This window comes from Phenylobacterium sp. (assembly GCF_035944335.1).
Classification (GTDB): domain Bacteria; phylum Pseudomonadota; class Alphaproteobacteria; order Caulobacterales; family Caulobacteraceae; genus Phenylobacterium.
Window position 1 is genome coordinate 1 of sequence record NZ_DASZBG010000040.1, and the last position, 183,992, is coordinate 183,992.

At 69.3% G+C, this 183,992-nt stretch carries 195 protein-coding genes and 6 tRNA genes; 110 read left to right on the top strand and 91 right to left on the bottom strand.

The features are described from left to right. The first annotated feature begins 96 nt into the window (after positions 1 to 96). Entirely contained in the window at positions 97 to 348 is a 252-nt protein-coding gene (locus tag VGT80_RS06985) for a hypothetical protein (protein WP_327454194.1), read from the top strand. A 49-nt stretch (positions 349 to 397) separates the two neighbouring features. Here VGT80_RS06985 and VGT80_RS06990 read toward each other — a convergent pair whose 3' ends face one another. Both VGT80_RS06990 and VGT80_RS06995 read right to left on the bottom strand, forming a co-directional pair. Continuing rightward, on the bottom strand, positions 398 to 856 hold the full coding sequence (locus VGT80_RS06990; RefSeq protein ID WP_327454196.1) for a VOC family protein: 459 nt from the start codon (positions 854 to 856) through the stop codon (positions 398 to 400). 62 nt (positions 857 to 918) lie between these two features. Further along, the gene (locus VGT80_RS06995) at positions 919 to 2,010 is read right to left on the bottom strand and encodes a ferritin-like domain-containing protein (RefSeq protein WP_327454198.1); all 1,092 of its coding nucleotides are present in this window, start codon (positions 2,008 to 2,010) and stop codon (positions 919 to 921) included. A 199-nt stretch (positions 2,011 to 2,209) separates the two neighbouring features. Between VGT80_RS06995 and VGT80_RS07000 the strand changes: the two genes are divergently transcribed. The 3 genes from VGT80_RS07000 to der are packed head-to-tail and all read left to right on the top strand — an operon-like array spanning position 2,210 to position 5,973. Further along, the gene (locus tag VGT80_RS07000; protein WP_327454200.1) at positions 2,210 to 2,974 is read left to right on the top strand and encodes a tetratricopeptide repeat protein; all 765 of its coding nucleotides are present in this window, start codon (positions 2,210 to 2,212) and stop codon (positions 2,972 to 2,974) included. Beyond that, a complete protein-coding gene (locus VGT80_RS07005; RefSeq protein WP_327454202.1) occupies positions 2,971 to 4,359 on the top strand; it encodes a PQQ-like beta-propeller repeat protein in 1,389 nt (462 codons plus the stop codon). Before VGT80_RS07000 ends, VGT80_RS07005 begins: the two co-directional genes overlap by 4 nt. 21 nt (positions 4,360 to 4,380) lie before the next feature. Next, a complete protein-coding gene (der, locus tag VGT80_RS07010) occupies positions 4,381 to 5,973 on the top strand; it encodes a ribosome biogenesis GTPase Der (RefSeq protein WP_327454204.1) in 1,593 nt (530 codons plus the stop codon). Here the strand turns inward: der and VGT80_RS07015 are convergent. From VGT80_RS07015 to radA, 4 genes are all read right to left on the bottom strand, one after another. Next, positions 5,924 to 6,667, bottom strand: coding sequence for an SDR family NAD(P)-dependent oxidoreductase (locus VGT80_RS07015; protein WP_327454206.1), 744 nt, complete (start codon positions 6,665 to 6,667; stop codon positions 5,924 to 5,926). The genes der and VGT80_RS07015 overlap by 50 nt on opposite strands. 83 nt (positions 6,668 to 6,750) lie before the next feature. Then, the gene (gene purF, locus VGT80_RS07020) at positions 6,751 to 8,241 is read right to left on the bottom strand and encodes an amidophosphoribosyltransferase (protein ID WP_327454208.1); all 1,491 of its coding nucleotides are present in this window, start codon (positions 8,239 to 8,241) and stop codon (positions 6,751 to 6,753) included. Continuing rightward, positions 8,238 to 8,870: a CvpA family protein gene (locus VGT80_RS07025; protein WP_327454210.1), complete on the bottom strand. Its 633-nt coding sequence runs from the start codon at positions 8,868 to 8,870 to the stop codon at positions 8,238 to 8,240. The genes purF and VGT80_RS07025 overlap by 4 nt, the downstream gene beginning before the upstream one ends. Before the next feature lie 8 nt (positions 8,871 to 8,878). Next, positions 8,879 to 10,246: a DNA repair protein RadA gene (gene radA / locus VGT80_RS07030; RefSeq protein WP_327454212.1), complete on the bottom strand. Its 1,368-nt coding sequence runs from the start codon at positions 10,244 to 10,246 to the stop codon at positions 8,879 to 8,881. A gap of 186 nt (positions 10,247 to 10,432) precedes the next feature. On the opposite strand from radA, the gene VGT80_RS07035 reads away from it, so the two are divergent. After that, positions 10,433 to 11,029 carry a Yip1 family protein gene (locus tag VGT80_RS07035; RefSeq protein WP_327454214.1) on the top strand — a complete coding sequence of 199 codons (597 nt, stop codon included), beginning with the start codon at positions 10,433 to 10,435 and terminating at the stop codon, positions 11,027 to 11,029. Positions 11,030 to 11,045: 16 nt separating this feature from the next. Here the strand turns inward: VGT80_RS07035 and VGT80_RS07040 are convergent, their stop codons facing one another. Then, complete coding sequence (locus tag VGT80_RS07040; RefSeq protein WP_327454215.1) at positions 11,046 to 12,092, bottom strand: hypothetical protein; 1,047 nt, start codon at positions 12,090 to 12,092, stop codon at positions 11,046 to 11,048. Between the two features lie 280 nt (positions 12,093 to 12,372). Here VGT80_RS07040 and VGT80_RS07045 point away from each other — a divergent pair, with 280 nt between their 5' ends. Beyond that, positions 12,373 to 12,798 (top strand): DUF1801 domain-containing protein, encoded by a 426-nt coding sequence (locus VGT80_RS07045; RefSeq protein ID WP_327454217.1) that lies wholly within the window; start codon positions 12,373 to 12,375, stop codon positions 12,796 to 12,798. On the opposite strand, the gene alr is transcribed toward VGT80_RS07045, so the two are convergent. From alr to VGT80_RS07120, 15 genes are all read right to left on the bottom strand, one after another. After that, the gene (alr, locus tag VGT80_RS07050; protein WP_327454219.1) at positions 12,795 to 13,889 is read right to left on the bottom strand and encodes an alanine racemase; all 1,095 of its coding nucleotides are present in this window, start codon (positions 13,887 to 13,889) and stop codon (positions 12,795 to 12,797) included. The two genes, VGT80_RS07045 and alr, sit on opposite strands and share 4 nt — an antisense overlap. A 36-nt stretch (positions 13,890 to 13,925) precedes the next feature. Then, a complete protein-coding gene (locus VGT80_RS07055; RefSeq protein WP_327454221.1) occupies positions 13,926 to 15,416 on the bottom strand; it encodes a replicative DNA helicase in 1,491 nt (496 codons plus the stop codon). A 176-nt stretch (positions 15,417 to 15,592) separates the two neighbouring features. Continuing rightward, positions 15,593 to 18,019, bottom strand: coding sequence for a TonB-dependent receptor (locus tag VGT80_RS07060; RefSeq protein ID WP_327454223.1), 2,427 nt, complete (start codon positions 18,017 to 18,019; stop codon positions 15,593 to 15,595). A 202-nt stretch (positions 18,020 to 18,221) separates the two neighbouring features. Then, a complete protein-coding gene (rplI, locus tag VGT80_RS07065) occupies positions 18,222 to 18,812 on the bottom strand; it encodes a 50S ribosomal protein L9 (protein WP_327454225.1) in 591 nt (196 codons plus the stop codon). 13 nt (positions 18,813 to 18,825) lie between these two features. Next, complete coding sequence (gene rpsR / locus VGT80_RS07070) at positions 18,826 to 19,101, bottom strand: 30S ribosomal protein S18 (protein WP_327454227.1); 276 nt, start codon at positions 19,099 to 19,101, stop codon at positions 18,826 to 18,828. Between the two features lie 17 nt (positions 19,102 to 19,118). After that, positions 19,119 to 19,481: a 30S ribosomal protein S6 gene (gene rpsF, locus VGT80_RS07075; protein WP_327454229.1), complete on the bottom strand. Its 363-nt coding sequence runs from the start codon at positions 19,479 to 19,481 to the stop codon at positions 19,119 to 19,121. Between the two features lie 184 nt (positions 19,482 to 19,665). After that, entirely contained in the window at positions 19,666 to 20,205 is a 540-nt protein-coding gene (locus tag VGT80_RS07080; protein ID WP_327454231.1) for a peroxiredoxin, read from the bottom strand. A gap of 78 nt (positions 20,206 to 20,283) precedes the next feature. Further along, positions 20,284 to 21,423 (bottom strand): Ig-like domain-containing protein, encoded by a 1,140-nt coding sequence (locus VGT80_RS07085; RefSeq protein WP_327454233.1) that lies wholly within the window; start codon positions 21,421 to 21,423, stop codon positions 20,284 to 20,286. A gap of 123 nt (positions 21,424 to 21,546) precedes the next feature. Further along, positions 21,547 to 22,500, bottom strand: a complete 954-nt coding sequence (locus tag VGT80_RS07090; RefSeq protein ID WP_327454235.1) for a DUF4402 domain-containing protein — start codon at positions 22,498 to 22,500, stop codon at positions 21,547 to 21,549. 101 nt (positions 22,501 to 22,601) lie between these two features. Next, a complete protein-coding gene (locus VGT80_RS07095) occupies positions 22,602 to 25,220 on the bottom strand; it encodes a hypothetical protein (protein ID WP_327454237.1) in 2,619 nt (872 codons plus the stop codon). A 199-nt stretch (positions 25,221 to 25,419) separates the two neighbouring features. Continuing rightward, a complete protein-coding gene (locus VGT80_RS07100) occupies positions 25,420 to 26,325 on the bottom strand; it encodes a hypothetical protein (protein ID WP_327454239.1) in 906 nt (301 codons plus the stop codon). Further along, on the bottom strand, positions 26,325 to 26,879 hold the full coding sequence (locus tag VGT80_RS07105) for a DUF4402 domain-containing protein (RefSeq protein ID WP_327454241.1): 555 nt from the start codon (positions 26,877 to 26,879) through the stop codon (positions 26,325 to 26,327). The genes VGT80_RS07100 and VGT80_RS07105 overlap by 1 nt, the downstream gene beginning before the upstream one ends. Before the next feature lie 72 nt (positions 26,880 to 26,951). Then, entirely contained in the window at positions 26,952 to 27,464 is a 513-nt protein-coding gene (locus tag VGT80_RS07110) for a DUF4402 domain-containing protein (RefSeq protein WP_327454242.1), read from the bottom strand. A 73-nt stretch (positions 27,465 to 27,537) separates the two neighbouring features. After that, entirely contained in the window at positions 27,538 to 28,050 is a 513-nt protein-coding gene (locus VGT80_RS07115) for a DUF4402 domain-containing protein (RefSeq protein ID WP_327454243.1), read from the bottom strand. 521 nt (positions 28,051 to 28,571) lie between these two features. Continuing rightward, positions 28,572 to 29,669, bottom strand: a complete 1,098-nt coding sequence (locus VGT80_RS07120) for a zinc-binding dehydrogenase (protein ID WP_327454244.1) — start codon at positions 29,667 to 29,669, stop codon at positions 28,572 to 28,574. A 93-nt stretch (positions 29,670 to 29,762) separates the two neighbouring features. Here VGT80_RS07120 and fabD point away from each other — a divergent pair, with 93 nt between their 5' ends. The 9 genes from fabD to VGT80_RS07165 all read left to right on the top strand — a co-directional run bounded on the left by fabD (position 29,763) and on the right by VGT80_RS07165 (position 37,221). Continuing rightward, on the top strand, positions 29,763 to 30,707 hold the full coding sequence (gene fabD, locus VGT80_RS07125; RefSeq protein WP_327454246.1) for an ACP S-malonyltransferase: 945 nt from the start codon (positions 29,763 to 29,765) through the stop codon (positions 30,705 to 30,707). A gap of 10 nt (positions 30,708 to 30,717) precedes the next feature. Then, on the top strand, positions 30,718 to 31,458 hold the full coding sequence (gene fabG / locus VGT80_RS07130) for a 3-oxoacyl-[acyl-carrier-protein] reductase (protein ID WP_327454248.1): 741 nt from the start codon (positions 30,718 to 30,720) through the stop codon (positions 31,456 to 31,458). Between the two features lie 140 nt (positions 31,459 to 31,598). Further along, positions 31,599 to 31,838, top strand: coding sequence for an acyl carrier protein (locus tag VGT80_RS07135; RefSeq protein ID WP_111528945.1), 240 nt, complete (start codon positions 31,599 to 31,601; stop codon positions 31,836 to 31,838). 82 nt (positions 31,839 to 31,920) lie between these two features. Then, on the top strand, positions 31,921 to 33,201 hold the full coding sequence (fabF, locus tag VGT80_RS07140) for a beta-ketoacyl-ACP synthase II (protein ID WP_327454254.1): 1,281 nt from the start codon (positions 31,921 to 31,923) through the stop codon (positions 33,199 to 33,201). Continuing rightward, positions 33,198 to 34,232 (top strand): endolytic transglycosylase MltG, encoded by a 1,035-nt coding sequence (gene mltG / locus VGT80_RS07145; RefSeq protein WP_327454256.1) that lies wholly within the window; start codon positions 33,198 to 33,200, stop codon positions 34,230 to 34,232. Before fabF ends, mltG begins: the two co-directional genes overlap by 4 nt. Positions 34,233 to 34,434: 202 nt before the next feature. Next, complete coding sequence (locus tag VGT80_RS07150; protein WP_327454258.1) at positions 34,435 to 35,316, top strand: YicC/YloC family endoribonuclease; 882 nt, start codon at positions 34,435 to 34,437, stop codon at positions 35,314 to 35,316. Continuing rightward, entirely contained in the window at positions 35,306 to 35,980 is a 675-nt protein-coding gene (gene gmk / locus VGT80_RS07155; RefSeq protein ID WP_327454260.1) for a guanylate kinase, read from the top strand. The genes VGT80_RS07150 and gmk overlap by 11 nt, the downstream gene beginning before the upstream one ends. 12 nt (positions 35,981 to 35,992) lie before the next feature. Continuing rightward, positions 35,993 to 36,934 carry an acetamidase/formamidase family protein gene (locus VGT80_RS07160; RefSeq protein WP_327454262.1) on the top strand — a complete coding sequence of 314 codons (942 nt, stop codon included), beginning with the start codon at positions 35,993 to 35,995 and terminating at the stop codon, positions 36,932 to 36,934. Positions 36,935 to 37,005: 71 nt separating this feature from the next. Further along, positions 37,006 to 37,221: a hypothetical protein gene (locus VGT80_RS07165; protein ID WP_327454264.1), complete on the top strand. Its 216-nt coding sequence runs from the start codon at positions 37,006 to 37,008 to the stop codon at positions 37,219 to 37,221. Positions 37,222 to 37,413: 192 nt separating this feature from the next. Here VGT80_RS07165 and VGT80_RS07170 read toward each other — a convergent pair whose 3' ends face one another. Genes VGT80_RS07170 through VGT80_RS07180 form a run of 3 tightly spaced genes read right to left on the bottom strand, consistent with a single transcriptional unit; the run spans position 37,414 to position 39,105 of the window. After that, entirely contained in the window at positions 37,414 to 37,866 is a 453-nt protein-coding gene (locus tag VGT80_RS07170) for a GNAT family N-acetyltransferase (protein WP_327454266.1), read from the bottom strand. 8 nt (positions 37,867 to 37,874) lie between these two features. Next, a complete protein-coding gene (locus tag VGT80_RS07175; protein WP_327454268.1) occupies positions 37,875 to 38,321 on the bottom strand; it encodes a hypothetical protein in 447 nt (148 codons plus the stop codon). Between the two features lie 46 nt (positions 38,322 to 38,367). Next, the gene (locus VGT80_RS07180) at positions 38,368 to 39,105 is read right to left on the bottom strand and encodes a hypothetical protein (protein WP_327454270.1); all 738 of its coding nucleotides are present in this window, start codon (positions 39,103 to 39,105) and stop codon (positions 38,368 to 38,370) included. Positions 39,106 to 39,355: 250 nt separating this feature from the next. Here VGT80_RS07180 and VGT80_RS07185 point away from each other — a divergent pair, with 250 nt between their 5' ends. Next, positions 39,356 to 39,751 (top strand): response regulator, encoded by a 396-nt coding sequence (locus VGT80_RS07185; RefSeq protein WP_327454272.1) that lies wholly within the window; start codon positions 39,356 to 39,358, stop codon positions 39,749 to 39,751. A 7-nt stretch (positions 39,752 to 39,758) separates the two neighbouring features. Here the strand turns inward: VGT80_RS07185 and VGT80_RS07190 are convergent, their stop codons facing one another. Beyond that, on the bottom strand, positions 39,759 to 39,941 hold the full coding sequence (locus VGT80_RS07190; protein ID WP_327454274.1) for a DUF3606 domain-containing protein: 183 nt from the start codon (positions 39,939 to 39,941) through the stop codon (positions 39,759 to 39,761). Between the two features lie 102 nt (positions 39,942 to 40,043). Here VGT80_RS07190 and VGT80_RS07195 point away from each other — a divergent pair, with 102 nt between their 5' ends. Further along, positions 40,044 to 41,006 (top strand): tetratricopeptide repeat protein, encoded by a 963-nt coding sequence (locus VGT80_RS07195; RefSeq protein ID WP_327454276.1) that lies wholly within the window; start codon positions 40,044 to 40,046, stop codon positions 41,004 to 41,006. A 55-nt stretch (positions 41,007 to 41,061) separates the two neighbouring features. Here VGT80_RS07195 and VGT80_RS07200 read toward each other — a convergent pair whose 3' ends face one another. Further along, on the bottom strand, positions 41,062 to 41,568 hold the full coding sequence (locus VGT80_RS07200; protein WP_327454278.1) for an RcnB family protein: 507 nt from the start codon (positions 41,566 to 41,568) through the stop codon (positions 41,062 to 41,064). Between the two features lie 115 nt (positions 41,569 to 41,683). Beyond that, positions 41,684 to 42,073: an AprI/Inh family metalloprotease inhibitor gene (locus VGT80_RS07205; RefSeq protein WP_327454280.1), complete on the bottom strand. Its 390-nt coding sequence runs from the start codon at positions 42,071 to 42,073 to the stop codon at positions 41,684 to 41,686. A gap of 182 nt (positions 42,074 to 42,255) precedes the next feature. On the opposite strand from VGT80_RS07205, the gene VGT80_RS07210 reads away from it, so the two are divergent. The 5 genes from VGT80_RS07210 to VGT80_RS07230 all read left to right on the top strand — a co-directional run bounded on the left by VGT80_RS07210 (position 42,256) and on the right by VGT80_RS07230 (position 44,607). Further along, the gene (locus VGT80_RS07210) at positions 42,256 to 42,666 is read left to right on the top strand and encodes a hypothetical protein (RefSeq protein ID WP_327454282.1); all 411 of its coding nucleotides are present in this window, start codon (positions 42,256 to 42,258) and stop codon (positions 42,664 to 42,666) included. Then, positions 42,663 to 43,004, top strand: a complete 342-nt coding sequence (locus VGT80_RS07215; RefSeq protein WP_327454284.1) for a hypothetical protein — start codon at positions 42,663 to 42,665, stop codon at positions 43,002 to 43,004. Before VGT80_RS07210 ends, VGT80_RS07215 begins: the two co-directional genes overlap by 4 nt. A 72-nt stretch (positions 43,005 to 43,076) precedes the next feature. Continuing rightward, on the top strand, positions 43,077 to 43,313 hold the full coding sequence (locus VGT80_RS07220) for a DUF6894 family protein (RefSeq protein ID WP_327454286.1): 237 nt from the start codon (positions 43,077 to 43,079) through the stop codon (positions 43,311 to 43,313). A gap of 503 nt (positions 43,314 to 43,816) precedes the next feature. Next, entirely contained in the window at positions 43,817 to 44,275 is a 459-nt protein-coding gene (locus VGT80_RS07225) for a DNA polymerase III subunit chi (protein ID WP_327454288.1), read from the top strand. Beyond that, positions 44,272 to 44,607 carry a peptidase inhibitor I78 gene (locus VGT80_RS07230; protein WP_327454289.1) on the top strand — a complete coding sequence of 112 codons (336 nt, stop codon included), beginning with the start codon at positions 44,272 to 44,274 and terminating at the stop codon, positions 44,605 to 44,607. The genes VGT80_RS07225 and VGT80_RS07230 overlap by 4 nt, the downstream gene beginning before the upstream one ends. A gap of 6 nt (positions 44,608 to 44,613) precedes the next feature. Here VGT80_RS07230 and VGT80_RS07235 read toward each other — a convergent pair whose 3' ends face one another. Together VGT80_RS07235 and VGT80_RS07240 are read right to left on the bottom strand one after the other, a co-directional pair. Further along, on the bottom strand, positions 44,614 to 45,843 hold the full coding sequence (locus tag VGT80_RS07235; RefSeq protein WP_327454291.1) for a glycosyltransferase: 1,230 nt from the start codon (positions 45,841 to 45,843) through the stop codon (positions 44,614 to 44,616). Between the two features lie 39 nt (positions 45,844 to 45,882). Then, positions 45,883 to 45,967 (bottom strand) — tRNA-Leu (locus VGT80_RS07240). A gap of 199 nt (positions 45,968 to 46,166) precedes the next feature. Between VGT80_RS07240 and tig the strand changes: the two genes are divergently transcribed. The 3 genes from tig (at position 46,167) to VGT80_RS07255 (ending at position 51,340) form a co-directional block, all read left to right on the top strand. Beyond that, entirely contained in the window at positions 46,167 to 47,525 is a 1,359-nt protein-coding gene (gene tig / locus VGT80_RS07245) for a trigger factor (protein WP_327454293.1), read from the top strand. A 406-nt stretch (positions 47,526 to 47,931) separates the two neighbouring features. Next, on the top strand, positions 47,932 to 49,395 hold the full coding sequence (locus tag VGT80_RS07250; protein ID WP_327454295.1) for a family 16 glycosylhydrolase: 1,464 nt from the start codon (positions 47,932 to 47,934) through the stop codon (positions 49,393 to 49,395). A 103-nt stretch (positions 49,396 to 49,498) separates the two neighbouring features. Continuing rightward, a complete protein-coding gene (locus VGT80_RS07255; protein WP_327454297.1) occupies positions 49,499 to 51,340 on the top strand; it encodes an NF038122 family metalloprotease in 1,842 nt (613 codons plus the stop codon). 8 nt (positions 51,341 to 51,348) lie between these two features. On the opposite strand, the gene VGT80_RS07260 is transcribed toward VGT80_RS07255, so the two are convergent. Next, positions 51,349 to 51,522, bottom strand: coding sequence for a hypothetical protein (locus VGT80_RS07260; protein ID WP_327454299.1), 174 nt, complete (start codon positions 51,520 to 51,522; stop codon positions 51,349 to 51,351). A gap of 310 nt (positions 51,523 to 51,832) precedes the next feature. Here VGT80_RS07260 and VGT80_RS07265 point away from each other — a divergent pair, with 310 nt between their 5' ends. The 3 genes from VGT80_RS07265 to VGT80_RS07275 are packed head-to-tail and all read left to right on the top strand — an operon-like array spanning position 51,833 to position 56,495. Further along, positions 51,833 to 53,626: an FAD-dependent oxidoreductase gene (locus VGT80_RS07265; RefSeq protein ID WP_327454301.1), complete on the top strand. Its 1,794-nt coding sequence runs from the start codon at positions 51,833 to 51,835 to the stop codon at positions 53,624 to 53,626. 8 nt (positions 53,627 to 53,634) lie between these two features. Then, positions 53,635 to 55,443 (top strand): 2-oxoacid:acceptor oxidoreductase subunit alpha, encoded by a 1,809-nt coding sequence (locus tag VGT80_RS07270; protein WP_327454303.1) that lies wholly within the window; start codon positions 53,635 to 53,637, stop codon positions 55,441 to 55,443. Beyond that, positions 55,440 to 56,495 (top strand): 2-oxoacid:ferredoxin oxidoreductase subunit beta, encoded by a 1,056-nt coding sequence (locus VGT80_RS07275; RefSeq protein WP_327454305.1) that lies wholly within the window; start codon positions 55,440 to 55,442, stop codon positions 56,493 to 56,495. Before VGT80_RS07270 ends, VGT80_RS07275 begins: the two co-directional genes overlap by 4 nt. 9 nt (positions 56,496 to 56,504) lie before the next feature. Here VGT80_RS07275 and VGT80_RS07280 read toward each other — a convergent pair whose 3' ends face one another. Both VGT80_RS07280 and purM read right to left on the bottom strand, forming a co-directional pair. Next, positions 56,505 to 57,197 (bottom strand): hypothetical protein, encoded by a 693-nt coding sequence (locus VGT80_RS07280; protein ID WP_327454307.1) that lies wholly within the window; start codon positions 57,195 to 57,197, stop codon positions 56,505 to 56,507. Continuing rightward, positions 57,197 to 58,228, bottom strand: a complete 1,032-nt coding sequence (gene purM, locus VGT80_RS07285) for a phosphoribosylformylglycinamidine cyclo-ligase (protein WP_327454308.1) — start codon at positions 58,226 to 58,228, stop codon at positions 57,197 to 57,199. The genes VGT80_RS07280 and purM overlap by 1 nt, the downstream gene beginning before the upstream one ends. A 92-nt stretch (positions 58,229 to 58,320) precedes the next feature. Here purM and rnd point away from each other — a divergent pair, with 92 nt between their 5' ends. Together rnd and VGT80_RS07295 are read left to right on the top strand one after the other, a co-directional pair. Next, a complete protein-coding gene (gene rnd / locus VGT80_RS07290; RefSeq protein ID WP_327454310.1) occupies positions 58,321 to 59,499 on the top strand; it encodes a ribonuclease D in 1,179 nt (392 codons plus the stop codon). Between the two features lie 541 nt (positions 59,500 to 60,040). Further along, positions 60,041 to 62,554, top strand: a complete 2,514-nt coding sequence (locus VGT80_RS07295) for a bifunctional YncE family protein/alkaline phosphatase family protein (RefSeq protein WP_327454312.1) — start codon at positions 60,041 to 60,043, stop codon at positions 62,552 to 62,554. A gap of 16 nt (positions 62,555 to 62,570) precedes the next feature. On the opposite strand, the gene VGT80_RS07300 is transcribed toward VGT80_RS07295, so the two are convergent. From VGT80_RS07300 to VGT80_RS07320, 5 genes are all read right to left on the bottom strand, one after another. Next, a complete protein-coding gene (locus VGT80_RS07300; RefSeq protein WP_327454314.1) occupies positions 62,571 to 64,067 on the bottom strand; it encodes a Ppx/GppA phosphatase family protein in 1,497 nt (498 codons plus the stop codon). Beyond that, positions 64,048 to 66,252 carry an RNA degradosome polyphosphate kinase gene (locus VGT80_RS07305; protein ID WP_327454316.1) on the bottom strand — a complete coding sequence of 735 codons (2,205 nt, stop codon included), beginning with the start codon at positions 66,250 to 66,252 and terminating at the stop codon, positions 64,048 to 64,050. The genes VGT80_RS07300 and VGT80_RS07305 overlap by 20 nt, the downstream gene beginning before the upstream one ends. Before the next feature lie 91 nt (positions 66,253 to 66,343). Beyond that, complete coding sequence (locus tag VGT80_RS07310; RefSeq protein ID WP_327454318.1) at positions 66,344 to 66,988, bottom strand: DnaA ATPase domain-containing protein; 645 nt, start codon at positions 66,986 to 66,988, stop codon at positions 66,344 to 66,346. 188 nt (positions 66,989 to 67,176) lie between these two features. Continuing rightward, positions 67,177 to 67,941, bottom strand: a complete 765-nt coding sequence (locus VGT80_RS07315; RefSeq protein ID WP_327454320.1) for an arginyltransferase — start codon at positions 67,939 to 67,941, stop codon at positions 67,177 to 67,179. Between the two features lie 86 nt (positions 67,942 to 68,027). Beyond that, entirely contained in the window at positions 68,028 to 68,930 is a 903-nt protein-coding gene (locus tag VGT80_RS07320) for a flagellar motor protein MotB (RefSeq protein WP_327454322.1), read from the bottom strand. Between the two features lie 98 nt (positions 68,931 to 69,028). Between VGT80_RS07320 and VGT80_RS07325 the strand changes: the two genes are divergently transcribed. The 3 genes from VGT80_RS07325 (at position 69,029) to VGT80_RS07335 (ending at position 71,344) form a co-directional block, all read left to right on the top strand. Beyond that, positions 69,029 to 69,907, top strand: coding sequence for an NAD(P)-dependent oxidoreductase (locus tag VGT80_RS07325; protein WP_327454324.1), 879 nt, complete (start codon positions 69,029 to 69,031; stop codon positions 69,905 to 69,907). Continuing rightward, positions 69,904 to 70,386 (top strand): GNAT family N-acetyltransferase, encoded by a 483-nt coding sequence (locus VGT80_RS07330; RefSeq protein ID WP_327454326.1) that lies wholly within the window; start codon positions 69,904 to 69,906, stop codon positions 70,384 to 70,386. The genes VGT80_RS07325 and VGT80_RS07330 overlap by 4 nt, the downstream gene beginning before the upstream one ends. 79 nt (positions 70,387 to 70,465) lie before the next feature. Beyond that, positions 70,466 to 71,344, top strand: a complete 879-nt coding sequence (locus VGT80_RS07335) for an SMP-30/gluconolactonase/LRE family protein (RefSeq protein WP_327454328.1) — start codon at positions 70,466 to 70,468, stop codon at positions 71,342 to 71,344. Here VGT80_RS07335 and hemB read toward each other — a convergent pair. Beyond that, positions 71,341 to 72,357 carry a porphobilinogen synthase gene (gene hemB, locus VGT80_RS07340; protein WP_327454330.1) on the bottom strand — a complete coding sequence of 339 codons (1,017 nt, stop codon included), beginning with the start codon at positions 72,355 to 72,357 and terminating at the stop codon, positions 71,341 to 71,343. The two genes, VGT80_RS07335 and hemB, sit on opposite strands and share 4 nt — an antisense overlap. Before the next feature lie 80 nt (positions 72,358 to 72,437). Here hemB and VGT80_RS07345 point away from each other — a divergent pair, with 80 nt between their 5' ends. The 5 genes from VGT80_RS07345 (at position 72,438) to hemA (ending at position 77,774) form a co-directional block, all read left to right on the top strand. Then, positions 72,438 to 73,574, top strand: a complete 1,137-nt coding sequence (locus VGT80_RS07345) for an isobutyryl-CoA dehydrogenase (RefSeq protein ID WP_327454332.1) — start codon at positions 72,438 to 72,440, stop codon at positions 73,572 to 73,574. Continuing rightward, entirely contained in the window at positions 73,574 to 74,623 is a 1,050-nt protein-coding gene (locus VGT80_RS07350) for an enoyl-CoA hydratase/isomerase family protein (RefSeq protein ID WP_327454333.1), read from the top strand. The genes VGT80_RS07345 and VGT80_RS07350 overlap by 1 nt, the downstream gene beginning before the upstream one ends. A gap of 46 nt (positions 74,624 to 74,669) precedes the next feature. Beyond that, complete coding sequence (locus VGT80_RS07355) at positions 74,670 to 75,425, top strand: methyltransferase (RefSeq protein WP_327454335.1); 756 nt, start codon at positions 74,670 to 74,672, stop codon at positions 75,423 to 75,425. 28 nt (positions 75,426 to 75,453) lie between these two features. Next, positions 75,454 to 76,362 (top strand): 3-hydroxyisobutyrate dehydrogenase, encoded by a 909-nt coding sequence (gene mmsB / locus VGT80_RS07360; RefSeq protein ID WP_327454337.1) that lies wholly within the window; start codon positions 75,454 to 75,456, stop codon positions 76,360 to 76,362. 185 nt (positions 76,363 to 76,547) lie between these two features. Next, entirely contained in the window at positions 76,548 to 77,774 is a 1,227-nt protein-coding gene (gene hemA, locus VGT80_RS07365; RefSeq protein ID WP_327454339.1) for a 5-aminolevulinate synthase, read from the top strand. A 4-nt stretch (positions 77,775 to 77,778) separates the two neighbouring features. On the opposite strand, the gene VGT80_RS07370 is transcribed toward hemA, so the two are convergent. From VGT80_RS07370 to VGT80_RS07380, 3 genes are all read right to left on the bottom strand, one after another. Next, the gene (locus tag VGT80_RS07370) at positions 77,779 to 78,495 is read right to left on the bottom strand and encodes a hypothetical protein (RefSeq protein ID WP_327454341.1); all 717 of its coding nucleotides are present in this window, start codon (positions 78,493 to 78,495) and stop codon (positions 77,779 to 77,781) included. Between the two features lie 158 nt (positions 78,496 to 78,653). After that, positions 78,654 to 78,878 (bottom strand): hypothetical protein, encoded by a 225-nt coding sequence (locus tag VGT80_RS07375; RefSeq protein ID WP_327454343.1) that lies wholly within the window; start codon positions 78,876 to 78,878, stop codon positions 78,654 to 78,656. Between the two features lie 3 nt (positions 78,879 to 78,881). Then, entirely contained in the window at positions 78,882 to 79,313 is a 432-nt protein-coding gene (locus tag VGT80_RS07380; RefSeq protein ID WP_327454345.1) for a MucR family transcriptional regulator, read from the bottom strand. A gap of 188 nt (positions 79,314 to 79,501) precedes the next feature. Here VGT80_RS07380 and glyA point away from each other — a divergent pair, with 188 nt between their 5' ends. From glyA to VGT80_RS07425, 9 genes are all read left to right on the top strand, one after another. Further along, positions 79,502 to 80,791, top strand: a complete 1,290-nt coding sequence (glyA, locus tag VGT80_RS07385) for a serine hydroxymethyltransferase (protein ID WP_327454574.1) — start codon at positions 79,502 to 79,504, stop codon at positions 80,789 to 80,791. Positions 80,792 to 80,823: 32 nt separating this feature from the next. After that, positions 80,824 to 81,297 carry a transcriptional regulator NrdR gene (gene nrdR / locus VGT80_RS07390; RefSeq protein ID WP_327454347.1) on the top strand — a complete coding sequence of 158 codons (474 nt, stop codon included), beginning with the start codon at positions 80,824 to 80,826 and terminating at the stop codon, positions 81,295 to 81,297. A gap of 16 nt (positions 81,298 to 81,313) precedes the next feature. After that, positions 81,314 to 81,961 carry a RibD family protein gene (locus tag VGT80_RS07395; protein ID WP_327454349.1) on the top strand — a complete coding sequence of 216 codons (648 nt, stop codon included), beginning with the start codon at positions 81,314 to 81,316 and terminating at the stop codon, positions 81,959 to 81,961. Continuing rightward, the gene (locus VGT80_RS07400; RefSeq protein WP_327454351.1) at positions 81,961 to 82,551 is read left to right on the top strand and encodes a riboflavin synthase; all 591 of its coding nucleotides are present in this window, start codon (positions 81,961 to 81,963) and stop codon (positions 82,549 to 82,551) included. Before VGT80_RS07395 ends, VGT80_RS07400 begins: the two co-directional genes overlap by 1 nt. A gap of 41 nt (positions 82,552 to 82,592) precedes the next feature. Further along, on the top strand, positions 82,593 to 83,060 hold the full coding sequence (ribH, locus tag VGT80_RS07405) for a 6,7-dimethyl-8-ribityllumazine synthase (protein WP_327454353.1): 468 nt from the start codon (positions 82,593 to 82,595) through the stop codon (positions 83,058 to 83,060). Next, positions 83,057 to 83,539 (top strand): transcription antitermination factor NusB, encoded by a 483-nt coding sequence (gene nusB / locus VGT80_RS07410; protein WP_327454355.1) that lies wholly within the window; start codon positions 83,057 to 83,059, stop codon positions 83,537 to 83,539. The genes ribH and nusB overlap by 4 nt, the downstream gene beginning before the upstream one ends. After that, positions 83,526 to 84,485: a thiamine-phosphate kinase gene (thiL, locus tag VGT80_RS07415; RefSeq protein WP_327454357.1), complete on the top strand. Its 960-nt coding sequence runs from the start codon at positions 83,526 to 83,528 to the stop codon at positions 84,483 to 84,485. Before nusB ends, thiL begins: the two co-directional genes overlap by 14 nt. A gap of 70 nt (positions 84,486 to 84,555) precedes the next feature. Further along, entirely contained in the window at positions 84,556 to 85,605 is a 1,050-nt protein-coding gene (locus VGT80_RS07420) for a type III polyketide synthase (RefSeq protein WP_327454359.1), read from the top strand. Continuing rightward, positions 85,602 to 86,180 (top strand): isoprenylcysteine carboxyl methyltransferase family protein, encoded by a 579-nt coding sequence (locus tag VGT80_RS07425; protein ID WP_327454361.1) that lies wholly within the window; start codon positions 85,602 to 85,604, stop codon positions 86,178 to 86,180. The genes VGT80_RS07420 and VGT80_RS07425 overlap by 4 nt, the downstream gene beginning before the upstream one ends. Here VGT80_RS07425 and VGT80_RS07430 read toward each other — a convergent pair. Beyond that, on the bottom strand, positions 86,144 to 87,085 hold the full coding sequence (locus VGT80_RS07430) for a retroviral-like aspartic protease family protein (RefSeq protein ID WP_327454363.1): 942 nt from the start codon (positions 87,083 to 87,085) through the stop codon (positions 86,144 to 86,146). The genes VGT80_RS07425 and VGT80_RS07430 overlap by 37 nt on opposite strands. A 105-nt stretch (positions 87,086 to 87,190) precedes the next feature. On the opposite strand from VGT80_RS07430, the gene VGT80_RS07435 reads away from it, so the two are divergent. Together VGT80_RS07435 and VGT80_RS07440 are read left to right on the top strand one after the other, a co-directional pair. Then, complete coding sequence (locus VGT80_RS07435) at positions 87,191 to 87,607, top strand: hypothetical protein (RefSeq protein ID WP_327454365.1); 417 nt, start codon at positions 87,191 to 87,193, stop codon at positions 87,605 to 87,607. A gap of 204 nt (positions 87,608 to 87,811) precedes the next feature. Further along, the gene (locus tag VGT80_RS07440; protein ID WP_327454367.1) at positions 87,812 to 89,938 is read left to right on the top strand and encodes a sodium-translocating pyrophosphatase; all 2,127 of its coding nucleotides are present in this window, start codon (positions 87,812 to 87,814) and stop codon (positions 89,936 to 89,938) included. A gap of 109 nt (positions 89,939 to 90,047) precedes the next feature. Here VGT80_RS07440 and VGT80_RS07445 read toward each other — a convergent pair whose 3' ends face one another. Next, positions 90,048 to 90,539, bottom strand: coding sequence for an outer membrane protein assembly factor BamE (locus VGT80_RS07445; protein ID WP_327454369.1), 492 nt, complete (start codon positions 90,537 to 90,539; stop codon positions 90,048 to 90,050). Positions 90,540 to 90,647: 108 nt separating this feature from the next. Between VGT80_RS07445 and VGT80_RS07450 the strand changes: the two genes are divergently transcribed. The 6 genes from VGT80_RS07450 to VGT80_RS07475 all read left to right on the top strand — a co-directional run bounded on the left by VGT80_RS07450 (position 90,648) and on the right by VGT80_RS07475 (position 94,645). After that, positions 90,648 to 91,178, top strand: coding sequence for a ubiquinol-cytochrome C chaperone family protein (locus VGT80_RS07450; RefSeq protein WP_327454371.1), 531 nt, complete (start codon positions 90,648 to 90,650; stop codon positions 91,176 to 91,178). Further along, on the top strand, positions 91,175 to 91,696 hold the full coding sequence (locus VGT80_RS07455; RefSeq protein ID WP_327454373.1) for a DUF177 domain-containing protein: 522 nt from the start codon (positions 91,175 to 91,177) through the stop codon (positions 91,694 to 91,696). The genes VGT80_RS07450 and VGT80_RS07455 overlap by 4 nt, the downstream gene beginning before the upstream one ends. 90 nt (positions 91,697 to 91,786) lie before the next feature. Next, the gene (plsX, locus tag VGT80_RS07460) at positions 91,787 to 92,842 is read left to right on the top strand and encodes a phosphate acyltransferase PlsX (protein WP_327454375.1); all 1,056 of its coding nucleotides are present in this window, start codon (positions 91,787 to 91,789) and stop codon (positions 92,840 to 92,842) included. A gap of 12 nt (positions 92,843 to 92,854) precedes the next feature. Next, positions 92,855 to 93,823, top strand: coding sequence for a beta-ketoacyl-ACP synthase III (locus VGT80_RS07465; RefSeq protein ID WP_327454377.1), 969 nt, complete (start codon positions 92,855 to 92,857; stop codon positions 93,821 to 93,823). Between the two features lie 96 nt (positions 93,824 to 93,919). Further along, positions 93,920 to 94,222 carry an integration host factor subunit alpha gene (locus VGT80_RS07470; RefSeq protein ID WP_327454379.1) on the top strand — a complete coding sequence of 101 codons (303 nt, stop codon included), beginning with the start codon at positions 93,920 to 93,922 and terminating at the stop codon, positions 94,220 to 94,222. A gap of 15 nt (positions 94,223 to 94,237) precedes the next feature. Then, positions 94,238 to 94,645: a MerR family transcriptional regulator gene (locus VGT80_RS07475; protein ID WP_327454381.1), complete on the top strand. Its 408-nt coding sequence runs from the start codon at positions 94,238 to 94,240 to the stop codon at positions 94,643 to 94,645. Between the two features lie 22 nt (positions 94,646 to 94,667). Here the strand turns inward: VGT80_RS07475 and VGT80_RS07480 are convergent. Beyond that, positions 94,668 to 94,744: transfer RNA gene (locus VGT80_RS07480), tRNA-Pro, on the bottom strand. A 71-nt stretch (positions 94,745 to 94,815) separates the two neighbouring features. After that, positions 94,816 to 95,013: a DUF2842 domain-containing protein gene (locus VGT80_RS07485; protein WP_327454383.1), complete on the bottom strand. Its 198-nt coding sequence runs from the start codon at positions 95,011 to 95,013 to the stop codon at positions 94,816 to 94,818. 78 nt (positions 95,014 to 95,091) lie between these two features. On the opposite strand from VGT80_RS07485, the gene VGT80_RS07490 reads away from it, so the two are divergent. From VGT80_RS07490 to msrB, 9 genes are all read left to right on the top strand, one after another. Next, positions 95,092 to 96,123 (top strand): COX15/CtaA family protein, encoded by a 1,032-nt coding sequence (locus tag VGT80_RS07490; RefSeq protein WP_327454385.1) that lies wholly within the window; start codon positions 95,092 to 95,094, stop codon positions 96,121 to 96,123. 72 nt (positions 96,124 to 96,195) lie between these two features. Then, entirely contained in the window at positions 96,196 to 97,167 is a 972-nt protein-coding gene (locus VGT80_RS07495; RefSeq protein ID WP_327454387.1) for a GlxA family transcriptional regulator, read from the top strand. Between the two features lie 81 nt (positions 97,168 to 97,248). After that, on the top strand, positions 97,249 to 97,878 hold the full coding sequence (locus VGT80_RS07500) for a cytochrome P460 family protein (protein ID WP_327454389.1): 630 nt from the start codon (positions 97,249 to 97,251) through the stop codon (positions 97,876 to 97,878). Between the two features lie 143 nt (positions 97,879 to 98,021). Beyond that, positions 98,022 to 98,495, top strand: coding sequence for a 50S ribosomal protein L13 (gene rplM, locus VGT80_RS07505; RefSeq protein WP_327454391.1), 474 nt, complete (start codon positions 98,022 to 98,024; stop codon positions 98,493 to 98,495). A 5-nt stretch (positions 98,496 to 98,500) separates the two neighbouring features. Beyond that, positions 98,501 to 98,989: a 30S ribosomal protein S9 gene (gene rpsI, locus VGT80_RS07510; RefSeq protein ID WP_327454393.1), complete on the top strand. Its 489-nt coding sequence runs from the start codon at positions 98,501 to 98,503 to the stop codon at positions 98,987 to 98,989. Positions 98,990 to 99,068: 79 nt separating this feature from the next. Continuing rightward, complete coding sequence (gene argC / locus VGT80_RS07515) at positions 99,069 to 100,049, top strand: N-acetyl-gamma-glutamyl-phosphate reductase (RefSeq protein WP_327454395.1); 981 nt, start codon at positions 99,069 to 99,071, stop codon at positions 100,047 to 100,049. Between the two features lie 73 nt (positions 100,050 to 100,122). Then, positions 100,123 to 100,578 carry a hypothetical protein gene (locus VGT80_RS07520; protein WP_327454397.1) on the top strand — a complete coding sequence of 152 codons (456 nt, stop codon included), beginning with the start codon at positions 100,123 to 100,125 and terminating at the stop codon, positions 100,576 to 100,578. Continuing rightward, positions 100,579 to 101,028 carry a GNAT family N-acetyltransferase gene (locus tag VGT80_RS07525; protein ID WP_327454399.1) on the top strand — a complete coding sequence of 150 codons (450 nt, stop codon included), beginning with the start codon at positions 100,579 to 100,581 and terminating at the stop codon, positions 101,026 to 101,028. 31 nt (positions 101,029 to 101,059) lie between these two features. Beyond that, entirely contained in the window at positions 101,060 to 101,551 is a 492-nt protein-coding gene (msrB, locus tag VGT80_RS07530) for a peptide-methionine (R)-S-oxide reductase MsrB (protein ID WP_327454401.1), read from the top strand. A gap of 11 nt (positions 101,552 to 101,562) precedes the next feature. Here msrB and VGT80_RS07535 read toward each other — a convergent pair whose 3' ends face one another. From VGT80_RS07535 to VGT80_RS07545, 3 genes are read right to left on the bottom strand one after another with little or no spacing between them, the layout of a single operon-like run. Beyond that, positions 101,563 to 102,348, bottom strand: coding sequence for a GIN domain-containing protein (locus tag VGT80_RS07535; protein WP_327454403.1), 786 nt, complete (start codon positions 102,346 to 102,348; stop codon positions 101,563 to 101,565). Beyond that, the gene (locus VGT80_RS07540) at positions 102,345 to 102,926 is read right to left on the bottom strand and encodes a DUF1700 domain-containing protein (protein ID WP_327454405.1); all 582 of its coding nucleotides are present in this window, start codon (positions 102,924 to 102,926) and stop codon (positions 102,345 to 102,347) included. Before VGT80_RS07540 ends, VGT80_RS07535 begins: the two co-directional genes overlap by 4 nt. Further along, complete coding sequence (locus tag VGT80_RS07545; protein ID WP_327454407.1) at positions 102,923 to 103,249, bottom strand: PadR family transcriptional regulator; 327 nt, start codon at positions 103,247 to 103,249, stop codon at positions 102,923 to 102,925. Before VGT80_RS07545 ends, VGT80_RS07540 begins: the two co-directional genes overlap by 4 nt. A gap of 161 nt (positions 103,250 to 103,410) precedes the next feature. Here VGT80_RS07545 and VGT80_RS07550 point away from each other — a divergent pair, with 161 nt between their 5' ends. Beyond that, positions 103,411 to 103,761 carry a hypothetical protein gene (locus VGT80_RS07550; RefSeq protein ID WP_327454409.1) on the top strand — a complete coding sequence of 117 codons (351 nt, stop codon included), beginning with the start codon at positions 103,411 to 103,413 and terminating at the stop codon, positions 103,759 to 103,761. Here the strand turns inward: VGT80_RS07550 and phaC are convergent. Beyond that, positions 103,751 to 105,655 carry a class I poly(R)-hydroxyalkanoic acid synthase gene (gene phaC / locus VGT80_RS07555; protein ID WP_414693898.1) on the bottom strand — a complete coding sequence of 635 codons (1,905 nt, stop codon included), beginning with the start codon at positions 105,653 to 105,655 and terminating at the stop codon, positions 103,751 to 103,753. The two genes, VGT80_RS07550 and phaC, sit on opposite strands and share 11 nt — an antisense overlap. A gap of 126 nt (positions 105,656 to 105,781) precedes the next feature. Between phaC and VGT80_RS07560 the strand changes: the two genes are divergently transcribed. From VGT80_RS07560 to VGT80_RS07600, 9 genes are all read left to right on the top strand, one after another. Beyond that, entirely contained in the window at positions 105,782 to 106,189 is a 408-nt protein-coding gene (locus tag VGT80_RS07560) for a hypothetical protein (protein ID WP_327454411.1), read from the top strand. Between the two features lie 124 nt (positions 106,190 to 106,313). Next, positions 106,314 to 107,534, top strand: a complete 1,221-nt coding sequence (locus tag VGT80_RS07565) for an LL-diaminopimelate aminotransferase (RefSeq protein WP_327454415.1) — start codon at positions 106,314 to 106,316, stop codon at positions 107,532 to 107,534. Beyond that, positions 107,531 to 108,820, top strand: coding sequence for a homoserine dehydrogenase (locus VGT80_RS07570; RefSeq protein WP_327454417.1), 1,290 nt, complete (start codon positions 107,531 to 107,533; stop codon positions 108,818 to 108,820). The genes VGT80_RS07565 and VGT80_RS07570 overlap by 4 nt, the downstream gene beginning before the upstream one ends. Before the next feature lie 40 nt (positions 108,821 to 108,860). Continuing rightward, positions 108,861 to 109,814, top strand: a complete 954-nt coding sequence (glpX, locus tag VGT80_RS07575) for a class II fructose-bisphosphatase (protein ID WP_327454419.1) — start codon at positions 108,861 to 108,863, stop codon at positions 109,812 to 109,814. 240 nt (positions 109,815 to 110,054) lie between these two features. Continuing rightward, positions 110,055 to 111,854 (top strand): single-stranded-DNA-specific exonuclease RecJ, encoded by a 1,800-nt coding sequence (recJ, locus tag VGT80_RS07580; RefSeq protein ID WP_327454421.1) that lies wholly within the window; start codon positions 110,055 to 110,057, stop codon positions 111,852 to 111,854. Between the two features lie 77 nt (positions 111,855 to 111,931). Continuing rightward, positions 111,932 to 112,006 (top strand) — tRNA-Glu (locus tag VGT80_RS07585). Positions 112,007 to 112,141: 135 nt separating this feature from the next. Further along, positions 112,142 to 112,726, top strand: coding sequence for a cold shock domain-containing protein (locus VGT80_RS07590; RefSeq protein WP_327454423.1), 585 nt, complete (start codon positions 112,142 to 112,144; stop codon positions 112,724 to 112,726). A 26-nt stretch (positions 112,727 to 112,752) separates the two neighbouring features. Continuing rightward, entirely contained in the window at positions 112,753 to 113,280 is a 528-nt protein-coding gene (locus VGT80_RS07595) for a DUF192 domain-containing protein (protein WP_327454424.1), read from the top strand. After that, a complete protein-coding gene (locus VGT80_RS07600; RefSeq protein ID WP_327454426.1) occupies positions 113,277 to 113,708 on the top strand; it encodes a PaaI family thioesterase in 432 nt (143 codons plus the stop codon). Before VGT80_RS07595 ends, VGT80_RS07600 begins: the two co-directional genes overlap by 4 nt. 3 nt (positions 113,709 to 113,711) lie before the next feature. Here VGT80_RS07600 and VGT80_RS07605 read toward each other — a convergent pair whose 3' ends face one another. Next, entirely contained in the window at positions 113,712 to 113,861 is a 150-nt protein-coding gene (locus VGT80_RS07605) for a hypothetical protein (RefSeq protein WP_327454428.1), read from the bottom strand. A gap of 148 nt (positions 113,862 to 114,009) precedes the next feature. On the opposite strand from VGT80_RS07605, the gene VGT80_RS07610 reads away from it, so the two are divergent. The 7 genes from VGT80_RS07610 (at position 114,010) to VGT80_RS07640 (ending at position 116,747) form a co-directional block, all read left to right on the top strand. Continuing rightward, positions 114,010 to 114,086: transfer RNA gene (locus tag VGT80_RS07610), tRNA-Pro, on the top strand. Between the two features lie 23 nt (positions 114,087 to 114,109). Next, positions 114,110 to 114,418 carry an ETC complex I subunit gene (locus VGT80_RS07615; RefSeq protein ID WP_327454430.1) on the top strand — a complete coding sequence of 103 codons (309 nt, stop codon included), beginning with the start codon at positions 114,110 to 114,112 and terminating at the stop codon, positions 114,416 to 114,418. 61 nt (positions 114,419 to 114,479) lie between these two features. After that, positions 114,480 to 114,556 (top strand) — tRNA-Arg (locus tag VGT80_RS07620). Positions 114,557 to 114,829: 273 nt separating this feature from the next. Then, positions 114,830 to 115,456 carry a hypothetical protein gene (locus VGT80_RS07625; RefSeq protein ID WP_327454432.1) on the top strand — a complete coding sequence of 209 codons (627 nt, stop codon included), beginning with the start codon at positions 114,830 to 114,832 and terminating at the stop codon, positions 115,454 to 115,456. 13 nt (positions 115,457 to 115,469) lie between these two features. Continuing rightward, the gene (locus VGT80_RS07630) at positions 115,470 to 115,787 is read left to right on the top strand and encodes a DUF6968 family protein (RefSeq protein WP_327454434.1); all 318 of its coding nucleotides are present in this window, start codon (positions 115,470 to 115,472) and stop codon (positions 115,785 to 115,787) included. Positions 115,788 to 116,040: 253 nt separating this feature from the next. After that, a complete protein-coding gene (locus VGT80_RS07635; RefSeq protein ID WP_327454436.1) occupies positions 116,041 to 116,511 on the top strand; it encodes a hypothetical protein in 471 nt (156 codons plus the stop codon). A gap of 47 nt (positions 116,512 to 116,558) precedes the next feature. Then, on the top strand, positions 116,559 to 116,747 hold the full coding sequence (locus tag VGT80_RS07640; RefSeq protein ID WP_327454438.1) for a hypothetical protein: 189 nt from the start codon (positions 116,559 to 116,561) through the stop codon (positions 116,745 to 116,747). A 15-nt stretch (positions 116,748 to 116,762) separates the two neighbouring features. On the opposite strand, the gene VGT80_RS07645 is transcribed toward VGT80_RS07640, so the two are convergent. The 6 genes from VGT80_RS07645 to VGT80_RS07670 form a co-directional block, all read right to left on the bottom strand. Beyond that, entirely contained in the window at positions 116,763 to 117,629 is an 867-nt protein-coding gene (locus VGT80_RS07645) for a kinase (protein WP_327454440.1), read from the bottom strand. A 23-nt stretch (positions 117,630 to 117,652) separates the two neighbouring features. After that, positions 117,653 to 118,660, bottom strand: a complete 1,008-nt coding sequence (locus tag VGT80_RS07650) for an SDR family oxidoreductase (RefSeq protein ID WP_327454442.1) — start codon at positions 118,658 to 118,660, stop codon at positions 117,653 to 117,655. Positions 118,661 to 118,721: 61 nt separating this feature from the next. Next, on the bottom strand, positions 118,722 to 119,885 hold the full coding sequence (gene metC / locus VGT80_RS07655) for a cystathionine beta-lyase (protein ID WP_327454444.1): 1,164 nt from the start codon (positions 119,883 to 119,885) through the stop codon (positions 118,722 to 118,724). 31 nt (positions 119,886 to 119,916) lie between these two features. Continuing rightward, on the bottom strand, positions 119,917 to 120,420 hold the full coding sequence (locus tag VGT80_RS07660; RefSeq protein WP_327454446.1) for a GNAT family N-acetyltransferase: 504 nt from the start codon (positions 120,418 to 120,420) through the stop codon (positions 119,917 to 119,919). A gap of 2 nt (positions 120,421 to 120,422) precedes the next feature. Continuing rightward, positions 120,423 to 121,280 (bottom strand): 3-mercaptopyruvate sulfurtransferase, encoded by an 858-nt coding sequence (sseA, locus tag VGT80_RS07665; protein WP_327454448.1) that lies wholly within the window; start codon positions 121,278 to 121,280, stop codon positions 120,423 to 120,425. Next, positions 121,277 to 122,281: a cysteine synthase A gene (locus tag VGT80_RS07670; RefSeq protein WP_327454450.1), complete on the bottom strand. Its 1,005-nt coding sequence runs from the start codon at positions 122,279 to 122,281 to the stop codon at positions 121,277 to 121,279. The genes sseA and VGT80_RS07670 overlap by 4 nt, the downstream gene beginning before the upstream one ends. A 251-nt stretch (positions 122,282 to 122,532) precedes the next feature. Here VGT80_RS07670 and VGT80_RS07675 point away from each other — a divergent pair, with 251 nt between their 5' ends. Next, on the top strand, positions 122,533 to 123,183 hold the full coding sequence (locus VGT80_RS07675; RefSeq protein ID WP_327454452.1) for a VOC family protein: 651 nt from the start codon (positions 122,533 to 122,535) through the stop codon (positions 123,181 to 123,183). On the opposite strand, the gene VGT80_RS07680 is transcribed toward VGT80_RS07675, so the two are convergent. Next, positions 123,180 to 124,436, bottom strand: coding sequence for a cyclopropane-fatty-acyl-phospholipid synthase family protein (locus VGT80_RS07680; RefSeq protein WP_327454454.1), 1,257 nt, complete (start codon positions 124,434 to 124,436; stop codon positions 123,180 to 123,182). The genes VGT80_RS07675 and VGT80_RS07680 overlap by 4 nt on opposite strands. A gap of 160 nt (positions 124,437 to 124,596) precedes the next feature. On the opposite strand from VGT80_RS07680, the gene kdsA reads away from it, so the two are divergent. Genes kdsA through VGT80_RS07705 form a run of 5 tightly spaced genes read left to right on the top strand, consistent with a single transcriptional unit; the run spans position 124,597 to position 130,120 of the window. Beyond that, positions 124,597 to 125,451 (top strand): 3-deoxy-8-phosphooctulonate synthase, encoded by an 855-nt coding sequence (gene kdsA, locus VGT80_RS07685; protein WP_327454455.1) that lies wholly within the window; start codon positions 124,597 to 124,599, stop codon positions 125,449 to 125,451. Between the two features lie 46 nt (positions 125,452 to 125,497). Further along, on the top strand, positions 125,498 to 126,970 hold the full coding sequence (gene rfaE2, locus VGT80_RS07690) for a D-glycero-beta-D-manno-heptose 1-phosphate adenylyltransferase (protein ID WP_327454457.1): 1,473 nt from the start codon (positions 125,498 to 125,500) through the stop codon (positions 126,968 to 126,970). Next, on the top strand, positions 126,967 to 127,968 hold the full coding sequence (gene rfaD, locus VGT80_RS07695) for an ADP-glyceromanno-heptose 6-epimerase (protein WP_327454459.1): 1,002 nt from the start codon (positions 126,967 to 126,969) through the stop codon (positions 127,966 to 127,968). The genes rfaE2 and rfaD overlap by 4 nt, the downstream gene beginning before the upstream one ends. Positions 127,969 to 127,972: 4 nt before the next feature. Next, complete coding sequence (locus tag VGT80_RS07700) at positions 127,973 to 129,079, top strand: DUF3089 domain-containing protein (RefSeq protein WP_327454461.1); 1,107 nt, start codon at positions 127,973 to 127,975, stop codon at positions 129,077 to 129,079. 42 nt (positions 129,080 to 129,121) lie between these two features. After that, positions 129,122 to 130,120, top strand: coding sequence for an NADP-dependent oxidoreductase (locus VGT80_RS07705; RefSeq protein WP_327454463.1), 999 nt, complete (start codon positions 129,122 to 129,124; stop codon positions 130,118 to 130,120). On the opposite strand, the gene recG is transcribed toward VGT80_RS07705, so the two are convergent. From recG to VGT80_RS07720, 3 genes are read right to left on the bottom strand one after another with little or no spacing between them, the layout of a single operon-like run. After that, entirely contained in the window at positions 130,117 to 132,192 is a 2,076-nt protein-coding gene (gene recG / locus VGT80_RS07710) for an ATP-dependent DNA helicase RecG (protein WP_327454465.1), read from the bottom strand. The two genes, VGT80_RS07705 and recG, sit on opposite strands and share 4 nt — an antisense overlap. Positions 132,193 to 132,251: 59 nt before the next feature. Then, complete coding sequence (locus tag VGT80_RS07715) at positions 132,252 to 132,713, bottom strand: DUF2243 domain-containing protein (protein WP_327454467.1); 462 nt, start codon at positions 132,711 to 132,713, stop codon at positions 132,252 to 132,254. Further along, positions 132,710 to 132,937 (bottom strand): hypothetical protein, encoded by a 228-nt coding sequence (locus tag VGT80_RS07720; RefSeq protein ID WP_327454469.1) that lies wholly within the window; start codon positions 132,935 to 132,937, stop codon positions 132,710 to 132,712. The genes VGT80_RS07715 and VGT80_RS07720 overlap by 4 nt, the downstream gene beginning before the upstream one ends. On the opposite strand from VGT80_RS07720, the gene VGT80_RS07725 reads away from it, so the two are divergent. Genes VGT80_RS07725 through VGT80_RS07735 form a run of 3 tightly spaced genes read left to right on the top strand, consistent with a single transcriptional unit; the run spans position 132,924 to position 137,201 of the window. After that, positions 132,924 to 133,346 (top strand): succinate dehydrogenase assembly factor 2, encoded by a 423-nt coding sequence (locus VGT80_RS07725; protein WP_327454471.1) that lies wholly within the window; start codon positions 132,924 to 132,926, stop codon positions 133,344 to 133,346. The two genes, VGT80_RS07720 and VGT80_RS07725, sit on opposite strands and share 14 nt — an antisense overlap. After that, positions 133,336 to 136,827, top strand: coding sequence for a transcription-repair coupling factor (gene mfd, locus VGT80_RS07730; RefSeq protein WP_327454473.1), 3,492 nt, complete (start codon positions 133,336 to 133,338; stop codon positions 136,825 to 136,827). Before VGT80_RS07725 ends, mfd begins: the two co-directional genes overlap by 11 nt. A 32-nt stretch (positions 136,828 to 136,859) precedes the next feature. Further along, positions 136,860 to 137,201: a hypothetical protein gene (locus VGT80_RS07735; RefSeq protein ID WP_327454475.1), complete on the top strand. Its 342-nt coding sequence runs from the start codon at positions 136,860 to 136,862 to the stop codon at positions 137,199 to 137,201. Here the strand turns inward: VGT80_RS07735 and VGT80_RS07740 are convergent. After that, the gene (locus VGT80_RS07740) at positions 137,198 to 137,716 is read right to left on the bottom strand and encodes a hypothetical protein (RefSeq protein WP_327454477.1); all 519 of its coding nucleotides are present in this window, start codon (positions 137,714 to 137,716) and stop codon (positions 137,198 to 137,200) included. The genes VGT80_RS07735 and VGT80_RS07740 overlap by 4 nt on opposite strands. Continuing rightward, positions 137,717 to 139,045, bottom strand: coding sequence for a diguanylate cyclase domain-containing protein (locus VGT80_RS07745; RefSeq protein WP_327454480.1), 1,329 nt, complete (start codon positions 139,043 to 139,045; stop codon positions 137,717 to 137,719). Positions 139,046 to 139,238: 193 nt separating this feature from the next. On the opposite strand from VGT80_RS07745, the gene VGT80_RS07750 reads away from it, so the two are divergent. Continuing rightward, on the top strand, positions 139,239 to 140,387 hold the full coding sequence (locus VGT80_RS07750; RefSeq protein ID WP_327454482.1) for a CaiB/BaiF CoA-transferase family protein: 1,149 nt from the start codon (positions 139,239 to 139,241) through the stop codon (positions 140,385 to 140,387). A gap of 216 nt (positions 140,388 to 140,603) precedes the next feature. Further along, positions 140,604 to 141,569 (top strand): YihY/virulence factor BrkB family protein, encoded by a 966-nt coding sequence (locus VGT80_RS07755; RefSeq protein WP_327454484.1) that lies wholly within the window; start codon positions 140,604 to 140,606, stop codon positions 141,567 to 141,569. Here VGT80_RS07755 and VGT80_RS07760 read toward each other — a convergent pair. Further along, positions 141,514 to 141,774 carry a sulfurtransferase TusA family protein gene (locus VGT80_RS07760; RefSeq protein ID WP_327454486.1) on the bottom strand — a complete coding sequence of 87 codons (261 nt, stop codon included), beginning with the start codon at positions 141,772 to 141,774 and terminating at the stop codon, positions 141,514 to 141,516. The genes VGT80_RS07755 and VGT80_RS07760 overlap by 56 nt on opposite strands. Positions 141,775 to 141,864: 90 nt before the next feature. On the opposite strand from VGT80_RS07760, the gene VGT80_RS07765 reads away from it, so the two are divergent. Beyond that, a complete protein-coding gene (locus VGT80_RS07765; protein WP_327454488.1) occupies positions 141,865 to 143,313 on the top strand; it encodes an MFS transporter in 1,449 nt (482 codons plus the stop codon). A gap of 4 nt (positions 143,314 to 143,317) precedes the next feature. On the opposite strand, the gene VGT80_RS07770 is transcribed toward VGT80_RS07765, so the two are convergent. Together VGT80_RS07770 and VGT80_RS07775 are read right to left on the bottom strand one after the other, a co-directional pair. After that, positions 143,318 to 143,575, bottom strand: coding sequence for a hypothetical protein (locus VGT80_RS07770; RefSeq protein ID WP_327454490.1), 258 nt, complete (start codon positions 143,573 to 143,575; stop codon positions 143,318 to 143,320). A gap of 86 nt (positions 143,576 to 143,661) precedes the next feature. After that, positions 143,662 to 145,200 (bottom strand): vWA domain-containing protein, encoded by a 1,539-nt coding sequence (locus VGT80_RS07775; RefSeq protein WP_327454492.1) that lies wholly within the window; start codon positions 145,198 to 145,200, stop codon positions 143,662 to 143,664. 171 nt (positions 145,201 to 145,371) lie between these two features. Here VGT80_RS07775 and VGT80_RS07780 point away from each other — a divergent pair, with 171 nt between their 5' ends. Both VGT80_RS07780 and VGT80_RS07785 read left to right on the top strand, forming a co-directional pair. Continuing rightward, complete coding sequence (locus tag VGT80_RS07780) at positions 145,372 to 145,866, top strand: TadE/TadG family type IV pilus assembly protein (RefSeq protein WP_327454494.1); 495 nt, start codon at positions 145,372 to 145,374, stop codon at positions 145,864 to 145,866. Then, the gene (locus tag VGT80_RS07785; protein WP_327454495.1) at positions 145,863 to 146,378 is read left to right on the top strand and encodes a TadE/TadG family type IV pilus assembly protein; all 516 of its coding nucleotides are present in this window, start codon (positions 145,863 to 145,865) and stop codon (positions 146,376 to 146,378) included. The genes VGT80_RS07780 and VGT80_RS07785 overlap by 4 nt, the downstream gene beginning before the upstream one ends. Here VGT80_RS07785 and VGT80_RS07790 read toward each other — a convergent pair. Continuing rightward, positions 146,375 to 146,698, bottom strand: a complete 324-nt coding sequence (locus VGT80_RS07790; RefSeq protein ID WP_327454497.1) for a hypothetical protein — start codon at positions 146,696 to 146,698, stop codon at positions 146,375 to 146,377. The genes VGT80_RS07785 and VGT80_RS07790 overlap by 4 nt on opposite strands. A gap of 98 nt (positions 146,699 to 146,796) precedes the next feature. On the opposite strand from VGT80_RS07790, the gene VGT80_RS07795 reads away from it, so the two are divergent. Further along, positions 146,797 to 147,510 carry an MgtC/SapB family protein gene (locus tag VGT80_RS07795; protein WP_327454499.1) on the top strand — a complete coding sequence of 238 codons (714 nt, stop codon included), beginning with the start codon at positions 146,797 to 146,799 and terminating at the stop codon, positions 147,508 to 147,510. Between the two features lie 7 nt (positions 147,511 to 147,517). On the opposite strand, the gene VGT80_RS07800 is transcribed toward VGT80_RS07795, so the two are convergent. Continuing rightward, positions 147,518 to 147,607, bottom strand: a tRNA-Ser gene (locus tag VGT80_RS07800). Between the two features lie 179 nt (positions 147,608 to 147,786). Here VGT80_RS07800 and VGT80_RS07805 point away from each other — a divergent pair. From VGT80_RS07805 to mazG, 9 genes are all read left to right on the top strand, one after another. Beyond that, positions 147,787 to 148,386: a septal ring lytic transglycosylase RlpA family protein gene (locus VGT80_RS07805; protein WP_327454501.1), complete on the top strand. Its 600-nt coding sequence runs from the start codon at positions 147,787 to 147,789 to the stop codon at positions 148,384 to 148,386. Between the two features lie 39 nt (positions 148,387 to 148,425). Beyond that, the gene (gene tmk, locus VGT80_RS07810; RefSeq protein WP_327454503.1) at positions 148,426 to 149,061 is read left to right on the top strand and encodes a dTMP kinase; all 636 of its coding nucleotides are present in this window, start codon (positions 148,426 to 148,428) and stop codon (positions 149,059 to 149,061) included. Between the two features lie 38 nt (positions 149,062 to 149,099). Continuing rightward, a complete protein-coding gene (locus VGT80_RS07815) occupies positions 149,100 to 150,113 on the top strand; it encodes a DNA polymerase III subunit delta' (protein ID WP_327454505.1) in 1,014 nt (337 codons plus the stop codon). A 39-nt stretch (positions 150,114 to 150,152) separates the two neighbouring features. After that, positions 150,153 to 150,929 (top strand): TatD family hydrolase, encoded by a 777-nt coding sequence (locus VGT80_RS07820; protein ID WP_327454507.1) that lies wholly within the window; start codon positions 150,153 to 150,155, stop codon positions 150,927 to 150,929. Beyond that, positions 150,926 to 151,750, top strand: coding sequence for an MBL fold metallo-hydrolase (locus tag VGT80_RS07825; RefSeq protein WP_327454509.1), 825 nt, complete (start codon positions 150,926 to 150,928; stop codon positions 151,748 to 151,750). The genes VGT80_RS07820 and VGT80_RS07825 overlap by 4 nt, the downstream gene beginning before the upstream one ends. Further along, positions 151,747 to 152,361: a phosphoribosylglycinamide formyltransferase gene (purN, locus tag VGT80_RS07830; protein ID WP_327454511.1), complete on the top strand. Its 615-nt coding sequence runs from the start codon at positions 151,747 to 151,749 to the stop codon at positions 152,359 to 152,361. Before VGT80_RS07825 ends, purN begins: the two co-directional genes overlap by 4 nt. 166 nt (positions 152,362 to 152,527) lie before the next feature. Next, positions 152,528 to 152,947 carry a DUF1801 domain-containing protein gene (locus tag VGT80_RS07835; RefSeq protein WP_327454513.1) on the top strand — a complete coding sequence of 140 codons (420 nt, stop codon included), beginning with the start codon at positions 152,528 to 152,530 and terminating at the stop codon, positions 152,945 to 152,947. A gap of 129 nt (positions 152,948 to 153,076) precedes the next feature. Then, a complete protein-coding gene (locus VGT80_RS07840) occupies positions 153,077 to 153,571 on the top strand; it encodes a hypothetical protein (protein WP_327454515.1) in 495 nt (164 codons plus the stop codon). An 86-nt stretch (positions 153,572 to 153,657) separates the two neighbouring features. Further along, positions 153,658 to 154,482 carry a nucleoside triphosphate pyrophosphohydrolase gene (gene mazG / locus VGT80_RS07845; protein WP_327454517.1) on the top strand — a complete coding sequence of 275 codons (825 nt, stop codon included), beginning with the start codon at positions 153,658 to 153,660 and terminating at the stop codon, positions 154,480 to 154,482. On the opposite strand, the gene hflX is transcribed toward mazG, so the two are convergent. The 9 genes from hflX to dusB all read right to left on the bottom strand — a co-directional run bounded on the left by hflX (position 154,479) and on the right by dusB (position 165,652). Continuing rightward, positions 154,479 to 155,747 (bottom strand): GTPase HflX, encoded by a 1,269-nt coding sequence (gene hflX / locus VGT80_RS07850; protein WP_327454519.1) that lies wholly within the window; start codon positions 155,745 to 155,747, stop codon positions 154,479 to 154,481. The two genes, mazG and hflX, sit on opposite strands and share 4 nt — an antisense overlap. A 44-nt stretch (positions 155,748 to 155,791) precedes the next feature. Next, positions 155,792 to 156,037, bottom strand: coding sequence for an RNA chaperone Hfq (gene hfq / locus VGT80_RS07855; RefSeq protein ID WP_327454521.1), 246 nt, complete (start codon positions 156,035 to 156,037; stop codon positions 155,792 to 155,794). Positions 156,038 to 156,217: 180 nt separating this feature from the next. Continuing rightward, entirely contained in the window at positions 156,218 to 157,396 is a 1,179-nt protein-coding gene (locus tag VGT80_RS07860; protein WP_327454523.1) for a hypothetical protein, read from the bottom strand. Between the two features lie 89 nt (positions 157,397 to 157,485). Next, on the bottom strand, positions 157,486 to 158,349 hold the full coding sequence (locus tag VGT80_RS07865; RefSeq protein ID WP_327454525.1) for a D-amino-acid transaminase: 864 nt from the start codon (positions 158,347 to 158,349) through the stop codon (positions 157,486 to 157,488). Between the two features lie 72 nt (positions 158,350 to 158,421). Further along, the gene (locus VGT80_RS07870) at positions 158,422 to 159,816 is read right to left on the bottom strand and encodes a sigma-54 dependent transcriptional regulator (RefSeq protein WP_327454527.1); all 1,395 of its coding nucleotides are present in this window, start codon (positions 159,814 to 159,816) and stop codon (positions 158,422 to 158,424) included. 9 nt (positions 159,817 to 159,825) lie between these two features. After that, the gene (locus VGT80_RS07875) at positions 159,826 to 162,051 is read right to left on the bottom strand and encodes a PAS domain-containing sensor histidine kinase (protein ID WP_327454529.1); all 2,226 of its coding nucleotides are present in this window, start codon (positions 162,049 to 162,051) and stop codon (positions 159,826 to 159,828) included. Between the two features lie 59 nt (positions 162,052 to 162,110). Next, a complete protein-coding gene (locus tag VGT80_RS07880; protein WP_327454531.1) occupies positions 162,111 to 163,532 on the bottom strand; it encodes a sigma 54-interacting transcriptional regulator in 1,422 nt (473 codons plus the stop codon). A 3-nt stretch (positions 163,533 to 163,535) separates the two neighbouring features. After that, positions 163,536 to 164,648 carry a two-component system sensor histidine kinase NtrB gene (locus tag VGT80_RS07885; protein WP_327454533.1) on the bottom strand — a complete coding sequence of 371 codons (1,113 nt, stop codon included), beginning with the start codon at positions 164,646 to 164,648 and terminating at the stop codon, positions 163,536 to 163,538. After that, the gene (gene dusB / locus VGT80_RS07890) at positions 164,645 to 165,652 is read right to left on the bottom strand and encodes a tRNA dihydrouridine synthase DusB (protein WP_327454535.1); all 1,008 of its coding nucleotides are present in this window, start codon (positions 165,650 to 165,652) and stop codon (positions 164,645 to 164,647) included. The genes VGT80_RS07885 and dusB overlap by 4 nt, the downstream gene beginning before the upstream one ends. A gap of 91 nt (positions 165,653 to 165,743) precedes the next feature. Between dusB and VGT80_RS07895 the strand changes: the two genes are divergently transcribed. After that, positions 165,744 to 166,889 (top strand): bifunctional 2-C-methyl-D-erythritol 4-phosphate cytidylyltransferase/2-C-methyl-D-erythritol 2,4-cyclodiphosphate synthase, encoded by a 1,146-nt coding sequence (locus tag VGT80_RS07895; RefSeq protein WP_327454537.1) that lies wholly within the window; start codon positions 165,744 to 165,746, stop codon positions 166,887 to 166,889. Here VGT80_RS07895 and VGT80_RS07900 read toward each other — a convergent pair. Then, positions 166,886 to 169,171 (bottom strand): fused MFS/spermidine synthase, encoded by a 2,286-nt coding sequence (locus tag VGT80_RS07900; RefSeq protein WP_327454539.1) that lies wholly within the window; start codon positions 169,169 to 169,171, stop codon positions 166,886 to 166,888. The two genes, VGT80_RS07895 and VGT80_RS07900, sit on opposite strands and share 4 nt — an antisense overlap. Before the next feature lie 86 nt (positions 169,172 to 169,257). On the opposite strand from VGT80_RS07900, the gene VGT80_RS07905 reads away from it, so the two are divergent. Next, a complete protein-coding gene (locus tag VGT80_RS07905; RefSeq protein ID WP_327454541.1) occupies positions 169,258 to 169,755 on the top strand; it encodes a CinA family protein in 498 nt (165 codons plus the stop codon). Here the strand turns inward: VGT80_RS07905 and VGT80_RS07910 are convergent. Genes VGT80_RS07910 through lipA form a run of 3 tightly spaced genes read right to left on the bottom strand, consistent with a single transcriptional unit; the run spans position 169,752 to position 172,145 of the window. Then, complete coding sequence (locus VGT80_RS07910) at positions 169,752 to 170,708, bottom strand: 2OG-Fe(II) oxygenase (protein WP_327454543.1); 957 nt, start codon at positions 170,706 to 170,708, stop codon at positions 169,752 to 169,754. The genes VGT80_RS07905 and VGT80_RS07910 overlap by 4 nt on opposite strands. Beyond that, on the bottom strand, positions 170,698 to 171,147 hold the full coding sequence (locus VGT80_RS07915; protein ID WP_327454578.1) for a type II toxin-antitoxin system RatA family toxin: 450 nt from the start codon (positions 171,145 to 171,147) through the stop codon (positions 170,698 to 170,700). The genes VGT80_RS07910 and VGT80_RS07915 overlap by 11 nt, the downstream gene beginning before the upstream one ends. A 20-nt stretch (positions 171,148 to 171,167) precedes the next feature. Continuing rightward, positions 171,168 to 172,145: a lipoyl synthase gene (lipA, locus tag VGT80_RS07920; RefSeq protein WP_327454545.1), complete on the bottom strand. Its 978-nt coding sequence runs from the start codon at positions 172,143 to 172,145 to the stop codon at positions 171,168 to 171,170. 162 nt (positions 172,146 to 172,307) lie between these two features. Between lipA and VGT80_RS07925 the strand changes: the two genes are divergently transcribed. Then, on the top strand, positions 172,308 to 173,870 hold the full coding sequence (locus VGT80_RS07925) for an AMP-binding protein (RefSeq protein WP_327454547.1): 1,563 nt from the start codon (positions 172,308 to 172,310) through the stop codon (positions 173,868 to 173,870). Between the two features lie 60 nt (positions 173,871 to 173,930). Further along, entirely contained in the window at positions 173,931 to 174,326 is a 396-nt protein-coding gene (locus VGT80_RS07930) for a DoxX family protein (RefSeq protein ID WP_327454549.1), read from the top strand. A gap of 5 nt (positions 174,327 to 174,331) precedes the next feature. On the opposite strand, the gene VGT80_RS07935 is transcribed toward VGT80_RS07930, so the two are convergent. Further along, positions 174,332 to 174,955 carry a ParB-like protein gene (locus VGT80_RS07935; RefSeq protein WP_327454551.1) on the bottom strand — a complete coding sequence of 208 codons (624 nt, stop codon included), beginning with the start codon at positions 174,953 to 174,955 and terminating at the stop codon, positions 174,332 to 174,334. A 36-nt stretch (positions 174,956 to 174,991) separates the two neighbouring features. Here VGT80_RS07935 and VGT80_RS07940 point away from each other — a divergent pair, with 36 nt between their 5' ends. Beyond that, positions 174,992 to 175,684, top strand: coding sequence for an MgtC/SapB family protein (locus VGT80_RS07940; RefSeq protein WP_327454553.1), 693 nt, complete (start codon positions 174,992 to 174,994; stop codon positions 175,682 to 175,684). Positions 175,685 to 175,692: 8 nt separating this feature from the next. On the opposite strand, the gene VGT80_RS07945 is transcribed toward VGT80_RS07940, so the two are convergent. The 9 genes from VGT80_RS07945 to VGT80_RS07985 all read right to left on the bottom strand — a co-directional run bounded on the left by VGT80_RS07945 (position 175,693) and on the right by VGT80_RS07985 (position 183,942). Beyond that, positions 175,693 to 176,964, bottom strand: a complete 1,272-nt coding sequence (locus VGT80_RS07945) for a cytochrome P450 (RefSeq protein ID WP_327454555.1) — start codon at positions 176,962 to 176,964, stop codon at positions 175,693 to 175,695. Positions 176,965 to 177,073: 109 nt separating this feature from the next. After that, a complete protein-coding gene (gene lpdA / locus VGT80_RS07950; RefSeq protein ID WP_327454557.1) occupies positions 177,074 to 178,474 on the bottom strand; it encodes a dihydrolipoyl dehydrogenase in 1,401 nt (466 codons plus the stop codon). After that, positions 178,474 to 178,950, bottom strand: coding sequence for a glutathione peroxidase (locus tag VGT80_RS07955; protein ID WP_327454559.1), 477 nt, complete (start codon positions 178,948 to 178,950; stop codon positions 178,474 to 178,476). Before VGT80_RS07955 ends, lpdA begins: the two co-directional genes overlap by 1 nt. 9 nt (positions 178,951 to 178,959) lie before the next feature. After that, positions 178,960 to 180,279 carry a pyruvate dehydrogenase complex dihydrolipoamide acetyltransferase gene (locus VGT80_RS07960; protein ID WP_327454561.1) on the bottom strand — a complete coding sequence of 440 codons (1,320 nt, stop codon included), beginning with the start codon at positions 180,277 to 180,279 and terminating at the stop codon, positions 178,960 to 178,962. A 3-nt stretch (positions 180,280 to 180,282) separates the two neighbouring features. Beyond that, a complete protein-coding gene (locus VGT80_RS07965; protein WP_327454563.1) occupies positions 180,283 to 180,720 on the bottom strand; it encodes an aldehyde-activating protein in 438 nt (145 codons plus the stop codon). Continuing rightward, a complete protein-coding gene (locus VGT80_RS07970) occupies positions 180,717 to 181,124 on the bottom strand; it encodes a GFA family protein (protein ID WP_327454565.1) in 408 nt (135 codons plus the stop codon). Before VGT80_RS07970 ends, VGT80_RS07965 begins: the two co-directional genes overlap by 4 nt. After that, positions 181,121 to 182,548 carry a pyruvate dehydrogenase complex E1 component subunit beta gene (locus tag VGT80_RS07975; protein ID WP_327454567.1) on the bottom strand — a complete coding sequence of 476 codons (1,428 nt, stop codon included), beginning with the start codon at positions 182,546 to 182,548 and terminating at the stop codon, positions 181,121 to 181,123. The genes VGT80_RS07970 and VGT80_RS07975 overlap by 4 nt, the downstream gene beginning before the upstream one ends. After that, a complete protein-coding gene (pdhA, locus tag VGT80_RS07980; RefSeq protein WP_327454569.1) occupies positions 182,545 to 183,594 on the bottom strand; it encodes a pyruvate dehydrogenase (acetyl-transferring) E1 component subunit alpha in 1,050 nt (349 codons plus the stop codon). Before pdhA ends, VGT80_RS07975 begins: the two co-directional genes overlap by 4 nt. 51 nt (positions 183,595 to 183,645) lie before the next feature. Beyond that, positions 183,646 to 183,942 (bottom strand): FtsB family cell division protein, encoded by a 297-nt coding sequence (locus VGT80_RS07985; RefSeq protein ID WP_327454571.1) that lies wholly within the window; start codon positions 183,940 to 183,942, stop codon positions 183,646 to 183,648. Between the last annotated feature and the right edge of the window lie 50 nt (positions 183,943 to 183,992).

Below are 183,992 nucleotides of genomic sequence, written 5' to 3' on the forward strand. Positions count from 1 at the left end.
ATCTATTTCGCCAAGGCGGGCTAGGGCGCGGCCGTCCTTGCGGACCGGTTTCGAGCCCCCATCGACAACGCGCGCTTCAACCGCCAGGAAGAGCTGGTGAGCGACGTCCCTCCCACCGACCCACGGCCGAAGGGCTATTCACTCGCCTTCCTGACCGACCAATGGGAGTGGGAGGCCGAGCTCGCCGCAGACACCTTCGAGCAGGCCAAGGCGGCGTCGCGGGAGGCGCTGGAACAGCTTGTTCGGGAAGAGCGACCCAGGCTTGCCTGTGTGACCGTGCTCGAAGACGGCTCGAAAATCGGCGTTTGGGATTGGGTGGAGATGAAGGCGTACTGGACCCCCCTCTGACCGGTTCCGCGCCGCGCGCCCTGCGTTCAGCGCCGTCCCCCGGTGCGCGTCACTTGGCCCTGGGTTGCCACAGCTCGATCTTGGTGCCGTCAGGATCAAGGATCCAGGCGAACTTCCCGGTCGGACCGGCGTCGTCGCGCTTGAGCACGTTCACGCCCTTCTCCCGCAAGCGGGCGAGGTAGGCGTCCAGGTCATCGACGGCGAAGTCGATCATGAACTCGCGCGTCGATGGGCCCATGTAGTCGGTGGTGCTGGGAAGGGCGTTCCAAACCAGAACCGGCGGGTGTCCGGGCGCGTCGTACCTGAGCGTGGCCCCGCCCCAGCGTTCGAGGGGGATGCCGAGCACATCGCGATACCAGCGGGCCAAGGCCTTGGGGTCTTTGCTCTTGAGGAAGATGCCTCCGACGCCGGTGATCCGCCCGACGGTCTGGGCGTGGATCGCCGTGGGGCAAAGGGCAAGCGCCACGGCTAAGGCCAGCCACCCGACGCCTTTGTCGTGCGTCGTCATCCTGTGTCCTCTCCGTTCACGGGTCCGTTCAGGCCCTTGTGGGGCCACGCCTGGGCAGGCGCCTACTCGGCGGGCTCCAGCGTCCCCGCCCGGGCCATCACGCTCTCCACGTAGGACCGGCGCGCGTCGAAGTCGCGGGCGATGGTCTCGTCCGCCGCCTGCAGCGCCTGCACGTCGGTTTCGGCATATTCCAGGATGCCCATCTCGCCATAGCCCTTGCGGATGGTGTCGCCCCACAGGCCGATGTCCTTCACGATCGGCACGATGCGGGTGAACAGGCTGCCGCGGAACTTCTGCATGAAGCCGGAATCGTACATGTGCGCGGCGCATTCGGCCGGATCGAGGCCCAGCGTCTTCCAGACCTCCACCGCGTCGAAGCGGTCGCGCATCAGGTAGCAGGCCTCCAGCAGGAACTCCTCGCGCTCGTCGCGCTCATGCTGGGTCAGCTGCGGATAGTAGTCGCGCAGCGCCAGGCGCCCGAAGGCCACGTGCCGGCTCTCGTCCTGCATGACATAGGCGTTCACCGCCGCGGCCAGCGGGTTCTGGGCGTTGTCGCGGATCTGCTGGAAGGCGGCCAGCGCCAGGCCCTCGATCACCACCTGCATGCCCAGGTAGGTCATGTCCCAGCGGTCGTCGCGCAGCACCTGGTCGATCAGCTCCTTGAGCGGCGGGGTCATGGGATAGGCGACGCCGAACTTCTCCAAGAGGCGCTTGTAGCTCTCCACGTGGCGGGCTTCGTCGATCACCTGGGTGGCGGCGTAGAACTTGGAGTCCGCGTCGGGAACCTGGGTCACGATCTTGGCGGCGCAGATCAGCGCGCCCTGCTCGCCCTGCATGAACTGGCTGATCTGCCAGGCCTGGAAGTGGCGGCGGACGCGGGCCTTCTCCTTGGCCGACATCTTCTCATAGGTCGCCATGCCGGAGATCGGCAGCATCTCCTCGGGCAATTGCTCGGGGTTCTCCTCGTCGAGCTCCTGGGTCCAGTCGATGCGGGTCTCGGCGTTCCACTGCATCTCCACGCCGCGGCGGTAGAGCTGCATCATGGTCTCGCGGCCGTCGTCGTAGTCCCAGTTGAAGCGGGCGTCGAAGGTCTGCGGCACGGCCCAGACCGAGCCTTCGGTCGGGATGGCGTAGAGATCGGTGATGGCCGGCATGGGCTGGGCCTCCCTGAAGGTTTCCGGACGCGTCTGCGCGCGCTCTGCGGCACGACGTTATGCCAAGTCTTCCGAGCCGTCATTTGCCGTTATCCGCCGGCTGGCGCGCGCGGCCGCCGCAGGCGTTGCGAGGGACCTCGGCGCGCTATAGGTTCCCGGCCTCTGCGCGCGACGCGCCCGCGACCATCCGGAGTCCCGATTGTCCGATCTATTCGAAGAGGTCGAGGAGCAGCTTCGCTCCGAGCGATACCGTACGCTTATTGTGAAGGCTTTCCCGTGGGTGCTGGGCGCCGCGGCCGTGATCCTCATCGCCGTGTTCGGCGTCTGGGGCTGGCAGAAGTACCGCGACCAGCAGTCGGCGAAGGCCTCGGAGCAATATGGCGCGGCGCTGGAGGCCATGAGCAACGGACATCGGGACCAGGCGCTGACGCTGTGGACCCAGGTCGCGAAGTCGCCGTCGGCCGCCTACAAGTCGCTGGCGCTGATGCAGCTCGGCGGCCTGAAGCTGGCCGACCGCAAGACCCCCGACGCCGTGAAGCTGTTCGACGAGGCGGCCGACGCCGCGCCGGACGCTGTGGTCGGCGACGCCGCCCGCCTCAAATCCGCCTTCGCGCTCCTCGACACCGCGCCGGAGAAGGATCTGGAGGCGCGTTTGACCCCGCTCATGCAGGATGGCCATCCCTACCGCATCCAGGCGCGCGAAGCCTTGGGCTTCGCCAAGCTGATGGCCGGCGACGAAAAGGGCGCGCGGGGCGAATTCGTGGTTATCAGCCAGTCGCTGGACGCCAACGAAGGCGTGCGCGAACGGGCCAAGGCCGCCATGGACCTCATCGACTCCGGCTCGGCCAAGGCGGTGCCGGCCGTGGCCAGGGCGGCCGCCGCCCTGCCGCCGCCCGTGATGCTGGCCCCCGGCCAGGTCACCCCCAACACCCCGCCGCAACCGCAAGCCCCGGGTCCGCAATGACGTCGCGTCGCCACCTCATCCTCGCCGTGCTCCTGGCCGCCGCCCTCGGCGCGTCCGGCTGTTCGACGATCAGCCGGCTCAATCCGTTCAAGGGCTCGGGCGGCCCGAAAGAGACCGCCACCGAAGGTCAGCGGATCTCGATCATCCAGTCCGACGAGGTGCTGGAGCCCGCCGAAGCGCTGAAGGGCGTCGACTTCGCCCTGCCGCCGGTCACCACCCAGGCGGATTGGCCGCTTCCGGGCGGCACGCCTGAGCAGTCGGTGGAGAACGTCGACGCCGGCGCCAACCTGACCGTCGCCTGGCGGCGCAACATCGGCCAGGGCTCGAACCGGGCCATCCACGTCATGGCCACGCCGGTGATCGCGGCGGGCCGCATCTACACCATGGACGCCGAGGCCGGCGTCTCCGCCCACGACGCCCGCACGGGCGCCGAGGTCTGGCGCGCCAACCTGCGGCCCAACGACAACCGCCGCGACCGTGAATCCTTCGGCGGCGGCGTCGCCTTTGCCGATGGCAAGCTCTACGTGACCTCCGGCTACCGCTTCGTGGCCGCCGTCGACGCCGCCACGGGCAAGGTCTTGTGGCGCACTCGCACGGAAGAACCGATCCACGCCGCCCCGACCGTGGCGGAGGGCCGGGTCATGACCGTGGCGCTGGACAACTCCATGCTGACCTTCGACGCCGCCACCGGCGCGCCCGGCTGGAGCTACCAGGCCCTGTCCGAATCGGCCCGCATCCTGGGCGCCTCCAGCCCGGCGGTGTCCGGCGACACCGTGGTTGCGTCCTTCGGCTCGGGCGAGCTCATCGCCCTGCGCGTCGCCAACGGCAACGACCTCTGGGACGAGGCCCTGTCGCGCGCCAGCCGCACCTCGTCGCTGTCGGAGATCCGCGACATCCCCGGCCGTCCCGTGATCTATCGCGGCGACGTCTATGCGGTCAGCCACTCCGGCGTCTTCGCCGCGACCGACCTGCGCACCGGCCAGGCGCGCTGGACGCTGCCGGTGGTGGGCATCGCCGCTCCGCTGCCGGCCGGCGACGTGGTCTATGTGGTCTCCAAGACCGGCCAGGTGATCTGCGTCTCGCGCGAGACCGGCCAGATCTACTGGATCGTCGACCTCGGTAAGGGCTACGTCGCCCAGCGGCGCGGCGGCTTCCTCGGGATCGGCGGCTCCAAGGTGCTGAAGCCGATCTGGTCGAGCCCGCTGCTCTCCAACAACCGCCTGCTGCTGGTCGGCTCGTCGGGGCAGCTGGTGGCGCTCAACGCCAAGACCGGCGCCGTGGAAAAGCGCGTCGACCTCGGCGCGCCGGCCCTGATCGGCCCGGTGGCCGCCGGCGACACCGTCTACGTCCTGACCGACAACGCCGAACTGATCGCGCTGCGTTAAGCGCGACGCTGGGCTGACGACATGGCGCTGAAACTCGCGATCGTCGGCCGTCCGAACGTCGGCAAATCGACGCTGTTCAACCGGCTGGCCGGCCGCAAGCTGGCCATCGTCGACGACCGGCCTGGCGTCACCCGCGACCGGCGTTTCGGCACGGGCCGGCTGGGCGACATCGACCTGGAGCTGATCGACACCGCCGGCTTCGAGGACGCCACCGACGAGAGCCTCGAAGCGCGCATGCGCATCCAGACCGAGAAGGCCATCGACGACGGCGACGTGGCGCTGTTCATGATCGACGCGCGCGAGGGGGTCACGCCCCTCGACCAGGTGTTCGCCGAGATCCTGCGCCGCAGCGGCAAGCCCGTGCTGGTCGCCGCCAACAAGGCCGAGGGCAAGGCCGGCGACGACGGAACCCTGGAAGCCTTCAGCCTGGGCCTCGGCGAACCGATCCCGATCTCCGCCGAGCACGGCGAGGGCATGGCCGACCTCTATGCCGCCATCGCCGCAATCGCCTATGACGCGGCCGACGCCGATGACGGCGACGATGAGGACAAGCCGATCCGCATCGCCATCGTCGGCCGTCCCAACGCCGGCAAGTCCACCCTGGTCAACCGGCTGATCGGCGAGGACCGGCTGCTCACCGGCCCGGAAGCCGGCATCACCCGCGACGCCATCCCCGTCGACTGGACCTGGGACGGCCGCAAGGTCCGGCTGGTCGACACCGCCGGCTTGCGACGCAAGGCCAAGGTCCACGAAAAGCTGGAGAAGCTCTCGACCCAGGACACCATCCGCGCGATCACCTTCGCCGAGATCGTGATCCTGGTGATGGACGCCACCCACCCCTTCGAGATCCAGGACCTGCAGATCGCCGACCTGGTCGAGCGGGAGGGCAGGGGTCTCGTCTTCGTCCTGGCGAAGTGGGACCTGATCGCCGATCCGCAGGCGCGCCTCGCCGAGATCGTCGAGGAGGCGCAGCGCCAGCTGCCGCAGCTGCGCGGCACGCCGATCGTCGCGCTGTCCGCCGAGACGGGGCGGGGGCTCGACCGGCTGATGCCCGCCGTCGCCAAGGTGCACCACGACTGGTCGACCAAGGTGAAGACCCGCGACCTCAACGACTGGCTGGCCATGGCCATCCAGCGCCACCCGCCGCCCGCCGTGGCCGGCCGCCGGATCAAGCCCAAGTACATGGCGCAGACCAAGGCCCGCCCGCCGACCTTCGTGCTGTTCGCCAGCCGCGCCGACCAGCTGCCGGAGAGCTATCGCCGCTATCTGATCAATTCGCTGCGCGAGAGCTTCGACCTGCCGGGCATCCCGATCCGGGTGACGGTGAAGTCCAACAAGAACCCCTACGCCGAGGGCGAGGAGAAGGCCGGCCAGGGCTCGGCCCGCGCGCCCTTCGGCCTGCCCACCACCGGCCTGAAGGCCAAGACCCGCAGCGCCGCCGCCGCCAAGGCCAAGGCGGGCGCGGCGGCCAAGCCCAAGCCCTACGGAAAGGCCAAGCCCCAGGGCGCCAAGGCCAAGCCCGGCAATCCCCGCGGCCGCACCGCCAAGCTCAACCGCGCCGGCGTCAAGCCGAAGCGCGCCTCGCGGCCTTCCAGTCCGCGAAGGCCACGGTAGCGCTCGGCAGCCCCAGGTCCCTGGCCTGCGCCAGTTCGACGATCAGCGGCCCGATCTCGGCCGGATCGGGCAGGGTCTGCGGATCCTCGCCGGGGAAGGCCTCGGCGCGCATCGCGGTCCGCATGGGCCCCGGGCTCAACAGCGCGGCGCGGACCCTCGTCTGCTCCAGTTCGTCGGCCCAGGTGCGCACCATGTTCTCCAGCGCCGCCTTGCTGACGCCGTAGGGGCCCATGAAGGCCCGCGGATGGGCCGCGACGCCCGAGGTCAGGAAGATGACCCTGGCCGCCTCCGAGGCGCGCAGCAGCGGCTCCATCGCGCGGATCAGCCGATAGCTCGCCGTGATGTTCACCGCCACCACCCGGTCCCAATGCTTCGGCTCGATGTGGCTGACCGGCGTGGTGGGCCCCAGGATCGCGGCGGCGTGTGTCAGGATGTCCAGCCGGCCGAACCGCTGGTGCAGCGCGAGCCCCAGCTGGTCCAGCCCGTCGCCCTCGGCGATGTCCAGCGGCACGAGGGTCGCCGACTGGCCGCTGACGCGCCGGATCTCGTCGTCCAGCTCTTCGAGCCCGCCCTGGGTGCGGGCGACGGCGATCACGTGGGCGCCGGCCTCGGCGAGGGCGAGGGCGGCGGCGCGGCCGATGCCGCGGCTGGCGCCGGTGACGAGGGCGATCTTTTCGGCGAGCGGAAGCGACATGGCGCGCTTCCTAGCGGCCGCGCGCATCCCGCCAAAGTGGAATCGCTTCGGCGATGAGGATGCGCGACGGGAAAAGTCTGCGGCTAGGCGTCGACCAGGAACGAGAGCTGGCGCTCCACGGCCTCGTTGCGGCCCTCGGCGATCTCCCGGTCCAGCAGGCGGGTGGGATAGTCGCCGGTGAAATAGTGGTCGGTGAACTGCGGCTCGACGGGATCGCGCTCGCCGGCCTCCATGGCCCAGTAGAGCCCCTCGACCGACAGATAGCCCATGGAATCGACGTTGAGGATCTTGGCGATCTCATCGACCGTGTGGTTGGCGGCCAGCAGCTTCTCGCGGTCGGGCATGTCGATGCCGTAGAAGTCCGGCCACATCAGCGGCGGCGAGGCCGAGCGCAGGTGCACTTCCGTGGCGCCGGCCTCGCGCACCATCCTGACGACCCGCATGGAGTTGGTGCCGCGCACAATGGAATCGTCCACCAGCAGCACCCGCTTGCCGGCCAGCACCGAGCGGTTCGGCGACAGCTTCATGCGCACTCCGGCCTCGCGCGCGCCCTGCGTCGGCTGGATGAAGGTGCGGCCCACATAGTGGTTGCGGATGATGCCCAGCTCATAGGGCAGGCCCGCCGCCTGGGCGTAGCCCAGCGCCGCCGGCACGCCGCTATCGGGCACCGGCACCACCACGTCCACCGCGACGCCGGTCTCCTGCGCCAGCCGGCGGCCCATGCGCTTGCGCACCTCGTAGACCGACTTGCCGTTCACCACCGAGTCCGGCCGGGCGAAATAGACATATTCGAAGATGCAGGGCCGGGCGCGCTTGGCCGGGAAGGGCTTCATCGACCGCACGCCCTTGTGGTCGATCACCACCATCTCGCCGTGCTCCACGTCGCGCACGAAGGTGGCCCCGATCATGTCCAGCGCGCAGGTCTCCGAGGCCAGCACCGGCTTGCCGTCCAGGTCGCCCAGCACCAGCGGCCGGATGCCCAGAGGGTCGCGCACCCCGATCAGCTTCTTGTTGGTGATCGCCACCAGCGCATAGCCGCCCTCGATCATGGTGAGCGCGTCGATGAACCGCTCGACGATCTTGCCCTTCCGGCTGCGCGCCACGAGATGCAGGATCACTTCCGAGTCCGAGGTCGACTGGAAGATCGCCCCGTCGGCGACCAGCTGTTCGCGCAGCGTCAGGAAATTGGTCAGGTTGCCGTTGTGGGCGAGCGCGATGCCGCCGCTCTCCAGGTCCGCGAACATCGGCTGCACATTGCGGATGAACGAGCCGCCGGCGGTGGAATAGCGGGTGTGGCCGATGGCCGAGCGGCCCGGTAGGCGCGCCATCAGGTCGCCGCCGCCGAAGGCGTCGCCCACATGGCCCATGTGCCGCTCGGTGTGGAACCGCTGGCCGTCGAAACAGGCGATGCCGCAGGCTTCCTGGCCGCGGTGCTGCAGGGCGTGCAGCCCGAGCGCCGTGATCGCGGCCGCCTCGTCGGTGTCGAACACGCCGAACACGCCGCATTCCAGGCGCAGCGTATCGTCGAGCGGATCACGAACGGGCGGGGACCATCGGTCGTGCGCCTTGGTCATCGGGATTTCTCCACCAGATCGTCGATCTCGCCGCGTTGGCCGGGGTCGTAGCCGGTTGCAGCATTTCTGTCACCTGAGCCGCGCCCCACGGCCCCGTCCTTGAAGCTTCGGTCGAAGGCCGGCTTCAGCCGGCCCGCCAGGTCCAGCCCCTTGGGCGCCAGCGCCGCATCCAGGTCGCCCATGGCCTTGGCCACCGGCCAGCTCATCGCGCCGGTGATCCAGTGCGGGCGCAGGTCCTGCGGCGTCGCGGCGTTGAACATCAGATAGAGGCCGCCCAGCACCACCAGGCCGCGCGCCACGCCGATGGCCAGGCCCATGGTGCGGTCCAGCGTGCCCAGCACCCGGGTCTTCTGGACCTGCCGGGCCAGGACCGCGCCCGTCAGCCGCAGGGCGCCATAGACGATCAGAAACACGCCCACCAGCGCGGCGGCGGCCGCCAGCCAGCGGGTGTGGATGAAATGCTGTGCGAAGGGCGCGGTGTGCGGCAGGCCGTAGATGGTCAGCACCGCGGCGGCCACCAGGGCGACCATCGCCGCCACCTCGCGGATCGCGCCGCGCGCGAAGCCGATGCCCGCCGAAAGCGCCAGCAGCACCACCACGATCAGGTCGAACTGGGTCACCCCGCTCATGCCCACGATCATGCCCAGTCCACATCGCGGATGCGGCGCAGCGCATCGGTCAGCCGATGGGCGCCGCTCACCGCCATGCCGCCGCCGCCCTCGAGCCCGTCGGGCGCCAGCGCCTTCTTGAAGCCGAGCTTGGCGGCCTCCTTCAGCCGCGCATCCATGCGGCTGACGGGCCGGACTTCTCCGGAAAGGCTGATCTCGCCGAATACGACGCAATCCTGGGGCAGGGCTTCATCCAGTGCCGATGACACGAGCGCCGCGGCCGCGGCGAGATCGGCGGCCGGTTCGCTGATGCGCAAACCGCCGGCGACGTTCAGATAGACGTCGCGGTCGCCAAGACTAAGGCCGCAACGCGCCTCCAATACGGCGAGCACCATGGCCAGGCGTCCGTTGTCCCAGCCCACCACCGCGCGCCTGGGCGTGCCGTAGGCCGACGGCGCCACCAGCGCCTGGAATTCCACCAGCACCGGGCGCGAGCCCTCGATGCCGGCGAACACCGCCGCGCCGGCCGCCCGCTCGCCGGCGGTGTTGAGGAACAGGGCCGAGGGGTTCTTCACCTCCGTCAGGCCCACGTCTCCCATCTCGAAGACGCCGATCTCGTCGGTGGCGCCGAAGCGGTTCTTTGCCCCGCGCAGGATGCGGAACGGATAGCCGCGCTCGCCCTCGAAGGCGAGCACCGCATCGACCATGTGCTCGATCACCCGGGGTCCGGCGATCGTGCCCTCCTTGGTCACGTGGCCCACCAGGATCACCGCCACGCCGCGCTTCTTGGCGAGCCGGACCAGCTCCCCCGCCGCCGCCCTCACCTGGGTGACCGAGCCCGGCGCCGCCTCATGGGCGTCGCTCCACATGGTCTGGATGGAATCGATCACCACCAGGTCGAAATGGTCGCGCTTCAGCCCATCGAGGATCTCGCGCAGCGAGGTCTCCGCCGCGAGCTTCACCGGGGCGTCGGCCAGGCCCATGCGCTGGGCGCGGCTGCGCACCTGCTCGATGGCCTCCTCGCCGGAGATGTAGGCGCAGGCCGCCCCCCGCAGCGCCGCCTGCGCCGCCACCTGCAGCAGCAAGGTCGACTTGCCGACCCCCGGATCGCCGCCCAAGAGGATCGCCGAGCCGGGCACGACGCCGCCGCCGCAGACCCGGTCGAACTCCTCGACGCCCGTGGCGATGCGCGGCGGCGCGGGCGTGGCGTCCTGCAGGCCCTCGAAGGCCAGGCCCCGCCCGCGGCTCGTCTTGCTGGGCGCCAGCGCGCCGGGCGGTCGGCTCTGGATCTCCTCGACCAGGCTGTTCCACGCCGCGCAGGCCGGGCACTGGCCCGACCATTTGGTCTGGACCGAGCCGCAGGACTGGCAGACGTAGGCGGCGCCGTCGCGGGCCATGGGCTCTCCTGATTCGTGACGCGGCCAAGTCTAGCCGACTGGGGGCCCCGCGGCTTGCCGCCCAAGTCGAGGTCCGACGGCGCGGCTCCTTGCCGCCCAGGTCTCGTGCCTATAGGCGCGGCTCCTTGCCGCGCCGGCCCCGTAAGATAGGGTCGCGGCGGGGAATATGCTGTTCAGGGAGTGCGGATGAGCGCCGCCGAGCCATCGTCGAGACACGCCACGCCCATGGCGCAGGTCTTCGGCATGCTGGTTCGCCCCGGCGAGACCCTGGACGCGCTGGCCGATCAGCCGTTCGGCGCCGCGGAGCTCTATCGCGGCTACGTCGTCCCCCTCGCCGCCGTGGGCCCGGTCTGCGGCGCGGCGGGCTTGCTGGTGTTCGGCGGGGGCATCGCGCGCATCACCCTGAAGATGACCCTGCTGCCGACCCTGGAGCATGCGGTCGTCAGCTACGGCCTCAGCCTGGTGGCCGTCTATGTGCTGGCGCTCACCATCGCCGTCCTCGCCCCGGCCTTCGGCGGCGTCGGCGCCCGCGTCCAGGCCTTGAAGCTCGTGACCTTCGCCGGCACGGCCCTGTGGCTCTCCGGCCTCTTCGACCTCTACCCGCCGCTTGGCTTCCCGCTCGGCCTCCTGGGCGGCCTCTACAGCCTCTATGCGCTCCATCTCGGCCTGGCGCCGATGATGCGGGTCTCCCACGACCGGGCGCTCACCTATTTCGCCTGCGTGCTCGTGGCGGCCCTGCTGCTCGGCCTGCTCCTGCGCCTGGCCGGCGGCGTCGTGCGCTAGCTGGGGTCGGACCCCGTCAGCTCCCCGGCGCCTTGGCGGCGACGGCCGCGGCGGCGGGGGTTTGCTGGGCCTTGAGGCCGCCGGCGAGAATGCCCGGCAGCGAGTAGTTTCCCTCGTGGCAGGCGTATTCGTAGATCACGCCATGCAGCGGGGAGAACTCGTACTCGCCGCTCCACGGCTCGCTCCAGGTCTCCGGATCGCTGACCGTGAATCGGTATCGCAGCCGATCCTTCGCGGTGCGCGTGAAGCGTTCGGTGATCTTGAGGGACTTCCACGAGCCATTGAAGGCCTGCGCCTGCGGGAAGTTGGTCGTCTCGACCACCAGGGTGTCGCCCTCCCACCATCCGATGGAGTCGCCGGCCCACGGGCGAAGGCCGTCCGTCCGGTGCTTGGCGTTCAGGGGCACGATCCGGACGTCGTGGACCATCTCGACCTCGATGACGACGGCGCCCGGCGTCTGCACGATGTAATAGTCGTTGTTGTAGAAGCCGTTGGGCAGCATCGGCGGCCCGACGTTGCGTCCGAAGGCGATGCAGCGCTCGCCGAGCGGTCGCTCCTCGACATTGTCGAACGAGCCCAGGGGGCCGCGGCTTCCCTCGCCCCCGTACTCGTTCACCGGCGCGCTCGTGCCGTTTTTGCGCTGCGGGACCTGGCCGTCCTTGGTGATCAGCAGCGAGCTGCGCGGCTGGCCTGCGACCCGCATCACGGTGTGGCCGGGGTCGAGCCAGCCGCGGTTGTAGCCGCCCACGTCGCCGCCGGCGGCGGCGAACGACGGCTTCAGCTCAAGGCCGTTCGGCGCATTGACCGGGGCGTTGGGGTCGGTGCTTCGGTTTCCCGCCACGATCTGCGAAGCCTCGTCCTTCTCGAGCGCCTCGACCTCACCGGGCGTCAGCACCAGCCGATCGCCCAGCCTCCGGTCGCGGGTCATCGGGGTGAGCGTCGCGCTGGACCAGAAACCGCCCAGATCGGGCTGGCCGAAGGCGGTCCGCGGGGCCCTGTAGTCGGCCGCGCTTGCGGCGCCGCCGCAGATTGCGAGGGCGCCGGCGACGGCGCCCAAGACCATGTTTCGGCAAGCCATCGATTCCGCCCCGTGTCCTGAATGCTTTCCGAAGTAGAGACCGCTGTTTCCGCCGACGTCAACGATCGCCGATCCAGCCGCAAGACCTGGAGCGCGGCGGCTCATACCTCGCGCCATCGTGCTGCGCCTCGCGGCGGGTTTCGTGCGCTCGCTGTCGGCCCAAGCGGCCAACGATGTCGGCGTCCGACAAGCTCGTTCGTCGTTCCGATGAGACGCCAAGGGACCCGGCCGAAGGGGCGGCCCAGACGATGCGGAGACTCTCGAAGTGAACGTGCAAGAGCAGATCGACCGCTACATTTCCGAGCAGGTTCCGGCAAAGCGCGAGGACATGCAGGAACTGCACCGGCGGATACGCAAGACATCGCCGAGCTGCGAGCTGTGGTTCCTCGACGGCCGGAACGAAGACGGCAAGATCGTTTCCAATCCGAACATCGGCTACGGATCGCAGACCATCGCCTATGCCGACGGCGAGACCCGGGACTTCTATCGGATCGGCCTCAGCGCCAATACGACCGGGTTCTCCGTCTACGTCATGGGTCTCGAGGACAAGACGTACCTCTCCGAAACCTATGGCGACAGGTTGGGCAAGGCCAAGGTCACCGGCTATTGCGTCAAGTTCAGGCGCATCGCCGATATCGACATCGACGTGCTCGAAGCCATGGTCGCCAGCCACATCGGCGCGGCGCCCTAGGCCTCGCCCAGATAGACCCGCTCTGCACGGCGGCTGACCCGCACCAGCACCTCGTGCGCCACAGTGCCGGCGGCCTCGGCTAGGTCGTCCAGCATTGCGTTCGGCCCCAGCAGCTCGACCGCATCGCCCACGCTCGCCTTGGCGTCGCCGATCTCCACCACCGTGAGGTCCATATTGACCACCAGCAGGGGACGCCGCGCGCCGTCCAGCCAGGCGTAGCCGCCGGCCCGGGCGCTGCGGATCAGGCCGTCCGCATAGCCGGCCGCGACCACGGCCACGCGGGCAGGGCGGTCCAGGCGCACGCCCGACCCATAGCCCACGATGTCTCCGGGCCTGAGGTTGCGGATGTCGAGGATCGGGGCGGTCAGCGCAGCCACCGCCTTCAGCCGCGCGTCCGGCCGCTCCTGCGGCCCGCCGCCGTAGAGGCTGATGCCCGGCCGCACCTGGTCGAATCGGTAGCCGGGACCGAGGAAGATTCCGGCCGAGGCCGCCAGGCTGGCGCGGGCCTGCGGGAACCCATCTCGAATCTCAGCAAAGCGCGCCAACTGGCTGGAATTGCGGGGATCATTGGGGGTCGTCGCCGAGCCCAGGTGGCTCATCAAGAGCTCGATGTTCAGCCCCTGCAGCCGGTCGCGGCGCTGCAGCAGCGCGGTCGCTTCCTCGGGCGGCAGGCCCTGGCGGTTCATGCCGGTGTCCACGTGCAGCGCCACCTTCCACGGCCGCCCAGACCCGCTCGCCCAGGCGCTCGCGGCCGCGATCTGCGGCAGGCTCATCAGGGCCGGCGTCAGCGCCGCGGCGTTGAGCCTCGGCCCCGCGCCGGTCCCAAAGCCGTCCAGCACGATGATCGTCGCCGCCCGGCCGGGCCCCAGCGCCGCCCGCAGCGCCTCGCCCTCCGCCAGCCCTGCGACGAAGAACGTCCGCGCGCCCTCGGCCCACAGCCGGCGCGCCACCGGCCCGACCCCCAGGCCATAGCCGTCGGCCTTCACCACCGGGGCGACCTCGGCCCCGCCGGCTGCGTCCTTCAGGACCTGGAAGTTGTGGGCCAGCGCGTCGAGATCGACGGTCAGGCGCGCCAGCGCGGGCTCAGCCATGCTCAGCGCCGCCTGCCAAGGCGTTCCGGGCCGGGGTCAGCGCGGGTCGTAGCGACCGGAATGGGCCAGGTTGCCGAACTTGGTGATGTCCTCGTTGAACGACAGCCGCACCGTGCCGATCGGGCCGTGGCGTTGCTTGCCGATGATGATCTCGGCCATGCCCTTCACCAGGTCCATCTGTTCCTGCCACTTGAAGTGCTCCTCCGTGCCCTCGCGGGGCTCGGCGCGGCTCAGATAGTAGCTCTCGCGGTAGATGAACATGACCATGTCGGCGTCCTGCTCGATCGAGCCGGATTCCCGCAGGTCGGCGAGCTGGGGTTTTTTGTCTTCGCGGTTCTCCACTTGGCGCGAGAGCTGCGAGAGCGCGATCACCGGGATCGACAGCTCCTTTGCCAAGGCCTTCAGGCCCATGGTGATGGCGCTGACCTCCTGCACGCGGTTGTCGTTGCGCGAGGAGCCGCCCATGGTGATCAGCTGCAGGTAGTCGATGATCAGGCAGTCGAGACCCACCGAGCGCTTCAGCCGGCGGGCGCGGGCGGCGAGCTTGGCCAGCGTGATGCCGCCGGTGTCGTCGATGTAGAAGGGCGCGTCCTGGATCTCCAGCGCCGCATCGCGCACCCGGCCGAACTCGCTGGCGTCGATCTCCCCCTTGCGCAGCCGGTCGCCCGACACGCCCGACACCTCGGCCAGCATGCGCATGGCCAGCTGGTCGGCGCTCATTTCCAGCGAGAAGAAGGCCACCACCCCGCCACGCACGGTCTTCTTCGAGCCGTCCGGCTGCGGCTCCCAGGCATAGTTGCGGGCGATGTCGAAGCCGACGTTCACCGCCAGCGAGGATTTCCCCATCGAGGGGCGGGCGGCGATGATGATCAGGTCGGAGGGGTGCAGGCCGCCGATCTTCTGGTCGAGGTCGATCAGGCCGGTCGACAGCCCCGCCAGGCCGCCGTCGCGGCTGTGCGCCTCGGCGGCCATGGTCACCGCGCCGTGCAGCGCCTGGGCGAAGGTGACGAAGCCGGAACTGACCCCGCCGGTCTCGGCGAGCTCGTAGAGCTGGGCCTCCGCCTGTTCGATCTGGTCCTTGGCCGAAAGCTCGGCATCGCCGGTGGAGGCCAGAGTCGAGATCTCGCCGCCGATGCGGATCAGGTCGCGGCGCAGCGCCAGGTCATAGACGGCGCGGGCATAGTCCGGCGCATTGGCGGCCGGCGGCGCGCGGTCGACCAGGTCGGCCAGGTAGCGGACGCCGCCCAACTCCTCGAACGCCGGGTCGCGGGCGAACTGTTCGGCCAGCAGGATCGGCTCGGCCAGCTGGCCCTTGCGGATATGGCTCTCGATGGCGTCGTAGAGCCGCTGGTGGAACGGCTCGTAGAAGTGGCGGCCCTGCAGGTTGTCGCCCAGCCGCTCGAAGGCGGCGTTGTCGTAGAGCAGGGCGCCCAGCAGCGCCTGCTCGGCCTCCACATTGGACGGGGCGTGGGGGATATCGACATCGTTGGAAGGGGCCCGAAGGTCGAGGGCCGGAATGATCGCCATGGCCTATCGATAAACAAAGGATGCGCCCGCTCCACTGCGACATGCGGCCCTGCGCCGACCTGTCCACACACAAAATCACGCCCCTGTGGACAAGCTGGACCACACTCGCGTCACAGACGAAAACGGCGCGGGATCGCTCCCGCGCCGTAGGTCGCCGAGTTAGGTCGTGAACGACCCTACCAGGTCACGCTCAGGCGGCCGTAGACGAAGCGGCCGTTGAAGCCGAACGGCGAGAACGAGCTCCAGGGCGCCGCGCCGGTGGAGTCGAGCAGCACGCCGTTACGGCTCACCGGGATCTGGTCGGGATATTCGTCGAACAGGTTGTCCGCCCCGACCGCCAGTTGCACGCCGTGCGGGAAGCTGTAGCGGGCTTCCAGGTCGACGACGGCGTGGGCGCCGGTGTGGATGTCGTTCAGGCCGTCGTTGGTGGTGCCGGGCGCCAGGACGTCTCCGTAGTAGGTGACCCGGCCCGTCGCGCCCCAGTCGTCCAGCGACCAGTCGCCCTGCAGGGTCGCCTTGTACTTCGGCGTGCCGCGCTCGAAGCGGTACACCGCCTGGCGCGCGAACAGCGACACCGGGATCGGAAGCACGGTCTGTTGAGTGGCCGGCGTCTTGGTGACCTCGAAGTCGTTGATGTTGCCCGAGGCGGTCAGGTTGAGGCTGCCCCAGGGCTGGGTCGGCAGACGGTAGGTGGCCACAACGTCGACGCCGCGGGTCTTGGTGTCGACGCCGTTCAGGAAGAAGCGGGCCGCCGTCGCGCCGAACGGCGCCAGCAGGTCGGCGATCACCCGCGCGTTCGTGCCCGGCGCGGCGCTGGCGCTGCCGGTCAGGGTCTCGGACAGCACGATCCGGTCCTTCACGTCGATCTCGTAGCCGTCGACGGTCAGCTCGACGCCGGACATGTGGAAGACCGCGCCCAGCGAATAGTTCTTGGACTTCTCCGGCTTCAGAGGCTTGCCGCCCAGCGCCAGGCCCGTCGGGCTGGTGGAGGGGAAGGTGCCGGTGTCGAACTGCACGTTGTTGACGAACAGGCTGGCCGTGGAGGTGAAATATTCCTGCTGCAGGCTGGGCGCCCGGAAGCCGGATTCGGCCGAGCCGCGGAAGGCCAGGAACGGGGTCACCTCATAGCGGAAGGAGACCTTGCCGGAGGTGTTGTTGCCGAAGTCGGAATAGTGCTCCTCGCGCAGCGCGCCCGACAGGGTGAGCGGCTCGAGGACCTTGCCTTCCAGGGCCAGGTAGGCGCCCTCGTTGGTGCGGCTCTTGTCGACCACGTTGTCAGGCAGGAAGCCCGGGAAGCCCTGGGCGCCGATGCCCAGCGTCGTGAACGGGCCGCGGATGTAGGAGTTGGCCTCGCCCGCGCCGATCTTGTAGCGCTCCTGGCGGGCCTCGGCGCCGAACGCCACGTTCAGCGGGCCGGCCATGCCGACGTCGAAATCGCGGCTGAAGTCGGCGTTGCCGACCACCTGGCTGTAGATCATCTTGCCCGCGTAGAACTGGTGCGGCGACGTCGGGCCGAGCGAGGCGTTGAGCGTGTCGATGGTGTCGTAGCGGATCTTGTTCCAGCCGTCGTCGACGCTGAAGTTCGCTTTCCAGCCGGCGATCTCACCCTTCAGGGCCGAGCCCAGGGTGTAGTCGTCGGAGTGGCTGGAGATGTGCGGCACGAAGCCGTTCGGATAGACCGAGGCGATGTTCTTCACCGCATCGTTGGGCGCGCGGAAGGTGGCCGCGGTCTCGGTGTGGCGCTTCTGGCCGCCGGCCCAGCCATAGATCTCCCAGCCTTCGCCCAGCGGCTTGCCGGCGTTCAGGAAGGCGGTCTCCTGGTGAACATCGCCGTCGCCGAAGCGGGAGGTGACGCCGAGGTTGAAGCGCGGGTCGACGTCGGAGCGGTTGGTGTGGCCGCGGTCGAGGTATTCGCCCGACACCGTCAGGAAGCCGTCGGAGCCGAGCTGGAAGCCCTGCCAGGCGTCGATCGTCTTGGTCGCCCCGTCATGCAGGCTGCGCTTGCCGCCGACGAAGCCATCGAAGCTCGTCTGGTACTGACCATAGGTCGCCGATGCGCCGCCGCCGTGGTCGGCCTCGCGCAGCTTGATGGCGATCACGCCGGCGATGGCGTCGGAGCCGTAGAGCGCCGAGGCGCCGTCGCGCAGCACTTCGATGTGGTCGATGGAGACCGTCGGGATGGTGTTGAGGTCGACGGCCGCCGAGCCGCGGCCCACCGAGCCGTTGAGGTTCACCAGCGCCGAGGTGTGGGCCCGCGCGCCGTTCAGCAGCACCAGGGTCTGGTCCGGGCCCTGGCCGCGCAGGGTGGCCGGGCGGATGGCGTCGGTGCCGTCGGTGTTGGAGGGGCGGGGGAAGTCGATGGAGGGCACGGTGACCGCCAGAGCCGCGCCGAGCTCGGTGGTGCCCTGCCGCTGCAGGGCGGTGGCGTTGACGACGTCGACCGGCGACAGCGATTCAAGCCGCGAGCGGGGGTCGGCGCGCGAGCCAGTGACCACCAGCTCCTCGACCTGGGCGGCCGCGGCCGGTGCGGCCTGGGCGAAGGCATGGGTGGAAACCAGCGCAGCGGCGGACGCCGCGGCGAACAACAGGACGCGCGAATTCATTCTGTGAAAAACCCCCGGTGAAGGTTCCTCGCTGGGAACCTGATCAATGATTATCTGTCTAGCTAAGTCGCGCCGGGGTCGGGCGTAATGACAATTCTGCAACAAGGCATGCAAAACGGCGCGGAAGGGGTCTCCCGCGCCGTCGCATCAGCTTGGCTGTGACCATCTGTCCCGGCCCGGCGTCACGCCGGACGCGGGCCTGTTACGCCTCGGCGTCGGTGAACTCCGAGGCGATCTGGCCGGCGCCGCCTTCGAGCAGATCGGCGGCCGCCTGATCGGAGGCGATGCGATCTTCCTCGAACTGGGCGTTGACCACGTCCTCGCCGCGCGCCTGGCGCTCGGCTTCGTCGGGGCTGCGGGCGATGTTGAGGGTCACGGTGATCGGCACTTCGGCGTGCAGACGCACCTTCACCTGGTGCAGGCCCAGCGTCTTGATCGGCTTGTCCAGCACGACCATCGAGCGCTCGACCTTGCCGCCCTCGGCGTTGACCGCGTCGGCCACGTCGCGGCCCGAGACGGAGCCGTAGAGCTGGCCGCTCTCGCCCGCCTGGCGGATCAGGACGTACGACGTGCCGTCGAGCTTCTCGCCGGCCTTGGCCGCGGCGTCGCGGGCCTGGGTGTTGCGGGCCTCGATCTCGACCCGTTGGCCTTCGAAGACCTTCAGGTTGGCCGCATTGGCGCGCAGCGCCTTCTGGCGCGGCAGCAGGAAGTTGCGGGCGTAGCCGTCCTTGACGTTGACGACGTCGCCGAGCGCGCCCCAGCCTTCGACCCGTTCGAGCAGAATGACTTTCATCCTAAGCGCTCCCTTACTTCACGACGTAGGGGAGGAGGGCCAGGAAGCGGGCGCGCTTGATGGCCTTGGCCAGTTCGCGCTGCTTCAGGGCCGACACCGCGGTGATCCGCGACGGCACGATCTTGCCGCGCTCGGAGACGTAGCGCTGCAGAAGCTTGACGTCCTTGTAGTCGATCTTCGGGGCGTTGGCGCCGGAGAACGGGCACACCTTGCGGCGGCGGAAGAACGGGCGGCGGCCGCCGCTGGCGGAGGCCCCGGCGGCCGGGGCGACTGTGGTTTCGTCGGTCATGTCGAGATCCTCCTTTCCTAGAATTGCGGGGCGTCGTCGCGGCGTTCGCGGTCGCGATCGCGGCGGGCGAGAACGGGCGACAGCTCCAGGTCCAGTTCGTCGACGCGCACCGTCAGGTGCCGCAGGACGTCCTCGTTGAGGCTGAGCTGGCGCTCCATCTCCTTCACGGCGTCGGCCGGGGCGTCGATGGAGAGCAGGGAGTAGTGCCCCTTGCGGTTCTTCTTGATCCGGTAGGACAGGTTGCGCAGACCCCAGTACTCGATCTTGGCGACGGTCCCGCCGCCGCCTTCGATGAGGGCCTTCAGGGTTTCGTTGAGGGCTTCGGCCTGTTGCGGCGAAATATCCTGCCGCGAGATCACGACGTGTTCGTAGAGCGCCATAGTTTCCTTCTTCCGGTTGGGAAGGCGGCGCGCCCGGGGCGGAAGGTCCGCCGGACACGATGGCTCTCAGGCGCGGCGGCCGGGAGGGTCCCGGCTCAGATCGAGGTCCGCGTGAGACCGCCTTCCGTGAAGAGGCGGGCAGATAAGCGAAATCCGCCCGCCCGGCAAGGACTTAGTTCAGGGTCTACTTGGCGCCGTTCAGCGTCTTCACCGCCGCCAGCGTCTCGGTGACGTGGTCGCTCGGGTTCAGGTTGTCGTAGACGTGGACGATCTTGCCGTCCTTGGCGACCACATAGGAGGTGCGGCCCGACCAGTCGGGCTTCTTGACCAGCACGGTGTCGTACTGCTTGGCGATCGCGGTGTTGGCGTCGGCCGCCACGGCGAACTTGCCGCCGCAATGCTCGGTCTCTTTCGAGAAGTCGGCCAGCTGGTCGACGTTGCCGGCGGTGACGCCGATCACCGTGGTCTTCTGGGCCTTGAACTGGTCGATGGCCTCGGAAAACAGGTGAGCCTCGAGGTTGCAGCCCGAGGTATGCGCCGCCGGGAAGAAGTAGACCACCACGGGCCCCTTCTTCAGGGCGTCGGCCAGCTTGAAGGTGAAGGGCTTGCCGGCCAGATAGGCGGGCGCGCTGAAATCGGGGGCCTTGTCGCCCGGCTTCAGGGTGGCCAGGGCCGGCGTGGCGATGAGGGCTGCGAGCGCAGCCAGCGCGACATATGTCTTCATGTGATCCTCCCGAAAACCGTGCGGGGGGACCTTACACGTCCTGGCCGCGCCGCCGTCAACCGGCCTTGCCGCGCAACTCTAGACGAACAGGAAGTCGCTGGACTTCAGGTCGCGAAGGCTGGTGAACGCCAGGGTGATGGTGGCGTCGCCCTCGTCGGTGGTGATCACCACGTTGAACCCCACCTGGCTCGCATGGCTCAACAGGTCGCCATAGCTGCCCAGCTCGTTGTGGTTGATCTGGATCTTGTCGTTGTGCGGGTCGAAGTTGGTGATCAGGTCGTGGCCGAAGTGATCGTCGAAGACATAGCGGTCGGGGCCGTTGCCGCCGCTCAGGGTGTCGTCGCCGGCGCCGCCGTTCAGCGTGTCCTTGCCGCCGTCGCCGCCGTCATCGCCGTGGCCGTCATCGCCCTTGCCGAACGGGAAGAAGCTGAAGCCGCCGCCAAACAGCCGGTCGTTGCCGTCGCCGCCCTGCACCAGGTCGTTGCCATTGCCGCCGATCAGGGTGTCGGCCCCGCCGCCGCCGCTCAGGGTGTCCTTGCCGTTGCCGCCGATGATCAGGTCGCCGCCGGCGCCGCCGGTGAGCACCTGGTCATGGTTCGTGCCGCACAGGGTCTCCCCGGGCACCGCGTTGCCGCCCACCGTCACCGTGACGGTGGCGGTGCTGGTCGCGCCCCAGTCGTCGACGATCGTATAGGTGAAGGTGTCGGTGACGTGCTGGCCGAAGCCGATGTTGTCGAAGCTCGCCGCATTGGCGGTGTAGACAAACTGGCCGTTGCTGAACGCCACGCTGGCGCCGGACGCCGGCTGGGTGAAGCTCAGCACGTTCAGGACGTGGAGGTGGTCGACGTCGCTGTCGTTGGCCAGCACATTGATGGTGACCGACTGGCCATCGTTGACCGAGGCGGTGTCGTTGACCGCCACCGGGGCGTCGTTCGTCCCATTGACCGTCACGCCGACGCTCCCCGTGGCGGTCGCCCCCGTTGGGTCGGCCACGGTGTACTGGAAGCTGGCCAGCGCGTTTTCCCCCAGCGACAGGCTGTCGTAGCTCTTGTTGGGGGTGAAGGTGATGGTGTTGTCGGCGTTGACCACGGCCGTGCCGACGGCCGGGTCGATGGTCACGCCGGTGACATGCAGGTTCGCGCCGTCGTTGGCGAGCACATTGATGATGACCGGCGTGTCCTGTGACGTGGACGCCGTGTCGGCGGTGGCGGTCGGCATCTAGAGTCCCTCAATAACCCGGTATGGTACAGGTTGCGTCATTTTGGCTCAACCTTGCCGTTTGCGACGAACTGCACCGCTTGTTCGAAACCCGACGCAGCAAACTCCACGCCAGGCCCGTCGTTAGTTGTAGCTTACCGTCATGTGCACCATGCCGTTGTAGACGCCGGGCGTCTGGCTGGCGTTGACGGTGACCGTGCCGCCCACCGTGACCGGCGTGGCGCTCGAGCCCAGGGTGACGACGCCCACCACCGTGCTGTTGGCCGCGAAGGTCATGGTGGTTCCGGGGCCGGTGAGGGAATCGGTGGTGAAGCTCACCGTGACGTTGGTCCCGGTCTCCCCGGAGATGCTGAACAGGGCCGGCAGCACCGGATTGGACGCCTGGGACTTCACCAGCGTGACCCCGCCGGTCGCGGCGCGCGTGGTGCCGAGCGCGTTGAGGGCCACGGTTCCGCTGCTGGCGCCCACGACGATGCTGCCGAAATCGAGGTTCTGGGTCGAGCCCAGGGACAGGCCCTTGTAGATCGCCGCCGAGGCCGAGGTGGCGTTGCTGCCGGACGTGTCCGCGACGCCCCCCGAAGCGATGATCGTGTAGGGCGCGGTCGAGGCGCTGACCGTGCCCGCCTGGGAGGCGTTGATCGTGAAGCCCAGCGTGAAATTCTTCGACGAGCTCTTGCCGATCGGCTTGATCGTGAAGTCCAGGGCGCTCCCGCTGGTCGTGCCGCTCACCAGGATCGCGGTGCCCATGGTGGCCGTCATGGTGGCCGAGGTGATGCGCCCGGTCAGGGTCCCGAGGGTCACCTGGATCCGGACGTTCTGGTTGCCGCAGTTGTTACCGGTGCCGCAATTGACCGTGATGGTCTGGGCGCTGACCGTGCGGCTCGCCGCGTGAGGATCGAAGTCGCCCCCGTTCGAGGCGGTGATGACCCCCGCGGGCGTCTCGGTGAAGGTCGCCGTCCCGCTGGTCGAGCCGACCAGATTGCCGAACGCGGGACGACCGGAACTCAGCCCTACCGTGTAGATGGCGGGGTTCGACGCTATACTCGAATTGGGGAATACTACGCAGACGAGTATCAACAACCCGGCCAACGCGAGTTGTATTGCCCTCTGGGACGTTTCTCGGAAAAGTCGTCGCAACATTGTCGAGAGCTATCTACACGAAAGTGGTTGCTATTACACTATCGTTTGTCCCCCGTTTCGGGGGGTTGTTTGTCTGTTTCCTCCGCAGGGCGCGGCGCGAAGGCGATCATCGCCGTCGCATCGGGCGTGAAGCCGCCGTCGCCCTTGATCGTGACGGTGATCGGGGTCAGCAGCGTCATCCGCAGCCGCGCGGCCTGGTCGGGGTCCAGCTCCAGCTTGTAGGTCCCGGCGGTCAGGTTCTCGAAGCTGGCCGACCCGTCGAATTCGCTGCGCGCCTCCGCCGTCCGGCCGTCGGTAGAGACCAGCCGCACCTGCACGGCCGACACCCCGACCTTCGTGCCGTCCGGGCGCGCCAGCAGGATCCGCACCAGCAACTCGCTGGTGGGCTGCATCGGGTATTCCACGTTGATCGTATTGCCGGCCCTGGGGCGGATCTGCACGATCGCGGGCGGCGCCTTCATGCTGCCGAGGTCGGCGGCGTCGGTGTCGACGGCCAGCCGGGCGGTGGCGCTGGCCACGATGCCGGTCAGGAAAGCCTGGCCGGAGGCGTCGGTGGTCCCGCGCGTCGTCCCACCCTCGACGATGATCCCCGGCACCCCGGGTTCGCCCGGATCCCAATGGCCGTTGCCGTTCTTGTCGATGAAGGCGTGGAACAGCACCGATCCACCCGTGCCCGGGCCCGGGCGGGTGATCTCATAGCGCTTCTTCTGGGGATTGTAGGCGGCCCCGACGTTCAGCTGCGCCCCCAGCTGCACGCCGTGGGTGGCGTTGTTGTAGTCGGCCAGCAGCGAGAGGTCGCCGGCGTTGGTGCGCATGACCGCCGAGGCGGTCAGGTTGAAGTCCTGCAGCTTGTCGAGGGTTTCGCCCACGCCGAAGCGGAAGCTCAGTTTCGAACTGACGTCGTGGTCCGCGGTGATGGCCAGCGACCGCGGCTTGAAGGTCGGCAGGATGTCGTAGTCCAAGGTGCCGCGCAGCTGCCATGAGAAGTTGCGGAAGGTCGATCCGGCGAAGAACCCGCTCAGCGTCTGGGGGGTCGATCCGGTCCCCCCATAGGTGGTGGCGTATTCCAAGCCGGTGGAGAACAGGATCGGCCCGGTGGTGGCCGAGCCGCGGACGGAGCTGGTGAGCGTCGCCGATCCGTCGCCGTAGGCCGTCCTCACCGTGCGGAAGGACAGCGGGATCACCAGGCCCCGCAGGCCGGCGTTGCCGTCCAGGCTGAATTCCGTTCGGCTGCGCAGCGGCCGCGTGAAGTCAGCGCCGGGACCGTTTTCGTCCTGGAAGCCGCCCTGCAGCTCGACCTGGCGCAGGGTCGCCGAGGCGCCGAACACCTGGCCGGCGATGCCCAGCGACGCGGCGCTCCCCCCGTGATCGTCGCCGGCGACGTCGAGCTGGGTGAGGAAGCCATAGACCGAGGTGCGCAGGCCGGCGGCATATTCGATCCGCGATCTCGTGGTGGTCTCCGGGACCATGGCCAGGCCGCCGGTGAGCGTGATCAGGCTGGTGAGCCCGTAGTAGGCGTTGCCCACCGCCCGCACGCCGCCGTGGGCCGGGCTGACGAACGCCGTCGCCTGCGGATCCTTCAGGTTGAGGACCGAGACCTCCTGCTGCTCCGCGCCGAACTCGAACTGCCACTCGCCGCGCTCCAGCTGGCCGCCGCCCACATTGACGATGCGCGTATCTTCGCTGCGCTCCCCGTGCGGGCCGTAGGTGACGATCCGGATCACGTTGACGCCGCGCGACAGGGCGACGTTCAGGAACTCGTAGCGGCCCTTGGTGGGCGTGTTCTGGCCGCTCTGCAGGATGTCGTTGATGTAGAGCTCGACGTCGTAGCCCAAGGGCAGTTCGCCGCGCAGGTCGATGCGGTTGAAGATGTTGGTCTGGTCGAGCGGAATCGTCGACAGCGAGACGCCCCGCCCGGCGATGCTGCGGGGGCCGAGCGTCCAGCCGGGGGTATAGACATCGCCCGCGCTGACCACCCGGGCGTGCAGCGGACCCAGCAGCGTCCCGTCCGGCGACCGCCGCTCGAAGAGGAAGCGCGAGACCGTGGGCACGCCCGACTCGTTGGAGCCCACATAGGCCTGGAAGTCGGTGAACAGCACGTCGGCGCCGGCGCGGATGTCGTAGCGGAACGGCACATGCGGCTTCTGGTCCGTGCGCACGCCCAGCTGCAGCGCCAGGTCGAAGGCTGGCAGGCTCACCAGATGGTATGGCGCCGGGAGCTTGAGGATCTCGTCGGCGGCCTTGGACCCGCGCAGGCCCTGCATCTGCTCGCGCGCCACCCGCTGCAGGCGCGACTGCACCGGGATCAGCGCCTCGGGCTTGATGGTGATCGCCAGGTCCTCGGCCTGGACCTTCAGCTTCAGGGGCAGGAGCCGCTCCACGGCCGAGGCCCGCAGATAGATCTCGGTCGGGGTCACGGCGACGTCGGCGGCCGAAACGGTGAGGGACTTGGCGCCGACCCGGGCCGTGCCCGTGGCAAGGTCCACGATCAGCGAAGTGCGGGCCTCGCCCAGCCGCCCGACGATCCTCCGCTCGGCCGGCAGGACTTCGAGATCGTATTCGAGTAGGCGGCCCAGCTCGCCCATGGGCAGCAGCGGATCGTCCGGCGCGCCGTAGGCCGCGAGGCCGTCGGTGAGCGTCACGCCGTCGATCTGCATCGAAAACAGCAGCAGGCCGTCCGGCTCGATCTTCGCGGTGGGCTGGATCGGCGCGGCCGCCGGAGCGGCGCAGGGATTGGCCTCGACGAGGCAGGTGGAGGCGGCGGCCTTGGGAGGCGGGCGCGCGGCCGCTTCGGCCGCGGCCGCTGGCTTAACGACAGTGAGGGCTATTAAGGCGCAGGCTATCCAAGCGAGGCGCCTACAAATCCAACTTTGCAAGCAGCTTGCCCGGAGACGTGTCGTCGTCTGTGAAGGTGATCTCCAGCTTTTCGCCGCTGCTCGGAACCCTGGTCAGCGGGAGACGCAGAGTGCGTTGTGGCACCTCGGGGTAGACGCCGACCCCCCGGGCAAGACCGATGGGGTCTCCAGACCTCTGGCTAAGCGACTTGATCTGGACATTGCCGAACAGCGAGCTGGGGCCCAACCGCGCCAGCTCGAAGACCATCACGGCCGTACGTTTCGGCGGCGAGGTTCCGTCGGGCGAGATCTGCGCGAATTCGATGTGGGCGTTCTGGATCGCGGCGCGCACATCGGCGTCGCTGAACCGCACGATCGCCGGAATGCTGATCCCGAAGACCGAGGTGATCTGGAACGACAGCGAGGCCGGCCCGCCTTGCGCCGCCTGCTCGGCGCTCAGCCCGACGCTGGGCGGCGGGATGGTGGTGACGGTCAGGTGGCTGCGGTACTCGCCGGTCGCATCCTGGGGCACGCTGGCGATTCGCAGGCGGATGGTCTGTCCCTGGCCGGGGGCCAGGGTGGCCCGTCGCGGCGAGATCAGCAGGATGTCCTTCGCCGACCTCAACGCGGCCGTGAGGGGCTTCTGGGCCGGGGTGGCCTCGGCGACCGAGACGATCTGGCCGTCCGTCGTCATCACTCGGTCCACCAGTGCGATGTCGAACGTCGCTGGCGCCGTGCCCTGGTTGTAGATGTACACCGTGGCCGAGCGGCGGCCCTTGTCGAGCGTGATTCGCTTCGGCGTGAGGTTGAGGTTCGCGCCCACGGTGGTGGCCGTTGGGGCCGGCGCCGGGGCTGCGGGTTGTGCGCGCGATGAAATCCCGCTGAAGGCGATCAGCAGGGCAAGCGCCGTGGTCTGGGCGAGGCGCATTAGTTGTATTGGACTACGACGACCAGGAGGCCTTCGTACGGCCCGGGCACGGCTTGGTCGTTCGACGCCAGGGTGACTGTGCCGCCGACGTTCACGCTCATCGTGTCGGCGTTCATCACGCTGCCGCCCAGAACCACGCCGTTGCCGGCGAGCCCGTATTGCGAATTGGTGTTGGTCTTGACAGTCAAGGTCTCGGTCCCCCCGCTGCGCATGACCTGAAACGTCGCCGGGACGGCCATCGATACAGCTTCGCCAGACTGGCCGTAAATGGTTAACGTGGCATTGCTGGCGACGGAGGAACCCACGCTCGTCGCGGCGCTGCTCGAGGACCCCAGGGACACCGGTGTGCCCGCGGAGATCGAGGTGGCGGGGACGATGGCGGTCGTCGCGACGGTGGGCAGGCTGAGCGGGGTGAGCACGCTGATGCCGGCCGGCGCCGAATCGATGGTCACGCCAACCGGTGCGGTCGCCGACGAGCCCACGGCGGCCAGCGCCTTGGCGCAACCGGAAAACGCGGCCACAGCGGCCGCCGCGATGACGATGGCTCGTTTCATGCCCTCACACTCAAGACAGGGGCGGGTTACGCAAGGCTGAACGCCGGTTGGCGTTCAGCCCCGCGTCTTAGCTTACTCGTAGGTGACGCTGACCGTTACGGTGCCGTTGTAGGTGGCGGCCGCCGTGCCCGCGGGAACCGCGAGCGTGTAGACGAAGGGAACGGTCACGCCGGCGACGGTCAGGTTGGTCGCGCCGGTGCCGAAGCCGCCCGTCACCGACAGGCGATTCGAGCCACCGATGACCAGGCTGGGCGTCACGGTCATGTCGTAGGCCTGGCCGGCTTGGCCCTTCACGGTGAAGACGGGCGTGCTGACCGCGGTGCCGGCGACCGCCGTGGCGTTCGTCGGGCTCGACAGCGAGGTGTCGCCCGTGTGCAGGACCAGGCTGGCGTCATTGGCCGAACCGTCGAGCACGACGCGCCCGAAGTTCAGCGAGCCGGTCGCGCTGATGTTGATCGGCGAGATCACGGTCGCCGCGGCGGTGACCGAGGCCGTCGACGTGTTCTGGGCCAGGGCCGAGGAGGCCATGGCCGTGGCGGCCATGGCGGCCACGCCGGCGAGGAGAAGCTTGCGAGAAGTTTTCATGTTTGCCCCCAGGGCTGCTGGTTGGGTTGAAAGGACGAAGGGTTTGACTTGGGCTGTGCGGATGCGCGCCCGACTACTCGTAGGTGACGCTGACGGTGACGGTGCCAGTGTAGGTGGCGGCCGCCGTACCAGACGGCACGGCGAGCGTATAGACCAAGGGCACGGTCGCCCCGGCGAGAGTGAGGTTGGTCGCGCCGACCCCGTAGCCGCCCGTGACCGTCAGGCGGTTCGACCCGCCGATGATCAGGCTGGGCGTCACGACCATGTCGTAGAGCTGACCGGGTTGGCCCTTCACGGTGAAGGTCGGCGTGGTGACGGCGGTGCCGGCGACCGCGGTGGCGTTCGTCGGGCTGGCCAGGCTGGTGTCGCCGGTGTGCAGGACCAGGCTGGCGGCGTTCGCAGAACCGTCGAGCACGACGCGGCCGTAGTTCAGGCTGCCGGTCGCGGCGATGTTGATCGGCGTGACGACGGTCACCGCGGCCGTGGCCGAGGCGGAAGACGTCGCCTGCGCCAGGGCCGAGGAGGCCACGGCGGCGGCCGCAATCGCGGTCGCGCCGGCGAGGAGAAGCTTGCGAGAAGTGTTCATTTTAGCCCCCAGGGCCCATTGTTGTTGTTGCTCGAAGGAATTCGCTTTGGTCTTTGCGGACACTTTTGATCTTGGCCGAAAGTCTCAAACTAGTGCAGGTTGCACTTACGAAACTTCTGGTTGCACTGGTCCACTTCTAACCCGTGATTAGATGCGCCGTTTAGAACTCCGTTATCCAACTGTCAAGTTAGTAAGAAGTTAGCAACTATAGTTCGGGCGGCGCGTGTGTAAGGTCAAAGTGCTCGTGCAGCGCGTTTAGTCAGACCAGGTTGTTCTCAAGACGTTACTGTTGGGACCGGTGATGCATGTCCCGTGCCAGCTTGTCGCCGCCTTTCGATCAAGGCGTCGGTTTCATCCGAGCACGTTGTTGGCGGTGACGGTTAGCATAGCGAAGCTGAGCCATAATGGTTCCAACGGGCACGAATAGTTGCGCCGCTGTCTCAATCCGGCACGGGATATCGAAATTCCGGTACGCCGAGCGGATTTTGGGGCCGCGACATTCCGTCTCCCGCATATCGCCGCTACCCGATCTGGGGAGTAAGCCCCGGCTGCACGAGGATTTTCACGTGCGCCTCGGGATCGCCGAGGTCGGTGAAGGCCTGGGCGACGCCCTCCAGGCCGACCGCGCCGGTCACCAGGCCGGAAACGTCGATCACCCCCTCGGCGATGTGTCGCAGGGTCCCGGCGAATTCCTCGGGCGTGTAGCCGAACACGAAGGTCAGTTCGACTTCCTTGGTGATGGCGATCGAGGGTTCGATGCGGTCGGTCTCCATGCAGACGCCGGCCACCACGATCTGCGCGCCGGCCGGCGCGCTCTCTATAAGAGTCTGCAGCACGCCCGGGGCGCCGACGCATTCGAACACCACCGGCCGGCCGAAGGTCTTGCCCATCATCCGCATCATCGACTGTGCGGCCCGCTGTTTCGGCACGCCCAGCGCCTCCCAGCGGTCGTGTGGCGACTCCTTGGCCGGATCGACGACGATGTCGGCGCCCAGCCGCTCCGCCGCCGCCCGCCGGCGCGGCGAGAAGTCGGCGGCGATCACCGGCCCGTGGCCCGCCGCCTTCAGCGAGGCGATCACCGCCAGCCCGACCGGTCCGCAGCCGACCACCAGCGCGACGGAGTTCGCGTCCAGCCGCGCCTTGGCCACCGCATGGGCCCCCACCGCGAAGGGCTCGGTCAGCGCGGCCTGGTCGGTCGGCAGGCCGTTGGGGACCTCCAGCAAGAGCGCCTCGCTCAGCACCATCCGCTCGGCGAACCCGCCCGGCAGCCGGTTCGAGAAGCCCAGCGCCTCCACGCCGCCGGCCGGCGTCAGGGTCACCGGAATGCTGACCACCCGCGCGCCGGCCTTGAGCGCCCGCGTCGTCCCCGGCCCGAACTCCAGCACCTCGGCGCAGAACTCGTGGCCGAACACCGTGTCCGCGCTCGGGTCGAAGCCGTTGTCCCCGCCGCCGCCGCGCCGGCCGAGCTCGATCATGTGCTCCATGTGAGTGAGCGCGTGCAGGTCCGAGCCGCAGATCCCGCAAGCCAGGGTCTTCACCAGCACCTGGCCCTGCGCGGGCGTGAGCTCACCGATCTCGTCGCAGACCAGCTGTTTGTTCCGCCGCACCACCGCGCGCATGACCGTCTCTCCGCCGCCAGGACCAGCTTCTTGCCGACCCCAATCATATCCCCTAACCCTCGCCGCTCGGATTTGCGAACCACGGAGCCGCTCATGAGCCTCGCCTTCATCTTCCCCGGGCAGGGCAGCCAGGCCGTGGGCATGGGCGCCGATCTCGCCGAAGCCTTCGCGAGCGCGCGCGAGGTCTTTCAGGAAGTGGACGAGGCCCTGGGCCAGAACCTGTCGCGGCTGATGCGCGACGGGCCCGAGGACCAGCTCACCCTCACCGAGAACGCCCAGCCGGCCCTGATGGCCGTCAGCCTGGCGGTCATGCGCACGCTTGAGCGCGAGTTCGCCATCGGCGTCGACAAGGCCGCCTTCGTGGCCGGCCACAGCCTGGGCGAATACTCCGCCCTGGCCGCCGCCGGGGCCATCAGCCTCGCCGACACCGCCCGGCTCCTGAAGCTGCGCGGCCAGGCCATGCAGCGCGCCGTGCCGGTGGGGGCCGGCGCCATGGCCTCGCTGATCGGGCCCAAGACCGACGTGGCGCTGGCCGAGGAGGCCGCCGCCGTGGGCGCCAAGATCGGCGTTTGCGTGGTGGCCAATGACAACAACGCCGGCAATGTCGTCATCTCCGGCGAGAAGGCCGCGGTCGATGCGGCCATCGAGGCGGCCAAGGCGCTGGGCGCGCGCGCCATCCCGCTCAACGTCTCGGCCCCCTTCCACTGCCCCCTGATGCAGCCCGCCGCCGACGAGATGGCCCGGGCGCTGGCCGAGGCGACCATCGTCTCGCCGCGCGCCCCGCTGGTGGCCAACGTCACGGCCCGGCCCACCCACGATCCGGAGGTCATCCGCCGGCTGCTGGTCGAGCAAGTCACCGGCCGAGTCCGCTGGCGCGAGAGCATGCTGTGGCTGGCCGGCGAGGGCGGCGTCACCCGCTTCGCCGAGGCCGGGGCCGGCAAGGTGCTCTCCGGCATGGCCAAGCGCATCGCCCCCGACGCTGAGGCCACCCCGCTCAACGCGCCGGCCGACCTCGAAGCCTTCGCCAAGTCCGTCTAGAGGAGCGCCCATGTTCGACCTCACCGGCAAGACCGCGCTCGTCACCGGCGCCACCGGCGGCCTCGGCTCGGCCATCGCCCGGGCCTTCCACGCCCAGGGGGCCAATGTCGTGCTCTCCGGCACCCGCGAGAACGTGCTCGAGCACCTGGCCCTCGAGCTCGGCGAGCGGACCTATGCGGTGGCGGCCAACCTCGCCGATCCCGCGGCGGTCGACGCCCTGGTGGACGCCGCCGAGACCGCCGCCGGCCAGCCGCTCGACATCCTGGTGGCCAATGCCGGCATCACCAAGGACGGCCTCTTGATGCGCATGAAGGACGAGGACTGGGAGAGCGTCATCAAGGTCAATCTGGAGAGCTACTTCCGCCTCTCGCGCGCCGCCACCAAGGGCATGATGCGCCGGCGCTACGGCCGGATCATCGCCATCACCTCCGTGGTCGGCGTCATGGGCAATCCCGGTCAGGCCAACTACGCCGCCTCCAAGGCCGGCATGATCGGCTTCTCCAAGAGCCTGGCCCAGGAGGTCGCCACCCGCGGCATCACCGTCAACTGCGTGGCCCCCGGATTCATCGAGAGCCCGATGACCGAGGCCCTGACCGAACAGCAGAAGACCCAGATCCTCGCCACCATCCCGTCGGGCCGGCTGGGGCAGGGCGCAGACGTCGCGGCGGCCTGCGTCTTCCTCGCCAGCCAGGAGGCCGGCTACGTCACCGGCCAGACCCTGCACGTGAACGGCGGGATGGCGATGATCTAGCGGGCCTATCATCTGAGGCTCGCCTGCCTTTGAGGAACATGCTACGCGCCCCCCGACTTGGTTTTCGCCCCGATCCGGACGGTTGACTTACGGCCCCGGCTCGTCGATGCAGAGCCTGAACTTTTAGAGGGACCTAACTGATGTCCGACGTCCTAGAGCGCGTCCGCAAGATTGTTATCGAACACCTGGACGCCGATCCGGAGAAGGTCACCGAGAAGGCCTCCTTCATCGATGACCTGGGCGCCGACAGCCTCGACAACGTCGAGCTGGTGATGGCGTTCGAGGAGGAGTTCGACATCGAGATCCCGGACGACGCGGCCGAGCACATCCAGACCGTGGGTGACGCCGTGAAGTTCATCCAGGAGCGCCTCGGCTCCTAAAGGGCTGATTCGGCTGTAGAATTCAGGCCGCCGCGTCGCTCGGAGAAATCCCAGCCGCGGCGGTCTTCGTTTGAGGAGCGCCATGCGTCGAGTTGTCGTGACGGGTATCGGTCTCCTGACGCCCCTGGGCCTGGGGACCGAGCACAGCTGGGCGCAGATCCTGGCCGGCAAGTCCGGCGCGGGGCGCATCACGCGCTTCGATCCGGCGGGTTTCGGCTGCGAGGTCGCCTGCGAGGTGCCCCGCGTCGACGGCCAGGGCGGCGGGACCGCCGATGACCCCGCGGCCTTCGACCCCGACAAGGTGCTGGCGCCGAAGGACCAGCGCCGCGTCGACGACTTCATCCTCTACGCCATCGCCGCCGCCGACGAGGCGGTCCGTGACGCCGGATGGATGCCCGAGGACGAGGAAAGCCGCGAACGCACCGGGGTGATGATCGGCTCCGGCATCGGCGGCCTCGCCACCATCGAGAAGACCTCCATCGAGCTGCACGAGAAGGGCCCCCGCCGGGTCAGCCCCTTCTTCATCCCCTCGGCCCTGATCAACCTGGCCAGCGGCCAGGTCTCCATCCGCTATGGCTTCAAGGGCCCCAACCACGCGGTGGTCACCGCCTGCGCCACCGGCGCCCACGCCATCGGCGACGCGGCGCGCCTGATCAAGTATGGCGACGCCGACGTGATGATCGCCGGCGGGGCGGAGGCGGCCATCTGCCCGGTGGGCGTCGCCGGCTTCGTCGCCTGCCGCGCCATGGTCACCTCGTTCAACGCCACGCCCGAAAAGGCCAGCCGCCCCTACGACAGGGACCGCGACGGCTTCGTCATGGGCGAGGGGGCCGGCATCCTGGTGCTGGAAGAGTACGAACACGCCAAGGCCCGCGGCGCGAAGATCTACGCCGAGGTGGCGGGCTATGGCCTCTCCGGCGACGCCTATCACATCACCGCCCCGGTCGAGGATGGCGACGGCGGCTTCCGGGCCATGAAGGCGGCCCTCAAGGACGCCGGCCTCACGCCCGACCAGATCGACTACGTCAACGCTCACGGCACCTCGACCATGGCCGACGGCATCGAGCTGGGCGCCGTGGAGCGCCTGCTGGGCAACGCCGCCGGCAAGACCGCCATGAGCTCCACCAAGTCGATGACCGGCCACCTGCTGGGCGCGGCCGGGGCCATCGAGAGCGCGTTTTCGATCCTGGCCATCCGCGACCAGATCGCGCCGCCGACCATCAACCTCGACAACCCCGACGTGGAGACGGTGATCGACCTGGTGCCGCACAAGGCCAAGCCCATGAAGATCGAGATCGCCATGTCCAATTCCTTCGGCTTCGGCGGCACCAACGCCTCGGTCATCTTCAAGCAGGTGTCGTGAGCCGGCCGCGCCGACGGCCCGGATCCACGGGCTATGCGCTGTCCCGGCGCGGCACGTTCAGCGGGATCGTCTTCGTCGGCCTGATCCTGGTCGCCGCCCTGTTCGCCTTCCTCTACGCCGGCCCCGGCCCGGGCGCCGCCCAGGGGACGTCGACCACCGTGATCCTGCCCCGCGGCGCGGGCGTCACCGGCATCGGCCATGCGCTCAAGCGGGCCGGGGTCATCCGCTCGGAGGGCCTGTTCGACGTCATGGCCAAGCTCACCGGCGGCTCCAGCCTCAAGGCCGGCGAGTACGCTATTCGGTCGGGCGAGAGCATGGCCGCCGTCATCGACGACCTGAAGGCCGGTCGCGTGGTCCGCCACTTCGTCACCGTGCCCGAGGGCTGGACCAGCCAGATGGCCGCCGACGCGGTCAACGCCTCGCCCGTCCTCACCGGCTTCGCCGCCACGCCGCCGGAGGGCGCCATCCTGCCCGAGACCTACGAGGTCCGCCGCGGCGACAACCGCGCCGCCGTCATGGACCGCATGAAGGCCGCCGCCGATACGCTGCTGGACAGGCTGTGGGCCGCGCGCAAGCCCGGCCTGCCGCTCGCCAGTCCCGCCGAAGCCGTGACTCTGGCCTCCATCGTCGAGAAGGAGACCGCGCTTCCGGCCGAGCGCCCGCGCATCGCCGCGGTGTTCGAGAACCGCCTCAAGGCCGGCATCCGCCTGGAGAGCGATCCCACCGTCATCTATGGCGTCTCCAAGGGCGCCCCCCTCGGCCGCGGCCTCACCGCCAGCGAGCTCGCCGCCGCCACCCCCTACAACACCTACAAGATCGCGGGCCTGCCCCCGACGCCCATCGCCAACCCCGGCAAGGCGTCGCTGGAAGCCGTGCTCAACCCGCCCGACACCAAGGAGCTCTATTTCGTCGCCAACGGGACCGGCGGCCATACCTTCGCCAGCGCCTTCGCCGACCACCAGAAGAACGTCGCCAAATGGCGCGAGATCGAACGCCGACACGCCGCCGCGGCGGGGGCTGGTTCCAAATGAGCGATCAAGCGCCCTTCCTTCTCCCCTTGCGGGAGAAGGTGGTCCGCGAATGCGGGCCGGAAGAGGGGTCTCTCAGACCTCGCCAAGCGGCGGTTGGGCTTTCGCGCACATCGGGGAACGCGACGCCTCTTCCGTCAGCTTCGCTGACACCCTGTCCCGCAAGGGGAGAAGGGGCGCCGATAGTCAGCCTGGCAGGCGCCGCATGACCATCTCCGGCATGACCGGCTTCGGCCGTTCCGAAGGCGCGCTGGCCGGCTGGTCCTGGGCGGTGGAGGCCCGCTCCGTCAACGGCCGCAACCTCGAGGTCCGCTTCCGCGGTCCCCCCGGCTTCGACGCCCTGGAGCGCGCCGCCCGCGAACAGGCGCAGGCCCGTTTCCAGCGCGGCCAGCTTACCGTCGGCGTCCAGGCCAAGCGCTCCGAGGGCTCCGCCGCCGTCCGTCTCAACCTCGAACAGCTCGACCGCTACCTCGCCGCCGGCGCCCCCTACCTCAAGTCCGGCCAGGCCGGCCCGCCCAGCCTCGACGGGCTCCTCGCCCTCAAGGGCGTCATCGAGACCGAGGACGCGGTGGAAGACCCTGAAGCCCGCGCCGAGCTGGAGACGGCCATGACCGCCTCGCTGGCCGCCGCCATGGACAGCCTCGCCAAGGCCCGCCGGGAGGAGGGGACCGCGCTGCTGGCCATCCTCGCAGGTTTCCTCGACCGGATCGCCGAGCTGGTCGCCCAGGCCGAGACCCAGGCCGGCGAACAGCCCGCCGCCATCAAGGAGCGCTTCGCTCGCAGAATGGCCGAGCTGATCGGCGAGCACGCGCCGGAGGAGCGCATCGTCCAGGAGGCCGCGGCCATGGCCACCAAGGCCGATGTGCGCGAGGAGCTCGACCGCCTGGCCGGCCACGTTAGTGGAGCCCGCGAGCTCTTGAAGGGGCAAGCCGCCGTCGGCCGCCGCCTCGACTTCCTGACCCAGGAATTCATGCGCGAGGCCAACACCTTGTGCTCCAAGTCCGCGTCGGCCGCCTTGACCTCGACCGGCCTCGACCTCAAAGCCGTGATCGATCAGTTCCGCGAGCAGGTGCAGAATGTCGAGTGAACCGGCCCACACGGACGACTTCGCCAAGCCCTGGGAGACCCAGCGCCGCGGCCTGCTGCTGCTGGTCTCCAGCCCGTCGGGCGCCGGCAAGACATCGCTCTCCCGCCGCCTCGTGGCCGACCACGCCGACCTGATCCTCTCCATCTCCGCCACCACCCGCGCCCCCCGGCCAGGCGAGGAGGAGGGGCGCGAGTACTTCTTCAAGACCGAGGAAGAGTTCGAACGCATGGTCCAGGCCGGCGAACTGCTGGAATGGGCCGAGGTGCACCGCGCCCGCTACGGCACCCCCAAGGCGCCGGTGATGGCCGCCCTCGACGCGGGCAAGGACGTGCTCTTCGACATCGACTGGCAAGGCGCCCAGTCGGTCGCCGCCCACGCCCCCGCCGACAGCGTCCGAGTCTTCGTCCTGCCGCCCTCCTGGTCGGACCTGTCGCGCCGCCTGCACGCCCGGGCCCAGGACTCCGAAGAAATCATCAACTTCCGCCTCGACCGCGGCCGCGAAGAGATCGCCCACTGGCCCGAGTACGACTACGTCATCGTCAACAAGAACTTCGACCGCGCCTACGCCGACCTCGGCCACATCTACCGGGCGGAACGCATGAAGCCGGGGCGCAACCCCTGGTTGCCGGAGTTTGTGACGGGGCTGGCCGAGGAGCGGACTTAGGTCGGCTAGCGGATGCCCATCCACACCATCCACGGCGACTGCCACCACGTCGGCTGGGACAACGCGCTGCCGCCGGCGCTCACCGTCGCGCCCGGCGCCACCATTGAATTCGAATGCCTCGACGCCTCCGGCGGGCAGCTCACCGCCAAGAGCACCGTCGCCGACGTCACCGCCCTCGACTTTTCCCGCATCAACCCCACCACCGGCCCGGTCTATATCGACGGCGCGGAGCCGGGTGACGCGGTCAAGATCACCATCGGGTCCTTCGCCCCCTCCGGCTTCGGCTGGACGGCCAATATCCCGGGCTTCGGCCTGTTGGCGGACCAGTTCCCCGACCCCGCGCTGCATCTTTGGACCTACGACAAGGTCGCCATGACCCCGGCGGCCTATTCCCCGGTCGGGCGCGTGCCGCTGAAGCCCTTCGCCGGCACCATCGGCCTGGCGCTCGCCGAGCCGGGCGTCCATTCGGTGGTGCCGCCCCGCCGGGTCGGCGGCAACCTCGACATCCGCGACCTCTCCGCCGGGACCACGCTGTACCTGCCGGTCGAGGTGGCCGGCGCATTGTTCTCCGTCGGCGACACCCACGCAGCTCAAGGCGACGGCGAGATCTGCGGCACGGCCATCGAGAGCCCCATGTCGGTGAGCCTCACCCTCGACCTGGTCAAGGACGCCCGCCTGGAGAGCCCGCGCTACACCACGCCGGGCCCGGTCACCCGCCACCTGGACGCCAAGGGCTACGAGGTCAGCACCGGCGTCGGCCCCGACCTCATGACCGCCGCCCGCGAGGCCGTCGCCCGCATGGTCGACCTGCTCGCCCAGCGCACCGGCATGGCGCCGGTCGAGGCCTACATGCTGTGCTCGGTCTGCGGCGACCTGAGGATCAGCGAGATCGTCGACCAACCCAACTGGGTGGTCGGCTTCTACTTCCCGCGCCTGGTGCTGGACGAGGCTTGAGATCGCGGCGCCGGCTTCCTAGGTTCGCGCGTCGGTTTGCAACCCCGCCCACAGTTGAGCTTTATCCACCCATGAAGAAAGCCTCCGAGTACCGCTTACACGCCAAGGAATGCCGCGATCTGGCCGCCCACATGGATTCCGAGGAGCAGCGCGCTCTGATGCTGGGCATGGCCGACCACTGGGACAAGCTCGCCACCGACCGCGTCGCCCTGATCAGCCGCCACCCCGAACTCGCCCACGACGGCGAGCGCGACGAAGAGCGCAGCTGGTCGCCCCCCGAAGCCTGACCGGCGCCCGGACCCCCAATTGTCATCCCGGTTTTCGCGCAGCGAAAGACCGGGACCCCCAGCGCCAGATCGTCGTGATCTCGCAGGGTCGCACCGCCGCCGCCCCGCCTGCGCCATCCGGCGCAATGGGTCCCGGTCTTGGCTCCGCCAAACCGGGATGACACGGGAGTGGGCGACCTACCGCTCCTCCGACTAGCCCAACGGCTTGACCATGTGCACGGCCGTCCCGCCGTTCAGCGCCTCTTCCCGCTCCACCCCATAGCCCAGCGACGCGTAGAGCCTGAGGTTCTCCGCGAACAAGGCGTTGGTGTAGAGCCGCATCGCCGGCAAACCGGCCTCGACCGCCAGCGCCTCGGCGAGCTTCAGCAGCCGCACGCCGAACCCGCGCCCCTGGGCGTCCGGGCGCACGGCGACATTGACGATGAGCAGCGCCGCGTCCTGTGGCGTCGTCTCAATCAACGCCGCCAGGCTGCCCTCCGCCTCCAGAAGGTCGAACCGATGCCGCCGCACCGCCTCGGCATAGTCCACCGTCATCGGCAGGGGCTCGCGCCCGATCAGGGGGACCCATTTGGCATAGGCCGCCCGCGTCAGCGCCGCGATCGCCGCGGCGTCGCCCAGGCCGGCCTGGCGGATCGTCCCGGCCACGCCCCGCGCTACCGCGGCGCCCAGACCACCACATCGTAGCGGCCCGGCGCGGCGTAGCTGACGTCGAGCCGCACGCCATGGCCGAGCTTGGCGGTCAGCCGCGTCATGCGCCTGCGCCCCGCGACCTCGGCGGGCTCGGCGCCCGTGGTCGCCTGCGGGTCGGCGGCCATGGTCTCCAGGCACATGGATTTCAGCCGCCAGGGCAGGGCGTCGGCGGTGTCGCCGTCCGCCGCTTCGCAGAAGGCTTGCGTCGCCGCCGAGCTCGCATCGGCCCGGCAGGCTCGCGTCTGGCCGGCGAGCATCGAGACCCGCTGCGGCGCGCCGCTCGCCCGGGCGGCGTCGGCCAGGCCGTACAGGGCGTCACAAAGCGCCGGCCGCTGCAGAGCCTGGGCGGCGGAGGCCCAGACGGAAAGGGGCAGGGCGGAGAGGGCGAGGGCGAGGCCGATGCGAACCATGGCCGACTATAGCGCCGCCTGCGCCCTGGGCCAGGGCGCCGTCGGCTTAAGGCTCGGTCCGCCTGGGCAGGCTGAACATCGCCCGGTCGGCGGGGCGGAAGTCGAGGCTCTCCACCTCGCGGGCGAGCGCGAAGGCGGCGGGCCCGCCGTCCGGCTCGGGGGTGATACGGAAGGCCACGCGCACCTCGCCCACCTTGCGGTAGTCGGAGAGCTGCAGGGCCACGGGCCTGGCCGCCGTGCGGTCGACCATGCGGGTCAGAAGGTGGCTGCGCCGGTCGAACCACAGCTCGCGCGCCGTCCCGCCCCACGGCTTGACGTTGACCACCTCGAAGCTGCGGCCTTGCCAGCTCTTCACGCCCAGGAAGTCGCCCCGCGCATCGAAGCGGCCCGGATAGAAGTAGCCGTGCCCGTCGAAGAAGGCCCGGGTCCGCGCCTCGGAGGCCACGCGGGTCACGTCGATGCCCGTGACCTCCCCGGCGGGCGTGATCCGCCAGTCGCCGGGCCCGTTGAAGCCGCGCACGTCGAGGCCCGCGGGTTCGTGGGTCTCCACACGCATCCCGTAGCGCAGGGGGTCGAACCAGGCCTCGTAGGCGAGCCCGCCCTGCCGGCCGCTCTCGTGCCAGCCGCGCAGCCGGTTCCAGGCCGCCCCGCCGGCCGCTTGCCGCGCACGGGCCAGCACCTTCTGGGCGGCGGGCGAATAGCCGATCGTCTCCGCCGCCTGGGCGGGCGGGGCCAGGCCGGCCAGGGCGAAGAGGGCCGCAAGGGCGGCTCGGCGAGAGATCATCGGGACGATGTCATGTGGGGCGCCAGGCAAGCCGGCAAGCTTGTTCGCAATGCGGCCTTCACGTCGGCCCGGCCGCGGCGAAGCGGGACTTTGCCGGATGTGCTTCCACAAAACACAACTAGTAGTCTCCACCGAGCGACGTTTCTCCCCGCCATACCCAAAAGACGATTGCAAATCTCAGATCAGCAACTAAGTCGGGAACCCAACTTTTGCGCCGTAGGTTGTTCGGCGGGTTGTTCAGGGTGGCTCGATGGCCGCGGCGGCGCGCAATATCTCCACGAACCGGCGCGCGCTGGTCGTCGACGACGAGCACCATATCTGCGAGCTCATCGCCGAAATGCTCGGCGAGATCGGCTTCGAGTTGGAGTGCGTGCGCTCCGACCAGGAGGCCTATCGCCGGCTCAGCCGGGCGGCCGACTTCGAACTGCTGCTGGTGGATGTGAACCTGGGCGCCGGCACCACCGGCTTCGACGTGGCCCGCTTCGCCCGCCAGATGGCGCCCGACCTGCCGATCCTCTACGTCAGCGGCCAGACCGGCCGCGATTCGTTCAAGGCCTTCGGGGTTCCCGGCGCCGGCTTCATCGCCAAGCCCTTCACGATGGACGAGCTGCATCAGGCCGTCCGCGAGGCGCTCGGCGAGGCCTAGCGCCAGCTCAGCGGCGCTTGCCGAGCTCGGCGGCGATGTCCTTGGTCAGCCGCCCGACCTTGCGGTGCGCCGCGGTGATCTGATCGCGGGTCACGCCCCAGCGCTTCATCCAGTACTCCACCGCCTTGCGCTCGGTGAGGTCCAGCCGCTCCTTGTCGATGAACCCGCGCTTGTCCTTCAGGCCGGCCATGGGCGCTCCTTGCCATCGGGCCTGCGTATCGTCGTTCGGTGACGCCGGCCTGCGCCGGGATTATGGTCGAGCCGTTCTTGCAGCGAAATGGGGGACTGCACGATGAAATCGATCCTGCTTGCGACTCTCGCGGCGTGCCTCGCCGTGGCCGGCGCCGCCCGCGCCCAGACCGACGCCGACAACCGCCAGCGCTGCGCCGGCGAGGACCCGGACCTCTCCATCGGCGCCTGCACCGCCCTGATCCAGACGGGCCATGAGGCGAATAACCAGCTGGCCGTGGAGTTCAACGATCGCGGCAACGCCCACTACAAGAAGCGCGAGTACGACCAGGCGCTGGCCGATTTCAACCAGGCCATCTCGCTCGATGCGACCTATGCGACGGCCCGCTACAATCGCGGGATCCTCTACAACGACCAGCAGCACGATCACCGCAAGGCCATCCAGGAGTATGACGAGGCGATCCGCCTGCGGCCCGGCTACATCGGGGCGCTGAACAACCGCGGCTCCGCCTATGACGACCTCGGCCAGTACGACCGCGCGATCGTCGACTACGGCGAGGTGCTGCGGCTCAATCCCGCCTACGGCATGGCCTACACCAACCGCGGCGTCGCCTATCGCCACCTGCATCAGTACGCCAAGGCGCTGCCGGACTACGACCAGGCCCTCAAGCTCGACGCCTCGAAGCCGAACCGCTGGACCAACCGGTGCTGGGTGAACCTGTTTCTGGGCAAGGCGCCGGAGGCGGCGGCCGACTGCGACCAGGCCATCAAGCTCAATCCCGCCTATGGCGACGCGCTCGAGGGCCGCGGCGTGGCCTATCTGAAGGCGCGCCAGCCGGACGAGGCCATCAGCCGGTTCGAGGCGGCGATCAAGGTCCAGGGCCCGACCGCCTCGCTGCTCTATGGCCGCGGCCTGGCCAAGGCCATGAAGGGCGACGCCCTCGGCGGCAAGGCCGACATCGCCGCCGCCAAGGCCAAGGACGCCGACGCGGCGGCGATCTACACGGAGGCTGGGCTGAAGGAGGCCGTGGGGGTCGCGCCGGTCCACAAGCCGAAGACGAAGTGACCCCGCAAAAGGACGCGGCGGCCGGAGCCGCCGCGTCCCGCATCATTCGTCCGGACTAGTAACCGTAGGGCCGGGCGTAGCCGTAGGATTGATAGCCGTACGGCTGGGGTTGGGCGTAGCCATAGGGCTGGGCGTAGCCGTAGTCGCCCTGGTTGCTGTTGGAGAGCGCGCTGCCCAGCACCATGCCGATCAGGCCGCTCGCCAGGGCCGCGGTGACCACGTCGCCGTTGTCGTCGCGGTAGTAGCCGTAGCCGGCCCGCGGCGCCGGCCAGTGGTAGGCGCGCCAGTCGTCGATCCGCTGGTCGCGCCGGACATAGGTCGAGCGGCCTTCGTTACCGCGGTACGATTGGGCGTAGCGCTCGCCGCCACGGTTGTTGTCATAGCCGCGGTATTGGCTCTGGCCGCCGTTCCAGCTGCGGGTCTGCGTCTGGCCCGAGCCGTTCCAGCGCTGGTGCTGGTCTTGGCCGCGGCCGGTATAGCCGCCGTTGTAGGGTTGCGCCGAGGCCGCGAAGCCGGTCAGCGCCATGGCCGCCGCGGCGGCTCCGAGAAGAAGGTGTTTCATCGATTGCTCCTGTCTTGATGTGGTTATGACAGGAGGCTCCTGAACGCGGTGGCCGGGGCGCGGTCAGCAGATGTTCATGCTGCGAAACCTTGTTGGGCCTGCGGCTAAGCTTGCCTCAGGATCCCGGCGGGCCGCGGCGCAGGTGGACGTCGACGCCGCTCGAGCGGTGCGACACGAACAGGCTGTTGCTCCAGCGGTTGAAGCCGATCAGGGCCTGGCCGTCGGCGCCCACGAAGCGCATGCCGTCGGCGGTCGGCTGCCAGGCGGCCGGCGCGCCGGGCAGGATGGCGCCGCAATCGGAGCCCGCTTTCACGGCATAGCCTGCGGCGACCTTCTGGGCGCCCAGGGTCAGCACGCAGGCCGGCCGCTCTCCGGCGTCGAGCGTCCAGGCCCCCGCCGCCTCGGCGGGCGTCAGCGGCACACCGGCCTCATGGTCCTCGGCCGCGGCGATCTGCGGCAGGGCGGTCAGGGCGGCGAAGGCCGCGGCGACGATCAGCTGTCTCATCCAGGTTCTCCTTCCCGCCCGGATCGAAAACGCCAGGCTTCGCCGCAAGGTTGCCGTCCCGAGGGTCGGGCGCGCCCCCGGCCGAGACGATCGCCCCTTTGGAGGCCTGCTTTCGGCGGTTACGCCGCATTGACGCCGCAGGCTTAGACTCTGCTCATTGCGGCGTTCGAGGGAGGTCAGCCATGCTACGCGGGATCGCCCGCATCTTCACCCATAGGTGGGCCGGCATCGGCTGGTGCCTGGTCGCCATGGCGTTCGCCGCGACCTTCGCCGTGAGCACCGTGCATTCGCGCCACAAGGAAGACTTCCTGCGCGGCCGGATCGCGGCCCTGGCGACGCACGACGCCTCGCAGCTCCAGGCCGAGCTGGTGAGTTGCCGCGCCACGGTGCGCACCTATTCGGCCGCCGCCTACGCCGCCGGTGCGCCCCGCGGCGGCGCCCGACCGGGCGAGACGACCCAGATCAAGGCCGTCCGCGGCGATCCGAACTCGGTGGCGGCGCAACTGGTCGGCACGCCGCCGGCCGGCTTCGATGTCTGCGCGCGGATGGAAAGCGCCGACCGCGCGGTGCTGAGCGCCCTGGACCACAGATGAACCGGCTGGTCTTGGTCCTGGCGCTGGCGGCAGCCGGGCTCGCCGGCTGCGCGACGCGTTCTCCGCTGGCGCCCGGCGCGCCCAGGCCCGCGCCCCAGGCGGCGACCGCGCCGGCCGTAGCGCCCCGGGTGATCCGCGCGCTGACGCCAAAGCCGATGAAATGCGTCCCCGAGGACCTCGGCCCGCCGCCGGCCTATCCCGACAGCGAAACCGCCCTTCGCGACGCAGGCGGCGCGGCCGATCGCTATCAGCTGCTGGCGGCCGGCCGCATCCTGCGGGAGCAACGGCTCCAGCGGCTTGAGGACGTTGTGAGGCGCTGCCGCAATGCGGCCCGCTAGTCCGTTGAATCGGCACGCCGTTATCCCGCGGAATTAGGGGAACGCGCGCTGGTCGACGCCAGTTATGCGTCCATGCCGAGATACTTCTTCAACACCGTGGACGGACGGCGTTATCCCGACGAAGACGGCACAGACCTCCCCGATCTCGAGGCGGTGCGCAGGAAGGCGACCCGGGTCATGGCCGAGTTGCTCAAGGAGCGCCCGAGCGAGCTCTGGGACACCGGCCATCTCGTCGTGGAGGTGGCGGACGAGGCTGGCGCCGTCGTGATGAGCGTGAACGTCTCCCTGAGCGGAAACCTCGCGGCCTAGATTTTCGCGTCGCGACGCGTTCCGACGGGATCAAGGCCGAGCTCCGCGCGTTCTGCCGCCCATGGAAAGTGGACAGGACAACCTCAGCCGCTTGGTCGCCGAGCTTCGGCGGGCTGTGATCGCAGCAGAGCTGCGCCGTGGCCAGCCGCCGCGCCGTCCGGTGCGCCGCGCCCGCGCCGCCTGATCGCGCGTCAAGCCGTCAGGATCGCCGCCCAGATGGCGAGGCTGGCGATCGCCGCGCCGAGCGCCAAGCCGCCGAGCACGCCGAGCAGGTACTGCAGCGGAGGAATCGGCCGCCAGGGCATGGCGCCAAGCTCGTCCAGCCGACAGGGCCTTCGCCACCGTGCGGCGGTTGCAGGGTCTAGCCTTTACATTTGCGGTGGCGCCGAGGGCGGCGTCAGGCCCCCGCGGGGAACGCGCGCCTCGGCGCCTGGTCGTCACATTTCGTCGGCCCAGCCTCAGGAAGGCTCCCGTCGCGGCCGCGGGCAGGCTAGAGAAGGCGGATGAGCGAGGCGGCGTGCGAGGTCTGGTTCTATCATCTGGAGCGCACCGGGCTCGACCAGGTTTTGCCCGAGTTGCTCGAGAAGACGCTGGCGCGTGGCTGGAAGGCGCTGGTGCGGACCCCGTCGCCCGATCGGATCGAGCATCTGGACGGCTGGCTCTGGAGCTATCGCGACGAGAGCTTCCTGCCGCACGCCCCGGCGGGCGAGCCCAACGCCGCCCGTCAACCGGTGCTGCTGACGACCGGATTCGAGAACCCCAACGGCGCCGACGCCCTGTTCCTGGTGGACGGCGCCGAGCCGGGCGAGCTGGCTGGATTTGCGCGCTGTCTGGTGTTGTTCGATGGCGCCGACGAGGCCCAGCTCGCCGAGGCCCGCGCGCTCTGGACACGCATCAAGGCCGACGGGCTGCCGGTTTCCTATTGGAAGCAGCAGGCGCGTGGCTGGGAGAAGCAGGCATGAGACGGTTCCTGATGCTGGGCGCGGTGCTGGCGGCGGCCGGCTGCGCCCCGACGCCGCTGGCGTTCCCGCGCGCGACGACGGCCGAGCCGCCGCAGGCCGCACGGCCACCGCCCGCCGCCTCGCCGATCCCGACGCCGAAGGACGCCTGCGGCGCGGCCGATCTGCAGCGCCTGGTCGGCCATGCCCGCACCGAGATCCCGGTACCGGTCGACCCGAACCGCCAGCGCGTCGCCTGCACCACCTGCCCGGTGACCCAGGACTACCGGCCCGAGCGGCTGAACTTCTTCTTCGACGCCCAGACCGGGCTGATCCGCGAGATCAAGTGCGGTTGAGCCCGGTCAAGCGGGGACCGCCAGGCCCATCTCCGATAGCAGCTTGAGCCAGGCCGCGCGGCCCTTCTCGCGGCTGAACAGGCGCTCGGCGGTCTTGCGCGCGGCGCGGCGCAGGGACGCCTGAGCTTCCGGCTCGCGGCAGGCGGCGATCAGTGCGTCGGACAGCGCTTCGGGATCGAAGAACGGCAGCAGCTTGCCGTTGACCCCGTCCTCGATCGCCTCGTGCAGCGGCGGCGTGTCGGAGGCGATGACGTAGCAGCCGAGCGCCATGGCCTCGGCCAGCGACCAGGAGAGCACGAACGGATAGGTGTAGTAGACGTGGGCCGTCGAGAGCCTGAGCGCCGCCAGCATCCGCGCATGCTCGGTCTTGCCGAGGAAGTGGAGGCGGTGCGGATCGACCTCGACGCCCTCGAAGCAGACGTCGCGCCAGGTGAGGCCCTCGGGCGACGAGCCGGAGTAGCCGTGGTTGCCGGGATTGCCGATGACGATCGCCTGGGCCTCTGGAACCTCGTCCATCAGGCGGGGCAGGGCGCGGGCGAAGATGTGCAGGCCCCGCAGCGGCTCCATGTTGTTGTTGACGTGGGTGATCACCGGCGTGCCCGGCGCGAGGATGCGGCCGTCGTCCAGGACGAACGGCTGGGCGGGGGCCGGGCGGATCGTCTCGAGATCGACGCCTTCGTGGATGATGCGGATCAGCGGCTGGAAGACCGCCGGCAAGGTGGAGGCCTGGAACCGCGTCGGACAGACCAGGGCGTCGGCCTGGGTCAGGGCCAGGGCCGCGACGGTGTTCTTCGCCGTCCCTAGCAGGATACCTTCGGGGCCAGGCTGCTTGAACTCGGTGTCGAAGCCGATGTCGAGGCCGCGGCCAGCGTAGAAGAACTCCGGATAGAGGATCTGGCGGGCCTGCGGCCAGACCTCCTTCAGGAGCACGGTCTCGCCCCAGCCGGTGTGGCCGATGATGACGTCCGGATCGAACCCCTGCGACTTCGCCCGCTGCGCCGCCTTCAGCGCCATGGATCCGCGGATGAAGTCGGCCTCGGCCCGCACGGCCAGCGGAAAGATCCCGAAGGTCGAGCCGCGCGGCAGACCGTACTTGATGGACGGCACGCCGGGCACGTCTTCCACGGCATGCGCCTGGCTGATCGACACGCAGCGGACGCCGCGAGCCACCAGCACCTCCGCCAGGTCGCGGAACTGGGCCGGGAAGTTGTTGTGAACGAAGAGGACGCCGCCCATGCCCGCGCCTTATGGCCCGCCCGCGCGGCCGCTGTCACCTGGTGCGGATGAGAGGACTCGAACCTCCACGCCTTGCGGCGCTGGAACCTAAATCCAGTGCGTCTACCAGTTCCGCCACATCCGCATCGGACCCTGCTGTCGCGGGGGTCGCGCCTGCCGTCAAGTGCGCAAGCGGCGCAGCGGGGGGTTTGGGCTTGGACCCGACCCGGGGGCGTGACATAAGGCGCGCTCGCGCCGCCGACCTGCCGGAGGCGTTCGTCCTTTCACATCCAGAGGGGCGCCGCGCGGCCCAGCCGCGATGCCTCGGAACGTCAAGAATGTCTATGGAAGTTATTGAAAAGTCAGCCGATGGCCTCAGCCGCGTGTGGGGGGTGACGGTGCCCGCCCAGGAGCTCGCGGACAAGCTCGAAGCGCGCATCGCGGAGATCACACCCACCCTGCGCATCAAGGGCTTCCGCCCGGGCAAGGTGCCGACTGCCCATGTGCGCCGGCTCTATGGCAAGGGCCTGATGAGCGAGGTGCTGGAGCAGACCCTCTCGGAAACCACCCAAAAGGTGCTCGACGAAAACAAGGTGCGGCCGGCCAGCGAGCCCGACCTGAAGCCGGAGGGCGACCTGTCGCAGGTCATCGAGGGCAAGGCCGACCTGGCCTACGAGATCGCCGTCGATGTGATGCCGGAGTTCGAGCCGGTGGACCTGGCCAAGCTCTCGCTCACGCGCCCGGTCTATGAGCCGACCGCCAAGGAGGTCGACGAGGCGCTGGACGAACTCGCCACCCAGAACCGCACCTACGAGACCAAGACCGGCAAGGCCGTGAAGGCCAAGGACGGCGACATGGTCGTCATCGACTTCGTCGGCCGGATCGGCGGGGAGCCCTTCGAAGGCGGCAGCGCCAACGACGTGGAACTGGTGCTGGGGTCTGGCCAGTTCATCCCGGGCTTCGAAGGCCAGCTGGTCGGAGCCAAGCCCGACAGCGACCTTACGGTCAAGGTGACCTTCCCCGACGACTATCAGGTGGATACCCTCAAGGGCAAAGCGGCCGAGTTCGAGACCAAGGTGAAGGAGGTCAAGGCGCCGGTGGACGCCAAGGCCGACGACGCGCTCGCCGAGCGGCTGGGCGTGGAAAGCCTGGAGAAGCTCAGGGAGCTCTTGAAGACCAATCTCGAGCAGCAGTACGCCGGGGCGACCCGCTTCAAGCTGAAGCGCGCGCTCCTGGACCAGCTCGACGAGAAGCACGATTTCCCGCTGCCGCCGAAGATGGTCGACGCCGAATTCGCCGCCATCTGGAGCCAGGTGGAGCAGGACAAGGCCAACGGCAGCCTGCCCGACGACGACGCCGAGAAGACCGACGACCAGCTACGCACCGAGTACCGCAAGATCGCCGAGCGCCGCGTGCGTCTGGGCCTGGTCCTGGCCGAGATCGGCCGGGCCAACAACGTCCAGGTGTCCGACCAGGAGCTGGCCGGCGCCATGCGCCAGGAGGCCATGCGCTATGGCCAACAGGCCCAGCAGATCTTCGACCTCCTGCGTCAGAACCCCAACGCCCAGGCCCAGATCCGCGCGCCGCTGTTCGAGGACAAGGTCGTCGACCTGATCGTCGAAAAGGCCAAGGTGAAGGACAAGAAGGTCTCCAAGGACGACCTCCTGAAGGAAGAGGACCTGCCGGCAGGCTACGGCGGCTGAGGCCGTCGCGGCCCTTGGCCGCCGATCCCGGACGGAAATGACAAGGCCCGGAGCCGCGCTCCGGGCCTTTTTCACGCCACCGGCCGATTCTTGGTCACGCGGGCGCGCGGCTTGGCTGTGGCCGGATGACGCGTGTCCGCAGGTCGCACCACGTCGCGCTTGCTGTCTCATTTCCAACGTTCTTCGTCGAAGAACACCTTTGATTGCGATGGTTTAGAACAATTGGGCGATGTTGCAGAATATGTCCCAAAATAGGCAATTGTTTCTGAACGACATTCACATACGAACTGAAGCGTTGCTGTAGTCCAGGTGTGCGACACCTTGTCGGTCCGCGCATCTGATCTTGGCCAATAGGTTCCCCGCGGCGTGAGGACGGATCACGCGCCGCCACCTTGGGGGACCCCAGATGCCTGCGACGCTCACCTTCGACGATGAGTTCAATTCCCTCAGCCTGTGGAATGGCGCATCGGGCACCTGGTCGACCACGCCGGCCTATGAGGACGACCGGGGCAACGGCTCCTCCCTGCCGAGCAACGGCGAGCAGGAGTGGTACATCAACGCCAATTATGGCCCGACATCGTCGGTGCACCCGTGGACCGTCGACAACGGCATCCTGACGCTGACCGCGCAGAAGGCCGATCCCTCGATCGCGGGCGATCTCGGCTATGCCAAGTATGGCTCGCTGGGCGCCTATCAGTACACGTCCGGCCTGATCGAGACGAACCACTCCTTCACCCAGACCTACGGCTATTTCGAGATGAAGGCGCAGCTGCCGGCCGGCCAGGGGTTGTGGCCGGCGTTCTGGCTGATGCCGGCCAACGGCGCCTGGCCGCCGGAGCTCGACGTCGTCGAGGCGCTGGGGCGGGACACCTCGACCATCTACACGACGGTCCATACCGAGGAGACCGGCGCTCACACCCAACAGGCCCTGGCGACCAACGTCGGCGACTGGTCCGCCGGCTACCACACCTATGCGGTGGACTGGGAAGCCGACAAGGTCACCTTCTTCTACGACAACAAGCCGATCTATCAGGTCGACACCCCGGCCGACATGCACGGCCCGATGTACATGATCGCCAATCTGGCCATGGGCGGCGGATGGGCGGGCAGCGTCGACGCCTCGACGCCGCCAGTGGCGCAGATGAACATCGACTACATCCGGGCCTGGTCGTCCAACCCCTATGCGGATGGCGCGCCGCCCGCGCCGCCGGCCGCCACCGGTGGGGTCTCCACCCCGGCCGACGGCAATCAGACGCTCGTCGCCCCCGATAGCGGCGGCTCACTGCAGGGCGGGGCGGGTGACGACACCCTGACTGGCGGCGCTTCGGGTTCGAACTACCTGCGCGGCGCCGCGGGCGACGACCAGATCCAGGGCGGCTCTGGCTTCGACGACATCAACGGCAACGAGGGCAACGACACCATCCACGCCGGCGCCGGCGACGATTGGGCGGTCGGCGGCAAGGGCGACGATCTCGTCTTCGGCGAGGCGGGCAACGACATCGTCTATGGCAACCTGGGCAACGACACCCTGTTCGGCGGTTCCGGCGACGACATCGTGCGCGGCGGCCAGGGCGACGACGTGCTGAACGGACAGGACGGCAACGACTGGCTCTCGGGGGACCGCGGCCACGACACCCTCACCGGCGGGGCGGGCACGGACACCTTCCACACCTTTTCCGGCGCCGGCGTCAGCGTGGTCACCGACTTCAACCCAGCCGAGGGCGACCGCGTGCAGGTCGATCCGGGCGATACCTACACGGTGAGCCAGCAGGGCGCGGACGTGGTCATCGACATGACCGGCGGCGGCGAGATGGTCCTGCAGCACACCGAGCTCTCGGCCCTGCACGACGGCTGGATATTCGGGGCCTAGCTGTCGGCCGTGGGCGCCCGCGGGCCGCGCGCCTGACTTGACAAGAGCGGCGCGGGCTGGGCCACTCCAGGTAGATTTCGTCGGTGGTTTCGTGGGTGCGACCATGCCGGTATCCAGCGAGACCGTGACGGCTGTCGGCAGCGGCCTGGTGTTCCAGAACACCTATGAGCCCGGCGTCACCGATGGCTACCGCGCCGCCGTCCTGACGGCTGAGACCTATTTGCAGAGCCACATCAGCAATTCGGTCACGATCCAGGTCGACTGGGTCTTCGACGCGGTGGACAAGGATTTCGCCGCCACCAATTCCTTCAGCGCGGGCGTCGTCGGCTACAGCGCCCTCAAGGCCGCGCTCTCGGCCCATGCCTCGAGCTCGGACGACCTGCTGTCGGTGGCGGGCCTGCCGACGCTCGATCCGTCGGGCGGGGCGCGATTCATCATCCCGGTGGCGCAAGCCCACGCGCTCGGTTTCCTCACCGCTCCCGTCGACTTCGACGTGCAGGTGACGCTTGGCTCTGGGGACGTCTGGAGCTTCGGCGACGATGCGGTCGCGGCCATCGTGCACGAACTCTCGGAGGGGGCTTTCGGCCGGGTCGGCAGCCTCGGCAAGGGCGCGGGCGCGCCGCACTGGGCGCCGATGGATCTCTTCCGATTCTCCCTCGCCGGCGTGCGCGACTACACAGGCGGGGCTGACGGCATTGCGACCTATTTCGGTGTCGACGGCGCCCATGTGGTCCCCGACCTGCAGTTCCACAATTCCGTCGACCCCACTGGCGTCTCCGACCATCAGGACCTCGCCGACTGGGACAACACCTTCGACGACGCCTTCGGTCCGGGCGGCGGCGGCTCGTTCAACCATGTCTCGAACACCGACCTGCAGATCCTCGACGTCCTGGGGTGGGACCTGCGCACGCCGGATGCGCCGTTCACGGCGGGTGACGACTTCGCCAGCGACCCGACGGACACCAGCCACCCCTTCGGCCAGCTGAGCCTGGGCGTCACCGCCCACGGCGTGCTGCAGGGCGCAGGCGACCGGGATGTCTTCGCCGTCGCCGTGGGGCCGGGCAACTACCTCATCAGCGAGACCGGCGCGACGGGCGGCGGCGGCACGCTGAGCAACCCGTTCCTGCGAGTCTACGACTCCGCCGACGGCGTCCTGGTCCGCCAGGCCGACGACATCATCCCCGGCCAGAACCTGGACTCCCGGCTCGTCATCCACATCGGCACGGCCACGACCCTCTACGTCTCGGCGGGCTCGCACCTGGACGCCGGCTCCGGCTCCTATTCGATCGACATCCTGCAGGGCGCCGCGGCCTCGACGACCGGCAATGACATGTTGTTCGGCGACATCGGCGGCTCGACAATCACGGCCGGCGCCGGAGACGATACGGTCGTCGGCCGCGACTCGCAGAACTACCTGCGCGGCGAAGACGGCAATGACTCCATCCAGGGCGGCGCCGCATTCGACGACATCAACGGCAACGTGGGCAATGACACCATCCACGGTGGCGAGGGCGACGACTGGGTCGTGGGCGGCAAGAACGACGATGTCCTGTTCGGGGACGACGGCAATGACATCGTTTACGGCAACCTCGGCAACGACACCTGCGTGGGGGGCTGGGGCAACGACCTGATCCGCGGCGGGCAGGGCGACGACAGCCTGTCGGGCGGGGAGGGCGACGACTGGCTCTCAGGCGACCGCGGCAACGACACCATCACCGGCGGCGCCGGCGCCGACACCTTCCACACCTTCAATGGCGCCGGCCTCGATGTGGTGACCGACTTCAATTCCGCCGAAGGCGACCGGGTACAGCTCGATCCGGGCACGACCTTCACCCTGCGCCAAGCCGGCGCCGACACGATCATCGATCTGGGGGCGGGCGACGAGATGATCCTACGAAACGTGCAGCTCTCGACGCTGCCGCCCGGCTGGATCTTCGGCGCCTGAAGGGCTCGTCAGAGCCCGCGCAGGTGGCGCAGCAGTTCGGCGTTCTCGATGCGGGCCCGGCGCTCGTTGATCTCCTGGAAGAGCGTGGCGGGGCCGGCGTCTTCATCGAGCGGGACGCCGTGCGAGGGCGACGGAAAGGCGTGGGACTGTGGCTTCGGCGAGAAGTCGCGGTCAGGCGTCATGGCTCTGATCTCCCATCCCCGCACCCGGGGCGTCCCATCCGTTAAGGTATCATTTACCTCTCGGACCGGCCAGAGGGCGGCGAGGCAGGAAAACTATTCCCGAAGTCACGATCGCTTGAGGCGAACCGGCCGGCAGCATTCGCCAAAGCGCCGAAATTGCCCAACACGGGTCACGAAAGGCTTGGCTTCGCCGGACTTCGAGACGTAATCTTCGCAAATCAACGCCGCGTCGCGCGCCCGGCCAGGGCCTTCTGCCTCAGCAGTCCGCTAGCCCCCCGCGAGAGTAGAGCGTTTCGGGAAGGAATGCGTTTTGCAGCGGACGAGTAGTTGGGGGCCTGATTACTTCCATAAGGTCGTAGACTGTCAGTGGGCGTGCCCGGCCCATACGCCGGTGCCGGAGTACATCCGCCTCATCGCGGAGGGCCGCTACACCGACGCCTACATGGTGAATTGGAAGTCCAACGTCTTCCCGGGGATCCTGGGACGGACCTGCGACCGCCCGTGCGAGCCCGCCTGCCGGCGCGGCCGCGTCGAGGACGAGCCGGTGGCGATCTGCCGACTGAAGCGCGTCGCGGCCGACAACAAGGCGGGCATCGCCGACCTGCTGCCCCGCCCGGCGGCCCAGTCCAACGGCAAGCGCGTGGCCCTGGTGGGCTGTGGCCCGGCCTCGCTGACGGTGGCCCGCGACCTGGCCCCGCTGGGCTACGAGATCACCATCTACGACGGCGAGAGCAAGACCGGCGGCATGATCCGCAGCCAGATTCCGCGTTTCCGCCTGCCGGAAGAGGTCATCGACGAGGAGGTTGGCTACATCACAGCCCTTGGCGGCATGGATATCCGCCTGGGCTCGCGGATCGACAGCCTGAAGGCGCTGCTGGGCGAAGGCTACGACGCCATCTTCGTGGGCTCCGGCGCGCCGCGTGGCCGCGACCTGGACATTCCCGGCCGGACAGAAGCCGCCGGCAACATCCACATCGGCATCGACTGGCTCTCGTCCGTCTCCTTCGGCCACATCGACAAAATCGGCCGCCGGGTGATCGTCCTGGGCGGCGGCAACACCGCCATGGACTGCTGCCGCACCTCGCGCCGGCTGGGCGGCGAGGACGTCAAGGTGATCGTCCGTTCGGGCTACGAGGAAATGAAGGCGTCCCCCTGGGAGAAGGAGGACGCGATCCACGAGGACATCCCGTTCATCAACTTCCGCGTGCCCAAGGCCTTCACCCATCAGGACGGCAAGCTGACCGGCGTGCTCTTCGAGGTGGTCCGGGCGGAGTTCGACGAGAAGGGTCGGCGCAAGCTCGTGCCCTCGGGCGAGCCGGACGAGCACTACGAGTGCGACGACGTGCTCGTCGCCGTGGGCCAGGAGAACAGCTTCCCCTGGATCGAGCGCGACATCGGCCTTGAGTTCGACGACTGGGGCATGCCGCAGGTCAATCCGATCACCATGCAGGCCTCCATCCCCGGCGTCTTCTTCGGCGGCGACGCGGCGTTCGGGCCCAAGAACATCATCTGGGCCGTGGCCCACGGCCACGACGCGGCCGTCTCCATCGACAAGTTCTGCCGCGGCGACGACGTCAGCCTGCGCCCGGCGCCGGATGTCACCCTGATCAGCCAGAAGATGGGCATCCACGAGTGGAGTTACGACAACGACGTCTCGAACGACCTGCGCTACCGGGTGCCGCTGCGCGACAAGGCCGTGGCGCTGAAGGACGTGCGGCTCGAGGTCGAGCTCGGGTTCGACCGTGAACTCGGCTTCAAGGAGGCCCAGCGCTGCCTGAACTGCGACGTGGAGACGGTGTTCACCGACAGCCTCTGCATCGAGTGCGACGCCTGCGTCGACATCTGCCCGGTGGACTGCATCACCTTCACCGAGGACGGCGAGGAGGGCGAGCTGCGCACGCGGCTCAAGGCGCCGTCGGTGAACCTCGACCAGGACCTCTATGTCTCCGGCGCCCTGCCGACCGGTCGGGTGATGGTCAAGGACGAGGACGTCTGCCTGCACTGCGGGCTCTGCGCCGAACGGTGCCCCACCGGGGCCTGGGACATGCAGAAGTTCCTGCTCGAGATGACCCACGCCGAGGGGGCGGCATGCCAGAGCAAGTAAAGCCTCGCGTGAACGACTTCGTCGTCAAGTTCGCCAATGTGAACGGTTCGGGATCGGCCTCGGCCAACGGGCTCTTCGCGCGCGCGATCATCCGCATGGGCGTGCCGGTGGCGGCGCGCAACATCTTCCCCTCGAACATCCAGGGCTTGCCGACCTGGTACGAAGTCAGGATCACCGAGGCCGGGCGTCTGGGCCGGCGCGGCGGCGTCGATCTGATGGTCGCCATGAACCCGCAGACCTGGGATCGCGACATCGCCGAGATCGAGACCGGCGGCTATCTGTTCTACGATTCCACCAAGCCGATGCCGGCTGCGAAATTCCGCGAAGACATCACGGTCGTGGGCGTGCCGCTGACCGCCATGTGCAACGCGAAATACCAGGTCGCGCGCGAGCGCCAACTGTTCAAGAATATCGTCTATGTGGGCGCATTGGCTGCACTCTTGGGGATCGAGATCGAGACGATCCAGGCGCTCATCTCCGAGGATTTCGCCGGCCGCCAACGGCTGATCGACGCCAACTTCGAGGCCCTCAAGATGGGCCACGACTATGTCACCCAGACCCACGAGCCGCTGCGGCTGCAGGTGCGCCGCGCCGACCAGGTGGGCGACCGCATCTATGTCGAGGGCAACGCCGCCGCGGCCCTGGGCGCCGTCTATGGCGGAGCGACCGTCTGCGCCTGGTATCCGATCACGCCCTCGACCTCGCTCGCCGAGGCCTTCACCGCCTACTGCAAGGACCTGAGGACCGATCCGGAGACCGGCCAGGCCCGCTACGCCATCGTCCAGGCCGAGGACGAGATCGCCTCCATCGGCATCGTGGTCGGCGCGGGCTGGAACGGCGCGCGGGCGTTCACCGCAACCTCCGGGCCGGGCATTTCGCTGATGACCGAGTTCATCGGCCTTTCGTACTTCGCCGAGATCCCGGCGGTGATCTTCGACGTGCAGCGCGGCGGCCCCTCCACCGGCATGCCGACCCGCACCCAGCAGGCCGACCTGATCGGCGCCGCCTACGCCAGCCACGGCGACACCAAGCACCCGATGCTGCTGCCCGCCGACCCGGGCGAATGCTTCGAGATGGGCGCGCTCGCCTTCGATCTCGCCGACCGGCTGCAGACCACCATCTTCGTGATGCTCGACCTCGACATCGGCATGAACGAATGGCTGACCCAGCCCTTCGCATGGGACGACGCGCGCCGCCTCGACCGCGGCAAGGTCATGACCCACGACGAGCTGGAGGCAGGCCGGGATTTCGGCCGCTACCTCGACGTGGACGGCGACGGCATCCCCTACCGCACCTATCCAGGCGTCCATCCGACGAGGGGCGCCTATTTCACCCGCGGCACGTCGCGCAACCCCCAGGCGCGCTATTCCGAGGAAGGCTCGGTCTACGTCGACAACATGCAGCGGCTGCTGCGCAAGTTCGAGAGCGCCAAGGCGCTGATGCCCGCGCCGGTCCTCCGCAAAGCCAAGCGCAAGACCCGCGACGGGGCGATCTACTTCGGCTCCTCCACCGGCGCCATGCACGAGGCCCTCGACGCCCTGGAGGGGCAGGGGCGCCATGTCGATGCGCTGCGGGTGCGGGGCTTCCCGTTCAGCGACGAGGTCTATGAGTTCATCGCCGCCCACGACCGGGTGTTTGTGGTCGAGCAGAACCGCGACGCGCAGCTTCGAACCCTCATCGTCACGGAGGGCGAGGTCGATCCCGGCAAGCTCACGCCCGTCCTGCACTACGACGGCACGCCCATCACCGCGCGCTTCATCGCCGGCCAGATCGGGACGTTGATGTCGGTGGGCTCCGTCATCGAGGCTGCGGAATGACCTACATCACCAAGCCCCAGCTGCATCACCCGGGCCTGGCCAAGAACGCCCTGGGCTTCACGCGCCGCGACTACGAGGGCTCGGTTTCGACGCTCTGCGCCGGCTGCGGCCACGACTCCATCTCGGCCGCGATCATCCAGGCGGTCTATGAGCTCGAGCTGCCGCCGCACCGCATCGCCAAGCTGTCGGGGATCGGCTGCTCGTCGAAGACGCCGGACTATTTCCTGGGCAACAGTCACGGCTTCAATACCGTGCACGGCCGGATGCCCTCGGTGCTGACCGGGGCGAACCTGGCCAACAAGGACCTCATCTACCTGGGCGTCTCCGGCGATGGCGATAGCGCCTCGATCGGCCTGGGCCAGTTCGCCCACGCCATGCGGCGTGGCGTGAACATGCTCTACATCGTCGAGAACAACGGCGTGTACGGCCTGACCAAGGGCCAGTTCTCGGCCACCTCCGACAAGGGCTCGAAGTCCAAGCGTGGCGTGGTCAATCACGACGCCGGCATCGACCTCGTGGGCATGGCTCTGCAACTCGGCGCGACCTACGTGGCCCGCTCGTTCTCCGGCGACAAGGAACAGCTCACGCCGCTGATCAAGGCCGGCCTGATGCACAAGGGCGCGGCCTTCATCGACTGCATCAGCCCGTGCGTGCAGTTCAACAATCACGACGGCTCGACCAAGAGCTTCGACTATGTGCGCGAGCACAACGAGGCGGTGAACCGGCTGGACATGATCACCCCGCGCGCGCCGATCCACGTGGACTATGCGCCGGGCGAGACCGTGACGGTCGTCCAGCACGACGGCCAGGTGCTCAGCCTGCACAAGCTGGCCGAGCTCTACGATCCCAGCGACCGCGCCGCGGCGCTGGGCTTCCTGCAGTCCAAGCAGGCGCAGGGCGAGATCGTCACCGGCCTGCTCTATATCGATCCCGACTCCGAGGACCTGCACGCGGCGCTGGACACCGTGGCGACCCCGCTGAACGAGCTCAGCCAGGACGAGCTGGTGCCGGGCGCGGCCGCGCTGGCCAAGATCAACGCGGGCCTGCGCTAGACCCCGCGATCACCGCTTGCGCCGCGCCGCGGCGGCCTGTGCGGCGGTCATCGGCAGTTCGTCCAGCGTCAGCTTGCCGTCGCCGCGCTTGTCGAGCCGCCTGAAACGGCGGTCGGCTGCGGCCAGGAATTCGGCCTTGGTGATGCGGAAGTCGAGGTTGGTGTCGGCCGCGGTCACGGGCTCCGGCTCGGCCAGCAGGCCATAGGCCGCCGCGCCTTCATACTCGATAGGCGCAAGCCGTTGCGCGCCCAGGCCGCCCGTCGGGCCCCGCACCCCTTCTTGGCCCGGCAGCTGCTCGCTCGGCGGGCCCTGGGGCCCTTGACCCTGCACAAGGATCAGCTTCGGCGCGATCGCCCCCACCCGCTGGCGGCCCAGGACGTCGGGGACGACGCGGTTCTCGTAGAAGGCGACCTCGGTCGAGTCGAGCACGCCGTCGCCGTTGGAATCGAGGGCGTCGAAGAAGCCGGCGTGGTCGGCGCGGAACTCCGCCTTGTCGATGACGCCATCGTGGTTGGCGTCGGCCTGTTTGAACCAGAGCACCACCGGGTACGGCTCGCCGGGGCGGCCGCGATAGGGCTCGCCGCATGGGCTGACGAACAGTTGGGTGAAGCCGGCGGCTTCCGGTGTTCCGGGCGCAGGCGCCGCCGTCGCGGCGCCGCCCAGCACGGCGAGGCCGCAAAACATCAGGGTTGCCCGTCGCATCAGTCGTCGCTCGCCGCCAACTCGCCCACCACGAAGGCATCTTCCTCCGCCCGGACCAGCCCTTCAAGCACCTCGGCCACGTCGGTCGGACCCACGATCAGCACCAGGCCCAGGCCGCAGTTGAAGGTGCGGCGCATCTCGACGTCGGAAACCCCGCCGGTCTGCTGCAGCCATTCGAACACCGGCGGCAGGGTCCAGGCGTTCCAGTCGAAGCGGGGGACCAGTCCGTCGGCGATGGCCCGCGGCGGGTTCTCGGTGAGCCCGCCGCCGGTAATGTGCGCCAAGCCCTTCACGCGCCCGGCCTTCAGGTGCGGCAGCACGGTCTTGATGTAGATTCGGGTGGGCGTCAGCAGCGCTTCGGCAAGGGTCTGCCCCGGCGCAAACGGAGCCGGCGCGTCCCAGGCCAGGCCCGAGCGCTCGACGATCCGCCGGACCAGGGAATAGCCGTTGGAATGCGGCCCGGAGGACGCCAGGCCGATCATGAGGTCGCCCGCCTTCTGGTCGGCGAGACGCGGCAGCACCTGGGCCCGGTCGACTGCGCCGACGCAGAAGCCCGCCATGTCGTAGTCGCCGCCCGAATACATGCCCGGCATTTCGGCCGTCTCGCCGCCCACCAGGGCGCAGCCGGCCTGGCGGCAGCCCTCGGCGATGCCGGCGATCACCGCGGCGGCGGCCTCGACCTCCAGCTTGCCGGTGGCGTAATAGTCGAGGAACAGCAGCGGCTCGGCGCCCTGGGCCAGCAGGTCGTTGACGCACATGGCCACGAGGTCGATGCCCACCGTGTCGTGGCGGCCCGTCTCGATGGCGAGCTTCAGCTTGGTGCCGACGCCATCGGTTGTGGTGACCAGCAGCGGATCGTCATAGCCGGCGGCCTTCAGGTCGAACAGCGCGCCGAACCCGCCCAGCGACGGCGTCGAACCGGGCCTTGCCGTGGAGCGCGCGAGCGGCTTGATGCGTTCGACCAGGGCGTTACCGGCGTCGATATCCACGCCGGCTTGCGCATAGGTCAGTCCGTTGGGCCGGTCGCTCATGGAAGGGTCAGGCCTTGGCTAGGGAGGAAATGGACGCAGTGCGCGCAACACGGGCTTGCAGACTCGCATCGCGGCGGGGCTATAGCTAATCGATGACGCCGATCACAACCACCGCCGACCTCGCGGCGTTCTGCGACAAACTGAAAGGCCAGCCCTTCGTCGCCGTGGACACCGAGTTCATGCGCGAGACGACCTACTGGCCCAAGCTGTGCCTGATCCAGGCCGCGTGCTCCGCGGCCGAGGCGACGATCGACCCGCTGGCCGAGGGCCTCGACCTCGAGCCGTTCCTGGAAATCCTGCGCGACGAGACCATCCTCAAGGTCTTCCACGCCGCGCGCCAGGACGTGGAGATCTTCAACAACCTGAAGGCCATGCCCCGGCCGCTGTTCGACACCCAGGTGGCGGCCATGGCGGCGGGCTTCGGCGAGCAGATCGCCTATGACGCCCTGGTCCGCCAGACCCTGAAGATCGAGCTCGACAAGAGCAGTCGTTTCACGGATTGGGCGCGCCGGCCGCTGTCGGACAACCAGCTCACCTATGCCCTGGCAGATGTGACCCACCTCGCCAATGTCTATCCGATCCTGCGCAAGCGGCTGGAGGCCGAGGGCCGGCTGGGCTGGGTCGGCGACGAGATGTCGAACCTCACCGATCCGGCGCTCTATGACGTCGAACCGGACAATGCGTGGAAGCGGCTGAAGCCGCGGCGGCACACGACGAAGTATCTCGCGGTCTATCGGGCCGTCGCGGCCTGGCGCGAGCGGACGGCTCAGCTGCGCGACCAGCCCCGCGGCCGCATCCTGAAGGACGAGGCGATCGACGAGATCGCCACCCAGGCGCCGATCGATTCCGACGCGCTGGACCGCCTGCGCTCGGTGCCCAAGGGCTTCTCGGGCTCGCGCTTCGGGCCCGACCTGATCGCCGCCGTACGCGAGGCGCTGCGCGACCCGGAAGCCTACGCCCCGGTAATCGAGAAGACCCGCACACCCTCGTCGCCCGCCGCAGGGGCGGTGGTCGAACTGCTGAAGGTGCTCCTGAAAGCGCGGGCGGAGGAGACCGGGGTGGCCTCCAAGCTGATCGCCACGGTCGCCGACCTTGAACAGATCGCCAATGACGACGCGGCCGACACCGCGGCGCTGAAGGGCTGGCGGCGGGAAGCCTTCGGCGAGGACGCCCTGAAGCTGAAGCGCGGCGAGCTGGCCCTGGTGCTCGACGGCGCACGCGTGCGGGTCGTGGAGGTCCGCCGGGCCCCGAAAACGGCCAGCGCAGGCTGATTTCCGCGGCCAACCTCCGATCCTGAGGATAATTCCAAGCCTCTGAACGGTTTGGCGTTTTCCGTTCCCTCCGGGGGTTGTCCACAGCTCGTCCACCGACTATCTGGCAGATCACCCACAGGCCCGCTCTGCAGACCCGTTGCGCCCGGCCCGGGGCTGGAGGAAGGTGTCCTTGCCGAGAGGAACTGCGGCGCGGGCGGACCGGGCAACCGGAAGGTCCACGAAGCGGGAGGCTCTCAGGGGCGGCGGTTTGAAGGGGTGACCTGGAGGACTTCCGAAACTGAGGCGCCGGGGGTGGCGAGACGCGGAGGGGGCGACCCCGGCGCGACGGACGCCTCCGGACCTTGAAGGCCTAGATCCCCCAACGGATCTGGTTCAGAGGGCGGCGGATCGGGCAACCGGACCGTCGCCCTCTTGCTATTTGGGCCGCCCGCGATGCGAGGGCTGGCGCCCGGCCCCCACCGCGGTCAATCTGTCATCGACAGCGGATACGACGCCGACAGGCGCGATCCGTTGGCAGATCGCAGGGGGGGAGGGCGGCATGCGGATTTCCAAGACGGTGGCTCGCGTGGGCGCGGCGGCGGTCCTGCTGGCGGCAGGCGCGGTTCAGGCGGCGGGGCCGCGGACCATCGGGCCGGCCAGCACGGCGCGACCGCACGCGATCCCCGGCGGCTTTGACCTGCCCAACGGCTGGCGGATCACGCCGGCCGGCCAGAACCTGGGCGTCACCGGCGACCTGGTGATGAAGATGCTCACCGCCCCCGACGGCCGGGCTGTCGTGGCCGTCAACTCAGGGTATCTGCCGCACGGCCTGACGGTGATCGATCCGGCGACCCGCAAGATCGTGCAGCGCATCGCACTGGCGTCGACCTGGCTGGGTCTCGCCTGGTCGCCCGACGGCAAGACCCTCTACGTCTCCGGCGGCAACGCCGCGGGCCCGAAGGCGCCGGCGAAAGCCCCGATCTATGCCTTCGCCTATGCGCACGGGCGGCTGTCGCAGACCCCGGTCGCACAGTTCGACGAGACCTTGCCGATGGACCAGGTGGGCTGGGCCGGCGTCGCCCATCACCCGACCAAGCCCCTGCTCTACGCCGCCAACCGCGGGGTCGGCATGGACGCCACCCCCGTCGTGGTGTTCGACGCCGACACCCATGCGCTGGTGGCCCGCATCGCGGTGGATGTGAGCCCCTACGAGCTGGTGTTCTCCAAGGACGGCGCGCGGCTCTATGTGTCGAACTGGTCGAGCCGCTCGGTCAGCGTCATCGACACGGCGCAGAACCGGACCATTGGGACCATCGCCGTGGGCGCCAATCCCAACGAGATGGTGCTCGGCCCCGACGGACGGCTCTACGTCGCCTGCTCCGGCGACAACACGGTCCATGTCATCGACACCCGGGCCGGGGCGGTGATCGAGCGGATCTCCACCACCCTGCAGCCCCGCGCCCCGGAGGGTTCGACGCCCGACGCCCTGGCGCTCGATGTGGCCCGCGGCCTGCTCTACGTGGCCAATGCGGACAACAACGACGTGGCGGTCATCGACGTGAAGACGCCCGGGCGCAGCGTGGTGAAGGGCTTCGTGCCGGTGGGCTGGTATCCCTCGGCGCTGGCCATCGCCGAGAAGGGCGGGGCGCTCTACGTCGGGGCCGGCAAGGGCGAAGCGGCCTATCCGACACCACATGGCCCACATGCCCCCGGCGGCCAGCGCGAGAGCATCAAGACCCTGCAGGTCAGCACCTTGGAGCGCGTGCCCCTGGCCGGGGTCACTCGGCGGTTGCCCGCGCTGACGAAACAGGCGCTCGCCAATTCGCCCTACAGTGACGAGTTGTTGACGCAGGCCCGGGCGCCGGCCGCGCCCAGCGTGATTCCGCGCGCCGTCGGGGCCGGCTCGCCGATCCAGCACGTGATCTACGTCATCCGGGAGAACCGCACCTACGACCAGGTGCTGGGCGACCTCGGCCGCGGCGACGGCGACGCCAACCTGACGCTGTTCGGCCGCAAGGTGACGCCCAACGCCCATGCGCTCGCCGAGCAGTTCGTGACGCTCGACAACCTCTACGCCGACGGCGAGGTGAGCGTGGACGGTCACTCCTGGTCCAACGCGGCCTACGCCACCGACTACAACGAGAAGACCTGGCCTTCGAACTACGCCGACCGATCCGACGTGAAGCCCGCCCCGGCCTACTATCCGCCCGCCGGCCACAGCTGGGATTTGGCGCGGCGCAAGGGGCTGACCTATCGCAACTATGGCGAATACGGCCGCCGGGTCAGCACCGGCGACCCGATCACGCCGTCGCCGGGGGCCGACGCGCTTTGGGGCCACCTGAGCCCCGACTACATCGGCTTCAACGCGCGTGACCGCGACAACCTGGCGGTCTTTCTGAAGGAATTCGACCAGTTCGAGGCCAATTTCGACAGCCCCGATCCGGCCAAGCGGCTGCCGAACCTGGTGGTCATGTCCATGGGCGAGGACCACACCCGCGGTTCGAAGCCGGGCGCCTTCACCCCGGTGGCCATGGTGGCGGACAACGACTGGGCCGTCGGCCAGCTGGTGGAGCGGGTCAGCCACTCGAAATACTGGGCCTCGACGGCGATCTTCATCATCGAGGACGACGCCCAGGACGGGGCCGACCATGTGGACGCCCGGCGCACCGTGGGCCTGGTGGCCAGCCCCTACATCAAGCGCGGCGCGGTGGATTCCACCCTCTATTCGACGACCTCGTTCCTCAGGACGTTCGAGCTGCTGCTCGGTCTGCCGCCGATGAGCCAGTACGACGCCGGGGCGACGCCGCTATACGCGGCCTTCGCCGACAAGCCGGACCTGACGCCATTCACGGCCCTGCCGGCCCAGGTCGACCTGTTCGAGAAGAACGCCGAGACCGCCTGGGGCGCGCAGGAAAGCGCCAGGATGAATTTCGCCGAGGCCGACCGCGCGCCGATGCGGCGGCTGAACGAGATCATCTGGAAGAGCGTCAAAGGTCCGGCCGCCAAGGTTCCCGCGCCGACGCACCGCTTCCGCGCGCTTGCCGATGCGCCGCAGGACGACGACGACCGATAGGCTGCGGCCGATCGGGCTAGGCGAGTTCGAGTTTCAGCCGCAGCGCCGTGGCGAGCGTGCCGGCCCGCTTGGCGGTCTGTTCGCCCAGCAACATGTCCTCCCAGCCGGGCGCGGCGGTGAGCAGCAGCCGCTCGCCGCGCACGGCCAGGCTGGAACGCTCCAGGAGCCGCGGGTTGCGCCCGGAGAGGTCGCAGCCCAGTCGGATGGCGGCGCCCAGGGCGCGGGCCCGCTGGCGGCGTTCCGGCGTCAGCACCCGGGCGATGGTCGGCTCCTCGGGCGTCAAGGCCGCAGCGGAATGGCGGGAGAAGACGCAGCTCGCCAGGAAGGCGCGTTCCGGGTGGTCCATGCCGGCGATCGGCGCGCGCAGGACCTGCTCGAATGCGATGTCGGCCCGATGGTCGGGGTGCAATCGCGCGCCCAGATCGGCCAGCCGGCAGGCGGCGGCCAGCAGGATCGCGTCGCGGGCCCCGAACATCGCCGGCAGGTGTTCGAAACTGGGCGAGATCCACGCCTCCAGCGCCCCGCCGAGGTCGGTGGAAAGGCCCCGCACCGCGGTCAGCACCTCGCAGCCCTCGATCAGCGGGTCGCGCTTGCGGACGTCCGGCTCCATGGCCTCCAGCAGCAGGCCCTCACGCAGGCCAAAGGCGGAGACCTTGATACGCTCGACCTTCAGGGCCTCGATCGCCTGCTCCAGAACCAGGGCGGCATAGGGCAGGGTCTCGAAGCGCCGCTTGGACAGGCCCTCGATGCGCTGCAGGGAGGCCTTCGACTGCCGTTCCACGAAGCGGGCCAGGTCGACCGCGTCGCTGCGGCCCATTTCGTACTGATGGGCGACCCGCAGCGGATAGCCGGCAAGCTCCATGTGCAGCAGGGCCAGGTTTCGCCAGGCCCCGCCGACCGCGTGGAACTCGCGGCTGGCGAAGCGCTCGGCGTGCGCCTCCAGCGCCATCTCGATCACCCGGCGGGTGCGGTCGATGACCAGCGGCCGCGGGGCGCCGAGCGCAAAGGGGCCGAGCGGCAGGCTGACGCCGTCGGCCGGCGCCTGGCCATCGAGCCGGATCAGCTCCAGGCTGGAGCCGCCGAGGTCGCCGACCACGCCATGCGCCGCCGGATCGCCGGCCAGCACGCCCAGCGCGGCGTAGCGGGCCTCTTCCTCGCCGTTCAGCAGGCGGACCGCGAGCCCGGTCTCGTCGCGCACCCGCTTGAGGAACATGGCGCCATCGGCGGCGTCGCGCACCGCGGCCGTGGCGACGGAGATGACTTCCTCCGCCTTCCAGCCGTCGAGCAGGGCGCGGAAGCGGCGCAGCACGACGATCGCGGCCTCGACGCCTTCGGGCGACAGCCGGCCGGTGGCGGGCAGGTCGCGGCCCAGCCCGGCCAGGGCCTTTTCGTTGTAGACGGTCCAGATGGCGCGGCCGTCCAGCCGATAGATCACCAGACGGACAGAGTTGGAGCCGACGTCGATGACCGCGGCCTGGCGAGGCTCGGCTCGGCTATCCGCGCGGGGCCACATGATCGATCGCGCGCGGCATGTCCTTCACCTTCTGGCCTCGGCCGGACAGACTGGGGTTGGTCATGAAATACTCGTGCGCGGAGAATGCGCTCGGATGGTCCCAGGACGGGTCCCGCGTATAGCGGCCTTCCGCGTCCAAGGTCCAGCTCTGGGCTTCGTCCTTCATGTTGGCCACCAGGATCTGCTGCAGAACCTGCTGGTGCACCGTCGGGTTCTCGATGGGCGTCAGGCACTCGACGCGTCGGTCGAGGTTGCGCGGCATCCAGTCGGCCGACGAGATATAGACCCGGGCTTCCGATGAGGGCATGGGCGCCCCGTTGGCGAAGGCCACGATCCGCCCGTGCTCCAGGAACCGGCCGACGATGGACTTGACCCGGATGTTGTCGGACAGCCCCGCAACCCCCGGCCGCAGGCAGCAGATGCCGCGCACCACCAGGTCGATGGCGACCCCGTCGCGGCTGGCGGCGTAGAGCGCGTCGATGATCTCGGGGTCCACCAGGGCGTTGAGCTTGGCCCAGATCGCCGCCGGCTTGCCGGACCGCGCGTTCTCCGTCTCCTGGCCGATCAGCCGCAGCAGGTCGCGCTTCATGGTCACGGGCGAGAAGGAGAGCTTCTCCAACCCCTCCGGCTGGGCGTAGCCGGTGACGTAGTTGAACAGCCGGATGGAGTCGCGGCCCAGCGCCGGATCGGTCGTGAACAGCGACAGGTCGGTGTAAACGCGCGCGGTCACCGAGTGATAGTTGCCGGTGCCGAAGTGGCAGTAGGTGCGCAGGCTGTCGGCCTCGCGGCGAACCACCACCGACAGCTTGGCGTGGGTCTTGTACTCGATGAAGCCATAGACCACGTGCACCCCGGCCCGCTCCAGGTCGCGGGCCCACTTGAGATTGGCTTCCTCGTCGAAGCGGGCCTTGATCTCGACCACCGCGGTGACGTTCTTGCCAGCGTCGGCCGCCTCGATGAGCGCCGCCACGATCGGGCTGTTCTTGGAGGTGCGGTAGAGCGTCTGCTTGATGGCCAGCACGTTGGGGTCGTGGGCGGCCTGCCGCAGGAACTGCACCACCACGTCGAAGCTCTCGAACGGGTGGTGGACCAGGATGTCCTTCTCGCGGATCGCGGCGAAACAGTCGCCGGCGTGATCGCGGATGCGTTCGGGGAAACGCGGTTCGAATGGCTTGAACTTCAGCTCGGGCCGGTCCGCCGGGATCAGCTGGTTCAGCTCATCGAGGCCCAGCAGGCCGTCGATCAGCATGATGTCCTGCGGCTCGGCGTGCAGGTTCTCGCAGATGAAGCCGCGCAGCTCTTCGGGCATGGCGGCCTCGAGCTCGACGCGGACCACCGAGCCCATGCGGCGCTGCTTCAGCAGCGCCTCGAACTCGCGGACCAGGTCCTCCGCCTCTTCCTCGATCTCCACGTCCGAGTCGCGGATCAGGCGGAACACGCCCTGGCCCAGCACCTCGCAGCCGGGAAACAAGTGGTCGACGAACAGGGCGACCAGACCTTCCAGCGAAACGAACCGGCGCTCGGACTTGCGCCTTGCGCCCTTGGGCAGCTCCCAGAAGCGCGCCACCTGGGCCGGGATCGGCACCAGCGCATAGAGCAGCCGGTTGTCCGACAGCCGCCGGATCTTCAGCACCAGCGAGAAGGCGAGGTTTGGAATGAACGGGAAGGGGTGCGCCGGGTCGATGGCCAGCGGCGTCAGCACGGGAAATAGCTGGCTGAGGAAGGTTTCCTCCAGCGCGGTCTTCTCGGCCTCGGTCACCGCCTCGGCGGGGACGACGGTCAGGCCGGCGTCGGCCAGCTCCTCGCACAGTTCGCGCCAGCGGACCTGCTGGTCGCTCATCAGGTCGGCGGCCTCGGCATTGACCGCGGTGAGCTGCTCGGCCGGCGTCAGGCCGTCCTGGCTGACCACCTGGACGCCCTCGCGGACCTGAGCCTTCAGGCCGGCCACGCGGACCATGTAGAATTCGTCGAGGTTGTTGGCGCTGATCGCCAGGAAGTTCAGCTGCTCGAGCAGCGGGTGGCGCGGGTTCTTGCTTTCCGCCAGGACCCGGCGATTGAAGGCCAGCCACGACAGCTCGCGGTTGATGAACCGGGCCGGCGAGGCGGCGAGCGCCTCGTCCCAGTCGTGCGCCACGCGCTCGGCCTCGATCGCGGTATGCGATGCGACGGGCGCGGCGTAGGTCATCAACATCCTCCGAAGCTTGCGGATTGCTCTTAAGCTTAACCGCCGACCTTAACTGGGGTGTGAATATTCCCACGAAAAGGCCAGATTTTGGTTAATCGTTCTCCAGGAGCTGGCGCGCGAGCACGCGGGAGACCGGCCTGACCTGATCGGGCGCTTCGTCGAGCCGGCGCACGATCTCCCGCGCGCTGGTCGCCGAGCGCTCGATGCGGCGCAGCAGATAGGGGATGACATCCTCTCCCGGCCGGATGTTCCGCTCCTTGAAGAACTTCTTGAGCACGCCTTCCAGCACCTCGTCGTCCGGCTCCTCGATCTCGGCGATGAACAGCGCGTTGAGGCGTGAGCGCAGGTCGGGCAGGGCGGCGGGCCAGGCGGCCGGTTTGACGCGCGCGGTGATCAGCAGGCCGCCGCCATCGCGGGCAGCGAGGTTGATCAGGTGGAACAGGGCTTCCTCCGCCACGCCCTGGTCGACGTCCTCCAGCAGCACCGGCCGCCCGGCCGCCGCGGCGATGTCGGGCGCCAGCCGGTCGAGCGCCACGGCGCCCACGTTCGCGGCCCAGGCCCGCGCCAGGTGGGTCTTGCCGACGCCCTCGGGCCCGACCAGCGCCAGGCAACCGCCCGGCCAGCGCGGCCAGGAATCGACGGCCGCCAGCGCCTGGGCGTTGGAGGGCCCGTGCACGAACTCGTCGCGGGAATGGGAGGCGGGCCGGCCCAGCCTCAGACGAAGCTGTCGCGCCATGGCGTTCTAGGATGCGAGGTCACGGGCAAGCTCTTAAGACATCCCTCCTCTTTAGGGGAGGGTGGACGACGCGAAGCGTCGGCCGGGTGGGGTCCGAGGGCCAGGATTTCCGCGTCGGGAGCTTGATCGTGCTCCCCAGACCCCGACCGCTTCGCGGCCTTTCCCTCCCCTAAAGAGGAGGAGGGCGCCTATTCCGCGCCGGCCGCCGGCATGTCGCGGCTGGACATCAGGGTCCAGCCCTCGGGCTTGAGCAGCTCGATCGGTGAGAAGCGGACCTTGTAGTCCATCTTCTCGGAGCCGCGGACCCAATAGCCGAGATAGACGTAGGGAAGGCCCGCCAGTCCTGCCTGGATCACGTGGTCGAGGATCGCGAACGAGCCCAGGCTGCGGCGGCTCAGCGTCGGGTCGTAGAAGCTGTAGACCAGGGACAGGCCGTCGCTCATCACGTCGACGAGGGCGCAGGCCATCAGCTCCCCTGGCCCGACGTCCGGCGATCTGAGCCGGTATTCGACGATGTGGGTGCGGACCGCGGTGTCCTCGACCATGGCCACGTAGTCCGGCCAGGTCATCTCGGCCATGCCGCCGTCGGCGTGACGGATGGTCAGGTAGCGGCGCAGCAGGTCGAACTGCTCCATGGTCGCCTCGGCTTCCACCAGGCGACGCTCGAGGTCCTCGTTGCGGGCCAGCGTCTTGCGCTCCCCGCGCGAGAAGACGTAGTCGTCGGCCGGGATGCGCGCCGAGACGCAGGCCTGGCAGCTCTCGCAGGCCGGGCGGTAGGCGATGTTCTGGGAGCGGCGGAAGCCGACCTGGGTCAGGCTGTCGTTGACCGCGGCGCCGTCGGCCAGCGGCAGGTGGGCGAAGACTTTGCGCTCATAGCGTTCGGGCAAGTAGGGGCAGGGCGACGGCGCGGTCAGGAAGAACCTGAGCTGACGGGTCGGGAAGTGCTGCGTCACGGACTTTCGATCGCCTTCGCCTGTTGCACCGCTTCCGTCGGATTAGGCGTCATGCCGGGCGCTTAGGCAAGGGGCTGCGCCTGCGGCTAGAGGCCTGAATCCGGGGGAAGAACCGGAGCCTCCCGCAACAACACGATGGCGATGCGGCGGTTGCCGGGAAGCGCCGGATCGTCGGGATAAAGCGGCTCCGAGGCGGCCTTGCCGGAAACCTGGTAGATCCGGTCGGCATCGACGCCCGCGCTCTGCAGCACCTTGCGCGACGCTTCGGCGCGCCCCGCCGACAGCGTCCAGTCGCCCTCGGCCTTGCCGCCCCCGACATTGGCGGAGGTGTGGCCGTAGATGCTGATGCGATTGGGAAGCTGGTTGATGACCTTGGAGACGGCCCTGAGCAGCAGGGCGGCCCGCGGGTTCGGCTTGGTGGAGCCCTGCTCGAACATCGAGCGGCCTTCCTGGTCGACGAGCTGGATGCGCAGGCCCTCCGGCGTCTGGTCGACGATGATGTTCTTCGACAGTTCGGCCAGCTCTGGCATGTCCTGCAGCGACTGACGCAGCGACTGGGCGGCCGAGGCGAAGGCGGCTTCCTCGCGCTTCTCCAGCTCCTTGCGCAGCGCCTCGGTGGAGGCGTTCTCGGCGTTGGCCTTCGAGGCGTCCTTGTTCTTGCCCTGGTTCGGGTTCTTCGAATCCGGGGCCAGTTCCTGGATGATCGAGGAGGAGCCGGCGGATTTCGAACCATCGGCGCCGAGCGCCGTGCCGCCCAGGATCCCGCCCGAGCCGGAGGTGGTCTCCGAGACGCTGGCCGGGGCGAAATAGTCCGCGATGCCGCGCTTCTGCTCCGGGCTCGTGGTGTTGATCAGCCACATCAGCAGGAAGAAGGCCATCATGGCCGTCACGAAGTCGGCATAGGCCACCTTCCAGGCGCCGCCATGGTGGCCGCCGCCCTGAACCTTCTTGATCTTCTTGACGAGGATCGGCTGGTCGCCCACCGACATGGTTCACCCCAAGGGAGCCTGTTCGAGTCGGGGCAGGGTGCGCGGGCGGCCGTTAAGATGGCGTTGCGCGCACGGTTAATGAGGAGCGGAATTTCGAGATGAAGGTCGCGTTCGCGGGTCTGGGGGTCATGGGCTTCCCCATGGCCGGGCATCTGGCCAAGGCGGGCCACGAGATGGCGGTGTTCAACCGCTCGCCGGAGAAGGCGCGCCGCTGGGCGGAAACCTTTGGCGGCGAGGCCTGCGCCACGGCGGGTGAGGCGGCGCAGGGCGCCGAGGTCTTCGTGCTCTGCGTCGGCAATGATGACGACGTGCGCCAAGTGGTCGCCGAGGCCCTGCCGAAGATGGCGCCGCGCGGGGTGGTCGTCGACCACACCACCACCTCGGCCGTAGTGGCCCGCGACATGGCCGAGATGGCGGCCGGCGGCGGCGGGGCCTTCGTCGACGCCCCCGTGTCCGGCGGCCAGGCGGGGGCCGAGAACGGCCAGCTGACCATCATGTGCGGCGGCGAGGCGGGCGCCTACGCCAAGGTCGAGCCGGTGATCGCGGCCTACGCCAAGGCCAGCCGCCTGATGGGGGGCCCGGGCTCCGGTCAGCTCACCAAGATGGTCAACCAGATCTGCATCGCCGGCGTGGTCCAGGGCCTGGCCGAGGGCCTGCACTTCGCGAAACGCGCGGGGCTCGACCCGGCCGGCGTCTATGAGGCGATCTCCAAGGGCGCAGCCCAGTCCTGGCAGATGGACAACCGCTGGAGGACCATGAGCGAGGGCAAGTTCGACTTCGGTTTCGCCGTCGACTGGATGCGCAAGGACCTGGGCCTGTTGCTCGACGAGGCGACCCGCAACGGCGCCAAGCTCGACATGACCGCCATGGTCGACGGCTTCTATGCCGAGGTGCAGGCGATCGGCGGGCGCCGCTGGGACACCTCCAGCCTGGTGGCGCGACTGGAGACGCCCGCTCAGGAGAAGACGGGACAGTGACCGAACTACGCACCGAGCGCCTGACCCTCACCGAGGTGACCCTGGACGACGCCGAATTCGTCCTCGAGCTGCTCAACGATCCGGGCTGGATCCGTAACATCGGCGACCGCGGCGTGCGCACCCTCGACGACGCGCAGGCCTATATCCGCGATCGCTTTTCCAAGTCCCTCTGGTTCGTCGTCCGCGACCGGTCCGGGGAACGCCTCGGCATGTGCGGCCTGGTCGACCGCGACGGGCTCGACCACCACGACATCGGCTACGCCTATCTCGAGCGCCACTCGGGCCAGGGCTACGCCACCGAGGCGGCGCGCGCGGTGCTGGCGCATGCACAGGCGGCGTTGGGCCACGAGACGATCCTGGCCATCACGGCGCCGGACAACACGCCGTCCCAGCGCGTGCTGGAGAAGATCGGTCTCAGGTTCGTGCAGATGATCAACCTGCCCGGCCACGCCGAGCCCAGCGCATTGTTCACCACCTGAGGGCCGGCCGCATGGCGGATGACAGCGCCCACCGCCTAGATGATCATGCGGTGACAGACTTGCGGCGGGAGGATGGACCATGGGGCGGACAACGAAGGTCTTGACGGACGGTGTCTACTTCGGCGAGGGCCCGCGCTGGCGGGACGGCCGGCTGTGGTTCAGCGACTTCTACGCCCACGCCGTGAAATCGGTCTCGCCGGCCGGCGACCTGCGGATCGAGTTCGAGATCGACGATCAGCCCTCCGGCCTGGGCTGGCAGCCCGACGGGTCGATGCTGATCGTCTCCATGACCAAACGCCAGGTGCTGCGCCGCTCGCCCGATGGCGCCGTCGCGATCCACGCCGACCTCGGCCACATCGCGACCTTCCATTGCAACGACATGGTGGTCGATTCCGCCGGCGGAGCCTATGTCGGCAACTTCGGGTTCGACCTCGACGCGGCCATCGAGAGCCGCGGCGTGGAGCGCGTCCTGGCCGAGCACCCGACCGCCAAGCTCGCCTACGTCGCTCCCGACGGCCAGAGCCGCATCGCCGCCGAGGACATGCACTTTCCGAACGGCCCGGTGATCACGCCCGACGGCAAGACCCTGATCGTCGGCGAGACCCTGGCCGGCGTGCTCACCGCCTTCGACATCGGCGCGGGCGGCGACCTCACGGGCCGCCGCGTCTGGGCGCCGACCTCGCCGCGGGTCCCCGACGGCATCTGCCTCGACGCGGACGGCGCCATCTGGGTCGCCAACCCCATCGCGCCGGAGTGCGTGCGGATCGCGCAGGGCGGAGCCGTGCTGGAGGTGATCGAGACCGGCGCGCCCTGCTTCGCCTGCATGCTGGGCGGCGAGGCCGGGCGGACCCTCTTCATGCTCACCGCCTCGGGTTCGGGCTCCGCAGAAGCCTCCGCCGCCCAGACGGGCAAGATCCTGACAGCCGAGGTCGACAGCCCGCGGGCGGGCCGCCCCTAGGCCCCCAGCATCCGCGCCGCCCGCGGGGCGAAGTAGCTGATCACGCCGGCCGCACCGGCGCGCTTGAAGGCGCCGAGGCTCTCCAGGATCGCCCGCTCTTCGTCGAGCCAGCCGTTCTGGGCGGCGGCCATGAGCATGGCGTACTCGCCCGACACCTGGAAGGCGAAGGTCGGCACGGCGAAGGCGTCGACCACCTGGCGCACGATGTCGAGGTAGGGCAGGCCGGGCTTGACCATCACCATGTCGGCGCCCTCGGCGATGTCGAGGGCCACCTCGCGCAGCGCTTCGGCGTGGTTGGCCGGGTCCATCTGATAGGTCTTCTTGTCGGCGGGGTTCTCCACCGAGCCCGTGCCCAGCTTCCCGGAGCCGATCGCCTCGCGGTAGGGCCCATAGAAGGCCGAGGCGTATTTCGCCGCATAGGACATGATCATCACGTCGGTCAGGCCCTCGGCCTCGAGCGCCTTGCGCAGGGCCCCGCACCGCCCGTCCATCATGTCCGACGGCGCGAGGATATCGCAGCCGGCCTTGGCCTGCATGATCCCCTGGGCGACCAGCTGCTCGACCGTGGCGTCGTTCACCACCTTGCCGTTCTCGATGATCCCGTCGTGGCCGTGGTCGGTGAACGGGTCGAGCGCCACGTCGCACATGATCCCGACCTCGGGGGCGGCGTCCTTCATGGCCTTCACCGCGCGGGCCACCACCCCGTCCGGATCGAGGGCCAGGGCGCCGGCCGCGTCCTTCTTGGCGCCGTCGATGTGCGGGAAGACGGCGATCGCCGGGATGCCCAGCGCCCTGGCCTCCTTCGCGGCCGCGGCGCAGTCCTTCACCGAGAGGCGGCTGATCCCGGGCATGGAGCCCACCGGGACCTGGCCATCTCCCTCGTGCACCACCATCGCCCAGATCAGGTCGGCCGGCGTCAGCACCGTCTCGCGCACGAGGCGGCGGATCCAGTCCGCCTGGCGCAGGCGGCGCAGGCGAAGGGCCGGGTAGGCGGCAAGCGGGGCCTTGGTCATGGCCGGGAAGTCGCCCATCGGGGCGCGCGATGCAAGGTCTGGCGTTGACTTGAGCCGCCGGCGGCGCGAGTTGCGGGACCATGGATTTCAGCCTTACCGACGACCAGCGGGCGATCGAGGACGCGGCCCGCGCCTTCGCAACCGCCGAGCTCGCGCCGCACTCGGCGCGCTGGGACGAGGAGAAGCATTTCCCCGTCGACGTGCTCCGCAAGGCCGCCGAGCTGGGCTTCGCAGGCCTCTATGTGCAGGAGGATGTGGGTGGCTCGGCCCTGAGCCGCCTCGACGCCTCGATCGTCTTCGAACAGCTCTCCTATGGCGACGTGACGACGGCCGCCTTCATCTCGATCCACAACATGGCCTCGTGGATGATCGACCGGTTCGGCCAGGACGAGCTCAGGAAGCGCTACCTGCCGCGGCTGACTTCGATGGAGCTGATCGCCTCCTATTGCCTGACGGAGCCCGGCTCCGGCTCCGACGCGGCGGCCATGAAGACCACGGCCCGGAAGGACGGCGACGACTACCTGCTGAACGGCGCCAAGGCCTTCATCTCCGGCGCCGGCGTCTCGGACGTCTACGTGGTCATGGCCCGGACCGGCGGGGAGGGCGCGGGCGGGGTCTCGGCCTTCGTGGTCGAGAAGGATTTCCCCGGCCTGTCGTTCGGGGCGCAGGAGCGGAAGATGGGCTGGAACGCCCAGCCCACCGCCCAGGTGAACTTCGACGACTGCCGCGTGCCGCAGGCCAATCGGATCGGCAGTGAAGGCGACGGCTTCAAGTTCGCCATGGCAGGCCTCGACGGCGGGCGGATCAACATCGCCTCCTGCTCGCTGGGCGGGGCGGGCTTCGCTCTGGATACCGCCAAGGCCTACCTCGAAAGCCGCAAGCAATTCGGCCGCGCGCTGAAGGAGTTTCAGGGTCTGCAGTGGCGTCTCGCCGACATGGCGACCGAGCTGGAGGCGGCGCGGCTGATGGTGCGGCGCGCGGCCCATGCGCTGGACCAGAGGAGCCCCAAGGCCACCCAGTACTGCGCCATGGCCAAGCGGTTCGCCACCGACGCCGGCTTCGAGGTGGCCAACCAGGCCCTGCAGCTGCATGGCGGCTACGGCTACCTGAGGGACTTTCCCTTGGAGCGCATCGTGCGCGACCTGCGGGTCCACCAGATCCTCGAGGGCACCAACGAGATCATGCGCGTGATCATCGCCAGGGAGCTGTTCCGCTAGTGGAAGACGCAGAGGTCATCATTCGGCTCGAAGGCCGGGTCGGGCGGATCACGCTCAACCGACCGCAGGCGCTGCATGCGCTGACCACCAACATGTGCCGCGAGATGATCGCGGCGCTGAGCGCGTGGCGCGACGACCCGGCTGTGGAGCTGGTGCTGCTCGACCACACCGGCGAGCGCGGGTTCTGCGCCGGCGGCGACATCCGCAGCCTCGCCGAGAGCGCCCGCGGCGATGGCCTGGCGAACCACGAATTCTTCTTCACCGAGTACCGGCTGGACCATCTGCTGTTCCACTATCCGAAGCCCAAGGTGGCGATCATGGATGGGGTGGTGATGGGCGGCGGCGTCGGCATCGCCCGGCCCTGCCGGTTCCGGGTGGGCACCGAGCGGACCACCTTCGCCATGCCGGAGACGGGCATCGGCCTGTTCCCCGACGTCGGCGGCAGTTGGTACCTGTCGCGCATGCCCGATCATATCGGGACCTGGCTGGCGCTCACCGGCGCGCGGCTGAAGGCGGCCGACTGCGAGCTGGTGGGCATGATCACCGACTATGTGGAAAGCGCCGACCTTCCGGAGCTGAAGGACCGGATCATCAAGGATCCGGCCGCGGTGGAGACCCTGCTCACCGAGTTCGAGGCCGAGGCGGGCCGGCCGCCGATCGCCGGCCATCAGGACGAGATCGCCCGCGCCTTCGCCGGCGACAGCGTCGAGGGGATCGTCGCGGCGCTCGAGGCTCTGGGCAGCGACTGGGCCCGCGAGCAACTGGCGATCATCGCCACCAAGTCACCGCTCTCCACCAAGATTGCGCTTCGCCAGATGCGTGAGGGCGCCCGCGCCCACGCCTTCGCCGAGGTCATGACCATGGAGTATCGCATCGCCCACCGGCTGGCGGTCTCCCACGACTTCCTGGAAGGGGTGCGCGCGGTAATCCTCGACAAGGACAACAAGCCCCGGTGGGACCCGCCCACCCTAAAGGCCGCCAGCGAGGCCATGGTCGACGCCATTTTCGCGCCCCTGGCTTCCAACCTTGAGTGGTCGCCCCTACCTTGACCGTAAGACGCCCGGGGAATGGCGTCCCCCATGGGAGGAATTTTCGATGAGATCTAAACTGATGCTGGCCGCCGCCGCGGCCGTGATCCTGGGCGCGGGCGCCGCAATCGCAGCGCCGCCCGCCTATGTGACCGCCGCGGTCTCCGACAAGGGCCGTCCCGAGGCGGACACCAAGCGCGACGCCGACCGCAAGCCCGCCGAAATGCTCGAATTCGCCGGCATCAAGCCCGGCATGACCGTGGTCGACCTGATCCCGGGCGGCGGATACTTCACCCGCATCTTCTCCAAGGCGGTCGGGCCGAAGGGGACCGTCTACGCCGTCGGCGGGCCGCCGCGGCCGGTGACCGATCCCGCCAAGCCGCCGCCGACCCCGGCGCAGGATGTCATCGCCGCCGACCCGAACTATGCCAACGTCAAGTCGGTGCACACTCAGTTCCAGTCCCTGGCCGTGCCGACCAAGGCCGACGTGGTCTGGACCTCGCAGAATTACCACGACCTGCACAACGTCCCGAACCTCGACATGGCGGCCTTCGACAAGGCGGTCTACGACGCGCTGAAGCCGGGCGGGGAGTTCATCGTGCTCGACCACCGCGCCAATCCCGGCGATCCGGGCGTCACCAAGACCCTGCACCGCATCGATCCGGCGGTGGTGAAGGCCGAGGTGACCGCCGCGGGCTTCAAGTACGAGGGCGAGAGCACGGTGCTCAAGAACCCGGCCGACGACCACACCAAGGGCATCCGCGACGGCTTCTCGCAAGGCCAGACGGACCAGTTCATCTACAAGTTCCGTAAACCCAAGTAAGTGTCTGTAAAATCATAGGGAGTACGCCATGACCCGCATTGCGTTCATCGGCCTGGGCAACATGGGCGGCGGGATGGCCGCCAACCAGGCCAAGGCGCAGCGGCAGGTCATGGCGTTCGACCTCTCCAAGGCGGCCCTGGAGAAGGCCGAGGCCGCGGGTTGCGCGCCGGTTGGGTCCGTGGCCGAGTCCGTGGCGGACGCCGAGGTCGTCGTCACCATGCTGCCCGCTGGGCCGCACGTGCGCCAAGTCTACGCCGAGCAGGTCCTGCCCAACGCCCCGAAGACGGCGCTGCTGATCGACTGCTCGACCATCGACGTGGAAAGCGCCCGCGCCGTCGCCGCCCAGGCCAAGGCGGCCGGCTTCCGCTTCGCCGACGCGCCGGTCTCCGGCGGGACGGCGGCGGCCGAAGCCGGGACGCTGGCGTTCATGGTGGGCTGCGATGAGGCCGATTTCGCGGCAGTGGAGGCTGCGCTGAAGCCGATGAGCCGGATCACCGTGCGGGCCGGCGACCATGGCGCGGGCCAGGCGGCGAAGATCTGCAACAACATGGTGCTCGGCATCTCGATGATCGGGGTGTGCGAGGCCCTGGCGCTCGCCGAAAAGCTCGGCCTCGACCCGGTGAAGTTCCACGAGATCTCCTCGCAGTCCTCCGGCCAGTGCTGGAGCCTGACCAGCTATTGCCCGTGGCCCGGCCCGGTGCCGGCCGCGCCGTCCAACCGCAACTACGAGGGCGGCTTCGCCACGGCGATGATGCTGAAGGACCTGAAACTGGCGCAGGAGGCGGCCGCGAAATCCGGCGCCGCGGCGCCGCTCGGCGCGACGGCCGAGGGACTCTACGCCCTGTTCGACCGGCTGGGTTTCGGGGGCAAGGATTTCTCGGCGATTCTCGAGCTGTTCCGAGGCAGAGTCGCCGCGGATCAAGAGACTGGGACCTAGAGTCACGAATTGAGGACTTTTCGTCGCTTCCGAGGCGGGGCTAACGCGCGCATATTGCGGTAGAGCAATTCCTGACGCCTGCGTCAGGTAGACAATGAGGTTGGCTGGTGCGAAAAGCCCGGCCATCGAAATAGGGGTCGTTTCCGGGCGCGAGATGGTCGAACGCCTGGGTCGGCAGTGGGTCGATGGATTACCGTTCCGCGTTCCATGACGCTTTGCAGAAGGTCCACGCCGAGGGCCGCTACCGGGTGTTCGCGGACCTCAAGCGACACCGCGGCGAGTTCCCGTGCGCCACCTGGACCCGTCCGGACGGGAGCCAGCAGGACGTCATCGTCTGGTGCTCCAACGACTATCTCGGCCAGGGCCAGAACCCGCTCGTGCTCGACGCCATGCATCAGGCGATCGAGGAGGCCGGCGCCGGCTCCGGCGGCACCCGCAACATCTCCGGCACCACGCACTACCATGTCGAGCTTGAGCGTGAGCTCGCCGACCTGCACCGCAAGGAAGCGGCGCTGCTGTTCACCTCCGGCTACGTGTCGAACGAAGCCACCTTGTCGACGCTGTCGAAGATCCTGCCTGGCCTGATCATCTTCTCCGACGCGCTGAACCACAATTCGATGATCTCCGGCATCCGCGGCGCGCGCTGCGAACGCCACGTGTTCCGGCACAACGATCTGGCCCACCTGGAGGAGCTGCTGGCCGCCGCCGATCCGAAGGCGCCCAAGGTCGTCGCCTTCGAGAGCGTCTATTCCATGGACGGCGACATCGCCGACATGGTGGGCACAGTCGCGCTGGCCAAGAAATATGGCGCCATGACCTACCTCGACGAGGTGCACGCGGTCGGCATGTACGGGCCCCGCGGGGCCGGCGTCGCCGAGCGTGACGGCGTCATGGCCGACATCGACATCATCGAAGGCACCCTGGGCAAGGCGTTCGGCGTCATGGGCGGCTACATCGCGGCCGACACCGTGATCGTCGATGCGATCCGCAGCTGGGCCGACGGCTTCATCTTCACGACCTCGATCCCGCCGGCCCTGGCCGCCGGGGCGGCCGCCTCGATCCGCTACCTCAAGGCCCACGACGAGGTGCGCGTGGCGCACCAGGAACGCGCCGCGGCCCTGAAGGCCAAGTTCGCCAAGGCGGGTTTGCCGGTCATGCCCTCGGTCAGCCACATCGTGCCGGTGCTGGTGGGCGACGCCGTCCACTGCAAGCTGATCTCCGACATCCTGCTGGCCGATCACGGCATCTATGTGCAGCCGATCAACTATCCGACCGTGCCGCGCGGCACCGAGCGGCTGCGCTTCACGCCGTCGCCGGCCCACACCGACAAGATGATGGATGAGCTGACGGGCGCGCTCGAAGCGCTCTGGACGCGCTGCAACATTGCCCGCGTCGGCGGCGTGGCGGCCTAGGCCTTCAACGGCCAGGTGAGCCGCGCGTCACCTGGCACTGGGAGAAGGTGGCCGCCGCATCGGCGACCGTTCCATCGTAGACCGTGCTGAGGCGCATGACGTCCGGCACCTTCAGCCCGCCCACCGTCTGGTAGCTGATGTCGACCACGAGGTGGGTCTTGCCGGGGCCGCTGGCCGGCAGGTAGTCGCCGACGTAGTGGCTGAGCACCAGGCCGGCGGGGTCGTGTGCGAACGACGGGTCGACGGTCGAGGTGAAGCTGGGCGCGCTGATCGCCAGGTGCGAAATCTCCCCAGCCCGGTTGGTCTCCATCCGCACGACGCTGTCGCCATCCTTGTAGTTGAGGCGATAGCCGCCGGCCTGGGCGGCGACGGTCAGGTCAGCCTGGCTCGGTGCGGGCGTCGGCGGCTGGATCATGAACAGCGACCAGGTTGAGAAGAAGCCGCCGAGCTCCTGGTCCAGGCCCGCGAAGATCTGCTGGATGCTGGCGGCCTGCTGGGCGGTGCGGCCTGTGCCCGTATCCTTCTTGTCCAGCTTGATCCCGCCCTCGCTGTCGATCGTCAGGACGAATTGCAACTGGTCGAGCATGGCGAAGGCGTTCTGGAACTGCGGATTGCTGCGGGGTTGGCGGAGCACCACCGTCCAGTCCGGCGTCATCCGGCAACGCGCGCCGCCGAAACCCAGGCGCTTGAGACTGTAGTAGTCGGCCCCGAGCCGCCTCATCAGGGCCGCATTGGCGTTGGACGCCTGGGCGGTCACCGAAGCCGGAAGCGCTGCGACAGCGGCAGCGATGAGTAGACGAGTGAAATCCCGCATGGCCAATGCCCCCGAGAGGGGAACTTAAGCGAGAAGCCTGCCCTCTGCTACGGTCACGCTTGAATCTAGGCGGGCCGCGCGCGGCCCTTGGCGCTCCAGCCGCCCTTGAAGGTGCGGATCTCCTCGATGGCCACGTCGTAGGGACGGCCGCCGCTCTCGACCAGCATCTCGTCGCCGATCCCGGGGCGCACGGGCGCCACGGACCAGATCACCACCTCGCCGCGGGCGATGCCATCGTCGAGGATTTCGTAGCCGCTGGTGTTGAAGGGGCGCAGCGCGAGGTCGGACATGGCCTATTTCCTCCGCCGAACGCCGCGGCCCAGGCCGATCTGCTTGGCGAAGTCCGACCGCCGCGCGGCATAGGCCGGCGCGACCATCGGATAGTCGGGCGCCAGACCCCAGCGCCTGCGGTACTCATCGGGGCTCATGTTGTAACGCGAGCGCAGGTAGCGCTTGAGCATCTTCAGCTTCTTGCCGTCCTCGAGGCAGACGATGAAGTCGTGCTGCACGGACTTGCCGATCGGCACCGCGGCCTTGGGCCGCTCCTCGACGCTCGGAGGCGCGCCGCGGGTGATGCCTTCGAGGGTCTGGTGGACGGTGCGGATGATCTCCGGCACGGCGTCGGCTGCTACGGCGTTGCGGCTCACATAGGCCGCCACGATCCCCACCCCGAGGCGCAACAACTCCTCACCCGCATAGCCTTCGGGGTCGGGCCCTACGCTCATCTTGTCCCCCTTGATTTCCCTGCACACGCGACGCAGGCGTCGGCTTGCGCCGACACCTTGGCCGAGCGAGTAACGCCACAGGATGGGCTTCGTTCCCGCCACAATTGGAAGCCGGCCCGGATAGGGGTAAACAGCGCTCTCCGCCGCCCCCAGACTCACACGCCAACCGAAAGGCGCCGCCCTTGACCCTGCACGTCCAAGCCCAGCCGAGCACCGAGGATTTCTTCCGCCAAGGCGTTGGCGCGTCCGATCCGGATCTGGCCGCGGTGCTCCACAAGGAGCTGAAGCGCCAGCAGGACCAGATCGAACTGATCGCCTCGGAAAACATCGTCTCCAAGGCGGTGCTGGAGGCGCAAGGGTCGGTGCTCACCAACAAATATGCCGAGGGCTATCCGGGCAAGCGCTACTATGGCGGCTGCGAGGTGGTGGACGAGGCGGAGGAACTGGCCCGGGAGCGCGCCAAGCAGCTGTTCGGCTGCGAATTCGTCAACGTCCAGCCGCACTCCGGGAGCCAGGCCAACCAGGCGGTCTTCATGGCCACCATGTCGCCCGGCGACACCTTCATGGGCATGGACCTGGCGGCGGGCGGCCACCTGACCCACGGCAAGAACGTCAACCAGTCGGGCAAGTGGTTCCGGCCGGTCCACTACGGCGTCCGCCCCCAGGACCACCTGATCGACTACGACCAGGCGGAGGAGGTCGCCCTCGCCGAAAAGCCGAAGGTGATCATCGCCGGCGGATCGGCCTATTCGCGGCAGATCGATTTCGCCCGCTTCCGCGAGATCGCTGACAAGGTGGGCGCGATCGTCATGGCCGACATCGCCCACTATGCGGGCCTCGTGGCGGCCGGCGTTTATCCCAACCCGTTCCCGCACGCCCAGATCGTCACCACCACCACCCACAAGACCTTGCGTGGCCCGCGCGGCGGCATGGTCATGACCAACGACAAGAAGCTCGCCAGGAAGATCGACAGCGCGGTTTTCCCGGGACTGCAGGGCGGGCCGCTGATGCATGTCATCGCGGCCAAGGCCGTGGCCTTCGGCGAGGCGCTGCGGCCCGAGTTCAAGCTCTATGCCCGCCAGGTGATCGACAACGCCCGGGCGCTGGCCGACAGCCTGCAGAGCGCGGGCTTCAAGATCGTCTCCAACGGCACCGACAGCCACCTGATGCTGGTTGATCTGACGCCCAAGGGCGTCACCGGCGCCGACGCCGAAACCGCCCTGGAGCGGGCCGGCATCACCACCAACAAGAACGGCATCCCCTTCGACCCCCTGCCGCCGATGCAGACCTCCGGCCTGCGCGTCGGCTCGCCCGCCGGCACGACCCGCGGCTTCGGCCCCGCCGAGTTCCGCCAGATCGGCGCCTGGATCGGCGAGGTGCTCGACGGCCTGAAGGACGGCGGCGACAATTCCGCGGTGGAGGCGAAAGTCCGCGCCGAGGTGCTGCAACTGACGAAGCGCTTCCCCATCTACTCCTAATGGTGTTTGCTGGCCGTCTAGGGGGCTAAATCATGCGCTGCCCGTTCTGCGGCCACGCCGAAAGCCAGGTGAAGGACAGCCGTCCGTCGGAAGACGGCGCGGCGATCCGGCGTCGCCGGATGTGCCCCGAATGCGAGGGCCGGTTCACGACCTTCGAGCGGGTGCAGCTGCGCGAGCTGACCATCCTCAAGCGCTCGGGCCGGCGCACGCCCTTCGACCGCGACAAGCTGGCCCGCTCCGTCGCCATCGCCATCCGCAAGCGGCCGATCGACCCCGAGCAGGTGGAGCGGATGATCTCCGCCATCGTGCGCCAGCTGGAGAGCATGGGCGAGACCGAGTTGCCGTCCTCGGCGATCGGCGAACTGGTCATGAAGCACCTCAAGCAGCTCGATGACGTGGCCTACGTCCGCTACGCCTCGGTCTATCGCGACTTCCGCGAGACCTCCGACTTCGCCCGCTTCCTGGGCGAGGAGGGTCTGAGCGAGGCCGCGCTCGACGAGCGCTAGGCCCCAAGACCAGGCCATGGCGCACGTCACCCTGAAACTCGCCACCTCGCTCGACGGCCGCATCGCCACCGCGGCCGGCGAGAGCCGCTGGATCACCGGCGAGGCGGCCCGTGACGAGGTCCACCGCCTGCGCGCCGAGCACGATGCGGTGCTGATCGGCGCCGAGACCGCGCTCGCCGACGATCCTGAGCTCACCGTCCGGCTGGCCGGCTACAAGGGCGCGCAGCCCGCCCGCGTGGTGCTGGACAGCCGCCAGCGCCTCAGTCCCACGTGCAAGCTGGTCCGCACCGCCCGCGAGGTCCCGACCTATGTGGTGGCCACGACGCCGCCGGAGCCGGCGCTGATCGAGGCCGGCGTGCGCGTGCTGAGTGTGCGCGCCGTCGGCGAGGATCGGCCGGAGCTAAAGATGGTCGTCCAGGCGCTTGAAGATGAAGGACTTTCCAGGATCTTTGTCGAAGGCGGCGGCCAGGTCGCGGCGAGCTTCCTGCGCTGCGGGCTGGTCGACGCCATCGAGTGGTTCCGCGCCCCCATGATGATCGGCGGGGAAGGGCGGCCGGCGGTCGGCGCGCTGGCCATTGCGGCGCTCGCCGCGGCGCCCCATTTCCGGCGCGTGGCCGTGGCCGAGCTCGGCCCCGACCTTTGGGAGCGCTACGCGAAGACCTGATGTTCACCGGGATCGTCACCGACGTGGGGCGCGTGCGGGCCATCCGCGACACCAATCGCGACCGGCGGTTTGAGATCGAGACGGGGTTCGATCTAACGAGCGTCGACATCGGCGCCTCGGTCAACCATGCCGGCTGCTGTCTGACGGTGGTGGAGAAGGGCGCGGGCTGGTTCGCCGTCGAGGTGTCCGGCGAGACGCTGGCCGTCTCCACGCTCGGCGACTGGCGCGAGGGCCGGCGTGTCAACCTGGAGCGCGCCGCGAGGCTTGGCGACGAGCTCGGGGGCCATATCGTCTCCGGCCACGTGGACGGCATGGGCGAGGTGGTCGCGGTCGAGGCGGAAGGTGGATCCCATCGCGTGCGCATCCGCGCGCCCAGGCCGCTGCACCGTCTCATCGCGCCGAAGGGCTCGATCACCATCGAAGGGGTGTCGCTGACCGTCAACGAGGTGGACGACGATATGTTCGGCGTGAACCTGATTCCACACACCTGGGAGGTGACGACGCTGGGCGAGCTGAAGCCCGGCGCCCGCGTCAACCTCGAGATCGACATGCTGGCGCGCTATCTCGCCCGCTGGCGCGAAACGGCCTAAAGGGTCGGCCGAAGCCCCCTTTTGGCCGGCCGGGAGCCCCGATGAGCGACGACAAGATCCGCATCCTGATCGTGGAGGCCCGCTTCTACGATCATCTGGCCGACGCCCTGCTGGCCGGCGCCAAGTCGGTGCTGGACGCCTTCGGGGCGGAGTATGATGTGGTCACCGTGCCCGGCGCCCTGGAGATCCCCGCCGCCATCGCCTTCGCCGAGGAGGGCGGCCACCGCCCGGCCGGCGCGGTCGCCTACGACGGCTATGTGGCCCTGGGCGCGGTGATCCGTGGCGAGACCTATCACTTCGAGATCGTCGCGGGCGAGAGCGCGCGCGGCCTCATGGACCTGGCGGTGGGCAGGCGGTTGGCCATCGGCAACGGCATCCTCACGGTTGAGGACGAGCCTCAGGCCCTGGCCCGGGCGCGGTCCGAGGAGGGCGACAAGGGCGGCGGCGCGGCCCGCGCGGCCCTGGAGATGGTCACGCTGAAGCGCCAGTTGCTCGGCCAGAAGCGATGAAGCAGCCCAAGTCCAAACAGGCGCGCTCGGTGGCGCGGCTGGCCGCCATCCAGGCGCTCTACCAGATGGAGGTCTCCGGCGTCGGCGCCGAGGCGGTGATCCGCGAGTTCACCGAGCACCGCTTCGACCGCGCCATACCGCTGGAGACCGGACCGCTGGACTCCGGCGAGGCCGTCACCCTGGCCTCGGCGGACGAGGCCTTCTTCGCCGACCTGGTGCGCGGCGTGGTGGCGCAGCAGGGCGAGATCGACAAGGCCATCGCCAAGCGTCTGGCCAGCGGCTGGCGGCTGGAGCGCCTCGACGCCACGGTGCGCGCCATGCTGCGCGCCGGCGCCTACGAACTGGCGCACCGGCCGGACGTCCCCACCGAGGTCGCGATCGACGAATATGTCGAGCTCGCAAAGTCCTTCTTCGAAGGCCCGGAGCCGGGGTTCGTGAACGGCGCCCTGGACGCGGTGGCCCAGGATGTCCGGTCCTAAGGCCCCGAGGGCTGACGAGTTCGGCGAGATCGAACGGCTCTTCCGGCCGCTGACCGGCGGGGCGCCTGGCGCCTATGGACTGATGGACGACGCCGCCGTCGTGCCCGGGCGGCCGGGCTTCGACCTGGTCATCACCAAGGACGCCATTGTCGAGGGCGTGCATTTTCCGCAAGGCGAGGCGCCCGGCCTGGTGGCGCAGAAGCTGCTGCGCGTGAACCTCTCGGACCTTGCGGCCAAGGCCGCCGAGCCCTTCGCCTGCTTCCTCGCCGTCGCCTGGCCGGAACGCTTCGAAGCCGCAGACCGCGCGGCCTTCGCCGCGGGCCTCGGCGCGGACCTCAAGACCTTCGGCGTGGACCTGCTGGGCGGCGACACGGTGGCGACGCCCGGCCCCTTCTGGGCCAGCCTCACCGCCCTTGGCTGGGTCCCCCAGGGCCAGATGGTCCGCCGCGCCGGCGCGGTCCCCGGGAATATCCTGATGGTCAGCGGCGTCATCGGTGACGGCGGGCTCGGTCTCGCCGCGGTGCGCGGCGAGGTCGCCGATCCCGACGGCTATCTGGCGGGGCGCTATCGGCTGCCGATCCCGCGGCTCGACCTTCGCGATGCGCTTCGCGAGGCCGCCACGGCCGCGGCCGACGTCTCCGACGGCCTGGTGGCGGACGTCCGTCATATCGCCGAGGCGAGCGGCGTGCGTCTGGCGATCGACCTCGACCGGCTGCCGCTGTCGGAGGCCGCGCGCCGCTGGCTGGCCGTCCAGCCGGACCGGGCCAAGGCTTTGCTGGCGCTGGCGAGCGCCGGCGACGACTATGAAATCGTCTGCACCGCGGCCAAGGGCGCGGGGCTGGCGGGCTGCACGGTGATCGGCGAGGTGCGGCGGGGCGAAGGGCTGGAGGTCCGATGCGACGGCAAGCTGATCGACCCGGGCCCCGGCGGCTGGCGCCACCTCTGAGCCCGGCCGGAACCTCGACCGAGGCCGGGGGTTCCAATCTAGCGCGCCGCCCGCGCGGCCGGAGCCTTCCATGACCCCGCCCATCGGGATCGTCTCCCTCGAGACCGCGTCCCCGCCCTATGAACTGTCCCAGGACGAGGTCCTGGAGACGGTGCTGACCCATTTCGGCGACCGCTTCCCGCTGGTCGAGCGCCTGGCCCCGGTGTTCGCCAATTCGGGCATCCGCACGCGTCAGGCCGTCCGGCCCCTCGAATGGTACCTGGAGTCCCGCGGCTGGCCCGAACGCAGCGCGACCTATCTGGAGGGCGCGCTCGACCTGTTCTGCGACGCCGCCGGCAAGGCGCTGGCGGCGGCCGGCCTCACCGGCGCCGACGTGGACGTCATCGTCACCGCCTCCACCACCGGCGTCGCGACGCCGAGCCTCGAGGCCCGGGCCATGGGCCGGATGGGCTTTCGGCCGGACGCCGCCCGGGTGCCGGTGTTCGGCATCGGCTGCGCCGGCGGCGCGACGGGCCTGGCGCTCGCCTCGCGGCTCGCCGCCGCCCAGCCCGGCGCGACGGTGCTGTTCGTCACCGTCGAGCTCTGCACGCTCGCCTTCCGCAACGACGAGGTCAGCGCCACCGACATCGTGGCCACCGCCCTGTTCGGCGATGGCGCGGCCGCCTGCGTTCTGCGCTCCGGCGAGGACGGCTTCGCCCGTGTCGCCAGCTATGCCGAACACACGTGGCCCGACAGCCTCGACGTCATGGGCTGGCGGATGGACGGCCAGGGCCTGGGCGTGGTGCTCAGCCAGTTCGTGCCGCCCTTCGTGCAGAAGAAGCTGCGCCCCGCCATGGAAACGATGCTCGCCGCACAGGGGCTTGGCATGGAGGATGTGGATCGCTTCATCTGCCATCCGGGAGGCGCCAAGGTGATCGAGGCCCTGGAGACGGCGCTCGATCTTGGCCAAGGCGCCCTCGACGTCGAACGCGACGTGCTTCGCGCGCACGGCAACATGTCGGCGCCGACGGTGCTGTTCATCCTCGACCGCATCCGTCGCCACGGCCTGCCGCCGCGCTCCGTACTCACCGCCATGGGCCCGGGGTTCACCGCGAGCACGGTCGCCCTGCTGGCGGCATGACGCTCGCGACCCTCGTCCTTGGGCTCGTGACCCTGCAGCGGCTGGCGGAACTCGTCTATGCCGACCGCAACACCCGCCGGCTGATCGCCCGCGGCGCCGTCGAGAGCGGAGCCGAACACTATCCGATCATCGTGGGCCTGCACGCCGCCTGGCTCGCGGGGTTGTGGTGGTGGGGCTGGAATCGGCCGACGGACCTCGGCTGGCTCGGCGTCTACGTCGTCCTGCAGGGGCTGCGGACCTGGACCCTGGTCAGTCTCGGCGAGCGCTGGACGACGCGGATCATCGTGCTCCCGGGCGAGCCCCTGGTGCGCCGTGGGCCCTATCGCTTCTTCCCGCATCCGAACTACGCCGTGGTGGCCGCGGAGATCGCGGTCCTGCCGCTGGTCTTCCATATGCCGGCCTATGCCGCGCTGTTCAGCGCGCTCAACGCCTCCATCCTGTGGGTGCGGATTCGCGCCGAGGGCCGCGCGCTGAGCGAGCCCCTGGAAGAAAAGCCGCAGGCTGGCGTCAAGCCCCGCAGTCAGGCCCCCGGTCAGAGTCAGGCCAGATCGAAGCGCACTTCGGACCGCCCATAGTCGAGGGCCACCGCGTTGAACTGGGTGAGCAGGTCCATGCCGAGCACGATCGCCGGCTGCTCCTTCAGGCCCCAGAGTTCGAAGATATGGGTGTCGGCATAGACCGTCGGCACATTGCCCAGAGTCAGTCCGCCCAGCCGCAGGAACGGCAGATAGAACATCACACCGCTGAACGGCTCTCCCGCCAGCGTCTCCAGCTTCACCGGGATGGGCACGGACGGCTGGCCGCGATGGTGCTCGATTTCCTCGACCATGCGGCGCAGCGGGGCGTTGCAGATGGTCGCCTGCGAGCCGGAATCGATCATCGCACTGATGCGGTGCCCGCTGAGGTCGGCGTCGACGATGGTCAGCTGCCCCTGCCGCTTGCGGGCCGGCACCACGACGTGGTTCTCGCGCGATTGATCCGAGTGCGAGCGGCTGATTTCCAGAGACTTCTTCTTGAAGTCCAGCACCAGCCGCTGGCCGGCCAGCCAGTCGACGCCGAGCACGCCATCCACCTGCGGCCCGAGCTCCGGCAAGGACGCGGCGCGGACGTCCCTGCGGGTCCGGTCGCCGACGTTCAGGCTGTCGATCATCACGCTGGGCCGGGTGCGCACGCCGACCGCGGTGTGCACCGGCGCGGGCGCGGCGGCGGTGAGCATCAACCGCTCCGCCAGCTCGTGGGAGACGCAGCTTACATTGGCGCCGGTGTCGATCAGGAAGTGGAACGGGCCCTGGCCGTTGATGCCCACGGGGGCCAGCATGTGTTCGAAGGGATCGTGACCGGTGCCGAGCTGGGTCGGCGAATCCTCGGGGATGCGGGAGCCGGTCGGCGGGTCCTCGGCCCAGGCGCGACCGAAGGGCAGGGCGGCGGCGCCCCCGAGCAGACCGAGCCCGGCGCCGCGCCTGGTCAGGCGCATTCCCATGGCGTTTCCTTCCATTTGCGGCAGGATATCACCGTTCGGCGGTCGCCGCACGGTCAAGCCTGCCGCCTAAACCATGCGGAAACCTGACGCGGACATAGTGGCCGGATGATCCGACGCCTCCTGATCGCCGCCATGGTCCTCGCGCTCGCCCCGGCGGCGCGCGCCGGCCCGGCCGGTCCGGCGCAGGTGGGCCAGTACGTGGACCTCCAGCCGGTCGGCTTGCCGATCGTCGTGCGAGGCCAGTTGGTCAACTACGTCTTCGTATATGTGCGGCTGAACCTGGCGGCCGACGCCGACGCCACGCGGCTGAGGGACAAGGAGCCTTTCTTCCGCGACGCCCTGGTCCGCATGGCCCACCGGACGCCGTTCACCCTGGCGGGCGACTACAACCGGGTCGACGAGGGCCGGTTGATCGCCGGGCTGTCGCGGGAGGCTGCCGCGATCGCCGGTCCCGGCGCGGTCCGCTCCGTGGTGGTCACCTCGCAGGCTCCGCAGCACCGTATCCCCACCCCCAGAACCTGATAAGACCGGGCCGGGCGGCGGCCTGCTGAGCGGCAGGTTGCGTGTACGGGCGGAGTTTGGCACTTTCGCGCCGCCTAATTCGGGGCGCGGCTTTGTGCGCGCCTCATCATTCGGGGAATCAATGGGCTGGGTTCGAACCGGCGGCCGTCATTCGAGACGGCGTCCGGTTCAGCTTCCGCGCCATCGGAGAGGGACGCGCACGATATGAGTTCAACGCTTACGCTGGTGATCCTGGCGGGCCTGCTTGCGGTGCTTTACGGCGCCGTGCAGTCCGCCGCGCTCCTTCGGGCCTCGCCCGGCAATGCGCGCATGCAGGAGATCGCCGCCGCCATCCAGGAAGGCGCGACCGCCTATCTGCGGCGGCAATATATGACCATCGCCATGGTCGGGGTGGTGATCCTCATCGCCCTGGCCCTGCTGCTCGGGCCGTTGGAGGCCACGGGCTTCCTGATCGGCGCCGTCCTCTCGGGCGCGGCGGGCTTCGCCGGCATGCTGATCTCGGTCCGCGCCAATGTGCGCACGGCCCAGGCGGCGTCGGAAAGCCTCGACAAGGGCCTCTCCATGGCGTTCCGCTCGGGCGCGGTCACCGGCATGCTGGTGGCGGGCTTCGCCCTCTTGGGCGTCTCGGTCTACTACACCATCCTCACCGGGCCGCTGGGCTTCGATCCCACCAGCCGTGACGTCATCGACAGCCTGGTGTCGCTGGGCTTCGGCGCGTCGCTGATCTCCATCTTCGCCCGTCTCGGCGGCGGCATCTTCACCAAGGGCGCCGACGTGGGCGGCGATATGGTGGGCAAGGTCGAGGCCGGGATTCCGGAGGACGACCCCCGCAACGCCGCGACCATCGCCGACAATGTGGGCGACAACGTCGGCGATTGCGCCGGCATGGCCGCCGACCTGTTCGAGACCTATGCGGTGACCACGGTCGCCACCATGGTGCTGGCCGCGATCTTCTTCCGCGGCACCGACTATGTCGGCAACATGATGCTGCTGCCGCTGGCCATCTGCGGCGTCTGCGTGGTGACCTCCATCATCGGCACCTTCTTCGTGCGCCTGGGCAAGAGCCGCAACATCATGGGCGCGCTCTACCAGGGCCTGATCGTCACCGGCGCGCTGTCCATCCTGGCGATCTGGTGGGTGACCTCGAAAATGGTCCCCGACGTGGTCACGGTCGGCGACAAGAGCTTCGGCCCGATGAGCCTGTTCTGGTGCGGCATCGTCGGCCTGGGCGTCACCGCGGCTATCGTGGTGATCACCGAGTACTACACCGGCACGGGCTACCGCCCGGTGAAGTCGGTGGCCAAGGCTTCGGTCTCCGGTCACGGCACCAATGTGATCCAGGGTCTGGCCATGTCGCTGGAATCCACGGCGCTCCCGGCGCTGACGATCATCGTCGGCATCATCGTGGCCTTCAACCTGGCGGGCCTGTTCGGCATCGCCATCGCCACCACCGCCATGCTGTCGCTGGCGGGCTTCATCGTGGCGCTCGACGCCTTCGGCCCCGTCACCGACAACGCCGGCGGCATCGCGGAGATGGCGGGTCTGCCGGCCGAGGTGCGCGTCTCCACCGACGCCCTCGACGCGGTGGGCAACACCACCAAGGCGGTGACCAAGGGCTATGCGATCGGCTCGGCCGGTCTCGGCGCCCTGGTGCTGTTCGCGGCCTACACCTCGGACCTGAAGTTCTTCGCCAACACCACCGACCCGGCGTCGTTCTTCTACAACCTGGGCACGGTCGCATTCGACCTCTCCAACCCCTATGTGGTGGTCGGCCTGCTGTTCGGGGGTCTCTTGCCCTTCCTGTTCGGCGGTCTGTCCATGACGGCGGTGGGCCGCGCGGCCGAAGCGGTCGTGGCCGAGGTGCGTCGCCAGTTCAAGGAGAACCCCGGCATCATGACCGGGGAGGTGAAGCCGGAATACGGCCGCGCCGTCGACATCCTGACCAAGGCGGCGATCCGCGAGATGATCGTGCCGAGCCTGCTGCCGGTGGCCTCGCCGATCGTGCTGTTCTTCATCATCAAGGCGATCGCCGGCAAGGTCGACGCCTTCGCCTCGCTGGGCGCCATGCTGATGGGCGTCATCGTGACCGGCCTCTTCGTGGCCATCTCGATGACCTCCGGCGGCGGGGCCTGGGACAACGCCAAGAAGCTGATCGAAGAGGGCCACTACGGCGGCAAGGGCTCCGAGGCGCACAAGGCCGCGGTCACCGGCGACACCGTCGGCGACCCCTACAAGGACACGGCGGGCCCCGCCGTGAACCCGATGATCAAGATCACCAACATCGTGGCCCTGCTGCTCCTGGCGGTGCTGGCGCACGGCGTGATCCACTGATCGCGGCCACGACCTGAACGAAGACGCCCCGGAGAGCGATCTCCGGGGCGTTTTCGATTCCGGGCTTGGAGCTGGATCCCCGCATTCGCGGGGATGAGTCGCTTCGCGCTCAGTTCCGCCGGTCGCCCGGGCGGGTGCCGGGGACGCCTTCGTCCTCGCTGTTCGGCAGCACCCCGCCGTGGCCGACGGTGCCCAGCATCTGTTCGAGCACGGTCATCTCGCGGCCGCGGGTCGGCGTCTCGCGACCGTTGTAGGCGATCACCTTGCCGTCTTTCAGCGTGTAGCTGTGCACGCTCGCCACCTTCTCGCTCTCCTTGTCGAAGGCGATGGCGGTGACGTTGCGGGCCACCACGGTCGGGCGCCGGAACGCGACGCGGGACTTCACCTGGTTCATGTAGAACCAGATGTTCGGATCGAAGGTGGAGGTCGCCGAGGGGGAGCCGAGCTTGCCCCGCACCGTCGACTTGGTGTCCACGTCCACCTTCACGTCCTTCGGATCGGACTCGATGGCCTGGAAGCCGGAATAGGAGTTGATCGGCGCACAGGCGGCCACCGAGAGATACCCGACAGCCAGGGCGGCGAAGGCGGCGCGACGAAACATCTGCAATCAAAGCCCACTTCAGCGGCAAGAGGCTTTGACCTATCTGTCGCCGCCCCTTAGTTCAATGCCGCCTTTAGTCCCGGCATCGGGCGAAATCGAGGCCTTCGTATGCTTCTGGACCGTCTGTTCCGCCCCCGGCCTGCCCAGACCATGGGCCGCGCCCTCTACGCCCAGGTGGTCGAGCAGGCGCGCACGCCCAGGCTCTATGAGGAGCTCGGCTGCCCCGACACGGTGGAGGGCCGCTTCGAGCTCTACACTCTGCATCTGATGCTGCTGCTGGAGCGGCTGCGCGAGGGCGGCGAGGCGGCTGGGCCGGTGTCACAGGCCCTGTTCGACGCCTATCTGAAGGGCCTCGACGACGCGCTGCGCGAGATGGGCGTTGGCGATCTTTCCGTCGGCAAGAAGATGCGCCGGCTGGGCGAGGCCTTCTATGGCCGCGGCAAATCGTTCGACGCCGCGCTCGCGGCCTTGCCGGACACAGAGCTCCTGACCGCGCTGTTGAGCCGCACCGTCTACGAGGGCGTCGACGCGGGCCGCGCGCCGGAACTGGCCGCCTATCTGCTCCGCCGCCGCGAGGCCCTGGCCGCCGAGCCTGTCGAGGGCCTGCTGGCCGGCGAGGTCGATTGGGGGGCGCCGTGAGCCAGGCCTGGGGCAAGTCCATCAAGCTGCATGAGCTGGGCCGCGGCCCCCGCCGCGTGCATCTCGCGCCCGACGAGGCCGAGCGCGCCGCGATCGCCCGCGAGCTCGATCTGCAGGGCCTTCCGGCGTTGGTCGCCGACCTGACCGTGCGGCCGTGGCTGGACGGCGCCGAGATCACCGGGCGTTTCGAGGCCATCGTCGAGCAGCTCTGCGCCGTGTCGCTGGATCCGTTCGAGCAGGCGCTGAGCGGCGAGATCGCCGTCCGGGTCGCGCCGGCCGGCAGCCCCAACGCCGCGCGCGACGAACCCGGCGAGGCCGAGCGCGATCCCGAGGCGCCCGATCCGCCGGACCTCCTGGCCGGCGAGGCCATCGACCTTGCCGCCTATGTGGTCGAGCACCTGGCCCTGGAAATCGACCCCTTCGCGCGCAAGCCGGGCGTCGAATTCGAATACGCCGCGCCTCCCGAGCCGGAATCGCCGTTCGCCGTGCTCCAGAAACTCAAGGACCAGAAGCCTTAAGCCGGCGCCGCCAGTTTGCATCGCCGCCATCGCCCGGCGTATCGTCACGCTCGATTCCGGGCCGCCGCCTAAAGGGACGCCAAGGCCGACTTGACCCAGTCCATCGTGATTTCGATCGACGCCATGGGCGGAGACCACGGACCGTCGGTCGTGGCGCCCGCCGTCGCCCACGCGCTCGCCGAGCTGCCGGACCGTGTGTGCTTCCTGCTGCACGGCGACGAGGCCCAACTCGCCCCGGCGATCGCCCATCATCCCGGCGCGGCCGGCCGCGTCACCATCCGCCATGCCGAACGGGTCATCGGCATGGACGAGAAGCCCGCCCAGGCGCTGCGCCGGAGCAAGGGGTCCTCCATGTGGAACGCCGTCGAGTCCGTCCGCGAGGGCGAGGCGGCCGCGGCGGTCTCGGCCGGCAACACCGGCGCCCTGATGGCCATCTCCAAGCTGATCCTGCGGATGAGCGCCGATCTCGAACGCCCGGCCCTGGTCACCAGCATTCCGACGCCGCACGGCGTGACCACCTTCCTCGACGTCGGCGCCAATGTGGACTGCGACGCCGAGCGGCTCGTGGAGTTCGCCATCATGGGCGAGGCCTATCACCGCGCCGCCCACGGCGAGCCGCGCCCGACCGTGGGCCTGCTCAACGTCGGCTCCGAGGAGATGAAGGGCCACGAGGAGGTGCGCGAAGCCCACCGGGTCCTGCGCGCCGGCGCCTTCGATCTCGACTACCGCGGCTTCGTGGAAGGCGACGACATCACCAAGGGCTCGGTGGACGTGGTGGTCACCGACGGCTTCACCGGCAATGTGGCGCTGAAGGCCATGGAGGGCGCGGCGCGGTTCATCACCGGGGAGCTGCGGACCGCGCTCACCAGCGGCGGCTTGGCCACGGCCGGCGCGTTCCTGGCGCGCGGCGCATTGGGCAAGTTCCGCGACCGCATGAACCCGCCGCCCGCGGCGCCCTTGCTGGGCCTCAACGGGCTGGTCCTGAAGGTTCACGGCGGGGCCAGCGGGCGCGACTTCGCCCAGGCGCTGAGGGTCGCGGCCGACCTCGCACAAAGCGACTTCGCCGCGGAGATCGAACGCAATATGAGACGGCTCCCCGCGGCGCTCGCGGACACCAGCCCCGAGCCTGCCGATGGAGCCTCCTAGGTGCCGAGCGTGATGCGTAGCGTAGTGACCGGCGTGGGCGGATATCTGCCCGACCAAGTGGTGACCAACGCCGACCTGGCCAAGTTCGTCGAGACCTCCGACGAATGGATCCACGAGCGCACCGGCATCCGCCAGCGGCGCAAGGCCGCCGACGACCAGCCGGTCTCCGATCTCGCCTGCGCCGCCGCCCGCATCGCCCTGGAGGCCGCCGGCCGCACCCCCGCCGACGTCGATCTGATCGTGGTGGCCACCACCACCGGCGACCTGACCTTCCCGGCTACGGCCACCATCGTCCAGCGCAAGCTGGGCTGTCCGGTGGGCATCGCCTTCGACGTCCAGGCGGTCTGCTCGGGCTTCGTCTACGCCCTGTCGGTGGCCGACGGCTTCGTGGCCCGCAACCGCTCCAAATGCGCGCTGGTCATCGGAGCCGAGTGCATGACCCGGCTGATGGACTGGACCGACCGCGGCACCTGCGTGCTGTTCGGCGACGGCGCCGGCTGCGTGGTCGTGGAGCCGATGGAAGGCGAGGGGGCCATCACCGACCGCGGCTTGCTGGGCTTTGCGCTGCGCGCCGACGGCACCAAGCAGGAGCTGCTGTTCGTCGATGGCGGCGTCTCCACCACCGGCACGGTCGGCCACCTGCGCATGCAGGGCAACCAGGTGTTCCGCCACGCCGTGGTGAACATCTCCGAGGCCATCCACGCCGCCGCCAAGGATGCCGGCATCGCCGTGGAGAGCGTCGACTGGTTCATCCCGCATCAGGCCAACCAGCGCATCCTGGAAGGCGTCGCCCGACGCGTCGGCATCGACGAGCACAAGGTGATCTCCACGGTCGCCCAGCACGCCAACACCTCGGCAGCCTCGATCCCGCTGGCCCTGTACCAGGGCGTGCAGGACGGCCGGGTGAAGCCGGGCCACCTGCTGCTTCTCGAAGCCATGGGCGGCGGCCTGACCTGGGGCGCATGTGTGGTGCGCCTGTAACGCTTAACCACGCTCGACAATCGGGCCCTTGAAGTCTTTGACCCGATGGGACAATCAGTTCAGGCTCATCACATCGGTTCGGGGGAACGGACGGGCATGAAAGGCGAAACGGTGACGCGCGCCGATCTGTGCGAGGCGGTCCACGAGGAAGTGGGCCTCACCCGGCAGGATTGCGGCGAGCTGGTCGAACGCGTGCTGGAGCTCATGTCGCTGGCGCTCGAGCACGGCGAACAGGTCAAGCTCTCCGGCTTCGGCGTCTTCCAGGTGCGCGCCAAACGCGCCCGCATGGGCCGCAATCCCAAGACCGGCGAACCCGCCGCCATCGAGCCGCGCCGGGTGATCGGCTTCCGCGCTTCCCAGGTCATGAAGGCGCGGGTCGACCGGGCCCTGTCGCGGTGAGGACCGCGTAATCCCGTGGCCAAGGGCCCGGAAGCCTTTCGGACAATCTCCGAGGCGGCCGACGAGCTGGACGTGCCGCAGCACGTGCTGCGCTTCTGGGAAACCAAGTTCGCCTTCATCCGGCCCATGAAGCGAGCCGGCGGCCGCCGCTTCTACCGCCCCAGCGACATCGCCGTGCTCAAGGGGGTCCGCCGCCTGCTGCACGACGAGGGCTACACCATCAAGGGCGTCCAGCGCCTCTGCCGCGAGCACGGCGTCCGCCGCCTGGTCGCCGCCGGGCAGGAGCAAGGCGCCGCGGGGTCCGCAAGCATGGGCTTGCCCGCGCACGGCGCCCTCAGCGATCACGGCCGCGACCGCCTCACCGAAATGCTGGCCGAACTCGAGGACGCCAAGCAACGCCTCGACGGGATTCTGCGGAAATAGGGAAATCTCGCCGCCGGGCCGCTGGTCGGAGCGACAGGATTTGAACCTGCGACCCCTTGACCCCCAGTCAAGTGCGCTACCAGGCTGCGCCACGCTCCGCGAGGCCCAGGCGGCGAGGGCGGTCTTCTAGCGGCTTCGGCCGACCGGGCAAATGCAAAATCTCCAACCCCTCACCGCTCTCGGTTCATCCAGCTGATCAGCGGGAACAGCGGCACGCCCCACAAGATGCCGGCGAGGCCGAAGTAGAGGCCCTGCCAGGCCCAGTGCTTGGGGATGTGGTCGCCAATCGTCGCCACCATGGCCACGTAGGTTGCCAGGAAGGCCAGGATGGCGATCATGCCGATCAGTTTGCGCAGGCGTGGGCTCATGGCGCGGTCATAGCGGGCCACCCCGGGCCGCGGAAGCATGGACGCGGGCGCCGATTGGCGGTAGCGGGGCGCCAGCCCATGACCTCCTTCCTGAAATCCGACCGCTCGCGCGCCGTGGCCTTCTGGCTGTTCGCCGTCGCGGCCCTGGTCACCGCCATGGTGGTGGTGGGCGGGGCGACGCGGCTCACCGGCTCGGGCCTCTCGATCACCGAGTGGAAGCCGATCAAGGGCGTGATCCCGCCGCTGAACCTGGCCGAGTGGCAGGCGGAGTTCGCCCGTTACCGCCAGATCCCGCAGTACCAGCAGCTCAACCGCGGCATGAGCCTTGGCCAGTTTCAGTCGATCTACTGGTGGGAGTGGTCGCACCGGCTGCTCGGCCGCCTGCTGGGGGTCGCCTTCCTCGTGCCCTTCGTCTGGTTCGCGGTGCGTCGCGAGATCAACCGGCGCATGGCCTGGCGGCTCGCCATCCTGTTCGTGCTCGGCGGCCTGCAGGGCGCGGTCGGCTGGTGGATGGTGGCCAGCGGCCTCGAGGGCCGCCTCTACGTTGCGCCCGAGCGGCTGATGATCCACCTGGGCCTGGCCTTCGCCCTGCTCGGCGCGCTGGTCTGGACCGCCATGGACGCGTGGGCCGGCTGGGCGCGCCAGACCCTGCCGAGCCCCTGGGGCGGCCGCGCGCTCGGGCTGGTCGGCCTGATCTACGTCCAGGTCCTGCTGGGCGCGCTAGTCGCCGGCAACCACGCGGGGCTGGTCTATAACGACTGGCCGCTGATGGGCGGGCGGCTATTCCCAGCCGACTATGCCGCTCAGGGGCTCTGGGCGACGCTCGCGCACAGCCAGGGCGCGGTGCAGCTGCATCACCGGCTGATGGCCTATCTGGTGCTGATGGTGGCCCTGGCCTTCGCCTGGACGGCCTCGCGCGCCACCTATCTCGCCCGAGAGTCCAAGACGCTGGGTGGGGTGCTCGCCGCCGCGGTCGTCATTCAGGCGCTGCTGGGAATCGCCACCCTGATGACCGCCGTGCCCCCGGCGCTTGGCATGGTCCACCAGCTGATGGCGGCGATCGTCTTCAGCCTGGCCGTGGCCTTCGCCTGGCGGGTGCGCCGCATCTAGCCTTACGGAGATTTCACTCGATGGCCCGCGCCGATGTCCTATTCTGGACATTCGGGCAAAAGGGGCCATCGCATGCGCTGGATCGGATTCCTCGGCTACGAGGGCGTCAATTCGCTGGACCTCGCTGGTCCCAGCGAAGCCTTCGCCAACGCCGCGGCGGGTGGCGGCGACGATCCGGCCTACCGCGTCCTGTTCCTCAGCGTCGACGGCCAGCCGTTCAAGACCTGGTCCGGCCTGAAGCTGGAGGCCGAGTGCGCGCTTGCGCAGGCGCCGCCGCTCGACACCATCGTGATCCCCGGCGGCGTGGGCATCCGCGCGCCGCTGGTCCTGGAGGCCCTTGGCCCGTGGTTACGGGAGCGCGCGCCGCAGACCCGGCGCATGGTTTCTGTCTGCACCGGCCTCCTGGGCCTGGCGGCCAGCGGCCTCATGGACGGCCGGCGCGCCACCACCCACTGGCGCTACGCCCGCGAGGTCGCCCAGCGTCATCCGAAGATCCTGCTCGATCCCGACGCCATCTTCGTGCGCGACGGCAAGTTCGCCAGTTCCGCGGGCGTCACCGCCGGCATCGACCTGGCGCTTGAGCTGATCGCCGAGGATCTCGGCCCCACCGCGGCCCTCAAGGTCGCGCGCCAGCTGGTGGTCTATTTGAAGCGTTCGGGCGGCCAGCGGCAGTATTCCGAGCCGCTGCGCTTCCAGGCCCGCGCCGCCGGACGCTTCGACGACCTCGCCGCCTGGATCCCGGCCAACCTCGCCCAGGACCTCTCGATCGAGGCCCTGGCCGCCCGCGTCAACTGCAGTCCCCGCCACTTCGCCCGGCAGTTCAAGGAGACTTTCGCCGCCTCGCCGGGCGAATATGTGGAGGCCCTGCGGCTGGCCGAGGCGGCCGAGCGGCTGGTCACGACGGCGGTCGCCCTGGACGCGGTCGCAGCCTCCGTGGGCTACAGCAGCGCCGAGGTGTTCCGGCGCGCCTTCGAGCGGCGCTTCGGCGTCCGTCCCAGCCTCTACCGCCTGCGGTTCTCGGGCGCGCAAGGCGTGGCGGCCTGAGTCCGCAAACGTCGCAATCCGGTCATTGCGGCGCGGCGTGAGCCAGCCGAGAACGGACCGACAAGCTCGGGGAAATTGCCAATGACGATCTCTGCTCGCACCGCCCTGGTCGCCGCCTCCGGCGCACTCTCGGTGGGCCTGGCCTTCGCCGCCGCGTCCCGCGCCGAGGCGCCCGCCGCCGCGCCGCGCTACACCGCCGACGGCAAGATGGAGTTCCCCAAGGACTACCGGACCTGGGTCTACCTCTCCACCGGCATGGACATGTCCTATTCCGAGAACAGCGGTCAGGGTCCCGACCAGCACATCTTCGACAGCGTCTTCGTGAACCGCGCGGCCTACGACGCCTTCCAGAAGACCGGCCACTGGCCGGACAAGACGGTGATGGTGCTGGAGGTCCGCAAGGGCGCAACCAAGGGCTCGATCAACAAGCACGGCCAGTTCCAGACCGACAGGCTGGGCGCCGAGGTGCACGTCAAGGACGAGGCGCGCTTCAAGGCGACCGGCGGCTGGGCGTTCTTCGGCTTCGGCGACGAGCAGCCGGCCAAGATGACCAACCCGGGGGCGGGCTGCATCCGCTGCCACGAAGGCCACGCCGCGGTCGACACCACCTTCGTGCAGTTCTATCCGATGCTGCTGCCGATCGCGAAGGCGAAGAACACGCTGAGCGCCAACTACCTCAAGGACGAGGCGGAAGGCGCTGCGGTAAAATAGTACCGCTACTAAAAAGCTGCGACTTTTCCGCAGCTTAAGGGTTCATCGGCAATGTCGTGTTGACAGGGCCGCGCCGTCTCGGCATATGCGCCGCTCACGTCGGGACGGCACGCGTCCCGGAGAACCTTACGGACCCTATTCCCATGATGAAGACCACGGCTTCGCTGAAGCCCGCCGAGGTCGAGAAGAAGTGGATCGTGATCGACGCCAAGGACGCCGTGGTCGGCCGTCTGGCGTCGTTCATCGCGATGCGCCTTCGCGGCAAGCACCGGCCCGACTACACCCCGCACGTCGACTGCGGCGACTTCGTCGTCGTCACCAATGTCGACAAGGTGAAGCTCACCGGCCGCAAGCTGCAGAACAAGATCTACTACTGGCACACCGGCCACCCGGGCGGCGTGAAGCAGCGCACCGCCGGCCAGATTCTCGACGGCAAGTATCCCGAGCGCGTGCTCGAGAAGGCCGTCGAGCGCATGCTGCCGAAGGAAAGCCCGCTGGCCCGCAAGCAATTGACGCACCTGCGCGTCTACACCGGCGAGGCCCATCCTCACGAGGCGCAGAACCCGGAGACCATCGCGTTCGCCGATCTGAACGCCAAGAACGTGCGGAGCGCGTAGGACCGATGTCGGAATCCCCCACGACCACCGAAGCCTCCGGTTTCGACGCCCTGAAGGGCATGGGCACGCAGGAAGAAGCCATTGTCCGCGAGCCGAAGATCGACGCCCAGGGCCGTTCCTACGCCACCGGCAAGCGCAAGAACGCCATCGCCCGCGTCTGGATCAAGCCGGGCAAGGGCAAGATCACCATCAATGGCCGCGACCAGGAGGTCTACTTCGCCCGCCCCGTGCTGCGGATGATGATCGCCCAGCCGCTGAACCTGAGCGACCGCGCCGGCCAGTTCGACGTCATCGCCACCGTGGAGGGCTCCGGCCTCTCCGGCCAGGCAGGCGCCATCCGCCACGCCATCTCGAAGGCCCTGACCTATTACGAGCCCGGCCTGCGCGCGGTGCTGAAGCCGCACGGCCTCTTGACCCGCGACCCGCGGATCGTGGAGCGGAAGAAGTACGGCAAGGCCAAGGCCCGACGCAGCTTCCAGTTCTCGAAGCGCTAACCGCGCGCGAAAACTCGCGATCGGATTTAAGGGCGCTTCGGAAAACCGGAGCGCCCTTTTCCTTTTGGACCTGAGCTTCATGACCCACACCATCTTCATCGACGGCGAGGCCGGCACCACCGGCCTGCAGATCCGCCAGCGCCTTGCGGGCCGGCGGGACCTGACGCTCATCTCCATCGCGCCGGAGAAGCGCAAGGACGCGAACGCCCGCGCCGAGCTGCTGAACAGCGCCGACGCCGTGGTGCTCTGCCTGCCCGACGAGGCGGCGCGCGAAGCGGTCGACCTGATCACCGAGGCCAGCGTGCGCGTGGTCGATCCCTCCACGGCCCACCGGATCGCGCCGGGCTGGACGTTCGGCTTCCCCGAGCTCGCCAAGGGCCAGCGCGCGGCCATCGCCGCCTCGAAGCGGGTCAGCAATCCCGGCTGCTATTCCACGGGCTTCATCGCCCTGGTGCGCCCGCTGGTGGAGGCCGAGATCGTGCCCGCGGACGCGCCGGTGAGCTGCAACGCCATCTCCGGCTATACCGGCGGCGGCAAGGGCCTGATCGCCGAGATGGAGACCGCCGCCCCCGCCGGGACGTCGGACGCCTACCGGACCTACGGCCTGACACTCGCCCACAAGCATGTGCCGGAGATGCAGCTGCGCACGGGCCTCGCCCACCCGCCGCTGTTCGCCCCGTCTGTCGGCCGTTACGCCCAGGGGATGATCGTCGAGGTTCCGCTGCACCTCTGGGCGCTGCCGCGCCGTCCCGAGCCGGAAGACCTGCGCCGCGCGCTGGCGGCCTGGTACGCCGGCGAGCAGTTCGTCGAGGTCGCCTCGGAAGCCGAGTGCGCCGAGCTCGCCAAGGCCCGCGCCGGCGCGGCCGGCTATGTCGCGGGTCTCGACCCCGAGGCGCTGAACGGCACCAACCGCATGAAGCTGTTCGTGTTCGGCGCCGCCCAGTGCGGCCAGGCGCGGCTCGTGGCCTTGCTCGACAACCTGGGGAAGGGGGCCTCAGGCGCCTGCGTCCAGAACCTCAATCTGATGCTCGGCCTGGAGGAGGGCGCTGGGCTCTCCTGACCTAGCGACAACAGGCCTCAGGCGCGCCTGACCCCCGCTGCGGGCAGAATAGCGGCCTTGCCGGAGTATCCCGATGCGACCCCTTCAATACGCCCTGCTCATCCCCATCGCCGCCCTCGCCACCCACGCGGCCGCGCAGTCCGCGCCGGCGACGACCGAGGTCTTGCAATCGACGTTCGGCGTCTTCTCCGGCGACGCCCCGAACATGCAGTTCACGCCGACCACGAAGATTTCGCGCGCGGCGAAGCCCAACTACGGGTGGGTTATCCAGGTGAAGACCGACAAGCCGAGCGTCCACTGGCGCGAGGAGTTCACGCTGCCGGCGGCTGCGACCTGGGGCGTGGAGGGCGGCCCAACACGGGTGTCCAAGGACCGTCGCACCGCCGTCACCGAGCGCGACGTTGCGCCGAGCGAGGGCCTGATCCTGAACTCCTGGGCCGTGGCTGATGGCGACCCGGCCGGCCACTATGTGATCAAGGTGAGCGTCGACGGCGGGCCTGAGCAGCGCTTCGACTTCGACGTCGAATAGATGCCGCTGCGCCGCGCGACGCCAATGGACGCCGCGGCGCTCGCTGTCGTCCACCGCGCGGCGATGCGGATCTCGCTCCCGTTCCTCCCGGAGCTGCACACGCCGGCCGAGGATGTGAGGTTCTTCGCCGAGCGGTTCCTGCCCGCCAATGAGGTCTGGGTGGCGGAGGCTCAGGGCCAGATTGTCGGTTACGTCGGCTTCGATCCGGACTGGATCAACCATCTCTACGTCCATCCCGACCACCAGGGCGGCGGCCTCGGTCCCGAGCTCTTGGCCAAGTCCATGGCCGACGGGCTTCCCAAGCAGCTCTGGACCTTCCAGAAGAATGTCCGCGCCCGGCGTTTCTACGAACAGCGCGGCTTCAGGGCTGTGCGCTTCACGCAGGGCGAGGACAACGAAGAGCGGGAGCCCGATGTGCTCTACGCCTGGCCGGGCCGCGGCGCCTTGTAACCGCCGAGGTCTTGGCTACGTATTGGCGGCTATGAGCAAGCTCGATCGCCGCACCTTCCTGATGGCTGCCGCCGCAGTCAGCGCCACGCCCGCCCTGGCCCCGGCCGCGCCCGCGGACAAGTACGCCGCTTCGCCCTGGCGCAAGATTTCCGACGCGGAGTGGCAAAAGCGCCTGGCGCCCGAATCCTATGACGTCCTGCGCCACGAAGGCACGGAGCGGCCGTTCACCAGCCCGCTGCTGAATGAGCACCGCAAGGGAACCTTCGTCTGCCTCGGCTGCGGCCTGCCGCTGTTCAAGTCAGACTGGAAGTTCGAGAGCGGCACCGGCTGGCCGAGCTTCTACACCGCCATCCCCGGCGCGCTCGGCCAGAAGTCCGACCACCTGTTGGCGTTCCAGGAGCGCACCGAATACCACTGCGCCCAGTGCCTGGGCCACCAGGGCCACGTGTTCAACGACGGGCCGAGACCCACCGGCCTGCGCTACTGCAACGACGGTGTCGCCCTGAAGTTCGCACCGGCCTAGGGCCTACGCGCTCAGGTCTTCTCGCCGCTGCCGGTCGAAACGTCGGAGCCGTCCGACTGCTCCAGGTGCCCGGAGCCGCTGACATGGCTCTCCAGCTGTTTCGGCTTGGTGGTCAGGGTCACATCGCCCGAGCCCGAGAGCTCCACGCGGGCCCAGTGCTTCGGCGCAACCTTCACCTGGCCCGATCCGGACACCGTGACCGCGGCGTCGTCGGCGGCCAGCCGCGACAGATCGGCGTCGTTGGAGCCATTGACCGTCAAATCCAGGCGTCCGGTCGACCCTTCCGCCGTGACGTCGCCGCTGCCGAAGGCTCCGATCCGCAGGCGGTCCTGGTGGTAGTTGCGGATGTCGAGCTTGCTCGAACCGTAGATCTGAAAGGTGGTCACCTTGGGGGCGGTTAGCTCGATGGTGATGGCGCCGCCGTCATAGGCAGGGTCGTTGAGACCGCTGTGATGCTTGAGCTCGATCGGGCTCGCGGTGAGGTTCAGATCGTCCACGGCGTCCTTCGGACCGTGGACAATGAGCTTCGGCGGTCCGTCGGCTTGGGTGAAGGTGATCGCGGCGGGAACCATCACCAGCAGGGATTCACCGCCGGTCCAGGGGACCTCCCGCGTCGTCTGCGGCCCGTCGAAGCTGTGGGTGCGGCTCCAGCCGAAGCTGTGGTGGTGGGTGAACGGTCCCCAGCCCCAGGAGGCCTCGCTGATCAGGTCCGGCCCGGCCAGGCTGAAGGCCACCGCCAGGCTGACGGCGGAGAGGAAGAAGGCGGCGATGGTGATGATGGTGACGGTGCGGATCATGCGGGCTCTCCCGGAGCTTGCGGTTCGAGCGCCGGCTTCAGCAGCCGGTAGTGCAGGCGCCCGTACCAGACGATGGCGTTGACCAGTCCGATCCAGATGAGGGTCAGCAGCCCGCCGAGCGCGGTGGCCGCCGCCATCAGGCCGATGCCGCCCAGCATGCCGGCGGCCACGCCCCCGGGCAGCTCGCCGGACAGCCCCGTGGCGAACATCACCGCGCCGCCGACGAACAGGCCGCCGGCCCCCACGGCGCAGCCGATGATCGCGCCGATGATCCCCAGCAGGATCGGCAGCAGGAAGATGATGTCGATGGCGCCCAGTCCCAGCACGGCGAACACCGCGGCGCCCGAGGAGGAGGCGTTGCGCTCCTCCTGCCAGCGCCTCACGCCGGCTTCGGCGCGCAGCTCGCGGGCCAGGCGATTGGGATCGCCCAGGGCCTCGGCCACCTCGGCCTCGCTGCGGCCGGCCGCGACGCCTTCGGCGAAGTGCCGCTCGTAGTCGGCCATGATATCGGCCTGGGTCTGGGCGGGCAGGCCGCGCAGGCCCTCCCGCAGCCGGGCCAGGAAGGCCTGACGGGTCATTGCACCCCTCCAAGAATGGATTGCACGGCGGCGGAGAACGAGCCCCAGGCCGCCTTCTGGGAAATAAAACTCGCCCGGCCCGTGTCGGTCAGCCGGTAGTATTTGCGCGAGGGGCCAGAGGGGCTCTCCTCGAGATAGGTGTCGACGAGGCCCTCGGCCTGCAGCCGGCGCATAAGCGGATAGATGGTGCCTTCGCCCATGCCGATGTCCTCGGCCAGGCGGCCGGCGATCTCGTAGGCGTAGCTGTCGTGCTGGGAGAGCAGCGCCAGGACGCAAAGGTCCAGGACTCCCTTCTTCAGCTGGATTTCGATCGCCTCAGGCACAGCAGCGTCTCCTTGCGAGTGATTAGCTACCGCAAGGTAGTAGGTGATGCAAGGTAGCTGGCATTAAACCTTAGTAACGTCGCGGGTGACGTCGATCAGCGCGGGTGCACGGGCGTCAGGCGCCGGTTCCGGTCGCGCGCGGCATGGGTTAAGTCGTGGCCATGAACCTTAGGATCTGCATCGCCGCGGCCGCGGCCGCGCTCTGCCTAGGCGCGGTCGGCCCCGTCCTCGCCCAGGCGCCCGAGGACCCGCTTCCGGCCGGGCCCGGCAAGGACGTCGTCGTGCGCGTCTGCACGGCCTGTCACGACGCCGCGGAGTTCGCCTATGCGCGCCTCACCCCCCAGGAATGGGACAGCGAGATCGCCAAGATGCAGGGTGCGGGCGCCGAGATGACGGCGGACGAGCAGATCGCCATCTCCGCCTATCTGGCCAAGAACTTCCCGAGACCGCCGCCGCCGGCCGCGCCCAGCGACGCGAAGGGTCCGTCGAAGCCCCAGGGGCTCAGCTCTTGACCTTCACATAGGTCCCGGGCGCGTCGCCCAGCGGCTTCAGCTTGCCCTTGGCGGGGTCGCGGGCGGGGACCTTGCCGCCAGACTTGTCGGCCAGCCAGGCCATCCAGTGCGGCCACCAGGAGCCAGGGTGTTCCACCGCGCCCGCCTGCCACTCGGCGAGCGTCGGAGGCAGCTTATCGTTGGTCCAGTGCTGGTACTTCTTGGCGTCGGGGTGATTGATAACTCCGGCGATATGGCCCGAGCCGGCCATGGTGAAGGTCACCGGTCCGCCGAACAGCTGGGCGCCCTTGTAGACCGAGCGGGCCGGGGCGATGTGGTCCTCCTTCGAAGACTGCACATAGATCGGCGTCTTCACGTCCTTGAGGTTCAGACGAACGTTGTCGAGCGTCAGCTCGCCCTTGGCCAGTGCGTTCTCGCCGTAGAACTTGCGCAGGTAGAAGAGGTGCAGGGTCTTGGGCATCCGCGTCTGGTCGGAGTTCCAGAACAGCAGGTCGAAGGGCTTCGGCTCCTTGCCCAGCAGGTAGTTGTTCACGAAGAACGACCAGATCAGGTCGTTGGCCCGAAGCGCGTTGAAGGTGTCGGCCATGGTCTGGCCCGACAGCACCCCGCCGCCCTCGTCCATCTTCTTCTCGAGGTCGGCCAGCCAGTCCTCGCTGGTGAACAGCAGGAGGTCGCCTGCCTCGGAGAAGTCCTGCTGGGCCGCGAAGAAGGTCGCAGACGCGATCGGGTTCACCTTGCGCGCCGCCATATGGGCGAGCGTCGAGGAGAGCAGGGTGCCGCCGATGCAATAGCCGACGGTGTTCACGCGGGGGACCCCGCACTGGTCCATGGCCGCCGCGACGCCGGCGTAGATGCCCTCGCGCATGTAGTCCTCGAAGGTCTTCTCCGCGAGGCTGGCGTCGGGGTTCACCCAGGAGGCGAGGAACACCGTGACACCCTGGCTGGTCAGCCAGCGGATCATCGAATTCTCGGGGCGCAGGTCGAGGATGTAGAACTTGTTGATCCACGGCGGGAAGATCACGAGCGGGATCTCGAAGACCTCTTCCGTTGTCGGAGAAAACTGCAACAGCTCAATGATTTCGTTGCGGAACACGACCTTGCCTGGTGCGGTCGCCACGTTCTCGCCGATGGTGAACATCTGATAGTCGGTCTGGGCGATCGACAGCTGGCCGCCGCCGCGCTCCAGGTCGGCGTGGAAGTTCTGCATGCCCTTGACCAGGCTCTCGCCGCCGGTCGCCGCCAGCTCCTTCAGCGCCGCCGGATTGGAGGCCAGGAAATTGGTCGGCGCAAAGGCGTCGGTGAGCATCTTCATGAAGAACTCGACGCGGCGCTTGGCCATCGGGTCGACGCCCTCGACGCCTTCCACCAGGCCGTTCAGCCAGCCTGAGGTCAGCAGGTAGGACTGCTTGATCACGTCGAAGACCGGATTGTCGCTCCAGGCCGGGTCGGCGAAGCGCTTGTCGCCCCTGGCCGGCGTGGCCACCGGATCCGGCGTCTCGCCGGCCACCCGCCGCGCCGCCGATTGCCAGAGGTCCATGTAGCGCGTGAACAGGTCGGCCTGGGCGCGCAGCAGGCGGTCGGGCTCAGAGGCGATGCGGCTCATCACCTCGTTCAGGGCCGGGGCGACGTGGAAGGGGTCCGGCGTCAGGGCGGCGGGTCGCTCGGCGTTCTTCAGCGCCATCTCGGCGATCGCGCCCTGCGCCGTCATCGCCGCGCGGGCGAGGTTCATCGACAGGGTCTCGATCTGCGCGCGCTGGTCAGGCGTGATCGCGGCGGGCTCAGGCGCGACCTTGGGCTCCGCCGCCGCCTTGGCCGCCGTCGCGGGGCCCTTCTTGGCCGAGCCGGCGGGGCGCTTGCGGGGGGAGGCGGTCTTGATGGATGTCTGCTCGCTCATGCTGAAGCCTTTTCAAAGGCGCGACCGCGCGCGCCCTTCCAACGGTCCTGATCATCGCATAAGACCATGGCCGAAATGTATGGGTCCGCGCGCCTTTTTTCGATTCGACGTCCGCTACGCCGCGGCGTGAGCCTGTTGGCGGGCGCCTCTGCCGCCGCCCTGCTGGCCGGCTGCATCGGCAATCCGTTCGGCGACGCCCAGATCGATCCGTCCTCGCCGGTGGCGCCCGACGTGGCGCGTATCGCCAACGCCAACCATCCCTACCCGACCTTCGCCTCGATTCCCGCCAAGCCGAAGGACGTGCGGCCCGTGCGCCAATACGGCCGCGACGCCCAGGCCATCGAACAGGCCCGCGCCGACCTCGAGCGCAAGACCGCGCCCGAGACCTGGTCGCTCGGCGACACCGAGGCCTTCGCCGCCCAAGCCCAGCGCGACGCCGGCCGCGAGGCCGCGCCGCAGGCCAACGGGGACACCGCCGCCTTCGCCGACACCCAGCGCAAGCGAGCTACCCCGCCTCCGCCGCCCCCCAAGTAGGGGCCCGCGGAGGCCAGAATTTCCGAACCATGGCTTGGCTGGCTCCGGCCCGGAGTCTATCCATGCCCGACGTTTCAGCTCCCTCCAGCCGCAACGGGCATTTCGCGGCGCCAGAGCTTTTCAGATGACTCCCGAATTCCACCGCATCCGCCGCCTTCCGCCCTACGTCTTCGAGGAGGTGAACCGCATCAAGGCCCGCCTGCGGGCCGAAGGCGTCGACATCATCGACTTCGGCATGGGCAACCCCGACATGCCGACGCCGAAGCACATCGTCGACAAGCTGGTCGAGACCGCCCGCGATCCCAAGGCCGGGCGCTATTCGGCCTCCAAGGGCATCCTGGGCCTGCGCAAGGCCATGGCCGGCTACTACGACCGCCGCTTCGGCGTGAAGCTCGATCCCGAGCGCGAGGTGATCGCGACGCTGGGCTCTAAGGAGGGCTTCGCCAACCTGGCCCAGGCCCTGACCGCGCCGGGCGACGTCATCGTCTGCCCCAACCCCGCCTATCCGATCCACGCCTACGGCTTCATCATGGCCGGCGGGGTGATCCGCCACGTGCCCGCGCCCTCGCCGGAGGAATATCTGGCCGGCGTCAGCCGGGCGGTGAAGCACTCCGCCCCGCCGCCCAGCGTGCTGATCGTCAGCTATCCGTCCAATCCGACCGCCCAATGGGTCGACCTCGACTTCTACCGGGAGGTCGTGGCGCTGGCGAAGAAGCACGAGATGCTGGTGCTCTCCGACATCGCCTATTCGGAGATCTATTTCGACGACAATCCGCCGCCCTCGATCCTGCAGGTCGACGGCGCGCGCGACATCGCCGTCGAGGTCAATTCACTCTCCAAGACCTACGCCATGGCCGGCTGGCGGGTGGGCATGGTGGTCGGCAACGAGCGGATGTGCGCGGCGCTGGCGCGGGTGAAGTCCTACCTGGACTACGGCGCCTACACCCCGATCCAGGTGGCCGCCGCCGCCGCCCTCAACGGCCCGCAGGACTGCGTCGAGGAAATCCGCGGCATCTATAGGAAGCGGCGCGACACCCTGGTAAGCGCCATGCAGCGCGCCGGCTGGGACATCCCGGCCCCGCCGGCCTCCATGTTCGCCTGGGCGCCGTTGCCGCAGCCCTATAGGGAAGCGGGCTCCATGCTGTTTTCCAAGCTGCTGATCGAAGAGGCGGGCGTCGCCGTCGCCCCCGGCATCGCCTTCGGCGAATACGGCGAGGGCTATGTGCGCATCGGCCTGGTCGAGAACGAGCAGCGCATCCGCCAGGCCGCCCGCAATGTGAAGAAGTTCCTGGCCAACGCCGACACCATCCTGGGCCGCGCCCACAACACCCTGGCCGCGCAATGAGCCAGAAAACCTGGCGCATCGGCGTCGCGGGGCTCGGCACGGTCGGGGCGGGGCTGCTGAGCTTCCTCGCCGAACGGCCGGCTTTCGCGCCGGCCGGCGGCAAGGTGAGCGTGACGGGCGTTTCCGCACGCTCGCGCTCCAGACCGAGGCCCTTCGACATTTCCGGTCTCCCCTGGTTCGACGATCCGGTGGCGCTGGCGACCGCGCCAGACGTGGACCTCTTCGTCGAGCTGATCGGCGGCTCTGACGGGCCCGCCAAGGCCGCGGTCGAGGCGGCGCTGAAGGCCGGCAAGCCCGTGGTCACCGCCAACAAGGCCCTGATCGCCGAGCATGGCGCGGAGCTGGCCGCGCTGGCCGAGGCGACCGGCGCGCCCCTGCTCTTCGAGGCCGCCGTCATGGGCGGCACGCCGGCGGTGAAGATGCTGCGGGAGGCCATGGTCGGCGACGACATCAAGTCGGTGGCCGGCATCCTCAACGGAACCTGCAACTACATCCTGACCGAGATGGAGGCGACGGGCCGCTCTTTCGGCGAGGTGCTGGCCGAGGCCCAGCGGCTGGGTTACGCCGAGGCCGATCCGACCATGGACGTGGGCGGCTTCGACGCGGCCCACAAGATCTCGATCCTGGCCGCGCTGGCTTTCGGCTGCGCGCCCAACTTCGCCGCCGCCGAGATCGAGGGCATCGAACAGGTCGAGCTCCTCGACATCGCAATGGCCCGCGACCTCGGCTACCGCATCAAGCTCGTCGCCTCGGCAGACCGTTCGCCCGATGGCGTGCTGGTCCGGGTGCATCCCTCGCTCGCCCCGCTGGCCCATCCCCTAGCCCAGGCGGGCGGGGCGTTGAACGCCCTCTTCATCGAGGGCACGCGGATCGGCCGCATCTTCCTGCAGGGCCCAGGCGCGGGCGCGGGCCCCACGGCCGCCGCCGTCGCCGCCGACATCGCCGACGTCATGGCCGGCTCGACCCGGCCGGTGTTCCAGGCCCCGGCGAAGAGCCTCCAGCCGTTCACGCCCGTCGACCCCTCGAAGAGCGTCGGCCGCGCTTATCTGCGCTTCCTGGTGAAGGACGAGCCCGGGGTCATCGCCGCGGTCTCGGAGACCCTGGCGGAGGCCGGCGTCAGCATCGAGAGCTTCCTGCAAAAGCCGGTCGAGAACGCCGACGGCGTGCCGATCGTGCTCACCACCCATGCGGTGGCGGAATCGGTGCTGAAGGCGGCCATCGAACGGATCGCGGGCCTGCCGGCGGTCATCGACCGTCCAAGGTTGTTGCGCATCGCGCGCATCTGAGAAATCAAGGGCGCCCGCAGTCGGCGGCCGAGGAGTGAGAATGAGCGCTGAAGTCCTGGATCGCAGCCTGGTGCTGGACGCGGTCCGCGTCACCGAGATCGCCGCCATCGCCGCCTGGGAGCTGGCCGGGCGCGGCGACGAGAAGGCCGCCGACCAAGCCGCTGTCGACGCCATGCGCACCGCGCTCAACGACCTTGACCTCGACGGCGAGATCGTCATCGGCGAGGGCGAGCGCGACGAAGCCCCCATGCTCTACATCGGCGAGAAGGTGGGCCGGGGCGGCAAGCACAAGATCGACATCGCCCTCGACCCGCTGGAAGGCACCACGCTGACCGCCAAGGCCATGGCCAATGCGCTGGCGGTGATGGCCTGGGCGCCCAAGGGCACCATGCTCAACGCCCCCGACACCTACATGGACAAGATCGCGTGCGGGCCGGGCTATCCGGCCGGCGTCATCGACCTGGACAAGACGCCGGCGGAGAACGTCGCCTCGCTCGCCAGGGCCAAGGGCGTGCAGCCGTCCGCCATCACCGTCTGCGTGCTCGACCGGCCCCGCCATGCCGAGATCATCGCCAGCCTGCGCTCGGTGGGCGCCAAGGTCTATCTGATCACCGACGGCGATGTGGCCGGCGTCATGAACACCGCCGATCCGGCCACCGGGGTCGACCTCTACGTCGGCCAGGGCGGGGCGCCGGAAGGCGTGCTCGCCTGCGCTGCGCTCAAGTGCGTCGGCGGCCAGTTCCAGGGCCGGCTGGTGTTCCGCAACGCCGACGAGCGGGCCCGCGCCGCCCGCGTCGGGATCACCGACCTCGACAAGAAGTACGACCTGCACGAGATGGTCCGCGCCGACGCGATCTTCGCGGCCACCGGCGTCACCGACGGCGCCTTGCTGGACGGGGTGACCTTCAAGGACGGCTTCGTTCACACACACACCCTGGTCATGAACTCCGCCACCCAGACGGTGCGCGAAGTGCGCATGAAGCGGCCGGCCTGACCTTCCTCTCCCGCTGCGCGGGAGAGGGGTGCCGCTCGCCGCAGAGCGAGCGGTGGCGAGGGCAAGCCAAGCGCACTGCCTGTGGCTTGCCCTTCCCACCATCGGCTCTTCGCTTCGCTCGGCCGACGATTCCCCCTTCCGGCGAACGGGAAGGGCAAGGCTGCGTCCGCTCCTGACGCAACAGGCAGCTAGCGACTCGTATCCGCCAGGCCGATAGTGGCCGCGGACAGGGAGCGACGGGTGGCCGACGGGAACGCACAGCTGGGCTACCTCGGCGTCACGCGCTCGCTCTCGGGGCGGCTGTGGCGCGAGCGGGCGGCCGATCCGGATGTGGTGCGCCGCCACCAGCTGGCGCTGGGCCTTTCCGAGCCCCTGGCCCGGGCGCTCGCCTCGCGCGGCATCGCCGACGGCGGCGGCGAGACCTATCTCAATCCGACCCTGAAGGCGCTGTTCCCGGACCCGTCTTCGTTCACCGACATGGACCGCGCCGCCCAGGTCCTGGTGGACGCCCTGGAGCGTCGCCGCCCGGTGGTGGTGTTCGCCGACTACGACGTGGACGGCGCCTCTTCCGCCGCCCAGCTGGTCCGCTGGTTTCGGGCGCTGGGCCACGAACTGGCGATCTATGTCCCCGACCGCATCGTCGAGGGCTATGGCCCGTCGCCCGCCGCCTTCCGCCGGCTCAAGGATGAGGGCGCGGAGCTGGTCATCACCGTCGACTGCGGAGCCGCCGCTCATGATGCGCTGGCCTGCGCCGCCGAGATCGGCCTCGAGGTCGTGGTCATCGACCACCACCTCATGCGCGGCGAGGAGATCCCCGCGGTCGCCGCCCTGGTGAACCCGAACCGGCCCGATTGCGTCTCGGGGCAGGGACACCTGGCCGCGGCGGGCGTGACCTTCGTCCTGCTGGCCGCCCTCAACCGCGAGGCCCGCCGGCGCGGCCTGTTCGGCGACCGCCCGGAGCCGGACCTCAAGGCCCTGCTCGACCTCGCCGCCATGGGCGCGATCTGCGACGTCACCCAGCTCACCGGCTTCAACCGCGCCCTGACGGCCCAGGGGCTGAAGGTGATGTCCGCCTGGGGCAATCCGGGCCTCAAGGCGCTGATGGACGTGGCCAAGGGGCAGGGGCCGGCCTCGGCCTTCCATGTGGGCTTCATCCTGGGCCCGCGCATCAACGCCGGCGGTCGGATCGGCCGCTCGGACCTCGGCGCCCGGCTGCTCTCCACCGACGATCCGGAGGAGGCGAGGGCGCTGGCTGAAGAGCTGGACGGGCTCAACGCCTCGCGCAAGGAGGTCGAGGCGGCTGTGCTGGAGGCCGCCGTCCGCGTCATCGAGCGGGAAAGCAACCAAGCCGACGCGCCCTGCCTGCTGGTGGCGCAGGATGGCTGGCACCCCGGCGTCATCGGCATCGTGGCCGGCCGCCTGCGCGAGCGCTATCGCAAGCCCGTGGTGGTGGTCGGCGTCGACCGCGCCGCCAATGTCGGCAAGGGCTCCGGCCGCTCCCAGCCGGGCGTCAATCTCGGCCGCGCCGTGCAGGCAGCGTTCGAGGAAGGCCTGCTCCTGGCCGGCGGCGGCCACGCGATGGCCGCGGGCCTCTCGGTCAGGCCCGATACGATCCCGGAGTTGCGCGAATTCCTCTGCGCGCGCCTCAAGGACGAGCAGGATGTCGCCGCCGCCGAGGATGGGCTGGAGATCGACGCCCTGGTGACCGCGCGGGCCTGCGACCGGGCGCTGTGGAGCGACTTCCAGCGGATGGCCCCTTTCGGCCCCGGCAACCCCGAGCCGCTGTTCGCCGCCGCCGACGTGCGCATCGAGCGGCCAATGGCCATGAAGGGCGGCCACGTGCGCTGCACGCTCACCGACGGCTCCGGCGGCAAGCTCAAGGCGGTCGCCTGGCGGGTCGGCGAGACCGAGGCGGGCAAGCGGCTCATGCAGGAGGGCGGCGGCGTGCACGTCGCCGGGCGGCTGAAGCCGGACGACTGGCAGGGCCGGCAAGGGGTCGAACTGGAGATCGAAGACGTCGCCGATCCGCGGCGGGTCTGAAGCTCGGCCGGGAGGGCCGGAGGCGGCCTTGCGGACCTTCGGGAAGGCGGATATAGAGCCGCCCTTCGCGACGCCGCGGTCCCTTCGTCTATCGGTTAGGACGTCAGGTTTTCAACCTGAAAAGAGGGGTTCGACTCCCCTAGGGACTGCCACGCGAGCTTCCTCCGCAGCGGTCGTAGAGGCGCGCTGGCCTTCCGCGCGCTTGATTTCAGCCGCTAATTTCTCATTGACGCACCTGCCCACACGAGAACAGTGTTATACTTGGCCTTAGTGGGGCCGAGGGGCAGATGGCGGGTTTTGAATTCGACCAGGTGGAGGCGCAGGCGATCGCCCTGCGGATCACCGGGCGCGTCAAGTGGTTCGACGCGGGCAAGGGCTATGGCTTCGTCGTGCCCGACGATCCAGGCCAGACCGATCTCAAGGATGTCCTTCTGCACGTCACCTCGCTGCGCAGCTGCGGCCGCGAGAACGCGCTCGAAGGCTCGATGATCACGTGCGACGTGGTCCGCCGCCCGAAGGGCTGGCAGGTCGCCGAAGTGGTCGACCTCGACGAGAGCGTCGCCACACCGGTCGCCGAGCGTCGCCCGCGCGAGCCGCGCGAAGGCGCACCCATAGGCGCCCCGCGCCCCGCGCGGCGTCCGCTGCAGGCCACCGGCCCGGCCGAGAAGGCCAAGGTGAAATGGTTCAACCGGACCAAGGGCTACGGCTTTGTGGTGCGCGACACCGAGCCGGGCGACATCTTCATCCACATCGAGACGCTGCGCCGCGCCGGCCTCGAGGACCTGCAGCCGGGCGAAGACGTCCTGGTGCGCTTCGCCGAGGGCCCGAAGGGTCTTGTTGTGGCCGAGATCGAGGCGTCTGATCTCGGCTGAGATTCGAGCCTCCCCCGGAGTTCCGCTTGCCGCTATCCCTGACGTTTGAACGGCGCAGCCTGATCGGGCTCGCCGCCGCCCTGGCGCTGGGCGCCTGCGCGGCCCCGCCCGCCGCCCGCGCCGAGATCGGCCGCCAGGATCCGGACCATTGCCAGGGCCAGGCGGTTCTCAAGCCCCTGCAGCCGCTCGCCATCCAGACCGCCCGCGGTCCGGCCAGGTTCATGGTCGAGATGGCCGACACCGATCTGAAGCGCGAGTATGGCCTGATGTGCCGCAAGGCGTTGGCGCCTGATCGGGGCATGCTGTTCGATTTCGGCGCGGCCACCGAAAACGTGGCCTTTTGGATGCGCAACACCCTGATCGGGCTGGATATCATCTACATCCGGCCGGACGGGACCATCCTTTCGATCGCGCGTCAGGCGCCGCCGCTGGACGAGAACCCGATCCCGGCCGGCGGCGTGATCCGCGCGGTGCTGGAGCTCCCCGGCGGCCGCGCCGCCCAGCTCGGCATCCAGCCGGGCGACCGCGTGGACCACCGGATCTTCGCGCGGTGAGCCGCGACGGCGAGGCGATCCCGCCGCCGCCCAAGGGTTATGCGCCGGCCGACAAGCGCGGCGCCTTCTCCAACCACAACGGCCCCTATTTCCAGAAGGCGGGCGAGGGCGCGCTCGTCGAGCAGGCTTTCTTCGCCCTGCCGCGCCACTGCAATGGCGTGGGCCTGGTGCACGGCGGCATGCTCTCGGCCTTCATGGACGGCGTGCTGGCCGGCGCGGTCTGGCGCGGCGCGCAGCGGCGCGCGGTGACCATCCACCTCTCCATCGACTTCCTGCACATGGCCCGGGCCGGCGAATGGGTGTTCGGGGAGGCCAGGTTGACCCGGGCCGCGCGCGACGTCGCGTTCGCCGAGGGCCGGGCCTATGTCGGCGGAACCGACGTGATCCGCGCCTCCGGGATCTTCAAATTGATGCGCGGGGAAAGCTGAAGTTCAGCCCAGCGCCGCCTTGGCGACCCAGCTGGCGATCAGCACCATGGCCGCGGCAATGAGGCCCAGGCGGATCTTCTCGCCATGGTCGTCCCAGAAGCGGGCGCGGGCGCGCCTCTTCCGCTGCGAGGATCGCAGGCGACGTTCGGACATGCGATTTCGCCCCACCGGTTTGAGCTTTGTGACAATGCCCCTACGTCAGACGGCTGTCCATGTCTGTGCGCGTGGCCCTCAATCTGGGGGATCGTCTAAGTTTGCGTGCCGGCGAAAACGCTTATATCGCAGGGCCTCCGGCCAGGATCGGGGCGTAGCGCAGCCTGGTAGCGCATCTGCTTTGGGAGCAGAGGGTCGCAGGTTCAAATCCTGCCGCCCCGACCAGCCGGTGGGAGACGAGGTTCATCATGCTCGCGCGCATCTTCTGTCCGTCCAAGACCGCCATGCAGTCCGGCAAGGCCATGGGCCCGGCCTGGGTGCTGGAGTTCGAGCCGCGCGACGCCCGAAGATCCGATCCGCTGATGGGCTGGACGGTCACCGCCGACACGGCCTCAAGCCAGGTGCGGCTGGAGTTCGACACCAAGGAGGAGGCGGTGCGCTACGCCGACCAGCACGGCATCGCCTTCCAGCTGATCGATCCAAAGCCCGTCCGGCGCATCATCAAGGCCTATGCGGACAATTTCGCCTTCAACCGCAAGACGCCGTGGACCCATTGATTTATTGGTCGCGCAGCCGGACGCAAAAGCCGTCTCCACTTTTGCTGGCTGTCGCTCCAGAGCGCCCGTAGCTCAACTGGATAGAGCACCTGCCTTCTAAGCCGGTGGTTGCAGGTTCGAGTCCTGCCGGGCGCGCCAAATTTTTTCTCTCCCAAACAGCCCCCAGCGCCCCTAGCCCGAGGCTCAAAGTCCGACGGGCCTCATCTTTCGGCCGGTTGTTCTTGTTTTGTGCTTGATCGGTTAGCCGGGTCATGAGATAATGTTAGAGCGTCGATCACTGCGCCGCGCCACCCGCTGCTGAGCGGATAAGGCGCCGCACCAAGAGCACGCACTCCCGAAATCGGCCGCGGCGCTCTGAGCGCCGCGCCCGCGGCTTCGCGCGCGGGTCATTCCCCATGAAGGAGAGCATGCATGGCCTTTGGCCAGATCGATCCGGCGCGCTTGCAAGGAGACGCGCTTACAAGCTGGTATCTGCGCTCGCCCGCAGACATTGAAGAGGAAAGGAGGCAACGGGCTGAGCAGGCCTACAACGCCTTTTTCGGCCAGCTGGGCGATACACCGTCCGACGCCGAGTTCGTTGGCAGCCAACGGGAGCAAGAACCGTCCAACAACTCGGCGACGACCGGGAAACAGGTCGGAGACAATCGCTGGAGCGTTGAATTAGCGCCGGGTGGCGCACATCAAAACGTGGGCAGCAATTCAGATGGCAGCTTCCAACTGGCCGCCTCTTCGCCTCCTTGGGCGGGGCCGATCTGTGAGGCATGCCACGGAAGCAATATTCGGCCGCCGCCGCCAGCTCTGTTCACGCCTCGCGGCAGCAATGGCGAACAATTTCCGCCTTCCCAAGGAGGTTCAGGTTCATCGGGAGACCACCCGAAGCAGTGCGCCATGCAATACGAGAACGATTCGGCCATCTGCAGGTGGGGTGTGCCCGGGAAAGACGCGCGGCGTCGATGTTGGGAGAGCGCAGCTGAGCGCGAAGCCCATTGCATCAAGTCCGAAGGGCAGGTGGGATATCCGGACCTAATCACGTGGTAAGGTAAGGACGGCGATGCAGCCGATCGCTGAAATCGATTTCGATTTGGCCAATTCCGCCGAGAAGATGGGGGCTCGCCTCTATGCGCCGGAGCGGCAGGAGGAGGACTGGGCCTGCACCTTCGAGATTGATGCGCCGATCGACATTCGGCGCACGATCTACGGCGTCTCTAGCATGCAAGCGTTGGTACTGGGGTTAAAAACTCTAGCTGCCTACCTCTACGGCTCAGCCGCGTATCGAGATAAGGAGATCGGCATCGGCGGCGAGTTCGGCGCCAATTTGTATATTCCGGCGCCGTCGGAGTTCCTGAATGAAGCTCCATTCCCGTTCTAGCGCGCCGACCTAAAGCGTTTGCGGCCAAGCCGTTGAGCCATCTCGCCTTCGGTCGAGACTACGAATCTGAGGGTCGGACGTTCGAATCGTTCCGGGTGCGCCAGTCTTCCCGAAATCTGAAGAAACAAGACTCAAGGCCGCATAGCGACGCTGCCATCGTCCCTCTCATAGACGCAGGGTTGCCTCACAACCATTCCGGGCGCGCTAAGGGGTCTTCTCGTGTACGAAAGGAGAGGGACGTTCGGAGGGGCGGATGGAGGCAGTAGCGCCGACGAACATAGAGGAACTGAAGGCGGCCCTAGAGGCGGCCGTCCAACAGCGTGCGCTGTTACAAGCTGACTTGGAACAGGCAAGACAGGTGAGCGCACCTTTCGACGGTATGGGTGAGATCATTGGCCTTCCCGTCGAAATCACCAGCGCGAGGCAGGCGGCCCGAAGGCTACCAGGCGAAATAACCGAGGCGACCAAACGTATAGACGAACTTGGTAGGCGCCTCGCGGACCTATTGCTCGATGAGGTGAAGACGGACCGCGAGGGTAGAGATTTTTGGTTCCGGCCCTTAATGCTCAGCCTGCAGATTGGTAACGGAGCGGCGTTCGTCGCCATCGTCACCGGCCTTCTCCACGCGGAGATTGCCCTGGTCCAGACGCTGGCCGCGCTGGTTTGGGCGCCGGCTATGTACTTCGGAATAGGCGTCGCGGCGGCGGGCTTGCTCCGCTCTTGATGGCAGGCCGCCGGGCCTTCGCGGCAGTGATATGGCTCAGCAAACTGATGTATCTGACGGTGCTGCTGCTCGCGACAGCCTCAGCTCTTCTGTTTGGTGCCGGGATCGGCTCTACGATCGTCGAGATCAACCAGTTAAGGCAGCCAATGCTTGAGGCGGCTCTGCACACCGCTCGGGCCAAGCAAGTGCAGACCATGAAGGCCGAAGTCATGGCTCGGTCAGCAATCCAAAAGTAATTCGATGGCGACAGGCTAACGTCGGGACAAATTTAAGAGCGGCTTGCGCTCTGCATCCAAGGCGAACACCCGGTCGGCGCGGGCCGGCATTTCGTCCAGGATCCAGCGGGTCAGGCGCTCGTAGTGGGCGACGAACCGGGCGATCTGGGCCTCGTCCATGCCGCCGCCGGTGCGGGCCCTGAGCTTGGCCTCCTGTTCGGCTCGCCAACCCGCCACCACCTCGAAGCTCGGCGCGGCCAGCAGGGCCAGGACGTCATGCCGGTCGAACAGCGACGGGTAGGCCGTCGCCAGCGCGGTGTTGACGAAGCGCCGCCAGCGGCCGTCGGCGTCCTCGCGGGCCTCCAGCGCGTTGACCGGCGCGCGCAGGGCCTCGCGCGGCTGGGCTCGCGCGCCGACGCACCAGCCCTCGAACAGGATCACGTCGGCCGGTCCCTGGAAGGCGGGCCGCGCCAGTGGCGGCGCCGGATTGTCGGCCGCCTTGTCGAAGCGAGGCAGGGCGATGCGGCGCTCGCGGGCCAGCGCGTTCAGGGTCTGCAAGCCCAGCTCGACGTCGTGGGTGCCGGGGGGGCCGCGGGTGATCAACAGCGGATGGACCTCGCGCGCCAGCCGCTCACGGGCGGCGTGCGGCAGGTAGAGGTCGTCCAGCGACAGGACGGCGGTCGCTAGGCCCCGCGCCTCGAGCATCCGCGCGGTCGCCGCCGCGACGGTCGACTTCCCGGAGCCCTGGGCGCCACAGAGCGCGACGATGGCGGTCGCCCCCTTGGCGGTATGGGCCTGCGCCGCAAGCTCGGCGAGCGGCGCGCAGGTTAGATCCAGCGTCGCGCGGAAGGCCTCGGGCAGGCCCTCCGCCGCCAGGAAATCGTCCAGCCAGGCTTCGTCCATCAGCCCTCGAGAGGGGCGCGCGCTCAGCCCCCGTTATAGCCGCCGATGATCGGCAGGATCTCGCCGGTGATGTAACTCGACGTCTGGGGCGAGGCCAGGAACACATAGGCCGGCGCGATTTCCTCGGGTTGGGCAGGCCGCTTCATCGGCGTCCTGGCCCCGAACTGGGCGACCTGATCGGCCTGCTTGTCGGCGGGGTTGAGCGGCGTCCAGACCGGCCCCGGCGCGACGGCGTTGACCCGGATGCCTTTCTTCAGCAGCGCCGTGCCCAGCGAGCGGGTGAAGGCGTGGATGCCGCCCTTGGTCATCGAATAGTCGAGCAGTTCCTTGTTGCCCTGCAGCCCGGTGACCGAGCCGGTCATGACGATGGCCGACCCCGGCTTCAGATGGGGAACCGCCGCCTTGGCCATGTGGAAGTAGCCGTAGAGGTTGGTCTTCAGGGTGCGGTCGAAGTGTTCCTCGGTCAGGTCCTCGAAGTCGGTGACATGCTCCTGGAAGGCGGCGTTGTTGACCAGGATGTCGAGCTTGCCGAGCTGCGCCACCGTGCGGTCCACGGCGGATCGGGCGAACTTCGGATCGGCCACGTCGCCGGACAGCAGGATGGCGCGGCGGCCCTCCGTCTCCACGGCCTGCTTGGTCAGCTCGGCGTCGTCGTGGCTGTCGAGGTAGGCAATGGCCACGTCGGCGCCCTCGCGGGCGAACAGCACCGCCACGGCCCGACCGATGCCTGAGTCGGCGCCGGTGATCAGCGCCACCTTGTCGGCCAGCTTTCCAGAGCCCTTGTAGTAGGGCGCGTCCCACATGGGTTTCAGTTCGAGGTCGGCTTCGCGCCCGGGCTTGTCCAGATGCTGCTTGGGGAAGGGCGGCATCGGGTAGGTCCGCGCACCGGTCTGGGGCGGCGCCTCATCCTCGGCCTCCGGCGCGAAGGATCGCTGTTCCTTGGCGTCGATGCCCTTCTGGATATTGCGCTCGTCCTGCGCGATGCGACCGGCATCCTCGCGGAAGCCGTCCTGGGGTTGGTCGTTGCTCATGGTGGGGACCCTCTGGCTGCCTGAGCGGGCAACCGCGACGGCGGCGCTAGGTTCCCGCCGATCAGGCGATGGCCTCGGCGTAGACCGAAAGCGCATTGCGCAGGTCGGCCATCAGATCCTGCGGGTCTTCCAGCCCGATGTGCAGCCGGATCAGCGGGCCGCCGTAGTCGCGCCTGATCTTGCGGGTCTTGAGCTGCGGGTCGCAGTGGATGGCCAGGCTCTCGAACCCGCCCCAGGAGAAGCCCAGGCCGAACAGGGTCAGGGCATCCAGGAACGCCTCCACCGCCTTCACTGGGCCCGGCGTCAGGACGAAGGCGAAGAGGCCGCAGGCGCCGGTGTAGTCCCGCGCCCACAGCGCGTGGTCCGGCGCGCCGGGCAGGGCGGGGTGGATCACCGAGACCACCTCCGGCTGGGCCGCCAGCCAGCGGGCCACGGCCAGGCCGCTCTCGCCCTGCCGCGCCATGCGCACCGGCAGGGTCCTCAAGCCGCGCAGCATCACATAGGCGTCCTCGGGCGAGACGCTCCAGCCCATCTGCACGACGCCCTCGTTCAGGGCCCGGACCAGGCCCGGGTCGCGCGCCGCCACCGAGCCCATGAACACGTCCGAATGGCCGCCCACATATTTGGTCAGCGCCTGGATCGACAGGTCGACGCCGTGGTCCAGCGGCTTGTAGATCAGGCCCGCGCCCCAGGTGTTGTCCAGCGCGGTCAATATGCCCCGGTCGCGGGCCAGGGCCGCCACATGGGCCACGTCCTGCATCTCGAAGGACAGCGATCCCGGCGACTCCATCAAGATCACGCGCACCCGGTCCGAGGCCTTGGCCAGCAGGGTCTCGGGGGCCGTGCGCGGGTCGAAGTAGCTCGCCTTCACCCCGAAGCGCTTCAGCATGTGGTCGCAGAACCGGCGGGTGGGCTTGTAGATGGTGTCGCTGACCAGCACCTCGTCGCCGGTCTCCAGCACGGCCAGCAGCGCGCCGGTGAGCGCCCCCAGCCCCGACGGGTAGAGGGCGACGCCGACCGCCCCTTCCAGCACCGCCAGCGCCTCGCGCAGCGCCTCGTGGGCGGCCAGGCCCTGGCGGCCGTAGGTGACGTAGGTCTCGTCGTCGTAGAGCGCGGCTGCATCGGGCAGCAGCACGGTCGAGCCCTTCTGGATGGGCGGCCCTACGGTCTTGGCCAGCGCCTTGGACGAATTGCCGGCGCGGATCAGGCGGGTTTCGTCGGCCATGGAGCCACTTAGGCTTGGGCGGCGCGGGCTTTCAAGGCGTCAGGCTCAGCCGCATGGCGCAGCGGCTGGCGAGCCCTCGCGCATCCTCGTCCGCCAACTCCTCGCGCAGCCGCTCGCCGAGCGTGCCGGCGCCCAGCTCCACGAAGCCCTGCCGGGCGTACCAGGGCGCGTTCCACGCCAGGTCCTGGAAGGTGGTCAGGGTGACGGCCGTGCGGCCGCGGCGCCGGGCCTCCTTCGCAACCGCCTTGATCAGCGCTCGCCCGACGCCCTGGCTCTGCTTGTGGCGCAAGACGGCTAGCTCCTTCAGGTGCAAGGCGTCGGGATGGAGCTCGCAGGCCGCGAAGCCCACCGGATCGCCGTCCGCGTCGGCCATCAGCACCAGCCCCTCGGCCGCCATGGCCGCATAGACCTTCGCCGGCGGGGCGGGGTGTTCGGTGACATAGGCGTGGGCCGAGCCCTTGAACCGGGCCGCCGCCGAATCCTCGATCTTGCGGATCAGCTCCGCCTCGTCGGGGCGGGCCAGGCGAATGCGCAATTTCATCGCCCTGCGACGACCGCGGTGTCGGTCCGGCCGGCCCACTCGGTCCAGGATCCGTCATAGACCGCCACGTCCTCGCGGCCGAGCCGGGCGAGCGCCAGGGCGAGGACCGCCGCCGTCACGCCAGAGCCGCAGCTCGTCACGATCGGCCGGGAAAGATCCGCGCCGGCCGTCTCGAACGCGCGACGAAGCTCAGCGGCCGGCTTCAGCGTACCCTGAGGCCCTACAACCTCGCCGAACGGCAGGTTCAGCGCGCCGGGCATATGGCCGCTGCGCAGGCCCGCGCGGGGCTCCGGCGCCTCGCCGCGGAAGCGCTCGCCGGATCGCGCGTCGATCAACTGGGCGTCGCGCTCGGACAGTAGCTGGCGCACCGCCTCGATGTCGCGCACCAGCTCGGGGTCGTAGACCGAAGGCAGGGTCGTCGGCTCTGGGGTCGGGCGGTCGGTCTCGATCGGCCGGCCTTCGGCCCGCCACTTGGGGAAGCCGCCGTCCAGCACCTGGACGCGTGGGAAGCCCATGACCCGCAGGGTCCACCAGACCCGCGCCGCGGAGCGGATGCCGAGGCTGTCGTAGACCACCACCTGGGCGTCCCGGCTCAGGCCCAGCGCCCCGGCCTCACGCGCGAAGTCTTGCGGGGTCGGCAGCATGTGCGGCAGGTCGCTCGTGCGGTCCGCGACCGCGTCTATATCGAAGAACAACGCGCCGGGGATGTGCGCCTGGTCGTACTCCCCGCGGCCCGAACGGTTCTCGCCGGCCATGAACCAGCTGGCGTCGATCACCTGCACGTCGGGCTCGCCCAGGTGCTCGCCGAGCCAGACGGTGGAGACCATGGGGTCGTTCTTGGGGGGACCGCTCATTGCGGCATCCATGAGGGGGCCGGCAGCCCCTTTTCCCGCAGAAAGGCGGGATTGTAGATCTTCGACTGGTAGCGCTGTCCGTGGTCGGCGAGCACCGTGACGATGGTGTGGCCGGGCCCCATGTCCTGGGCCATGCGAATGGCGCCGGCGACATTGATGCCCGTCGAGCCGCCCATGACCAACCCCTCGTGCTCCACCAGGTCGAAGATCGCCAGCAGCATGTCTTCGTCGGAGATCCGGTAGGGCCGGTCGATGGTCAGGCCCTCGATGTTGGCGGTGATCCGCGCCTGGCCGATGCCTTCGGAGATCGAGGCGCCCTCGGCCTTCAGTTCGCCCTCGGCATAGTAGCTGTAGAGGGAGGCGCCGTGCGGGTCGGCGAGGCCGATCTGGATGCCCGGCTTGCGGTCGCGCAGCGCCTGGGCGACGCCGGCCAGCGTGCCGCCCGAGCCGATGGCGCAGATGAAGCCGTCGATCCTGCCTTCCGTCTGGGCCCAGATCTCAGGCCCCGTGCCCTGCACGTGGGCTTCGCGGTTGGCTATGTTGTCGAACTGGTTGGCCCAGACCGCGCCGTTCAGCTCTTTCGCATCAAGTTCTTGCGCCAAGCGGCGGGAAACATGCTGATAATTCATCTCGTTGGAATAGGGGACCGCGTCCACCTCCACCAGCTCCGCGCCATAGAGGCGGATGGCGTCCTTCTTCTCCTGGCTCTGGGTGCGCGGGATGACGATGGTCGAGGGATAGCCCAACGCCTTGCCGACCATGGCCAGGCCGATCCCGGTGTTGCCCGCCGTGCCCTCGACGATGCGTCCGCCGGGCCGCAGGGCGCCGCGCCGCTCGGCGTCGCGGATGATGTAGAGCGCGGCGCGGTCCTTCACCGACTGGCCGGGGTTCATGAATTCCGCCTTGCCCAGGATTTCGCAGCCGGTCAGCTCGCTGGCCCGGCGCAGGCGGATGAGGGGCGTGTTTCCGATCGCGTTGAGCAGGCTGGCGGCGATGTCCATGGTCGCTACTTAAGTCGCAGACGCCCAGGAGAACAGGGCCCACGCTGGACGATTTCACCGCCGCCGATCACGCCCCGACCGTCGGGTAGGGTAAATCGCCGACCCGCGGCCTAGCTTGCCCTTCACCGCAACAGGAGGCGCCGATGTTTCCCCGTGCTTTGACGATCGCCGTGACCGCCTTGCTTGACGGCGACGCGCTGGCCCTGATGGGGGAGGCGCCAAGGCGGCAAGCCAGCCGCTAAGCTTCAGCCATGGCGGATCGGAACCCTCGCGGACGTCCGAAATACGGTGACGTGCTGACGCCCGCCGAATGGCGCGCGGTCGAGGCCGTGCGCCATGGCCTGACCAACCCGCAGATCGCCCGGCGTCAGGGCGTCAGCCTGGATGCGGTGAAGTATCACGTGAGCAATGCGCTCCTGAAGCTCGGCCTTTCCGGCCGCGCGGAGCTCAAGCGCTGGGACGGCGTGCGCCGCGACAGCGTCCTGCAGCGGAAGGATCCCCCGATGGCCGATCCCGCCCCCGACCCCACCCCCCTGGGCCCGCTCGCCCAGATCGCCCGCCATGTCGCCGACCTCGAGGCGACCAAGGCCTGGTACCGCGACGTCCTTGGGCTCGAGCTGCTCTATGCCTTCCCGGGCATGGCCTTCTTCCGGCTGGGCGAGACGCGGCTCTACCTGCAACAGGCCGAGAAGGCCTCGTCCGAATCCATCCTCTATTTCCGGGTCGACGACATCCGCGCCGCGCATCGCCAGCTCGAGGGCCGCGGCGTCGGCTTCATCAATGCCCCGCACATGCTCTACCGCCACCCCGACGGCACGGAAGAGTGGATGGCGGAATTCCGCGACAACGAGGGCCAGCCCATGGCGCTCATGTGCCAGGCGCGTGCGCCCGTGGAGGTCTAGGCCTTGACGAGCGTCAGCTGCGCCACGCCGGTCCGCTCGGTGCGGAAGCCGGCCTCGCAATAGGCCAGGTAGAAACGCCACAGCCGGTGGAACCGCTCGTCGAAGCCGAGCTTGCGGATGTCGTCCCACGCCGCCTCGAACCGCCTCGCCCATTCGGCCAGAGTGTCGGCGTAGTGTTGCGGGAATCGGCTGATCTCGGCCCAGGCCAGGCCCGCGCGCGCCGTCTCGGTCTTCAGCCGCGCCTCCGAGGGCAGCATGCCGCCGGGGAAGATGTGCTTCTGGATGAAGTCCGGCCGCCGCCGATAGTGGTCGAACAGCTCGTCGCGGATGGTGATGATCTGCAGGCCGGCCCGGCCGCCGGGCTTCAGCGACTGGGCGATCTTGCCGAAATAGGTCGGCCAGTAGCGCTCGCCCACCGCCTCGAACATCTCGATCGAGGCCACCCGATCGAACCGGCCTTCGACGTCGCGGTAGTCGACCATGCGGATGTCGGCCCGCTCGGCCAGGCCCTGCTCGAACATCCGCCGCTTGGCGAAATCGTACTGCTCCTGGGAGATGGTGATGCCGGTAACCCGCGCGCCCACCTCCGCGGCCGCATATTCCGCGAAGCCGCCCCAGCCGCAGCCGATCTCCAGCACGTGGTGGTCGCTGGTCAGCCCCATCCCCTGCGCAAGGGTGCGGTACTTATGGGTCTGGGCCGCCGCCAGGTCCTGGCCGCGCCGCTGATAGCGGGCCGAGGAGTAGGTCATGGTGGCGTCCAGCCAGCGGGAATAGAAGGCGTTCCCCAGGTCGTAGTGGGCGTGGATGTTGCGCCGCGAGCCCGCCTTGGTGTTGGCCCGTAGCAGGTGGCGCACGCGGTTCACCATGCGCGCCGCGGGATTGCGCTTCAGCATCCGTTGCAGGCGGTCGACGTTGAGGGTCAGCACCTCCAGCACCGCCGACAGGTCGGGCGTGTCCCACTCGCCGGCCATGTAGCCCTCGGCGAACCCGATGTCGCCGGAGCCCAGCACCCGGCGCATGAAGCGGAAATCGTGGATGATCACTCGCGCCGAGGGGCCGGGTCGCTCACCCACCAGCCGCAACTCGCCGCCCGAAGGCGTCACGAAGGCCAGCGACCCCGCCAGCCAGTTGCGCGCCATGAGCCGCAGCGCCCAGCGGAAGGCGCGCGGCGCGCCGGTCAGTTCCGGCAGGCTGCGGAAGGCCTTCGGATCTATGGCCAGAGCCCGAAGCGACGGATCCTGAGCCAGGGTCATTGACGCCTCCCTTGTCCCCGAGACGCATCTTGCGGGCCTCAGTTGGCCCCCGAGATCGTCATTTCGCAAGCCATACGTGCGTTCCGCGCGGCCTTCGCGCTTGTGAACCCGGCCCGCGCGGGCCACTTAGCGGCGGACTGGAATCGCCTGCGGAGCCCCCATGGCCGTGCTGAAGCTGGATCGCTGGAACCTCGCCATCGGCGACGGCCAGCCGCTGATGGTGATCGCCGGCCTCAACGTACTGGAGGACGTGGATCTCGCCCTGGAGGTCGGTCGGCATCTGAAGGCGGTCTGCGCCGATCTGGGCCTGCCCTATGTGTTCAAGGCGAGCTTCGACAAGGCCAACCGCTCCTCGATCTACAGCTACCGCGGACCGGGTCTCGAGGCGGGGCTGCAGATGCTTGCCGAGGTGAAGGCCCAGCTCGCCGTGCCGATCGCCACCGACCTGCACGAGGTCGTCCAGGCCGAACCGGTGGCCGCTGTCGCCGACCTTGTCCAGATCCCCGCCTTCCTCTGCCGCCAGACCGACCTGGTCATCGCCGCGGCCCGCGCCACGGAAGCGGCGGGCGGCCTGCTGCACGTCAAGAAAGGCCAGTTCCTGGCGCCCTGGGACTGCCGAAACATCGTCGACAAGATCAATGAGGCGGTCAGCCGGCCGCTGACCGTGCTGTGCGAGCGCGGCGCGTCCTTCGGCTACAACAACCTGGTGGTCGACATGCTGGCCATCGAGGAGATGAAGCAGCTCGGCGTTCCGGTGACCATCGACGCGACCCATGCGGTCCAGCTGCCGGGCGCGGACCCGAAGTCCAACAGCACGACGACCGGCGGGCGGCGCAGCGGCGTACCGATCATCGCCAAGGCCGCGGTGGCCGCCGGCGCCGACGGCGTCTTCCTGGAGTTCCATCCGGAGCCGGAGAAGGCGCGCTGCGATGGGCCGAGCTGCCTGCCGCTCGCTGAGGCCAAGGCCCTTCTGACGACCCTCAAGGCGCTGCACGGCGTCGTGGCTTCGGCTTGACCGCGGCCTTGACCCTTCCTCCGCAGCGCCGCACACCCTGACCCCCATGGACCTGTCCGCCCTTCAGCACCTGCTCAGCCAGTCGGCCGGCCGGCGGGTCGTGTGCGTGGGCGACCTGATGGTCGACCGCTTTGTCTATGGCGAGGTGACGCGCCTGTCGCCCGAGGCGCCGATCCCGGTGCTGGCCCGCAGCCGCGAACTGGTCATGCTGGGGGCGGCCGGCAACGTCGCGCGCAATGTGGCCGCGCTGGGCGGCGACGTGGCGCTGGTGGGTGTGATCGGCGGCGACGCCGAGGGCCACGAAGCCAGCCGTCTGGTGGGCGAGGAACCCCGCGTCGAGGGCTATCTGATCAACGACCCCGAGCGGCCGACCACGCTCAAGACCCGCTTCGTGTCCGGCAACCAGCAGCTCCTGCGCGTCGACATGGAGGCGTCGCGCCCGGTCAGCCCCGCGGTCGAGCAGCGGCTGGTGCGCACCATCAAGGACGCCGTGGACGGCGCCGGCGTCATCCTGATCTCCGACTACGGCAAGGGCGTCGTCACCGACGCGGTGATCGCTGCCTGCCTGCAGGCCGCCAAGGCCGCCGGCGGTCAGGTGGTGGTGGATTCCAAGGCCCGCTCGTTCGCCCGCTATGGCGCCGTCGACATCATCAAGCCCAACGCCCTCGAACTGGCCCACGCCACGGACCTGCCCACCGACACCGACGCCCAGATCGAAACCGCGCTCGCCCACGCGCTCGGCCTGTGGGAGGCCAAGGCGATCCTCGTCACGCGGGCCTCCAAGGGCATATCGCTGGCCGTGCGCGGCGAGGCGGTGCGGCACTTCCCGACGGTCCCGCGCGAGGTGTTCGACGCCTCCGGCGCCGGCGACACGACCCTGGCGGCGCTGGGCCTGGCGCTCGCGTCCGAGGCCTCCATCGAGGCGGCCATCGCCTTCGCCCAGCTGGCTTCCGGCGTGGCGGTCGGCAAGGCCGGCACCTCCATGGTCTCGCCCGAGGAGCTGGTGGAGGCGACGATCTCGGCGCACATGGCGCCGGCCGAGGCCAAGGTCGCGACCGCGCAGCGCATGGCCGAGGAGGTCGCCCGCTGGCGCGCGCGAGGCCTGCGCGTCGGCTTCACCAACGGCTGCTTCGACATCCTGCACAAGGGTCACGTGGCCTATCTCGCCCAGGCCCGGGCCTGGTGCGACCGGCTGATCGTCGGCCTGAACTCCGACGACAGCGTCCGCGCGCTGAAAGGCGAGGGCCGGCCGATCAACGACCTGGAGAGCCGCGCCCTGGTGCTCGCGGGCCTGGGATCGGTGGACCTGGTGGCGCCCTTCGACGAGCCAACGCCTCTGAAGCTGATTGAGGCCGCGCGGCCGGACGTGCTGATCAAGGGCGCGGACTACACCGAGGACGAGGTGGTGGGCGGAGACCTGGTCAAGAGCTGGGGCGGCGAGGTGCGGCTGGCCGAGATCGTCGAGGGCTATTCCACCACCGCCGCGATCGCGCGCATGAGCCGGAAAGCCGAGGCATGACACGACGGATCGCCTTCATCACCGGCGGCGCGGGCTTCATCGGCTCCAACATCGCCGCCAGGCTCGCCGAGGACCGTTCGCTGGACGTGGTGGTCTGCGACCGGCTGCACGACGTCGACCTGGGCAAGTGGCGCAATATCGCCAAGCATCCGATCGGGGACTTCGTCGCGCCGGACGACATGTTCGACTGGCTGGAGAAGCGCTGGCGCGACGTGGAGATCGTCATCCACATGGGCGCGGTGTCGTCCACCACCGAGCCGAACGCCGACAAGATCGTCCACACCAACTTCACCCTCAGCCGCGACCTGTTCCGCTGGTGCGCCGACCGCCAGCGGCGCTTCGTCTATGCGTCCTCGGCGGCCACCTATGGCGCGGGCGAGCACGGTTTCGTCGACGACAACGACTATGAGGCGCTGGCCGCGCTGCGGCCGCTCAACACCTACGGCTGGTCCAAGGCCCTGTTCGACCTGTTCGCCGTGCGCCAGGCCCTGCGCGACTACGCGCCGCCGCAGTGGGTCGGGCTGAAGTTCTTCAACGTCTATGGCCCCAACGAGGAGCACAAGAGCTCCATGAAGTCGGTGGCCGCCCAGATCTGGCCGCATGTGCAGGCCGGCCAGGGGATCCAGCTCTTCAAGAGCTACCGCAAGGACGTGCCGGACGGCGGCCAGAAGCGCGACTTCGTCTATGTCCGCGACGCCGCCGACGTCGCCCAATGGCTGCTTGAGACACCGCAGGTGAACGGCATCTACAACCTGGGCTCGGGGACCGCGCGGACCTTCGAGGACATGGCCCGCGCCGTGTTCCAGGCGGCCGGCAAGGAGGCGAAGATCGACTACACGCCCATGCCGCCGGCCATCCGCGACAAATACCAATACTTCACCGAGGCGAAGATGGATCGGCTGAAGGCCGCCGGCTATCCCAAGCCGCTGACGCCGCTGGAGGAGGGGATCGGGGACTACGTCGCCCACTACCTCGCCCAGCCGGACCCGTACCGGTAGGCCTATGTCGGAGCCCGCGCCGCGCCGCCGTCGCTGGCTGGCGGTGACCCTGGTGGGATTGATCCTCGTCCTGGGGGGCGCCGTCGGATTCTTCTGGGACGACCTGCAGCGCAACGCCCTCGATCCCAAGCTTCCGTTCCAGACCTACCGGCCGCCCAAGGCGCCCGACTACGCCCAGCGCAGCGCCTGGTATCTGATGCCCACCGATCCCAGCGCCGTGGGCCCCGGCGCGCCGCCCGCCGACATCTTCTTCCTCTCGCCAACCACCTACGACGGCGGGGAGCAGTGGAACGCCCCGATCGACGACCGCAAGGGCGGCAAGCAGTTCCAGCGCGCCATGGCGCCCAACTATGCCGGCCCCTTCGTGCGCGTTGGACGGATCTTCGCGCCGCGCTATCGTCAGGCCAGCCTCTACACCCAGATGACGTTGCGCGAAGACGCCCGCGAGGCGCGTCAGTTCGCCTATGGCGATGTGGACCAGGCGTTCCGCTTCTACCTCGACCATTACAACAAGGGCCGGCCGTTCGTGCTGGTGGGCGTGGAGCAGGGCGGGACGCTGGCCGAGCGGCTGCTGGCCGACGAGGTGGCGGCCAGGCCCGAGATCCGCGCGCGGCTGGCGGCGGCCTATCTGATCGAGGCCGTGGCGCCGGCCGACGCCGCGCCTATCGCGCCCTGCACGGCGAAGGCCCAGCCCGGCTGCCTCGCCGCCTGGATCACCGACCTCGACGGCGACCCGTCGCTCGGCCAGTCGCCGCTGGCCCGCGCCGTGGTCTGGAACGCCCACGGCGAACTCGAAACCCTGAACGGCCGTCCGGCGCTGTGCTTCAACCCGATCCTCGGCGAGACCAGCAATGCCCCCGCGCCGGCCCGGCTGAACCTCGGCGCGGCCAACGCCACCGGCCTGGAATGGGACGCCCGCCCCGCCTTCCTGGCCCGCCAGGTGGGGGCGCAGTGCCGGGGCGGCGTGCTTGAGATCACCCCGCCGAAATCGGGCGCCTTCCAGCGCACCGGCTCCTGGACCGACCGGCGCAAGGTCCCGCCGTTCAACCTGTTCTATGCCGACCTCGAGGCCGACGCCCTGTCCCGCGTCGCCACCTTGACCCATCGCTGAGGCCGTGCGCTCGCTGCCGGCCTGAGACCGGGGAGCCGCCAGATGCCAGACGCCAATCGCCAGATCGTCCTCGACCAGATCCCTCAGGGCAAGCTCGGGCCCGAGCACTTCAAGCTGGTCGAGACCGCCCGGCCGGAGGCCGCTGAGGGAGAAGTGCTGGTCCGCACCCGCTACATCTCCCTCGACGCCGCCAACCGCGCCTGGATGCAAGGCGCGACCTACCGCTCAGCCCTGACCTCGGGCCAGGTGATGGCCGGCGGGGCCCTCTCGGAGGTGGTGACCTCCCACGATCCCTCGCTGAAGCCCGGCGACCTCGTCTGGGGCGACACCGGCTGGCAGGACTACGCGACCGCGCCCGCCAAGCGGCTCACCAAGCTGCCGGCCATGGAGCCGGTCACCCACCTGCTCAGCGTCTACGGCGTGGCCGGCCTGACGGCCTATTTCGGCCTGCTGGAGTGCGGCAAGCCCAAGGCCGGCGAGACCGTGGTGGTCTCCGCCGCCGCCGGGTCGGTCGGCTCGCTGGTCGGCCAGATCGCCAAGATCAAGGGCTGCCGCGTGGTGGGCATCGCCGGCGGCGAGGAAAAAGGCCGATGGCTGGTGGACGAGCTGGGCTTCGACGCCGCCGCCGATTACAAGGCCGGCAATCTGCGGGCCCAGCTCAAGGAAAATGCGCCGGGCGGCATCGACGTCTATTTCGACAACGTCGGCGGCGACATCTTCGAGACCTGCCTGTTCGCCATGAACAACTTCGGCCGCATCGCCTGCTGCGGGGCGCTATCGCAATACGACGGCGCGCCGCCGGCCCACGGACCGCGCGGCGTGCCTGGCCTGATCGTCACCAAGCGCCTGACGCTGCGGGGGTTCGTCATGTACGATTTTGACGACCGGCGGGACGAGGCGCTGAAGGACCTGCAGACCTGGGTGGCCGAGGGCAAGCTGAAGGTCCAGGAGGACATCCTGGACGGCCTCGAAAACACCCCGGCCGCCCTCATCGGCCTGCTCGCCGGCGAGAACCGCGGCAAGCGGATGGTGAAGGTCTAGCCGGCGTCCTTCAGGGCCATGCCGGCCTTCCAGTCGAACAGCTCCTGCAGCACCTGCAGCGCCTTGCCGCGCGGCGAGGTCAGCTCGGGATCGCGGTTGATAATCAGGCGCGCGTCGTCGCCGGCCGCGGCGATCAGGTCGCGGTGTGCGAACGGGTCGGCGAAGACGTAGTCCGGGAAGCCCGACTGCCGCAGCCCCAGCGCGTCACCGCCGCCGCGCAGCTCCAGGTCTCGCTCGGCGATCAGGAATCCGTCGTCGGTCCGCCGCAGGATATCCAGCCGCCGCTGGGCGGTCTCCGATAGCGGCGGATCGTAGAGCAGGACACAGGCGCTTTCCTGCCGCCCACGACCGACCCGGCCCCGGAGTTGGTGCAGCTGCGCCAGGCCGAAGCGCTCGGCCTGTTCGATGACCATGATGGTGGCGTTCGGCACATTGACGCCCACCTCGACGACCGTCGTGGCGACCAGCACCGAGAGCCTGCCCTCGGCGAACTCGGCCATCACCGCGTCCTTGGCCGCGGCGGGCAGCTTGCCGTGGATCAGCCCGACGCTGGGGCCGATGCGCTCGGTGAGGTCGGCGGCGCGACGCTCGGCGGCCGCCAGGTCGCTGACCTCGCTCTCGGAGACCAGGGGGCAGATCCAGAAGGCCTGCGCGCCAGCCGCCGTGACAGTCCGCAGCCGGGCCTCCACCTCGCCGATCCGGCCCATGGGCACGGCGCGGGTCGCGACCGGGGTCCGGCCCGGCGGCTTCTCGTCGATCCGCGACACGTCGAGGTCGCCATAGACGGTCAGCTCCAGGGTCCTGGGGATCGGCGTCGCCGACATGGCGATCAGGTGCACGGCCTGGCCCTTGGCCTGCAGCCGCTGGCGCTCGGCCACGCCAAAGCGGTGCTGCTCGTCGATCACCGCCAGCTGGAGCTTCTGGAACCCCACGTCGTCCTGGAAGAGCGCGTGGGTGCCGACCGCCACCTTTGCCTCGCCGGTCGCAAGGCGCGTGAGCTTTTCGGCCCGCGGCTTGCCCTTGTCGCGGCCGGTCAGCAGCACGACGCCGATGCCGTGCGCCTCCAGCGGCCCGGCCAGCGTCTCGAAATGCTGCCGCGCCAGGATCTCGGTCGGCGCCATCAGCGCGCTCTGGCCGCCCGCCGCGGCCACATCGGCCATGGCGCACATGGCCACCACCGTCTTGCCCGAGCCCACGTCGCCCTGGATCAGCCGGCTCATCCGCTCGCCGGACGCCAGGTCCGAGCGGATCTCCGCCAGCGACCGGGTCTGGGCCCCGGTGAAGGCGAAGGGCAGGTCGGCGCGGACCTTCTCGGCGATGGCGCTGGCGGCGATCCGCGCCGCCGGCTCGCGCCGGCGCTCGGCCTTGCGCTGCGCCATCGCGAGCTGGTGGGCCAGCAGTTCGTCATAGGCCAGCCGCCGATAGTGCGGCGTCAGCGGCGACAGGTCCGCCTCGCTCTGCGGCTCATGCAAGCGCTCCAGCGCCTCGCGCCAGGCCGGGAAATGCTCGCGCGCCTTCCACGCCGGGTCCTGCCATTCGGGCAGCGCCGGAGCTCGCTCCAGCGCTTCCAGCACGAAGTTGCGCACCCGGCGCGCCGGCAGGCCCTCGGTGGCCGGATAGATCGGCTCCAGCTCGGGGATCTCGGCCGCCTTGGCCGGGTCGAGCAGGTAGTCGGGATGCACCATCTGGCGGCCGAACTTGTCGTCGCCGACCTTGCCCGACACGATCCGCCGGGCGCCGGCCGGGTGGCGGCTTTCCAGCTGGTCGGCGAAGCGGCCGAAGAACACCAGGGTCATGAAGCCCGTCGGGTCCGACACCCGCACCCGCCACGGCTGCGAGGCTGCGCGGGGCCGCTGGTGCTCCTCGATCACCACCTCGAAGGTCATGATCTCGCCGTCGCGCGCCGCCGACAGCACCGCCGGCGTCCGCCGGACCAGCGTGTGGGGTTTCAGGAACAGGACGTCGCGCACCAGGCGCCCGGCCAGCCGCTCGAGCAGCGGCGCCAGCCGCGACCCCACGCCCTTCAGCGAGGTCACGGGCGCGAAGAGCGGGAATAGAATCTCCGGCCGCATGGGTGGAGGATAGCAGTCCAGACGATGGCCGCGGCAGCGCCGTTCGAAACGCCGTCGGCCTAGGGGCGAGGCCGCGCCAGCCGCCAGCCGCCAACGAGCATCGCCGCGCCCCAAGCCAGGAAGGCGTAGTCCCAAGCCGATGCGCCGAGCGCTTCCACCACATGGTGCACGCCCAGCAGCTGGTGGTCGATCGACCCCTCGACCAGGTTGAACAGGCCCCAGCCGATCAGCAGGCCGCCGATCAGGTGGCGGACCGCGAAGTCCACGTCGCCTCGCCGGGCGGCGCGCCACAGCAGGGCGACGCCGAGCAGGGTGATCAGCCACATGGCCGCATGAAACAGGCCGTCCCAGACCATGTTGGTCTTGGCGCTGACCAGGTCGGTCACCGGCAGCCAGCCCGACAGCATGTTGTGCAGTTGCAGGATCTGATGGAATGCGATGCCATCGAAGAAGCCGCCCAGGCCGATGCCGAGGGTCAGTGCGGCGGCCACGGCCGGGCGGGACGTGAGGGGGCGGGTCATGCGTCCCGCGCGCTTCGCCGCGCCGGTCCGCCGGCGGCGAACAGGATCATCGCCAGCAACAGGGGGATGGGCGCTGCGACCGCGGCGGCGTTGCGGACCAGATCGGCGTGCAACAGCTGATGGCGCACCGCCGCGGCGCCCGGCGAATGGCACAGCGTGCAGGCCGTGGCCGGCGCGGCGGCCATCAGGGCGGCCAGGGCTAGAACAAGCGTGGCCGTCTTCATGACGGTTGCGGAACGTGCCGTGGGCGGGCCTGTTCCGGGATTGACGGGATTGGGGCGCCGCGCGAACCCACGACTGGCGCCCGCGCCCGGCGCGCTCTATATCCGCCGCTCCTCTATGACGACTGATCGCGACGCCCGGCTGAAGATGCTGAGGTTCCGGGCCTGGCGCCGGGGCTTCAGGGAAGCGGACCTCATTCTGGGGCCGTTCGCGGATAAGCACGTCTCCGGCATGACCCCGGCCGAGCTCGATGAGTTCGAGGCCATCCTCGAAGTCCCCGACCAGGACCTCTACGCCTGGATCGTCGGGCGCGAGGAGCCGTCGCCGCAATTCGCCGGCCCGTTGATGGATCGGATCAAGGCCTTCCGCTTTGAGGTCCACGACGTGCGCGGAGACGACCATGGCGGATGACGCCTCGCGGCCGGCAGCCGCGGCCAGCCTGCGCCGCGTGGCCGACGATCCCGGCCGGCTCGACCTGGTGGGCGCGCCGGAAGGCTTCGACGCCCTGGTGATGGCCGACATCGTCCGGGCCCGCAAAGGGCTGTCGGTCTTCGTGGCCCGCGACGGCGCGCGCCTGTCGGCCTTCGCCGACGCCTTCTGCTTCTTCGCGCCCCAGGTCGAGGTGCTGCGCTTCCCGTCCTGGGACTGCCTGCCCTACGACCGCGTGGGCCCCTCGGCCGGCATCGCCGCCGAGCGGATGGCGACGCTGTCGAGACTGGCCGCCGAGGGGGCGGAGAAGACGCCGCGGCTGCTGATCACCGCGGTCCCCTCGCTGCTGCAGCGCGTGCCGCCGCGCAGCGCAGTCAGGCGCGCCTCCTATTCCGCGCGCGCGGGCAACGTCGTCGAGATCGCCGATCTGGAGACCTATTTCGCGGTCAACGGCTATCAGCGCGCCTCCACGGTCTCCGAGCGCGGCGAATTCGCCATCCGCGGCGGGGTGATCGACGTCTTCCCGCCCAATGCCGAGGAGCCGGTCCGCCTCGACCTGTTCGGGGACACCCTGGAATCCATCCGCGCCTTCGATCCCGAGACCCAGCGCTCCACCAAGCAGCTGAAGGAGGTCAGCCTCCTGCCGGTCAGCGAGGCCTTGCTGGACAAGGATGCGGTGTCGCGCTTCCGCACCGGCTACCTGGAGGCGTTCGGGGCGGCCGGCGACGATCCGCTCTACGCCACGGTCTCCGAAGGCGGCCGCCGCGCCGGCATGGAGCATTGGCTGCCGCTCTTCTATTCGAAGATGGAGAGCCTCTTCGACTACCTGCCGGCGGACAGCCTCGTGGCCCTCGACCACCTGGCCCAGGGCGCCCGCGACGAGCGGCTGGCGATGCTGCGCGACGCCTACGAGGCCCGCGCCCAGACCGACCGGCGCACCCAATACCACCCGCTGGAGCCGACCCGTCTCTACCTCGACGAGGACGAGTGGGCCGATCAGTTGAAGACCCGCGCCAACCGCCGCTTCTCGGCCTTCCAGGAGGCGGAGGGCGACCTCGTGGTCGACATGGGCGCGCGCCAGGGCCGCAATTTCGCCCCCGAGCGCCAGCGCGACAGCGTCAACCTGTTCGAGGCCACCGCCGACCACGCCCGTAAGCTGGCCGCAGAGGGAAAACGGGTGCTGTTCGCCTCCTGGTCGGACGGCTCCTCGGACCGGCTGGGCGTCATGCTCGCCGACCACGGGCTGAGGAATGTGCCGCTCGCCGCCTATTGGGACGCGGCGAAGGCCGCCGATCCCAAGACGCCGCAGCGGGTGGTGCTGCCGCTTGAACAGGGCTTCGAGACCGACAACCTGGCGGTGATCTCCGAGACCGACATCCTCGGCGACCGGCTGGCGCGGCCCAGGCGCCGCCGCCGCGCCACCAACTTCCTCGCCGAAGCCTCGGCGCTGACGCCCGGCGACCTGGTGGTGCACATCGATCACGGCATCGGCCGCTACGAGGGCCTGAAGACCCTGGAGGTGCAGGGCGCGCCGCACGATTGCCTGGAGCTGCAGTACGGCGGCGAGTCCAAGCTCTACCTGCCGGTCGAGAACATCGACCTGCTGACCCGCTACGGCGCCGACAGCGAAGGCGTGGTGCTCGACCGTCTGGGCGGCGCGGCCTGGCAGGCCCGCAAGGCCCGCGCCAAGGAGCGGCTGCGCGAAATGGCCGAGGGCCTGATCCGCATCGCCGCCGAGCGGGCCACCAAACACACCGAGGCGATGGACCCGCCGCACGGCGTCTTCGACGAGTTCTGCGCCCGCTTCCCCTACGAGGAGACCGACGACCAGCTCGTGGCCATCGGCGACGTGCTGGAGGACCTCGGCGCCGGCAAGCCCATGGACCGGTTGATCTGCGGCGACGTCGGCTTTGGCAAGACCGAGGTCGCGCTGCGCGCCGCCTTCGTGGTGGCCATGGGCGGCAAGCAGGTGGCGGTCGTCGCGCCGACCACCTTGCTGGCCCGCCAGCACTACAAGACCTTCACCGAGCGCTTCGAGGGGTGGCCGGTGAAGGTGCGTCGGCTATCCCGGCTCGTTCCTGCCAAGGAGGCCGCCGAGACCCGCGAGGGTCTGGCCAGGGGCGAGGTGGAGATCGTCATCGGCACCCATGCCATCCTCGGCAAGCAGGTGTCGTTCAAGAACCTCGGCCTGGTGATCGTCGACGAGGAGCAGCACTTCGGGGTCAAGCACAAGGAGAAGCTCAAGGAGCTGCGCGCCGACGTGCACGTCCTCACCCTGACCGCCACGCCGATCCCGCGCACCCTGCAGATGTCGCTGTCCGGCATCCGGGAGATGTCGATCATCGCCACCCCGCCGGTCGACCGCCTGGCCGTCAGGACCTACATCACGCCGTGGGACCCGGTCGTCGTGCGCGAGGCGCTGCTGCGCGAGAAGTACCGCGGCGGCCAGGCCTATTACGTGGCGCCGCGCATCAACGACCTGCCCGAACTGGAGCGGTTCCTGCGCGAACAGGTCCCGGAGGTGAAATTCGTGGTCGGCCACGGCCAGATGGCGCCGACCCAGCTGGAAGACGTCATGGGCGCCTTCTACGAGGGCGAGTACGACGTGCTGCTCTCGACCACCATCGTGGAGAGCGGTCTCGATATCCCGACCGCCAATACCCTGATTATCCACCGCGCCGACATGTTTGGCCTCTCGCAACTCTATCAGCTGCGCGGGCGGGTGGGTCGCGCCAAGGCCCGCGCCTTCGCCTATCTCACCACCCCGGCTGAGAAGTCGATCACGCTCTCGGCCGAGAAGCGGCTGAAGGTGCTGCAGTCGCTGGACAGCCTCGGCGCGGGCTTCCAGCTGGCCAGCCACGACCTCGACATCCGCGGCGGCGGCAACTTGCTGGGCGAGGAACAGTCCGGCCACATCCGCGAGATCGGCGTCGAACTCTATCAGCAGATGCTGGAAGACGCGGTGAACGAGCTGAAGGAGCGGGCCGGGGCGGAGGGGCTCGTCCACGACCGGGGCTGGTCGCCGCAGATCAACACCGGCGCGGCCGTGCTGATCCCCGAGGACTACGTCCGCGACCTCAATGTTCGCCTGTCGCTCTATCGCCGCCTGTCGGATGCCGAAAAGGCAGCTGACCGCGAGGCCCTGGCCGCCGAGCTCATCGACCGCTTTGGCCCCCTGCCGCCCGAGGCCGGACAGTTGCTCAAGGTGGTGGCCATCAAGGGCCTCTGCCGCGAGGCCAATGTCGCCAAGATCGACGTGGGTCCGAAGGGGGCGGTCGTCTCGTTCCGCGACGAGAGCTTCAAGAATCCGGCCGGTCTCATTCAATTCGTGCAGAAAAACCAGGTCGCCTGGCGTATCCGGCCGGACAACAAGGTGGTCGTGAAGGGCGAGTGGGAAACGCCCGAGCAGCGGCTGGGCGCCGCCGAACGGGTGCTCACCGAACTGGCCAGGCTCGCGGCTTGAGGGCGCTCGGCCGCGGGGAAACAGGGGAAACCATGAAGCTAACGATCCTGACCGCCAGCCTGGCCATCGCCGCGATCGCCGGCGTCGCCGAGGCGCAGGACGCCAGTCGCTCGGACATGCGCTGCGTCGTGGCCTTCAGCCGGCTGCTGCAGACCCCGGCCTACAAGGACGCTGCGGGGGCGGGGATGTTCTACTATATCGGCCGTCTCGACGGGCGCGAACCGGGCCTGGATCTCGCGGCCGCCATGCGCCGGGAGATCGCCAATATGGCGACGGCCGACTACACGACGGAGGCGCAGCGCTGCGGCGCCGAGCTGAAGGCGCGCAACGAGGCCGTCAAGGCGGCCGGCGAAGCGGTGAAAGCCGGGCGCTAGCCCGCGCCGGCGCCGCGCGCCTCGGCCACCAGGCGCGAGGCCCTGAGCGCGATCTCCAGCCGCTGCGCGCAGACCAGCCCCACCGAGATGACCAGCGCCGCGTCGGCTATGGCGTTCACGGGCATATGCAGGGTGCCGGCGCTCTGCAGCGCGTACATCCGCAGGACATAGCGGATGGCGAAGATGCCGAGCACGACCAACATGCCTATTGGCGAGGCCTGGCTGGTCAGCTGGTGCGTCGTCGGGTCGACGGTGATCCGGGTGAACCGAGCACGCCACCAGCCGAGCGCCGCGCCGAGGCCGAGCGCCACGAGATCGATGGCCATCATCCCAGGCGTCGGCACGCCGCCTTGACTGAGCGCCAGGCCCACCAGCACCAGGATCAACGCCGGGGTGATCCACAGCGTCTCGACCCGCAGCCGCCGCGCCCGCGAGTTTCGCAGGATCACCAGCGCCACCACAAAGAGCGGGATGAGATAGGTCCACAGGCCCAGGTTGGGGGGCGGATGTTGCATCTAGCTCGCCTTCCGTGCGTAGGCCTCGGCGGCCGCGTCTTCGAGCGCGCGCCCGGCGGTCTCGCCAGGACCCACCTCGGCCACTCCCAGATCGAATTCCACCACGAACGGCGGCCTGCCGTCACCGGCTTCGAACGCCGTGCAGCCGATGACCGCGGCGATCCGCTCGCCCGCGGCCCGCGCGGCCCCCATCGGGGTCGCGGGCAGGGCGAGGGCGAAGACATCCGGACCCAGCCGCGCGGCGGTGTCCTCGACGCGGACCAGGCGGCCGACCATGGAGCCGATCTGCGGGATGGCGCGGGCCAGCCAGCCGCCGGCCCGCACGGCCGCCAGGTCGGGCTTGTCGGCCACTTTCAGCACGCAGACCGACAGCGCGCGGTTGCGCTGTTTCGAGGCCGCCGCCAGCCGGGCCAGGTGGGCGGCGAACAGGTCGCGGGTGAACAGGCCGGTGGCGGCGTCCATCAGGCCGGAGTTGCGGGCGCTTTCCAGCGCCTGGCGCACCGCGGTCTGACGGCGATAGGCGCGGGCCAGTTCGACGACCCGGCGGGCCGTCTCGCTCTCGGGCGTTTCCGGCGTCGCCACGTCGGTGATGCCGCGATGATAGGCCTCCGAGGCGGTGACATAGGAGTCTGGGCGCATGTAGAGCACGGCAGGCGTGTGATAGAGGCGGGTGTTGCGGCGCAGGCCGGCCGCGATCGACAGCGCCTCCTGCGGGTTCTCCCCGGCCCACAGCACCACGGCGTCGAAGCGCCGCTCATGCAGATAATCGAACGCCGTATAGGCCGTGAACGCGCCCACCACCTGCGCGCCCTGCTCGGCGAGCGCATTTGAGAGCGCCAGGAACTGCGGCGCCGGCTCGCCGATCGCCAGCACCTGGAAGGGCGCAGCCTCGAGTTCGGGCACATCGAGGCTGCGGCCGCGATCGGCGAAGGTCTCGATGCGGAGCTCGAACTCCTCCTCGGCCACGGCCGTGCGCACCAGGGTCTCCAGCCGCATGGCCGCCTGGGCGGGATGCAGCGGCGCGGCCAGGGTCAGGTCGAAGCCGCGGAGCTCGAGCGAAGGGTCCGGCTGGCCGATGCCGACGATCGGCAACCGGCGCGGCGCGCAGGCCTCCTTCAGCCGCTCCGCCAGCGCGACGGCCTCTTCGCCCTCGGCCAGGTCGATGATCGCGGCTTCGATCTGCAGGTCGGCGACGGCGGCCAGGGCCGCATAGCCGCCACGCGCCGTCACGGTGCGCCAGCCCAGCCGGTCGAGGCCCTCCGACAACGGGCCGGCCAAGGCGTCGTCGCGCGCAACAATCACCACCCGCGCCTGCACGCCTGCCGCCATGTCCCCCGGTCCTGCCCCAACTTAGCGCCCGTCTTACCTGCCATTCGGTGAATCGGGCAGGGTTCAGATTAGCCCACGCGTCTGGGTTGCAACAGGCGCGAGCGCCCGTGATCCACAAGCCAGGCTTTCATGGGGCGGGGCTTGGCTGACCACGGGGCAGGGGCCCAAGATGGCCCGACATCGGAGACCGACCATGCCCCAGGGCCCGCTCACCAGCCTCAAGATCGTGGAATTCGCCGGCATCGGGCCCGGCCCGTTCTGCGGCATGCTGCTCTCGGACCTGGGCGCCGACGTGATCCGCATCGACCGCAAGGGCGGCGGCCGAGGCGGGGCGCCCAGCGACGTCACATCGCGGGGCCGCCGCTCCATCGCCCTCGACCTGAAGACGCCGGAGGCGGTCGAGGCCTGCCTGAAGCTGATGGAGAGCGCCGACGTGGTGTTCGAGGGCTTTCGACCCGGCGTCATGGAGCGCCTGGGCCTGGGCCCCGAGGTCGCCCTGAAGCGCAATCCGAGGCTGGTCTACGGCCGCATGACCGGCTGGGGCCAGACCGGGCCCCTGGCCAGCGCGGCCGGCCACGACATGAATTACATCGCCATCACCGGCGCCCTGCACGCCATCGGCACGGAGGACAAGCCGGTGCCGCCGCTGAACCTGGTGGGCGATTTCGGCGGCGGGGCGCTCTACCTCGCGTTCGGGATCCTGGCCGGCGTGACCCACGCCCGTCAGAGCGGCCAGGGCCAGGTGATCGACTGCGCGATGAGCGACGGCGCGGCCTCCCTGATGGCCATGTTCTACGGCTTCAAGGCGGCGGGCATCTGGAAGGAGGAACGGCGGGCCAACATGCTCGACGGCGGCGCCCACTTCTACGACACCTACCGGTGCGCCGACGGCAAATGGGTCTCCATCGGCTCCATCGAGCCGCAGTTCTACGCCCTCCTGCTGGAGAAGACCGGCATCGACGACCCGGCGTTCGCCCACCAGCACAACCGCACCCACTGGCCCGAGCTGCACGACAAGCTGGCGGCGGTCATCGCCACCAAGACCCGCGACGAATGGACCGCGATCATGGGCGGCACCGACGTCTGCTTCGCCCCGGTGCTCGATCTCGACGAAGCGCCAGCCCACCCGCACAACGCCGCGCGCCAGACCTTTGTCGAGGTGGGCGGGGTGACCCAGCCGGCGCCCGCGCCCCGGTTCTCCGCAACCCCCGGCGCCATCCAGGGGCCGCCGCCGAAGATCGGCGCGCATGACCAGGCCGCGCTTCGGGATTGGGGGTTCAGCCCGGCGGAGATCGACGCGCTCGGCAAGGCCGGGGCCCTGGCGCTCGAGACGGTTTCCTGAAGGCGCCGTTCAGATTGGGTTCAGCCGCGAAGGATCAGAACCGTCCACGGTCGGTCGTCGCGCTCTCCCGTCCCTCGAAGCGGCGATTGATCCGGATGGAACGACACGCCCATCGGCGGCGCGCTACCCCCAACCCGGTGGCGCGCCGTTTTGGCGTCTGGCATTTGGCGTCTGGTGTCTTGCGCGACGTCGCGTTCCTCCCCACCCTCCGGACCGATGGCGACCTCCCGGCTCCTCACCCGTTTGCGCCGCGTGGATTGGGACCCGCTCCACCTGGCGAGGCTCGCCCTGCTGGTCCTGGGGCGCGCGCTGACCCGCCTGTGGGGCCGCGACGTGATGCTCTACACCGGCGGGGTCTCGTTCTTCGCCATGCTGGCGATCTTCCCGACGCTCGCCATCCTCATCGGCCTGTTCAGTGTGCTGTCCGACCCAGCCCAGGCGATCCGCGAGGGCCAGGCGCTGTCGGCCCTGATCCCGGCCGGCGCGCGGGATCTGTTCCTGCATGAGCTGACGCGGCTGATGCGCGCGCCGCACCTGGCCATGTCCACCCAGAGCGGCCTGGCGCTGATCATCACCATCTACGCCTCGCACCGCGGCTTCAAAGCCCTGCTGGCGGGCTTGTCGTTCATCCACGACGAGGACGAGCCGCACGGCTTCGTGGGCTTCAACCTGATCGCCTTCCTGGTGCTGATCGGCACCTTCGCGGCCCTGGCCATGATCTCCTCGATCTTCTTCACCCTGCGGATTCTCGGCTCGGCCTTCGACCTGCGGCCCCTGCGCGGCGTCTCGTGGCTGCTCAGCGAATGGACCTGGGCCAGCGCCAGCCTGACCATCGGGCTCGCCCTGATCTATCGGTTCGCCATGTCGCGCCGGCCGGTCGTCTGGACGGCCTCGCTGATGGGCGGCTTCGCTGCGGCGGCGCTGTGCCTCTTCGCCTCCTGGGCCATCGCCTTCTACGTCGAGCAGATCGCCCACCTGGGCGCGACCTATGGCTCGCTGGCGACGGTAATCGTCTTCCTGATCTGGCTGTCTTGGAACGTGAACGCGATCTTCTTCGGCGGCGCGCTCGCCACCGAGGTCGAGCTGGCCATCGACGCCGTGTCTCCGAAGGCGCCGATCCGCGTCGTCAAGGGTCCGAAGGTGGTCGTGCCTCGGTCGGGGGCTTCGCGATCAAGAAAATGAACACGCCGGCGGCTTCGCCGCGCTCCAGCACCTCGGCGCCGAGGGCCGCGGCAAGGTGGGGCACGTCGATACGCGCCAGCGGGTCGTCGGCCAGCAGGCGCACCCGCGCTCCGTCGCCCGCCGCCTCCAGCGCCCGCCGCAGCCGCAGCGTCGGCACCGGACAGCGATGTCCTCGGGCGTCGATCAGGATTTCGTCGGACGACATGGCGCGAGCCATAGGGCGTCCGCCGTCGGAACCCAAGCTTGGCGTTTGTGCGTTGAGGCGGAACGAGAGGGCAGGTGGGGCGGAACTCCAATGAGCTTGGGCGAGGCGTTCGACACCGACGTGCCGGCGCGGCTGGACCGGCTGCCGTGGAGCCGATTCCACTGGCTGGTGGTGATCGCGCTCGGCGTCACCTGGATCCTCGACGGGCTGGAAGTCACCCTCGTCGGCTCGCTGTCCCCAGCCATCGCCAGCGCCCAGGCCCTCAACCTTTCGGCCCGGCAGATCGGGCTGACCGGCAGCGCCTATATCCTCGGCGCGGTCCTGGGCGCCCTGGTCTTCGGGCGGCTGACCGACAAGCTCGGCCGGCGCAAGCTGTTCACGGTGACGGTCGCGGTCTACCTCGTGGCCACCATCGCCACGGGCCTCTCGTGGAATTTCTGGTCCTTCATGCTGTTCCGCTTCGTGACGGGCGCCGGCATCGGCGGCGAGTACGGGGCGGTCAACTCGGCGATCCAGGAGCTGATCCCCGCCCGGCGGCGCGGCTACACCGACCTGGCGATCAACGGCACCTTCTGGGTGGGAGCCGCGATGGGCGCGCTGGGCTCGCTGGTGGTGCTCAATCCCGATCTGGTCCCGCAGGCCTGGGGCTGGCGGCTGGCCTTCGTGATCGGCGGGCTCCTGGCGCTGATCATCATTTTCGTGCGCCGGTTCATTCCCGAGAGCCCCCGCTGGCTGATGACCCACGGCCGGCCGGAGGAGGCCGCCGCCCTGGTCTACGACATCGAGCGCCGCATCGAGCGCCACGTCGCCCTGCCGCCGCAGATCAACGAGATCCCCAAGCTCCGGTTCGTGCGCCGCGGGGAGACCAGCTGGACGGAGATCGCGGTCACCCTGTTCCGCACCCATCCCCGCCGGACCATCCTAGGCGTCGTGCTGATGGCCACCCAGGCGTTCTGCTACAACGCGATCTTTTTCACCTATGCGCTTGTCTTGACGAAGTTTTACGCCATTCCAGCCCGCAATGTCGGCTACTTCATGCTGCCCTTCGCGCTGGGCAATGTGCTGGGGCCGCTGCTGCTCGGGCGGCTGTTCGACAGCCTTGGGCGCAGGACCATGATCGCCGGGACCTATGGCGTGGCCGGCGCCTTGCTGTGCGTCACCGGCTGGCTGTTCGCCAAGGGGGCGCTGACCGCCGAGACCCAGACGCTGGCCTGGAGCGTGATCTTCTTCTTCGCCTCGGCCGCGGCCAGCGCGGCCTATCTGACGGTGGGCGAACTCTTTCCGCTGGAGACCCGGGCGATCACCATCTCGCTGTTCTACGCCTTCGGGACCCTGCTTGGCGGCGTCGGCGGCCCCGCGCTGTTCGGCGCCCTGATCCAGAGCGGCCAGCGGGGCGAGATCTTCAAGGGCTATCTGCTGGGCGGCGGGCTGATGCTGCTGGCGGCCGCGGTCCAGCTGGTGCTGGGCGTGCCCGCGGAACGCCGCTCGCTGGAATCGGTCGCCCCGCCGCTGTCGCTTGCGCCGCGCGGAGGGGCTTGAGGCCTCAGCCGGTCTGGCGCAGCGGACCGCGGGCCCGCTCGGCCTTCATCAGGGTCCAGCCATCGCGGGTCAGCACGAAGGCGTGCGGCGAGCCGCGCCAGCCGTTCGCCGCCGCGGCGGCCCCCGCGCGCTGCAGCAGCCGTCGCCCGCAAAGCCGCAGGCAGAGGCCCAGCACAATCGGATCGCGGTCCATCAGCGGCCCGTGCAGGGCGGCTCGGAGGAGGGCGCGTTCATCAGCCGTCAGGTCTTGGAAGTCGCTCATGCAGCGTCTAACGCCGATGACCGACCTCTGTTGCTGTGGTGAAGCTTGATCTTGAATTTCGCGGGCGCCGCGAGCGGTGAAGACGGCTATTTCGACAGGTGCAGGGCGGCGATCGAGCCTGCGATCTGCTGGAAGACCGCGTCGAGCTGGGCCGAGTTCGTCACGTCGAAATAATGGTCCGCGCCGGAGGCGCAGTCTTGCAGCACCGTGCTGGTGCCCCCGACCACCTCGACCCGCATCGTATAGATCTCGATGTCCTTGTCGGCGGCCTTCATGGCGGTGCAGATCTTGCTGAGCCGGTCGTCGAGCGCGGCCGAGCGTTCGGTCTGGGTGTTGGAGCCCGAGATTGGCGTGCCGCTGGCTTGAAGCACGCGCCCCTGCCAGGCATAGCCCGCCCCCGAATAGAATGACTGGTCGGAGTTGCCGCTGTCGGTCATCTGGTTCTGACCGTCGGTCATCAGGATGACGATCTTCTTGTGCTTCGCCGTCAGGTAGGCGACGCCGTCGGCCAGGGGCGCGTTCGGCGACAGCGTGTGCCAGCCCCACATCATGCCCATCGGAATGTTGGTGTCACCGTTGGCGGTCATGGCGTTGACCGCGGTCTTCAGAGCCGAAAAATTCGTGGTCAGTCGCTGCATGGGCTGCAGGGTGCAGCCCCAGTTTGGGCCCATGCCGCTGGTCAGGTCGGGCTGCCCGGAATATTTGGCGGCGCCGCCCTGGCGAACCTGCCAGCTGGTGCCCCGGGGCTGGCCGTCGGGCAGGTAGTTGTTGAAATAGGTGCCGCCCCTGTCCGGCTCGTCGGGCGCGAAATAGGGGGTGAAGAGCGTGGCCGGCGTGGCGGACGAGGGCGCGGTGTCCTGGATATCATACGGCGCCTGACGGCTCTCGACGCAGCCCGCCCACGTGACGCCCATCTGGGTGAGCAGGGTGAAGCGGTTGGCCCAGATCGGCGCGCCGGTGGAATCGGCGAAGATCTGGTTGTTGATCGGCGAGGTCCCGCTCTGGTCGATCCAGGCGGCGTTGCGGAAGGTCGAGCCGATCCGCACCGTGTTGGAGAACGGCACCAGCGAGATCTTGATGGCGTTCGGGTCGCCCGACTGCGTCGCCGCCTGCGACATGGAATCGATGAAGTTGTTGGCCGCGGTCTGCAGATTGGACAGCTTGGTTCCGGCCATCGAGCCGGTGTTGTCGAGCACCAGGGCGATCTCCAGCTGGTTGCCGGCCCGGGTCACCTGGGCATGGGCCCCGACCACGATCGGACCGCCGGTGATCGACCCCAGGATCAGCGGCCGAACCGCCGCCGAGGCCGTGGCTACCACCACATTGCCCGTGCCGAAGGTGAAGGTGTCGCTCGACAGGGTCACGTCGGAATCGAGCGCCAGGTTCTGGCGGAAGATGCGGTCGCCGGTCTGCTGCAGCACGGTGGAATCGCTGACCGTCGACTTGGCCGTGGCCAGGGCCGCGGCGTCCAGCGCGTCCTGCAGTTCCAGCTTGGCGGCCGTCGCGCGGGCGATGTCGAGCGCGCCAAGCGCCGCCAGCGACAGCGGGGCGAGCGAGAGCGCCACCACCACGGCGACGTTGCCGCGGCGGTCGAGGAGGGCGGATCGAAGGCGACGAAACAGCATCGGTCAGTCCGCATGGCGCGCCAAAGTCCGACGCATCGGGCGGTCCGCAGCCTATTCAGATGCGGTTAAGGCTCCGCTTCAGAGCGTGGTAAACCGCTGTAAGTCCTAGCCATTCATCCGAAACTAACTGCGAACGCGCAGACTGCCGCCCGCATGAAGGTGGACGATCGCGTGCGCATATCTCGCCTGGCCAAGGACGAACGCGGGACGGCGGCGATCGAGTTCGCCCTGCTGACGCCCCTGCTCGTGGGCGTCATCATGGGCACCGTCGAGATCGGGCTGGTGGGGCTCGTCTCGAACACCCTCGACAACGCCGTGCAGTCGGCGGCCCGCACGATCCGCACCGGCGAATCCGACGCGCCGACCAACGCCACGGATTTCAAGACGGCGGTCTGCAACGGGATGTTCGAAAGCCAGACCGCCTGCGGCGCGAAACTGGCGATCAGCGTGCGGAAATACACCACCTTCGCCAACGCCAACGCTGCGGCCGGCGACGCGCCCGCCGGGGAGTTCGACAAGGGCACGGCCGGCGATGTCATCCTGGTGAAGGCCACCTATCAGTGGCCGTTCTTCATGCCCTTCTTCAATCTCGGCTTCCAGCAATCGGGGCCCACGACGCTCGTCCTCGACGCCCGCACCACCTTCAAGAACGAGCCGTTCACATGAGGCGCCTGAGCTTCCGAAGGGACGAGCGCGGCGCGGCCGCGGTCGAGTTCGCGCTGATGCTGCCGATCCTGGTGACCCTGCAACTGGGCTCCGTCGAGCTCGTGCGGGCCTTCGAGGCCCAGCGGCGGATCGCCCACATCGCCGCCGCCATGGCCGACGTGATCGCCCAGGGGCGCACGACCACAGCCGCGGATCTGACGGATGCGATGGTCGCCGGCCAGGTCCTGGTGAACCCGTTGCCGACCGGGAATATGGGCCTGCGGATCTCCAGCCTCACCGCCGACAGCAGGGGCGTGGTGACCTCCGATTGGACTCAGTCGCAGAACTGGTCCGCAACCGGCGGCCCTTCCGTTCCGACCGGCTACCTCGCCGCCGGCGAAAGCGCCATCGTGGCGGACGTCACCTACGACTACACCTCGCCGATCCGCTATCTGCTGCCGACGACGCTGCACTTCGCGCGGCACGCCTATGTGCGGCCACGCCTGTCGACCCAGGTGGCGAAGGTCGGCTAGCGGATCGCCCCGATCAGAACGACGAGCGCCAGCAGGGCGACGCCCAGCGCGGCCGTCCCGGCCTTCATGGCCAGCATCTGTTCGGGATTGTAGTCGGCCCAGAGGCGCGCCTGCCGCGTCCATTCGCGCATGAGCGAGGTTGCGTCGGCTTCGTCCACGGGGTCTCGGTCGCCGAACTCGGCGGGGACCAGGTCTCGCCGTTGAGCCTGGCGGTGCAGCCAGACCACCAGACCGTCGCCGGCGCGCCGCAGCCAGCCTTCGCGGCGCGGGCCGTGGCTCGTCGCGGACGCGGCTTCGAGGTCGAGGTCTCGGGTTTCCATAGTGGCGCTCCACCTCGCGGATGAACGGCGCAGCTTGCGGCCGGGTTCCTTCGGGAACTCTGGCTCCGCTGTCCTGTTTGACGCTCCCGGAGGTGATCATGCCGCTCGTTCCCAGCTGGCAGGACGTGGTGCTCCGCCTGGCGCTCGCCGTGGTCGCGGGCCTGGTGGTCGGGTTCAACCGCGAGGAGCGGAGCCAGGCCGCGGGCCTGCGCACCACCGTGCTGATATGCGTCGCGGCGTGCCTGGCCATGGTGTTGGCCAACGAACTGCTCGACACGACCGGCAAGGACGCCTCGAAATTCGCCCAGATCGACGTGCTGCGCCTGCCGCTCGGCATCCTCTCCGGCATCGGCTTCATCGGCGCCGGGGCGATCATCAAGCGCGGCGACACGGTGATGGGCGTGGCCACGGCCGCCACCATCTGGTTCATGACCGTGGTCGGCCTCTGCTTCGGCGCAGGGCAGCTTGACCTCGGCGCGGGCGCCACGGCCCTGGCCGTCGGCCTGCTCTGGGGTCTGCGGTGGATCGACCTGAAGATGCCGCGCAAGTTCCGCGGCGACCTGACCGTCAGCGCCCAGCGCGCCGGCCTGGCCGCGGACGATCTACGCGGGGCCATCGCGCAGACCGGCCAACGGATCATTTTCTGGGCCGTCACCTACGAGGATGGCGCGGAGCGCTATGAGGTCCGCGCCGAGCTGGAGTGGCGCGGCCACGAGGCGGATCGGGGCCAGGAACCGGACTTCGTCAAGGCGCTGGCCGTGAACCCCGCGGTCCATCGCGCGGCGTGGCAGCCGGCGCAGACGGGAGGCTAGCCAGGCATGGCGGACAGGGTGGGATTCGAACCCACGGTGGGCTTTCACCCACGGCGGTTTTCAAGACCGCTGCCTTAAACCACTCGGCCACCTGTCCCCGAAGGAGCGCCCGCCTATAGCAGCGCAGGCAAGGGCGCTCCACCGCCGCGACGGACCGCCGCGCGCCTGCGCTGTAAGGTCCCGTTAACCGCACTGCAAACTTCCCCTACGAAGCTTGGGCGACAAGTCCGAGGGGAGTTCAGGCGCATGTGGCGCGGCGCGGCGATCCGATACGCGATGCTTTCCGCGGCCGCGGCCCTGCTGGCGGCCTGCGCGACGGTGCGTCCGGAATATGCGACGCAGGCGCCGGTCCATCGCCGCGGCAAGCCGCCGTCCGCGCCGGGCCTCAAGGGCACAGACAAGCCCTATCAGGTGGGCGGCGTCTGGTACGTGCCCAAGGCGCAGCCGCACTACAACGAGACCGGCGTCGCCTCCTGGTACGGCGACGCCTTCCACCTGAAGCCCACCGCCGACGGCGAGATCTTCGACAAGGACCGGCCAAGCGCGGCCCACACCACCCTGCCGCTGCCCTCGCTGGTCGAGGTGACCAACCTCGACAACGGCAAGAAGCTGGTCGTCCGCGTGAACGACCGCGGCCCCTTCGTGGACAACCGGATCATCGACCTCTCCCACGAGGCCGCCCGCCAGCTCGGCTATGACCGCAAGGGTCTCGCCCACGTGCGGGTGCGCTATCTCGGGCCGGCCCCGGCGCTCGACCCGGAGAGCCGCCGCTACGCCTATCTGGGCACCCCGGCGCCCGCCTCGACGGCGGCGCCCGCCCCCCTGGACAAGCCCCCGGCGACGATCGTCGAGGCGTCGCTCGCCCCGCCCTTCTGAAGCGCTAGACTTCCGGCCCGAACGGGCCATCTTGGGCCGGTGACGCGCGGGCGGTTCATCACATTCGAAGGCGGGGAGGGGGCGGGCAAGTCCACCCAGCTCAAGCGCCTTGCCGCGCGCCTGGAGGGCCTGGGCCTCGACGTCGTCGCGACCCGCGAGCCCGGCGGTTCGCCCGGCGCCGAGAGCATCCGGGAGCTCGTTCTGAACGGCGCGGCCGACCGCTGGAGCCCGGTGACCGAGACGCTGTTGATGTACGCTGCCCGTCGCGATCACATCGAGCGCGTGATCCGCCCGGCGCTTGAGCGCGGCGCCTGGGTGGTCTGCGACCGCTTCGCCGACTCGACCCGGGCCTACCAGGGCGCCGCCGGCGGAACCGACCCCGCCCTGATCGCGGCCATGGAGACCTACATCCTCGAGGACACCCGGCCCGACCTGACGCTGATCTTCGACTTCCCGCCGGAGATCGGGTTGAAGCGAGCGACCGCGCGGCCAGGCGCCGAACTGCGCTTCGAGAGCAAGGGCATGGCCTTCCACGAACGGCTGCGCGAGGGCTTCCTGGCCATCGCCAAGGCCGAGCCCGGCCGCTGCGTGGTCATCCCCGCCGACGGCGCCATCGGGGCGGTCGAAGCCGCGGTCTGGGCGGCCGTCGAAGCCAGGCTCCCAGTACATGTCTGATTTGGCCATGTCTGATCTGGCCATGTCTGAGTCTGGCCGTGGCTGAGGTGGAGGTCGTCCATCCGCGCGAGGTCTTCGAGCTCGAGGGCCACGCGGCGGCCGAACAGGCCTTCGAGGCGACCCGGGCCCGCGGCCGGCTGCACCACGCCTGGCTGCTGACCGGCCAGGAGGGGCTGGGCAAGGCGACCTTCGCCTATCGCGCCGCCCGCCGCCTGCTGGGCGCTCCGCATGACCCGGCCTTTGGCGTGCTGGGCGTCGACCCGGCCCATCCGGTGAGCCGGCAGGTGGCGGCCCGCGCGCATCCCGACCTGCTGGTCATCGAGCGCATCGGCGAGGACGGCAAGCCGCGCAAGGTGATCCCGGTCGACGAGGCCCGGCGGCTCTCGGAGTTCTTCTCGAAGTCCCCCGCCAACGCGCCGCACCGGGTCGCCATCGTCGACGCCGCCGACGACCTGAACCTCAACGCCGCCAACGCCCTGCTGAAGACCCTGGAGGAGCCGCCGCCCAAGGGCGTGCTGCTGATGGTCAGCCATTCGCCGGGCCGGCTGCTCGCCACCATCCGCTCCCGCTGCCGGCGGCTGGCGTTCTCGGCCCTGCCGCTGGAGGAAACCGCCGCCTTCGTTCGCGCTCGCGCCGAGATCACCGACGAAGCCGCCTTGCGGCTCGCCAGCATGGCGCAGGGCGCGCCGGGCCGCGCGCTGGCGCTGGCCGCGGCCCAGGCGATCGTGCTGGACGACGCCGCCCGCGCGATCCTCGCCGATCTGCCGAAACTGGACGAAGGCCTGGCCCTGTCGCTGGCCGACAAGTTCCGGGGCGGGGAGGGCCAGGCGCAATTCAACCTGCTGTTCGAGCGACTCGCCGAGCGCGTCCATGACCAGACCGCCGGCTGGGCCGCCGAGGGCCAGGGCGGCGCGTCCAGCTCGCTTGATCGCTGGGCCCAGGCGTGGGAGACGCTGCAGCGCCTGCCGCGGGAGGTCGAGGCCTTGAACCTCGATCGCGCCGATGCGCTGTTCACGGCGCTCACCGAACTGCGTCAGGCCGCGCGGGCCTGAACGCCTCGCCCAGAACGAGAACGAGACGATCCCGCCGGCATGCTGATCGACAGCCACGTCAACCTGCACGCACCGCAATTCGACGAGGATCGCGAGGCCGTGATCTCGCGCGCGCTGGCGTCCGGCGTCCGGCTGATGATCAACATCTGCGACAAGGTCTCGAACTATCCGGCGGTGCGGCTGGTCGCGCAGCATCCGGACATCTGGTGCACCGTCGGAACCCACCCGCACGAGGCCAAGGAGGCGCCCGACCTCGCGCCGGAGACCCTGATCGAGATCGCCGCCGACCCCCGCGTGGTCGGCATCGGCGAATGCGGCCTCGACTTCCACTACGACCTCAGTCCCCGCGACGTGCAGGCCGACGTTTTCCGCGCCCATTGCGCCGCGGCGCGGGCGACCGGCCTGCCCCTGGTGGTCCACACCCGCGAGGCGGACGCGGCCACGGGCGATATCCTGGAAGCCGAGCACGGGAAGGGGGCCTTTCCGATCCTCATGCACTGCTACACTTCCGGCGCGGAGCTGGCGGCGCGCTGCGCGGCCCTCGGGGCCTGGTTCTCGGTCTCGGGCATCGCCACCTTCAAGGCCGCCGAGGACGTCCGCGCCGTGATCCGAGACATGCCCGCCGAGCGGATCATGCTGGAGACCGATTGCCCCTATCTGGCGCCCGTGCCGCACCGCGGCCGGCGCAATGAGCCCGCCTTCCTGCCGCACGTCGCCGCCAAGCTGGCGGAAATCCGCGGCTGGAGCCTGGCCGAGACCGAATCCCGCACCGCCGAGGCGGTTTTCGCCCTGTTCCAGCGGATTCCCCGCCCATGAGCGGGACGCTCGAGATCACCATCCTGGGCTGCGGCTCCTCCGGCGGCGTACCGCGGGCCGACGGCGACTGGGGCGCCTGCGATCCGGCCAACCCGAGGAACCTGCGCAGCCGCTGTTCACTCTTGGTCCGCCGTCGCGGCGCGGGACCCGAAGCCGAAACCACGGCGCTCATCGACACCTCGCCGGACCTGCGCCTGCAGACCGCCATGGCCGGGGTGAAGCGCCTCGACGCCATCCTGATGACCCACGATCACGCCGACCAGGTGCACGGCATCGACGACGTGCGCGCCTTCTTCATCCGCCAGCGGGCGCGGATCCCCGCCTTCACGGACGCGCCGACCGAGGCGTCGCTGATGCGCCGCTTCGGCTACATCTTCGAGGGCGAGGGGGGTTATCCGGCGATCTGCGACCGCCGCCGGCTGCCAGCCCACGGGAGGCGCTGGACGATCGACGGGCCGTCGGGGTCGATTCCCGTCGTCACCTTCGATCAGGATCATGGCGGGGTGCGCTCGGTGGGCTACCGGTTCGGCGATGTCGCCTATTCCAGCGACGTGGTTAATCTGGACGAGGCGGCGTTCGAGGCGCTGGCGGGCGTCGAAGTCTGGATCGTCGATGCGCTGCGCTGGCGGCCGCATCCGACCCATGCCCATGTGGAGCGAACCCTGGAGTGGATCGCGCGGATCAAGCCGCGACGCGCGATCCTCACCAACATGCATATCGATCTCGACTATGCCGCGCTCGCGGCCCAGCTGCCGGCGGGGGTCGAGGCGGCTTACGACGGCCTTCGGATCGAACACCGGCTGGCGGCAGAATTATCGTGATATCGCAACCACTTAAGCTCGGTTTCCTCGCGTCGGGGGCGGGCTCCAGCGCCCAGGCTATCGTGGCGGCTATCGAGGCCGGGCGCCTCGCGGCGGAGCCGCGGCTGATGATCAGCAACAACAAGACGGCCGAAGCGCTGGCGTTTGCCGCCGCGCACGGCATGGCGGCGCTGTGCATTCCGACTCAAGCCGATCCGCTGGCCGCGGATGAGCGGCTGGTCGATGCGCTGACGTCGCACGGCGTCGAACTGATTGTTCTATCTGGCTATTTGCGCCAACTCGGACCGGTAACCCTGGGCCGCTACGCCGGGCGTGTGCTGAACATCCATCCGGGGCCGCTGCCGCAGTTCGGCGGCCATGGCATGTACGGCCGCCGCGTGCACGAGGCCGTGCTGGCGTCGGGCGCGCTCGAGAGCGGCGTCTGCATCCACGTGGTGGACGAGGAATATGACCGCGGGCCGGTGATCGCGCGCCGCAGTGTGGAGGTGAGGCCGGGCGACACACCGGAAAGCCTGGAGGCCCGCGTCAGGGCCCTGGAGCCGGGGTTCTTCGTGGAAACCCTGCGGCGCATCGCCGAGGGCAGCCTCAAGCTCCCGGCGGGATCCGCCTAGCAATATTTCCGATAATCTATCTTAGGCGCAATTCGGAATAGCGCAGACGCCGTCACATCGACCTCTCCCCCTCAACTCGTGGCCCCCCGCGCCGCGATAGGCCTAGTCGCGACATGGCCGTTATGATCGCATGACGCCGGACCGCATTTCGAGGCGTCGAGATCCCATGAAGGCATCGGAACAGATCGACCAGCTGATCGCAGGCATCACCGACTGGCGCGGCAAGACGTTCGCCGGCGTTCGCAAGGCCATCCTCGCCGCCGACCCGGAGATCCTCGAGGAATGGAAATGGATGGGAAGTCCGGTTTGGTCTCGCGACGGAATGATCGCGGTGGCCAACGCCCACAAAGGCAAGGTGAAACTCACCTTCGCGCACGGTGCGCACCTGCCGGACCCCGACAAGCTGTTCAATGCGGGCCTGGAGGGCAATGCGAGGCGGTCGATCGACTTCCTGGAGGGCGACAGGATTGACGAGCCGGCTCTGAAAAACCTCGTCCGCGCGGCGATCGACTACAATCGGACGAAGTTGAAGAAAAATGCGCCGAAGGGGGCTCGGGCAAAGACCGAAAAGAGCGGAAATACCTAGGGTTACGGCGGAGTTTTTTGGTTTCCGGGGGTCGCCGGCCGGGCGTCCCCCTGCCCCGGCATGCTTGCGCTTCGCGACAACGCCCCTAGGTTTAGGGACGAGGGACCCGGGCAACGAAAGAAGAAGATCATGCGCACCATCGTCCTCGCGGCCGCGGCCGCGGCCGTGCTCGGCCTCGCCTCGGCCGCCCAGGCGGCGCCTGCGGTCGTCGATGTGGCCATCGGCCCGCAGCTGCAGGCCAAGGCCGAAAAAACCTATGGCGTCCGCGACGTCCGCGACCTGGCCAACGATCTGCGCAGCGATGTCGAGCACGCGCTCGCCAGGACCGGCGCCTACGACGGCGCGCGCATCGAGCTGGTGTTGATCGACGCGGTTCCCAACCGCCCCACCTTCAAGCAGCTGGGCGACAAGCCCGGCCTGTCATACGAGAGCTTCGGCCTCGGTGGCGCGCGCATCGAGGGCCGCATCGTCACGGCGGACGGCCACGAGACGCCGGTCGCCTATCGCGACTACGAGACCGACATCCGCTACGCCCGGATGTCCAGCACCTGGTACGACGCCCAGACGGGATTCGACCGGTTCGCCCATCAGCTGGCGCGCGGCAAGGCCCTGGCCAGCCGCTAGAGACGCCACAACCCGGTTGCACGCGACGGCGGCGCGCGGTCTGATCGCCCCAGCGCCGCCCCTAAGTTGCCGCGTCCGGGATTCCCATGACCAGACCCGCCCCGCCCGCCGACCTGCGGCCGATCGATCGGCTGATCGCCATCATGGCGCGGCTGCGCGACCGCCAGGACGGCTGTCCCTGGGATATCGAGCAGACCTTCGCCACCATCGCGCCCTACACCGTCGAGGAAGCCTATGAGGTGGCCGACGCCATCGAGCGCGGCGACCTGAAGGATCTGAAGGAGGAGTTGGGCGATCTGCTGCTGCAGGTGGTCTTCCATGCGCGGATGGCCGAGGAGCAAGGCGCTTTCGACTTCGAGGACGTCGCCCGGGCCATCAACGACAAGATGGAGCGCCGCCATCCCCACGTGTTCGGGTCCGAGACCTACGGCTCGCTGGCCGAACAGAAGGAAGGCTGGGAACAGCTGAAGGCCGCCGAACGCGCCGAAAAGCATGGCGCGACGGGCCGCGCTGGCAGCCTGCTGGACGACGTCCCCGTGGGCCTGCCCGCCCTTACCCGCGCCGTGAAGCTGTCGAAGCGCGCCGCCGGCGTCGGCTTCGTCTGGCCCTCCGCCAAGGAGGTGCTCGACAAGCTGGACGAGGAGGTCGCCGAGTTGAAGGCCGAGATCGCCGGTGGCGACCTGGACAAGGCGCGCCTGGAGATGGGCGACGTGCTGTTCGTGGTGGCTAACCTCGCCCGGACGCTGGAGGTGGACCCGGAAGACGCGCTTCGGGCCACCAATGCCAAGTTCGGCCGCAGATTCCGCTACATCGAGGCCAGGCTCGCCGAGCGTGGCAAGACCCCCGACCAGTCGGACCTCGCGGAGATGGACGGCCTGTGGAACGAGGCCAAGGCGGCGGAGAAGGCCTAGTGCGCCCGGATCTCGGCTTGCGGGAACAGCTGCTCGAATTGTCCGAGCGCCTGGGGGCTGAGGCTGACGGCCAGACGGACTGAGCCGTCCTTGCCCTCATTGCGCTCCAGGACGCGGCCGTTGCGGTAGAGCCAGGCGATCGCCGCGCCTTCGCCGGCCGGCGCATAGACGTCCACCGGCGGCGCTTCGTCCACTAGGCCCGATACGGCCTTCAGCAGGGCGTCGCAGCCCGCCCCCGTGACCGCCGAGACCAGGATGGCGGGCGGATGGGCGCGCCGGGCGTCGCCGAGGGCGGCCTGCCGGTCGTCGGGATGCAGCAGGTCGGCCTTGTTCCAGACCTCGAGCACGCGGCGCTCGTCCATGTCGACGCCGAGGCGCTCCAAGACCGTGCGGACGTCGCCGGCCTGGGCGTCGCTCTCGTCGCTGGCGATATCGCGGACGTGCAGGATGACGTCGGCCTCGCGCACCTCCTCGAGCGTGGCGCGGAAGGCCTCCACCAGTTCGTGCGGCAGGTCCGAGATGAAGCCAACAGTGTCCGACAGGATCGCGGGCCTGCCGTCCGGCAGCTTCAGGGTCCGAAGCGTAGGGTCGAGGGTGGCGAACAGCAGGTCCTCGGCCACCACCTCCGCATGAGTCAGCCGGTTGAACAGCGTCGACTTGCCGGCGTTGGTGTAGCCCACCAGCGCCACGGTCGGGAACGGCACACGCCGGCGCGCCGAGCGCTGCAGGGTTCGCGTGCGGCGCACCTCCACCAGCTCCTTTTTGAGCTTGGTGATCCGCTCGGCGATCAGCCGGCGGTCGGTCTCGATCTGGGTCTCGCCGGGCCCGCCCATCACCCCGAAGCCGCCGCGCTGGCGCTCCAGGTGGGTCCAGGTGCGGACCAGGCGCGAGCGCTCGTAGGTCAAGCGCGCCAGCTCCACCTGCAGGCGGCCCTCGCGCGTCCGGGCCCGGCGGGCGAAGATCTCGAGGATCAGGCCGGTGCGGTCGATCACCTTGCAGTCCCAGGCCTTCTCCAGGTTCCGCTGCTGCACCGGGGTCAGGGCGTCATCGACGACCGCGACGTCGATCTCCTGCAGCCGGACGACCTCGCCGATCTCCTGCACCTTGCCCTTGCCGAACAGGGTGGCCGGCGTCAGTTTGCGCAGCGGCGCGATGATCGCTTCGCGCACCTCGAGGTCCAGCGCCTGGGCCAGGCCCACCGCCTCTTCGACGCGCGCCTCGGCGTCCCGCGAAGAGCCCCTGCCCTCCCGGTCCGGATGGATCACCAAGGCGCCTTGGACAGGCGCCTCTCGGTCAATGGATTTCGAACTCAATCGGTCTCGTCTTCAGCCGGCTCGTAGAGCTGCACGGGCTGCGCCGGCATGATCGTCGAGATGGCGTGCTTGTAGACGAGCTGGGATTGCCCGTCCCTGCGAAGCAAAACGCAGAAGTTGTCGAACCAGCTCACCACGCCCTGCAGTTTCACGCCGTTGACCAGGAAGATGGTCAGCGGGGTCTTCGACTTGCGGACGCTGTTGAGGAAGGTGTCCTGCAGGTTCTGTTTTTTCTCGCTCACGGCTTGATCGCCTCTTTTTTCGTTGTCAGACGGGCGGCCAAAACGCCGCCCACACACGCAGTGTCACGCTAGACCGGGATTTGTGACGGGCGCAATGCAAGCTGCGCCGTCTCACAGGCCAAGGCCTTGGCGCGCTCGATATAGAGGCTGTGTTGGCGAGCCGCCAGTAGCGGGTTCGCCTCAGAGTGTCTTCAGGTATTCGGTCAGATCGTGCTTGTCCCGGGCGCTGAGCTGCAGGTGGCGAACCCGGTCATAGTGGTCGACCACTTCGGCCAGGGTCGCAGCGCTGCCGTCGTGGAAATACGGCGGGTGGAAGCGCAGACCGCGCAGCGGCGTGGTGCGATAGGCCTTGTTGTTCGTGCGCAGCGCGTAGGCGCCGTCCATTCCGGTCTCGGACGGGGCATGAAGGACGCCAGCGTCGTTGTCGGTGCCGGCGCCGCCGACGTGGCAACTCTGGCAGTGGCCCGCGAACACCGCCTGGCCGCGCGAGGCGGCGGCGGCGTCGATCCCGCCCCCAGATGGCGCCCGTAGGCTGTGCTGGTAGTCCCGCAGCGGGGCCAGCTTGGGCGTCACGAGGTCCGGCGTCTGGTGGATGTCAATGCCGAGCTTCGGGTCGGAGAAATCGCCGTGTCCGCCCATCTGGGTCACCGCCACATAGGCGTTCCAGTAGGAGATCGGGGCCTCGGCCGTGTAGGTCTCGTTCTTCACGCTGGCCAGGCCGTAGGCCGGCGGGATCTCGAGCGGCGTGTTCTTGCCGTCGAAATTGAAGCGCGGGTCGTAGCGGCCCTTGCCCCACGACGTGTAGACGGCGCGCTGTTCAGGCGTGACCGCCGGAGACAGGGCGATCACCGCGCCAACGTTCAAGGTTCGGTTGGGCCAGCCGTCCAACCGGTGGCCGATCCCAGGCAGCATGGCGCTGTCGACCGTCGAATGGCAGAGCGCGCAGGTGACGCCGATGCGCTGGACATGGCCGCTGTCATCGAACGTCGCCTTCAGCCCGACCACCGCGTCCTCGCGCAGCAGTTCCCGCGTCCCGCTCGCCCCCAACGGGTTGTGCAGCACAAACTTTCCGAAATTGAGCTTGTCCATGTCGACTTTCAGGCCCAGGCCCAGGGCCTGAATCGGCGTGACCTTGCTGTCGACGATGCTGGCCATGTGCAGCTTGTCGGTCCAAAGCTGCTCGTCGCCGAAAGTGTCGTAGCGGAAGATCTGCTGGCCCTGCTGCTCGGCCACGGTTCGCGGCGGTCCGGGCCGTTGGGTCATCATCAGCCCGCCGCACCCGACGAGTACGAACACGGCCCCTGCGACGGCCAGGGGAGGTGCGGTCTTGACCAGCTTGCGGTCGAATTTCTTGGCCATCGACATCTCCTTGGGCAGCGTGGGGTAACGCTGTTAGATGTGTCCGGATAACCAAGGTTCCCGCGCCAGATGAAGCGGGCAGACCGCTGTCAGATCGCGGTTTCTTTGGCGCGCTCGATGTAGAGCTTGCGGAGCTTCATCGCCACCGGTCCGGGCTTGCCCTCGCCGACCGGCTTGCCGTCGACGCTCACCACCGGAAGCACCAGGGTGCCGGCCCCGGTGATGAAGGCTTCCTTGGCCTGGCGGGCCTCGTCGGGGGTGAAGGGCCGCTCATCGACCTGCAGGCCCTCGTCGCCGATCACCTCCAGCAGGGTCCGGCGGGTGACGCCGCGCAGGATGTTGGCGTTGGTGTCGCGGGTGCGCAGGCGCCCTTCGCCGTCGACGATCCAGGCGTTGGAGGACGCGCCCTCGGTGACGAACCCCAGTTCATCCACGAACCAGGCTTCCGCGGCGCCGGCCTCGCGGGCCTTCTGCTTGGCCAGTGCGTTGGGCAGGAGGCCCACCGTCTTGATGTCGCAACGGCCCCAGCGGGTCTCCGGTGTGGTGACGACGCCGACGCCCTTGGCGGCGCGGGCTTCGGAGGCCGCCCGATCGACCGGGCTCACCGTGATGACCACCGCCTGGCGCACAGGATCCTTGGGGAACGCGTGATCGCGCGGCGCGACGCCGCGGCTGACCTGCAGATAGATCGAGGCCTCGCGCAGGCGATTGCGCCGCAGGGCCTCCTTCAGCACCAGAGTCAAAGCGGCCCGGCTCATCGGCATCGGCATGGAGAGCTCGCCGAGGCTGCGCTCCAGGCGCACGAAATGGCCCTCGGCGTCGGCGAGCTTGCCGTCGAACACCGCCCAGACCTCATAGACCGCGTCGGCGAACTGGTAGCCGCGGTCCTCGATGTGGACGACGGCCTCGCCCTGCGGGACGAAGCGCCCGTTGACGTAGGCGATGCGCCCCATCCTACGCCGCTCCCTTTGTGAGCTTCGAAGGATCGGGGACGTGGCCTGCGAAGCCTTGGCGAAGCAGTCCCATCAGCCGACGGCCTCCTCCAGCGCCGCCCGGGCCCCGGAGAGCCCCAGCGACTTCAGCTTGCGATGCAGGGCAGAGCGCTCCATGCCGATGAAGGCCGCGGTGCGCGAGATATTGCCGGAGAAGCGCAGCATCTGGGCGTTCAGGTACTCGCGCTCGAACACCTCGCGCGCCTCGCGCAGCGGCAGCGAAATGATCCGCTCGGCGCCCAGGCCGGCCGACTGCTCGTTCACCGTCGCCTCGGCCGGCAGCATGTCGGCGCTGATGGCGTCGCCGCCCTGGCCCGGCGCGAGGATCAGGATCCGCTCCACGTTGTTGCGCAGCTGGCGCACATTGCCCGGCCACGGCCGCACCTGCAGGGCGGCCATCGCGTCGTCGGCCAGCCGGCGGCGTGGCAGGCCCGAGGCCTCGCAAATCCGGTCGATGAAATAGTCCACCAACTCGGGGATGTCCTCGCGCCGTTCCGACAGCCCCGGCACATTGATCGGCACCACGTTCAGGCGGTGGAACAGGTCCTCGCGGAACCGGCCTGCGGCGATCTCTTCGCGCAGGTCGCGCGACGTCGAGGAGATCACCCGGACGTCCACCTGCACGTCGGACGATCCGCCCACGCGCCGGAACCGCTGCTCCACCAGCACCCGCAGGATGCGGCTCTGGGTCTCGCGCGGCATGTCGGCGACCTTGTCGAGGTAGAGCGTCCCGCCGTGGGCGCGCTCGAAGACCCCGATCTTGGCCGGCCGACCGCCCTCGCCTTCCTCGCCGAACAGCTCCACGTCGATCCGCTCCGGCGTCATGCCGGCGGCCGACAGCACCACGAACTCGCTGCGGGTCCGGTGGCCGGCGGCGTGGATCATCCGCGCCACGGTCTCCTTGCCGGCCCCCGGCGGACCAGAGATCAGCACCCGGCTGTTGGCGCCGGCCAGCTTGGCGACCATGTTGCGCAGCTGCTGGGCGGCCACCGACTTGCCGATCAGGCCGTCCGGGGTGATCGCCTGGGTGCGCAGGCGGCGGTTCTCGCGCTTGAGGCTGGTCGCCTCCAGCGCCCGTTCCACCACCAGCAGCAGCCGGTCGGACTTGAAGGGCTTTTCCAGGAACTCGTAGGCGCCGCGCTTGATCGAGCTGACCGCGGTCTCGATGTTGCCGTGGCCGGAGATCATGATCACCGGCAGGTCGGCGTCGAGGGCCTTGACCAGGTCGAGCAGCTCAAGCCCGTCCATCCCGCCGCCGGCCATCCAAATGTCGAGGATCAGCAGCGCCGGCTTGCGGGCCTTCACGGCCGCCAGCGCCGACTCCGAGTCGTTGGCGGTTCGCACCGCATAGCCTTCATCCGTCAGAATCCCGGCGACCAGGTCGCGGATGTCGGCCTCGTCATCGACCACCAGCACGTCAGACGCCATCACTCACCTTCAAGCCGTCGCGGTTTGGGGCGTGGGCTCACGGCGCACGCGTGTTGCAGGGGGTAGTCGCAGGACCGCCAGGGCGCCCTTGCCCTCGCGCGCGTCGGCGAGCTCGATCTCGCCGCCGTGGTCTTCCAGGATGCGCTTGACGATGGCCAGGCCCAGGCCCGTGCCCTTCTCGCGCGTCGTCACATAGGGTTCCGTCAGCCGGTCGCGATCCTTCGACGGCAGGCCGACGCCATTGTCCTCCACTTCGAAGACGACGCCCTCGTCGTCGGCCCTCAGCCGAGCGTGGACCTTGCCCTTCAGGCGGGGCTCGGCGGCCATGCGCGCGCCCACCGCCTCGGCGGCGTTCTTCAGGACGTTGCCCAGCGCCTGGGCCAGCATGCGTTCGTCGGCCAGCACCTCGACGTGCGGCACGGGATCTTCGAGCTCCACCTCGATGTCCGGGCTCGCCACCCGCTGGGCGAAGACCGCTTCGCGCAACAGCTCGGCCGCATCGTGGGCCGCGAACTTGGGGGCCGGCATCCGGGCGAAGGCGGAGAACTCGTCCACCATCCGGCCGATGTCGCCCACCTGGCGTACGATGGTGTCGGTGCAGCGATCGAAGATCTCCACGTCGTCGGGCGGCACGGTCTTGCGGTACTTCTTGCGCAGCCGCTCGGCCGACAGCTGGATCGGCGTCAGCGGATTCTTGATCTCGTGGGCGATGCGGCGGGCGACGTCGCGCCAGGCCGCGTTGCGCTGGGCGGCCACCAGGCGGGTGATATCGTCGAAGGTCAGCACCAGCCCGCCTTCGCTGCGCGTGGCGTGGATCCGCAGCCGCCGCGTGTCGCGGCCGCGCACCACGTCGATCTCGGCCTCGCCCTGCCCGTTGCGGCCGGCCGTCTCGACGACCTCGGCGAATTCGGGGGCGACCTCGGCGAGCTTGCGGCCGCGGCCATGGTCGCCGGGCAGCGCCAGCAGTCGCACGGCCTGGCGGTTGGCCGCCGAAATGCGGCCGCGCCCATCCAGGCCTATGACCCCGGCGCTGACGCCAGCCAGTACGGTCTCGATGAACTCCCGCCGCTCCTCGGCCTCGAGGCTGGCGCGCCGCAGCGCTTCCTGCTGCGCCTGAAGATCGTGCGTCATACTGTTGAAAGCACGAGACAAGACGGCGATCTCCTCGGGATCGCTCTCGGCGTCCACCCGGGCGCTGAGATCGCCGCCGGCGACCCGGCCCGCGGCCTGCACGAGGCGCGCCACCGGCGCCGAGATCGCATTGGCCGACCACAGGCCGAGCCAGACGGCGCCCACCAGCACCAGCAGCGCCGTCTCGGCATAGGAGAGGGCGAAGATGGTCTGGATGCGCTGCCGGTTCTGCGCGGCCTCGCGATAGGAGACCAGGCTGCCCTCGGCGTCGCGCAGGTGGCTGATGATCCCCTTCTCCAGGGGCCGCACCACGTAAAGGTAGGCGTCGGGATAGGCCTTCAGGCGATAGACCGCGCGCATCAGGTCGGTGGAATCGAAGGCGGGCACGTCGATGTCGCCCTCGTCCGCCGCGCGGAAGCTGCTGGCGGGCGGCACCACATAGGCCGGCGCGTCGGCCGTCTCGGCGCGGGCCAGCACCCGGCCTTCGCGGTCGATCAGATAGGCGGCCGGGAAGGCGTGATAGGAGGCCAGGGTCTCCAGGTAGTGGTTGAAGGCGATCGGGCTCGCCTGCAGCTCCGGGGCGACGCGGTTGAGGTCGCGGGCCATCAGGGGCACATGCTGGCCGATGTAGCGCTGCTGGTCCTCCACGTAGGACCGGAGCACCGTCGCGGAGTTTTCCACCACCGTCTGCACGCGGGTGCTGAACCAGTTCTCCACGCCGCGGCTCACCAGCACGCCATAGAACACCGCCACGACGATGGCCGGCGCCACGGCGGCGAGCGCGAACAGCCTGACGAAGCGAAGGTGCAGCCGCGCGCCGGCGTCGCGCTCGCGGGCGCGCAGCAAGGCGGCCACCTGCAAGGCCACGACCGCGGTCAGGGCCAGGATCAGCATCAGGTTGAAGCTGAGGACGGTGAGGATCAATTGGCTCGCCGGGCCGATCGGACCAGTGGCCGGCGGCGAGGCCGCGAGCAGGATCGCGAGGCCGGTCAGGCCGGCGGCGAGGCCGTAGCTGCAGCCCAGGACGAGCCGCGACTGCAGGGCGCGCCGGAACCGGTCCGCTGTGATCGCGCCGCCTGGAATGTACTGAGTGACCGACGCCATGAAGCGGGTGAGCCTAAGCCACAGTGCCCCAAATGCAACAGCGATGTTGCGTCAAAGCGTCAGCGTCGGCCGCGGCTGATTTCCACGCCCAGGTCCTGGATCTTTTTGCGCAGGGTGTTGCGGTTGAGGCCGAGGATCTCGGCGGCCCGCACCTGGTTTCCGCGCGTGGCCGACAGGGTCAGCTGGATCAGCGGGCGCTCCACGTCTTCCAGCACCCGATCGTAGAGGCCGGCGGGCGGCAGGCCCTCCGGCTGGTCGGCGAAGTAGGAGGAGAGCTTGCGCTCGACCAGTTGCGACAGGGTGGCGGGCTTGTCCTCGCCGCCGATCACCGGGGCTTGATCGGCGAGCTCGCGCTCCACGATGCGGGCGGTGATCAGGTCCTCGCCGTAGAGGGCGCAGATCCGGCGGATCAGATTCTCCAGCTCCCGGACATTGCCCGGCCAAGGATGCAGTTTCAGCCGGTCGAGCGCGCCGGCGTCGATGGTCTTGGACGGCAGGCCCTCGCGGCTGGCGCGAAGCAGGAAGGCCCGCGCCAGGTCGGGGATGTCCTCGGTGCGGTCGCGAAGCGGCGGCAGCCGCAGCGGCGCGACGTTCAGGCGGAAGAACAGGTCCTCTCGGAACAAGCCTTGCTGGATCAGGCCGCGCAGGTCGCGATTGGTGGCCGCGATGATCCGCGCGTTCGGTCGCCGGTTGGTCTTGGGATTGATGGCCGGCTCGGAACCGTCGATGACCCTGAGCAGCCGCGTCTGGGCGTCGAGCGGCATGTCGCCGATCTCGTCCAGGAACAGGGTGCCGCCGTCGGCCTCCACCAGCTTGCCGACCGAGCCGTCGTCCTTGCCGAACAGCTCGGTCTCGACCCGCTCGCGCGGCACGGCCGCCAGGTTGATGACCACGAACTTGCCGTCGCGGCGGCGACCCATGTCGTGCAGGGCGCGGGCGACCAGCTCCTTGCCCGCGCCGCTCTCGCCGGTGATCAGCACCGTCAGGTCCGCGCCGACCAGGCGCGCGATGGTGCGATAGACCTCCTGCATCGGCGCCGAGCGCCCGATCAGCGGCAGGCGATCGTCGCGGACCGCGCGGGCCTGGGCCTTGGCCGCCTCGCTGTCCGCCGGCCGCGAGAGCGCGCGCCGCGCCGCCCCGGTCATGTCGTCCAGGTCGAAGGGCTTGGGCACATATTCGAAGGCGCCCACCTCGGCCGCGTTGACCGCCGTGATCAGGTTGTTCTGGGCGCTCATCACGATGATCGGCAGCTTCGGGCGCTGCTTGCGGATGCGCGGCAGGACGTTGAACACGTTCTCGTCGGGCATGACCACGTCGGTGACCACGAGGTCGCCCTCGCCTTCCGACACCCACTTCAGGAGGGTCGCGGCGTTGCCGGTGGCGCGCACCTGGTAGCCGAGGCGCGTGAACGCCTGGGAGAGCACCAGCCGGATGGAGGCGTCATCGTCGGCGATCAGGATCTTCTTGGCGATCGCGTTCATACCCTAGACGTCCCCCAGCGAAACAATGGGCAGCAGCACGCGGAATGTCGTGCGCCCCGGTTCGGAGTCGAAATCGATCATGCCGCCATGGGCGGCGACCAGCTTGGCGACGGCGGCGAGCCCGAGGCCCGCGCCCTGCGGCTTGGAGGTCACGAAGGGCTGGAAGAGGTGTTCGCGCAGGTGGGCGGCGACGCCGGGTCCATTGTCCTGGATGCGCACCTCGAGCGGCGCGCCGCGCAGGGTCTGGCCCCGGGTCGCCCGCACCCGGACGCCGTGGCGATAGGCGGTGAAGATGGCGATCTCGCCGCGCCCGTCGCCGCGCGCGTGGGCGGCTTCGGCGGCGTTCTTCACCAGGTTCAGGAAGATCTGGATCAACTGGTCCTCGTCGCCGAGCACCGGCGGCAGCGAGGGATCGTACTGCTCGCGCATCACTAGGTCGTCCGCCGCGCCGTTGGCGACTAGGGCGCGCACCCGATCCAGCACCTCGTGGATGTTGACCGGCGCGAAGGTCGGCAGGACGTCCTCGGAGAACTCCTCCATGCGGTCCACGAGCCGGGTCACGCGGTCGGTCTCGTCGACGATCAGCTGGGCCAGCGGCTGGTCCTCGGCCTTGGCGCCCATCTTCAGCAGCTGGGCGGCGCCGCGGATGCCGGCCAGCGGGTTCTTGATCTCGTGGGCCAGCATGCGCCCAAGACCCATGATCGAGGAGAGGCCCGCGGCGTCCGCACCGCCCCGCTCGACGCCCAGTCCGGCCTTCACCGAAAGCGTGAGCAGCACCGAGCCGTCGCCCAGGGGCGCGGCCGCGCCGTCGGCCTCGAACGGCGGCAGGCCGAACAGATTGATCTCGACGCCGCGCTCCCGCACCCGCGCGTCCTCGGCCCGAGCGCGCTCCAGGAGCGAGGCCAGCGACGACCCCGGCGGCAGGGCCGACAGGAAGCGGCCGCGCGCCAGGAGGCTGAGCCCGTGGCCGAACAGCGCCTCGGCGGCTTCGTTGACGGCGACCAGAGCCCCCTCCGCGTCGATCACCATGGAGGGATCGGGGCTGAGGTCGAAGGCGGCGGCCTTCAGGGCCTCCGCGTCGCGCGGTTGGGACTGGCTGAGCGTGCGCGTGGTCATGCGGCCAGCCGCCGTTCGGGGTCGGTCCAGAGGCGGGTCAGAGCCTGCTCGACGGCGTCGGCGTCCTCCAGCCGGCACAGCTCGGCGCGGGCGGCGCGGCGGGCCAGGGGATCGGCGGGCCACGGCGCCTGCTCGATGTAGCCGGCCAGGTGCTTGCGGAAGATCTTCAGGCCCAGCCGGTCGCCGTAGAACGTCAGGCTGTCGCGAAAGTGATCCAGCGCGATGGCGAGCCGCGGCCCGGCCGGCGGCGCCTCGAACGGCCGGCCGTCCAGCTCCGCCTCGATCTGCGCGGCGATCCACGGCCGGCCATAGACGCCACGGCCGACCATCACGGCGTCGGCGCCCGAGGCGTCCAGCGCCGCCCGCGCCGTCGCCCCATCGGTGATGTCGCCATTGACCACCACGGGGATGGAGACCGCCGCCTTCACCGCCCGCACGGCGGTCCAGTCGGCGCAGCCCTTGTAGAACTGGCAGCGGGTGCGGCCGTGGATCGTCACCGCCTGGACGCCCAGGGCCTCGGCGCGGGCCGCGATCTCTGGCGCGTTCCTGGACGCGTCGTCCCAGCCCAGCCGCATCTTGACGGTCACCGGCACATCCACGGCTTCGACCGCCGCCGCCATCAGGCTCGCCGCCAGCTCCGGCTCGCGCATCAGCGCCGATCCGGAGAGCGCGCCGGTGACCTCCTTGGCCGGACAGCCGAAATTGAGGTCGATGACCTGGGCGCCGGCCCGGGCGGCGAGCTTCGCGCCCTCGGCGACGTGGGCCGGATCGCGGCCGACCAGCTGGACCACCATCAACGGCAGCCCCTCGCCCACCGCGGCGCGGCGCACGACGTCCGGGCGACCCCTCGAGAACTCGGCGCAGGCCACCATCTCGGTGGCGACGTAGGCCGCGCCCTGGCGGCTGGCCGCGCGCCTGAACGGCAGGTCGGACACGCCGGTCATCGGCGCAATCCAGCACCGGCCGCCGATCTCCAGGTCCCCAACCTTCACCATTCTGCTCATTTTTCGATCACTGGCCCCGCCGAGTTTTTAGGCAGTTTGTGCCGCGCCGTAAAGCTGGAACAAGCGCGGCCGGTTGCTTAAAGGATGAGCCATGAGTTTTTCGGCGGTGGTGGTGGCCGCGGGCGCGGGCTTGCGAGCCGGTCCTGGCGAACCGAAAGTCTGGCGCAGCCTGGGGGGCAAGCCGATCGTCCGCTGGTCGGTCGAAGGGCTGCTGTCCGCCGGGGCCCGCGAGGTCATCGTCGTCGTCGCTCGCGATCGTCTCGGCCAGATCGACGAAGCCCTCGGCGGCCTGGAGGGATGGAAGGCGGTCACCGGGGGCCAAACGCGCGCCGACTCCGTGCAGGCGGGCCTGGCCGGGATCACCGCGACGCGCACCCAGCCGGTGCTGATCCACGACGCCGCGCGGCCCTTCGTCTCGCGCGACCACGTCGGCCGGCTGCTGGCCGCCCTGGACCTGGCGGACGGCGCGGTGCCCGCCCTCCCCGTCGCCGACACCCTGAAGCGCGGCGAGGGCCTGATCGACGAGACCGTCTCCCGCGAGGGCCTGTGGCGGGCGCAGACGCCGCAGGCCTTCCGGGTGGGCCGACTGAAGGCTGCCTATCGCCGCTGGCCGGCCAATGAGGAGCCGACGGACGACGCCGCGGTGCTGGAGCGCGCCGGCGGCCATGTGGCCATGGTTCCCGGCGATCCGATGCTGATGAAGCTGACCTATCCCGAGGACTTCCTGCTGGCCGAGCAGCTGGCGGCCTCGCGGCGGATCGTGCGCACCGGCCTGGGCATCGACGCCCACCGCTTCGGTCCTGGCGACGTGGTCTGGCTCTGCGGCATCCGCATCGAGCATGAGCTCGGCCTGGTGGGCCACTCCGACGCCGACGCGGGCCTGCATGCCCTCACCGACGCCGTGCTGGGCGCGATCGGCGCCGGCGACATCGGCGAGCACTTCCCGCCCAGCGACAAGCGTTGGAAAGGCGCGTCCTCGGATCAGTTTCTGCGCCATGCGGTGTCCCTGGTGCAGGCGCGCGGCGGGCGCGTCGTCAACGCCGACATCACCCTCATCTGCGAGCGGCCCAAGGTCGGGCCGCATCGCCAGGACATGCGGGCCCGCATCGCCGACCTGCTGGGCGTCGCGGTGGACCGGGTGGGCGTCAAGGCGACCACGACCGAGGGCATGGGCTTCACGGGCCGCGAGGAAGGCATCATGGCCCAGGCGATCGTGACCGTGGAAGTCCCGGCTTAGCCCGGCAACCAGGTCCACCTTTCCTTCAGCCGCCGCCAAAGCGCGCCCACCAGGTTCGTGTAGTCGTCCGTCCAGGGCCGGGCGAGGGTCGGATCGGCCGACCTCCAGCGCCGGTCGTGGGCGAAGGCCGCGATGGCGGCGGGCGACTTGCCAATGATCACCGCATCTTCCGCCGACTCCCAGAAGGCATGGCCGGCCGGCTGATAGTTCTGGATCAGGCCGTAGCCGCCGGCCGCCCTGGCGACCGCCTGGGCCGGGCCGTTCAAGTCCAGGTTCCGGTTCGACAGGTGCAGGATGACGACGCCGTCCGGCTTCAGGTGGCCGAGATAGCCGCGCACCGCCTCCACGGTCAGCAGGTGGGCCGGCACCGCGTCGGAGGAGAAGGCGTCGATCAGCAGCACGTCGAACACGCCCTGCGGCTGGCGGGCGAGCGTCAGGCGCGCGTCGCCGACCACATAGTCGACGGGGCCCTGGGCGCAGTGCGTCGTATAGCTGAAGTGTCTCGGATCGGTGGAGATGCGGATCACCAGCGGATCGATCTCGAAGAAGGTCAGGTGGTCGGCGGGCCGGACATAGGCCGCCACCGACCCGGTGCCGAGGCCGACGGCGCCCATGCGCAGGGCGCCCGTCTGCTGCTGCTTCGTCAGGATCACCTGCCCGATGGGCGTGCTGGGCGTGTAGTAGACCAGCGGATGGCAGCGCCACTCCGGCGCCAGCGCCTGGGCTCCGTGCAGGGTGGTGCCGTGGGCGAGCATCCGGACGCGGCCGCCCAGCGGATCGGCGCGGGTCTCGGATTCGCGCAGCACGCCGAAGAAGCTGCGCCACGTGGCCGTTGCGTTCAACCGATCCGCCGCCGCGCTTGCGCCCATGGACAGCACCGCGATCACCCCGAAGAACAGCAACCGGCGGTCGCGCAGCAGGACGGCGGCGATCGCCGAGGCGCCGAGCAGGGCGTGGCCGCCGATGTCCAGCAACTGGACGTCGGTGAGCGAACCCAGTACGGGCCGTCCATGCAGGTGCGGCGGGGCGACTCCGATCAGCACCGGCGTCGCGAGCGCGCAGAGCAGGCCGAGGGCAAACAATAGCCACGGCCCCGCCCGGTCCGGCAGCTCGCTGCGCGGCCGCGCCAGGCAGGCGAGCGCCAGCACGATCGGATATTCCCAGACGTTGTCGAAGATCACAGGGGCCAGGAAGGCGTTGAACGATCCGCCGATCACCCCGCCCAGCGACATCCAGAGATAGAACTCGGTCAACCGCCCGGCTGGCGGGCGCCGCGCCACGAGCGCGCTATGGCACATCAGGGCGGTGAAGAAGAAGGCGCCGAGGTGGACCACGAGCTGCAGGGGAAAGGCGGTGAGGCGGAAGGGCAGCAGCGAGGCGCAGGCGGCGACCGCGGCGGCCTGCAGCAGCAGGGTGAGGCGCGGCGAGATCGCCGGCTTGGCCTGGAAGGCGACGACGAAGCTCAGGAGGTAGAGCGCCAGCGGCGCGACCCAGAGGAAGGGCGCCGAGGCGACGTCCGTAGTCAAGTGGGTGGTCACGCCCAACATCAGGCTCGACGGAATCGCCGCCAGCGCCACCCAGATGAGCCGCTCGCGCCAAGCGATTGGCGGGGCAGAGGCGTCGTCGCGCGGCGCGCCGGTGAGGTCCGGCGCCCGCGCGCAGATCATGGCCAGGCTGGCCAGCAACAGGGCGAAGGCGCCGTAGCCCAGGCTCCAGCCCAGCGTCTGGGCCCTGAGCGTGATCGTGGGCTCGACGACGATCGGATAGGCGAGCAGCGCCAGGAGGCTGCCGAGATTGCTGGCGGCGTAGAGCACATAGGGCTCGCGGCCCGCCTCCGCGGCCACGGTGCGCGCGTGCCAGGCCTGGACGAGCGGCGCGGTGGCCGAGAGCACGGCGAAGGGCGCGCCGATCGAGGCCAGCAACACGCCCAGCAGCCACAGCGCCGGATGGTCCGAGGTCGGCGGGCCGAACAGCTCGTCGATCCGCAGCGGCAGGGCGAGCGCGGCCAGGGCGACCACGGCCATGTGGACGACGCCCTGGGTCCGGAGGCTCCGCATCCGCTGCAGCAGGTGGGCGTAGCCGTAGCCGATCAGCAGCGCGAACTGGAAGAACGCCAGGCTGGTGTTCCACACCGACGGGCTGCCGCCCAAGAGGGGCAGGACCAGCTTGGCGACCATCGGCTCGACCATGAACACCAGGGCCGCGCTGGCGAACACGGTCGCGGCGAACAGCGCCGGCGGCAAGCGAACGGCCGGGCGCGTCGGGACGGCGGCGGAGGTCATGCGCGAATCGCCTTGATGCAGAGGCGCGAGCGATGCTCTGGTCTCGCCGAACCCGAGCTTATGAGCCGTTAAGAGGTCGCGCCCGCATGTTTTCGCTGGAGATCGTCACCCTTGCCCGCCTGCTGGTGGACGAGGCGCGGGAGCGGTCGCTGCGGATCGTCACGGCCGAGAGCTGCACCGGGGGGCTGGTGGCCGGCGCCATCTGCATGGTGTCCGGCGCTTCGGACGTCTTCGAGCGTGGCTTCGTCACCTACTCCAATCGGGCCAAGCAGGAGATGCTGGGGGTGCCCGGCGACCTGATCGCCGACCTCGGCGCGGTCTCCGAGCCGGTCGCGCGAATGATGGCCGAGGGCGCGCTGGAGAATTCCAACGCCCATGTCTCGGTCGCCATTACCGGCATCGCGGGCCCCGGCGGCGGCACGCCCATGAAGCCCGTCGGCACGGTCCACATCGCCACCGCCCGGACCAATCACGGCCTGATGCACCGGCAGGAGTTCTTCGAGATCGAGGACCGCGAGGGCATCCAGCTGGCGGCGGTGCAGTCGGCGCTCGCCATGCTGCGCGAGCGAATGGCGGAGGCCTAGCCGCCGACGCCGGTGAACGGCCGGTCGTGGATCCACTGGGAGAGCACCCACTTCTCGCCGCGGGTGGGCGGCAGGCCCGCGTGCAGCGAGGCCTTGTCCGGCTTCTGGTCGAGATCGACGTTGGCGAAATAGACCGCCTCGCCCACGGCCCCGCGCACCTTCAGCTCGGCCCGCGGAAAAGCCGTCTCGCCGCCCTCGAAGCCGTCGTTCAGATAGATCAGGAAGGTGACGATCCGCTGGCCGTCATAGACCTGGCCCGTGTCGTAGGTGGTGAGGTCGCCGGGATCGAGGAAGTCGAAGTGCGGCGCGAAGGCCTGGCCCACGCGATAGCGCAGGATCTGGGTCGGTTCGAAACAGGCCGCGGGGATATCGAGAGCCGCCGAAATGCGAGCGCGGACCAGGACGAAGATCACGTCGGCGCTCAGCACGTCGATGACGCACAGGTCGTTGGTCCGCCCGGGATGCGGCGCCTCGCGCCCACTGGCCGGATCGATGCGGCTCGCCGGGCGCAGGCGTGGCGCGGCGAGGTCCATCACCCAGCGGCAGACCTCCGGCGACAGGAACCCGGAGATCGTGCGCACCCGCGGGGCCTCGCAGATCGGCGTGCGCGGCGGCGGCGAGAGCCAGGCGTCGAGGCCAGGGACCCGGGTCAAGAGGTCGAGCTGGCGCGCGGCGCCGGCGTGGCCCCGGTCGGCGGCGGCCTGCAGCAGGGTGAAGGCCTCGGGCCAACTCTGCGGCCGCCCGACGCCGGCGGCCGCCAGGGTGGCGGCCAGCGCCATGGCCTCGGGGTGGCCGAGATCGCCGGCCTGGGCGATGCGGCGGGCGCCCTCCTCCGGCCGGAACGCGGCGCGGTCGCCGACCAGCCGGCGCCGGCCGAGCTCATAGCTGGCCTGGGCGTCGCCTGCGTCAGCCTGTTCCTGGAGGACGTCTTCGGCGCGGGGCTCAGCCGGCATCGGCGCCGGCCGGGTGGCCGTAGAGGTTCTTCGCGCGGGCCTCGAAACAGACCATCAGCTTCTCCACGGCCTGCGAGAAATTGGCGGTGAGCAGCGCTTCCAGCAGCCGGGACTTGAAGGCGAACTCGATGTCGAATTCGACGCGCGTGCAGCCGTGGCCGGCGTCGAGGAAGCGCCAGCGGTTGTCCAGCTGCTTGAACGGCCCGGAGAGCAGGGAGACATCGATCTGCCGGTTCAGGCCGTCGCGGCGCACGCGGGTGGCGAACCGCTCCTTCAGGAAGGCGAAGCCGACCCCGGCCTCGGCGTCGACGCTGTCCACCCCGTGGCTGAGGTGGCGCGGGTTCCAGGTCCGCATGGCGTTGATCCACGGCACGAAGTCGGGATAGGCCTCCACGTCGCCCACCAGCCGGAACAGCTGGTCCGGCGTGTAGGGCAGCATTCTGGAGACGTGATGGCGCACTAGGCGGCTGCGTCCTTGGTCCGGCCATCCTTGGCTGTCCGGGCGGCCTGCAGCCGGGCGAAGTCCTCGCCGGCGTGGTGCGAGGACCGCGTCAGCGGGCTCGCCGAGACCATCAGGAAGCCCTTGGCCCGGGCGATCTCTTCCAGGCCGCGGAACTCGTCGGGATGCACGAAGCGGTCGATGGCGGCGTGCTTGCGGGTCGGCTGCAGATATTGGCCGATGGTGATGAAGTCGACGCCGGCCGAACGCATGTCGTCCATCACCTGCATCACCTCTTCCTTGCTCTCCCCCAGGCCCACCATAACGCCCGACTTGGTGAACTGGGTCGGATCGCGCTCCTTCACCCGCTCCAGCAGGCGCAGCGAATTGTAGTAGCGGGCGCCTGGACGGATGGAGAGATAGAGCCGCGGCACGGTCTCCAGGTTGTGGTTGAAGACATCGGGCCTGGCGTCGATCACCGCCTCGACGGCGCTGAGCGGCTTGCGCATGAAATCGGGCGTCAGGATCTCGACCGTCGTGCCCGGCGAGGCCGCCCGGATCGCCCGGATCACGCCCACGAACTGTCCGGCCCCGCCGTCGGTCAGGTCGTCGCGGTCCACCGAGGTGATGACCACGTGCTTGAGGCCCATCTTGGCGACCGCGTCGCCGACCCGGGCCGGCTCGTCAGGATCGAGGGCGTCGGGCTTTCCGGTGGCGACGTTGCAGAAGGCGCAGGCCCGCGTGCAGACCTCGCCCAGGATCATGAAGGTGGCGTGGCTCTTGTCCCAGCACTCGCCGATGTTGGGACAGGCCGCCTCCTCGCAGACCGTCACCAGCCGGTGCGTCTTCACGATCTCGCGGGTGGCGGCATAGCCCGGCGACCCAGGCGCGCGAACCCGCAGCCAGTCCGGCTTGCGCAGCAGCGGCGTCTCCGGGCGGTTCTGCTTTTCCGGGTGGCGCGGGCGGGGTTCGCCCAATTTGTCGATGACCACGGCCATGGGCCCTAGATCGGCGGTCAGGGGCTCGGGATCAAGCCGCGAATGCGCGCGGGGTCCTTCTAGGCCTCACGCTCTGTAACCGATCTTTTCAATGCCTTGGTCGGCGGATAGGGTCTGGCTCGGGAAACAAGGGCCGGAAGGGTCCGGGGGAGGAACCTGCCCGTGCTGCGTAGTTTCGACGCCCGCCAGGCCGACACGACCGTCTTCGAGGCCCTGGTCGAGGCGCGCCGCGAGTTCGGCGCCAAGAAACCGATTCTGGAAGACCAGGAGCGCAATCCCCTCTCCTACACCGCCCTGATCCGCGCCGCTTTCGCCCTGGGCCGCAAGATCGCCGCCTTCACCCGGCCCGGCGAGCGGGTGGGCGTCATGCTGCCCTCCAGCGCCGGCGGGGTGGTGACCTTCTTCGCCCTGCACGCCTTCGGCCGCGTGCCGACCATGCTCAACTTCACCTCCGGCCTCCGCAACCTGCGCGCCGCCTGCGAGCTGGCCGGCGTGAAGCGGGTGCTGACCTCCCATCGCTTCGTCGAACAGGGCAAGCTGCATGACCTGATCGATGCCCTCGAGAGCCTGACGACCGTCACCTACCTGGAGGACGTGCGCGAGACAGTGGGCTTGTCGGACAAGCTGTTCGCCGCCGCGGCCAGCGCCTTCCCGAAGAACTTTGCGGTCAGGACCCAGCCCGGTGATCCCGGCGTGATCCTGTTCACCTCCGGCAGCTTCGGCGCGCCGCGCGGCGTGATGCTGACCCAGGCGAACCTGGTGGCCAACGTCCGCCAGGTGGCGGCCCATATCGACCTCGACCCGGCCTGGGTGATGTTCAATCCCTTGCCGATCTTCCACTGCTTCGGCCTGACCGGCGGGGTGCTCCTGCCGATCCTTACCGGCATGAAGGCCTTCCAGTACCCCTCGCCGCTGCACATCAAGCAGATTCCGCCGCTGGTGAAGGACACCGGCGCCTCGATCCTCCTGGCCACGGACACCTTCGTGAACCAGTACGCCCGCTCGGCCGAGCCGGGCGAACTGTCGGGCCTGCGGTTCGTGGTCTGCGGCGCCGAGAAGGTGCGCGACGAGACCCACAACCTGATCCACGAACGGTTCGGCCCGGTGCCGCTGCTGGAGGGCTATGGCGCGACCGAGGCCTCGCCGGTGATCGCGGTGAACAAGCCCACCGACAACCGCCGCGGCACGGTCGGCGGCCTGCTGCCCGGCATGGAGGTGCGGCTGGAGCCCGTCGACGGCATTCCCGGCGGCGGACGCCTCTATGTGCGTGGGCCGAACGTCATGGCCGGCTACCTGCGCTCCGACGGCGGCGTCGACGCGCCGGAGGATGGCTGGCACGACACCGGCGACGTGGTCTCGCTCGATGAGGACGGCTGGGTGAAAATCCTCGGCCGGGTGAAGCGCTTCGCCAAGGTCGGCGGCGAGATGGTCTCGCTGACGGCGGCCGAAGACCTCGCCGCCTCCGTCTGGCCCGACGGCCGCCACGCGGTGGTGGCGGTGGCAGACGCCAAGAAGGGCGAGCGGCTGGTGCTGGTCACCGACCGCAGAGACGCCGACGCCGGCCCGCTGGTCAGCCATGCGCAATCGGTGGGCGCGCCGGAGATCGCCGTGCCCCGCAAGATCATCCGCGTGCCGGAAATCCCCGTGCTCGGCACCGGCAAGACCGACTACGTGGCCCTGCAGCGCATCGTCGACGCCGATCTGCGCGCCAGTCGGGCGGCTTAGAGCCTCGGGCGGTCACTGCCCGCAGTAAGCGTCCCTGTCCCCTTCCTCCGGGAGCTGCCGATGTCGAACCTTGTCGTCTGGTCACCTCGCGTCCTGTCGCTTCTGCGCATCTTCGCGGGCCTACTGTTCCTCGAACACGGCCTGATGAAGCTCGTGCACTTTCCTATCGCCCAGCCGGGCGCGCCCGATCCCCTGCCGCCGATGCTGATCGCGGCTGCGGCGATCGAGGTGGTCGGCGGCGTTCTGGTGACGCTCGGCCTGTTCACCCGCATCGCCGCTTTCATCTGCTCGGGCGAAATGGCCATCGCCTATTTCACCGCCCACTTCCCGCAGAGCTTCTGGCCCGGCGTGAACCAGGGCGGCGAGGCGGTGCTCTACTGCTTCGTCTTCCTCTACCTGGCGGTGGCCGGCGGCGGGGAATGGAGCCTCGATGCGGTCGTGCGCAAGCGGCCGTAGTCTCGTCAGACGATCGGATCTGGGCCGCACCATCCGGGCAGGTGGTCGGCGGCGTCGGACCTGGCGAGCTTCAGCGCCTTGGTCAGCGCGGCGGAAAAGTCGTCCGCCAGGAGCTTCGGCTTCAGCCGCCGGCGCAGGAAGTCGGCCCACATGAACTCGCTGAAGGCGGTGCTCTCCTTGGCGAAGCCGCCCGCGCGCCTCAGTTCACCGGCCAGGCTGCGATAGGGATCGTCCGTCATGCCGGCAATTGACGACGGGATGTCGTCGAACCCCCGACGCCGGCCCTCCTCGTCGTAGGGGTGACACCAGCTGCGATTGTCGAGGAAGATCCAGAATTCCGTCTTCTTCAACCGGCTTAGGTCGGCGATCACATTGACCAGGAGCTCCTCCACGCCTTCGTCGAGCAGGGCGCGAACCAGGTGGTGGTGGTCGATGACGTAGCGCTTCTCCTTGGGCCCCAGGACCACCGGCACCATGTGCCGGCCAAGGAACTCCGAGCCCTTCTCACCGCTCGCGTGTTCGCGCCACTGCAGCCGTTTCTCGCCGACCTCTCGAAAGCCCACCGTGATCTGGGTGGGGCGCAAATCCTCGATCGGAACGGGATTGAGTACCGGCTCGCGCGCGGACATGGCTTACTCCCGGAATACGTCACCTTAGGTAGGCCCATGACATCCATCTACCTGCAAGTCGCCGCGGGACTGGGCGCCGCCTGGACCGCCGGCGCCGTGATCGGCGCGGAGCGCAGCTTCCATGGGCGCGCCGCCGGCTTCAGGACCCATGCGCTCGTGGGGCTGGCGGCGGCGGCCGCCGTCATGGTCTCGCTGGCCCCCACCTTCGCGCCGGGCGTCTTTCCGGGCGGGGCGGCGCGGCTCGACCCCACGCGCCTGGCGCAGGGTGTGATGACCGGCATTGGCTTCCTGGGCGCGGGCGTGATCTTCAAGGAAGGGGTCAACGTCCAGGGCCTCACGACGGCGGCCTCGGTCTGGGCGACGGCGGCCATCGGCCTGCTTTGCGGCGTGGGCGCCTACGTCCCGGCGGGGTTTGCGACCCTGGGCGTGGTGGCGACCCTGCTGATGCTGCGCTGGGTCGAGGATCGGCTGCCCGCCCAGGTCTACGCCTGGTCGGTGTTTCGCTTCCGCACCCCCGAGGCGCCCGACAAGGCCGGGCTGCAGGCCATGCTCGCCGCGCGCGGCGTCTCCATGCGCGAGCTCAGCTACGCCCGCTCGCACGACGGCGCCATCCTGGAGTTCAGCGGCAACCTGATGGCCCGGCGTGACCGCGCCTTCGACGATCTCGCCGAGCACCTGCGCGCCCTGCCCGCGCTTGCGGAATTCGAACTCTCGCGGATCAGCAAATAGGCTGGCGCCTAGTTTCGGCGCGGGATCACCACCGGCAGGGTCTCGTAGCCCTTCACGAAGATCGAGTGGGTGCGCAGCGGCTCGGCTGTCAGGTCGATGGTCGGGAAGCGCTTCATGATCTCTTCCCAGATGATGGTCAGCTGGAGTTCGGCCAGGCGGTTGCCGACGCAGCGGTGGATGCCGAAGCCGAACGACATGTGATGGCGCGGCCGCTCGCGGTCGATGATGTAGCCGTCGGGGTCCTCGACCACCTCGGCGTCGCGGTTGCCGGAGACGTACCACATGGAGACCCGGTCGCCGGCCTTGATGGTCCGGCCGCCGATCTGGACGTCCTCGGTGGCCGTGCGCGCCATGTGCGCCAGCGGCGTCTGCCAGCGGATGGTCTCGGAGACCATGGAGGGGATCAGGCTCGGGTTGGCCCGCAGCTTGTCGTACTCGGCCGGGTGCTTGTTCAGCGCATAGACCGAGCCCGAGATGGTGTTCCGCGTTGTGTCGTTGCCGCCGATGATCAGGAGGCCGAGGTTCCCGGCGTACTCCGCCCGGTCCATGTTCCGCGTCGAGGGGCCGTGGGCCAGCATGGAGATCAGGTCGCCCGACGGCGGCGCATTGACCCGCTCGTTCCACATGTCTGTGAAGCGGGCGACCATATTGTCGAGCTCGGTGCGCTTGTGCTCCCAGCTCTCCACCGGCCCGTGGCCCGGCGCGTTGGTCATCATGTCCGACCAGAAGGGAAGTAGCTTCCTTTCCGCCTGCGGGAAGTCGAACAGGGTGGCCAGGGTCATGGCCGTCAGCTCTTTGGAGACGTGCTCGACCCAGTCGAATTCCTCGCCGATCGGCAAGGCGTCGAGGATCTGCCCGGCCCGCTCGCGGATCAGCGGACCGAGGACCTGCAGATTCGAGGGCGCGACCACAGGGCTCACCGTCTTGCGCTGCTCGTCGTGGCGCGGCGGGTCCATGGAGATGAAGCTCGGCCGCGTGCCGCGTCGGGCCTGCTCGGCCTTGGATTCCAGGCTCTGCAGGGTGATGCCGTCGGCCGAGGAGAAGGCCTTGTGGTCGGAATCGACCCGCATGATGTCGTCCCAGCGGCTGATCGACCAGAAGCCGCCGTGGGTGGGCGAGTCGGTGAAATGCACCGGCGCCTCGGCGCGCAGGCGCTCGAAGATCGGCCACATGGCGTCCTGAGCGAACAGGTCCGGCTGGGCGGGGTCCACCGCCTCGATCGGCTGGGCGTAGATCCGGGCCCTGGCCTCGGCCTTGATGTCCACAGACCCGTCGTGCATCGCGACCTCCCGGCGTCGCCCGCGGTTGAGACTCCCGTCCGCGGTGCGGCTTGTCAGACGATTGAGCCCCCGCAGCGGCCGAAGCGCAAGCGCCAGTGGGCGCGCACCCTCAGATGTGCAGCACCTTGCCATAGGCGTCGAGGGAGGCCTCGTGCATCGCCTCGCTCATGGTCGGGTGCGGGAAGACCGTCGCCTGCAGCTCGGCCTCGGTGGCTTCCAGCGTCATGGCGAGCGCGAAGCCCTGGATCATCTCGGTGACCTCGGCGCCGATCATGTGGGCGCCGATCAGCGCCCCGCTCTTGCCGTCGAACACCGTCTTCACGAAGCCCTCGGTCTCGCCCATGGCGATCGCCTTGCCGTTCACGCGGAACGGGAAGCGGCCGACCTTGGGCTCCAGCCCCTGCTCTTCCGCCTGTGCCTCGGTCAGGCCCACCGAAGCGATCTGCGGGTTCGAATAGGTGCAGCCCGGGATCGGGGCGTTGAGGTTGGCGGGCTTCAACCCGGCGATGTGCTCGATGCAGTGGACGCCCTCGTGGCTCGCCTTATGGGCCAGCCAGGGCGGGCCGGCGACATCGCCGATGGCGTAGAGGCCCGCAACGCCGGTCGCGCCATGATCGTCGGTCACCACGTGGGTCTTCTCGATCTTCACGCCCAGGGCCTCGAGGCCCATGTCCTCGACATTGCCGACGATGCCGACCGCGACGATGGCCACCTCGCCCTCCAGGGTCTCGGCCTTGCCGCCGACCTCGATCTCCACCGAGACGGCGGTCTTGGACTTGGTCAGCTTCTTAACGCTGGCCGGCACGCGGAACTGGATGCCGCGCTTCTCGAAGGCCTTGTGCGCCGCCTTGCTGACCTCCTCGTCCTCGACGGGCAGGATGCGCGGGAGCATCTCGATCACCGTAACTTCCGAGCCTAGTGCGCGGTAGAAGCTCGCGAATTCGATGCCGATGGCGCCGGAACCGATGACGATCAGCTTCTTCGGCGCCGTCTTCGGGACCAGGGCCTCGCGATAGGTCCAGACGCGCTCGCCATCGGGGACCAGGCCGGTGTCGGGAAAGGTGCGGGCCCGGGCGCCGGTGGCCAGGATCACCGACTTCGCCTGCACGGTGCGCGAACCGCCGGCCTTGAGGGCGACCACGACCTTGGGCGCGGGATTGCCCTTCTCCAGCTTCGCCGCGCCCTCGATCACTTCGATCTTGTGCTTCTTCATCAGGAAGGCGACGCCGGAATTGAGCTGGGCGGCGACCTTGCGCGAGCGCGCGATGACCTTCGAGAAATCGTAGGCGCGGTTCTCCGCCGACAGGCCGTAGTCGCTCAGGTGGCCGAGCTGTTCGTAGATGTCGCCGCAGCGCAGCAGCGCCTTGGTGGGGATGCAGCCCCAGTTCAGGCAGATGCCGCCCAGCAGCTCCCGCTCCACGATGGCGGTCTTCAGGCCGAGCTGCGCCGCGCGGATGGCGGTGACATAGCCGCCGGGTCCGGAGCCGATGATGATGACGTCGAAGTCCATCAGAGCAGCGCCTCGATCGCGCCTTCCAGCGCCTGGGGTTCAGCAGTGGGCGGGAAGCGGCCGGTCACCTCCCCCGTCCGGTCGACCAGGAACTTGGTGAAGTTCCACTTGATGGCCTCGGTGCCCAGCACGCCCTTCCTGGCCTTCTTGAGGTAGGCGTAGAGCGGGTGGGCCTGGGGGCCGTTGACGTCGATCTTGCGCATCATCGGGAAGTCGACGTCGTAGGTGAGCGAGCAGAAACTGGCGATCTCGGCCGCGTCGCCCGGCTCCTGCTTGCCGAACTGGTTGCAGGGGAAGCCCAGCACCACCAGGCCGCGGTCGCGATATTTGCGATAAAGCGCCTCGAGACCCGCGTACTGGCCGGTGAAGCCGCACTTGGAGGCGGTGTTGACGATCAGGACCACCTTGCCCTGATGCTCGCGCAGCGGCGCAGGCTGGCCGTCCAGGGTCTCTGCGCTGAAGTCGTAGAGGCTCATCGGCTGACCTCAGACGATCATGGTGATCGGGTCTTCGATCAGGGCGCGGAAGGCGGCCAGGAACCGCGCGCCGGTCGCCCCGTCCACCACCCGGTGATCGCAGGTGAGCGTCACGCTCATCACGGTGGCCACGGCCAGCTGGTCGCCGCGCACCACGGGGCGTTTCTCGCCGACGCCGACGCTCATGATCGCGCCCTGCGGCTGGTTGATGATCGAGGCGAAGGATTTGATGCCGAACATGCCGAGGTTGGAGACCGAGAAGGTGCCGCCCAGATATTCCTCGGGCTTCAGCTTCTTGTTGCGCGCCCGCTCGGCCAGATCCTTGGCCTCGGCGGCGATCTGCGCCAGGCCCTTGGTCTCGGCCTGGAAGATGATCGGGGTGATCAGGCCGTGCGGCACGGCCACGGCCATGGCCACGTCGGCGTGGTGGTGCATGGCGATGCCCTCGGGGGTGTAGGAGGCGTTGGCCTCGGGCACCCGCTTCAGGGCCACGGCGGCGGCCTTGATGACCATGTCGTTGACGCTGACCTTCACCCCGTCCTTCTCGAGCAGGCCGTTGATCTTGGCGCGGGCCGCCAGCAGGCCATCGATCTCCAGGTCGATGGTCAGCGGGAAGTGCGGCACGTCGCGGAAGCTCTCGGTCATCCGCCGCGCGACGGTCTTGCGCATGCCGTCCAGCGGAATGAGGTCGTAGCTGCCGGGCGCGATGCCCTGCTGCTCAAGGCTCTGGACCTGGCGGGGCGCAGCGGTCGCCTGCGGAGCCCCGGCGGGCGCCTGCGCCGGACGCGGCGCGGCCTGACCGGGCTTGGCGCTTTCCACGTCGGCCTTGACGATGCGGCCGTGCGGGCCGGAGCCCTGGACGCCGGTAAGGTCGATGCCCTTCTGCTCGGCGATGCGGCGGGCGAGCGGCGAGGCGAAGATCCGGCCTCCATCTGCGGCCGCGGCGGTCGCCGGCGCGGCCTTGGCCGGGGCTGGCTGCGGCGCGGGTTCGGGCGCCGGCTTCGGAGCGTCGGCCTTGGGCGCCTCGACCTTTGGGGTCTCGGCTTTCGGGGCGTCGGCTTTCGGCGGTGGCGGCGGGCTGCCGACCTCGTCGCCGGAGAGCCGGGCGATCGGGGCGTTGACCTTCACGCCCTCCGTGCCTTCCGCCACCAGGATGTCCTCGACCGTGCCTTCGTCGACGGCTTCGACTTCCATGGTGGCCTTGTCGGTCTCGATCTCGGCGATGACGTCGCCGGACTTCACCTGGTCACCCTTTTTCACGTGCCATTTGGCCAGCGTGCCCTCCTCCATGGTGGGCGACAGCGCGGGCATGAGGACGTCGATAGACATGCGTTAGATGCTCGGTTGGACTTCGACGACGCTGACCGGCATCCAGCGGTGCTGGCGGCGGGCCAGGCGCTGGTCGGCGGTTTCGTCGTCATAGATCATGGGGTCGGGCTCGCGCCCCTCGAAGCCGTGCAGGCCCGTGCCGCGGACGTTCAGAACGCCGATCAGCCCGGCCTCGGTCTCGCTGACCGCGGCCACATAGGTCCCACATTCCTCGCAGAGCAGGAAGTCGGTGACCCGCAGGCCGAAGCGGTAGCGGTTGATCGAGCCCGGCGCGGCCTCGACGAACAGGTGGGCGGCGGGGTCGCTGGTGGTCAGCGCGCCGCGCGTGCGGCAGAACGAGCACTGGCAGGCGCGCAGTGGCAGCTCGGCCGTGGGTTTGCCCGGCTCAAGGATCACTCGGATCGCGCCGCAGTGGCAGTGGCCGGCCAGCTGGGTCGTCATGCCGGCTCCTGCGACAGGTGCGCCAGGCCATGGGCGTTGGCTTCCCAGTTGCGGCCATCGAAGGCCTCGATGCGCAGGTCTAGGCCCTCGGTGGTGTCCAGGCAGCGCGCGTTGACGCTCCAGCCGTCGGGGTTGGAGCGCGGCCGGTAGAAGCTCTTAACCCCGCATTCGGAGCAGAACAGGTGCTTCGCCACCCGAGTGTTGAAGCTGTATTCGCTCAGCCGCTCGGCGCCCTTGGTGATGCGGAACCGGCTCTGCGGCACGATCACATGGACGAAGCCGGTCTTGCCGCACATCGAGCAATTGCAGGTCTGCGCCTCGACCACTTCGCCGAGCGCCACCTCGAAGCGCACACCGCCGCAGTGGCAGCCGCCGGCCCGCCAGGTGAAGGCAGCTCCGCTCATCTGTAGCTCACCGCCTTGGCCGCCTTCACAATCTTCTCGACGGAAGGCAGCGACAGGGCTTCGAGGTTGGCCGCATAGGGCAGCGGGACGTCCTCCTGGTGGACGCGCGCGGGCGGCGCGTCGAGGTAGTCAAAAGCCAGTTCCACCACCTTGGCCGCCACCTCGGCGCCGACGCCCATGGGGCCCCAGCCTTCCTCGACGGTGACCAGCCGGTTGGTCTTCTTGACGCTTTCGATGACCGTCTCGATGTCCATCGGCCGGATAGTGCGCAGGTCGATGACCTCGGCCTCGATGCCCTCGGCGGCCAGCTGTTCGGCCGCCTGCAGGCAGAAGCCGACCATCCGCGAATAGCTGACCAGGGTGACGCCGGTCCCTTCGCGGCGCACCTTGGCCTTGCCGATCGGCAGCACCCAGTCGATGCCCTCGGGCACATCGAACTCGAGGCCGTAGAGCATCTCGTTCTCGAGGAAGACGACCGGGTTCGGGTCGCGGATCGCGGCCTTCAGCAGGGCCTTGGCGTCGGCCGCGTCATAGGGTGCGACGACCTTCAGGCCGGGCACCGAGCCGTACCAGGCGGCATAGTCCTGGCTATGCTGGGCCGCGACGCGGGCCGCGGCGCCGTTCGGGCCGCGGAACACCACCGAACACTTGATCTGGCCGCCCGACATATAGAGCGTCTTCGCGGCAGAATTGATAATGGCGTCAATGGCCTGCATCGCGAAGTTGAAGGTCATGAACTCGACGATCGGCTTGAGCCCGGCCATGGCTGCGCCCACGCCGACGCCGGCGAAGCCATATTCGGTGATCGGGGTGTCGATCACCCGGCGGTCGCCGAATTCCTGCAGCAGGTCGCGGCTGACCTTGTAGGCGCCCTGGTACTGGGCCACCTCCTCGCCCATCAGGAACACGTCGGGATCGCGCCGCATCTCCTCGGCCATGGCGTCGCGCAGGGCGTCGCGGACCGTCTGCTTGATGAGGTTGGTCCCCTTCGGCAGCTCCGGATCGACCAGGGCCTGTTTCGGGGCCACGGGCGCGGTCGCCTCGCCCTCCGGCTTCGGTTTCGCGGTTTCCGGGGGCTTTTTCTCGGGGTCGCCGGCGGAGGCTTCGCCCTCGCCCTTGACGGTGGCCGGCGCTGCGGGCGCCTCGGGAGCCCGCGGCGGCTGCGGGGTCGGCGGGGCCGCGCCCTCCTCGCCCGACAGCCGGGCGATGGGCGTATTGACCTTCACGCCCTCGGCGCCCTCCGGCACCAGGATGTCCTCGACCGTGCCTTCGTCGACGGCCTCGACTTCCATGGTGGCCTTGTCGGTCTCGATCTCGGCGATGACGTCGCCGGCGCGAACCTGGTCGCCCTTCTTGACGTGCCATTTGGCGAGCGTGCCCTCCTCCATGGTCGGAGACAGGGCGGGCATGAGGACGTCCGTCATACGGAGGCTCCCGTATAGACGTCGGTGTAGAGCTCCTTCGGGTCCGGCTCGGGGCTGGTGCGGGCGAACTCGGCGGCGTCGGCGACGATCTTCTTCACCTCGGCGTCGATGGCCTTCAGGCTCGCCTCGTCGGCCCAGCCCTGCTTTTCCAACAGCTCCTCGACGTGGTCGATGGGATCGCGGGTCTTGCGGATCTCGTCGACCTCCTCGCGGGTGCGGTACTTGGCCGGGTCGCTCATGGAGTGGCCGCGGTAGCGGTAGGTCTTCATCTCGAGGATGTAGGGACCATTTCCCGAACGGGCGTGCTCGGCGGCCTTGCCGGCCGCGGCCTTCACCGCCGTCACGTCCATGCCGTCGACTTCCTCGCCCGGGATGCGGAACGAAGCGCCGCGCTTGTAGAGGTGGGTCTCCGAGCTCGACCGCTCGATGGAGGTCCCCATGGCGTACTGGTTGTTCTCGATGATGTAGACCACCGGCAGCCGCCAGATCTCGGCCATGTTGAAGCTCTCGTAGACCTGGCCCTGGTTGGCCGCGCCGTCCCCGAAATAGGTGAAGCTCACCTTGCCGTTGTCGCGGTACTTGTCGGCCAGCGCGAGGCCCGTGCCCAGGCTCACCTGCGCCCCCACGATCCCGTGGCCGCCGTAGAAATCGGCCTCGGTCGAGAACATGTGCATCGACCCGCCCTTGCCCTTGGACGAGCCGCCGGCCCGGCCCGTGAGCTCGGCCATCACCTCCTTGGGATCCATGCCCGCGGCCAGCATGTGGCCGTGGTCGCGGTAGCCGGTGATGATCTGGTCGCCGGGCTGCTTCACCGCCTGCACGCCGACGGCGATGGCCTCCTGGCCGATGTAGAGGTGGCAGAAGCCGCCGATCAGGCCCATGCCGTAAAGCTGGCCCGCGCGCTCCTCGAAGCGGCGGATCAGCAGCATGTCCCGATAGTACCGTAGCAGCTCGTCCCGGCCTGCCGAATTTGGGCCGGCCCCGCTCTTGGGATCGGCGCCGTTGGCCTTCCGCCGACCGGCCGCGCCGGTCTGCCTACGCGCCATGCGTTACTCCATGGATCGTCTTGATGCGCCGACTAAACCCCGGTCCGGGGCTTATGGCTTCGTGCGGATCACATAATCCCTTGGATCGGCGAAGCCTAGCAGGGAGCGCGCCCTTTCCTCCAGCAAGTCGGCGGAAAGCGAGGTGTCGCGCAGGAGATGGGCGCGTTTCTCCAGATCCTCCCGCTGGGCCTGGAGCGCGGCGAGCTCCTGGGTCTTCTCCATCAGCGTCGCGTCGCGCTGGTTGGAGGACAGCAGCCCCTGCTCGCCGGTGAAGGCGTTTGCCGCGAAATAGACGATCAGCAAGGCCAGCGCCGCGGTCGGCAGATAGGAGCGGAGACGGGCGAGCAACGGCGAATCCTCGGGGCGCGATCCGGATAGATGGCGCGGGCGTGGTTAAT

What these genes read in the sequence shown, in the direction of transcription:
- VGT80_RS06990 (WP_327454196.1), bottom strand. Translation starts at nt 856, where the DNA reads ATGACGACGCACGACAAAGGCGTCGGGTGGCTGGCCTTAGCCGTGGCG.
- VGT80_RS06995 (WP_327454198.1), bottom strand. Translation starts at nt 2,010, where the DNA reads ATGCCGGCCATCACCGATCTCTACGCCATCCCGACCGAAGGCTCGGTC.
- VGT80_RS07005 (WP_327454202.1), top strand. Translation starts at nt 2,971, where the DNA reads ATGACGTCGCGTCGCCACCTCATCCTCGCCGTGCTCCTGGCCGCCGCC.
- der (WP_327454204.1), top strand. Translation starts at nt 4,381, where the DNA reads ATGGCGCTGAAACTCGCGATCGTCGGCCGTCCGAACGTCGGCAAATCG.
- VGT80_RS07015 (WP_327454206.1), bottom strand. Translation starts at nt 6,667, where the DNA reads ATGTCGCTTCCGCTCGCCGAAAAGATCGCCCTCGTCACCGGCGCCAGC.
- purF (WP_327454208.1), bottom strand. Translation starts at nt 8,241, where the DNA reads ATGACCAAGGCGCACGACCGATGGTCCCCGCCCGTTCGTGATCCGCTC.
- VGT80_RS07025 (WP_327454210.1), bottom strand. Translation starts at nt 8,870, where the DNA reads ATGAGCGGGGTGACCCAGTTCGACCTGATCGTGGTGGTGCTGCTGGCG.
- radA (WP_327454212.1), bottom strand. Translation starts at nt 10,246, where the DNA reads ATGGCCCGCGACGGCGCCGCCTACGTCTGCCAGTCCTGCGGCTCGGTC.
- VGT80_RS07035 (WP_327454214.1), top strand. Translation starts at nt 10,433, where the DNA reads ATGAGCGCCGCCGAGCCATCGTCGAGACACGCCACGCCCATGGCGCAG.
- VGT80_RS07040 (WP_327454215.1), bottom strand. Translation starts at nt 12,092, where the DNA reads ATGGTCTTGGGCGCCGTCGCCGGCGCCCTCGCAATCTGCGGCGGCGCC.
- alr (WP_327454219.1), bottom strand. Translation starts at nt 13,889, where the DNA reads ATGGCTGAGCCCGCGCTGGCGCGCCTGACCGTCGATCTCGACGCGCTG.
- VGT80_RS07055 (WP_327454221.1), bottom strand. Translation starts at nt 15,416, where the DNA reads ATGGCGATCATTCCGGCCCTCGACCTTCGGGCCCCTTCCAACGATGTC.
- VGT80_RS07060 (WP_327454223.1), bottom strand. Translation starts at nt 18,019, where the DNA reads ATGAATTCGCGCGTCCTGTTGTTCGCCGCGGCGTCCGCCGCTGCGCTG.
- rplI (WP_327454225.1), bottom strand. Translation starts at nt 18,812, where the DNA reads ATGAAAGTCATTCTGCTCGAACGGGTCGAAGGCTGGGGCGCGCTCGGC.
- rpsR (WP_327454227.1), bottom strand. Translation starts at nt 19,101, where the DNA reads ATGACCGACGAAACCACAGTCGCCCCGGCCGCCGGGGCCTCCGCCAGC.
- rpsF (WP_327454229.1), bottom strand. Translation starts at nt 19,481, where the DNA reads ATGGCGCTCTACGAACACGTCGTGATCTCGCGGCAGGATATTTCGCCG.
- VGT80_RS07080 (WP_327454231.1), bottom strand. Translation starts at nt 20,205, where the DNA reads ATGAAGACATATGTCGCGCTGGCTGCGCTCGCAGCCCTCATCGCCACG.
- VGT80_RS07085 (WP_327454233.1), bottom strand. Translation starts at nt 21,423, where the DNA reads ATGCCGACCGCCACCGCCGACACGGCGTCCACGTCACAGGACACGCCG.
- VGT80_RS07095 (WP_327454237.1), bottom strand. Translation starts at nt 25,220, where the DNA reads ATGCAGATCGACGGCGTGACGCTCACCGACGGCCTCGCGGCCTACGGC.
- VGT80_RS07100 (WP_327454239.1), bottom strand. Translation starts at nt 26,325, where the DNA reads ATGCGCCTCGCCCAGACCACGGCGCTTGCCCTGCTGATCGCCTTCAGC.
- VGT80_RS07105 (WP_327454241.1), bottom strand. Translation starts at nt 26,879, where the DNA reads ATGAAACGAGCCATCGTCATCGCGGCGGCCGCTGTGGCCGCGTTTTCC.
- VGT80_RS07110 (WP_327454242.1), bottom strand. Translation starts at nt 27,464, where the DNA reads ATGAAAACTTCTCGCAAGCTTCTCCTCGCCGGCGTGGCCGCCATGGCC.
- VGT80_RS07115 (WP_327454243.1), bottom strand. Translation starts at nt 28,050, where the DNA reads ATGAACACTTCTCGCAAGCTTCTCCTCGCCGGCGCGACCGCGATTGCG.
- VGT80_RS07120 (WP_327454244.1), bottom strand. Translation starts at nt 29,669, where the DNA reads ATGCGCGCGGTGGTGCGGCGGAACAAACAGCTGGTCTGCGACGAGATC.
- fabD (WP_327454246.1), top strand. Translation starts at nt 29,763, where the DNA reads ATGAGCCTCGCCTTCATCTTCCCCGGGCAGGGCAGCCAGGCCGTGGGC.
- fabG (WP_327454248.1), top strand. Translation starts at nt 30,718, where the DNA reads ATGTTCGACCTCACCGGCAAGACCGCGCTCGTCACCGGCGCCACCGGC.
- VGT80_RS07135 (WP_111528945.1), top strand. Translation starts at nt 31,599, where the DNA reads ATGTCCGACGTCCTAGAGCGCGTCCGCAAGATTGTTATCGAACACCTG.
- fabF (WP_327454254.1), top strand. Translation starts at nt 31,921, where the DNA reads ATGCGTCGAGTTGTCGTGACGGGTATCGGTCTCCTGACGCCCCTGGGC.
- VGT80_RS07150 (WP_327454258.1), top strand. Translation starts at nt 34,435, where the DNA reads ATGACCATCTCCGGCATGACCGGCTTCGGCCGTTCCGAAGGCGCGCTG.
- gmk (WP_327454260.1), top strand. Translation starts at nt 35,306, where the DNA reads ATGTCGAGTGAACCGGCCCACACGGACGACTTCGCCAAGCCCTGGGAG.
- VGT80_RS07160 (WP_327454262.1), top strand. Translation starts at nt 35,993, where the DNA reads ATGCCCATCCACACCATCCACGGCGACTGCCACCACGTCGGCTGGGAC.
- VGT80_RS07165 (WP_327454264.1), top strand. Translation starts at nt 37,006, where the DNA reads ATGAAGAAAGCCTCCGAGTACCGCTTACACGCCAAGGAATGCCGCGAT.
- VGT80_RS07175 (WP_327454268.1), bottom strand. Translation starts at nt 38,321, where the DNA reads ATGGTTCGCATCGGCCTCGCCCTCGCCCTCTCCGCCCTGCCCCTTTCC.
- VGT80_RS07180 (WP_327454270.1), bottom strand. Translation starts at nt 39,105, where the DNA reads ATGATCTCTCGCCGAGCCGCCCTTGCGGCCCTCTTCGCCCTGGCCGGC.
- VGT80_RS07185 (WP_327454272.1), top strand. Translation starts at nt 39,356, where the DNA reads ATGGCCGCGGCGGCGCGCAATATCTCCACGAACCGGCGCGCGCTGGTC.
- VGT80_RS07190 (WP_327454274.1), bottom strand. Translation starts at nt 39,941, where the DNA reads ATGGCCGGCCTGAAGGACAAGCGCGGGTTCATCGACAAGGAGCGGCTG.
- VGT80_RS07195 (WP_327454276.1), top strand. Translation starts at nt 40,044, where the DNA reads ATGAAATCGATCCTGCTTGCGACTCTCGCGGCGTGCCTCGCCGTGGCC.
- VGT80_RS07200 (WP_327454278.1), bottom strand. Translation starts at nt 41,568, where the DNA reads ATGAAACACCTTCTTCTCGGAGCCGCCGCGGCGGCCATGGCGCTGACC.
- VGT80_RS07205 (WP_327454280.1), bottom strand. Translation starts at nt 42,073, where the DNA reads ATGAGACAGCTGATCGTCGCCGCGGCCTTCGCCGCCCTGACCGCCCTG.
- VGT80_RS07210 (WP_327454282.1), top strand. Translation starts at nt 42,256, where the DNA reads ATGCTACGCGGGATCGCCCGCATCTTCACCCATAGGTGGGCCGGCATC.
- VGT80_RS07215 (WP_327454284.1), top strand. Translation starts at nt 42,663, where the DNA reads ATGAACCGGCTGGTCTTGGTCCTGGCGCTGGCGGCAGCCGGGCTCGCC.
- VGT80_RS07220 (WP_327454286.1), top strand. Translation starts at nt 43,077, where the DNA reads ATGCCGAGATACTTCTTCAACACCGTGGACGGACGGCGTTATCCCGAC.
- VGT80_RS07225 (WP_327454288.1), top strand. Translation starts at nt 43,817, where the DNA reads ATGAGCGAGGCGGCGTGCGAGGTCTGGTTCTATCATCTGGAGCGCACC.
- VGT80_RS07230 (WP_327454289.1), top strand. Translation starts at nt 44,272, where the DNA reads ATGAGACGGTTCCTGATGCTGGGCGCGGTGCTGGCGGCGGCCGGCTGC.
- VGT80_RS07235 (WP_327454291.1), bottom strand. Translation starts at nt 45,843, where the DNA reads ATGGGCGGCGTCCTCTTCGTTCACAACAACTTCCCGGCCCAGTTCCGC.
- tig (WP_327454293.1), top strand. Translation starts at nt 46,167, where the DNA reads ATGGAAGTTATTGAAAAGTCAGCCGATGGCCTCAGCCGCGTGTGGGGG.
- VGT80_RS07250 (WP_327454295.1), top strand. Translation starts at nt 47,932, where the DNA reads ATGCCTGCGACGCTCACCTTCGACGATGAGTTCAATTCCCTCAGCCTG.
- VGT80_RS07255 (WP_327454297.1), top strand. Translation starts at nt 49,499, where the DNA reads ATGCCGGTATCCAGCGAGACCGTGACGGCTGTCGGCAGCGGCCTGGTG.
- VGT80_RS07260 (WP_327454299.1), bottom strand. Translation starts at nt 51,522, where the DNA reads ATGACGCCTGACCGCGACTTCTCGCCGAAGCCACAGTCCCACGCCTTT.
- VGT80_RS07275 (WP_327454305.1), top strand. Translation starts at nt 55,440, where the DNA reads ATGACCTACATCACCAAGCCCCAGCTGCATCACCCGGGCCTGGCCAAG.
- VGT80_RS07280 (WP_327454307.1), bottom strand. Translation starts at nt 57,197, where the DNA reads ATGCGACGGGCAACCCTGATGTTTTGCGGCCTCGCCGTGCTGGGCGGC.
- purM (WP_327454308.1), bottom strand. Translation starts at nt 58,228, where the DNA reads ATGAGCGACCGGCCCAACGGACTGACCTATGCGCAAGCCGGCGTGGAT.
- rnd (WP_327454310.1), top strand. Translation starts at nt 58,321, where the DNA reads ATGACGCCGATCACAACCACCGCCGACCTCGCGGCGTTCTGCGACAAA.
- VGT80_RS07295 (WP_327454312.1), top strand. Translation starts at nt 60,041, where the DNA reads ATGCGGATTTCCAAGACGGTGGCTCGCGTGGGCGCGGCGGCGGTCCTG.
- VGT80_RS07300 (WP_327454314.1), bottom strand. Translation starts at nt 64,067, where the DNA reads ATGTGGCCCCGCGCGGATAGCCGAGCCGAGCCTCGCCAGGCCGCGGTC.
- VGT80_RS07305 (WP_327454316.1), bottom strand. Translation starts at nt 66,252, where the DNA reads ATGACCTACGCCGCGCCCGTCGCATCGCATACCGCGATCGAGGCCGAG.
- VGT80_RS07310 (WP_327454318.1), bottom strand. Translation starts at nt 66,988, where the DNA reads ATGGCGCGACAGCTTCGTCTGAGGCTGGGCCGGCCCGCCTCCCATTCC.
- VGT80_RS07320 (WP_327454322.1), bottom strand. Translation starts at nt 68,930, where the DNA reads ATGTCGGTGGGCGACCAGCCGATCCTCGTCAAGAAGATCAAGAAGGTT.
- VGT80_RS07325 (WP_327454324.1), top strand. Translation starts at nt 69,029, where the DNA reads ATGAAGGTCGCGTTCGCGGGTCTGGGGGTCATGGGCTTCCCCATGGCC.
- VGT80_RS07335 (WP_327454328.1), top strand. Translation starts at nt 70,466, where the DNA reads ATGGGGCGGACAACGAAGGTCTTGACGGACGGTGTCTACTTCGGCGAG.
- hemB (WP_327454330.1), bottom strand. Translation starts at nt 72,357, where the DNA reads ATGACCAAGGCCCCGCTTGCCGCCTACCCGGCCCTTCGCCTGCGCCGC.
- VGT80_RS07345 (WP_327454332.1), top strand. Translation starts at nt 72,438, where the DNA reads ATGGATTTCAGCCTTACCGACGACCAGCGGGCGATCGAGGACGCGGCC.
- VGT80_RS07355 (WP_327454335.1), top strand. Translation starts at nt 74,670, where the DNA reads ATGAGATCTAAACTGATGCTGGCCGCCGCCGCGGCCGTGATCCTGGGC.
- mmsB (WP_327454337.1), top strand. Translation starts at nt 75,454, where the DNA reads ATGACCCGCATTGCGTTCATCGGCCTGGGCAACATGGGCGGCGGGATG.
- hemA (WP_327454339.1), top strand. Translation starts at nt 76,548, where the DNA reads ATGGATTACCGTTCCGCGTTCCATGACGCTTTGCAGAAGGTCCACGCC.
- VGT80_RS07370 (WP_327454341.1), bottom strand. Translation starts at nt 78,495, where the DNA reads ATGAGGCGGCTCGGGGCCGACTACTACAGTCTCAAGCGCCTGGGTTTC.
- VGT80_RS07375 (WP_327454343.1), bottom strand. Translation starts at nt 78,878, where the DNA reads ATGTCCGACCTCGCGCTGCGCCCCTTCAACACCAGCGGCTACGAAATC.
- VGT80_RS07380 (WP_327454345.1), bottom strand. Translation starts at nt 79,313, where the DNA reads ATGAGCGTAGGGCCCGACCCCGAAGGCTATGCGGGTGAGGAGTTGTTG.
- nrdR (WP_327454347.1), top strand. Translation starts at nt 80,824, where the DNA reads ATGCGCTGCCCGTTCTGCGGCCACGCCGAAAGCCAGGTGAAGGACAGC.
- VGT80_RS07395 (WP_327454349.1), top strand. Translation starts at nt 81,314, where the DNA reads ATGGCGCACGTCACCCTGAAACTCGCCACCTCGCTCGACGGCCGCATC.
- VGT80_RS07400 (WP_327454351.1), top strand. Translation starts at nt 81,961, where the DNA reads ATGTTCACCGGGATCGTCACCGACGTGGGGCGCGTGCGGGCCATCCGC.
- ribH (WP_327454353.1), top strand. Translation starts at nt 82,593, where the DNA reads ATGAGCGACGACAAGATCCGCATCCTGATCGTGGAGGCCCGCTTCTAC.
- nusB (WP_327454355.1), top strand. Translation starts at nt 83,057, where the DNA reads ATGAAGCAGCCCAAGTCCAAACAGGCGCGCTCGGTGGCGCGGCTGGCC.
- thiL (WP_327454357.1), top strand. Translation starts at nt 83,526, where the DNA reads ATGTCCGGTCCTAAGGCCCCGAGGGCTGACGAGTTCGGCGAGATCGAA.
- VGT80_RS07420 (WP_327454359.1), top strand. Translation starts at nt 84,556, where the DNA reads ATGACCCCGCCCATCGGGATCGTCTCCCTCGAGACCGCGTCCCCGCCC.
- VGT80_RS07425 (WP_327454361.1), top strand. Translation starts at nt 85,602, where the DNA reads ATGACGCTCGCGACCCTCGTCCTTGGGCTCGTGACCCTGCAGCGGCTG.
- VGT80_RS07430 (WP_327454363.1), bottom strand. Translation starts at nt 87,085, where the DNA reads ATGGGAATGCGCCTGACCAGGCGCGGCGCCGGGCTCGGTCTGCTCGGG.
- VGT80_RS07435 (WP_327454365.1), top strand. Translation starts at nt 87,191, where the DNA reads ATGATCCGACGCCTCCTGATCGCCGCCATGGTCCTCGCGCTCGCCCCG.
- VGT80_RS07440 (WP_327454367.1), top strand. Translation starts at nt 87,812, where the DNA reads ATGAGTTCAACGCTTACGCTGGTGATCCTGGCGGGCCTGCTTGCGGTG.
- VGT80_RS07445 (WP_327454369.1), bottom strand. Translation starts at nt 90,539, where the DNA reads ATGTTTCGTCGCGCCGCCTTCGCCGCCCTGGCTGTCGGGTATCTCTCG.
- VGT80_RS07450 (WP_327454371.1), top strand. Translation starts at nt 90,648, where the DNA reads ATGCTTCTGGACCGTCTGTTCCGCCCCCGGCCTGCCCAGACCATGGGC.
- VGT80_RS07465 (WP_327454377.1), top strand. Translation starts at nt 92,855, where the DNA reads ATGCGTAGCGTAGTGACCGGCGTGGGCGGATATCTGCCCGACCAAGTG.
- VGT80_RS07470 (WP_327454379.1), top strand. Translation starts at nt 93,920, where the DNA reads ATGAAAGGCGAAACGGTGACGCGCGCCGATCTGTGCGAGGCGGTCCAC.
- VGT80_RS07485 (WP_327454383.1), bottom strand. Translation starts at nt 95,013, where the DNA reads ATGAGCCCACGCCTGCGCAAACTGATCGGCATGATCGCCATCCTGGCC.
- VGT80_RS07490 (WP_327454385.1), top strand. Translation starts at nt 95,092, where the DNA reads ATGACCTCCTTCCTGAAATCCGACCGCTCGCGCGCCGTGGCCTTCTGG.
- VGT80_RS07495 (WP_327454387.1), top strand. Translation starts at nt 96,196, where the DNA reads ATGCGCTGGATCGGATTCCTCGGCTACGAGGGCGTCAATTCGCTGGAC.
- VGT80_RS07500 (WP_327454389.1), top strand. Translation starts at nt 97,249, where the DNA reads ATGACGATCTCTGCTCGCACCGCCCTGGTCGCCGCCTCCGGCGCACTC.
- rplM (WP_327454391.1), top strand. Translation starts at nt 98,022, where the DNA reads ATGATGAAGACCACGGCTTCGCTGAAGCCCGCCGAGGTCGAGAAGAAG.
- rpsI (WP_327454393.1), top strand. Translation starts at nt 98,501, where the DNA reads ATGTCGGAATCCCCCACGACCACCGAAGCCTCCGGTTTCGACGCCCTG.
- argC (WP_327454395.1), top strand. Translation starts at nt 99,069, where the DNA reads ATGACCCACACCATCTTCATCGACGGCGAGGCCGGCACCACCGGCCTG.
- VGT80_RS07520 (WP_327454397.1), top strand. Translation starts at nt 100,123, where the DNA reads ATGCGACCCCTTCAATACGCCCTGCTCATCCCCATCGCCGCCCTCGCC.
- VGT80_RS07525 (WP_327454399.1), top strand. Translation starts at nt 100,579, where the DNA reads ATGCCGCTGCGCCGCGCGACGCCAATGGACGCCGCGGCGCTCGCTGTC.
- msrB (WP_327454401.1), top strand. Translation starts at nt 101,060, where the DNA reads ATGAGCAAGCTCGATCGCCGCACCTTCCTGATGGCTGCCGCCGCAGTC.
- VGT80_RS07535 (WP_327454403.1), bottom strand. Translation starts at nt 102,348, where the DNA reads ATGATCCGCACCGTCACCATCATCACCATCGCCGCCTTCTTCCTCTCC.
- VGT80_RS07540 (WP_327454405.1), bottom strand. Translation starts at nt 102,926, where the DNA reads ATGACCCGTCAGGCCTTCCTGGCCCGGCTGCGGGAGGGCCTGCGCGGC.
- VGT80_RS07550 (WP_327454409.1), top strand. Translation starts at nt 103,411, where the DNA reads ATGAACCTTAGGATCTGCATCGCCGCGGCCGCGGCCGCGCTCTGCCTA.
- phaC (WP_414693898.1), bottom strand. Translation starts at nt 105,655, where the DNA reads ATGAGCGAGCAGACATCCATCAAGACCGCCTCCCCCCGCAAGCGCCCC.
- VGT80_RS07565 (WP_327454415.1), top strand. Translation starts at nt 106,314, where the DNA reads ATGACTCCCGAATTCCACCGCATCCGCCGCCTTCCGCCCTACGTCTTC.
- VGT80_RS07570 (WP_327454417.1), top strand. Translation starts at nt 107,531, where the DNA reads ATGAGCCAGAAAACCTGGCGCATCGGCGTCGCGGGGCTCGGCACGGTC.
- glpX (WP_327454419.1), top strand. Translation starts at nt 108,861, where the DNA reads ATGAGCGCTGAAGTCCTGGATCGCAGCCTGGTGCTGGACGCGGTCCGC.
- VGT80_RS07590 (WP_327454423.1), top strand. Translation starts at nt 112,142, where the DNA reads ATGGCGGGTTTTGAATTCGACCAGGTGGAGGCGCAGGCGATCGCCCTG.
- VGT80_RS07605 (WP_327454428.1), bottom strand. Translation starts at nt 113,861, where the DNA reads ATGTCCGAACGTCGCCTGCGATCCTCGCAGCGGAAGAGGCGCGCCCGC.
- VGT80_RS07615 (WP_327454430.1), top strand. Translation starts at nt 114,110, where the DNA reads ATGCTCGCGCGCATCTTCTGTCCGTCCAAGACCGCCATGCAGTCCGGC.
- VGT80_RS07625 (WP_327454432.1), top strand. Translation starts at nt 114,830, where the DNA reads ATGGCCTTTGGCCAGATCGATCCGGCGCGCTTGCAAGGAGACGCGCTT.
- VGT80_RS07630 (WP_327454434.1), top strand. Translation starts at nt 115,470, where the DNA reads ATGCAGCCGATCGCTGAAATCGATTTCGATTTGGCCAATTCCGCCGAG.
- VGT80_RS07635 (WP_327454436.1), top strand. Translation starts at nt 116,041, where the DNA reads ATGGAGGCAGTAGCGCCGACGAACATAGAGGAACTGAAGGCGGCCCTA.
- VGT80_RS07640 (WP_327454438.1), top strand. Translation starts at nt 116,559, where the DNA reads ATGTATCTGACGGTGCTGCTGCTCGCGACAGCCTCAGCTCTTCTGTTT.
- VGT80_RS07645 (WP_327454440.1), bottom strand. Translation starts at nt 117,629, where the DNA reads ATGGACGAAGCCTGGCTGGACGATTTCCTGGCGGCGGAGGGCCTGCCC.
- VGT80_RS07650 (WP_327454442.1), bottom strand. Translation starts at nt 118,660, where the DNA reads ATGAGCAACGACCAACCCCAGGACGGCTTCCGCGAGGATGCCGGTCGC.
- metC (WP_327454444.1), bottom strand. Translation starts at nt 119,885, where the DNA reads ATGGCCGACGAAACCCGCCTGATCCGCGCCGGCAATTCGTCCAAGGCG.
- sseA (WP_327454448.1), bottom strand. Translation starts at nt 121,280, where the DNA reads ATGAGCGGTCCCCCCAAGAACGACCCCATGGTCTCCACCGTCTGGCTC.
- VGT80_RS07670 (WP_327454450.1), bottom strand. Translation starts at nt 122,281, where the DNA reads ATGGACATCGCCGCCAGCCTGCTCAACGCGATCGGAAACACGCCCCTC.
- VGT80_RS07675 (WP_327454452.1), top strand. Translation starts at nt 122,533, where the DNA reads ATGGCGGATCGGAACCCTCGCGGACGTCCGAAATACGGTGACGTGCTG.
- VGT80_RS07680 (WP_327454454.1), bottom strand. Translation starts at nt 124,436, where the DNA reads ATGACCCTGGCTCAGGATCCGTCGCTTCGGGCTCTGGCCATAGATCCG.
- kdsA (WP_327454455.1), top strand. Translation starts at nt 124,597, where the DNA reads ATGGCCGTGCTGAAGCTGGATCGCTGGAACCTCGCCATCGGCGACGGC.
- rfaE2 (WP_327454457.1), top strand. Translation starts at nt 125,498, where the DNA reads ATGGACCTGTCCGCCCTTCAGCACCTGCTCAGCCAGTCGGCCGGCCGG.
- rfaD (WP_327454459.1), top strand. Translation starts at nt 126,967, where the DNA reads ATGACACGACGGATCGCCTTCATCACCGGCGGCGCGGGCTTCATCGGC.
- VGT80_RS07700 (WP_327454461.1), top strand. Translation starts at nt 127,973, where the DNA reads ATGTCGGAGCCCGCGCCGCGCCGCCGTCGCTGGCTGGCGGTGACCCTG.
- VGT80_RS07705 (WP_327454463.1), top strand. Translation starts at nt 129,122, where the DNA reads ATGCCAGACGCCAATCGCCAGATCGTCCTCGACCAGATCCCTCAGGGC.
- recG (WP_327454465.1), bottom strand. Translation starts at nt 132,192, where the DNA reads ATGCGGCCGGAGATTCTATTCCCGCTCTTCGCGCCCGTGACCTCGCTG.
- VGT80_RS07715 (WP_327454467.1), bottom strand. Translation starts at nt 132,713, where the DNA reads ATGACCCGCCCCCTCACGTCCCGCCCGGCCGTGGCCGCCGCACTGACC.
- VGT80_RS07720 (WP_327454469.1), bottom strand. Translation starts at nt 132,937, where the DNA reads ATGAAGACGGCCACGCTTGTTCTAGCCCTGGCCGCCCTGATGGCCGCC.
- mfd (WP_327454473.1), top strand. Translation starts at nt 133,336, where the DNA reads ATGGCGGATGACGCCTCGCGGCCGGCAGCCGCGGCCAGCCTGCGCCGC.
- VGT80_RS07735 (WP_327454475.1), top strand. Translation starts at nt 136,860, where the DNA reads ATGAAGCTAACGATCCTGACCGCCAGCCTGGCCATCGCCGCGATCGCC.
- VGT80_RS07740 (WP_327454477.1), bottom strand. Translation starts at nt 137,716, where the DNA reads ATGCAACATCCGCCCCCCAACCTGGGCCTGTGGACCTATCTCATCCCG.
- VGT80_RS07745 (WP_327454480.1), bottom strand. Translation starts at nt 139,045, where the DNA reads ATGGCGGCAGGCGTGCAGGCGCGGGTGGTGATTGTTGCGCGCGACGAC.
- VGT80_RS07750 (WP_327454482.1), top strand. Translation starts at nt 139,239, where the DNA reads ATGCCCCAGGGCCCGCTCACCAGCCTCAAGATCGTGGAATTCGCCGGC.
- VGT80_RS07755 (WP_327454484.1), top strand. Translation starts at nt 140,604, where the DNA reads ATGGCGACCTCCCGGCTCCTCACCCGTTTGCGCCGCGTGGATTGGGAC.
- VGT80_RS07760 (WP_327454486.1), bottom strand. Translation starts at nt 141,774, where the DNA reads ATGTCGTCCGACGAAATCCTGATCGACGCCCGAGGACATCGCTGTCCG.
- VGT80_RS07765 (WP_327454488.1), top strand. Translation starts at nt 141,865, where the DNA reads ATGAGCTTGGGCGAGGCGTTCGACACCGACGTGCCGGCGCGGCTGGAC.
- VGT80_RS07770 (WP_327454490.1), bottom strand. Translation starts at nt 143,575, where the DNA reads ATGAGCGACTTCCAAGACCTGACGGCTGATGAACGCGCCCTCCTCCGA.
- VGT80_RS07775 (WP_327454492.1), bottom strand. Translation starts at nt 145,200, where the DNA reads ATGCTGTTTCGTCGCCTTCGATCCGCCCTCCTCGACCGCCGCGGCAAC.
- VGT80_RS07785 (WP_327454495.1), top strand. Translation starts at nt 145,863, where the DNA reads ATGAGGCGCCTGAGCTTCCGAAGGGACGAGCGCGGCGCGGCCGCGGTC.
- VGT80_RS07790 (WP_327454497.1), bottom strand. Translation starts at nt 146,698, where the DNA reads ATGGAAACCCGAGACCTCGACCTCGAAGCCGCGTCCGCGACGAGCCAC.
- VGT80_RS07795 (WP_327454499.1), top strand. Translation starts at nt 146,797, where the DNA reads ATGCCGCTCGTTCCCAGCTGGCAGGACGTGGTGCTCCGCCTGGCGCTC.
- VGT80_RS07805 (WP_327454501.1), top strand. Translation starts at nt 147,787, where the DNA reads ATGCTTTCCGCGGCCGCGGCCCTGCTGGCGGCCTGCGCGACGGTGCGT.
- VGT80_RS07820 (WP_327454507.1), top strand. Translation starts at nt 150,153, where the DNA reads ATGCTGATCGACAGCCACGTCAACCTGCACGCACCGCAATTCGACGAG.
- VGT80_RS07825 (WP_327454509.1), top strand. Translation starts at nt 150,926, where the DNA reads ATGAGCGGGACGCTCGAGATCACCATCCTGGGCTGCGGCTCCTCCGGC.
- VGT80_RS07835 (WP_327454513.1), top strand. Translation starts at nt 152,528, where the DNA reads ATGAAGGCATCGGAACAGATCGACCAGCTGATCGCAGGCATCACCGAC.
- VGT80_RS07840 (WP_327454515.1), top strand. Translation starts at nt 153,077, where the DNA reads ATGCGCACCATCGTCCTCGCGGCCGCGGCCGCGGCCGTGCTCGGCCTC.
- mazG (WP_327454517.1), top strand. Translation starts at nt 153,658, where the DNA reads ATGACCAGACCCGCCCCGCCCGCCGACCTGCGGCCGATCGATCGGCTG.
- VGT80_RS07860 (WP_327454523.1), bottom strand. Translation starts at nt 157,396, where the DNA reads ATGGCCAAGAAATTCGACCGCAAGCTGGTCAAGACCGCACCTCCCCTG.
- VGT80_RS07865 (WP_327454525.1), bottom strand. Translation starts at nt 158,349, where the DNA reads ATGGGGCGCATCGCCTACGTCAACGGGCGCTTCGTCCCGCAGGGCGAG.
- VGT80_RS07870 (WP_327454527.1), bottom strand. Translation starts at nt 159,816, where the DNA reads ATGGCGTCTGACGTGCTGGTGGTCGATGACGAGGCCGACATCCGCGAC.
- VGT80_RS07875 (WP_327454529.1), bottom strand. Translation starts at nt 162,051, where the DNA reads ATGGCGTCGGTCACTCAGTACATTCCAGGCGGCGCGATCACAGCGGAC.
- VGT80_RS07880 (WP_327454531.1), bottom strand. Translation starts at nt 163,532, where the DNA reads ATGAACGCGATCGCCAAGAAGATCCTGATCGCCGACGATGACGCCTCC.
- VGT80_RS07885 (WP_327454533.1), bottom strand. Translation starts at nt 164,648, where the DNA reads ATGACCACGCGCACGCTCAGCCAGTCCCAACCGCGCGACGCGGAGGCC.
- dusB (WP_327454535.1), bottom strand. Translation starts at nt 165,652, where the DNA reads ATGAGCAGAATGGTGAAGGTTGGGGACCTGGAGATCGGCGGCCGGTGC.
- VGT80_RS07895 (WP_327454537.1), top strand. Translation starts at nt 165,744, where the DNA reads ATGAGTTTTTCGGCGGTGGTGGTGGCCGCGGGCGCGGGCTTGCGAGCC.
- VGT80_RS07900 (WP_327454539.1), bottom strand. Translation starts at nt 169,171, where the DNA reads ATGACCTCCGCCGCCGTCCCGACGCGCCCGGCCGTTCGCTTGCCGCCG.
- VGT80_RS07905 (WP_327454541.1), top strand. Translation starts at nt 169,258, where the DNA reads ATGTTTTCGCTGGAGATCGTCACCCTTGCCCGCCTGCTGGTGGACGAG.
- VGT80_RS07910 (WP_327454543.1), bottom strand. Translation starts at nt 170,708, where the DNA reads ATGCCGGCTGAGCCCCGCGCCGAAGACGTCCTCCAGGAACAGGCTGAC.
- VGT80_RS07915 (WP_327454578.1), bottom strand. Translation starts at nt 171,147, where the DNA reads ATGCTGCCCTACACGCCGGACCAGCTGTTCCGGCTGGTGGGCGACGTG.
- lipA (WP_327454545.1), bottom strand. Translation starts at nt 172,145, where the DNA reads ATGGCCGTGGTCATCGACAAATTGGGCGAACCCCGCCCGCGCCACCCG.
- VGT80_RS07930 (WP_327454549.1), top strand. Translation starts at nt 173,931, where the DNA reads ATGTCGAACCTTGTCGTCTGGTCACCTCGCGTCCTGTCGCTTCTGCGC.
- VGT80_RS07935 (WP_327454551.1), bottom strand. Translation starts at nt 174,955, where the DNA reads ATGTCCGCGCGCGAGCCGGTACTCAATCCCGTTCCGATCGAGGATTTG.
- VGT80_RS07940 (WP_327454553.1), top strand. Translation starts at nt 174,992, where the DNA reads ATGACATCCATCTACCTGCAAGTCGCCGCGGGACTGGGCGCCGCCTGG.
- VGT80_RS07945 (WP_327454555.1), bottom strand. Translation starts at nt 176,964, where the DNA reads ATGCACGACGGGTCTGTGGACATCAAGGCCGAGGCCAGGGCCCGGATC.
- lpdA (WP_327454557.1), bottom strand. Translation starts at nt 178,474, where the DNA reads ATGGACTTCGACGTCATCATCATCGGCTCCGGACCCGGCGGCTATGTC.
- VGT80_RS07955 (WP_327454559.1), bottom strand. Translation starts at nt 178,950, where the DNA reads ATGAGCCTCTACGACTTCAGCGCAGAGACCCTGGACGGCCAGCCTGCG.
- VGT80_RS07960 (WP_327454561.1), bottom strand. Translation starts at nt 180,279, where the DNA reads ATGTCTATCGACGTCCTCATGCCCGCGCTGTCGCCCACCATGGAGGAG.
- VGT80_RS07965 (WP_327454563.1), bottom strand. Translation starts at nt 180,720, where the DNA reads ATGACGACCCAGCTGGCCGGCCACTGCCACTGCGGCGCGATCCGAGTG.
- VGT80_RS07970 (WP_327454565.1), bottom strand. Translation starts at nt 181,124, where the DNA reads ATGAGCGGAGCTGCCTTCACCTGGCGGGCCGGCGGCTGCCACTGCGGC.
- VGT80_RS07975 (WP_327454567.1), bottom strand. Translation starts at nt 182,548, where the DNA reads ATGACGGACGTCCTCATGCCCGCCCTGTCTCCGACCATGGAGGAGGGC.
- pdhA (WP_327454569.1), bottom strand. Translation starts at nt 183,594, where the DNA reads ATGGCGCGTAGGCAGACCGGCGCGGCCGGTCGGCGGAAGGCCAACGGC.